At 70.0% G+C, this 227,368-nt stretch carries 207 protein-coding genes and 7 tRNA genes (2 of these 214 cut by a window edge); 96 read left to right on the top strand and 118 right to left on the bottom strand.

The genetic code is table 11. The features are described from left to right. From ACOKM3_RS22230 to ACOKM3_RS22220, 3 genes are all read right to left on the bottom strand, one after another. Positions 1-273, bottom strand: the beginning of a protein-coding gene (locus ACOKM3_RS22230) for an AI-2E family transporter (RefSeq protein WP_426902800.1). It extends 897 nt beyond the left edge of the window; the window shows 273 of its 1,170 coding nt (coding positions 1-273); its start codon is at positions 271-273; its stop codon lies beyond the left edge, outside the window. A 108-nt stretch (positions 274-381) separates the two neighbouring features. Next, the gene (locus ACOKM3_RS22225; protein WP_426902799.1) at positions 382-1,347 is read right to left on the bottom strand and encodes a pirin family protein; all 966 of its coding nucleotides are present in this window, start codon (positions 1,345-1,347) and stop codon (positions 382-384) included. Between the two features lie 144 nt (positions 1,348-1,491). Next, positions 1,492-1,950 carry an SseB family protein gene (locus ACOKM3_RS22220; RefSeq protein ID WP_266711827.1) on the bottom strand — a complete coding sequence of 153 codons (459 nt, stop codon included), beginning with the start codon at positions 1,948-1,950 and terminating at the stop codon, positions 1,492-1,494. A gap of 196 nt (positions 1,951-2,146) precedes the next feature. Between ACOKM3_RS22220 and ACOKM3_RS22215 the strand changes: the two genes are divergently transcribed. From ACOKM3_RS22215 to ACOKM3_RS22205, 3 genes are all read left to right on the top strand, one after another. Next, positions 2,147-3,985: an acyl-CoA dehydrogenase gene (locus ACOKM3_RS22215; protein WP_426902798.1), complete on the top strand. Its 1,839-nt coding sequence runs from the start codon at positions 2,147-2,149 to the stop codon at positions 3,983-3,985. A 371-nt stretch (positions 3,986-4,356) separates the two neighbouring features. Then, complete coding sequence (locus tag ACOKM3_RS22210; RefSeq protein WP_426902797.1) at positions 4,357-5,655, top strand: M18 family aminopeptidase; 1,299 nt, start codon at positions 4,357-4,359, stop codon at positions 5,653-5,655. Between the two features lie 95 nt (positions 5,656-5,750). Then, positions 5,751-5,975: a DUF6458 family protein gene (locus ACOKM3_RS22205; RefSeq protein WP_426902796.1), complete on the top strand. Its 225-nt coding sequence runs from the start codon at positions 5,751-5,753 to the stop codon at positions 5,973-5,975. A gap of 13 nt (positions 5,976-5,988) precedes the next feature. On the opposite strand, the gene ACOKM3_RS22200 is transcribed toward ACOKM3_RS22205, so the two are convergent. Beyond that, entirely contained in the window at positions 5,989-7,830 is a 1,842-nt protein-coding gene (locus ACOKM3_RS22200; protein ID WP_426902795.1) for an NHL domain-containing thioredoxin family protein, read from the bottom strand. Positions 7,831-7,833: 3 nt separating this feature from the next. Then, entirely contained in the window at positions 7,834-8,229 is a 396-nt protein-coding gene (locus ACOKM3_RS22195; RefSeq protein ID WP_426902794.1) for a cupin domain-containing protein, read from the bottom strand. A gap of 51 nt (positions 8,230-8,280) precedes the next feature. Between ACOKM3_RS22195 and ACOKM3_RS22190 the strand changes: the two genes are divergently transcribed. Together ACOKM3_RS22190 and ACOKM3_RS22185 are read left to right on the top strand one after the other, a co-directional pair. Continuing rightward, a complete protein-coding gene (locus ACOKM3_RS22190) occupies positions 8,281-9,255 on the top strand; it encodes a helix-turn-helix domain-containing protein (RefSeq protein WP_426902793.1) in 975 nt (324 codons plus the stop codon). 60 nt (positions 9,256-9,315) lie between these two features. Then, positions 9,316-10,173 (top strand): YhjD/YihY/BrkB family envelope integrity protein, encoded by an 858-nt coding sequence (locus ACOKM3_RS22185; protein ID WP_426902792.1) that lies wholly within the window; start codon positions 9,316-9,318, stop codon positions 10,171-10,173. Between the two features lie 39 nt (positions 10,174-10,212). Here ACOKM3_RS22185 and ACOKM3_RS22180 read toward each other — a convergent pair whose 3' ends face one another. Next, positions 10,213-11,754, bottom strand: coding sequence for an FG-GAP repeat domain-containing protein (locus ACOKM3_RS22180; RefSeq protein WP_426902791.1), 1,542 nt, complete (start codon positions 11,752-11,754; stop codon positions 10,213-10,215). A gap of 237 nt (positions 11,755-11,991) precedes the next feature. Here ACOKM3_RS22180 and ACOKM3_RS22175 point away from each other — a divergent pair, with 237 nt between their 5' ends. Further along, the gene (locus ACOKM3_RS22175) at positions 11,992-12,492 is read left to right on the top strand and encodes an LURP-one-related/scramblase family protein (protein WP_426902790.1); all 501 of its coding nucleotides are present in this window, start codon (positions 11,992-11,994) and stop codon (positions 12,490-12,492) included. Between the two features lie 16 nt (positions 12,493-12,508). Here the strand turns inward: ACOKM3_RS22175 and ACOKM3_RS22170 are convergent, their stop codons facing one another. Next, a complete protein-coding gene (locus ACOKM3_RS22170; RefSeq protein WP_426902789.1) occupies positions 12,509-13,342 on the bottom strand; it encodes a carbon-nitrogen family hydrolase in 834 nt (277 codons plus the stop codon). 179 nt (positions 13,343-13,521) lie between these two features. Between ACOKM3_RS22170 and ACOKM3_RS22165 the strand changes: the two genes are divergently transcribed. Then, positions 13,522-14,346 (top strand): maleylpyruvate isomerase family mycothiol-dependent enzyme, encoded by an 825-nt coding sequence (locus ACOKM3_RS22165; RefSeq protein WP_426902788.1) that lies wholly within the window; start codon positions 13,522-13,524, stop codon positions 14,344-14,346. Between the two features lie 910 nt (positions 14,347-15,256). Here ACOKM3_RS22165 and ACOKM3_RS22160 read toward each other — a convergent pair. Both ACOKM3_RS22160 and ACOKM3_RS22155 read right to left on the bottom strand, forming a co-directional pair. Next, entirely contained in the window at positions 15,257-16,570 is a 1,314-nt protein-coding gene (locus ACOKM3_RS22160) for an MFS transporter (protein ID WP_426902787.1), read from the bottom strand. Continuing rightward, positions 16,567-17,226: a GntR family transcriptional regulator gene (locus tag ACOKM3_RS22155; RefSeq protein WP_426902786.1), complete on the bottom strand. Its 660-nt coding sequence runs from the start codon at positions 17,224-17,226 to the stop codon at positions 16,567-16,569. Before ACOKM3_RS22155 ends, ACOKM3_RS22160 begins: the two co-directional genes overlap by 4 nt. 152 nt (positions 17,227-17,378) lie before the next feature. Between ACOKM3_RS22155 and ACOKM3_RS22150 the strand changes: the two genes are divergently transcribed. After that, the gene (locus ACOKM3_RS22150) at positions 17,379-18,257 is read left to right on the top strand and encodes a D-alanyl-D-alanine carboxypeptidase family protein (protein WP_426902785.1); all 879 of its coding nucleotides are present in this window, start codon (positions 17,379-17,381) and stop codon (positions 18,255-18,257) included. A 78-nt stretch (positions 18,258-18,335) separates the two neighbouring features. Here the strand turns inward: ACOKM3_RS22150 and ACOKM3_RS22145 are convergent, their stop codons facing one another. The 3 genes from ACOKM3_RS22145 to pdhA (ACOKM3_RS22135) are packed head-to-tail and all read right to left on the bottom strand — an operon-like array spanning position 18,336 to position 21,888. Next, entirely contained in the window at positions 18,336-19,646 is a 1,311-nt protein-coding gene (locus tag ACOKM3_RS22145) for a dihydrolipoamide acetyltransferase family protein (RefSeq protein ID WP_426902784.1), read from the bottom strand. 14 nt (positions 19,647-19,660) lie between these two features. Beyond that, positions 19,661-20,641, bottom strand: coding sequence for an alpha-ketoacid dehydrogenase subunit beta (locus tag ACOKM3_RS22140; RefSeq protein ID WP_426902783.1), 981 nt, complete (start codon positions 20,639-20,641; stop codon positions 19,661-19,663). A gap of 5 nt (positions 20,642-20,646) precedes the next feature. Further along, entirely contained in the window at positions 20,647-21,888 is a 1,242-nt protein-coding gene (gene pdhA, locus ACOKM3_RS22135) for a pyruvate dehydrogenase (acetyl-transferring) E1 component subunit alpha (protein WP_426902782.1), read from the bottom strand. Between the two features lie 381 nt (positions 21,889-22,269). Here pdhA (ACOKM3_RS22135) and ACOKM3_RS22130 point away from each other — a divergent pair, with 381 nt between their 5' ends. After that, complete coding sequence (locus ACOKM3_RS22130; protein WP_327662569.1) at positions 22,270-22,926, top strand: response regulator transcription factor; 657 nt, start codon at positions 22,270-22,272, stop codon at positions 22,924-22,926. Between the two features lie 110 nt (positions 22,927-23,036). After that, positions 23,037-23,483 carry a pyridoxamine 5'-phosphate oxidase family protein gene (locus tag ACOKM3_RS22125; RefSeq protein WP_426902781.1) on the top strand — a complete coding sequence of 149 codons (447 nt, stop codon included), beginning with the start codon at positions 23,037-23,039 and terminating at the stop codon, positions 23,481-23,483. Between the two features lie 53 nt (positions 23,484-23,536). Here the strand turns inward: ACOKM3_RS22125 and ACOKM3_RS22120 are convergent, their stop codons facing one another. Beyond that, on the bottom strand, positions 23,537-25,129 hold the full coding sequence (locus ACOKM3_RS22120; RefSeq protein WP_426902780.1) for a protein kinase domain-containing protein: 1,593 nt from the start codon (positions 25,127-25,129) through the stop codon (positions 23,537-23,539). Positions 25,130-25,516: 387 nt separating this feature from the next. Further along, a complete protein-coding gene (locus ACOKM3_RS22115; protein ID WP_426902779.1) occupies positions 25,517-26,062 on the bottom strand; it encodes a bacterial proteasome activator family protein in 546 nt (181 codons plus the stop codon). Positions 26,063-26,223: 161 nt separating this feature from the next. Here ACOKM3_RS22115 and ACOKM3_RS22110 point away from each other — a divergent pair, with 161 nt between their 5' ends. Continuing rightward, on the top strand, positions 26,224-26,685 hold the full coding sequence (locus ACOKM3_RS22110) for a hypothetical protein (RefSeq protein ID WP_426902778.1): 462 nt from the start codon (positions 26,224-26,226) through the stop codon (positions 26,683-26,685). Between the two features lie 10 nt (positions 26,686-26,695). On the opposite strand, the gene ACOKM3_RS22105 is transcribed toward ACOKM3_RS22110, so the two are convergent. From ACOKM3_RS22105 to pdhA (ACOKM3_RS22075), 7 genes are all read right to left on the bottom strand, one after another. Next, the gene (locus ACOKM3_RS22105) at positions 26,696-27,676 is read right to left on the bottom strand and encodes an NAD(P)H-quinone oxidoreductase (RefSeq protein WP_426902777.1); all 981 of its coding nucleotides are present in this window, start codon (positions 27,674-27,676) and stop codon (positions 26,696-26,698) included. Positions 27,677-27,735: 59 nt separating this feature from the next. After that, positions 27,736-28,833, bottom strand: a complete 1,098-nt coding sequence (locus ACOKM3_RS22100) for a potassium channel family protein (RefSeq protein WP_426902776.1) — start codon at positions 28,831-28,833, stop codon at positions 27,736-27,738. Next, on the bottom strand, positions 28,830-30,386 hold the full coding sequence (locus ACOKM3_RS22095) for a molybdopterin molybdotransferase MoeA (protein WP_426902775.1): 1,557 nt from the start codon (positions 30,384-30,386) through the stop codon (positions 28,830-28,832). The genes ACOKM3_RS22100 and ACOKM3_RS22095 overlap by 4 nt, the downstream gene beginning before the upstream one ends. Continuing rightward, the gene (locus ACOKM3_RS22090; protein ID WP_426902774.1) at positions 30,383-31,252 is read right to left on the bottom strand and encodes an NTP transferase domain-containing protein; all 870 of its coding nucleotides are present in this window, start codon (positions 31,250-31,252) and stop codon (positions 30,383-30,385) included. Before ACOKM3_RS22090 ends, ACOKM3_RS22095 begins: the two co-directional genes overlap by 4 nt. 124 nt (positions 31,253-31,376) lie before the next feature. Further along, a complete protein-coding gene (locus ACOKM3_RS22085; protein ID WP_426902773.1) occupies positions 31,377-32,840 on the bottom strand; it encodes a dihydrolipoamide acetyltransferase family protein in 1,464 nt (487 codons plus the stop codon). Positions 32,841-32,854: 14 nt separating this feature from the next. Further along, complete coding sequence (locus ACOKM3_RS22080; RefSeq protein WP_266711882.1) at positions 32,855-33,877, bottom strand: alpha-ketoacid dehydrogenase subunit beta; 1,023 nt, start codon at positions 33,875-33,877, stop codon at positions 32,855-32,857. Beyond that, positions 33,874-35,016 (bottom strand): pyruvate dehydrogenase (acetyl-transferring) E1 component subunit alpha, encoded by a 1,143-nt coding sequence (gene pdhA / locus ACOKM3_RS22075; protein ID WP_426902772.1) that lies wholly within the window; start codon positions 35,014-35,016, stop codon positions 33,874-33,876. The genes ACOKM3_RS22080 and pdhA (ACOKM3_RS22075) overlap by 4 nt, the downstream gene beginning before the upstream one ends. A 174-nt stretch (positions 35,017-35,190) precedes the next feature. Here pdhA (ACOKM3_RS22075) and ACOKM3_RS22070 point away from each other — a divergent pair, with 174 nt between their 5' ends. Further along, entirely contained in the window at positions 35,191-35,700 is a 510-nt protein-coding gene (locus ACOKM3_RS22070) for an Lrp/AsnC family transcriptional regulator (protein ID WP_426902771.1), read from the top strand. 32 nt (positions 35,701-35,732) lie between these two features. On the opposite strand, the gene ACOKM3_RS22065 is transcribed toward ACOKM3_RS22070, so the two are convergent. Together ACOKM3_RS22065 and ACOKM3_RS22060 are read right to left on the bottom strand one after the other, a co-directional pair. After that, a complete protein-coding gene (locus ACOKM3_RS22065) occupies positions 35,733-36,341 on the bottom strand; it encodes a TetR/AcrR family transcriptional regulator (RefSeq protein WP_266711888.1) in 609 nt (202 codons plus the stop codon). Further along, on the bottom strand, positions 36,338-37,846 hold the full coding sequence (locus ACOKM3_RS22060) for a 3-hydroxyacyl-CoA dehydrogenase (protein WP_426902770.1): 1,509 nt from the start codon (positions 37,844-37,846) through the stop codon (positions 36,338-36,340). The genes ACOKM3_RS22065 and ACOKM3_RS22060 overlap by 4 nt, the downstream gene beginning before the upstream one ends. A gap of 242 nt (positions 37,847-38,088) precedes the next feature. On the opposite strand from ACOKM3_RS22060, the gene paaN reads away from it, so the two are divergent. Next, complete coding sequence (gene paaN, locus ACOKM3_RS22055) at positions 38,089-39,801, top strand: phenylacetic acid degradation protein PaaN (RefSeq protein WP_426902769.1); 1,713 nt, start codon at positions 38,089-38,091, stop codon at positions 39,799-39,801. Here the strand turns inward: paaN and ACOKM3_RS22050 are convergent. Genes ACOKM3_RS22050 through ACOKM3_RS22040 form a run of 3 tightly spaced genes read right to left on the bottom strand, consistent with a single transcriptional unit; the run spans position 39,798 to position 42,731 of the window. After that, positions 39,798-40,589: a TrmH family RNA methyltransferase gene (locus tag ACOKM3_RS22050; RefSeq protein ID WP_426906866.1), complete on the bottom strand. Its 792-nt coding sequence runs from the start codon at positions 40,587-40,589 to the stop codon at positions 39,798-39,800. The genes paaN and ACOKM3_RS22050 overlap by 4 nt on opposite strands. Positions 40,590-40,635: 46 nt before the next feature. Then, on the bottom strand, positions 40,636-41,823 hold the full coding sequence (locus ACOKM3_RS22045; RefSeq protein ID WP_426902768.1) for an HTTM domain-containing protein: 1,188 nt from the start codon (positions 41,821-41,823) through the stop codon (positions 40,636-40,638). A 23-nt stretch (positions 41,824-41,846) separates the two neighbouring features. Next, positions 41,847-42,731: a DUF5819 family protein gene (locus ACOKM3_RS22040; RefSeq protein ID WP_426902767.1), complete on the bottom strand. Its 885-nt coding sequence runs from the start codon at positions 42,729-42,731 to the stop codon at positions 41,847-41,849. A gap of 291 nt (positions 42,732-43,022) precedes the next feature. Here ACOKM3_RS22040 and paaA point away from each other — a divergent pair, with 291 nt between their 5' ends. The 6 genes from paaA to ACOKM3_RS22010 all read left to right on the top strand — a co-directional run bounded on the left by paaA (position 43,023) and on the right by ACOKM3_RS22010 (position 48,071). Beyond that, positions 43,023-44,045, top strand: coding sequence for a 1,2-phenylacetyl-CoA epoxidase subunit PaaA (paaA, locus tag ACOKM3_RS22035; RefSeq protein WP_426902766.1), 1,023 nt, complete (start codon positions 43,023-43,025; stop codon positions 44,043-44,045). Beyond that, positions 44,042-44,353 (top strand): 1,2-phenylacetyl-CoA epoxidase subunit PaaB, encoded by a 312-nt coding sequence (gene paaB / locus ACOKM3_RS22030; RefSeq protein ID WP_426902765.1) that lies wholly within the window; start codon positions 44,042-44,044, stop codon positions 44,351-44,353. Before paaA ends, paaB begins: the two co-directional genes overlap by 4 nt. Continuing rightward, on the top strand, positions 44,350-45,081 hold the full coding sequence (gene paaC, locus ACOKM3_RS22025; protein WP_426902764.1) for a 1,2-phenylacetyl-CoA epoxidase subunit PaaC: 732 nt from the start codon (positions 44,350-44,352) through the stop codon (positions 45,079-45,081). Before paaB ends, paaC begins: the two co-directional genes overlap by 4 nt. Next, a complete protein-coding gene (gene paaD / locus ACOKM3_RS22020) occupies positions 45,075-45,638 on the top strand; it encodes a 1,2-phenylacetyl-CoA epoxidase subunit PaaD (RefSeq protein ID WP_426902763.1) in 564 nt (187 codons plus the stop codon). Before paaC ends, paaD begins: the two co-directional genes overlap by 7 nt. After that, positions 45,638-46,795 carry a 1,2-phenylacetyl-CoA epoxidase subunit PaaE gene (gene paaE / locus ACOKM3_RS22015; RefSeq protein ID WP_426902762.1) on the top strand — a complete coding sequence of 386 codons (1,158 nt, stop codon included), beginning with the start codon at positions 45,638-45,640 and terminating at the stop codon, positions 46,793-46,795. Before paaD ends, paaE begins: the two co-directional genes overlap by 1 nt. Before the next feature lie 121 nt (positions 46,796-46,916). Further along, positions 46,917-48,071, top strand: a complete 1,155-nt coding sequence (locus ACOKM3_RS22010) for an acyl-CoA dehydrogenase family protein (RefSeq protein WP_426902761.1) — start codon at positions 46,917-46,919, stop codon at positions 48,069-48,071. A 48-nt stretch (positions 48,072-48,119) separates the two neighbouring features. On the opposite strand, the gene ACOKM3_RS22005 is transcribed toward ACOKM3_RS22010, so the two are convergent. From ACOKM3_RS22005 to ACOKM3_RS21990, 4 genes are all read right to left on the bottom strand, one after another. Beyond that, a complete protein-coding gene (locus ACOKM3_RS22005) occupies positions 48,120-48,449 on the bottom strand; it encodes a rhodanese-like domain-containing protein (protein WP_266718725.1) in 330 nt (109 codons plus the stop codon). 50 nt (positions 48,450-48,499) lie between these two features. Further along, positions 48,500-49,390, bottom strand: coding sequence for a hypothetical protein (locus ACOKM3_RS22000; RefSeq protein WP_426902760.1), 891 nt, complete (start codon positions 49,388-49,390; stop codon positions 48,500-48,502). A 57-nt stretch (positions 49,391-49,447) separates the two neighbouring features. After that, a complete protein-coding gene (locus tag ACOKM3_RS21995) occupies positions 49,448-50,905 on the bottom strand; it encodes a DUF2252 domain-containing protein (protein WP_426902759.1) in 1,458 nt (485 codons plus the stop codon). A gap of 182 nt (positions 50,906-51,087) precedes the next feature. Beyond that, the gene (locus tag ACOKM3_RS21990; protein ID WP_426906865.1) at positions 51,088-51,477 is read right to left on the bottom strand and encodes a winged helix-turn-helix transcriptional regulator; all 390 of its coding nucleotides are present in this window, start codon (positions 51,475-51,477) and stop codon (positions 51,088-51,090) included. Between the two features lie 149 nt (positions 51,478-51,626). Here ACOKM3_RS21990 and ACOKM3_RS21985 point away from each other — a divergent pair, with 149 nt between their 5' ends. Then, on the top strand, positions 51,627-52,280 hold the full coding sequence (locus tag ACOKM3_RS21985) for an FMN-dependent NADH-azoreductase (RefSeq protein ID WP_426902758.1): 654 nt from the start codon (positions 51,627-51,629) through the stop codon (positions 52,278-52,280). A gap of 160 nt (positions 52,281-52,440) precedes the next feature. Here the strand turns inward: ACOKM3_RS21985 and ACOKM3_RS21980 are convergent. Further along, positions 52,441-52,524, bottom strand: a tRNA-Leu gene (locus ACOKM3_RS21980). Between the two features lie 333 nt (positions 52,525-52,857). On the opposite strand from ACOKM3_RS21980, the gene ACOKM3_RS21975 reads away from it, so the two are divergent. From ACOKM3_RS21975 to pknB, 6 genes are all read left to right on the top strand, one after another. After that, positions 52,858-53,730 (top strand): FhaA domain-containing protein, encoded by an 873-nt coding sequence (locus ACOKM3_RS21975; protein WP_426902757.1) that lies wholly within the window; start codon positions 52,858-52,860, stop codon positions 53,728-53,730. 10 nt (positions 53,731-53,740) lie between these two features. Continuing rightward, positions 53,741-54,262, top strand: a complete 522-nt coding sequence (locus tag ACOKM3_RS21970) for an FHA domain-containing protein FhaB/FipA (RefSeq protein ID WP_326022348.1) — start codon at positions 53,741-53,743, stop codon at positions 54,260-54,262. A 158-nt stretch (positions 54,263-54,420) separates the two neighbouring features. After that, positions 54,421-55,950 (top strand): Stp1/IreP family PP2C-type Ser/Thr phosphatase, encoded by a 1,530-nt coding sequence (locus ACOKM3_RS21965; RefSeq protein ID WP_426902756.1) that lies wholly within the window; start codon positions 54,421-54,423, stop codon positions 55,948-55,950. Positions 55,951-55,975: 25 nt separating this feature from the next. Continuing rightward, a complete protein-coding gene (locus ACOKM3_RS21960) occupies positions 55,976-57,403 on the top strand; it encodes an FtsW/RodA/SpoVE family cell cycle protein (protein WP_426902755.1) in 1,428 nt (475 codons plus the stop codon). Continuing rightward, positions 57,400-58,860: a peptidoglycan D,D-transpeptidase FtsI family protein gene (locus tag ACOKM3_RS21955; protein WP_426902754.1), complete on the top strand. Its 1,461-nt coding sequence runs from the start codon at positions 57,400-57,402 to the stop codon at positions 58,858-58,860. Before ACOKM3_RS21960 ends, ACOKM3_RS21955 begins: the two co-directional genes overlap by 4 nt. Before the next feature lie 199 nt (positions 58,861-59,059). Further along, a complete protein-coding gene (gene pknB / locus ACOKM3_RS21950; RefSeq protein WP_426902753.1) occupies positions 59,060-61,057 on the top strand; it encodes a Stk1 family PASTA domain-containing Ser/Thr kinase in 1,998 nt (665 codons plus the stop codon). A gap of 101 nt (positions 61,058-61,158) precedes the next feature. Here the strand turns inward: pknB and ACOKM3_RS21945 are convergent, their stop codons facing one another. From ACOKM3_RS21945 to ACOKM3_RS21920, 6 genes are all read right to left on the bottom strand, one after another. Beyond that, a complete protein-coding gene (locus tag ACOKM3_RS21945) occupies positions 61,159-61,899 on the bottom strand; it encodes a class E sortase (RefSeq protein WP_426902752.1) in 741 nt (246 codons plus the stop codon). Positions 61,900-61,960: 61 nt separating this feature from the next. Then, entirely contained in the window at positions 61,961-63,244 is a 1,284-nt protein-coding gene (locus ACOKM3_RS21940) for a class E sortase (RefSeq protein WP_426902751.1), read from the bottom strand. Then, entirely contained in the window at positions 63,241-63,888 is a 648-nt protein-coding gene (locus ACOKM3_RS21935) for an aminodeoxychorismate/anthranilate synthase component II (protein ID WP_426902750.1), read from the bottom strand. Before ACOKM3_RS21935 ends, ACOKM3_RS21940 begins: the two co-directional genes overlap by 4 nt. Then, positions 63,885-64,046 (bottom strand): hypothetical protein, encoded by a 162-nt coding sequence (locus tag ACOKM3_RS21930; RefSeq protein WP_327662535.1) that lies wholly within the window; start codon positions 64,044-64,046, stop codon positions 63,885-63,887. The genes ACOKM3_RS21935 and ACOKM3_RS21930 overlap by 4 nt, the downstream gene beginning before the upstream one ends. 41 nt (positions 64,047-64,087) lie before the next feature. Then, positions 64,088-64,783 carry a class E sortase gene (locus tag ACOKM3_RS21925; RefSeq protein ID WP_426902749.1) on the bottom strand — a complete coding sequence of 232 codons (696 nt, stop codon included), beginning with the start codon at positions 64,781-64,783 and terminating at the stop codon, positions 64,088-64,090. Positions 64,784-64,813: 30 nt separating this feature from the next. Beyond that, positions 64,814-65,581, bottom strand: coding sequence for a DUF881 domain-containing protein (locus ACOKM3_RS21920; RefSeq protein ID WP_426902748.1), 768 nt, complete (start codon positions 65,579-65,581; stop codon positions 64,814-64,816). Between the two features lie 153 nt (positions 65,582-65,734). Between ACOKM3_RS21920 and crgA the strand changes: the two genes are divergently transcribed. After that, complete coding sequence (gene crgA, locus ACOKM3_RS21915) at positions 65,735-65,992, top strand: cell division protein CrgA (RefSeq protein WP_326022336.1); 258 nt, start codon at positions 65,735-65,737, stop codon at positions 65,990-65,992. A gap of 298 nt (positions 65,993-66,290) precedes the next feature. Here the strand turns inward: crgA and ACOKM3_RS21910 are convergent, their stop codons facing one another. Beyond that, positions 66,291-67,190: a rhomboid family intramembrane serine protease gene (locus ACOKM3_RS21910; protein WP_426902747.1), complete on the bottom strand. Its 900-nt coding sequence runs from the start codon at positions 67,188-67,190 to the stop codon at positions 66,291-66,293. 151 nt (positions 67,191-67,341) lie between these two features. After that, a complete protein-coding gene (locus tag ACOKM3_RS21905) occupies positions 67,342-67,869 on the bottom strand; it encodes a peptidylprolyl isomerase (protein ID WP_426902746.1) in 528 nt (175 codons plus the stop codon). 282 nt (positions 67,870-68,151) lie between these two features. Between ACOKM3_RS21905 and ACOKM3_RS21900 the strand changes: the two genes are divergently transcribed. Continuing rightward, complete coding sequence (locus ACOKM3_RS21900; RefSeq protein WP_426906864.1) at positions 68,152-68,850, top strand: DUF5324 family protein; 699 nt, start codon at positions 68,152-68,154, stop codon at positions 68,848-68,850. 73 nt (positions 68,851-68,923) lie between these two features. On the opposite strand, the gene ACOKM3_RS21895 is transcribed toward ACOKM3_RS21900, so the two are convergent. Continuing rightward, positions 68,924-68,996: transfer RNA gene (locus ACOKM3_RS21895), tRNA-Ala, on the bottom strand. Between the two features lie 183 nt (positions 68,997-69,179). On the opposite strand from ACOKM3_RS21895, the gene ACOKM3_RS21890 reads away from it, so the two are divergent. Next, positions 69,180-69,728, top strand: a complete 549-nt coding sequence (locus ACOKM3_RS21890) for a DNA-binding protein (protein ID WP_426902745.1) — start codon at positions 69,180-69,182, stop codon at positions 69,726-69,728. A 54-nt stretch (positions 69,729-69,782) separates the two neighbouring features. Continuing rightward, positions 69,783-71,621 (top strand): protein kinase domain-containing protein, encoded by a 1,839-nt coding sequence (locus ACOKM3_RS21885; protein ID WP_426902744.1) that lies wholly within the window; start codon positions 69,783-69,785, stop codon positions 71,619-71,621. Between the two features lie 52 nt (positions 71,622-71,673). On the opposite strand, the gene ACOKM3_RS21880 is transcribed toward ACOKM3_RS21885, so the two are convergent. Both ACOKM3_RS21880 and ACOKM3_RS21875 read right to left on the bottom strand, forming a co-directional pair. After that, on the bottom strand, positions 71,674-73,173 hold the full coding sequence (locus ACOKM3_RS21880; RefSeq protein WP_426902743.1) for a hypothetical protein: 1,500 nt from the start codon (positions 73,171-73,173) through the stop codon (positions 71,674-71,676). A 148-nt stretch (positions 73,174-73,321) separates the two neighbouring features. Next, a complete protein-coding gene (locus ACOKM3_RS21875; RefSeq protein ID WP_003999697.1) occupies positions 73,322-73,450 on the bottom strand; it encodes a DLW-39 family protein in 129 nt (42 codons plus the stop codon). A gap of 264 nt (positions 73,451-73,714) precedes the next feature. Here ACOKM3_RS21875 and ACOKM3_RS21870 point away from each other — a divergent pair, with 264 nt between their 5' ends. Further along, positions 73,715-74,050 (top strand): DUF6344 domain-containing protein, encoded by a 336-nt coding sequence (locus tag ACOKM3_RS21870; protein ID WP_426902742.1) that lies wholly within the window; start codon positions 73,715-73,717, stop codon positions 74,048-74,050. Positions 74,051-74,505: 455 nt separating this feature from the next. Here ACOKM3_RS21870 and ACOKM3_RS21865 read toward each other — a convergent pair. The 9 genes from ACOKM3_RS21865 to dnaA form a co-directional block, all read right to left on the bottom strand. Then, a tRNA-Ile gene (locus ACOKM3_RS21865) sits at positions 74,506-74,579 on the bottom strand. Between the two features lie 131 nt (positions 74,580-74,710). After that, positions 74,711-75,409: a DUF3566 domain-containing protein gene (locus tag ACOKM3_RS21860; protein ID WP_426902741.1), complete on the bottom strand. Its 699-nt coding sequence runs from the start codon at positions 75,407-75,409 to the stop codon at positions 74,711-74,713. A gap of 18 nt (positions 75,410-75,427) precedes the next feature. Continuing rightward, positions 75,428-78,055, bottom strand: a complete 2,628-nt coding sequence (gene gyrA / locus ACOKM3_RS21855; protein WP_426902740.1) for a DNA gyrase subunit A — start codon at positions 78,053-78,055, stop codon at positions 75,428-75,430. 41 nt (positions 78,056-78,096) lie between these two features. Next, positions 78,097-80,145, bottom strand: coding sequence for a DNA topoisomerase (ATP-hydrolyzing) subunit B (gyrB, locus tag ACOKM3_RS21850; protein WP_426902739.1), 2,049 nt, complete (start codon positions 80,143-80,145; stop codon positions 78,097-78,099). Between the two features lie 299 nt (positions 80,146-80,444). Continuing rightward, positions 80,445-81,005 carry a DciA family protein gene (locus tag ACOKM3_RS21845; RefSeq protein WP_426902738.1) on the bottom strand — a complete coding sequence of 187 codons (561 nt, stop codon included), beginning with the start codon at positions 81,003-81,005 and terminating at the stop codon, positions 80,445-80,447. Beyond that, positions 81,002-82,126 (bottom strand): DNA replication/repair protein RecF, encoded by a 1,125-nt coding sequence (recF, locus tag ACOKM3_RS21840; protein ID WP_426902737.1) that lies wholly within the window; start codon positions 82,124-82,126, stop codon positions 81,002-81,004. Before recF ends, ACOKM3_RS21845 begins: the two co-directional genes overlap by 4 nt. A gap of 55 nt (positions 82,127-82,181) precedes the next feature. Next, positions 82,182-83,057 (bottom strand): phosphogluconate dehydrogenase (NAD(+)-dependent, decarboxylating), encoded by an 876-nt coding sequence (gene gnd, locus ACOKM3_RS21835; RefSeq protein WP_426902736.1) that lies wholly within the window; start codon positions 83,055-83,057, stop codon positions 82,182-82,184. 165 nt (positions 83,058-83,222) lie between these two features. Further along, the gene (dnaN, locus tag ACOKM3_RS21830) at positions 83,223-84,353 is read right to left on the bottom strand and encodes a DNA polymerase III subunit beta (protein WP_266711965.1); all 1,131 of its coding nucleotides are present in this window, start codon (positions 84,351-84,353) and stop codon (positions 83,223-83,225) included. A 952-nt stretch (positions 84,354-85,305) separates the two neighbouring features. Continuing rightward, positions 85,306-87,402 carry a chromosomal replication initiator protein DnaA gene (gene dnaA / locus ACOKM3_RS21825; protein ID WP_426902735.1) on the bottom strand — a complete coding sequence of 699 codons (2,097 nt, stop codon included), beginning with the start codon at positions 87,400-87,402 and terminating at the stop codon, positions 85,306-85,308. 382 nt (positions 87,403-87,784) lie between these two features. Between dnaA and rpmH the strand changes: the two genes are divergently transcribed. The 9 genes from rpmH (at position 87,785) to ACOKM3_RS21780 (ending at position 94,721) form a co-directional block, all read left to right on the top strand. Further along, positions 87,785-87,922, top strand: coding sequence for a 50S ribosomal protein L34 (rpmH, locus tag ACOKM3_RS21820; protein ID WP_006381191.1), 138 nt, complete (start codon positions 87,785-87,787; stop codon positions 87,920-87,922). A gap of 20 nt (positions 87,923-87,942) precedes the next feature. After that, complete coding sequence (rnpA, locus tag ACOKM3_RS21815) at positions 87,943-88,314, top strand: ribonuclease P protein component (protein ID WP_426902734.1); 372 nt, start codon at positions 87,943-87,945, stop codon at positions 88,312-88,314. Further along, entirely contained in the window at positions 88,311-88,661 is a 351-nt protein-coding gene (gene yidD, locus ACOKM3_RS21810) for a membrane protein insertion efficiency factor YidD (RefSeq protein ID WP_266711973.1), read from the top strand. The genes rnpA and yidD overlap by 4 nt, the downstream gene beginning before the upstream one ends. A gap of 8 nt (positions 88,662-88,669) precedes the next feature. Beyond that, positions 88,670-89,974 carry a membrane protein insertase YidC gene (gene yidC / locus ACOKM3_RS21805; protein ID WP_426902733.1) on the top strand — a complete coding sequence of 435 codons (1,305 nt, stop codon included), beginning with the start codon at positions 88,670-88,672 and terminating at the stop codon, positions 89,972-89,974. Between the two features lie 53 nt (positions 89,975-90,027). Then, positions 90,028-90,537 (top strand): Jag family protein, encoded by a 510-nt coding sequence (locus ACOKM3_RS21800; protein WP_266711977.1) that lies wholly within the window; start codon positions 90,028-90,030, stop codon positions 90,535-90,537. A 112-nt stretch (positions 90,538-90,649) separates the two neighbouring features. Then, the gene (gene rsmG, locus ACOKM3_RS21795; RefSeq protein ID WP_426902732.1) at positions 90,650-91,366 is read left to right on the top strand and encodes a 16S rRNA (guanine(527)-N(7))-methyltransferase RsmG; all 717 of its coding nucleotides are present in this window, start codon (positions 90,650-90,652) and stop codon (positions 91,364-91,366) included. A 255-nt stretch (positions 91,367-91,621) separates the two neighbouring features. After that, on the top strand, positions 91,622-92,698 hold the full coding sequence (locus ACOKM3_RS21790) for a ParA family protein (RefSeq protein WP_323179670.1): 1,077 nt from the start codon (positions 91,622-91,624) through the stop codon (positions 92,696-92,698). Next, positions 92,695-93,798 (top strand): ParB/RepB/Spo0J family partition protein, encoded by a 1,104-nt coding sequence (locus ACOKM3_RS21785; RefSeq protein WP_426902731.1) that lies wholly within the window; start codon positions 92,695-92,697, stop codon positions 93,796-93,798. The genes ACOKM3_RS21790 and ACOKM3_RS21785 overlap by 4 nt, the downstream gene beginning before the upstream one ends. 305 nt (positions 93,799-94,103) lie before the next feature. Next, positions 94,104-94,721 (top strand): GNAT family N-acetyltransferase, encoded by a 618-nt coding sequence (locus ACOKM3_RS21780; protein WP_426902730.1) that lies wholly within the window; start codon positions 94,104-94,106, stop codon positions 94,719-94,721. 125 nt (positions 94,722-94,846) lie between these two features. Here ACOKM3_RS21780 and trxA read toward each other — a convergent pair whose 3' ends face one another. The 7 genes from trxA to ACOKM3_RS21745 all read right to left on the bottom strand — a co-directional run bounded on the left by trxA (position 94,847) and on the right by ACOKM3_RS21745 (position 104,425). Beyond that, the gene (trxA, locus tag ACOKM3_RS21775; RefSeq protein WP_426902729.1) at positions 94,847-95,179 is read right to left on the bottom strand and encodes a thioredoxin; all 333 of its coding nucleotides are present in this window, start codon (positions 95,177-95,179) and stop codon (positions 94,847-94,849) included. A 74-nt stretch (positions 95,180-95,253) separates the two neighbouring features. Then, on the bottom strand, positions 95,254-96,231 hold the full coding sequence (gene trxB / locus ACOKM3_RS21770) for a thioredoxin-disulfide reductase (protein WP_426902728.1): 978 nt from the start codon (positions 96,229-96,231) through the stop codon (positions 95,254-95,256). Between the two features lie 118 nt (positions 96,232-96,349). Beyond that, positions 96,350-97,186 carry an anti-sigma factor family protein gene (locus ACOKM3_RS21765; protein ID WP_426902727.1) on the bottom strand — a complete coding sequence of 279 codons (837 nt, stop codon included), beginning with the start codon at positions 97,184-97,186 and terminating at the stop codon, positions 96,350-96,352. Further along, positions 97,183-97,896 carry an RNA polymerase sigma factor SigM gene (gene sigM / locus ACOKM3_RS21760; protein WP_426902726.1) on the bottom strand — a complete coding sequence of 238 codons (714 nt, stop codon included), beginning with the start codon at positions 97,894-97,896 and terminating at the stop codon, positions 97,183-97,185. The genes ACOKM3_RS21765 and sigM overlap by 4 nt, the downstream gene beginning before the upstream one ends. 34 nt (positions 97,897-97,930) lie before the next feature. Then, positions 97,931-99,643 (bottom strand): protein kinase family protein, encoded by a 1,713-nt coding sequence (locus ACOKM3_RS21755; RefSeq protein WP_426902725.1) that lies wholly within the window; start codon positions 99,641-99,643, stop codon positions 97,931-97,933. A gap of 120 nt (positions 99,644-99,763) precedes the next feature. Then, entirely contained in the window at positions 99,764-102,010 is a 2,247-nt protein-coding gene (gene murJ, locus ACOKM3_RS21750) for a murein biosynthesis integral membrane protein MurJ (RefSeq protein WP_426902724.1), read from the bottom strand. A gap of 45 nt (positions 102,011-102,055) precedes the next feature. Beyond that, entirely contained in the window at positions 102,056-104,425 is a 2,370-nt protein-coding gene (locus ACOKM3_RS21745; RefSeq protein WP_426902723.1) for a DUF6049 family protein, read from the bottom strand. Positions 104,426-104,621: 196 nt separating this feature from the next. Between ACOKM3_RS21745 and ACOKM3_RS21740 the strand changes: the two genes are divergently transcribed. Beyond that, complete coding sequence (locus ACOKM3_RS21740; protein ID WP_426902722.1) at positions 104,622-106,070, top strand: CCA tRNA nucleotidyltransferase; 1,449 nt, start codon at positions 104,622-104,624, stop codon at positions 106,068-106,070. A gap of 87 nt (positions 106,071-106,157) precedes the next feature. Here ACOKM3_RS21740 and ACOKM3_RS21735 read toward each other — a convergent pair whose 3' ends face one another. The 3 genes from ACOKM3_RS21735 to ACOKM3_RS21725 all read right to left on the bottom strand — a co-directional run bounded on the left by ACOKM3_RS21735 (position 106,158) and on the right by ACOKM3_RS21725 (position 109,349). Further along, complete coding sequence (locus ACOKM3_RS21735; RefSeq protein ID WP_426902721.1) at positions 106,158-107,417, bottom strand: MFS transporter; 1,260 nt, start codon at positions 107,415-107,417, stop codon at positions 106,158-106,160. A 124-nt stretch (positions 107,418-107,541) separates the two neighbouring features. Beyond that, a complete protein-coding gene (locus ACOKM3_RS21730) occupies positions 107,542-108,624 on the bottom strand; it encodes an inositol-3-phosphate synthase (protein ID WP_422431420.1) in 1,083 nt (360 codons plus the stop codon). Between the two features lie 44 nt (positions 108,625-108,668). Continuing rightward, on the bottom strand, positions 108,669-109,349 hold the full coding sequence (locus tag ACOKM3_RS21725; protein WP_266712003.1) for a PadR family transcriptional regulator: 681 nt from the start codon (positions 109,347-109,349) through the stop codon (positions 108,669-108,671). Positions 109,350-109,723: 374 nt separating this feature from the next. Here ACOKM3_RS21725 and ACOKM3_RS21720 point away from each other — a divergent pair, with 374 nt between their 5' ends. Further along, entirely contained in the window at positions 109,724-112,444 is a 2,721-nt protein-coding gene (locus ACOKM3_RS21720; protein ID WP_426902720.1) for a transglycosylase domain-containing protein, read from the top strand. Between the two features lie 144 nt (positions 112,445-112,588). Beyond that, positions 112,589-114,100, top strand: a complete 1,512-nt coding sequence (locus ACOKM3_RS21715) for a glycosyltransferase family 87 protein (protein WP_426902719.1) — start codon at positions 112,589-112,591, stop codon at positions 114,098-114,100. Positions 114,101-114,217: 117 nt separating this feature from the next. Here ACOKM3_RS21715 and ACOKM3_RS21710 read toward each other — a convergent pair whose 3' ends face one another. From ACOKM3_RS21710 to ACOKM3_RS21700, 3 genes are all read right to left on the bottom strand, one after another. After that, the gene (locus ACOKM3_RS21710) at positions 114,218-115,249 is read right to left on the bottom strand and encodes an alanine racemase (protein ID WP_385759010.1); all 1,032 of its coding nucleotides are present in this window, start codon (positions 115,247-115,249) and stop codon (positions 114,218-114,220) included. 58 nt (positions 115,250-115,307) lie between these two features. After that, positions 115,308-116,429 (bottom strand): peptidoglycan bridge formation glycyltransferase FemX, encoded by a 1,122-nt coding sequence (gene femX, locus ACOKM3_RS21705; RefSeq protein ID WP_422408373.1) that lies wholly within the window; start codon positions 116,427-116,429, stop codon positions 115,308-115,310. A 150-nt stretch (positions 116,430-116,579) separates the two neighbouring features. Then, a complete protein-coding gene (locus ACOKM3_RS21700) occupies positions 116,580-116,900 on the bottom strand; it encodes a hypothetical protein (RefSeq protein ID WP_426902718.1) in 321 nt (106 codons plus the stop codon). A 288-nt stretch (positions 116,901-117,188) separates the two neighbouring features. On the opposite strand from ACOKM3_RS21700, the gene rpsF reads away from it, so the two are divergent. The 4 genes from rpsF to rplI all read left to right on the top strand — a co-directional run bounded on the left by rpsF (position 117,189) and on the right by rplI (position 118,939). Then, complete coding sequence (gene rpsF, locus ACOKM3_RS21695; RefSeq protein ID WP_164559357.1) at positions 117,189-117,479, top strand: 30S ribosomal protein S6; 291 nt, start codon at positions 117,189-117,191, stop codon at positions 117,477-117,479. A gap of 83 nt (positions 117,480-117,562) precedes the next feature. After that, a complete protein-coding gene (locus ACOKM3_RS21690) occupies positions 117,563-118,174 on the top strand; it encodes a single-stranded DNA-binding protein (protein WP_266712018.1) in 612 nt (203 codons plus the stop codon). A 63-nt stretch (positions 118,175-118,237) separates the two neighbouring features. Beyond that, entirely contained in the window at positions 118,238-118,474 is a 237-nt protein-coding gene (gene rpsR / locus ACOKM3_RS21685; protein WP_003949403.1) for a 30S ribosomal protein S18, read from the top strand. Positions 118,475-118,492: 18 nt separating this feature from the next. After that, a complete protein-coding gene (rplI, locus tag ACOKM3_RS21680; RefSeq protein WP_426902717.1) occupies positions 118,493-118,939 on the top strand; it encodes a 50S ribosomal protein L9 in 447 nt (148 codons plus the stop codon). A 138-nt stretch (positions 118,940-119,077) separates the two neighbouring features. Here the strand turns inward: rplI and ACOKM3_RS21675 are convergent, their stop codons facing one another. After that, positions 119,078-120,415: an MATE family efflux transporter gene (locus tag ACOKM3_RS21675; RefSeq protein WP_426902716.1), complete on the bottom strand. Its 1,338-nt coding sequence runs from the start codon at positions 120,413-120,415 to the stop codon at positions 119,078-119,080. Between the two features lie 459 nt (positions 120,416-120,874). Here ACOKM3_RS21675 and dnaB point away from each other — a divergent pair, with 459 nt between their 5' ends. Both dnaB and ACOKM3_RS21665 read left to right on the top strand, forming a co-directional pair. Then, on the top strand, positions 120,875-122,353 hold the full coding sequence (dnaB, locus tag ACOKM3_RS21670) for a replicative DNA helicase (RefSeq protein WP_266712024.1): 1,479 nt from the start codon (positions 120,875-120,877) through the stop codon (positions 122,351-122,353). 80 nt (positions 122,354-122,433) lie between these two features. Then, positions 122,434-123,816, top strand: a complete 1,383-nt coding sequence (locus ACOKM3_RS21665; RefSeq protein WP_426902715.1) for a serine hydrolase domain-containing protein — start codon at positions 122,434-122,436, stop codon at positions 123,814-123,816. 94 nt (positions 123,817-123,910) lie between these two features. Here ACOKM3_RS21665 and ACOKM3_RS21660 read toward each other — a convergent pair whose 3' ends face one another. Then, the gene (locus ACOKM3_RS21660) at positions 123,911-124,363 is read right to left on the bottom strand and encodes a GNAT family N-acetyltransferase (protein ID WP_426902714.1); all 453 of its coding nucleotides are present in this window, start codon (positions 124,361-124,363) and stop codon (positions 123,911-123,913) included. A gap of 46 nt (positions 124,364-124,409) precedes the next feature. Then, on the bottom strand, positions 124,410-124,868 hold the full coding sequence (locus ACOKM3_RS21655) for a MarR family winged helix-turn-helix transcriptional regulator (protein WP_266712030.1): 459 nt from the start codon (positions 124,866-124,868) through the stop codon (positions 124,410-124,412). Positions 124,869-125,010: 142 nt separating this feature from the next. Here ACOKM3_RS21655 and ACOKM3_RS21650 point away from each other — a divergent pair, with 142 nt between their 5' ends. Next, positions 125,011-126,216 carry an MFS transporter gene (locus ACOKM3_RS21650; protein ID WP_426902713.1) on the top strand — a complete coding sequence of 402 codons (1,206 nt, stop codon included), beginning with the start codon at positions 125,011-125,013 and terminating at the stop codon, positions 126,214-126,216. A gap of 80 nt (positions 126,217-126,296) precedes the next feature. Further along, positions 126,297-126,716: a GlcG/HbpS family heme-binding protein gene (locus tag ACOKM3_RS21645; RefSeq protein WP_385758982.1), complete on the top strand. Its 420-nt coding sequence runs from the start codon at positions 126,297-126,299 to the stop codon at positions 126,714-126,716. Between the two features lie 67 nt (positions 126,717-126,783). On the opposite strand, the gene ACOKM3_RS21640 is transcribed toward ACOKM3_RS21645, so the two are convergent. Further along, complete coding sequence (locus ACOKM3_RS21640; RefSeq protein WP_426902712.1) at positions 126,784-127,668, bottom strand: GNAT family N-acetyltransferase; 885 nt, start codon at positions 127,666-127,668, stop codon at positions 126,784-126,786. A gap of 580 nt (positions 127,669-128,248) precedes the next feature. On the opposite strand from ACOKM3_RS21640, the gene ACOKM3_RS21635 reads away from it, so the two are divergent. Next, positions 128,249-129,625: a globin domain-containing protein gene (locus ACOKM3_RS21635; protein ID WP_426902711.1), complete on the top strand. Its 1,377-nt coding sequence runs from the start codon at positions 128,249-128,251 to the stop codon at positions 129,623-129,625. A 33-nt stretch (positions 129,626-129,658) separates the two neighbouring features. Here the strand turns inward: ACOKM3_RS21635 and ACOKM3_RS21630 are convergent, their stop codons facing one another. The 5 genes from ACOKM3_RS21630 to ACOKM3_RS21610 form a co-directional block, all read right to left on the bottom strand. After that, positions 129,659-130,141 carry an NUDIX domain-containing protein gene (locus ACOKM3_RS21630; RefSeq protein ID WP_426902710.1) on the bottom strand — a complete coding sequence of 161 codons (483 nt, stop codon included), beginning with the start codon at positions 130,139-130,141 and terminating at the stop codon, positions 129,659-129,661. Positions 130,142-130,200: 59 nt separating this feature from the next. Further along, positions 130,201-131,109, bottom strand: coding sequence for a LysR family transcriptional regulator (locus ACOKM3_RS21625; protein ID WP_426902709.1), 909 nt, complete (start codon positions 131,107-131,109; stop codon positions 130,201-130,203). A gap of 219 nt (positions 131,110-131,328) precedes the next feature. Continuing rightward, positions 131,329-132,522 (bottom strand): cystathionine gamma-lyase, encoded by a 1,194-nt coding sequence (locus ACOKM3_RS21620; RefSeq protein ID WP_426902708.1) that lies wholly within the window; start codon positions 132,520-132,522, stop codon positions 131,329-131,331. Further along, positions 132,519-133,013, bottom strand: coding sequence for a low molecular weight protein-tyrosine-phosphatase (locus ACOKM3_RS21615; RefSeq protein ID WP_426902707.1), 495 nt, complete (start codon positions 133,011-133,013; stop codon positions 132,519-132,521). The genes ACOKM3_RS21620 and ACOKM3_RS21615 overlap by 4 nt, the downstream gene beginning before the upstream one ends. Before the next feature lie 12 nt (positions 133,014-133,025). Next, on the bottom strand, positions 133,026-133,406 hold the full coding sequence (locus ACOKM3_RS21610; RefSeq protein WP_426902706.1) for a phage holin family protein: 381 nt from the start codon (positions 133,404-133,406) through the stop codon (positions 133,026-133,028). Between the two features lie 48 nt (positions 133,407-133,454). Here ACOKM3_RS21610 and ACOKM3_RS21605 point away from each other — a divergent pair, with 48 nt between their 5' ends. The 4 genes from ACOKM3_RS21605 to ACOKM3_RS21590 all read left to right on the top strand — a co-directional run bounded on the left by ACOKM3_RS21605 (position 133,455) and on the right by ACOKM3_RS21590 (position 135,721). Beyond that, a complete protein-coding gene (locus ACOKM3_RS21605; protein WP_426902705.1) occupies positions 133,455-133,772 on the top strand; it encodes a cupin domain-containing protein in 318 nt (105 codons plus the stop codon). 201 nt (positions 133,773-133,973) lie between these two features. Beyond that, on the top strand, positions 133,974-134,189 hold the full coding sequence (locus ACOKM3_RS21600; protein ID WP_266718729.1) for a DUF5326 family protein: 216 nt from the start codon (positions 133,974-133,976) through the stop codon (positions 134,187-134,189). A 186-nt stretch (positions 134,190-134,375) separates the two neighbouring features. Next, positions 134,376-135,155, top strand: a complete 780-nt coding sequence (locus ACOKM3_RS21595; RefSeq protein WP_426902704.1) for an IclR family transcriptional regulator — start codon at positions 134,376-134,378, stop codon at positions 135,153-135,155. Positions 135,156-135,256: 101 nt separating this feature from the next. After that, positions 135,257-135,721, top strand: coding sequence for an SsgA family sporulation/cell division regulator (locus ACOKM3_RS21590; protein WP_385758954.1), 465 nt, complete (start codon positions 135,257-135,259; stop codon positions 135,719-135,721). A gap of 115 nt (positions 135,722-135,836) precedes the next feature. Here ACOKM3_RS21590 and ACOKM3_RS21585 read toward each other — a convergent pair whose 3' ends face one another. After that, the gene (locus ACOKM3_RS21585; protein ID WP_426902703.1) at positions 135,837-137,195 is read right to left on the bottom strand and encodes a YibE/F family protein; all 1,359 of its coding nucleotides are present in this window, start codon (positions 137,193-137,195) and stop codon (positions 135,837-135,839) included. 235 nt (positions 137,196-137,430) lie between these two features. Between ACOKM3_RS21585 and thiC the strand changes: the two genes are divergently transcribed. After that, on the top strand, positions 137,431-139,206 hold the full coding sequence (gene thiC / locus ACOKM3_RS21580; protein ID WP_426902702.1) for a phosphomethylpyrimidine synthase ThiC: 1,776 nt from the start codon (positions 137,431-137,433) through the stop codon (positions 139,204-139,206). A 71-nt stretch (positions 139,207-139,277) separates the two neighbouring features. Here thiC and ACOKM3_RS21575 read toward each other — a convergent pair whose 3' ends face one another. From ACOKM3_RS21575 to ACOKM3_RS21565, 3 genes are all read right to left on the bottom strand, one after another. Beyond that, complete coding sequence (locus tag ACOKM3_RS21575; RefSeq protein ID WP_426902701.1) at positions 139,278-140,102, bottom strand: hypothetical protein; 825 nt, start codon at positions 140,100-140,102, stop codon at positions 139,278-139,280. A gap of 182 nt (positions 140,103-140,284) precedes the next feature. Next, positions 140,285-141,361 carry a metallophosphoesterase gene (locus ACOKM3_RS21570; RefSeq protein ID WP_426902700.1) on the bottom strand — a complete coding sequence of 359 codons (1,077 nt, stop codon included), beginning with the start codon at positions 141,359-141,361 and terminating at the stop codon, positions 140,285-140,287. Positions 141,362-141,580: 219 nt separating this feature from the next. Continuing rightward, positions 141,581-142,693, bottom strand: coding sequence for a LacI family DNA-binding transcriptional regulator (locus tag ACOKM3_RS21565; protein ID WP_426902699.1), 1,113 nt, complete (start codon positions 142,691-142,693; stop codon positions 141,581-141,583). A 367-nt stretch (positions 142,694-143,060) separates the two neighbouring features. On the opposite strand from ACOKM3_RS21565, the gene hisC reads away from it, so the two are divergent. The 6 genes from hisC to ACOKM3_RS21535 all read left to right on the top strand — a co-directional run bounded on the left by hisC (position 143,061) and on the right by ACOKM3_RS21535 (position 153,639). Further along, on the top strand, positions 143,061-144,140 hold the full coding sequence (gene hisC, locus ACOKM3_RS21560) for a histidinol-phosphate transaminase (protein ID WP_426902698.1): 1,080 nt from the start codon (positions 143,061-143,063) through the stop codon (positions 144,138-144,140). Between the two features lie 203 nt (positions 144,141-144,343). After that, positions 144,344-145,918, top strand: a complete 1,575-nt coding sequence (locus ACOKM3_RS21555; RefSeq protein WP_426902697.1) for a cytochrome ubiquinol oxidase subunit I — start codon at positions 144,344-144,346, stop codon at positions 145,916-145,918. Between the two features lie 13 nt (positions 145,919-145,931). Then, the gene (gene cydB / locus ACOKM3_RS21550; protein WP_426902696.1) at positions 145,932-146,936 is read left to right on the top strand and encodes a cytochrome d ubiquinol oxidase subunit II; all 1,005 of its coding nucleotides are present in this window, start codon (positions 145,932-145,934) and stop codon (positions 146,934-146,936) included. Between the two features lie 95 nt (positions 146,937-147,031). Continuing rightward, the gene (cydD, locus tag ACOKM3_RS21545) at positions 147,032-150,532 is read left to right on the top strand and encodes a thiol reductant ABC exporter subunit CydD (protein WP_426902695.1); all 3,501 of its coding nucleotides are present in this window, start codon (positions 147,032-147,034) and stop codon (positions 150,530-150,532) included. Positions 150,533-150,627: 95 nt separating this feature from the next. Next, positions 150,628-152,358 (top strand): sensor histidine kinase, encoded by a 1,731-nt coding sequence (locus ACOKM3_RS21540; RefSeq protein WP_426902694.1) that lies wholly within the window; start codon positions 150,628-150,630, stop codon positions 152,356-152,358. Positions 152,359-152,589: 231 nt separating this feature from the next. Continuing rightward, a complete protein-coding gene (locus ACOKM3_RS21535; protein ID WP_426902693.1) occupies positions 152,590-153,639 on the top strand; it encodes a M23 family metallopeptidase in 1,050 nt (349 codons plus the stop codon). Between the two features lie 11 nt (positions 153,640-153,650). Here the strand turns inward: ACOKM3_RS21535 and ACOKM3_RS21530 are convergent, their stop codons facing one another. The 5 genes from ACOKM3_RS21530 to ACOKM3_RS21510 all read right to left on the bottom strand — a co-directional run bounded on the left by ACOKM3_RS21530 (position 153,651) and on the right by ACOKM3_RS21510 (position 159,412). Next, entirely contained in the window at positions 153,651-154,541 is an 891-nt protein-coding gene (locus tag ACOKM3_RS21530) for a Cof-type HAD-IIB family hydrolase (protein WP_426902692.1), read from the bottom strand. A gap of 107 nt (positions 154,542-154,648) precedes the next feature. Then, positions 154,649-155,602 carry an LLM class flavin-dependent oxidoreductase gene (locus ACOKM3_RS21525; protein WP_426902691.1) on the bottom strand — a complete coding sequence of 318 codons (954 nt, stop codon included), beginning with the start codon at positions 155,600-155,602 and terminating at the stop codon, positions 154,649-154,651. Between the two features lie 194 nt (positions 155,603-155,796). Beyond that, complete coding sequence (locus tag ACOKM3_RS21520; RefSeq protein ID WP_426902690.1) at positions 155,797-156,777, bottom strand: MerR family transcriptional regulator; 981 nt, start codon at positions 156,775-156,777, stop codon at positions 155,797-155,799. Continuing rightward, positions 156,774-158,558: an SDR family oxidoreductase gene (locus ACOKM3_RS21515; RefSeq protein WP_426906863.1), complete on the bottom strand. Its 1,785-nt coding sequence runs from the start codon at positions 158,556-158,558 to the stop codon at positions 156,774-156,776. The genes ACOKM3_RS21520 and ACOKM3_RS21515 overlap by 4 nt, the downstream gene beginning before the upstream one ends. An 11-nt stretch (positions 158,559-158,569) precedes the next feature. Further along, complete coding sequence (locus tag ACOKM3_RS21510; RefSeq protein WP_426902689.1) at positions 158,570-159,412, bottom strand: M24 family metallopeptidase; 843 nt, start codon at positions 159,410-159,412, stop codon at positions 158,570-158,572. 232 nt (positions 159,413-159,644) lie between these two features. Between ACOKM3_RS21510 and ACOKM3_RS21505 the strand changes: the two genes are divergently transcribed. The 5 genes from ACOKM3_RS21505 to ACOKM3_RS21485 all read left to right on the top strand — a co-directional run bounded on the left by ACOKM3_RS21505 (position 159,645) and on the right by ACOKM3_RS21485 (position 163,572). After that, on the top strand, positions 159,645-160,664 hold the full coding sequence (locus ACOKM3_RS21505) for an ABC transporter ATP-binding protein (RefSeq protein ID WP_426906862.1): 1,020 nt from the start codon (positions 159,645-159,647) through the stop codon (positions 160,662-160,664). Next, complete coding sequence (locus ACOKM3_RS21500; protein WP_426902688.1) at positions 160,661-161,563, top strand: ABC transporter permease; 903 nt, start codon at positions 160,661-160,663, stop codon at positions 161,561-161,563. Before ACOKM3_RS21505 ends, ACOKM3_RS21500 begins: the two co-directional genes overlap by 4 nt. Continuing rightward, positions 161,560-162,471, top strand: coding sequence for an ABC transporter ATP-binding protein (locus ACOKM3_RS21495; RefSeq protein WP_327655965.1), 912 nt, complete (start codon positions 161,560-161,562; stop codon positions 162,469-162,471). Before ACOKM3_RS21500 ends, ACOKM3_RS21495 begins: the two co-directional genes overlap by 4 nt. A gap of 9 nt (positions 162,472-162,480) precedes the next feature. Then, positions 162,481-163,200: an ABC transporter permease gene (locus tag ACOKM3_RS21490; RefSeq protein WP_426902687.1), complete on the top strand. Its 720-nt coding sequence runs from the start codon at positions 162,481-162,483 to the stop codon at positions 163,198-163,200. A gap of 129 nt (positions 163,201-163,329) precedes the next feature. Beyond that, the gene (locus ACOKM3_RS21485; protein WP_426902686.1) at positions 163,330-163,572 is read left to right on the top strand and encodes an SGM_3592 family protein; all 243 of its coding nucleotides are present in this window, start codon (positions 163,330-163,332) and stop codon (positions 163,570-163,572) included. A gap of 326 nt (positions 163,573-163,898) precedes the next feature. On the opposite strand, the gene ACOKM3_RS21480 is transcribed toward ACOKM3_RS21485, so the two are convergent. The 9 genes from ACOKM3_RS21480 to ACOKM3_RS21440 form a co-directional block, all read right to left on the bottom strand. Continuing rightward, positions 163,899-164,723: an HAD family hydrolase gene (locus ACOKM3_RS21480; RefSeq protein ID WP_426902685.1), complete on the bottom strand. Its 825-nt coding sequence runs from the start codon at positions 164,721-164,723 to the stop codon at positions 163,899-163,901. A 59-nt stretch (positions 164,724-164,782) separates the two neighbouring features. Continuing rightward, positions 164,783-166,054, bottom strand: a complete 1,272-nt coding sequence (gene serS / locus ACOKM3_RS21475; RefSeq protein ID WP_426902684.1) for a serine--tRNA ligase — start codon at positions 166,052-166,054, stop codon at positions 164,783-164,785. Positions 166,055-166,697: 643 nt separating this feature from the next. Then, positions 166,698-167,633: a prephenate dehydratase gene (gene pheA, locus ACOKM3_RS21470; protein ID WP_426902683.1), complete on the bottom strand. Its 936-nt coding sequence runs from the start codon at positions 167,631-167,633 to the stop codon at positions 166,698-166,700. 154 nt (positions 167,634-167,787) lie between these two features. Next, positions 167,788-169,107, bottom strand: coding sequence for an iron uptake transporter deferrochelatase/peroxidase subunit (efeB, locus tag ACOKM3_RS21465; protein WP_426902682.1), 1,320 nt, complete (start codon positions 169,105-169,107; stop codon positions 167,788-167,790). Positions 169,108-169,113: 6 nt separating this feature from the next. Then, entirely contained in the window at positions 169,114-171,072 is a 1,959-nt protein-coding gene (locus tag ACOKM3_RS21460; protein WP_426902681.1) for a copper resistance CopC/CopD family protein, read from the bottom strand. 16 nt (positions 171,073-171,088) lie between these two features. Continuing rightward, positions 171,089-171,553 carry a copper chaperone PCu(A)C gene (locus ACOKM3_RS21455; RefSeq protein ID WP_426902680.1) on the bottom strand — a complete coding sequence of 155 codons (465 nt, stop codon included), beginning with the start codon at positions 171,551-171,553 and terminating at the stop codon, positions 171,089-171,091. Continuing rightward, positions 171,550-172,233, bottom strand: coding sequence for an SCO family protein (locus ACOKM3_RS21450; protein ID WP_426902679.1), 684 nt, complete (start codon positions 172,231-172,233; stop codon positions 171,550-171,552). The genes ACOKM3_RS21455 and ACOKM3_RS21450 overlap by 4 nt, the downstream gene beginning before the upstream one ends. 78 nt (positions 172,234-172,311) lie before the next feature. Next, entirely contained in the window at positions 172,312-173,058 is a 747-nt protein-coding gene (locus ACOKM3_RS21445) for a YcnI family copper-binding membrane protein (RefSeq protein ID WP_426902678.1), read from the bottom strand. A 158-nt stretch (positions 173,059-173,216) separates the two neighbouring features. Continuing rightward, the gene (locus ACOKM3_RS21440; protein ID WP_426902677.1) at positions 173,217-174,008 is read right to left on the bottom strand and encodes a hypothetical protein; all 792 of its coding nucleotides are present in this window, start codon (positions 174,006-174,008) and stop codon (positions 173,217-173,219) included. A gap of 191 nt (positions 174,009-174,199) precedes the next feature. On the opposite strand from ACOKM3_RS21440, the gene ACOKM3_RS21435 reads away from it, so the two are divergent. Then, positions 174,200-174,658 (top strand): ATP-binding protein, encoded by a 459-nt coding sequence (locus ACOKM3_RS21435; protein ID WP_426902676.1) that lies wholly within the window; start codon positions 174,200-174,202, stop codon positions 174,656-174,658. A gap of 91 nt (positions 174,659-174,749) precedes the next feature. Here ACOKM3_RS21435 and ACOKM3_RS21430 read toward each other — a convergent pair whose 3' ends face one another. After that, the gene (locus tag ACOKM3_RS21430; protein WP_426902675.1) at positions 174,750-176,204 is read right to left on the bottom strand and encodes an aminopeptidase P family protein; all 1,455 of its coding nucleotides are present in this window, start codon (positions 176,202-176,204) and stop codon (positions 174,750-174,752) included. Positions 176,205-176,328: 124 nt separating this feature from the next. Further along, positions 176,329-177,837 (bottom strand): PP2C family protein-serine/threonine phosphatase, encoded by a 1,509-nt coding sequence (locus ACOKM3_RS21425; RefSeq protein WP_426902674.1) that lies wholly within the window; start codon positions 177,835-177,837, stop codon positions 176,329-176,331. Positions 177,838-178,382: 545 nt separating this feature from the next. On the opposite strand from ACOKM3_RS21425, the gene ACOKM3_RS21420 reads away from it, so the two are divergent. Together ACOKM3_RS21420 and ACOKM3_RS21415 are read left to right on the top strand one after the other, a co-directional pair. Further along, positions 178,383-179,078, top strand: coding sequence for a bifunctional DNA primase/polymerase (locus ACOKM3_RS21420; RefSeq protein WP_426902673.1), 696 nt, complete (start codon positions 178,383-178,385; stop codon positions 179,076-179,078). Positions 179,079-179,134: 56 nt separating this feature from the next. After that, a complete protein-coding gene (locus ACOKM3_RS21415; RefSeq protein WP_426902672.1) occupies positions 179,135-179,839 on the top strand; it encodes a hypothetical protein in 705 nt (234 codons plus the stop codon). A 235-nt stretch (positions 179,840-180,074) separates the two neighbouring features. Here ACOKM3_RS21415 and ACOKM3_RS21410 read toward each other — a convergent pair whose 3' ends face one another. The 3 genes from ACOKM3_RS21410 to ACOKM3_RS21400 form a co-directional block, all read right to left on the bottom strand. Further along, positions 180,075-181,061 (bottom strand): DUF5926 family protein, encoded by a 987-nt coding sequence (locus ACOKM3_RS21410; RefSeq protein WP_426902671.1) that lies wholly within the window; start codon positions 181,059-181,061, stop codon positions 180,075-180,077. A gap of 102 nt (positions 181,062-181,163) precedes the next feature. Then, positions 181,164-181,802, bottom strand: coding sequence for an ATP-binding protein (locus tag ACOKM3_RS21405; protein WP_426902670.1), 639 nt, complete (start codon positions 181,800-181,802; stop codon positions 181,164-181,166). Between the two features lie 107 nt (positions 181,803-181,909). Next, positions 181,910-182,713 (bottom strand): glycerophosphodiester phosphodiesterase, encoded by an 804-nt coding sequence (locus ACOKM3_RS21400; protein ID WP_426902669.1) that lies wholly within the window; start codon positions 182,711-182,713, stop codon positions 181,910-181,912. A 274-nt stretch (positions 182,714-182,987) separates the two neighbouring features. On the opposite strand from ACOKM3_RS21400, the gene ACOKM3_RS21395 reads away from it, so the two are divergent. Together ACOKM3_RS21395 and ACOKM3_RS21390 are read left to right on the top strand one after the other, a co-directional pair. Continuing rightward, positions 182,988-184,427, top strand: coding sequence for a S1C family serine protease (locus ACOKM3_RS21395; protein WP_426902668.1), 1,440 nt, complete (start codon positions 182,988-182,990; stop codon positions 184,425-184,427). 95 nt (positions 184,428-184,522) lie between these two features. Continuing rightward, positions 184,523-184,607 (top strand) — tRNA-Ser (locus tag ACOKM3_RS21390). Between the two features lie 86 nt (positions 184,608-184,693). Here ACOKM3_RS21390 and ACOKM3_RS21385 read toward each other — a convergent pair. Continuing rightward, complete coding sequence (locus ACOKM3_RS21385; RefSeq protein WP_426902667.1) at positions 184,694-185,587, bottom strand: bifunctional DNA primase/polymerase; 894 nt, start codon at positions 185,585-185,587, stop codon at positions 184,694-184,696. 371 nt (positions 185,588-185,958) lie between these two features. On the opposite strand from ACOKM3_RS21385, the gene ACOKM3_RS21380 reads away from it, so the two are divergent. The 8 genes from ACOKM3_RS21380 (at position 185,959) to ACOKM3_RS21345 (ending at position 193,917) form a co-directional block, all read left to right on the top strand. Further along, entirely contained in the window at positions 185,959-186,264 is a 306-nt protein-coding gene (locus ACOKM3_RS21380) for a hypothetical protein (protein ID WP_426902666.1), read from the top strand. Between the two features lie 222 nt (positions 186,265-186,486). Continuing rightward, entirely contained in the window at positions 186,487-187,686 is a 1,200-nt protein-coding gene (locus tag ACOKM3_RS21375; RefSeq protein ID WP_426902665.1) for an acyl-CoA dehydrogenase family protein, read from the top strand. A 26-nt stretch (positions 187,687-187,712) separates the two neighbouring features. Then, positions 187,713-188,678 carry a bifunctional MaoC family dehydratase N-terminal/OB-fold nucleic acid binding domain-containing protein gene (locus tag ACOKM3_RS21370; RefSeq protein ID WP_426906861.1) on the top strand — a complete coding sequence of 322 codons (966 nt, stop codon included), beginning with the start codon at positions 187,713-187,715 and terminating at the stop codon, positions 188,676-188,678. Position 188,679: 1 nt separating this feature from the next. Next, entirely contained in the window at positions 188,680-189,759 is a 1,080-nt protein-coding gene (locus ACOKM3_RS21365; RefSeq protein ID WP_426902664.1) for an acyl-CoA dehydrogenase family protein, read from the top strand. A gap of 44 nt (positions 189,760-189,803) precedes the next feature. Further along, on the top strand, positions 189,804-190,199 hold the full coding sequence (locus ACOKM3_RS21360) for a MaoC family dehydratase (protein WP_426906860.1): 396 nt from the start codon (positions 189,804-189,806) through the stop codon (positions 190,197-190,199). Next, positions 190,196-191,362 (top strand): lipid-transfer protein, encoded by a 1,167-nt coding sequence (locus ACOKM3_RS21355; RefSeq protein ID WP_426902663.1) that lies wholly within the window; start codon positions 190,196-190,198, stop codon positions 191,360-191,362. Before ACOKM3_RS21360 ends, ACOKM3_RS21355 begins: the two co-directional genes overlap by 4 nt. A gap of 202 nt (positions 191,363-191,564) precedes the next feature. After that, positions 191,565-192,143, top strand: a complete 579-nt coding sequence (locus tag ACOKM3_RS21350; RefSeq protein ID WP_426902662.1) for a SigE family RNA polymerase sigma factor — start codon at positions 191,565-191,567, stop codon at positions 192,141-192,143. Between the two features lie 121 nt (positions 192,144-192,264). Continuing rightward, positions 192,265-193,917 (top strand): long-chain fatty acid--CoA ligase, encoded by a 1,653-nt coding sequence (locus ACOKM3_RS21345; RefSeq protein WP_426902661.1) that lies wholly within the window; start codon positions 192,265-192,267, stop codon positions 193,915-193,917. Positions 193,918-194,004: 87 nt separating this feature from the next. On the opposite strand, the gene ACOKM3_RS21340 is transcribed toward ACOKM3_RS21345, so the two are convergent. Both ACOKM3_RS21340 and ACOKM3_RS21335 read right to left on the bottom strand, forming a co-directional pair. Further along, positions 194,005-198,585 carry a PAS domain-containing protein gene (locus tag ACOKM3_RS21340; protein WP_426902660.1) on the bottom strand — a complete coding sequence of 1,527 codons (4,581 nt, stop codon included), beginning with the start codon at positions 198,583-198,585 and terminating at the stop codon, positions 194,005-194,007. Positions 198,586-198,779: 194 nt separating this feature from the next. Then, complete coding sequence (locus ACOKM3_RS21335; protein ID WP_426902659.1) at positions 198,780-199,223, bottom strand: SSI family serine proteinase inhibitor; 444 nt, start codon at positions 199,221-199,223, stop codon at positions 198,780-198,782. A gap of 170 nt (positions 199,224-199,393) precedes the next feature. On the opposite strand from ACOKM3_RS21335, the gene ACOKM3_RS21330 reads away from it, so the two are divergent. The 11 genes from ACOKM3_RS21330 to ACOKM3_RS21280 all read left to right on the top strand — a co-directional run bounded on the left by ACOKM3_RS21330 (position 199,394) and on the right by ACOKM3_RS21280 (position 210,567). Further along, positions 199,394-199,484 (top strand) — tRNA-Ser (locus ACOKM3_RS21330). A gap of 205 nt (positions 199,485-199,689) precedes the next feature. After that, positions 199,690-199,762: transfer RNA gene (locus tag ACOKM3_RS21325), tRNA-Arg, on the top strand. An 81-nt stretch (positions 199,763-199,843) separates the two neighbouring features. Beyond that, complete coding sequence (locus tag ACOKM3_RS21320; RefSeq protein WP_426902658.1) at positions 199,844-200,728, top strand: DUF2797 domain-containing protein; 885 nt, start codon at positions 199,844-199,846, stop codon at positions 200,726-200,728. Positions 200,729-200,801: 73 nt separating this feature from the next. After that, positions 200,802-201,167, top strand: coding sequence for an antibiotic biosynthesis monooxygenase family protein (locus ACOKM3_RS21315; protein WP_426902657.1), 366 nt, complete (start codon positions 200,802-200,804; stop codon positions 201,165-201,167). Next, entirely contained in the window at positions 201,160-202,053 is an 894-nt protein-coding gene (locus ACOKM3_RS21310) for an amidohydrolase family protein (RefSeq protein WP_426902656.1), read from the top strand. The genes ACOKM3_RS21315 and ACOKM3_RS21310 overlap by 8 nt, the downstream gene beginning before the upstream one ends. Positions 202,054-202,182: 129 nt before the next feature. Beyond that, positions 202,183-202,935: a response regulator transcription factor gene (locus ACOKM3_RS21305; protein ID WP_426902655.1), complete on the top strand. Its 753-nt coding sequence runs from the start codon at positions 202,183-202,185 to the stop codon at positions 202,933-202,935. 77 nt (positions 202,936-203,012) lie between these two features. Further along, positions 203,013-204,590 (top strand): HAMP domain-containing sensor histidine kinase, encoded by a 1,578-nt coding sequence (locus tag ACOKM3_RS21300; RefSeq protein ID WP_426906859.1) that lies wholly within the window; start codon positions 203,013-203,015, stop codon positions 204,588-204,590. 26 nt (positions 204,591-204,616) lie between these two features. Further along, positions 204,617-206,017 carry a bifunctional glycosyltransferase family 2/GtrA family protein gene (locus ACOKM3_RS21295; protein ID WP_426902654.1) on the top strand — a complete coding sequence of 467 codons (1,401 nt, stop codon included), beginning with the start codon at positions 204,617-204,619 and terminating at the stop codon, positions 206,015-206,017. Next, complete coding sequence (locus ACOKM3_RS21290) at positions 206,014-208,101, top strand: ArnT family glycosyltransferase (protein ID WP_426902653.1); 2,088 nt, start codon at positions 206,014-206,016, stop codon at positions 208,099-208,101. The genes ACOKM3_RS21295 and ACOKM3_RS21290 overlap by 4 nt, the downstream gene beginning before the upstream one ends. Before the next feature lie 79 nt (positions 208,102-208,180). Continuing rightward, positions 208,181-209,695: an MFS transporter gene (locus ACOKM3_RS21285; protein ID WP_426902652.1), complete on the top strand. Its 1,515-nt coding sequence runs from the start codon at positions 208,181-208,183 to the stop codon at positions 209,693-209,695. 77 nt (positions 209,696-209,772) lie between these two features. Further along, the gene (locus ACOKM3_RS21280; RefSeq protein ID WP_426902651.1) at positions 209,773-210,567 is read left to right on the top strand and encodes a TetR/AcrR family transcriptional regulator; all 795 of its coding nucleotides are present in this window, start codon (positions 209,773-209,775) and stop codon (positions 210,565-210,567) included. Between the two features lie 72 nt (positions 210,568-210,639). Here ACOKM3_RS21280 and ACOKM3_RS21275 read toward each other — a convergent pair whose 3' ends face one another. From ACOKM3_RS21275 to ACOKM3_RS21260, 4 genes are all read right to left on the bottom strand, one after another. Further along, positions 210,640-211,101, bottom strand: a complete 462-nt coding sequence (locus ACOKM3_RS21275) for a PPOX class F420-dependent oxidoreductase (protein WP_426902649.1) — start codon at positions 211,099-211,101, stop codon at positions 210,640-210,642. Between the two features lie 39 nt (positions 211,102-211,140). Continuing rightward, on the bottom strand, positions 211,141-211,959 hold the full coding sequence (locus ACOKM3_RS21270; RefSeq protein WP_426902647.1) for a YceI family protein: 819 nt from the start codon (positions 211,957-211,959) through the stop codon (positions 211,141-211,143). Between the two features lie 257 nt (positions 211,960-212,216). Beyond that, positions 212,217-214,658 (bottom strand): MFS transporter, encoded by a 2,442-nt coding sequence (locus tag ACOKM3_RS21265; protein ID WP_461855307.1) that lies wholly within the window; start codon positions 214,656-214,658, stop codon positions 212,217-212,219. 98 nt (positions 214,659-214,756) lie between these two features. Continuing rightward, on the bottom strand, positions 214,757-215,275 hold the full coding sequence (locus ACOKM3_RS21260; RefSeq protein WP_426902643.1) for a MarR family winged helix-turn-helix transcriptional regulator: 519 nt from the start codon (positions 215,273-215,275) through the stop codon (positions 214,757-214,759). Positions 215,276-215,472: 197 nt separating this feature from the next. On the opposite strand from ACOKM3_RS21260, the gene ACOKM3_RS21255 reads away from it, so the two are divergent. Continuing rightward, positions 215,473-215,679 carry a hypothetical protein gene (locus ACOKM3_RS21255; protein WP_426902641.1) on the top strand — a complete coding sequence of 69 codons (207 nt, stop codon included), beginning with the start codon at positions 215,473-215,475 and terminating at the stop codon, positions 215,677-215,679. Between the two features lie 45 nt (positions 215,680-215,724). Here the strand turns inward: ACOKM3_RS21255 and ACOKM3_RS21250 are convergent, their stop codons facing one another. The 9 genes from ACOKM3_RS21250 to ACOKM3_RS21210 all read right to left on the bottom strand — a co-directional run bounded on the left by ACOKM3_RS21250 (position 215,725) and on the right by ACOKM3_RS21210 (position 221,408). After that, complete coding sequence (locus ACOKM3_RS21250; protein ID WP_426902640.1) at positions 215,725-216,510, bottom strand: hypothetical protein; 786 nt, start codon at positions 216,508-216,510, stop codon at positions 215,725-215,727. Positions 216,511-216,603: 93 nt separating this feature from the next. Continuing rightward, entirely contained in the window at positions 216,604-217,542 is a 939-nt protein-coding gene (locus ACOKM3_RS21245) for an RNA polymerase sigma factor SigF (RefSeq protein ID WP_426902638.1), read from the bottom strand. Positions 217,543-217,789: 247 nt separating this feature from the next. After that, positions 217,790-218,665 (bottom strand): RNA polymerase sigma factor SigF, encoded by an 876-nt coding sequence (locus ACOKM3_RS21240; protein WP_426902636.1) that lies wholly within the window; start codon positions 218,663-218,665, stop codon positions 217,790-217,792. A gap of 161 nt (positions 218,666-218,826) precedes the next feature. Next, positions 218,827-219,120 (bottom strand): Dabb family protein, encoded by a 294-nt coding sequence (locus ACOKM3_RS21235; protein WP_426902634.1) that lies wholly within the window; start codon positions 219,118-219,120, stop codon positions 218,827-218,829. Between the two features lie 15 nt (positions 219,121-219,135). Next, positions 219,136-219,306, bottom strand: coding sequence for a hypothetical protein (locus ACOKM3_RS21230; protein WP_426907038.1), 171 nt, complete (start codon positions 219,304-219,306; stop codon positions 219,136-219,138). Between the two features lie 451 nt (positions 219,307-219,757). Continuing rightward, a tRNA-Ser gene (locus ACOKM3_RS21225) sits at positions 219,758-219,842 on the bottom strand. A 10-nt stretch (positions 219,843-219,852) separates the two neighbouring features. After that, positions 219,853-220,311, bottom strand: a complete 459-nt coding sequence (gene tadA / locus ACOKM3_RS21220; RefSeq protein WP_404270673.1) for a tRNA adenosine(34) deaminase TadA — start codon at positions 220,309-220,311, stop codon at positions 219,853-219,855. Between the two features lie 91 nt (positions 220,312-220,402). Next, complete coding sequence (locus ACOKM3_RS21215; protein ID WP_426902632.1) at positions 220,403-220,957, bottom strand: tRNA adenosine deaminase-associated protein; 555 nt, start codon at positions 220,955-220,957, stop codon at positions 220,403-220,405. Positions 220,958-221,162: 205 nt separating this feature from the next. Then, on the bottom strand, positions 221,163-221,408 hold the full coding sequence (locus tag ACOKM3_RS21210) for a hypothetical protein (RefSeq protein WP_426902631.1): 246 nt from the start codon (positions 221,406-221,408) through the stop codon (positions 221,163-221,165). 138 nt (positions 221,409-221,546) lie between these two features. Here ACOKM3_RS21210 and upp point away from each other — a divergent pair, with 138 nt between their 5' ends. Next, a complete protein-coding gene (gene upp, locus ACOKM3_RS21205) occupies positions 221,547-222,182 on the top strand; it encodes a uracil phosphoribosyltransferase (protein ID WP_399228682.1) in 636 nt (211 codons plus the stop codon). Positions 222,183-222,257: 75 nt separating this feature from the next. On the opposite strand, the gene ACOKM3_RS21200 is transcribed toward upp, so the two are convergent. From ACOKM3_RS21200 to ACOKM3_RS21180, 5 genes are all read right to left on the bottom strand, one after another. Beyond that, the gene (locus ACOKM3_RS21200; protein ID WP_426902629.1) at positions 222,258-222,908 is read right to left on the bottom strand and encodes a LytR C-terminal domain-containing protein; all 651 of its coding nucleotides are present in this window, start codon (positions 222,906-222,908) and stop codon (positions 222,258-222,260) included. 124 nt (positions 222,909-223,032) lie between these two features. Beyond that, positions 223,033-223,329 carry a type II toxin-antitoxin system VapB family antitoxin gene (locus ACOKM3_RS21195; RefSeq protein ID WP_003955420.1) on the bottom strand — a complete coding sequence of 99 codons (297 nt, stop codon included), beginning with the start codon at positions 223,327-223,329 and terminating at the stop codon, positions 223,033-223,035. Positions 223,330-223,572: 243 nt separating this feature from the next. After that, positions 223,573-223,710 carry a hypothetical protein gene (locus tag ACOKM3_RS21190; RefSeq protein WP_426902627.1) on the bottom strand — a complete coding sequence of 46 codons (138 nt, stop codon included), beginning with the start codon at positions 223,708-223,710 and terminating at the stop codon, positions 223,573-223,575. Positions 223,711-223,771: 61 nt separating this feature from the next. Beyond that, on the bottom strand, positions 223,772-224,113 hold the full coding sequence (locus tag ACOKM3_RS21185) for a hypothetical protein (RefSeq protein WP_426902625.1): 342 nt from the start codon (positions 224,111-224,113) through the stop codon (positions 223,772-223,774). Between the two features lie 126 nt (positions 224,114-224,239). Next, a complete protein-coding gene (locus ACOKM3_RS21180) occupies positions 224,240-224,839 on the bottom strand; it encodes an HhH-GPD-type base excision DNA repair protein (protein ID WP_426906858.1) in 600 nt (199 codons plus the stop codon). 124 nt (positions 224,840-224,963) lie between these two features. On the opposite strand from ACOKM3_RS21180, the gene ACOKM3_RS21175 reads away from it, so the two are divergent. Together ACOKM3_RS21175 and ACOKM3_RS21170 are read left to right on the top strand one after the other, a co-directional pair. Beyond that, positions 224,964-225,305, top strand: a complete 342-nt coding sequence (locus tag ACOKM3_RS21175; RefSeq protein ID WP_426902623.1) for a cupin domain-containing protein — start codon at positions 224,964-224,966, stop codon at positions 225,303-225,305. Between the two features lie 26 nt (positions 225,306-225,331). Next, on the top strand, positions 225,332-227,278 hold the full coding sequence (locus ACOKM3_RS21170) for a propionyl-CoA synthetase (RefSeq protein WP_426906857.1): 1,947 nt from the start codon (positions 225,332-225,334) through the stop codon (positions 227,276-227,278). Here the strand turns inward: ACOKM3_RS21170 and ACOKM3_RS21165 are convergent. Then, positions 227,255-227,368, bottom strand: partial view of a sensor domain-containing protein gene (locus ACOKM3_RS21165; RefSeq protein ID WP_426902621.1) — the 3' end only. The gene runs 588 nt beyond the window's last position; the window shows 114 of its 702 coding nt (coding positions 589-702); the start codon falls outside the window, past its right edge; the stop codon is at positions 227,255-227,257. The two genes, ACOKM3_RS21170 and ACOKM3_RS21165, sit on opposite strands and share 24 nt — an antisense overlap.

Genomic DNA, 227,368 nt, shown 5'->3' with positions numbered 1-227,368 from the left:
GATGTAGCCGGCGCCGCCGACCACGGCGATGAGCGCGACGCAGGTGAGGATGGCGGCCAGCGCGCGCGGCAGCTTCAGCTTGGTGAGCCACTCGAAGACCGGGCCGAGCAGCGCGGTGCCGAGCAGCGCGAGCAGCACGGGCGTGACGGCCGAATGGAAGATGATGACCAGCGCGATCCCGACGCCCGCGACCGCGGTGACGAGCAGCACGACGGCGCACCAGGCGGCGAGGCGGCGGGCGGGGTCGGGGAGGAGCGGTTTACCGGTCTGCACCCCGCCAGACGATCATGCGCGCGAACGCCCCGCCCCCCGGCCGGGTCCGGCCGAGTGACGGGGCGTCACATCACGCGTCACATCACACGCGATGCCTCACGCGATGCCTTACGTGTGCGGCAGGCGCTCCTTGCTGGGGATGACGCCCAGGCGTCCCGCCTGGAAGTCGTCGAAGGCCTGCTGGAGTTCGGCCTTGTTGTTCATCACGAACGGGCCGTAGTGCGCCATGGGCTCACGGATCGGCTGCCCGCCCAGGATGACCACTTCCAGGTCGGGGGTGTTCGCGTCCTGCGACTCGTCGGCGCGCACGGTCAGGGACGAGCCCGCACCGAACACGGCGGTCTGCCCCGTGTGCACGGGACGCCGGTCGGCGCCGACGGTGCCCTTGCCCGCGAGCACGTACACGAGCCCGTTGTAGTCCTCGCGCCACGGCAGCGTCGCCTCGGCGCCCGGGCGGACGGTGGCGTGCACCATCGTGATCGGGGTGTGCGTGATGCCGGGTCCCTCGTTGCCGTCCAGCTCACCGGCGATGACGCGGAGCAGCGCGCCGCCGTCCTCGGTGGTGAGCAGCTTGACCTGGCCACCGCGGATGTCCTGGTAGCGCGGGTTCTGCATCTTGTCCTTGGCGGGCAGGTTGACCCACAGCTGGAGCCCGTGGAACAGACCGCCGGACATGACGAGCGACTCGGGCGGCGTCTCGATGTGCAGGAGGCCGCTGCCCGCCGTCATCCACTGGGTGTCGCCGTTGGTGATGGTGCCGCCACCGCCGTGCGAGTCCTGGTGGATGAAGGTGCCGTCGATGATGTACGTGACGGTCTCGAAGCCGCGGTGCGGGTGCCAGGGCGTGCCCTTGGGCTCTCCGGCCTCGTACTCCACCTCACCCATCTGGTCCATCATGATGAACGGGTCGAGGTGCTTGTAGTTGATCCCGGCGAACGCGCGGCGCACCGGGAATCCCTCCCCTTCGAAACCGCTGGGCGCGGTCGTCACAGCGAGCACGGGGCGCGCCACGGCGTCCGCCGGCGCGGCCACACGGGGCAGGGTCAGCGGGTTCTCGACGGTCACAGCGGGCATGGCGGCCTCCTCGGGGTCTGCCATCAATTTAGTTGAACGGTGAACATCCAGCAAGTCGCCCGCTATTCCCGGGCCCGTTCCCGGGCACGCGAAAGGCCCGGACGCTCATACGTCCGGGCCCGTAGGAAGTGTTCAGGGGTGCGGCTAGCCGTACATGCGGCGCATCGCGAAGTCGACCATCTCCTCGACCGCCTTCGCGTCGAAGACCATCCGGTGCTCGCCCTCCATGTCGAGGACGAAGCCGTACCCGGTGGGCAGCAGGTCGATCACCTCGGCGCCGGTGATGACGAAGTACTTGGACTCCTTGCCCGCGTACCTGCGCAGTTCCTTGAGCGTGCTGAACATCGGGATCACCGGCTGCTGCGTGTTGTGCAGCGCGAGGAAACCCGGGTTGTCCCCGCGCGGGCAGTAGACCTTCGACGAGGCGAAGATCTGCTGGAAGTCCTCGGCGGACATCGAGCCCGTGGTGAACGCGCGGACCGCGTCCGTGAGCGAGGGCGGCGACGGCTCCGGGTACAGCGGCGGAGCCTGCTGCCCGTACCCGCCCTGCGGCGGCGCGTACTGCTGCTGCCCGGCACCCGGGCTCTGGTCGTAGCCGTACATGAGGGAAAGACTACCGACGCCCGAGGGGGTGGCGGGACGAGAGCGCCGAGGCGCCTTGTTCGTCACAGATGCCCACTGGGGGTTGATTCTTATTACCCACGGGTAGCATTGTGGTGGTTACTAGTTGGTATGCGTACGAGGACGGTCCGGGCGACCCCGGACGACCCGCCTCCCCGATCTTTACGGAGCCGTCGCCATGGGGCATTACAAGTCGAATCTCCGCGACATCGAGTTCAACCTCTTCGAGGTACTCGACCGCGACAAGCTGTACGGCACCGGACCGTTCGCGGAGATGGACGTCGACACCGCCAAGAGCATCCTCGAAGAGGTCACCCGCCTCTCCGAGAACGACCTTGCGGAGTCCTTCGCGGACGCCGACCGCAACCCGCCGGTCTTCGACCCGGAGACCAACACGGCGCCGGTCCCCGCCTCCTTCAAGAAGTCCTACAAGGCCTTCATGGACGCCGAGTACTGGCGTCTCGGCCTGCCCGAGGAGATCGGCGGCACCACCGCCCCGCGCTCGCTCATCTGGGCCCACGCGGAGCTGATCCTCGGTGCCAACCCGGCGGTCTGGATGTACTCGTCCGGTCCGGCGTTCGCCGGCATCCTCTTCGAGGAGGGCAACGAGGCGCAGAAGAAGGTCGCCGAGATCGCCGTCGAGAAGCAGTGGGGCTCGACGATGGTGCTGACCGAGCCGGACGCCGGTTCGGACGTCGGCGCCGGCCGCGCGAAGGCCGTCGAGCAGGCGGACGGCTCCTGGCACATCGAGGGCGTGAAGCGCTTCATCACGTCCGGTGAGCACGACATGTCGGAGAACATCCTCCACTACGTCCTCGCCCGCCCCGAGGGCCACGGCCCGGGCACCAAGGGCCTCTCCCTCTTCCTGGTCCCGAAGTTCGAGTTCGACTGGGAGACTGGCGAGCTGGGCGAGCGCAACGGCGTCTACGCCACCAACGTCGAGCACAAGATGGGCCTCAAGGCCTCCAACACGTGCGAGATGACGTTCGGCGACCAGCACCCCGCCAAGGGCTGGCTGATCGGCGACAAGCACGACGGCATCCGCCAGATGTTCCGCATCATCGAGTTCGCCCGCATGATGGTCGGCACGAAGGCGATCTCCACGCTGTCGACGGGTTACCTCAACGCCCTCGAGTACGCCAAGGAGCGCGTCCAGGGCTCCGACCTGGCCCGCAGCACGGACAAGACCGCGCCGAAGGTCACCATCACGCACCACCCGGACGTGCGCCGCGCCCTGATGACGCAGAAGGCGTACGCGGAGGGCATGCGCACGCTGGTCCTCTACACGGCCTCCGTGCAGGACGCGATCCAGGTCAAGGAGGCCGCGGGCGAGGACGCCTCGGCCGAGCACGCGCTGAACGACCTGCTCCTGCCGATCGTCAAGGGCTACGGCTCCGAGAAGGGCTACGAGCAGCTGGCCCAGTCGCTGCAGACGTTCGGCGGCTCCGGCTTCCTGCAGGAGTACCCGATCGAGCAGTACATCCGTGACTCGAAGATCGACACGCTCTACGAGGGCACGACCGCGATCCAGGGCCAGGACTTCTTCTTCCGGAAGATCGTCCGCAACCAGGGTGCCGCGCTGAACGCGCTCTCCGAGGAGATCAAGAAGTTCCTCGCGGTGGAGACGGGCGGCGAGGAGCTGACCGCGGCCCGCGAGACGCTCGGCAAGGCGGCCGGTGAGCTGGAGGCCATCGTCGGCCTCATGATCAACGACCTGGTCGCCACCGAGCAGGACGTGAAGTCCATCTACAAGGTGGGCCTCAACACGACCCGCCTGCTGATGGCCTCCGGCGACGTGGTCGTCGGCTACCTGCTCCTCAAGGGTGCGGCCGTCGCGGCGGAGAAGCTGGCGGCGGGTGCCTCCGGCAAGGACGTGCCGTTCTACCAGGGCAAGATCGCCGCTGCGAAGTTCTTCGCGGCGAACGTCCTGCCGGGTGTGACGGGCGCCCGCAAGCTCGCCCAGACCACGAGCGAGTCCGGCGTGGACATCATGGACCTGGACGAGTCGGCGTTCTAGGCTCCGCCGACCCGGTCGTGCTTGGGCCCGTCGTCCCCGTGGAGGGACGACGGGCCTTCGCCTTTGGCCACAGAGGCTGACGTCGGCGGCGAGGCGCGCCCACTGGAGGTTGCGCGCGCAGTTCCCCGCGCCCCTAAAGGGGCGCGGGGAACTGCGCAAACCGGACCACAGCGGGACCGCAGGACGCCGAACGCACCCGCCCCGCGGGGGATGGCGCGGTATTTGAGGGGCGCGGGGAACTGCGCGAACGTGACCACAGACGGGCCGCAGGACGCCGAACAAACCGCGCCCGGCAAGGGCAGGCGCGGGGGCCGCCGCAGGCAGGACGATGGGGCCGCGCCCACCCGGAGGCACTGGCCTACCCTTGCCGCATGAACACCGCCTCCCGCCCCTTCGATCGCGGGCACACCGACGACCTGATGTCCTTCCTCGCGGCGAGCCCCACGCCGTACCACGCCGTGGCCAACGTGGCCGCACGCCTGGAGAAGGCGGGCTTCCAGCAGGTCGCCGAGACCGACGCCTGGGACGGCACGAGCGGAGGCAAGTTCGTCACGCGCGGCGGCGCCGTGATCGCCTGGTACGTGCCGGAGGGGGCCGGCGCCCACACCCCGTTCCGGATCGTCGGCGCGCACACCGACTCCCCGAACCTGCGCGTGAAGCCGCAGCCCGACATGGCCAGCAACGGCTGGCGCCAGGTCGCCGTGGAGATCTACGGCGGACCGCTGCTCAACTCCTGGCTCGACCGCGACCTCGGCCTCGCGGGCCGCGTCTCCCTACGAGACGGCTCCGAGCGCCTCGTGAACGTCGACCGCGCCCTGCTGCGCGTCCCGCAGCTCGCCGTGCACCTGGACCGCTCCGTCACGACGGACGGCCTCAAGCTCGACAAGCAGCGCCACATGCAGCCCATCTGGGGCCTCGGCGGCGACGTCCACGAGGGCGACCTGATGGCCTTCCTTGAGGACGAGAACGGGCTCGGCCGCGGCGACATCACCGGCTGGGACCTCATGACGTACGCGATCGAGGCCCCGTCCTACCTCGGCCGCGACAAGGAACTCCTCGCGGGCCCCCGCATGGACAACCTGCTCTCCGTGCACGCCTGCACCGCCGCGCTCGCCGAGGTCAGCAAGCAGGAGGACCTCCCGTACATCCCCGTGCTCGCCGCGTTCGACCACGAGGAGAACGGCTCGCAGTCCGACACCGGCGCCGACGGCCCGCTGCTCGGCACGGTCCTCGAGCGTTCGGTGTTCGCGCGCGGAGGCTCGTACGAGGACAGGGCGCGGGCCTTCGCCGGCACGATCTGCCTCTCCTCGGACACCGGCCACGCCGTGCACCCCAACTACGGCGAGCGCCACGACCCCACGCACCACCCGCGCGCCAACGGCGGCCCCATCCTCAAGGTGAACGTCAACAACCGCTACGCGACGGACGGTTCGGGCCGGTCCGTGTTCGCGGCGGCGTGCGACAAGGCCGGCGTGCCGTTCCAGTCGTTCGTGTCGAACAACGCGATGCCGTGCGGCACGACGATCGGCCCGATCACCGCGGCCCGGCACGGCATCAAGACCGTCGACATCGGCGCGGCGATCCTCTCCATGCACAGCGTGCGCGAACTGTGCGGCGCCGACGACCCGTACCTGCTGGCGAACGCGCTGACGGCGTTCCTGGAGGGCTGAGCGGGTCCACCCGCCAACTGCGGTGTGATGCGGAGGGGTTCGGGGGTACCCGGGCCCCTCACGCAGTTCCGAACACACCACAGGAGGCGGACCTGATGAGCCTTGGGGGTTCCATCATCCTGATCGCCGTCGGCGCGATCCTCGCGTTCGCGACGGACTGGCACATGGAGAGCGTCAACCTCGACCTGGTCGGATGGATCCTGATGATCGTCGGCCTGATCGGGGTCTTCGTGTTCCGCAGCATCGGCAAACGCCGCGGCCTGGTCCCACCGGCCGGCCACACGACCGTGATCGAGGAGGACAGGGACCGCCACATCTAGAGCCCTGAACGCCCTAGGCGCCCTGTTCGCCCCGGTCGTCCATGCCCGCCAGCACCAGCGGCAGCCGCTCCGCCCCGCCCTCGTCCACCACCACGACCGGCACACCCCAGTCCTGCTGGTGGACGTGGCAGGCCGGGTACTCGTTCGCGGGGTCGTCGTCGCAGGACGCCGCCATCGCCGACACGTGCAGCACGCCCTCGGTGACGGCGGGGTTCAGCGTCAGCTCGCGGGCCAGGTCCGTGCCCGCGCCGTCCCCCGCCGCCAGCAGCTCGGGCGGCGTCGACGAGACGAGCAGCCGGGTCGAGGGCCCGTACCGGGTGTCGAGCTTCTGCCCGGCCGGCGCCTGGAAGACGACATCCAACTGAAGTGTCCCGCCCGCCACTTCGGTCGCCGCGCGCTGCGTGCGGTGGGCGACGGACTCGACGCGCACGGCCTCCTCGGGCAGGCGCAGCCGGGTCAGCCGGTGCCGCGCGGACTCGACGACGACCACGTCCCCGTCGACGACGAGCGCGTCACTCGGCTCCCTCAAGTCCGTTGCCAGCGTCGAGACTTGTCCCGTCGCCGGGTCGTAGCGCCGCAGGGCGTGGTTGTACGTGTCCGAGACCGCGACCGAGCCGTCGGGCAGCGCGGTGACGCCCAACGGGTGCTGGAGCAGGGCCTGTTCGGCGTCGCCGTCGCGGTGCCCGAAGTCGAAGAGCCCGGTGCCGACGGCGGTGTGCACGGCGCCGTCCCCGTCCACGTACCGCAGCGCGCTGGTCTCGGAGTCGGCGACCCACAGCCGCGTCCCGTCCGGGGAGACGGCGAGGCCGGAGGGCTGGGCGAACCAGGCCTCGTCACCCGGCCCGTCGACCAGCCCCTCGTTCGTCGTCCCCGCCGCGACGGCGACCGTCCGCGTCTCGGGGTCGTACGTCCACAGCTGGTGCACGCCCGCCATGGCGATCCACACCTTGCCGCCGAAGACGGCGACGTCCCAGGGGGAGGAGAGGTCGACGTCGAGGGCCGGGCCGCTGGTCGGGGAGCCCTGCCACCACTGCTTTCCGGTGCCGGCGAGGGTCGTGACGGAGCCGGCCGTGAGGTCCAGGGCGCGCAGCGCGTGGTTCACGGTGTCGGCGACGACGACGGTGTTCTCGTCGAGCAGCGCGAGCCCCTGCGGCTCGTTGAAGGAGTCGGCGCCGAAGCCGCGCTCCCCGCTGCCGAGCCGCCGCACGACGGTCTCCCCGTCGCCCTCCAGCTCCACCAGCTGATGCCGCGTCGTATCGCTGACCAGGAAGTTCCCCGAGGGGAGCACGATCGCCTTGCCGGGGAAGCGGAGGTCGGTCGCGACCGGTTCGGGCGCCACGTACGGCCCTTCGCCGCGCCGCAGCGTGCCCTTCGCCGCGTGCTCCGCCTCCAGCTCCTCGACCAGCGTCCCGATCGCGTGCGCGTGCCCCTCACCGGCGTGCTGCGCGACGACGTACCCCTCGGGGTCGATCACGACGAGCGTCGGCCAGGCGCGCACGGCGTACTGCTTCCAGGTGGCCAGCTCCGGGTCGTCGAGGACCGGGTGCTCCACCCCGTACCGCTCGACGGCGTCGACGACCGCCGCGTGCTCGGCCTCGTGCACGAACTTCGGCGAGTGCACCCCGATGATCACGACCGTGTCCCGGTGCTTCTCCTCCAGCTCCCGCAGCTCGTCGAGGACGTGCAGGCAGTTGATGCAACAAAAGGTCCAGAAATCCAGGATCACGATGCGGCCGCGCAGGTCGGCGAGGGAGTACTCGCTGCCTCCCGTGTTCAGCCAGCCGCCCTTTCCGACCAGCTCGGGGGCGCGGACACGGGCTCGGCGGGTGGTGCGGGCGGGCGCGGAGTCGTTCATGGTTCAAGCGTGCCACGCGTGTCCCGTCGTCGAGTCGACGTGGTCCGGGACGGGGTCGTGGGCGTCGCCCGTCGTGGGGGTGCCGGTGGGTTCCAGGAGGAGGATCGCGGTGCCGGGGGTCGCGTGCGGCTTGTGCCAGGTGCCTCGGGGGACGGTGAAGACCGAGCCGCGGGGGAGGACCACGTCCCGTTCCCCGTCCTTCTCGCGAAGGGCGATGGTGAGCTCGCCCTCGACGACCAGGAAGAACTCGTCGGTGTCCTCGTGGACGTGCCAGACGTGCTCGCCCTCGGCCTTCGCGAGACGGACGTCGTAGTCGTTGACCGACGTGACGATGCGGGGGCTCCAGGTCTCGTCGAAGGTGGTCAGGGCCTGGGTGAGGGATACGGGTGCGGATGCCATGCGGTCATCCTGGGCCTGCCGCCGCGGGCGTACGAGTGCTAGAAATCGCGTATGGCGCAAGGATCCTCGCACCGTGTCCCGCACGTGGTCGTCCTCGTCGACGAGGGCGTCAACCCCTTCGAAGTCGGCGTCGCCACCGAGGTGTTCGGGCTGCCGCGGCCCGAACTCGGTGCACGGGGCCCGCTGTACACGTTGACGTTGTGCGCGCCGGAGCCCGACATCCGGATGAACCACGGGTTCTTCACGATGGCGGGGGCGGCCGGGCTCGAGGCCGTCGACCGCGCCGACACCCTGATCGTGCCGGGGCGGCCCGACAACGTCGTGCCGCGCACCGGGGCCGTCCTGGAGGCCATCCGGCGGACGCACGCGCGCGGTGCCCGGATCGCCGCCTTCTGCACCGGGGCGTTCGCGCTCGCCGAGGCCGGGCTGCTCGACGAGCGGCGGGCCACGACGCACTGGCGGTGGGCCGAGGAGTTCCGTGCGCTGCATCCGAAGGTGCTGCTGGAGCCGGACGTGCTGTTCGTCGACGAGGGTGACGTCCTGACCGCGGCGGGGAGTGCGGCCGCGCTCGATCTGGGGCTGTATCTCGTGCGGCGCGATCACGGCGCGGAGGTCGCGGCCTCGGTGTCGCGGCGGCTCGTCTTCGCGGCCCATCGGGACGGCGGACAGCGGCAGTTCATCGAGCGGCCGATGCCGGTCGTGCCCGACACCTCGCTCGCGCCCGTGCTCGACTGGGCGCTCGCGCGGCTCGACGAACCGCTCACCGTCGCCGGCCTGGCCGCCCGCGCCGCCGTCAGCCCGGCGACCCTGCACCGCCGCTTCCGCGCCGAACTCGGTACGCCGCCGCTGGCCTGGCTGCTGGGTGAGCGCGTCGCCCTGGCCTGCCGGATCCTCGAGCAAGGCGAGCAGCGGATCGACGTCGTGGCGGCCAGGAGCGGCCTGGGCAGCGCCGCCAATCTGCGGGTGCACCTGAAGCGGGCGACGGGGCTGAGCCCGTCGGCGTACCGGAAGAGGTTCGGGGCGTAGGGGCCGGACTCCGGTGTGGCAAGCGGGCGTCGGGCGGGGTGTGAACGACGCTGGGCTGCTATGAGCGACAGCAGCGGGCGCGTCAGCCGTACCGTCCAGTGGGCCACCGGCCAGGTCGAGTCCGTGCGGGAGCGGGTTCCCTTTGTCACGCGTACGGCGCGGCAGATCGTTTCCGTGCGGCTGCTGGACTCGTCGACGCGGCTCGCCGCGCAGGCGTTCCTCACGGCGATCCCGGTGCTGTTCGTCATCGCCGCGTTCGCGCCGGCGGCCGTGCGGGAGCAGCTGCTCGATTCGTCGCGCACCGCGATCGGGCTCAGCGACGGTTCGCTCGCCCAGGTGCGGCAGGTGTACGGCGTGAACGACCCGGCCACGCGCGACACTTCGGGCGCGGTCGGTGTGCTGGTCACGCTGGTGTCCGCGACCGCGTGCAGCCGGGCGCTGCAGCGGGTGTGCGAGCGGTCGTGGCAGTTGCCGCCCGCCGGGCTGCGGCTCGTGGCCTGGCGGTGGGCGGCGTGGCTGGGCGTGTGGCTGACCGCGATCCTCGCGCAGGGCGTGCTGCGCGACGGGTTCGGGGCGGGCGCCTGGCTGGGGATTCCGCTGTCGTACGTGACGAGCGTGCTGCTGTGGTGGTGGACGCAGCACCTGCTGCTGGGGAGCCGGGTGGCGTGGCTGCCGCTGCTGCCGGGAGCCGTGCTCACCGGGGTCGGCGTGGTCACGCTGTCGTGGGCCTCGCACCTGTACATGCCGCGCGTGCTGAACCGTTCGCTCGCCCAGTTCGGCCCGTTCGGGCTCGTGTTCACGCTGCTGTCGTGGCTGATCGTGCTGTTCACGGTGGTGTGCGCGGGGATCGCGGTGGGCCACGTCGTCGCGCGGGAGCGGCCGGTGGCGCGGCTGTTGCGGGTGCCTGAAACGGCGTAGGGCCGCACCCCCACGAGGGTGCGGCCCGTCCGTGCGTGGTCAGCGCAGGGGGTTGCCGAAGAGGGCCTTGGTGTCCGGGGCGCCGAGGTCCTTCGGGTTGATGGCGGTCGAGCCGGTGGCGGTGATGCCGGTGGCCGTGCCGGGGAAGGACCAGGTCGCGCCGGCCGACGCGTTCTCGCCGGTCGCGGAGACCGCGAGGTCGCGCTTGCCGTCGCCGTTGGTGTCGAGCAGCCGGCAGCCCGAGCCGAACGCGTCGTCCGACTCGGCGACGCCGGGCACGTCCGCCGTGTTCTGGTTGAACACCTGGGAGCCCTCGCCGGTCACGCCGTCCGCGGTGCCGTGCAGCAGCGCGACGGCGCCGGCGTCCGTCAGGCCGCTGAAGTCCTCGCCCGCGATGCCGAGGGCGACCTCGGCCTTGCCGTCGCCGTCCACGTCGGCCACGGAGACGCAGGAGCCGAGCTTGTCGCCGTCCTCCTGGGCGCCGTAGAAGCCGGGCAGGGACTGGTCGAAGGCCTGCGTGGCGTCGCCCGTGAGGCCGTCCTTCGAGCCGTACGCGACGGTGACCTTCTGGTTCGTCTCGCCGATGTCGGACTCCTCGGGGTCGGAGCCGACGACCAGGTCGTCGATCCCGTCGCCGTTGACGTCACCGGAGGCCAGTTCCCCCTGGGTCTCCGGTGCCCAGCCGCGCTTGAAGCCCGAACCGCTGCCGTACAGGACGGTGTTGTTCCACATGCCGTCGCCGTTGTACGAGCGCAGGGCCAGGTCGTCGCGGCCGTCGCCGTTGAGGTCGCCGACCGCGTTGAAGAACACGGGGCCCGTCGTCGAGTCCGGCCCGTCGACGCAGCCGGACGGGTCGTCGACGCAGGTCGCGTCGTCCTTGCCGTAGCCCCACCACTCGGACTTGTCCATGAAGTTCAGCTTCTGGGCGGGGGCGCCGGCGCGGGAGACCGGTCCCTTCCACAGCGCGGCGCCCTGGTGCTCGGGGTCGTCGCCGTAGCTGCCCATGTCGGCGAGCAGGGCCAGGTCGGCCTTGCCGTCGCCGTCGAAGTCACCGATCTGCGGCGACCTTCCGTACGTGGCGATCTTCGTGCCGCCGGTGAGGCCCGAGGCCGAGCCCCAGACGATGACGCTGCCGGCGCTCTTGCTCTTGGAGCCGATGACGAGGTCGCTGTAGCCGTCGCCGTCCAGGTCCCCCTTGGTGAGGTACTGGCCGAACGCCTCCTTGGCCGCGGCGGAGCCCGGGATCCCGCTGGTCGAGCGGGAGATCAGCTTCTTGTTCGCGGGGTCCAGCCCGTTCGCCGAGCCGTACGTCACCGCGACGTAGCCGGCCCCCGCCTGGCCGGAGATGGTGCCCCCGGTCGCGGCGGTGACGAGGTCGGCGTACCCGTCGCCGTTGAAGTCATCGGCGGCGTCGGCCTGTCCCGCGGCCGCCTTTCCGGCGGCGGCGGTTCCGGTGGAGATTGCCCCGGTGGCCGCTTGGGCCGGGGCCAGTGACACGGCGGTCAGGCCGCCCGCGACGAGGGCCGCGGACAGCAGGCCGATCCGGGTCCTGCGGACACTGTGGGGTCGTGCGCGCAACATGCGGTTCCTTTGGTCGTAAGGTCACGTCCACCTCATACGACCCATTAATCCCTCGAACGGTTGCACGCACCATGTAACTGTATTGTCCCGAGGGCCCGTTGGGCGTCAACCGGAATCCCGGACTCCCCCATGGGCTCCCCACGCCGGCCCCGCGCTTTCCGCGCGAGTTCCCCCATCCGGTCCCGAAGGACGTCGCGACGGGGGTCCCCCGCGCGACTTTCGGGCACTGTTCGACGTATGCGCTACGAAGTGAGAGAGCGGATCTTCGGGATCGGCGAGGACTACTGGATCGAGGACGAGCAGGGCCGCAAGGCGTTCCTCGTCGACGGCAAGGCGATGCGCCTGCGGGACACGTTCGAGATCAAGGGCCCCGACGGCCAGGTCCTCATCGACATCCACAAGAAGGTGTTCGCGCTGCGCGACACGATGGTCATCGAGCGCGGCGACGAGGAACTGGCCAGAATCAAGCGCAAGCGGCTCTCCCTGCTGCGCAACCACTACCGCGTCCAGCTCGCCGACGGCAGCACGGAACTCGACGTCAGCGGAAAGATCCTGGACCGGGAGTTCGCCGTCGAGTACGAGGGTGAGCTCCTCGCCGAGATCTCGCGGCGCTGGCTGCGGGTGCGGGACACCTACGGCGTCAACGTGGTCCGTGAGGACGCGGATCCGGCGCTGCTGATCGCGGTGGCGGTGTGCGTGATCCATCTGGCGGAGAAGGAGCGGGGGGTGGTGGACTGACGCCCGCTCGCGGGGCTCAGGCCCGGCGGGGCGGCTCGGCGAGCCCCAGTTGGCGGTCCTTGAGGGCCGGGAACTGTTCGCGCGTGACGCCGACCTTCGCCGGGTCGAACTCCACCCGCAGCACCTCTTCCCCGGCCCCCGCCTCCGCGAGCACCGCGCCCCACGGGTCGACGACGATGCTGTGCCCCGCCTGCGGAACCCCCGCGTGCGTACCGGCACTTGCACATGCCAGTACGAACGCCTGGTTCTCCACGGCGCGGGCCTGCGCGAGCAGCGTCCAGTGCGAGCGGCGGCGCTCGGGCCAGCCCGCGGACACGATCAGCGTCTCGGCGCCGCGGTCGACCAGGCCCCGGTACAGCTCGGGGAAGCGCAGGTCGTAGCAGGTGGTCACGCCCGCCACGGTCTCCGGAAGCCGCACCGTCACCAGTTCCTCGCCTGCCCCCATCAGCACGGCCTCGCCCTTGTCGAAGCCGAACCGGTGGATCTTGCGGTAGGCGGCGGCGAGTTCGCCGTCGGGGGAGAAGACGAGCGAGGTGTTGTAGAGGGGGCCCTCTCCGGCGGAGCCGCTTTCGGACGCCGCCCGCTCCGGGATCGAGCCCGCGTGCAGCCACACCTCCGCGTCGCGCGCGGCCTTGGCCATCGCTTCGAAGGTCGGGCCCTCCAGGGGCTCGGCCTCCTCGGAGAACAGCTCGTAGGCGAAGGCCCCGGTGGTCCACAACTCGGGGAGTACGACAAGGTCGGCGGCCCCCGCCTCCGCTCGCACCAGTGAACTCACGCGCTCACGACGGGCGTTGACCGATTCGGTCACCTTGTCGTCATTTACCGCGATCTGGATGAGCGAGGCGCGCACACTACCACCGTCCTGGCATTCGAGCCGTCGGCTCTACGTCAACAACAGCCCTGCGTTCGTCACACCAAAGCACTGCCGGGGTGCCTACGGGCAGCGTAACTTAGCCTCTCAAGACACCCACGCCCGTGCCCGACGACTGTCTAAACGCCCGTGTACCACCGCTCGAGGGGTCCCCTTCCGTGAGTCTCCACCCCAGTCTTCAGACCTACGCCGACGCCTGGACCCACTCCGTGGAAGCGATATCCGAGCTGGTCACACCGCTCGCCGAAGGGGAATGGAACCGGGCCACGCCCTGCCCGGGCTGGTCGGTGCGCGACATCGTCTCGCACGTGATCGGCACCGACTGCGAGATGCTCGGCGACCCGCGGCCCATCCACACGCTGCCCCGCGACCTCTACCACGTGCAGACCGAGTCGCAGCGGTACCAGGAGATCCAGGTCGACATCCGCCGGCACCACACGGCACCCGAAATGGTCTCCGAGCTCGAGTACACGATCATCCGCCGCAACCGGCACCTGCGGAACGAGTCCCGCGAACCCTCGACCATCGTGCGCGGGCCGCGCGGCATCGAGGAGACCCTCGAATTCGCCATGCGCAGGCGGGCGTTCGACATCTGGGCGCACGAGCAGGATCTGCGCTGGGCTCTCGGCAAGCCCGGCAACCTCGACTCCCCGGGCGCGTACGTCACGCGTGACCTGCTGCTTTCGATCCTCCCGAAGATCGTCACGAAGGACGCGGGGGCGCCGGCGGACTCGGCCGTCGTGTTCGATGTGCATGGGCCCGTGGAGTTCCTGCGCACGGTGCGCGTCGACGCCGAGGGCAGGGGCACGATCGACGGTTCTCCGTCGCTCGGGCCGGCGGTGACGATCGCCCTGGACTGGGAGACGTACGTACGGCTGTCGTGTGGCCGGGTCGCGGTGGACGCGGTGGCGGATCGGGTGAAGACGGACGGCGACGCGGATCTCGCGTCCGCGATCTTGTCGGCCTTGAGGGTCACGCCCTGACGTCACGGGCCGGCCCCGTGCCCCTACGCCACGGGGCTCCGCCCCGGACCCTGCGCCTCAAACGCCGGCGGGGCTGGAAATGGGTTCTCGCGCCCGAACGGGGCCAAAAGACCGGGGCTCCGCCCCGCACCCCGCGCCTCAATCGCCGGCGAGGCTTGAACGAAATCGGTGCTCCGCCCCGGGCCCCGCGGGTTCTCGTGCCCGAACGGGGCTCAAAGATCGGGGCTCCGCCCCGGACCCCGCTGCTCAATCGCCGCAGGGGCTTGAAATGCCCACCCGCCGCACGGCTCGAGTGTCCCACCCGCAGGCAATCGCCCGGCTCCCGCCCATCTCCCACCCACCCGCCCCCTCCGGGGGCGTCGGCCCGACGGGGCACCGCCAGCCGTCTCGGGCGATCCGACGCCACCACCCACGGCTCCCCACCCCAGACGGCCGACATCACCCGCCCTTGAGCAATCACCCGCCGCTCACGGCTCCCCACCCCGGACGGCCGGCCCGCACCGCCTTGGGCAATCCACCGCCAACCACGACTCCCCACCCGAAACGGCCGACGTCACCCGACTTGGGCAACCTGCCGCCGCCCACGGCTCCCCACCCCGGACGGTCGACCGGCACCAACTTGGGCAATCTGCCCGCCCACGGCTCCCCGCCCGGGACGATCGACCGCCACCGACTTGGGCAATCTGCCGCCTGGGGCGGCAGGGTGGGCAAGGCGGCGCCCGGTGCCGCGCAACAGGAACGTCAGGCGCCGACCCCGGCACAGCCAGATCGACGGTGCGGGCCGCACGTCACGAGGGCGCCCACCCTGGCGCAGCGAGAACCACGGCGCAGGTCGCACATCACGAGGGCGCCCACCCCGGCGCAGCCAGGGCCGCGGCGCAGGCCGCACCCACGTCAGGGCCCCGCCCCGTCACACCGGCACGTGGACCGACGCCACCCGGGAGGCGACCAGGCGTTCGCGCTCCGCGCGGGCCGCCCGCCCCCGCAACCGGAGGATCTGGCTCACACCGAGCACCTCGAGCACGAACACCGCGGCGAACGCCACCCGGTAGTTGTCCCCGGTCGCATCCAGCAGCACCCCCACCGCCAGCAACGTCGTCATCGAGGCGATGAACCCGCCCATGTTGACGATCCCGGACGCCGTCCCCTGCCGCTCCGGCGGATTCGCAGGCCGCGCGAAGTCGAACCCGATCATCGACGCCGGCCCGCACGCGCCAAGGACCACACACATCACCACGAGCAACGCCATCGGCGCCCGCCCCGGCCACACCATGGGCATCGCCCACATCACCGCGGTCACCCCCACGGTCCCCAGCGCGAGCGGCAACCGCGCCGCATGGTGCCGCGCCACGATCTGCCCGTACACCAGCCCGATCACCATGTTGGAGAGCACGACCAGGGTCAGCAGCTCCCCGGCCGTCCCCCGCGAGAGCCCCTGCGCCTCCACCAGGAACGGCAGTCCCCACAGCAACAGGAACACCATCGCCGGGAACTGCGTCGAGAAGTGCACCCACAGCCCGAGCCGCGTCCCCGGCTCCCGCCACGTCGCCGCGATCTGCCCGCGCAGATACGCCGCGCCCTTGTGCGTACCGGCCGGCGGAGCGGGCTCGTACCCCTCGGGGTGGTCCTTGAGGAACAGCAGCATCAGTACGAGCACCACGACACCCGCGAGCGCGCTGCCCGCGAACGCGGCGGTCCACCCGATGCCGTGCAGCAGCCGCGCGATCACCAACGTGGAGACCAGATTGCCCGCCATGCCGACGAGCCCGGCCAGCTGCGCGACCAGCGGCCCGCGCCGCGCCGGGAACCACCGCGTGCCGAGCCGCAGCACGCTGATGAAGGTCATGGCGTCACCGCAGCCGAGCAGCGCGCGCGACACGAGCGCCATCGAGTACGAGGAGGAGAACGCGAAGCCGAGCTGTCCGACGGTGAACAGGATCACGCCGAGGGTCAGGACCTTCTTCGTGCCGAGCCGGTCGACCATCAGGCCGACGGGTATCTGCATGCCCGCGTACACGAGCAGCTGGAGGATGGAGAAGGTGGACAGGGCCGAGGCGTTGATGTGGAAACGTTCGACGGCGTCGAGGCCCGCGACACCCAGCGACGTACGGAAGATGACGGCGACGAAGTAGACGGCGACGCCGATCGACCAGACGGCGACGGCCCGCCGCCCGCCGGGCGGATCCCCGGGCAGCGAGACCGAGGGAGAGGTGGCTGAGCTCATCGCTCGTCACCCCGCGCCAGCCCCTGCACCCAGCTCACGTGCCGGCGCACGACGGCGACGGCGGCCTCCTCGTCCGCGGCCCGCAGGGCGTCGAGGATCTCGCTGTGCTCGGAGAGCGTCTTCGCGATGCGGTCGGGGTGCGAGCGCATCACGGCGACGCCCATCCTCAGCTGCCGGTCGCGCAGCTGGTCGTAGAGGCGGGAGAGGATCTCGTTGCCCCCGCTGCGGACGATCTCCGCGTGGAAGCAGCGGTCGGTGGTGGCGGCCTCCGTGAACTGTCCGGCGGCGGCCTGCGTCCGCTGCTCCTCCAGGAGCTCCTCCAGGCGCGCGATGAGCTGCGGCTGCGCCGGCATCGCCTTGCGCACCGCGTGCTCCTCGACGAGCAGCCTGGTCTCCACGACGTCCGCGATCTCCTGCGCGGAGACCGGCAGGACCAGGGCGCCCTTCTTGGGGTAGAGCTTGAGCAGCCCCTCGACCTCCAGCTTGAGCAGCGCCTCGCGCACGGGCGTGCGAGAGACCCCCACGGCCTCGGCGAGCTCGCCCTCGGTGAGCAGCGTCCCACCCTCGTAGCGGCGCTCCAGGACGCCTCGCTTCACATGGTCGTAGACGCGCTCTGCGGCGGGTGGTCGTTTCTCTGTGACAGCTGCTGCGGACATGCGCACATCATAGATACAACACGTACGCAAGCCGACGGGCGTCCATGATGCGGACCACCCGCCCCACGCAACCACCGGGGCTCCTCGCGTGTCTCACACAACGCGGCCCCACCCCAAGGGGCCCGATTCCAGGCACATTTGGAGCACTCGACTTGAAAACTCGCATTGCGGGCATTGCTGTTCTCGTCGCGGGATCCGTGATCACCAGCGGCGCGCTGACCACCACCGCGCAGGCCGCCACGGCTCCGGCCAAGCCCTCGGTCGCCGCGGCCGGTGGCTACGTGATGAACAACGGGACGGGTTCGAGCCTGTACACGAAGGCCGCGGACACCCGTAGGTCCACCGGCTCCACCACGAAGATCATGACCGCCAAGGTGGTGCTGGCCCAGAGCAATCTGAACCTGGACTCCAAGGTCACGATCCAGAAGGCGTACAGCGACTACATCGTCAAGAACACCGCGTCGTCGGCCCGCCTGATCGTCGGCGACAAGGTCACCGTCCGCCAGCTGCTGTACGGCCTGATGCTGCCGTCGGGCTGCGACGCGGCGTACGCGCTCGCGGACAAGTTCGGCTCGGGCTCGACCCGTGCGGCGCGCGTGAAGTCCTTCATCGGCAAGATGAACAAGTCCGCCACCGACATGGGCCTGAAGAACACCCACTTCGACTCGTTCGACGGCATCGGCCAGGGCGCCAACTACTCGACGCCGCGCGACATCACGAAGATCGCGTCCTCGGCGATGAAGAACTCGACGTTCCGCTCGGTCGTGAAGACGAAGTCGACGAAGCAGAAGGTCACGACGAAGTCCGGCGGCTACCGCTACATGTCGTGGTCCAACACGAACAACCTGCTCGGTACGTACTCCGGCACCATCGGCGTCAAGACGGGCTCCGGCCCGCAGGCGGGGTACTGCCTCGTCTTCGCGGCGACGCGGAGCGGGAAGACCGTGATCGGCACGGTGCTGAAGTCCACGTCCGTGAGTGCGCGGACATCCGATGCCAAGAAGTTGATGGATTACGGCTTCAAGAGGTAGCCGTCATCCTGCCCTGCGACGGGGCCGGGGCCTGGGGCTCTGCCCCAGACCCCGCGCCTCAATCGCCGGCGGGGCTTACTAAGCCCACGTGATGAGCCGCTTCGGGCGTTCCAGGATCGCCGCCACGTCGGCCAGCACCTTGGAGCCCAGCTCCCCGTCCACCAGACGGTGGTCGAAGGACAGGGCGAGGGTCGTCACCTGACGCGGCTTGACCTTGCCCTTGTGGACCCACGGCTGAAGCTTGATCGCTCCGACGGCGAGGATCGCCGACTCACCGGGGTTCAGGATCGGCGTACCGGTGTCGACGCCAAAGACGCCCACGTTGGTGATGGTGACGGTCCCGCCCTGCATCGCGGCCGGGGACGTCTTGCCCTCACGCGCGGTGGACACCAACTCGCCGAGCACGGACGCCAGTTCGGGCAGGGTCTTGGCCTGCGCGTCCTTGATGTTCGGCACGATCAGACCGCGCGGGGTGGCGGCGGCGATGCCCAGATTCACGTAGTGCTTCTGGACGATCTCCTGGTTGGCCTCGTCCCAGGCGGAGTTGACCTCGGGGTTGCGCTTGATCGCGACGAGCAGCGCCTTGGAGATGAGCAGCAGCGGGTTGACCCGCAGCCCCGCCATGTCCTTGTCGGCCTTGAGCTCCTCGACGAGCTTCATCGTGCGCGTGACGTCGATGGTCACGAACTCCGTGACGTGCGGCGCCGTGAACTTCGAGTTCACCATCGCCTGCGCGGTCGCCTTCCGCACCCCCTTGATCGGGATCCGGGTCTCGCGGACGGAGTCGTACGAGGCGGGTGCGGCGGCCGGTACCGGTGCCGGTGCGGACACCGGTGCTTCCGGCGCGGGTGCGACGGCGGCGTGCACGTCCTCCCGCGTGATGATCCCGTCGGCACTGGACGGAATCACGGTGGCGAGGTCGACCCCAAGATCCTTGGCAAGCTTCCGCACGGGCGGCTTGGCCAGCGGCCGCTCCAGGGCGGCCGTGCCATTGGTGGCAGGCACCGCGTCGCCCTCGGCCCCCTTGCGAGCCCGACGCTTCGTGGAGGACTCGGCAACGCCGTAACCCACCAGCACGGGCTGCCGCCCCTGCGGCTCGGCGGCCTCAACCTCCGGCTCAGCCGCCGCAGGCTCAGGCGCAGGCTCCTCCCCGGCCACGTCCACCGAAATGATCACCTGGCCGACATCGACCGTCGTCCCCTCCGGGAAGAGCAGCTCCCGCACCACCCCGTCGTACGGGATCGGCAGCTCGACGGCCGCCTTCGCGGTCTCGACCTCGCACACGACCTGCCCGTCCTCGACGGAGTCGCCCGGCTGGACGTACCACTTGAGGATCTCGGCCTCGGTCAGGCCTTCGCCCACGTCGGGCATCTTGAACTCACGAGCCATGATGGGGCCTCCTCTCAGTACGCAAGGGAACGGTCGACGGCATCGAGCACCCGGTCGAGACCCGGCAGGTACTCCTCCTCCAGGCGCGCCGGCGGATACGGCGCGTGGTACCCGCCGACCCGCAGCACGGGCGCCTCCAGGTGGTAGAAGGACCGCTCGGTGATCCGGGCCGCCAGCTCCGCGCCGGAGCCGAGGAAGACCGGCGCCTCGTGCACGATCACGAGGTGGCGCGTCTTCTCCACCGACTTCTGCACGGCGTCGAAGTCCATCGGCGAGATGGAGCGCAGGTCGAGAACCTCCAGGGACTTGCCCTCCTCCTCGGCGGCCGCGGCCGCCTCCAGGCAGACCTTCACCATCGGCCCGTACGCGGCGAGCGTCAGGTCGCTGCCCTCGCGCGCGACGGCGGCCTTGTGCAGATCGCCGGGCACGGCCTCGGTGTCGACCTCGCCCTTGTCCCAGTAGCGCCGCTTGGGCTCGAAGAAGATCACCGGGTCGTCGCTCTGGATCGCCTGCTGGAGCATCCAGTACGCGTCGCTGGAGTTCGAGGGCGAGACGACCTTCAGGCCCGGCACATGCGCGAACAGCACCTCGGGCGACTCACTGTGGTGCTCGACCGCGCCGATGCCGCCGCCGTACGGGATGCGGATGACGACCGGCGTCTTGATCTTGCCGAGCGCGCGGGCGTGCATCTTCGCGAGCTGCGTGACGATCTGGTCGTACGCGGGGAAGACGAACCCGTCGAACTGGATCTCCACAACAGGCCGGTAGCCGCGCAGCGCGAGGCCGATCGCGGTGCCGACGATGCCGGACTCGGCGAGCGGGGTGTCGATGACCCGGTCCTCGCCGAAGTCCTTCTGCAGGCCGTCGGTGACGCGGAAGACGCCGCCCAGCTTGCCGACGTCCTCGCCCATGACGAGGACCTTCGGGTCGTTGTCGAGCGCGGTGCGCAGCGACTCGTTGATCGCCTTGGCGATCGGAAGCTTCTGTACAGCCATGACCGTCAGGCCTCCCCGTCCGCGAACGACGCCTGGTAGGCGGCGAATTGTGCGCGCTCCTCGTCGACGAGCGCGTGCCCGTCCGCGTACACGTTCTCGAAGATCGCCATGAGGTCCGGGTCCGGCATGGCCCGCACGACATCGCGTACTCGCTTGCCCAACGTCTCGCTCTCGGCGTCGAGTTCCGCGAAAAATCCCTCATCCGTGTCGGTTTGGGACTCCAGGTACGCGCGCAGGCGCAGGATCGGGTCCTTCGCCTCCCAGGACACGCGCTCGTCGTCGGACCGGTACTTCGACGGGTCGTCGGAGGTCGTGTGCGCGCCCATGCGGTACGTGAACGCCTCGATCAGCGCCGGGCCCTCGCCCTGGCGGGCCCGGTCGAGGGCCCAGCGGGTCACGGCGAGGCAGGCCAGCACGTCGTTGCCGTCGACGCGCACGCCGGGGAAGCCGAAGCCCTGCGCGCGCTGGTACAGCGGCACGCGCATCTGGCGCTCGGTGGGCTCGGAGATCGCCCACTGGTTGTTCTGGCAGAAGAACACCACGGGGGCGTTGTAGACGGCCCCGAAGTTGAAGGCCTCCAGGACGTCGCCCTGGCTGCTCGCGCCGTCACCGAAGTACGCGATCACCGCGCTGTCCGCGCCGTCCTTGGCGACGCCCATGGCGTAGCCGGTGGCATGCAGGGTCTGCGAGCCGATGACGATCGTGTACAGGTGGAAGTTGTTGCTGTTCGGGTCCCAGCCGCCGTGGTTCACGCCGCGGAACATGCCGAGCAGGTTCGTCGGGTCGACCCCGCGGCACCAGGCGACGCCGTGCTCGCGGTAGGTCGGGAAGACGTAGTCGTCCTCGCGGGTGGCCCGGCCCGAACCGATCTGGGCGGCCTCCTGGCCGAGCAGCGACGCCCACAGGCCCAGCTCGCCCTGGCGCTGAAGCGCGGTGGCCTCGGCGTCGAAGCGGCGGGTGAGGACCATGTCGCGGTACAGGGCGCGCAGCTCGTCGTCGGTGATGTCGGCGACGTAGCGGTCGTACTCGGCGTTCTTGACCCGCTTGCCCTCAGGGGTCAGCAGCTGCACCAGGTCGCCCTGCGGCGCTCCGGCCTTGGCAGGCGTCTTCGCGGGCGCCTTGGCAGCGGTGCTCTTCGCGGGCGTCTTGCCGGGGGACTTCTTCGCAGACTTCTTCGCAGCGGTCCGCCCCCGCGCCGGCTGTGCCTTCTGCGCTGCGGCAGTGCTGTCCGCACTGTCTACGGTCACGTGTGCTCCTCCGTCGGTCCGGCCCCGGGATTGCCGGATGGCCAGTCGGCTCGGCTCGCCTGATCCGTCCACGCACGGGGTGGGTGCGAGGCGCCGGCAACAGGCGTGACAAGTGCTCCGGCAAACACCCTTCACCCAGCACGTTACCCAGTGGGTCACACATCTGCGAAACCCCATCTGACCTGCGATTTTGCTTGGATTTCCAAGTAAGTGGTTGGTTGGATTTCCTAGTATCGCGAGGGAAGACGAAGCGTCGCAGGTCACAGCTGTGCGACGAGTCCTGGATCTCAGCCTGGCAGGGGGCCGGAACACCGGCACGTTATCCCGGTCACCCCGCCATCATCTAGGGCGCGGCCAAGGTTCTTATGTGAGACTGAGGCCGTGCGCGAAGACGGAAAAATCCACGTATTTCTGCTCGACGACCATGAAGTGGTCCGCCGTGGCGTCCATGAGCTGCTGTCCGTCGAGGACGACATCGAGGTCGTCGGAGAGGCCGGAACGGCCGCCGACGCCCTGGTGCGCATCCCCGCGACCCGGCCCGACGTGGCGGTGCTCGACGTGCGCCTGCCGGACGGCAGCGGGGTGGAGGTGTGCCGGGAGATCCGCTCGCAGGACGAGTCGGTCAAGTGCCTGATGCTGACGTCGTTCGCGGACGACGAGGCGCTCTTCGACGCGATCATGGCCGGCGCCTCCGGATACGTACTGAAGGCGATCCGCGGCAACGAGCTGCTCACCGCCGTACGGGACGTCGCCGGTGGCAAGTCGCTGCTCGACCCGGTCGCCACGGCCCGCGTCCTGGAGCGGCTGCGCGACGGCGGCCGCAAGGGCGACGACAAGCTCTCCGGCCTCACCGACCAGGAGCGCAAGATCCTCGACCTGATCGGGGAAGGCCTGACGAACCGGGTCATCGGCGAGCGCCTGCACCTCGCCGAGAAGACGATCAAGAACTACGTGTCCAGCCTGCTGTCGAAGCTCGGCATGGAGCGCCGCTCCCAGGCGGCCGCGTACGTGGCCCGTATGCAGGCCGAGAAGCACTGACGGCTCCCCCGCCCCCCTCCAGGGATGCCCGCCCGCACAGGACCTAGGTCACGCGTCCTGGGGGCGGGCTCCTCTGGTTTACGGATGGGCCCGCGGCGCAGAGTGGGTACATGCCCTCCGACCCGCAGAAGGACCCGCAGCAGGCGCACCCGCGGCCGGACCGGGACCGCGCCTTCGAACTGCTGGCCCGCGTGCCCTACGGCCGCGTCGCGACCAGCATGCGCGCCCTGCCCTTCCTCGCCTCCGCCCGCCACATCGTGACCGGCGGACGCCTTCTGCTGCGCATGCACCGCGGCTTCGGCTACCACGAGGCGTGCATCGGCAGCGTCGTCGCCTACGGGGCGGACAACCTGGGCCAGGAGCGCCCCGGGGACGGCGGCCAGTGGTCGGTGCAGTGCGTCGGCACCTGCGAGCAGGTCGAGCCGACCGCGGCCGACCTCGAACGCTTCGGTCCCGCCCCGCACTACGCGGACGACGAGCACTTCGACCCGGTCTACCTGCACGTCGCCCCGCAGTTCGTGACGGTGCACGAGCTGCGGGGCGGTTCAAGCGCCTGAGGCGATTGAGCAGCGGGGTCCGGGGCGGAGCCCCGGGGGTTTGGCCGGACGGGCTATTCGGTCCCGTCGCCGCCGGTGTCACCACCCGCGTCACCACCGGTCTCACCACCGATGATGCCGCCGTCGTCACCACCCGTACCGCCACTGTTGTCGTCCGGCGGCGGCGAAGAAGTCTGGGTCGGCTTGGTCGGCGTCGGCGTCGGCGTCGGGTCCGCGCTGGTCGGGTCGCCCGTCGGCTCATCGGACTGCGTCGGCGACGGGTTCGTCGTCGTGGGCTGCTGCGTCGGCGTGTAGCCGGTGTCGCCGCCCGTGCTCGTACCCGGCTCCTCGGTCGCACCCTGCGACTCGTCGTCCGAGGCCGTCTCGCTGGGCTCCGAGCTCTTCTCGGACTTCGTGGCGCTCGGCGACTTCTTGTTGCCGGGGTCCTTGTCGCTGCCGTCGCCGCCGCTGAGCGCCCAGGCGACGCCCACCGCGATCGCGATGACCGCGAGCACGGCGACGATCCACAGCTTGCCGCGGCCGCCGCCCTTGCCCCCGTTCCCGTTCCCGTCGAAGCCGCCGTCGTCTCCGCCCGGCGGGCGCAGCATCGGCTGCTGGGCCGTGCCGGAGTCACCGGGGTGCTGCATCGCCGTGGTGGCGGCGACACCCATCGCGGGCGTCGAGCCGCCCTCGTGGACGTCGACGGGTCCGGTGTTCCAGGTGCCGGTGTGGCCACCCTGCTCGTACAGCATCTGCAGGCTGTACTGGACGAGCCCGCGCATCTCCTCGGCCGTCTGGAACCGGTCGTCCGGGTCCTTGGCGAGCGAGCGCATGACGAGGCCGTTCAGCTCCGGCGGCACCTCGTCCAGGACCTCGGACGGCAGCACGGGGGTGTCCTGGACATGCTGGTAGACCACGGACAGCGGGGTCTCACCGGTGAACGGCGGGCGCAGCGCGAGAAGTTCGTAGAGCAGGCAGCCGACGGCGTACAGGTCGGAGCGGTGGTCGACGGCCTTGCCGAGGGCCTGCTCGGGCGAGAGGTACTGCGGGGTGCCCATGACCATGCCGGTCTGCGTCATGGTCGACTGCGCGCCGTGCAGGGCGCGCGCGATGCCGAAGTCCATCACCTTCACCGCGCCGGTGTTGGTGATGATCACGTTCGCGGGCTTGATGTCGCGGTGCACGATGCCGTGCTGGTGCGAGTAGGCGAGCGCTTCCAGGACACCCGAGACGATGATCAGGGCCTGCTCCGCACCCGGCGCCTCCGCGCTGAGCAGGAGGTCACGGATGGTGCGGCCCTCGACCAGCTCCATGACGATGTACGGGACGGTGCTGCCGGCGACGACGTCCTCGCCGGAGTCGTAGACCGCCACGACCGCGTGGTGGTTGAGCCCCGCGACCGACTGTGCCTCGCGGGTGAAGCGGGCCTTGGAGACCGGGTCCTCGGCGAGATCGGAGCGGAGCAGCTTGACGGCGACCGTGCGCCCGAGGCGTACGTCCTCGGCCGCGAAGACCTCCGCCATGCCACCCCGGCCGAGTCTGCCGGTCAGTCGATACCGACCGTCCCCGACGAGCCCGCCGTTACCCCACATCTCCGGCGCATCTGACATACCGCCGCCAGTCGCCTCGGGGTCGGACGGGCCCTGAGCGCGCTGCTGCTGTGCCATCAGTCCTCGCCGTCGTTTCTGTCCGTGCTGCCGGATCCATATATCGGAGTACGCGCGGTTGCGAAATACCGACTCCGTCGGGCCACGCTACAGGCATCGGCCATGTCGCTGTTCCGAGATGGACGGGACATCCAACCCGTTGCCGTGCAGGCCTTGCAAATCGTGAGCAGGATATTTGTAGGCGGCCGATGACGAATTCGTGATCACTTGGGGCGATCGGCGCCTGTCGTCCGGTGGCCAAGTTCACGCATACGTAGGGGCCCGCTTCACACATACGTAGGGGCCCGCCTTGAAGGCGGGCCCCTACGTATGTGCACCTATGTACTTGTTGACCTGGCCGTTGACCCAGGGTCTGCCGTTCGGATCAGGTCCTGTGGGGATCAGGTCCTAGAGGTACGGGCCGCCCGAGCGGCCGCCCGCGCGCGGGTCCTCGCCCTCTTCCTCGCCGCCGCCGACGCCGGGCGGCAGGGCCCTGCGCATCTGCTCGAGCTGGGCACGCGCCGCCATCTGCTGGGCGAACAACGTCGTCTGGATCCCGTGGAAGAGCCCCTCGAGCCAGCCCACCAGCTGGGCCTGCGCGATGCGCAGCTCGGCGTCGCTCGGGGTCGCCTCCTCCGTGAAGGGCAGGGAGAGCCGCTCCAGTTCCTCGACAAGTTCGGGGGCGAGGCCGTCCTCGAGCTCCTTGACCGAACTGGCGTGGATCTCCTTGAGGCGCTGCCGGCTCGCTTCATCGAGGGGAGCCGCGCGCACTTCTTCGAGCAGCTGCTTGATCATGCTGCCGATGCGCATCACCTTGGCGGGCTGTTCCACCATGTCGGTCACCGGGATCTCGCGGGACTCGTCGCCGCCACCGCCGCCAAGCGCCATGCCGTCCTGGCCCACGACCAGGACCTGCGGGTTCTCCGGCGACTGTTCGTTCCTCGGCATCTCCATGCCGCCATTCTCTCGTACGTCGCTGTCACATCTCCGTGGTGCCCCCGTTCGGAGCTGATCCACCATGCCTGGAGGGCCGAAATCCGGCGTGCCTGTTTTATCCGGCTATGTGAGGCTTGGCACAAGCATCTGGACGAACCGGGAGCGGAAGGGGGCTGGGGATGCGGCGGCTTCGCTGGGTGGCCGGGCTTCTCTTCTCCGCGCTGCTGTTCCTGGCGGCGCCCGTGTCCCTGTCGTACGCCGCCGGATCCTCTTCGTACGCGGGCGGGTCCTCTTCGTACGTCACCGAGGCCCGCTCGGGCGCCGCCGGGCCCCATGCGTACGTCGCCGAGCCCTCGCCGCACGGGTCCCTCGCGGGGAGCCGTGCGGGAGTGGGCCGGACCCCGCCGGGGCGCGAGCTGCCCACGCCGGACACCACCGGGGCCGTGCTGCCCCCGGCCCCGACCGAGCCCCCGCCACCCGCCGTGTCGCGGGAGCCGCGCCCCGAGCGGTCCACCGCCCCCGAAGGGCAGGCCGTCGGCGAGCCCGGGTCCGGGCCCCTGGTGAACGTGCTGCCGCTGGGGGCAGGGCTGCTGCTCACGGGGCTCGGCCTCGGGTTCCTGGCGCTGCGGCTGCGCCGGTGACGCCTGCCGGCTACTGGTTGGTGAGCAGAACCTTGCCGATGTGACCCGACTCCTCCAGGACCCGATGGCCCTGCGCGGCGTCGCTCATCGGCAGCGTCCGGTCCACGATCGGCCGCACATGGCCGCCCTCGACCAGCGGCCACACGTGCTCGCGCACGGCCGCGACGACCGCCGCCTTCTCGGTCAGCGGGCGGGCCCGCAACGTGGTCGCGGTGATGGCGCCGCGCTTGCCGAGCAGCGTGGCGATGTTCAGCTCGCCCTTCACCCCGCCCTGCATGCCGATGATGGCGAGCCGGCCGCTGGTGGCGAGGGCGTCGACGTTCCGGTTCAGGTACTTGGCGCCCATGTTGTCGAGGATGACGTCGGCGCCCGCCCCGTCCGTGGCGTTCTTGATCTCTTCCACGAAGTCCTGCTCGCGGTAGTTGATCAGGATGTCCGCGCCGAGCTCACCGCAGAAGTCGAGCTTCTCCTTGGTACCGGCCGTGACCGCGACCTTGGCGCCGACCGCCTTCGCGAGCTGGATCGCCATGGTGCCGATGCCGCTGGAGCCGCCGTGCACGAGGAAGGTCTCGCCGGGCCGCAGGTTGGCGATCATGAAGACGTTGGACCAGACGGTGCAGGTCACCTCGGGCAGCGCGGCGGCCGTGGCCAGGTCGAGGGCCCCTGGCACCGGGAGGAGCTGTCCCGCGGGGACGACGACCTTCTCGGCGTAGCCACCGCCCACGAGCAGCGCGCACACCTCGTCGCCGACCGACCAGCCGGAGACGCCGGTGCCGAGCTCGACGATCCGGCCGGCGCACTCCAGACCGGGGTAGGGGGAGGTGTCGGGCGGCGGGTTGTAGAAGCCCTGCCGCTGGAGCAGATCGGCGCGGTTGACGGCGCTGGAGACCACCTCGACCAGGACCTCGCCCTCGCCGGGTACGGGGTCGGGGACCTCCGTCCAGACGAGCGCCTCGGGTCCGCCGGGTTCCGGGATCGTGATCGCATGCATGGCCGCGAGGCTACTCCCGTGGATCAGCCGAGTGGAGAGGGCCGACCGCGGGGAGACGATCAGCTGCGCGGGGTGGGCTTCATGTCCGGTGCCAGCTGGGTTTTGGGCGTGACGCGGGTGATCGTGATGAGGCGGTCCGTCAGCTTGAGCGAGCCGACGGCCGAGTCGTCGTAACCGAGTACCCGATGCCCGCGGATGACGCTGACGACCAGGTCCTCCGTCTCCTTCGGCTGGAGGCCGACCTCGGCCTTGGTGACCGGGCGTTCGACCAGGTCGAGGCCGGAGCCCTTCTGGATGAGGTCCTCCATGACCATGCCCGCGTGCGGGCTGAGCACCGACAGACCGAGCAGCCGCCCCGCCGCACTGGCGCTGGTGATGACGGCGTCGGCGCCGGACTGGCGCAGCAGCGGCGCGTTCTCCTCCTCGCGGACCGCGGCGACGATCTTCGCCCCGCGGTTCAACTGCCGCGCGGTGAGCGTCACCAGGACCGCCGTGTCGTCGCGCTGCGTCGCGATGATGATCTTCCGCGCCCGCTGCACCTCGGCCTGCAACAGGACCGAACTGCGGGTGGCATCGCCCGTCACGCCCGCGTATCCATGGGCGTTGGCGCTCTCGACGACCTTGGGGCTGGGGTCGACCACGACGACCTGTTCGGGCTTCAGGCCACTCGCGCAGACGGTCTCCACGGCACTGCGACCCTTGGTTCCGAAGCCGACGACGACAGTGTGGTCACGCAAGGTGGACCTCCAGCGTTTCAGGCGCCATTCCTCCCGCGTCCGTTCGGTGAGGACTTCGAGCGTGGTGCCGACCAGGATGATCAGGAAGAGCACACGCAGCGGCGTGATGACGAAGATATTGGTGAGCCGCGCGGCGTCACTGACCGGCGTGATGTCGCCGTATCCCGTGGTGGAGAGCGTGACGGTCGCGTAGTAGAACGAGTCGAGCAGGTCGACATGGCCATCTGAATTGTCGTTGTAGCCGTCTCTGTCGATCCACACGATCAGTGCGGTGACGACGAGCACGGTGAGCGCTATCAGCACGCGCCGGGCCACTTGGAGAAGCGGACGCTCGACGACCTGCCGGGGAAGTTTCACCCGGTAGGTCGCGGTCCGCTCTTCCTCTTGGCGTGCGATGGCGTCATCGCCGGCCAGTTTCACGTGAAACACCCTTCGTTTCCCGCCGGGTTGAGACCGGGCAGGCCAGGGTTCCACGACCACGGAAGGTCGAGGATCTCCACCTCCTGGCCCTCCGTGGCACCGCCGGGCGGGATGACGGCGAGCCCATCGGCGGCTGCGATGCCGCGCAGCATGGCCGGACCGTTGTAGTGCAGCGGCACCGCCCACTCGTGCCCACTGCCGTCGTCCTGCCGCAGCACGATGGGGATGAGGCGCGTGTCATGGGGGTGGCCGGGGACGGGCGTGTGCAGGGGGGCGGTGTACGCGTCCGCGTTCCGGCCCCCGTCCAACTTCCGTTGCCCGTCGTGGGCTTGGCGCTGCGCGGAGCTGTGCGTCAGGTCCTGTGCCCGGCCCGAGAGCACCCGGAGCAGCGGCTCGGCGAGCGTGAGCAGGCCCGAGACGGCGGCCAGCGGGTTGCCGGGGAGGCCGACGAGGTGCTGCCCCTCCTTGAGCCGGGCGAGCAGCATCGGGTGGCCGGGGCGGACGGCGACCCCGTCGACGAGGAGTTCGGCGTCGAGGGCGCGCAGGGTGGGGTGCACGTGGTCGACGGGCCCCGACGCGGTGCCGCCGGTGGTCACGACCAGGTCGGTGCCGGCCTCTCGTACCGCCTTGAGCAGCGCCTTCGCGTCGTCGCCGAGCCTGCGTACGGCGGTCACCTCGACGCCGAGCGCGCGCAGCCAGTGCGGGAGCATCGGGCCGAGCGCGTCCCGGATGAGGCCCTCGCGGGGGAGACCGGCGGTGAGCAACTCGTCGCCGAGGATCAGGACTTCGACCGTCGGCCGCGGGACGACGGTCAGGGTGTCGTAGCCCGCGGCGGCCGCGAGACCGAGGACGGCCGGGGTGACGAGGGCGCCCGAGGGCAGCAACAGATCGCCGCTGCGGCACTCCTGGCCGCGCGGGCGGATGTCCTGACCGTGGGCGACGGCGTGCAGCGCGTGCAACTGGCCGCCCGCGTCGATCTGGCCGTGCTCGCTGCGGATGACGGCCGTGGCGTCCGGCGGCACGCGGGCGCCGGTCGCGATCGCCGCGGCCTCACCGTCGGTCAGCGGGGCGGGCGGCTCGTGCCCGGCGAGCAGCCCTTCGCCGCCCACGGCCCAGGGGCCCGGGCCCGCGACGACCCAGCCGTCCATCGCCGAGGTGTCGAAGGAGGGCAGGTCCGTGAGGGCGGTCAGCGGGGCGGCGAGGACCAGGCCGAGGGCCCGGTCGAGCGGGACGCTGATCGCCGCACGGGTGCCGCGTTCGGCCCGTGCGGCGGTGCGGCGGGCCGTGGCCCAGGAGGTCGCGGCGTGGCGGTGCGACGGGGCGGGGGCCGGGGTCCCGGGCGCGGCGGAGCTCTCCGGACTGGTCCGCTCGGTGGTCCGCTCGCCCGTGGGCTGTTCGGCGCGGCGCCGGTCGTCCTGGTGCCGCTCTCCGTGGTGCCGGCCGCCGTGGGGGCGGTTGTCGTTGGCGAGGGCGAGTGCCTCGTCCACGTCGACGTCCATCGGGTCGACGCCCACCGGGGCGGCCTGCGGCGACCGCCCGTGGGGGGCGCTCATCCCGCGTCGTCCGGCTTGGCCTCGGCCTCCTGCGCCCAGCGATTGGCGAGCTCGGCCGCCTTCGCCGCGGCCGCTGCCACGGCTTCGGGGCCGCCTCCCGCCTGCGCCGCCGCGTATCCCACGAGGAACGTCGTCAGCGGCGCCGCGGGGCGCGCGACGCCGTGCGCGGCGTCACGGGCGAGGTCGAGCAGGACGCCCGTGTCGACGTCCAACTCGATGCCCAGTTCGTTCTTGGCTGCGGTGATCCATTCGTCAAGCACTCGTCCATGCTCCCTGATACGTGACCGGGCGGCGGCGATGTCGTCCCAGGTGTCGCAGTCGAACGACGCGACGGGGTCGGTGATGCGGGTCAGCCTGAGGTTACGGGTGAACAGACGCAACGGAAGGCCCGTGAGGTCACCGTGTTCCGCCTTGAGTTCGCCGAGGACGCGTCGCAGTGCCGCGTACCGGTAGGCGGCGACGAGCGGCTGGTCACGGCCATCGGCGTCGGCCAGCAGCGCGCCGTCGCCCGTATCGCCCTCAAGGGCTTCGAGGAGTCCCCGTACGGTGTGGTCGCCCAGGAACGGCAGATCGGCGGAGAGCACGACGACGCTCTCCGCCACCGGGCCCGGTGCGGCCTCGAGTGCCCGAACCCCCGCCTCCAGCGCGGCGAGCGGCCCCCCGCCCGGTGGCTCCTCGCGGGCCCAGACGACGGGGCGCGCGGTGCGGCGCGGCTCGGCGACCACCACGGTGGCGCGGGCCCCGGCGCACGCGTGCAGGACCCGGTCGAGCAGGGCGCGACCGCCGACCCGCACACCCGGCTTGTCCGCGCCGCCGAGCCGGCGCGCGCCGCCCCCGGCGAGGACGATGGCGTCGTACGCGTTCATCCCCCGAGTATGGGCTCACGGGCGATCATTGCCACTAGGCGGGCAGGCGATCATTGCCACCAGGCGGGCGCGCGATCCTTGCCGACGGTCCGGCCGGTCCGGCCGGTCCGGCCGGTCCGGCCGGTCACAGGGTGCGCAGCAACACGGCCGGTTGTTCCACGCAGTCCGCGACGTACCGCAGGAAGCCGCCCGCCGTGCCGCCGTCGCACACCCGGTGGTCGAAGGTGAGCGAGAGCTGGACGACCTGGCGGACCGCCAACTCCCCTTCGTGCACCCAGGGCTTGGCGGCTATTCGGCCGACGCCGAGCATGGCCGCCTCGGGGTGGTTGATGATCGGCGTGGAGCCGTCGACGCCGAACACCCCGTAGTTGTTCAGCGTGAAGGTGCCGCCGGTGAGTTGCGAGGGCGACAGCTTCCCGGACCGGGCCGCCTCGGTGAGCCGGGCGAACTCGGCGCTCAGCGACTCGGCCCCGCGCACGTGGGCGTCCCGTACGACGGGCACGACCAGGCCGCGGTCGGTCTGCGCGGCGAACCCGAGGTGCACCTCGTCGAGCCGGACTATCTCGCGCCGCTCGGTGTCCACCGTGGCGTTCAGCTCCGGGTAGCGGGCCAGGGCCGCGGTGCAGATGCGGGCGAGGAGCGCGAGCACGGAGATCTTGGGGCCCGCGGAGGGGCCGGTCGCCGAATTCATCGCCACGCGCGCGTGCATGAGTTCGGTGGCGTCGGCGTCCACCCAGCAGGTCGCGTCGGGTATCTCGCGCCGGCTGCGGGACAGCTTGTCGGCCACGGCGCCGCGGATGCCGCGCAGGGGGGTGCGGTGCTCCTGCCGGGCGGGGGCCGGAGCGGGGGCGGGTGCAGGGGTGCGCTCAGGGGCGGCGGGCGCCTCGGTGGCGGCGTTCGTCGCGTTGACCGTGCCTGCTGTGCTCGCGGCGTTGGCCGCGTTCTCCACGTCTCCCCTGAGGATGAGCCCGTCGGGCCCGGACCCGGTCAGCTCTCTGAGGTCCACGCCGCGGTCGCGGGCGAGCTTGCGGACGAGCGGGGAGATCACGGGGACGGGCCCCTGGGCGCGCGGTGCGCTCTCCGGTGCGGCGGGCACGCTGTCCAGCGGCGCGGGCCGCACGCGCCTGCGCCGGGTCGGCGCGGTGGTGGTTCCGTACCCCACCAGCACGTTCCCCGAGCCCTCGGCCTTCTGCGCCTTGTCCGCGCTCGGCGCGTTCTCGGCCTTCTCAGGAGACGCCTGGGGAGCCTCCCGTCGCACCTCCTGGTGCGCCTTCGCGGGCTCCTCGGCCGCGGTCGAAGTCGGTGCGGGAACGTCCGACAGCGGCACCTCCGACGAGGACTTCGCGCCCACGGCCACCATCAACAGCGGCGCCCCGACCGGCAGTTCGCTGCCCTCGTCGCCGAAGCGGGCCGTGACCACACCGCCGTACGGGCACGGCACCTCGACCATCGCCTTGGCCGTCTCCACCTCGACGACGGGCTGGTCGACGGCGACGACGTCACCGACTCCCACCAGCCACTGCACGATCTCCGCCTCGGTGAGCCCCTCCCCGAGGTCGGGCAGCTTGAACTCGAGCACCTGCGCCATTACCCCACCGTCCCTCACTGATCCCATTGCAGCCGGGCCACCGCATCCAGTACCCGGTCCACTCCGGGCAGATGGTGCCGCTCCAGCATGGGCGGCGGATACGGAATGTCGAAACCGGCCACACGCAGCACCGGCGCCTCCAAGTGGTGGAAGCAGCGCTCGGTCACGCGCGCGGCGATCTCCCCGCCGGGCCCGCCGAAGCCTCCCGACTCGTGCACGACGACCGCGCGTCCCGTGCGCCGGACGGACTCGGTGACCGTCGCGTCGTCGAACGGCACCAGCGAGCGCAGGTCGACCACTTCAAGATCCCACCCCTCCCCTCGGGCCGCCTCGGCCGCCTCCAGGCAGACGGGGACGGACGGTCCGTACGTGAGCAGCGTGGCACTGGTGCCGGGGCGGCGAACCACTGCCGTACCTATCGGAAGAACGTCTTCCGGTGCCTCGGGGTTCCAGGAATCCCGCGTCCAGTAAAGGCGCTTGGGCTCCAGGAAGACGACCGGGTCGTCCGAGGCGATGGACTGCCGCAGCAGCCCGTACGCGTCCGCGACCGTGGCCGGCGTGACGACGGTCAGGCCGGGCGTCGCCATGTAGTACGCCTCGGAGGAGTCGCTGTGGTGCTCGACGCCGCCGATCCCGCCGCCGTACGGCACCCGCACGGTGATGGGCAGCGGCATGGCGCCGCGCGTGCGGTTGCGCATCCGCGCGACGTGCGAGATCAGCTGCTCGAAGGCGGGATACGCGAACGCGTCGAACTGCATCTCCACGACCGGGCGGAGGCCGTACATCGCCATGCCCACGGCGGCGCCGAGGATGCCCGCCTCGGCGAGCGGGGTGTCCGTGCAGCGGTCCTCGCCGAACTCCTTCGCGAGCCCGTCGGTGATCCGGAAGACGCCGCCCAGGGTGCCCACGTCCTCGCCCATGACGTGCACGGCCGGGTCAGCGGCCATGGAGTCGCGCAGCGCGCGGCCGAGCGCCTGCGCCATGGTGGCGGGCTTGGTCGCGGGCTTGCTTCTGGGTGGCCGGGCCACAGTCGTCATGCCTGCTCCCCCTCCGCTTCGGCGTCAAGCTCGGCACGCAACAGGGCCGCCTGCTCCCTCAGTTGGGGGGTCTGCTCCGCGTACACGTCACCGAAGAGGTCCATCGGATCGAGGGCGGGGTCCTGGTTCATGCGCGCGCGCAGCTCGGCCGCCTGTTCCTCCGCGCCGTCGCGCACGGCCCGGATGCCGTCCTCGTCGATGAGGCCGCGCCCGGTCAACTCCCGCTCCAGGAGCAGGACCGGGTCGTGCGCGCGCCACATCTCGACCTCGGCGTCGGTGCGGTAGCGGGTCGCGTCGTCGGCGTTCGTGTGCGCGTCCATCCGGTACGTGACGGCCTCGACCAGCGTCGGACCACCGCCCCCGCGCGCGCGGGAGACCGCGTCACCGAGCACTTCGTGCAGGGCGGCCGCGTCGTTCCCGTCGACCAGGCGGCCCGGCATCCCGTAGCCGACGGCCTTGTGGGCCAGGGACGGCGCCGCGGTCTGCTTGGCCAGCGGCACGGAGATGGCGAACCCGTTGTTCTGTACGAGGAAGACGACCGGTGCCTGCCACACGGCGGCGAAGTTGAGCGCCTCGTGGAAGTCGCCCTCGCTGGTGCCGCCGTCGCCGACCATGGCGAGCGCCACCACATCGTCGCCCTTTAGTTGCGCGGCATGTGCGAGGCCCACGGCGTGCGGGAGCTGCGTCGCGAGCGGGGTGCACAACGGCGCGATGTGGTGCTCGCGCGGGTCGTATCCGGTGTGCCAGTCGCCCCGCAGCAGCGTCAGCGCCTGTACGGGGTCGAGACCGCGGACGACGGCCGCGAGGGTGTCGCGGTAGCTGGGAAAGAGCCAGTCGCGCTCCTCGAGGACCAGCGCAGCGGCGACCTCGGCGGCCTCCTGGCCGGTCGTCGAGGGGTACACGGCGAGGCGGCCCTGCTTGGTCAGCGCGGTCGCCTGCGCGTTGTACCTGCGGCCGCGCACCACCTCCGCGTACAGGCGGCGCAGCAGCTCGGGGTCGACGTGGGCGGCGGCGTCGGTGCCCAGGACCCGGCGGGGCTCGGCGTCGGGCAGCAGCGGCGCGGGATCCGTGCGGGGCTGCCAGGCGGGCGGCGGGACGGGCCTGCCCTCGCGCGTGGCCCGCTGGTCCATGACCGTCATGACGGCACCTCCTCGTGGGAGCGGCTCGGACGGCGCGTCGGATGTGATGCGCCTCACCTACCGATTGTTCGGTCGACGGCACATTTTGGCTACAGGCACCTCCAGGCTGTGGACAATCGGTTCTCCACAGCCTGAGATGAATGCAGTACGTCCATGGTAAGGAGGCGGGGGCGGATGGCATCTGAACAAATGGCCGAAGGCTCCGGGAGCCCGGTGCCGGACCCCGCGGCCCGCCCGCTGGACGCCATCGACCGGGACATTCTGCAGCTGCTGCTGAAGGACGGACGCGCGTCGATACGGTCCGTCGCCGAGCAGGTCCATGTGTCCCGGGCGAACGCCTACGCACGGATCAACCGCCTCATCGAGGACCGCGTGATCCGCGGCTTCGGCGCCCGCGTCAACCACGAGCGGGCCGGCCAGGGCGCCTCCGCCTACATCACGCTCAAGATCGTCCAGAACACCTGGCGGACCGTGCGCGAGCAGCTGCGCCGACTCCCGGAGGCCTCGCACATCGCGCTGGTCAGCGGCGATTTCGACGTTCTGATCCTGGTGCACACGGAGGACAACCGGGCCCTGCGCGAACTGGTCCTCACCAAGCTCCAGTCCATCCCGGAAGTGCTGAGCACGCGCACGCTGCTGGTCTTCGACGAGGAAGACCTTGAAGGCAGCTCGCCGGACTCCTGAGGGCCCCGGACGGGCTCGGTGATACCGGAGCGTCAGCCCGCCTTGCGCAGCCCCTGGAAGACCAGCTCGACCACGGCGTCCGCCACTTCACGGTCGCCGAGCCCGCCGCCGTCCGGCCGGTACCACTCCACCAGCGAGTTGATCATCCCGAAGACGAGCCGCGTGGCGAGCCGCACCTCGATGTCACCGCGTACGTCCCCGTCGGCGGCGGCCGCCCTGAGCAGCTGGGCGACCTGGTGGTCGAACTCCCGGCGCCGCTCCATGGCCCACCGCTCGGTGTCGGTGTTGCCGCGCACCCGCAACAGCAGGGTCACGTACGGCAGTTCACCGGTGAGCACCTCGACCATGCGCCGCGTGACGTACTCCAGGCGCTCGATCGCGCGTCCCGCGCGCGCGGGTTGCTCGTCGAGGATCCCGAAGAGGCCGTCGAGCGCGCGGCTCACGGCGCGGCGCAGCAGTTCCTCCTTGCCCGTCACATGGTGGTAGATCGACGACTTGGAGATGCCGGCAGCCTTGGAGAGGTGCTCCATGGACGTGCCGTCGTAGCCACGCTCGTTGAAGACGGTGACCGCGACCGCGAGGAGGCTCTCGGGCGTGTAGGTGTCGCGGCGCGCGCCCGTGTCCCGTCGTGCGGTGGTCATGCGGAGCCCTCCCACTTCTTGGGGGTGTACGAGTGCCGGAAGAGGGCCAGGGACGGCGCGTGCCGCCCCGAGGGGTCGCGTTCGTGCAGTTCCTCGAGCACCCCGCAGGCCCAGCCACGGCCGAGCCTGCGGCCCCACTCCAGGGGCCCCAGCGGGTAGTTGACGCCCAGGCGCATCGCGGTGTCGATGTCGCCCTCGGTGGCCACCCCGCGCGCGAGCGCGTCGTGCGCCAGGTCGATGATCCGCGCCACGGTGCGGGCCACGATCATGCCGGGCACGTCGCCGATGACGCTGACCTCCTTGCCGAGCGCCTGGAAGAGGCCGACGGCCTCGCCGATGGTGCGCGGGTTGCCTTCCTGGCCGGTGGCCAGGGCGATGCGGGTGGCCTTGCGGTAGTCGAGGGCGAGGTCGAAGTAGACGACGTCGCGGAACTCGACGGACGTCTGGCCGTCCGCCTGCACGAGCTGGCCACCGCTGGGCAGCACGATGCGCGTGCCCTTGTCCTCGTCCTCCTCGACGACCTCGATGCCCGCCTCGCGCATCATCGGGATCAGCTCACCCGCGGACTCCAGGTCGCCCTCGACGGTCACGCGCGCGGGCGGCCCGGCCGGCCCCGCGGTGTGCGGCTCGGGGCGCTCGGCGTCCTCCCCGTACGCGTACCAGCCCTGGCCCGACTTGCGGCCCAGGCGGCCGGCCTCCACCAGACGGCGCTGGGCCAGCGAGGGCCGGAACTTCACGTCCTGGAAGAAGCCTTCCCACACGGAGCGGGTCACTGCCTCGTTGACGTCCTGGCCGATCAGGTCGGTGAGTTCGAAAGGCCCCATCCGGAAGCCGCCGCTCTCCCGCAGCACGGCGTCGATGGTGGCGGGGTCGGCGCCCTGCTCCTCGTACACGGCGAACGCCTCCGCGTAGAAGGGCCGCGCGATCCGGTTGACCAGGAAGCCGGGGGTGTCCGCGCAGGCCACCGGGGTCTTGCCCCAGGCGCGGGCGGTCTCGTACGCGCGCGTGGCCGCGGTGACGTCGGTGGCGGCGCCGGAGACGACCTCCACCAGCGGCATCAGGGGCGCCGGGTTGAAGAAGTGCAGCCCCACGAAGCGGCCCGGCCGGCGCAGCGCCCCGCCGATCGCCGTCACGGACAGGGACGAGGTGTTGGTCGCGAGCAGACAGTCCTCCGCGACGACGTCCTCCAGCTCGCGGAACAGGTCCTGTTTGACGTCGAGCCGCTCCAGGACGGCCTCGACGACGAGCGTCGCGGGCGCCAACTCGCCGAGCGTCTGCGCGGGTTCGAGCCGGGCGATCGCGGCCGTCCGCTCGGCGTCGTCCAAGCGGCCCTTCTCGACGAGCCGGCCGAGGCGCGCCGCGATCGACTCGGCGGCGCTCCTCGCACGCCCCGGCACGGCGTCGTACAGGCGGACGGGATGCCCGGCGACGAGGGCGACCTGGGCGATGCCCTGCCCCATGGTGCCGGTGCCCACCACGCCGACGAGGCGGTCATGTGCTGTCATGCACGTGATCCTCCCGTACCGGGCCGAGCCATGAGGTTCGGGGGCTCGTGCGGCCGATTTTCTCCGGCTTTTCCACAGCTTTTCCGCACCCCCTTGTCCCGACCGATCGTTCGGTTACTCTAACTCTGTTGGTTCGTTCCTGCCCAGACCAGCCTGCACAGATCAGCCTGCCCAGTCCCGTCCAGTCCCGCCCAGCTCGCCGGCTCGACGAGGAGCCGCAGCCCAGGAGGAGTTGGTCCCCCATGGCCGCCGCCGAACTCACCGCGCACGACCTGATCGCCAAGCATCGGCCGACGCTCGACCAGGCGCTGGAGACGATCCGCACGCGCGCGTACTGGTCCCCTCACCCGGAGCACCCCAAGGCGTACGGGGAGAACGGGAGCCTGAGCATGCCCGAGGGCAAGGCCGCCTTCGACGCCCTGCTCGGCACCCGCCTCGACCTCGGTCAGCCCGGTACGGACGAGTTCGTGAGCGGTGAAGTGTCGCCGTACGGGATCGAGTTGGGCGTCACGTATCCGCACGCCGACATCGACGTGCTGCTTCCGGCCATGCGCGCGGGCATGCGCGCGTGGCGTGACGCGGGCGCCGAGGCGCGCGCGGTGACGTGCCTGGAGATCCTGGCCCGGATCGGCGCGCGGACGCACGAGTTCGCGCACGCGGTCATGCACACCAGCGGCCAGGCCTTCATGATGGCGTTCCAGGCGGGCGGCCCGCACGCGCAGGACCGCGGCCTGGAGGCGGTGGCGTACGCGTACGAGGAGCAGGTGCGGACCCCGGACACCGCGGAGTGGTCCAAGCCCCAGGGCAAGCGCGATCCCCTGGTCCTGGCCAAGGAGTTCACGCCGGTGGCGCGCGGCATCTCCCTGCTGGTCGGCTGCAACACCTTCCCGACGTGGAACGGGTATCCGGGCCTGTTCGCCTCCCTGGCCACGGGCAACCCGGTCCTGGTGAAGCCGCACCCGCGCGCGGTGCTGCCCCTCGCCCTCACCGTGCAGGTGGCCCGCGAGGTCCTCGCCGAGGCGGGCTTCGACCCGAACCTGGTGGCGCTGGCGGCCGAGCGGCCCGGAGAAGGCATCGCCAAGGCGCTGGCCGTACGCCCCGAGATCAGGATCATCGACTACACGGGGTCCACGGCCTTCGGCGACTGGCTGGAGGCGAACGCCCGGCAGGCGCAGGTCTACACGGAGAAGGCCGGCGTCAACACAGTGGTGATCGACTCGACCGACAACTACAAGGGCATGCTGGCGAACCTCGCGTTCTCGCTGTCCCTGTACAGCGGCCAGATGTGCACCACCCCGCAGAACCTCCTGGTGCCGCGCGAGGGCATCACCACGGACGAGGGCCCCAAGGCGTACGACGAGGTGGTGGCCGACCTCGCGAAGTCGGTCGGCGGCCTGCTCGGCGACGACGCCCGGGCGAACGGGCTGCTGGGCGCGCTGGTCAACCCGGACGTGAAGGCGCGGCTGGACGCGGCCCCCGGAATCGGCGAAGTCGCCCTGCCCTCGAGGGAGATCAGCAACCCGGACTTCCCCGACGCCGTGGTCCGTACGCCGGTGATCGTGAAGCAGGACGGCGCGCGGAAGTACTGGGAGGGGGCCGACGCGGAGGCCGCCTACATGAGCGAGTGCTTCGGCCCGGTGTCCTTCGCGGTCTGCGTCGACTCGACCGGTGACGCGGTGGACCTCCTGCGCCGCACGGTGCGCGAGAAGGGCGCCATGACGGTCGGCGCGTACACCACCTCCGAAGAGGTGGCGCGGTCCGTCGAGGACGTCTGCCTGGAGGAGTGCGCGCAGCTCTCGCTCAACCTGACGGGTGGGGTGTACGTGAACCAGACGGCGGCGTTCTCCGACTTCCACGGCTCGGGCGGCAACCCGGCGGCGAACGCGGCCCTGTGCGACAGCGCCTTCGTGGCGAACCGCTTCCGGGTGGTGGAGGTGCGGCGGGAGGCCTCCTAAGGGGCCTGGGTGCTGTGCGCGCTCCAGTGGAAGAGCGTCATGCCGACGCTGGTGGCCAGGTTGTAACTGGAGACCTGGGGCCGCATCGGCAGCGACACCAGCTGGTCGGCACGCGCGCGTAGTTCGGCGGAGAGGCCGCTGCGCTCGGACCCGAAGGCGAGCAGGGCGTCGTCGGGCAGCTTGAGGCCGCGGATGTCCGCGCCTTCGGGGTCGAGCGCGTACAGCGGCCCGCTCGGCAGCTCGTCGACCGCGAGCCGCTCCACGGCGGTCGCGAAGTGCAGCCCTGCACCGCCCCGTACGACGGTGGGGTGCCAGGGGTCGAGATCGCCGGTGGTGACGACTCCGGTGGCGCCGTAGCCGGCGGCGAGGCGGATCACGGCGCCCGCGTTGCCGAGGTTGCGCGGGTTGTCGAGCACGACGACGGGGGTGGTGCGCGCGTGGCGCCCGAGGGCGGCCAGGTTGTCGGCCCGCGCGGGGCGCCCGGCGAGCGCGGCGACCCCGGTGGGGTGCAGCCGCGGCACGAGCCCCCGCAGCACCTCGTCCGGAACCTCCACGAGGAGCCCAGCCAGCTCCCGTACGACATCGGGGGCGAGCTCGTCGGCCAGGGCGAGCGCGGACGCACGGTCGACGGCGAGCGCGACGGGGACGTCGGCGCCGAAGCGCAGGGCGTGCTTGAGGGCGTGGAAACCGTCGAGCAGCACCGCGGAGTCCGCGAGCCGCCGCCAGGCACGCACGGCGTCCTCGGCGGTCCCCGCGCTCCGTGGGCCCTCTGGCCGCTCGTCCCGCATGCCGCCCGCGCCGTCCGCCGTACTCGTCCCGTTCACGGCAGGAAGCCTACGTGCGCACGGCCGACTGCTCCGCCGCCACCGGTTCGCCTTCGTCCTCCACGGGCCGGCCGGGCTCGGCCGGGGCCTTCGTAGAGGAGAGAACGCGACTACGCGCGCGTGCCACCCAGCCGCCGACGCGCACCAGGAACGACGTCGGCAGGAACACCGCGTCCGCGGCGATCATCGCGAGCGAGAAGAAGGGCAGCCCGAGCACGACGGCGATGACCGCGTGCTCCAGCATCATGAACACCAACAGGACGTTCTTGAGGCGCCGGTTGAAGACGGTGAACGGAAAGGCGACCTGGACGGCCACGGTCCCGTACGTCACGAGCAGCACCATCGGGCCGAACTGGGTCAGCAGATCGCCCAGGGCGGGCCAGGGCGAGAAGTAGTCCAGGTGGAGCGGGTAGTAGACCGCGGAGCCGTCCTGCCACCGGCTGCCCTGGATCTTGTACCAGCCCGCCGTCGCGTAGATCAGACACGCCTCGACCATCACCACGAGCAGCCCGGCGTTGTGCAGCAGGTTGGCGACGACGTCGCACAGGAGGCGGGAATCGCCCTGCCGATCGCGGCGGTTCACCGACCACCACACCGCCTGGGCCGCCCAGATACCCCAGAAGAACAGCAGCCAGCCGCCGCCGACCTTCCCCGTGAACGTGATCGCGGCGAGCACGAGCCCCATGACCCACCACAGCACGATGCCGAACCGGTCCTCGGCCCCGCGCCGCGCCCTGCGGGCGTCCAGCGACCAGACCTGCCCGCACCGCGTGAAGACGAGGTAGATCGACATGAGGTGGATGACGTTGTCGCCGCCGTCCCCCATGAAGACGCTGCGGTTCTGCAGGGACAGCACGCCGATCATGAAGACGACCGACATGGTGCGGGTGCGCCAGCCCAGCATCAGCAGCGCGGACGACACCACCGCCACTATGTAGACCAGCTCGAACCAGCCCTGCCCGTCGGACCACATGAGCGCGCTGAACGCGTGGTTGTCCTCGATGAGCTGCTGCGCCATGCCCCAGCTCCACGGCCCGTCGGGGCCGTACATCTCCTGGCGGTGCGGGAACTCGCGCAGCAGGAAGAGCAGCCAGGTCGCGGAGAACCCGATGCGGATCACGGCGCTCTGATAGGGGGCGAGCGCGGACCCGGTGATCCACTGGAGGCCGTCGCCCAGCCTCCGCTGCATGCGGTCCATGAGCCCCACGGAAGGCGCGCCGTTCATCGGTCACCGCCCGCCGAGGGCGCCACCGACGACTGCACCCGCACGCGCGTGCCGCTGTCGAGCGGCGCGTCGCTGGAGGTGACCGTCCACCACGGCACCTGCCGGTACACCGGCTTCTGGTTCACCTTCTCGTCACTCCACTTCGGGGGCTCGACCATGGTCGTCTTCGAGCGGATCTGAACGCGCTCGACGGTCTCGCCCTTGCCCGCGGCCCCGAGCCGGTCGAGGCGCAGCACGAGGATGCGGCGCAGGTACTGCTCGGAGAGGGCGCCACGCAGACCGTTCGGCCGGTTCTGCGCGTCGTGGGTGCCCGTGTAGACGTCCCAGGCGCGGCGCAGCTCGTTCTGCTGGGTGTGGCTGGGCAGCAGGTTCCCGTCGATGGCGGCGCCGTCCTGCGCGGACAGCCCGTACCAGCGGGTCGCGCGCAGCTCGCCGTCGGGCGTGCGCACCTCGGCGCGGGCCTCCACCGCGATGTTCTGCTGCAGCGGGTTGGGCGCGAACAGCTTCCAGTTCTGCTCGAACTCCGGGTAGACCCACGCGCCGACCAGCTCACCGTGCTTCTTGGTGATCGTGTTCGACGGCGCGACGTGCAGGAACACCATCAGGATGTGTACGCAGGTGACGAGCGCGATGCCGATGAGCGCGAGGACGGCGGTCAGCTGATGACCGGGGGAGAGCGCCGCGAGCCCGCGTCGCTGCTCGGGTGTCCCGGACGGCTCCCCGCCCGATTCCGAGCCCGACGGACCTGATGAGCCTGATGGCCCGGACGACTCCGATGGCCCCGATGAGCCCGACGGCTCGGGCAGGCGGGGTCGCGGCGGAGCGGACGGCTCCGTCGTGAGCCGCGCACCCTCGTCCGCGGCGCCTGCTTCTGTCTCCATCGGTGCTCCCCGATCCCGATCCGGTGCTGCCCGGTTCCCGGTCCATCCGCCGATCGGCGCCCCCGCGACAAACCGATCCCGAGCCGTCGCCCCACGGGACGACGCACCGGAACCGTACTGGGGAGCGCCCGTACGGCACAGACATCCGAGGTTATCCACAGGCCGCCCGCACAGGGTTGACACCTTACGGCGCCGAGACCCACCATTGAATCCGACGAACCGAACGATCGGTCGGGAGTCAGTGGGGCCCTCGACCGGAGGTCGGGCACCCAAGGTCGAGGGGGACCGGGCATGGCGACAGCAACCCCGCAGCACCGCGCGGCCGGAGCGCGGCCGGACGACACCGGCGCCGGCGCCGAGCCGGGCGACGCCGCGTTCCAGGCCGTGTTCGACGCGGCGGTGGCGGCGGAAGAGCGCATCGAGCCCCGCGACTGGATGCCCGATGCCTACCGCGCGACGCTCGTGCGCCAGATCGCCCAGCACGCCCACTCCGAGATCATCGGCATGCAGCCGGAGGCGAACTGGATCACGCGCGCCCCTTCGCTGCGCCGCAAGGCGATCCTGATGGCGAAGGTCCAGGACGAGGCGGGGCACGGCCTCTACCTCTACAGCGCGGCGGAAACCCTCGGCACCGGCCGTGACGAGCTGCTCGACAAGCTGCACAGCGGTCGCCAGAAGTACTCCTCGATCTTCAACTACCCGACGCTGACCTGGGCCGACGTCGGAGCGATCGGCTGGCTCGTGGACGGCGCGGCGATCACCAACCAGGTGCCGCTGTGCCGCTGCTCCTACGGTCCGTACGCGCGGGCGATGGTGCGGATCTGCAAGGAGGAGTCCTTCCACCAGCGCCAGGGGTACGAGCTGCTGCTCGCGCTCAGCCGTGGCACGGAGGCCCAGCACGCGATGGCGCAGGACGCCGTGGACCGCTGGTGGTGGCCGTCCCTGATGATGTTCGGCCCGCCCGACGACGAGTCCGCGCACTCCGCGCAGTCCATGGAGTGGAAGATCAAGCGCCACTCGAACGACGAGCTGCGCCAGCGCTTCGTCGACATCTGCGTCCCCCAGGCCGAATCCCTCGGACTCACGCTCCCCGACCCGGAGTTGAAGTGGAACGAGGAGCGCGGGCAGCACGATTTCGGGCCGATCGACTGGTCGGAGTTCAAGGCGGTCCTCAAGGGCAACGGGCCGTGCAACGAACAGCGCATCACCCAGCGCAGGCGCGCCCACGACGAGGGCGCGTGGGTGCGCGAGGCCGCCGCGGCCCACGCGGCCAAGCACTCCACCACGGCGACGCGAGAAGGCAGGGCGGCATGAGCGACACCCCGAGCAGCGCCTCCGGCACCCCGGACTGGCCCCTGTGGGAGGTCTTCGTACGCTCCCGCCGCGGCCTGTCCCACACGCACGCCGGCAGTCTGCACGCCCCGGACGCGGAGCTGGCACTGCGCAACGCGCGGGACCTCTACACCCGCCGCGGCGAGGGCGTCTCCCTGTGGGTCGTGCCCTCCGCGGCGATCACCGCCTCCTCGCCGGACGAGAAGGACCCGTTCTTCGAGCCCGCCGCCGACAAGCCCTACCGGCACCCGACGTTCTACGAGATCCCGGAAGGGGTGAAGCACCTGTGACGCAGCCCGTGCAGCAGACACAAAACACCGCCGCCGCCCTGGCGCTCGGCGACGACGCCCTGGTGCTCTCGCACCGCCTGGGGGAGTGGGCGGGCCACGCGCCGGTCCTCGAAGAGGAGGTCGCCCTCGCGAACATCGCGCTCGACCTGCTCGGCCAGGCCCGCGTCCTGCTGAGTCTCGTCGGGGACGAGGACGAGCTGGCGTACCTGCGCGAGGAGCGCGCCTTCCGCAACGTGCAGCTGGTCGAGCAGCCGAACGGGGACTTCGCCCACACCATCGCCCGGCAGCTCTACTTCTCGACCTACCAGCATCTCCTCTACGCCCAACTGACCGAGACGGGATCCGAGTTCGCTCCCCTGGCCGCCAAGGCGGTCAAGGAGGTCGCCTACCACCAGGACCACGCCCGGCAGTGGACGCTGCGCCTCGGCGACGGCACGGAGGAGAGCCACAAGCGGATGCAGCGCGCGGTCGACGCGCTGTGGCGGTACACCGGCGAGATGTTCCAGCCGGTCCCCGGCCTGGACATAGACCCGCAGGAACTACAGGCGAGTTGGGCCACATCCGTCGCCGACACTCTGCAAGAGGCGACGCTGACCGCCCCCGAAGGCCCCCAGCTCGGCGCATGGAGCGCCGGAGCCGGTCGGCAGGGCGTGCACACCGAGTCCTTCGGCCGGATGCTCGCCGAGATGCAGCACCTGCACCGCAGCCACCCGGGGGCGTCATGGTGACCCCCGCGCACACCCACCAGGACCAGCAGGAGACGCCGCTCGAAGCCGAACTGCGCGGGCTGGCCGGGTCCGTGCCCGACCCCGAGCTGCCCGTCCTGAACCTGGAGGAGCTGGGCGTACTGCGCGCCGTGCACACGCGCGGGCCCGGTCGCGTGGAGGTCGAGCTGAGCCCGACGTACACGGGATGCCCCGCGATCGAGACCATGTCGGCCGACATCGAGCGGGTGCTGCACGAGCACGGAATCCCCGAGGTCACCGTCCGCCCGGTGCTCTCCCCGGCCTGGTCGACGGACGACATCACCCCCGAAGGCCGCCGCAAACTACGGGAGTTCGGCATAGCGCCACCGCGTACGACACGCGCGCCCGCAGGCCCGGTCACGCTCTCCCTCGGCCCCACCCGGCACACCGCCTCACCGCCCACCGCCGAAGCGATCGCCTGCCCGCACTGCGGGTCGACGGAGACCGAGCTGCTGAGCCGCTTCTCCTCCACCGCCTGCAAGGCGCTGCGCCGCTGCCTGTCCTGCCGCGAGCCCTTCGACCACTTCAAGGAGTTGTGATGGCGCACGAAGGGGGAAGGGCCCGCTTCCACCGGCTCCGCGTCGCGGCGGTCGACCGGCTCACCGACGACTCCGTGGCACTGACCCTCGCCGTACCGCCCGAGCTGCGCGAGGCGTACCGCTTCGCTCCGGGACAGCACCTCGCCCTGCGCCGCACCGTGGACGGCGCGGAGATCCGGCGCACGTACTCGATCTGCTCGACCGCCCCGGCGCACGAGGCGCCGAGCAGTCTCCGGGTCGGCGTGCGCCTGGTCGACGACGGCGCCTTCTCCACGTACGCGCACAAGGAGATCGCCGCCGGTGACGAGCTGGAGGTGATGACCCCGGCCGGCCGGTTCACCCTCGACCCGTGCCCCGCCGCCGACACCGCCGCCACTGACACCGACGCCGCCACCGGCTCCGCGCCCACACCCGCGCCCACCCCCGTCTCCGGCCATTACGCCGCGGTGGTCGGCGGCAGCGGCATCACGCCCGTCCTGTCCATCGCCGGCACCCTCCTGGAGCGGGCGCCGGACGCCCGGTTCTGCCTGATACGCAGCGACCGCAGCACCGCGTCGACGATGTTCCTGGAGGAGGTCGCCGACCTGAAGGACCGGTACCCGGACCGGTTCCAGCTGGTCACCGTGCTCTCCCGGGAGGAACAGCAGGCGGGTCTGGCATCCGGCCGGCTCGACGAGGAGCGGCTCACCGCACTCCTGCCCGCGCTGCTGCCGATGGAGCGGGTGGCGGGCTGGTACCTGTGCGGACCGTACGGGCTCGTGCAGAGCGCCGAGCGGGCGCTGCGCGCACTCGGCGTGCGGCGCGAGCGTGTCCACGAGGAGATATTCCACGTCGACGACGGCGGCCCGACCCGGGACCGGGGGGCCGCGCCGGCGCCCGCGCACAGCACGGTGACGGCGCAGCTCGACGGCCGTTCGGGCAGCTGGGCGGTCGAGGACGGCGAGTCCCTCCTGGAGGCCGTGCTGCGCAACCGCCCGGACGCGCCGTACGCCTGCAAGGGCGGCGTCTGCGGGACCTGCCGCGCGTTCCTGGTCTCGGGCTCGGTCCGCATGGACCGGAACTTCGCACTGGAGGCAGAGGAGACCGAGGCGGGCTATGTGCTGGCCTGCCAGTCGCACCCGACCACGGAGAAGGTGGAGCTGGACTTCGACCGCTGAGCCCGGCGCCCCGCCGGACACTGTTCCCTTCTTGTAGAACCTGTTCTATCTTGACGACCCGTCAGATCACGGGCGCGGTACGGCAGGCACGGCAGGAATGGCGTAACGGGAGGAAAGGCCAGTGGACTTCACCTTCTCCGAGGAGCAGCAAGCGGCCGTCGAGGCGGCGCAAGCGGTGTTCGGGTCAGTCGCGCCCGACGGTGTGCCCAGCCCCTCACTCACCTCGGGCGCGGTCGCCGAGGACTTCGACCGGGCGCTGTGGGCGAAGGCCGCCGACGCCGATCTGCTCAGCCTGCTGATCGGGCCGGAACACGGCGGAGCGGGACTCGACGCCACCGCGCTCTGCCTGGTGCTGCGCGAGTCGGCCAAGGTCCTCGCCCGGATCCCGCTGCTCGAACACGGCGCGGCCACGACGGTCGTGGAGGCCTGCGGTGGAGAGCAGCTGCGGCAGGAGATCCTCCCCCGCGCCGCGCGCGGCGAGCTCGTGCTGACCGTCGCCTCCGCGGGCCACACCGGACACGACCCGGCCGAACTGGCCGTCACCGCGCGCAAGGAAGCCGACGCGGGACCCGACACCTGGGTGCTCGACGGCGCCCAGACGGCCGTGCCCTGGGCCTACGGCGCCGACCGGATCCTCGTCCCGGCGCACACCGGCGAGGGCGAAGCGGTGCTGGCGGTGCTCCCCGGCCCGTTCGCCGACGTACCGGGGCTCACGTTCGCCGAGCAGATATCGACGACCGGCGAGCGCCAGGCCGAGCTGCGCCTGGACGGCGTGCGCGTCGAAGGGGCGCACCTCATCGAGGACGCCACGGCCTGGTCCCGCCTGCACGATCTGCTCGCCACCGGCACCTGCGCGCTCGCCCTCGGCCTCGGGGAAGGCGTGCTCAAGATGACCAGCGACTACGCGGGCAAGCGCGAGCAGTTCGGGTATCCCATCGCCACGTTCCAGGCCGTGGCCGTGCAGGCCGCCGACCGCTATATCGATCTGCGCGCCATGGAGGCCACCCTGTGGCAGGCGGCCTGGCGCATCAGCAGCGACGCGAGCGGCCCGCTGCCGGTCGCGGGGGACGTGGCGGTCGCCAAGACCTGGGCGTCCGACGGCGTACGACGCGTCGTACAGACCGCACAGCATCTGCACGGCGGCTTCGGCGCGGACACGGACTACCCGCTGCACCGCTATCACGCGTGGGCCAAGCACCTGGAGCTCTCGCTCGGCCCGGCCGCCGCCCACGAGGAGGCACTCGGCGACCTGCTGGCGGCACACCCCCTGGGGTGATCATCCCCAAAAGCAGATGTCAGGCCCCGAAAGCCGAAAGAACAGCTCTCAGGCCACGGCGCCCGGCTGCCCGTTGTCGTCCACGACGGCGCGGCCGGCCGCCTCCCAGGCCTGCATGCCCCCGTCGACGTTCACCGCGTCGACGCCCTGCTGCGCCAGATACATCGTCACCTGGGCGGAGCGTCCGCCGGAGCGGCAGATCACGTTGACCCGGCCGTCCTGCGGCGCCGCCTCCGTCAACTCGCCGTAGCGGGCGACGAATTCGCTCATCGGAATGTGCAGCGCACCCGCCGCGTGACCCGCCTGCCACTCGTCGTCCTCACGGACGTCGAGGAGGAAGTCCTCTTCCTTGAGCTCGTCGACAGCGACCGTGGGCACACCAGAACCGAAAACCATGCCCCCGACGCTACCCCCTCGGGCCCCGGAGCTCAGGAGGCGGTCAGCCGCTCCAGCTCCGCCTCCTGCTCGGCGACCTGCGCCAGCAGCTTCTCGGCGATCTCGTCGAGCAAGGTGTCCGGATCATCGGGAGCCATCCGCAGCATGGAGCCGATCGCGCTCTCCTCCAGCTCCTGCGCCACCGCCGTGAGCAGTTCCTTGCGCTGCGCCAGCCACTCGAGGCGGGCGTACAGCTCCTCGCTCTCGCTCGGCTGCTGCTCGGGCGTCGCCGGACCCGCGTCCCACTCCTCGGCCAGCTCGCGCAGCAACTCCGCGTCACCCCGGCCGTACGCCGCGTTCACCCGCGCGATGAACTCGTCGCGGCGCTCCCGCTCACTCTCGTCCTGCGCCAGGTCCGGGTGCGCCTTGCGGGCCAGCGCACGGTAGAGCTTGCGCGCCTCCTCGCTGGGCCGCACCCGCTGCGGCGGCCGCACCGGCTGATCGGTCAGCATCGCGCTGGCCTCGGGGAACAGCCCGTCCCCGTCCATCCAGCCGTGGAACAGCTCCTCGACGCCCGGCATCGGCATCACCCGCGCCCGCGCCTCGTCGGCCTTGCGGCGGTCCTCCGGATCACCGGTGCGGGCCGCCGTCGCCTCCGCGATCAGCGCCTCCAGCTCGTCGAGCCGGCTGTACATCGGCCCGAGCTTCTGGTGGTGCAGGCGCGAGAAGTTCTCCACCTCGACCCGGAAGGTCTCCACGGCGATCTCGAACTCGATCAACGCCTGCTCGGCGGCGCGCACGGCCCGCTCGAGGCGTGCCTCGGGCCGCTCCGCGCTCCGCTCTTGGGCCCGCTCGTTGAGGCGTTCCTTCAGGCGGTCCTTGAGGCGCTCCCGAGGTTGCTCCTCCGGCTGCCCTGCCACATCGTCGGTCTCCGGGGTCGTCACACGACCAGCGTAGGGCACGGTGTTGACCGGGCCGGAACGGCTGCGGCGGCCCGCCCCTCAGACGCCCGCCTCGGCCGCCACCCGCCCCTCGCGCACGGCCCGCACCAGCTCCCCGTGGTCGGCCTCGGTCCGGTCCGCGTAGGCCACGGCGAACGCGGCCACCGCCTCGTCCAGCTCCTCGTTCTTGCCGCAGTATCCGGCGACGAGCCGCGGGTCGGCGCTGTGCGCGTGGGCGCGGGCGAGCAGGGCGCCGGTCATCCGGGCGTAGTCGTCTATCTGGTCGGCGGCGAGCGCGGCCGGGTCGACGCTGCCCTTGCGGTTCCTGAACTGCCGCACCTGGAACGGCCGTTCGTCGACCGTGGTCCACCCGAGCAGGATGTCGCTGACGACCTGCATCCGCTTCTGCCCGAGCACCACCCGCCGGCCCTCGTGCCCGACGGGCTCCGCCGCGAACCCGGCCGTCGGCAGGTGCGGGAGCAGCGCCGATGCCCGCGCCTCCTTCACCTGCAGCACGAGCGGCTCGCCCCGGTGGTCGAGGAGCAGCACCACGTAGGAGCGGGTGCCGACGCTGCCGGTGCCGACGACGCGGAACGCCACGTCATGGATCGCGTACCGCCCGAGCAGCGGCAGCCGGTCCGCGGACAGGGTGTCCAGATAGGGGCCCAGCGCGCTCGCGACGGCCGCGGCCTCCTCGTCGGGCACCGAGCGCAGCACCGGCGGCGCGTCCACGAACCGCCGTCCACCGCCCTCGACGGCGACCGTGGACTTGGCCGCGAACCGTCCGCTGGTGTTCCTGCTGGCCTTCTCCGAGACGCGCTCCAGGGTGCCGAGCAGATCGCGGGCGTTCGCGTGGGAGACGAGCTCCTCGTCGGCGATCGCGTTCCACGCCTCCAGGGTGGGGAGCTTGGCGAGGAGCCGCATGGTGCGCCGGTAGGCACCGACGGTGTCGTGCGCCGCTTCCTTGCAGGTGTCCTCGTCGGCCCCCGCCTCCCTGCCCGCGAGCACGAGCGAGGTGGCGAGCCGCTTCAGGTCCCACTCCCAGGGGCCGTGCACCGTCTCGTCGAAGTCGTTGAGGTCGATGACGAGGCCGCCGCGCGCGTCCGCGTACAGGCCGAAGTTGGCCGCGTGCGCGTCACCGCAGATCTGGGCGCCGATGCCGGTCACCGGGGTGCGCGCGAGGTCGTACGCCATCAGGCCGGCGGAGCCGCGCAGGAACGCGAAGGGGGTGGCGGCCATGCGTCCGACGCGTATCGGTGTGAGCTCGGGGATCCTGCCGCGGTTGGACTCCTCGACGGCGGCCGAACCGTCGGGCCGGTCCGGGTCCGACGCGAAGTCCCGGTGCGCGGACCGCGGCACCTTCTCGCGCAGCGCCTTGCCCGCCGCCTTGGGTGTGCCGCCCGAGCCTCCCGCGGCCGCCGCGAACCCCGGCACCCGCGGCAGCCGCCGCGCCCCTGCCTTCCCGGGCTCCGGCGCCCCGCTCTGCCTCGGCACCGCCACGTGATCCGATCCGCCCATGACCGACCGCCTCCCCCGTCCCCTGAGAACGTCCCGTACGCACGCCGCACGGGGCCGTCCCCGCACGTCGCGTGCAATCGGTCACGACCGTACCGCCGGTCCGGAAAACCCGTCAGGGCCTGTGGAAAACCCTCAGCACGTGCACAACTCACTCACTCCGCGGGCGGAACCTCTCCGGTCCGCTACTTCCGGAACTCCTCCGGACACGTCCCGCCCTCGGCCCCCAGATACTTCTCGGCCCAGTCCCCCAGCTCCCCCAGCGCCGGCTGCAGCGCCGCCCCCGCCGCCGAGAGCCGGTACGAGACGCGCAGCGGAGGCCCCTCGTCGACCTGCCGCACGACGAGGCCGGCCGCGCCGAGCTCGGTCAGCCGGTCGGAGAGCATCCGCTCGCTGATGCCGGGAATGGCCCTGCGCAGATCCGCGAAGTGTCTCGGTCCACTCATGAGGACGGACACGATCAGTCCCGTCCAGCGCTTGCCCAGCAGCCCGAAGACGCGCGTCATACCGATGTCGACCGTCGAACACCTCTGGGGTTCGTGGGTCACGGCGGCTCCCGCACACGCCTCGCTCATGTCTTCCCCGTTGCCCACCATGCCTCCAGGGTACTGCGTTCTCGTATGGGGGTGAAAAAAAGTAAGCCCCTGTGCTATTACTAGTTACATACTCAATTACCGCGCCCTCAACCCTCGCGGGGCGCCCTCAACCCTCACGGGAGAGAATCATGGCCACCCTGCTCCACATCGACTCCTCCGTCTTCGACGGCCAGGCCTCCGCGTCCCGTGCCGTCACGGACGCCTTCCGCAAGGCCTGGCAGGAGCAGCACCCGGAGGGCACCGTCGTCTACCGCGACCTGGCCGCGAACCCGGTGCCCCACATCACCGCCGACGCCCACGTGGCCGGCTTCGTCCCCGCCGACGCGCACACGCCGGAGCAGGCCGCCGCCTTCGCCGAGCGCGTCAAGCTCATCGAGGAGCTGGAGCAGGCGGACGCCATCCTGATCGGCGCCCCGATGTACAACTTCTCGATCCCCTCCACGCTGAAGGCGTGGCTGGACAACGTGATCCTGATGGGCCGCACCTCGGGCCCCGAGACCCAGTCCGCCAAGGGCACCCCGGTCACCGTCGTCGCCAGCCGCGGCGGCTCCTACGCGCCGGGCACCCCGCGCGAGGGCTTCGAGTACGTGCAGAACTTCCTGGGCGCCGCCCTGCGTGACGGCCTCGGTCTCGACCTGGACTTCATCGTCCCGGAGCTGACCATGGCCCCGCAGAACCCGGCGATGGCCGAGCTGATCCCGCTCTTCGAGGCCTCCCGCGACAAGGCCCTCGCGGACGCCGAGGAGAAGGGCAAGGCCCTCGCCTCCCGCTTCGCCGCCTGAGCACGCGAGCACGCGCGCGCGTCACGCGCGCGTAGCGACGTGACATAACCCACAGGGCCCCACGACCGAGCGGTCGTGGGGCCCTGTGGGCATGCGCACCCGCTCTCGGCGGGCAACGCAAAAGCCCCGCAGATCCGAAGATCTGCGGGGCTTTTCGCTGTGCGCGAGGGGGGAGTTGAACCCCCACGCCCTTTCGGGCACTGGAACCTGAATCCAGCGCGTCTGCCTATTCCGCCACCCGCGCATTGGGTGTGTCTTCCGGCCCCCTTGCCCTTGTGGGCCCGGCGCCTTCCGACGAACAAAACATTAGCACGCTGCGGACGGTGGATTCACATCCGTTCCTGCGGGCTCCCGCCGGGCACCCGGGGCCTGGATCGCCCACGGTCCACAGCCGCGTACGGGACACTGTGTGGAGGCCACCTCTACGATCCCCAGACAAGGGGCCCGGTTGAGGGGCTGTGAGCGTCGACACTCATCGAGCAGGCGGACAGGGGGAACCAGCCGATTTCCCGACGCGTGGATACGATCAGTAAGCAGTACCAAGTAGGCAGGGCGGCAAAGAAGGAGGAGGTGCCCCATGGGAGTCCTGAAGAAGTTTGAACAGCGCCTGGAGGGGCTGGTCAACGGCACCTTCGCCAAGGTCTTCAAGTCCGAGGTGCAGCCCGTCGAGATCGCCGGTGCGTTGCAGCGCGAGTGCGACAACAACGCCACGATCTGGAACCGCGACCGGACCGTCGTCCCCAATGACTTCATCGTGGAGCTCAGCGCGCCCGACTACGAGCGGCTGAGCCCCTACTCGGGCCAGCTCGGTGACGAGCTGTCCGGCATGGTGCGCGACTACGCGAAGCAGCAGCGCTACAGCTTCATGGGCCCCATCAAGGTGCACCTGGAGAAGGCGGACGACCTGGACACGGGTCTGTACCGGGTACGCAGCCGCACCCTCGCGTCCTCCACCAGCCAGGACCGGCCCCAGCAACAGCAGCGCCCCGCCCCGGCCGCCCGGCCGAACCAGGCGCCCGGTGGCTACGGATACCCGGGGCCCACCGCGGCCCCGCCGATGCCCTCGGCCCCGCCGCCGGGCCGTCCGGCACAGGCGCCGCAGCATGCACCGCAGTCGGCACCCGCGGTACAGGGACAGCAGCCCGACGCGGGCCCGCTGCCCGGCGCCCGTATGCGCCACTGGATCGAGATCAATGGCACACGCCACCAGATCTCGCGCGCCACCCTCGTGCTCGGTCGGTCCACCGAGGCCGACGTGCGGATCGACGACCCCGGCGTATCGCGCCGGCACTGCGAGATCCGGACCGGAACGCCCTCGACGATCCAGGATCTCGGATCCACCAACGGCATCGTGGTGGACGGGCAGCACACCACCCGCGCTACGCTCCGCGACGGCTCGCGGATCGTCGTGGGCCAAACCACCATCGTTTACCGGCAAGCCGAAGGGTGAAGCGGGGGCAATGTCAGAGCTGACCCTGACGGTCATGCGGCTGGGTTTCCTGGCCGTACTGTGGCTGTTCGTGATCGTGGCCGTCCAGGTCATCCGCAGCGACCTGTTCGGTACGCGCGTCACCGCACGCGGCTCACGCCGTGAAAGCGGGCGCTCGCAACAGGCCGCACGTCAAGCCGCCGCGCCTCCGCAGCAGCGGCAACAGCAGCAAGGGGGCGGTGGCCGCCAGCGGCGCGGCGCCCCCACCAAGCTGGTCGTCTCCGAAGGCACGCTCACCGGTACGACGGTGGCGCTGCAGGGGCAGACGATCACGCTCGGCCGTGCGCACGACAGCACGATCGTGCTCGACGACGACTACGCGTCGAGCCGGCATGCCAGGATCTACCCGGACCGGGACGGCCAGTGGATCGTCGAGGATCTCGGGTCCACCAACGGCACATATCTCGACCGGACCCGCCTCACGACGCCCCAGCCGATTCCGCTGGGTGCGCCGATCCGCATCGGCAAGACCGTCATCGAGCTGCGGAAGTAGTGCTACGTCATGAATGAGCGCGAGCGGAGCGAGCGGGCCGACGCGGACGTCCGGGCCCTTGCTGCCCCGGACACCGGCGCGCTCCCGACCGGAGGGTGGGCAGTGTGGTTCGACACGACCGGCTGTACCCGGAGTCTGAGCCAGCTGGGCAGGTGCGCATGAGTCTGTCACTGCGCTTCGCCGCCGGATCACACAAAGGCATGATCCGCGAGGGCAACGAGGACTCCGGTTACGCCGGCCCCCGGCTGCTCGCGATCGCCGACGGCATGGGCGGCCAGGCCGCCGGTGAGGTCGCCTCGTCCGAGGTGATCTCCACCATCGTCGCGCTCGACGACGACGTGCCCGGTTCGGACATCCTGACCTCGCTCGGCACCGCCGTGCAGCGGGCCAACGACCAGCTCCGGATGATGGTCGAGGAGGACCCCCAGCTCGAGGGCATGGGGACCACTCTGACCGCACTGCTGTGGACGGGCCAGCGGCTCGGCCTCGTACACGTGGGCGACTCGCGCGCCTACCTGCTGCGCGACGGCGTGCTGACGCAGATCACCCAGGACCACACGTGGGTGCAGCGCCTCGTCGACGAGGGCCGCATCACGGAAGAGGAAGCCACCACGCACCCGCAGCGCTCGCTGCTGATGCGCGCGCTGGGCAGCGGCGACCACGTCGAGCCCGACCTCTCCATCCGTGAGGTCCGGGCCGGCGACCGGTACCTGATCTGCTCCGACGGCCTGTCCGGCGTCGTCTCCCACCAGACGATGGAGGAGACGCTCGCCAGCTACCAGGGCCCGCAGGAGACGGTCCAGGACCTGATCCAGCTGGCGCTGCGCGGCGGCGGGCCCGACAACATCACCGTGATCGTCGCGGACGTCCTGGACATCGACAGCGGGGACACCCTCGCCGGTCATCTCTCGGACGCACCCGTCATCGTCGGCGCGGTCGCCGAGAACCAGCAGGCGCTGCACGAAGGCAGCGCCATGGAGACCCCCGCGGGCCGCGCCGCCGGACTCGGCCGCCAGGCCCACGGTGGATCCGCGGGCGGGGGCGGCGAGTTCGGCCCGCCCGACAGCGGCGCCGTGGAGGGCTTCTCCTACTCCGACGAGGACTTCGTGAAGCCGCGGCCCCGTCGGAGGTGGCTCAAGAGATCCCTCTACACGGTGCTCGCGCTGGCCGTCATCGGCGGCGGGCTCTACGGCGGCTATCGCTGGACGCAGACGCAGTACTACGTCGGCACCAACGAGGCGCATGTGGCGCTGTACCGCGGCATCAGTCAGGACCTCGCCTGGGTGAGCCTGTCCGATGTCGAGAAGGACCACCCGGAGATCGAGCTCAAGTACCTGCCGCCGTACCAGCGCAAGCAGGTCGACGCGACCATCGCCGAAGGCGACCTGGCGGCCGCCCAGGACAAGATCCAGGAACTGTCCGCGCAGGCCACCGCATGCGAGAAGCAGGCCGCACGGGACAAGGCCGAGAACGAGAAGAACGCGAAGACCGGCGAGGGCGAAGCCGGCGGAACCTCCACGGGGGGCACGGCGTCCAAGGCGTCGTACCGCGTCGCGGAAACCGCCACACCCACGCCGAACCCGTCGGGATCCTCGACCGGTAAGTCCAAGACCTCTCCCAAGCCCACCCCTGGCCCCACTCTCTCCGACGAAGAGCAGCAGCTGGCCAAGGCGTGCGCGCAGCAGTAGAAGCCGTTGGGGGCCCCAGCACGCCATGAGTAGTAACTCCACGACCCATACGTCGACCATTGGAGCGATCGGAGCACCCAGCCGGCGCAACACCGAGCTCGCGCTCCTGGTGTTCGCCGTGATCATCCCGGTGTTCGCGTACGCCAATGTCGGCCTCGCCCTCGACGGCGAGGTCCCCACGGGCCTGCTCGGCTACGGTCTCGGCCTCGGCCTGCTCGCGGGCGTCGCCCACATCGTCGTACGCAAGTTCGCGGCGTATGCGGACCCCCTGATGCTGCCGCTGGCCACGCTGCTCAACGGTCTGGGCCTGGTGGTCATCTGGCGGCTCGACCAGTCGAAGCTGCTCCAGTCGATCGACCAGGCGGGCAGCGCCGCGCCCAAGCAGCTGATGTACACGGCCATGGGCATCGCGCTGTTCATCGTGGTCCTGATCTTCCTCAAGGACCACCGCGCCCTGCAGCGCTACACCTATATCTCCATGCTCGGCGCCGTCGTCCTGCTGCTGCTCCCGCTGGTTCCCGGCCTCGGCCAGAACATCTTCGGCGCGCGGATCTGGATCAACATCGGCGGTTTCTCCATCCAGCCCGGTGAGTTCGCGAAGATCGTTCTCGCGATCTTCTTCGCCGGCTATCTGATGGTGAAGCGGGACGCCCTGGCGCTCGCCTCGCGCCGCTTCATGGGCCTGTACCTGCCGCGCGGCCGCGACCTCGGACCGATCCTCGTGGTCTGGGGAATCTCGATCCTCATCCTGGTCTTCGAGACCGACCTCGGTACATCGCTGCTGTTCTTCGGAATGTTCGTCATCATGCTGTACGTCGCCACCGAGCGGACCAGCTGGATCGTCTTCGGTCTGATGATGTCCGCGGTCGGCGCCGTCGGCGTGGCCACGTTCGAGCCGCACATCCAGCAGCGCGTCGACGCCTGGCTCGACCCGATGAAGGAGTACATGCTCAGCCGGCAGGGCGTGGCGGGCCACTCCGAGCAGGCGATGCAGGCGCTGTGGGCCTTCGGCTCCGGCGGCACCCTCGGCACCGGCTGGGGCCAGGGCCACTCCGAGCTGATCCGCTTCGCCGCGAACTCCGACTTCATCCTCGCCACCTTCGGCGAGGAGCTGGGCCTCGCGGGCCTGATGGCGCTGCTGCTGATCTACGCACTGATCGTGGAGCGCGGCGTGCGCACCGCCCTCGCGGCCCGCGACCCCTTCGGCAAGCTGCTCGCCGTCGGCCTGTCCGGCGCCTTCGCGCTGCAGGTCTTCGTCGTCGCGGGCGGCGTCATGGGCCTCATCCCGCTGACCGGTATGACGATGCCCTTCCTCGCGTACGGCGGTTCCTCCGTCATCGCCAACTGGGCGCTCATCGGCATCCTGATCCGCATCAGCGACACCGCGCGGCGGCCCGCCCCGAGCCCCACGCCAAGTCCCGACGCCGAGATGACCCAGGTGGTCCGACCGTGAACAAGCCCCTGCGCCGCATCGCGATCTTCTGCGGCCTCCTGGTCCTGGGCCTCCTGATCCGGGACAACTGGCTCCAGTACGTGAAGGCCGACTCGCTCGCCTCCGACAAGGAGAACCGTCGCGTCGCCATCGAGCGGTACTCGACGCCGCGCGGCGACATCATCGTCGACGGCAAGTCGGTCACCGGCTCCAAGGCGACCACCGGCACCGACCTGAAGTACAAGCGCACCTGGAAGGACGGGCCCATGTGGTCGCCCGTCACCGGTTACGCCTCGCAGGTCGTCGGCGCCAGCCAGATCGAGAACCTCGAGGACGGCATCCTCAGCGGCAACGACGACCGCCTCTTCTTCCGCAACACCCTCGACATGATCACGGGCAAGCAGAAGGAGGGTGGCAACGTCGTCACCACCCTCAACGCCGACGCGCAGAAGGCCGCCTACGACGGCCTGAAGAACCGCGGCAAGGGTGCCGTCGCCGCCATCGAGCCGTCCACCGGCAAGATCCTCGCGCTCGCGTCCACCCCGTCGTACGACCCCTCGTCCTTCGCCGGGAACTCCACCGACGACAGCAAGACGTTCTCGCGGCTCGACAAGGACAAGGACAAGCCGCTCCTGAACCGCGCGCTGCGCGAGACGTACCCGCCGGGTTCGACGTTCAAGCTGGTGACGGCCGCGGCCGCGCTGGAGAGCGGGAAGTACGACCCGGACCAGAAGACCGACACCCCGCTGCCGTGGACCATGCCGGGCACCACGACGCCGCTGCCGAACGAGGGCAACATCCCTTGTAAGAACGCCACGTTGAGGGTCGCCCTGAAGGTCTCCTGCAACACCGTCTTCGGCAAGATCGGCTCGGACCTCGGTGTCGACGCGATGCGTGAGGAAGCCGACAAGTTCGGCTTCAACAAGGAGCAGTACACCCCGGTCCGCTCGAACGCGTCGAACTTCGACAAGGACATGAACAAGTCGGAGACCGCGCTCTCCTCGATCGGCCAGTTCAACACCGCCGCGACTCCGCTCCAGATGGCCATGGTCGCCTCCGCGGTCGCCAACGACGGCAAGCTCATGGACCCGTACATGGTGGACGAGCTGAAGGCCCCGAACCTCGACACCATCGAGAAGACGGACCCGAAGGAGCTGAGCCGGCCGCTCACCGAGGAGAACGCGCAGAAGCTCCAGTCGATGATGGAGACGGTCGTCAACGAGGGCACCGGCACCAACGCCAAGATCCCCGGCGTCACCGTCGGCGGCAAGACCGGTACCGCCCAGCACGGTGTCGACAACAGCGAGAAGCCGTACGCCTGGTTCGTCAGCTACGCGAAGACGGACTCGGGTTCGCCGGTCGCGGTGGCCGTCGTCGTCGAGGACAGCGCCGCCGGCCGGCAGGACATCTCCGGTGGCGGCCTGGCCGCCCCCATCGCGCGGGACGTGATGAAGGCGGTCGTGGACAGCAAGAAGTGACGCGGCGGAACTCGGCTTCACCGCGCCTTGTGAGCCCGGTCACTCGTTGTTCACATAGACGCACGTGGCGATACCGGTCCTGTCACGGGTCATGGTGGTGGCCAGGTCACGCTGAGCAAGCCGGGTACGGTATGCCCGGACAGCACACCGCCCGACCCCGCACGGGACGGTCGGGACCGACGGAGAGGGCTGGTAGGTAATGGAAGAGCCGCGTCGCCTCGGCGGCCGGTACGAGCTGGGCCAGGTGCTCGGCCGTGGTGGCATGGCGGAGGTCTACCTCGCCCATGACACCCGGCTCGGCCGCACCGTGGCGGTGAAGACGCTGCGGGTGGACCTCGCGCGCGACCCGTCGTTCCAGGCCCGGTTCCGCCGGGAGGCCCAGTCGGCCGCCTCGCTCAACCATCCCGCGATCGTGGCGGTGTACGACACGGGCGAGGACTACGTCGACCAGATCTCCATCCCGTACATCGTGATGGAGTACGTCGACGGATCCACGCTCAGAGAGCTGCTGCACTCCGGCCGCAAGCTGCTGCCCGAGCGCGCCATGGAGATGACCGTCGGCATCCTCCAGGCTCTCGAGTACTCGCACCGCGCGGGCATCGTGCACCGCGACATCAAGCCGGCCAACGTCATGCTGACCCGCAATGGTCAGGTGAAGGTCATGGACTTCGGCATCGCCCGCGCGATGGGCGACGCCGGCATGACGATGACGCAGACCGCCGCGGTCATCGGCACCGCGCAGTACCTGTCGCCCGAGCAGGCCAAGGGCGAGCAGGTCGACGCGCGCTCCGACCTGTACTCGACGGGCTGCCTGCTGTACGAGCTGCTGACCGTGCGGCCGCCGTTCGTCGGCGACTCCCCGGTCGCCGTCGCGTACCAGCACGTCCGCGAGGAGGCCCAGGCCCCGTCGGTCTTCGACTCCGAGATCACGCCCGAGATGGACGCCATCGTCCTCAAGGCGCTGACCAAGGACCCCGACTACCGCTACCAGTCGGCCGACGAGATGCGCGCCGACATCGAGGCCTGCCTCGACGGCCAGCCCGTCGCCGCCACCGCCGCCATGGGCGCGGTCGGCTACGGCGGCGGCCACCCCGACGACCAGCAGACCGCGATGCTGCGCCCGCAGAACGGTGCGGGCCAGACGTCGATGCTGCCGCCGACCAACCCGGACGACGGCGGCTTCGGCTACGACGAGCGGGCCGACCGGCGCAGGCAGGGCAAGAACCGCACGTCGACGATCTTCCTGGTCCTCGCGGGCATCCTGGTGCTCGTCGGCGCCATCCTGATCGGCCGGGAGATCTTCGGCAGCGGAAGCGTCGGCAACGAGTCGTTCAAGGCCCCGAACTTCGTCGGCAAGACGGTCGACGAGGCCGAGAAGATGGCCGAGAACCGCGACCTCAAGCTGGACTCCAGCAAGTCGGGCCCCTGCGAGGACTACCCCAAGGGCCAGATCTGCTCGCAGACCCCGGAGTCCGGCACCCAGGTCGAGAAGAACGACACGGTCACGGTGTCGGTCTCCACGGGCGCTCCCAAGGTCTCCATCCCGGACGTCACGGGCCTGCAGTACGACGAGGCCGTCTCCGAGCTCAAGGCCAAGGGCTTCGACAACGTCACCAGGACGACCGAGGAGTCCGAGCGGACGCCCGGCACGGTGACCAAGCAGGACCCCTCGAGCGGCAAGGTCGAGAAGGGCACCGAGATCACCCTGACCGTCGCGAAGAAGAAGGCGCTCGTCACCGTCCCGAACGTGGCCGGCGGCAACCTCTCCTGCGACGAGGCCACCCAGCAGCTCAAGGACAGCAAGCTGGAGGCGAGCTGCACCGAGGAGGAGAGCACCGCGGCCGAGCCCGGCAAGGTGTTCGCCCAGAGCCTCCCCGCGGACAGCCAGGCCGAGCCCGGCTCCACGGTCACGCTGAAGGTCGCCAAGGAGGGCGCGCAGACGCCGGTCCCGAACGTGGTCGGCCAGAAGGTGAAGGACGCCAAGAAGATCCTGGACGACGCCGGCTTCAAGAACGTCCAGTTCGCCGACGGCGCCGACCAGAGCGACGAAGCCCGGGTCATCACCCAGGACCCGGCGGCCAACACCGCGTCCGACCCCGCCAACACCACGGTCACCCTGACCACGGTCGGCGGCGGCGGTAACGGCAACGGCGGCAACGACAACGGCGGCATCTTCGGGGGCAACCTCGGAGGCTGACGCCCCACCGCAACGCACCGCGCCCGCTGTACGGAGTCCGTACAGCGGGCGCGGTGCGTTGGTCAGGGCAGCTGGTCAGTGGAGTTGGCCGACGCGGGCGGTCAGCGCAGTTCCTTCGGCGGCGTCCGGTCGCTGTCCACCTTGTCGACCCGCTCCAGCTCGCCCCACACCACGTACCGGTACGTGGACGTGTAGACCGGCGTGCACGTCGTCAGCGTGATGTACTTCCCGGCCTTCTTCTTCCCCGACTCCTCGGGCACCCGGTCGAGGACGTCCACGTTGTACTTCGAGGTCTCCGGGAGGATGTTGTAGACCTTGTAGACGTACCAGTCGTCCTTCGTCTCGAAGACGATCGGGTCGCCCTTCTCGATCTTGTCGATGTTGTGGAACTTGGCGCCGTGCCCGTCCCGGTGCGCGGCCAGCGAGAAGTTGCCGTTCTTCCCGTTCGTCGGCAGCGCCGACTTCACGGGGTCCGTGTAGTAGCCGGCGACACCGTCGTTGAGGATCTTGGCGTCGGTGCCCTTCTCGACCAGCACGTCGCCCTTGCTCATCGCGGGCACGTGCAGGAAGCCGATGCCGTTCTTGGTGTCCAGGGCGCCGGGGCCGCTGTTGCCCTTCCACTGGTCGCGGACCTTGTCGCCCTGCTTGCCCGCCGCACGATCGGCGACGACGTTGGTCCACCACAGTGAATAGGCGACGAAGAGACCGAGGATCACGCCCGCGGTGATGAGCAGTTCACCGAAGACGCTGACGGCGGTCGCGATCCGGCCGCGCCGGGGTGAGGGCGAAGGCGAGGCGCCCTTCGGTGCGGCTTCTTCCCCATGGTCGGTCGTCGCTGCCACTGCGTCATGCCCCGTCTCTGTGCGCCGTACTGCCCGATGCCTGGTGCCCGGTGGTCCCCGGTTATTCGACGAGCGCGTCCGGCTTGCCCTTGCTCCGCGGACGCTCCTCGACCATCTTGCCCCAGACGATCATTCGATACGTACTGGTGAATTCCGGAGTGCACGTCGTCAGAGTGATGTAGCGCCCCGGCTTGGTGAATCCGGAGCCCGCCGGGATCGGGTTGAGCACGGCCGTGTTCGACGGCGGTGTCTGCGGCAGGATGCTCGCCATTTTGTACACGTAGTACTTGTCCTGCGTCTCGACCACGATCGGGTCGCCCGGTTCGAGACGGTTGATGAAGCGGAACGGCTCACCATGGGTGTTGCGGTGTCCCGCGACCGCGAAGTTCCCCTTCTTCGCGTCCGGCATCGCGGTCGGAATGCTGTCCTTGTCGTAGTGCCCGACCATGCCCTTGTCGAGGACCTGCGGCTTGCTGATGCCCTCGGCGATCGGCACGACGACGTCCAGCTTCGGGATGTAGAGGATCGCGAAGCCCTGCCCGGGCTCGAACGCGCCGGGCTTGCGCTTGCCGTTGGCCCAGTCGTCCTCGAGGCTGTGCCGGGCGCTGCCGGCGATGTCGTGGGCCCTTATGTTCGACCACCACAGCTGGTAGGTGACGAACAGCAGCATCAACACCCCGATGCTGATGAAGACTTCACCGACCGCCCGGCTCGCGATCACGCCGGCACCCGGCTTGGCCGCACGCGCGGCGGCGCGCGCCTCGACCCGGGACAGCGGTTTGCCGTCCGCCCCCGCCTCCGGCTCCTGCCCGGTGGCGGTCGCCGCCGCCGAATGCCGTCCGCCGCCCCGCTTGGCGGCCTTCCTGCGCGCGGCACGGCCACCGGTGGGCGCCGGGGTCTCGACTATTCGCCGGGTGTCCGCGGTGCGCAGGGCAACGGTCTCGTCGTCCAGCACCGACGGCCCAGCGGGCTCGGGCTCGGGTTCTTCCTGTACGGGGGTGTAGGCGGGCTCGGGGGCCTGTTCCGGGGTGTGTTGCACGGCCACGGGCGCGGCGGCAGCCGGTTCCTGGGCCTGCCGCCGCCCGCCTCCGTACCAGTCCTGGGCGTACCCCTGCGGGTCGTACCACTCGGGCTCCGGTTCGAGGCGGGGCTTCGGCTCCTCGGCCCGCCGCCCCTGCTGGGGCTCCGGCTGCGGTTCCTGCTCCTGCTCCTGCGCTCCCGACGGCCGGAACCACGGCGACGGGTGCTGCCCCGGCAACGGGTCGTTCAGCGGGTCGTCGAGGCGACGCACGGCGTCCTCGAACCCGCCGGCATCGCCGTCCTGCTCGGGGCGCAACGCGGTCACGCCGAGGCCCTGCCCACGACCGGCGCGAGCCCGGCCGATCTGGCCACCGCGTCCTTGTCCCCGCACTCGACGAGCCAGTTCGCGAGCATCAGGTGCCCGTGCTCGGTGAGCACCGATTCGGGGTGGAACTGCACGCCCTCGACGGGCAGTTCACGGTGGCGCAGGCCCATGATGATGCCGTCCTCGGTGCGCGCCGTGACCTCAAGATCCTCCGGTACGGTGCCGGGCTCCGCGGCCAGCGAGTGGTAGCGGGTGGCCGTGAACGGGTCGGGGAGGCCCGCGAAGACGCCCTTGCCCTCGTGGCCGACGAGCGAGGTCTTGCCGTGCAGCAGCTCGGGCGCGCGGTCCACGACGCCGCCGTACGCCACCTGCATCGACTGCATGCCGAGGCAGACACCGAAGACGGGCACACCGGTCGCCGCGCAGTGCCGCACCATCTCGATGCAGACACCGGCCTGTTCGGGGGCGCCGGGACCCGGGCTGAGCAGCACGCCGTCGAACCCGTCCTGCGCATGCGAGGTCGTCACCTCGTCGTTGCGCACCACCTCGCACTCGGCACCCAGCTGGTACAGGTACTGGACGAGGTTGAAGACGAAGCTGTCGTAGTTGTCGACGACGAGAATGCGGGTCTTTCGGGTGCTCACTGGCCGTTCACCGTCACATCGTTGAAGGGCAGCAGCGGCTCGGCCCAGGGGAAGATGTACTGGAAGAGGACATACACGACCGCCAGGATCAGCAGGACCGAGATCCCCGCCCTCACCCAGGTGTTCCCCGGCAGATGCCGCCAGATCCAGCCGTACATGCCGGGCTCCCCTTCCACCGTTCTGCGATTACGGCACCAGACTAACGGCGTAGCGCTTTCGGTTTGCCTGCCTCCACAGGCTGAGTGGCATCGAGATGCGCCCAGACGATCAGACGGTGACTGTGGCCCCACTCGGGCTCACACGTCGTCAGCGTCAGATAGCGCCCCGGCTCCTGGTAACCGGACTTGCTCGGCACCGGATCGATCACTCCGACATCGCTGGGCAGCGTCTTGTACGGCTTGGTGTCGATGACGTACGTGAACCAGGTGGTCCCGTCGGTGAGCACCACCGGGTCACCTGGCCTGAGCTTGGGGAAGTCCTTGAACGGGTCGCCGTACGTGCGCCGGTGTCCTGCGACCGCGAAGTTCCCCTTCTCCCCGAGCCGGGCCGTGCCGGCGTAGTGCCCGAGCCCCTTCTTGAGGGTGTCGACCTTCGTGTTCTGGAGGACGGGCTTGTTCCACGTGAAACCAAGCCGCGGGATGTACATCACACCGAAAGGCTTGCCGTCCTTGTACGGGCCCTGCTTCGGCGGCGCCGCACTGGTACCGCCATCGGGCGCCGCACTGGCCACCGGCCGCTTCGCCCACTGGTCCTGGAGGTCGTCGATCTGGCTACCCATGGCGCTGTCCGCCTTCACACCGGTCCAGAACAGCACGTACGCCACGAACAGCACGATCAAGGCGCCGACGGTGATGCAGAGTTCGCTGAATGTCCTGATGGCGACACGTACCGACACAGGCCCCCCAGTACGGCGGCTACTCCATGGCTAGCTCACGGGCTTCGCGTAATGGAGATCCACTGTGCCCGAGTAGCCGGGAAGAGTCACTGCCCCGTCGTCCTCGACTTTCCAGCCGAGCCCGTACGCGTTGACGTACAGCATGTAGTTCTGAATCTCGGGCGAGGCCGCGACCGCCTGCTTCAGCTTCTCCGGGTTCCCGACCGCGGTGATCTTGTACGGGGGCGAGTAGACCCGGCCCTGGAGGATCAGGGTGTTGCCGACGCAGCGGACGGCGGACGTGGAGATGAGGCGCTGGTCCATGACCTTGATGCCCTTGGCGCCGCCGTGCCACAGGGCGTTCACCACGGCCTGCAGGTCCTGCTGGTGGATGACCAGGTCGTTGGGCTGGGGGTCGGGGTAGCCGGGGAGCTTGGGGGCGGCGTTCGGCGGGGCGTCGTCGAGTGTGACGGAGATCGCCTCGCCCTTCAGCTTCTTCGTCCCGGACGCCTTCTCCAGGGCGTCCGCCTTCTCGTCGTCGGCCTTGGTCGAGCCGTTGTCACGCTCGGCGAGGCGCTCGACGTCGCCGCGGACCCCGCCGTTGACCGCTTCCAGGTCCTTGTTCTTGCGGCTGCGCTCCTGGATGAGGTCCGAGAGCTTCAGCAGGGACCCGTCCGTCCGGATATTGGTGCCCTTGGCCGTATTGAAACTGGTGAAAAAGATGAGGCCGGCGAGCGCGAAAACGCCAATGGTGAGCAACCGCACGGGCCGCAGGCGCCCACGGGCGGAACTCTTGGCAGGGTCGACGGAATTGCTCAACGTACCCTTATCTCCTTCGACGCCACGGAAGCACTACGCTAACGGACGCCCGGAGGAGCACGGGGAATCCCCACAACTTCCCCTTGTACGCTGCTCCGGAGCCAGCCCACGTACTCTGCGCGGCCACGCAGCGCATCGACAGGAGAGACCCTCGTGCCGAAGTCACGTATCCGCAAGAAGGCCGACTACACGCCGCCGTCGGCGTCGAAGCAGGCAGCCAATATCAAGCTGACCAACCGCGGGTGGGTGGCACCAGTAATGCTGGCGCTGTTCCTCATCGGGCTCGTCTGGATCGTCGTCTTCTACGTGGCCGACGGCACGCTGCCGATCAAGGCGCTCGGCAACTGGAACATCGTCGTGGGCTTCGGCTTCATCGCCGGCGGCTTCGGCGTCTCCACGCAGTGGAAGTAGCTCTGCCGCGCCTGTGGAAGTAGCCACGGAAGTAGCTCTGCCCTGAGCTATCCACTGAGTTATCCACAGACTTTCGGCGAGTTTCCACAGCCGTGGAAAAGGTCGCATGATCTGTGGATAACCCACTGGGTGTTGACGCCGGTGTGACCGGGTCGACTCCGCTCGACCACCTGTTCGCCCCTTGTCCCTCCTGGTCAAACCCGGGTTGATGACAAGGGGCACAGCTGTTCCCCACACGATGCACAAGATCCGCCACACGCTGTGGACAACCCCGGTCATCATCCGTGGATAACCGGGCTCAGGTGAGCTGCGCGGTCCTGACGACGACGGTGACCAGCACGGCGATCAGAACCAGCGCGCAGGTCCCGTACTGCACGAGCGTCCGACGCTCCCGCGGGGCGTGGACCATGGCGTAGCCGACGATCAGACCGCCGACGAGCCCGCCGATGTGCGCCTGCCAGGCGATGTTGAAGGCGGGGTTGAACGTGAAGATCAGGTTGATCACGAGCAGCGCGATGACCGGCCGCAGATCGTAGTTGAGGCGCCGCATCAGGATCGCCGTCGCACCGAACAGACCGAAGATGGCGCCGGAGGCGCCGAGCGAGGGCTGGTTCTGCGCGGCGAGCAGATAGGTGAGGGCGCTGCCCGCCAGGCCCGAGACCAGATACAGCGCGATGTAGCGGGCGCGGCCGAGGGCCGCTTCCAGCGGGCCGCCGATCCACCACAGGCTGAGCATGTTGAAGGCGATGTGGACGAAGGAGCCGTGCAGGAACATCGCGGTGAGCAGCCGGTACCACTGCCCCTCCGCCACGCCTTCGAGGCCGCCGAGGTCGGGCACCCAGGCGAGGCCGAGCATCTCGAACCGCTCGGTGAACCGGTCGCCGACCGTCATCTGCACCACGAACGCGGCCACACAAATCCCGAGCAGCACCTTCGTGACCAGGCGCGGGTCGGAGGTGATCGTGCCGCCCGCCATGGTCCTCGGCTGGTTCGCGCTCGGCGCGTGCCCGGTCCCCGAGCCGCTGCGCACGCACTCCGGGCACTGGAAACCGACGGACGCGCTGACCATGCACTCGGGGCAGATGGGCCGCTCGCAGCGGGTGCAGCTGATGGCGGTCGGGCGGTCCGGGTGCCGGTAGCAGCCGGGCAGGCCCTCGGCGTCCTTCGGTTCCTGCGGGCTGCCGGGCGCCTGGTCCATGGCGGTCGTCCCCTCGGGTCTCAGGTCTCGGGTCTCGGATCGAGTGGTCGGATGTGGTGACGTCGGCGCCGCGCGGCTGCGCAACGCACCGCCCCGCCCCCGTGCCTACGAACAGGCGACGGACGGCGGGGCGTATTGGTTCCCTGCGGGACTACCGGGTCTCTACGGAGACGGTCTCGATGACCACATCGTTGACCGGCCGGTCGGTGCGCGGGTTGGTCTGCGTACCGGCGATCGCGTCGACGATCTTCTGGCTGGCCTCGTCGACGACCTCACCGAAGATCGTGTGCTTGCGGGTCAGCCAGGCGGTGGGCGAGACGGTGATGAAGAACTGCGAACCGTTCGTACCGGGCCCGGCGTTGGCCATCGCCAGCAGGTACGGCTTGGTGAAGGCCAGGTCGGGGTGGAACTCGTCCTCGAACTGGTAGCCCGGGCCGCCCGTGCCGTTGCCCAGCGGGTCGCCGCCCTGGATCATGAAGCCGCCGATGACGCGGTGGAAGATCGTGCCGTCGTAGAGGGGTGCCGTGGACTTCTCCCCGGTCTCCGGGTTGGTCCATTCACGCTCGCCCTTGGCGAGCTCCACGAAGTTCTTGACCGTCTTGGGAGTGTGGTTCGGCAGCAGCCGGACCTCGATGTCGCCCTGGTTGGTCCTGAGAGTGGCGTACAGCTGCTCGGCCACGATCTGCCTTCCGTTGACATTTGTGCCCCCCGATCCTCGCACGGCGCACCCCCGGCGGCCCCGGACGGACTTGTCAGGGTTGTGCGTGGGGTTTCAGCAGCCGAAAACCGGTCTACTCGCAGTCGAAGAGGCGCGCCCCGCCGCGATCCGTGGCATTGTCGTCGCCAAGTCCCTTTATCAAGCCGTACCAAGCCTTACCACCGCATTGACGCTCCCGGCAGGCATGATCCGCGAAAGGGTGGAAAGGTGAAAAACCTGTACGCCACCGAGGAGGAGGATCCCGTGACCCGCATCGACAGCGTGCGTGCCGCGACCGGCTCGGCGAAGGACAGCGTGCTGCATGCCGCGGAAGTGGTGGCGCCCTACGCCGAGTCGGCCAGGGACCGGGCCACGACGTACGCGCAAGAGGCGCGCGTCGCGCTCGGGCCCAAGGTTTCGCAGGCCGCGCACCAGGCGCGTGCCCAGTACGACACGCACCTCGCTCCGCGCCTCGAGCAGGCGCGGACACATGTCCCGCCGAAGCTCGACCAGGCCGCGCACGACGCGGCGGCCCGCACCCGCGAGGCCGCCCGGCAGGCAGCGGCGTACTCGAAGCCGCGCATCGAGCAGGCGGTGGCCGCGTCCGAGCCGGCTCGCAAGGAGGCCGTCGCCCGCAGCAGCGCGGCCTACTCGGGACTGCGCGGCGAGGTCTCGCCGAAGGAGATCCGCAAGCTGGTGCGCAAGCACGAGCGCCGCGCCCGCTCCGGCCGTATCGCCAAGCGTCTCGTCGTGCTCGGCATCCTGGCGGGCGGCGCGTTCGCCGCGTGGAAGTGGTGGGACAAGCAGGCCAACCCGGACTGGCTGGTGGAACCGCCGGCCGCCACCGAGGTCCCCGACAGCGCTCCGCTGACCTCCGTCGACGGCAGCGGTCGGGACATCCTCGACCCGGAAGTTGAGGCGAAGCAGGCCGAGGCGGACACGTCCGTGGAGGACGAGCGCTGACGCCAGATACAGCGCCAGATACGGCGAAAGCCCCTCCGACCAGGGAGAACCTGGTCGGAGGGGCTTTTTGCTGTGGAGCCTAGGGGAGTCGAACCCCTGACATCTGCCATGCAAAGACAGCGCTCTACCAACTGAGCTAAGGCCCCGAAAACGATGCGTCCAACCGGAAGGTTCATGCTCCGGTTCGGCACCGCAGACCAGAGTACCGGGTCACCCCCTGAAACCTGCAAAAAGATTGGGGCTCCCGGCGGGCGACCACGCTCCGTAAGATGCCCCACGTGCTTCGCGGCAGCGAAGGACCGTACTTGGGGAAGCGATGGGGAGACGCAATGGACGCCGCACAACAGGAAGCCACCGCAAGAGCCAGGGAGCTCCAGCGGAACTGGTACGGGGAGCCGCTGGGGGCGCTCTTCCGTCGGCTGATCGAGGACCTGGGGCTCAATCAGGCCCGCCTCGCGGGAGTGCTCGGGCTTTCCGCCCCCATGCTGTCCCAGCTGATGAGCGGTCAGCGCGCGAAGATCGGCAACCCTGCCGTGGTGCAGCGCGTACAGCTGCTGCAGGCGCTCGCGGGACAGGTCGCCGACGGCAGCGTCAGCGCCGCCGAGGCCACCGAGCGGATGGACGAGATCAAGAAGTCTCAGGGCGGGTCGGTGCTCAGCAACACCGGGCAGTCCACGAACAGTTCGGGCGCGCCGACGGTGAAGCGCGTGGTGCGTGAGATCCAGTCGCTGCTGCGCTCCGTCTCGGCCGCGAGCGACATCATCGAGGCGGCGGACTCGCTCGCCCCCAGCCACCCCGAACTGGCAGAGTTCCTCCGGGTGTACGGCGCGGGACGCACCTCCGACGCCGTCGCCCACTACCAGTCGCACCAGAGCTGACCCCGGCCTGGCGCGGCGCCTTGTCCGGCTCCGGGAGGGGAGCGAAGCTCGACCATGGGTGAGGTCTTCGCCGGCCGGTACGAACTGGCCGATCCGATCGGCCGCGGGGGAGTGGGCGCGGTCTGGCGCGCCTGGGACCACCGGCGCCGCCGCTATGTGGCGGCGAAGGTACTGCAGCAGTCCGACGCCCACACCCTGCTGCGCTTCGTGCGGGAGCAGGCGCTGCGCATCGACCACCCGCACGTCCTGGCCCCGGCCAGCTGGGCGGCGGACGACGACAAGGTCCTGTTCACCATGGACCTGGTCGCCGGCGGCTCGCTCGTCCATCTCGTCGCGGACTACGGGCCGCTGCCTCCCCAGTTCGCCTGCCTCCTCCTCGATCAGCTGCTCTCCGGGCTCACCGCCGTGCACGCCGAAGGCGTGGTGCACCGCGACATCAAGCCCGCCAACCTCCTGCTCGAGGCCACCGGTACCGGGCTGCCGCATCTGCGCGTGTCCGACTTCGGCATCGCGATGCGCAAGGGCGAGCCGCGCCTGACGGAGGCGGACTATGTGGTGGGCACGCCGGGGTACTTCGCGCCCGAACAGGAGATGGGCGCGGAGCCCGATTTCACCGCGGATCTGTTCGCCGCGGGGCTCGTCGCGCTCTATCTCCTCGAGGGCGCCAGGCCCGACTCCAAGGCGCTGATCGAACACTTCGAGGAGCACGGAACCCCGCAGGCGCCGCAGGGCGTGCCCGGCCCGCTGTGGGGCGTGCTCGCCGGTCTGCTGCAGCCGGATCCCGATACCCGCTTCCGCACCGCGACCGGCGCCCGCAAGGCCCTTCTCGCCGCCGCCGAACTCCTCCCGGAGCCGGGCCCCGACGACGAGCTGATCGAGGTCTTCGACCAACTCGGCCCCCTCCCCCCGGGCTTCGGCCCCGGCGGCCCGGCAGTACGGGGCCGCCGGGCCCGCCCGGTGAACGGCGCGGGCACGCCCGCGGGCGAGACAGGTCCCCCGGCGGCCGGGGCCAATGGCGCGGAGCATGGAACACCGGGGCACGGTGAGGCAGAGCACGAATCCGGCCCTTCGCCATACGAGGCGGGGGCACCGGTGAGCGAGCCAGGTACCCCGGCGAGCGGCCCCGACGCGGCGGTACACGGGCTCGGCCCTTCGCCGTACCGGGCGGCGACGTCGGTGCACGAGCAGCTGACGGCCGGGCGAGGTGCCTACTCCTCCACTCACGGGGCGGGCACGGCCGGGCAGGAAGCGGGCTCGGCGGGCCAAGGGTCCGGTACGGGCACATCGGTGCCGCATGTGCCGCATGTGCCGCCACCACCCACCAACACCCCGCTCCCACCACGTCCTTCGGCTCCCCCCGAGGCCTTGGCGTCCCCCACGCCCCTGGCGCCACCGGCTCCAGCCGTGCCCCCGGCACCCCGGGTGCCGCCCGTGCCCGAGATGCCCTCCGCGCCGCCCACCGGCCTCACCCCGCCCCCGGTCAGCCGCACCACGCCACCATCCACGCACGCCTCTCCGCAGACCGGTCTCACGCCACCGTCCACGCACACCTCTCCGCAGACCGGTCTCACGCCACCGTCCACGCACACCCCACCGCGGGTCGAGCCCACCCCGCCGCCGCTTCCCCCGGAGCCGACGCGCGCCCCCGAACCCGTACCGGAGCCCACGCCCGATCCCGCTCCGGAACCGGCCGCCGAACCACCGCTGCTCGCCCCGCACCCGTCCGCCCCCTCCCCGCTCGACCCTCCCCAGGCCCATCACTCTCTGTACGCATCAGGTGACGGAGAAGTTCCCCGGCCTCGGCCAGGACCACCCGCGAGGGTGACGATCCCCGTATTGCTCCTGGCCCTGGCCTGTTTCGCGGTGGGCATCTGGGCACTGACCCGCCCCTGAACCGCCCCTGGCGGGTACACCTGGTACACCCGCGCCCTGAGCCCGCCCCCGCTCAGCCCTGCGCCCGCCGCACCTTCCGCACAGCAACCACCCGCCACACCGCCAGCCACAGCACCAGCGCACTCCCGGTCCCGACCCCGGCCACCCCCACCACCGTCATCAGGCCGCCCCCCGGCGACGTAGCGGACGAAGCCACCGCGCCACCGGAAGCCCCACCACGCCCACTCGCAGAACCAGCATCCGAACCCGACCCAGAACCCGAGTCGGCACCAGAGCCCGAATCAGAGCCAGAACCCGAGCCGGATCCGGACCTGGCCCCGGCCCCCGAGCCGGCCCCGAAGTCCCACTCCACCCCGCCTTCCCCCCGCTCGGCGGCCGCCAGATCCGCAGTCGTCACCTGGAACTCCCCCGGATCCCGCACATAGTCGGGCGCCTGCTTCGCCGCCCCGTCGACGGCCACCCGCAACGTCATCCCGAGGCCCCCGGCCTGCCCCGCCATGGCCGGGTTGAGCGTGACCTTCAGCCAGTACCAGCCGGCGAGCCCCATCGCCGCCTCGTCGTCGCGCGACAGCAGCCGGTTCCCGTACGCCACGGGCGGCAGCGGGTCGAACGCGGCCGACGTCGTGTCACCCGCGTACGAGGCGCCCTTCGCCGCCACCGGCGCCCGCGCGGGGTTGTACAGCTCCATGTCGAGCGCCCCCGGCACCGCTTCCCGCCGGGTGCCGCCAGTCGCCGAACCGTCCAACTCGGCGCCGATGGACAGCTGTTGCCCCCAGTCCACCGGCACCCGGTAGAAGTGACTCTGCCCCGGCCCGATCTTGTCCTTCCACGCGCCGGACGTCAGCGCCCGCGCATCGTTGAACCCGGTGCCCCCGCTGCGCCGCGCGCCCGCCCCCGACGGCAGCGCCGCCGACTCCGAAGGCCAAGTCCGCGCACTCGCGCCGGGGGCGGCGGACACCAGCCCCGGCTCGGTGGCCACCCGAAGTTCGAGTCCCCAGTCCCGATCGCTCGACCCGGCCGCCGCCGTCCGCTCCACAGCCACGTAGTACGTCCCCGCCGACTGGCACCGGGGCCCTCCCGGACGTACGGGACGCTCCACCGCCACCGCGATCGGCCGCGGATAGGAGCCGGAGCGGAACGTCGCACGCTCCGCATCGCACTGATTTCCCTGACCGTCCCGCAGCGACACCACGATGCCGTCCGCGGCCGCCGCCTTCACGCCCGAGCCGAGCGGCGGAACGGCCACGACCGAGGCGTACGCGGTGGCGGCCCCGTCCAGTTCGACGCGGTAGTAGGAGGTGACGCCGTCCCCCGCCGCAAGTGAACTCCGGTACGTCACACCCGTCTTGAGTTGCGCCGCCGTCGCGCCACTGCGCGCGCCGTCCACGGTCCTGGCGCCCTTGGCGAAGTCATACGGGTTGCCGTCCCCCGCCGCCGTCGCCGCCCCCGGCAGCGCCAGCACCAGGGCCGCACACAGCGCCGCCCCGGCAGCGCCCCTCGCCGGGCCCCGGCCGCGCCGCCCCTTCCTCAGCCGCCTCAGGAGTCTCCCCATGGACGGTCATCCTGCCGTTCCGCTCCGGGCGGTGTCCGGCGCCCGACGGTTTCCCGCCACGTCATCGCATACGTAAAGGCGCCCCGGACAGCACAAAGCCCCGGCCGCTGCTGCGACCGGGGCCCTATGAAGAGACTGTTGTCGATACTCACGAACCCGTGGGCACGGAGTCAGTCGCCTCCGTCCACAGATCCTGCTCGGCGCGATCCGCCTGGATCTGGCGGTACACGAGGAGCCCGCCGATGGCGGCCAGTGCGACCAGGAGAAGCTTCTTCACCGCGCGACCTCGTCTTTCCTTTGACGTAAGGGGACTTCTGGCGCCCGACTATACACACCGATCGATACCGATCGGTGACCTGGATCCCCCTCAACTCGACCCCTCAGGACCGCAGTAGAAACGGAGCAGAAACGGCCGTTTGCGCCCATCCGAGTGGTGTTCATCTGAATATCGACGACCCGCGAGCGTCGGTCCCGTACTCGCGGGCCCCCATCCACATCATGAGGAAAGTACGCAAATCGCCCAACCTGAAAGCGAGGGGCCATGACCAAGCACAAGGTCATGACGCTGTGGACCGTCATCATCTCCGCATTCATCGCGCTCTTCTCGGCGCTCGGACTCACCTCCCCGGCCACCGCGGCCACTCCGGCTCAGCAGACGGAGAAGACCCAGCCCGCGGCGGCGGTCAGCGCCCCCGCTCCTGCGGCGGCCCGCCCGTACTGGTCGCTCAAGCGGTCCCTGCCACCGACGATGAAGCAGCGCATCCGCGCCGAGGCCCACGGTTCCTCCCCGAGCGTCCGCCACCGTCCGCCGGCCGACACCGAGCAGCGCAACGCCGACAGCCACCTGGCGGCCGAGACCCTGGCCTCGCAGCTGTAGACCGCACCACGCAGCAGACGAAGAAGCCGTAACAGCAGGACAGCCAGAACAGCAGGACCGCAGGACCGCACGACCGCGACAAAGACGGAACAGCCGGGCGCACAACGCCCGGACAAGGCAAGACCGCACAACAGAGCCACGCTGCACAGCCACGCCGCAGATACGCCCTGTAGAGCCGCCCTGCAGAAACACCCTGCAAGGACGAACAGTCGAGCCACGCAGTCGAGCCACGCAGTCGAGCCACACAGCAGCTACGAACAGCTGCAACGCCCAACGGCGAAGCCCAACGGCAACACACAACAGAAGAGCAGGACCGTCGAACGAGGCCCCAGCCATCCCCTACGGCTGCGCGGGCCCATCGGCATGTCCGCAGCACATCCGCGGCACGTCCGCCCGCCCCGGACCACACACAGCAGAAGACCCCCAAGCGTTTCCGCTTGAGGGTCCTCATGATGTGGGGCTAACAGGATTTGAACCTGTGGCCTCATCCTTATCAGGGATGCGCTCTAACCAACTGAGCTATAGCCCCGCCGCGCTCTGCGGTGTGTGTCCCGCGCGCTGACTCCTGAAGATTAGCGCACTGGGGGGCCAGTCCCAAAATCGATAGTCCTGGCCCGCCCACCAGCGGGTCTTTCAGGCCTCAGCAAGCCGGAGGAACGGTCACTCGTCCTCGGCGAGCGTGAGCTCGACGCCGCCGACGAAGCCCGCGGAGAGGTTGTAGATGAACGCGCCGAGCGTCGCCAGGGCGGTGGCCAGGACGACGTCGATGACGGCGATGACCGTCGTGAACATCAGGACGCGCGGCAGCGACAGGAACGACTGCAGGTCGAAGCCGTTGGACTCGTTCGAGCCCGTGGCCTCGGAGATCGTGCCGCCGACCGTGGAGAAGACCCCCATGGCGTCCATGACCATCCACAGCACGGCGGCCGCGATGATCGTGCAGATGCCGAGCGCGATGGAGAGCAGGAAGCTGACCTTCATCACCGACCACGGGTCCGCCTTGGCGACCCGCAGACGGGCCTTGCGCGTACGCGGGGTGGTGCGCGCCCCCGTGCGCGGCCTGCGGACCGCGTCCGGGGCGTTCTGGTACGCCTGCGGCGGGTGATACGGCTGGGCCGGCTGCTGCGGCCTCTCGCCCGGCAGGGCACCGCTGCCGCCGCTGGCACCACTGCCACCGGCCGCGTACTGCTGGGTCTGCGGACCTCGGGTGTCCGTCACAGTTCCCCCCTGGGATCCATGAGACTCGTTCGAGTCGGTTGAGCCTTTGACGTCATCGACGTCGTGAGCGGAGCCACGGCCGCTCTCAGTATCCGTACCGGTGGATGTCCCGGTAGAGCCTGCGCCCGTGGCTCCGCTCACGATGACTCACTCCTCGCGCTACTCGGCCGAGGACTGTCCGCCCTCGTCCGTTTCGACGGCCGTCTCGCCCGCGGTGGTTTCGTCGATCTCGGCACCGTCCGCGTCCTGCGCGACGTCACCGTCGACTTCCTCCGCCTCACGGCCGGCCTCGGCGTTACGAGCGATGCCGACGACGGCATCGCGCTTGCCCAGGTTGATCAGTTGGACGCCCATGGTGTCACGGCCCGTCTCCCTGACCTCGTTGACTCGCGTACGAATCACACCGCCGGACAGCGTGATGGCGAGGATCTCGTCGGTCTCCTCGACCACCAGGGCGCCGACGAGCTCTCCGCGGTCCTCCACGATCCTGGCGGCCTTGATACCGAGGCCGCCGCGACCCTGGACGCGGTACTCGTCGACGTTGGTCCGCTTCGCGTACCCACCGTCGGTGGCGGTGAAGACGAAAGTACCGGCACGCACGACATTCATCGAGAGCAGTTCGTCTCCCTCGCGGAAGCTCATGCCCTTGACGCCCGACGTGGCACGCCCCATCGGACGCAGCGCGTCGTCCGTGGCGGTGAACCGGATGGACTGCGCCTTCTTACTGATGAGCAGCAGATCGTCCTCGGAGGAGACCAGCTCGGCACCGATCAGCTCGTCGTCCGAACCGTCCGCCGCCTCGCGGAGGTTGATGGCGATGACACCGCCGGAGCGCGGCGAGTCGTAGTCCTTCAGAGGCGTCTTCTTGACGAGGCCCGCCTTCGTGGCGAGGACCAGGTAGGGCACCGCTTCGTAGTCGCGGATCGCGAGAATCTCGGCAATCGACTCGTCCGGCTGGAAGGCGAGCAGGTTCGCGACGTGCTGGCCGCGCGCGTCCCGCCCGGCGTCCGGGAGTTCGTACGCCTTCGCGCGGTAGACGCGTCCCTTGTTGGTGAAGAAGAGCAACCAGTGGTGCGTCGTCGACACGAAGAAGTGGTCGACGATGTCGTCTTCCTTGAGCTTCGTGCCGCGCACGCCCTTGCCGCCGCGCTTCTGGGAGCGGTAGTCGTCGGTCTTGGTGCGCTTGACGTATCCGCCACGCGAAATGGTGACGACGATGTCCTCTTCGGCGATGAGGTCCTCGACGGACATGTCGCCTTCGAAGGGCACCAGCTTGGTGCGGCGGTCGTCGCCGAACTTGTCGACGATCTGCTGCAGCTCCGAGCTGACGATCTGCCGCTGCCGCTCGGGCGAGGCCAGGATCGCGTTGTACTCGTTGATCTTCTGCTGGAGCTCGTCGTGCTCCTGGACGATCTTCTGGCGCTCCAGGGCGGCCAGTCGGCGCAGCTGCATCTCGAGGATGGCGTTCGCCTGGATCTCGTCGATCTCCAGGAGCTCCATGAGGCCCCCGCGCGCGACGTCGACGGTCTCACTGCGCCGGATGAGCGCGATGACCTCGTCGATGGCGTCCAGGGCCTTCAGGAGGCCACGCAGGATGTGCGCACGCTCCTCCGCCTTGCGCAGGCGGAACTTCGTCCGGCGGACGATGACCTCGATCTGGTGCGCCACCCAGTGCCGGATGAACGCGTCGAGCGACAGCGTGCGCGGCACGCCGTCGACCAGCGCCAGCATGTTGGCGCCGAAGTTCGTCTGCAGGTCGGTGTGCTTGTACAGGTTGTTCAGTACAACCTTGGCGACCGCGTCCCGCTTCAGGACGATGACCAGGCGCTGGCCCGTACGGGACGACGTCTCGTCGCGGACGTCCGCGATGCCGCCGACCTTGCCGTCCTTCACGAGGTCGGCGATCTTCTGGGCGAGGTTGTCCGGGTTGACCTGGTAGGGCAGCTCCGTGACGACCAGGCACTGGCGGTTCTGGATCTCCTCGACCGCGACGACCGCGCGCATCGTGATGGAGCCACGGCCGGTGCGGTACGCCTCCTCGATGCCCTTGCGGCCCACGACAAGGGCGCCACTCGGGAAGTCGGGGCCCTTGATGCGCTCGATGAGGGCGTCCAGGAGCTCCTCGTGCGAGGCCTCCGGGTTCTCCAGGCACCACTGGGCGCCGGCGGCGACCTCGCGCAGGTTGTGCGGCGGGATGTTGGTGGCCATGCCGACCGCGATACCCGCCGAACCGTTGACCAGCAGGTTCGGGAAGCGGGCCGGCAGGACGGTGGGCTCCTGGGAGCGGCCGTCGTAGTTGTCCGTGAAGTCGACGGTCTCCTCGTCGATGTCACGGACCATCTCCATGGACAGCGGCGCCATCTTGCACTCGGTGTAGCGCATGGCGGCCGCGGGGTCGTTGCCCGGAGAGCCGAAGTTTCCGTTGGAGTCCACCAGCGGCATGCGCATCGACCACGGCTGCGCCAGGCGGACCAGGGCGTCGTAGATCGAGGAGTCGCCGTGCGGGTGGTAGTTACCCATGACGTCACCGACGACGCGGGCGCACTTGTAGAAGCCCTTCTCGGGCCGGTAGCCGCCGTCGTACATGGCGTACAGGACGCGGCGGTGGACGGGCTTGAGGCCGTCGCGTACGTCGGGCAGCGCGCGGGACACGATGACGGACATCGCGTAGTCCAGGTAGGAGCGCTGCATCTCCGTCTCGAGCCCGACGGGCTCGATGCGCATCGCGATGGCGCTGCCGTCCACGTTCTCTTCGGGCGGCGGCGTGGGGGTGTTCTCGTCGGCCATTGCTGGTCAAGATCCTTTCTGCGCGGTCAGCTGAGACCGACTCAGATGTCGAGGAAGCGGACGTCCTTGGCGTTGCGCTGGATGAACGAGCGGCGTGCCTCGACGTCCTCGCCCATGAGGACCGAGAACAGGTCGTCGGCCTGGGCGGCGTCGTCCAGGGTGACCTGGCCGAGCACGCGGTGCTCCTGGTCCATGGTCGTGACGCGCAGCTCCTCGGCGTTCATCTCACCGAGACCCTTGAAGCGCTGGACCGAGTCGTCCTTGATGCGCTTGCCGGCCTGCCTGCCCATCTCGATCAGGGCGTCGCGCTCGCGGTCCGAGTACGCGTACTCGAAGTCGTCGCGACCCCACTTGATCTTGTAGAGCGGCGGACGCGACAGGAAGACGTGTCCGGCTTCGACGAGCGGCCGCATGAAGCGGAACAGGAAGGTCAGCAGCAGGGTGTTGATGTGCTGGCCGTCGACGTCGGCGTCCGCCATCAGGATGATCTTGTGATAGCGGAGCTTCTCGATGTCGAAGTCCTCGTGGACTCCGGTGCCGAAGGCCGAGATCAGCGCCTGGATCTCCTGGTTGTGCAGGATCTTGTCGATGCGCGCCTTCTCGACGTTCAGGATCTTGCCTCGGATCGGCAGGATGGCCTGGTACATCGGGTCACGGCCGGACTTGGCCGAGCCGCCGGCGGAGTCACCCTCGACGATGAAGATCTCGCACTTGGTGGGGTCGTTCGACTGGCAGTCGGAGAGCTTGCCCGGCAGGGACGCGGTCTCCAGGAGGCCCTTGCGACGGGTCAGGTCACGGGCCTTACGGGCCGCCACGCGCGCGGTGGCCGCCTGGATGGACTTACGGATGATGTCCGTGGCCTCGACGGGGTTGCGGTCGAGCCAGTCCTGGAGGTGCTCGTAGACGACCTTCTGGACGAAGGTCTTCGCCTCGGTGTTGCCCAGCTTGGTCTTGGTCTGGCCCTCGAACTGCGGCTCGCTCAGCTTGACCGAGATGATCGCCGTCAGACCCTCGCGGATGTCGTCGCCCGTGAGGTTGTCGTCCTTCTCGCGCAGCAGCTTCTTGTCGCGCGCGTACCGGTTGATGAGACCGGTCAGCGCGGCGCGGAAGCCCTCTTCGTGGGTGCCGCCCTCGTGCGTGTGGATCACGTTGGCGAAGGAGTAGACGCCCTCGCTGTAGCTGGTGTTCCACTGCATCGCGACCTCGATGGAAAGGAGCTTCTCCTTGTCCTCGGCCTCGATGTCGATCACGGAGGGGTGAACGACCTCGCCCTTGCGGGAGTTGAGGTACTTCACGAAGTCGACGATGCCGCCTTCGTAGTGGTACGACACCGAACGCGGCTCGAAGGCGGTGTCGTCGCCCGCCTCGTTCGTGTCCGCTCCGGCCGTGGCCTTCGCGATGTCGCGCTCGTCCGTGAGGTTGATCCTCAGGCCCTTGTTGAGGAAGGCCATCTCCTGGAAGCGCCGCGACAGCGTCTCGAAGGAGTACTCGGTGGTCTCGAAGATGTCGCCGTCGGCCCAGAAGGTGACCGCGGTGCCGGTCTCCTCGGTGGCCTCGTGCTTCGCCAGCGGCGCCGTCGGAACGCCGGCCTTGTACTCCTGCGTCCAGCGGTGGCCCTCGGTCTTGATTTCGACGGAGACCTTCGTGGACAGCGCGTTCACGACGGAGACGCCCACGCCGTGCAGACCGCCGGAGACGGCGTAGCCGCCGCCTCCGAACTTGCCGCCCGCGTGCAGGACGGTGAGGACGACCTCGACGGCGGGCTTGCCCTCGGAAGGGATGATGCCCACGGGGATGCCACGGCCGTTGTCGACGACGCGAACGCCGCCGTCGGGCAGGATCGTGACGTCGATCGTGTCCGCGTGACCGGCCAGGGCCTCGTCGACGGAGTTGTCCACGACCTCCTGCACCATGTGGTGAAGGCCACGCTCACCGGTCGAGCCGATGTACATGCCGGGTCGCTTGCGGACCGCGTCCAGCCCTTCGAGGACGGTGATCGCACTGGCGTCGTACGAGGCCTCTGTGGCCTCGACGTGCTCTTCGGCGTCGGTGGACGGGATGTTCTCGTTGGGGTTGCCGGAATCGGCCACGAAGCGCCCTTTCTGGCACAGCACAAGCCAAGCTCCCGGTTGGTGGCCGGAGCGGCTGCGGCGTGTTTGTTCGGTAAGCCCTGATCAGCGTTGCTCGGTGCGTCCCACAAGTGGGGCGGGATTGTCTCCCAGTGTACCGGTAGCTCGGACATAGATGGGGGTTTGGCGGTGCCTGAGTCCTCATGTGCCGCCCTCAACCGGACTCGGCCGACTCCCCCTATGCGGAGCGGGGCTCCAAGAGGCTCACAGCGGCACTCAGCGCTTCGGGCTGTGAACCACCAGCTACGGCGGCCTCCCGCTCACCCGTAGGTGTCGCCGGGACCCGTGCTTCCAGGGGCTCGCAAGGGGCCGTAGCGGCGCGGGCCGCCACCGGGATTCTTGATGTCGATGCGCCGCACGGCGCCGTGCCCGAGATCCTCGTTCAACCGTCTGACCAGCTGCGGAGCCAGCATCCGCACCTGTGTCGCCCAGGCCGTCGAATCGCACTGCACCACCAGGACCCGCTCGTCCTCGTCGTATGTCTGCGGAACACAGTGCTTCGCGAGGTCCTCGCCGACGATCTGCGGCCAGCGCCCCATGACGCCGCCGACCGCGGCCGGTGTCTCCCAGCCGCGCTCGGTGATCAGCCGGTTGATGGCGGACCCGAGCCCCATCGGATCCCGCCCGTCGGAGCGCGCCCCGGACCTCAGTCCGCCGCCGCGCCGCGCCTGCTTCTTCTGCTGCGCGGAGTCACCACGCGCGCGTGCCGCCTCTTTCGCCGCACGGAGGGCGACGCGGGCCAGGTCGACACCAGAAGGCTCGGGATCGCCTTTTGGTTCCCGCGGGCCCTTCGCACTTTCGGGGGATTCGCCGGCGCTCACAGTCGCTCCACCGTTCCGTCCGACACCGCGTAGCGGGTGCCCGCCAGCACGCCCGGTACGTCGTCGTCGACGGCGGCCGTGACGAGAACCTGCTCGCCGGGCGCCACGAGCTCCGCCAGGCGCTCCCTGCGGCGCGCGTCCAGCTCGGCGAAGACGTCGTCGAGGACGAGCACCGGCTCGTTCCCCTCGGCCCTCAGCAGGTCGTACGAGGCCAGGCGCAGCGCCAGCGCGTACGACCAGGACTCGCCGTGGCTCGCATAGCCCTTGGCGGGCAGCTGGCCGAGCTTGAGGACCAGTTCGTCGCGGTGCGGGCCGACCAGCGTGACGCCCCGCTCGATCTCCTGCTTGCGCGCTGCTTCGAGTGCGCCGAGAAGTTGCTCGTAGAGCTCCTCGCGCGCGTGCCCGACAATTTCGGGGGACGAGGGCTTGTACTCCAGGGCGATCGGCCCGCCGCCGGGTGCCAGCTGCTCGTACGCCTTGTCGGCCAGCGGTTGCAACATCGCGATCAGGTCGAGCCGCTGCGCGAGGAGTTCCGCGCCCGCGCGCGCGATGTGCTGGTCCCACACGTCGAGCGTGGACAGGTCCATGGAGCGCCCGCCGTGCCGCCGTGCGAGCGCCGCGGTCTTCAGGAGCGTGTTTCGCTGCTTCAGGACGCGGTCGTAATCGGAGCGCACGCCCGCCATCCGGGGCGAGCGCGCGGTGACCAGCTCGTCGAGGAAGCGCCGACGCTCACCGGGGTCGCCCTTCACCAGGGCCAGGTCCTCGGGCGCGAACAGCACCGTCCGTACGATCCCCAGCACGTCACGCGGCTTGACCTGCGAGGACCTGTTGATCCTGGCCCGGTTCGCCTTGCCCGGGTTCAGCTCCAGCTCGACGAGCTGCTGGCGCTCGCCCTGGCGGACCTGCGCCCGGATCACGGCGCGCTCGGCGCCCATGCGCACCAGCGGAGCGTCCGAGGAGACCCGGTGACTGCCGAGTGTGGCGAGGTAGCCGACGGCCTCGACGATGTTCGTCTTGCCCTGCCCGTTCGGGCCCACGAACGCGGTGACGCCCGGGTCGAGAGCGACCTCGGCCCGGGCGTACGAGCGGAAGTCGGCCAGTGACAGATGCGTGACGTGCATGGTCGTGGGCCGACCTCCCCCAGAGTTCTGAACAGCGGTTTTCTACAGGTGTGGATTACTTCTTCTCGACGGCGTGGCCGCCGAACTGGTTGCGCAGCGCCGCGATCATCTTCATCTGCGGCGAGTCCTCCTGACGGGAGGAGAAGCGCGCGAACAGCGAAGCGGTGATCGCCGGCAGCGGCACGGAGTTGTCGATGGCGGCTTCCACAGTCCAGCGGCCCTCGCCGGAGTCCTGTGCGTAACCGCGCAACTTGTCGAGGTGCTGGTCCTCGTCGAGCGCGTTGACGGCGAGATCGAGCAGCCAGGAGCGGATGACCGTGCCCTCCTGCCAGGAGCGGAAGACCTCACGGACGTTGTCCACGGAGTCGACCTTCTCCAGGAGCTCCCAGCCCTCGGCGTAGGCCTGCATCATCGCGTACTCGATGCCGTTGTGAACCATCTTCGCGAAGTGGCCCGCGCCGACCTTGCCCGCGTGCACGGAGCCGAAATCGCCCTCCGGCTTCAGGGCGTCGAAGACCGGCTGAACCTTCGCCACGTTCTCGGGGGCGCCGCCGTACATCAGCGCATAGCCGTTCTCCAGGCCCCAGACGCCGCCTGAGACGCCGCAGTCGACGAAGCCGATCTCCTTGATGCCGAGCTCCGCCGCGTGCTTCTCGTCGTCCGTCCAGCGGGAGTTGCCGCCGTCGACGACGACGTCGCCGGGCTCGAGCAGTTCCTTGAGCTCGTCGATCGTGGACTGGGTCGCGGCGCCGGCCGGGACCATCACCCACACCACGCGCGGGCCCTTGAGCTTGCCCACAAGCTCCTCGAGGCTGTGGACATCCGCGAGGTCGGGGTTGCGGTCGTAACCGAAGACGGTGTGGCCCGCGCGGCGGATGCGCTCGCGCATGTTGCCGCCCATCTTGCCGAGGCCGACGAGACCGAGCTCCATCAGTGGTTCCTTACGTTGCGACGAGGCGTGAGGTGGTGCGGGGGCGGTAGGAGAGCACGCGCGCGTGGCGTCCCGTACCTGCGTCCGAGCCTAAACCCGGACGCTCCCGCACACCTGTGGGCATAGCCGCTCGGGGGACCCGAGCGGCTATGCCCTTCAGGGTCCTCAGCCGGAGAGCCGCACCGGCATGATCAGGTACTTGTACGCGTCGTCCGCCTCGGCGTCCACGGCCGGCTTGCCGGAGAGCAGCGCGGGCTTGGTGGACGTCGTGAACGACAGCTGGGCGACCGGGGAGTCGATCGCGCTCAGGCCGTCGAGCAGGAAGGTCGGGTTGAAGGCGATCGAGATGTCGTCGCCCTCCAGGTTGGCGTCCACCCTTTCCACAGCCTGTGCGTCGTCGCTGGAGCCGGCCTCCAGGATGAGCACGCCCTGCTCGAAGCTGAGCCGCACCGGGGTGTTGCGCTCGGCGACGAGGGCCACACGCTTGACGGCCTCCACGAAGGGGGCGGTCTCGATGACGGCCACGGAGTTGAACTCCGTCGGGAACAGCGTGCGGTACTTCGGCAGGTCGCCCTCGAGCAGGCGGGTCGTGGTGCGGCGGCCCGCGCCCTCGAAGCCGATGAGGCCCTCGCCCGCACCGGAACCGGCGAGCGCCAGTGTGACCGTGTCACCGCTCGTGAGGGCCTTGGCGGTGTCCAGGAGCGTCTTGGCGGGCACCAGGGCGACCGCGGAGGCCTCCGGGTCCTCCGGCTTCCACAGGAACTCGCGGACGGCGAAGCGGTAGCGGTCGGTGGACGCCAGCGTCACCGTGTCGCCCTCGATCTCGATGCGCACACCGGTGAGGACGGGCAGCGTGTCGTCACGGCCGGCCGCGATGGCCACCTGGGAAGCGGCAGCCGCGAAGACCTCACCCGGGACGGTGCCCGTGGCGGTCGGCATCTGCGGCAGCGCCGGGTACTCCTCCACAGGAAGCGTGTGGAGTGTGAATCGCGAGGAACCGCAGACAACGGTCGCTCGTACACCGTCTGTGGAGATCTCCACCGGACGGTTGGGCAGAGCGCGGCAGATGTCGGCGAGCAGGCGACCGGAGACGAGCACCGTGCCTTCCTCGTCGATCTCCGCGTCCACCGATACGCGTGCCGAAACCTCGTAGTCGAAGCTCGACAGGCTGAGTGCGCCCTCCTCGGCCTTCAGCAGAAGGCCCGCGAGGACGGGCGCAGGCGGTCGTGCCGGGAGGCTGCGCGCCGCCCAGGCCACCGCCTCCGCGAGTACGTCGCGTTCCACCCGGATCTTCACCGTAAGCCGCCTCCTGCTGTTGCTGGCTGCTCTCGCCCTGCTTGGTCTTCGGTCTGCCGTCTGCATCGGCAGACGTGGTGTCGCTCAGCCCGCTGATGGGAAGAGCACCGGGGAACAGTCTGACGCACCGCACTGACAGTCGTTGCCTGCCTCGGTCAAGTCGCGCCGAACCGAGGTCGAGGTGCCGGGAGCGAGTTGTGCACAGCCCCGTCTTCGAAACGAATTCCCAGCTCTTACTAGTTGGACGTAGTAGTAGGGGCTGTGGAAACCGTGGATAACCGCGAAATCGCAGGTCAGAGGCGGTTTTTTGTCCACCGCGGCTGTGGGCCGAGGCGGTGGACAACCGGCCTTCGCTGTGGACGGCGAAAAGTTCTGCACACTCGATGCACAGCCTTGGGCCACTTCTCCCCAGCGCTGTCCCCAGCTTTACCCCGGTTCTCCCCAGCCCAACCGACCACCTTGGTGTGACGCCTTTCACTCGCGGAGGTGAGATGGCGCGTTGCGTTGCCGAACAGTGGACAGCCGTGTGGAGAAGCTCTTGATCGCTGTGCACAACGGCCGCGAGCTTGTGGGTTGCCGGTGGACAACGTCATGCACAGCCTGTGGATAAAAAATCTCTCCACAGACTGTGGAGATCACTTTTCCACGAATCCACAGCCGTCTGACCTGCCTTGATGCCCTGTCACCCGGGGATGCTGTGGACACAGTCTGGACAACTTTCCGGTCCCCAGGGTGTGGATCGAAAAAACCCGGCAGATCTGTGGAGAACACCCGTAACGCGGCCGCGAATCGAACACCGGGCGAGCGCGCGGTGTCCTCGGACCGGTGGCCGACACGTCCGCAGGCATGACTGCGGGCCGTCCGCAGGCACGAGAAGAGCGCTCCAGAGGCACGAAAAGGGCGCTCCGGGAGTCGTTCCCGAAGCGCCCCGCGGGTCGTAACCGGTCTGCTGTCAGCCGTTCTTGATGCGGTTGGTGAGCTCGGTGACCTGGTTGTAGATGGAGCGCCGCTCGGCCATCAGCGCGCGGATCTTGCGGTCCGCGTGCATCACCGTCGTGTGGTCGCGGCCGCCGAACTGAGCGCCGATCTTCGGCAGCGAGAGGTCGGTCAGCTCACGGCACAGGTACATCGCGATCTGCCGGGCCGTCACCAGGACGCGGCTGCGCGAGGATCCGCAGAGGTCCTCCACGGTGAGCCCGAAGTAGTCCGCGGTCGCCGCCATGATGGCCGAGGCCGTGATCTCGGGAGCCGCGTCCTCGCCACCCGGGATCAGGTCCTTGAGGACGATCTCCGTCAGCCCCAGGTCCACAGGCTGTCGATTGAGCGACGCGAACGCCGTGACGCGGATCAACGCCCCTTCCAGCTCACGGATGTTGCGCGAGATGCGGGACGCGATGAACTCGAGGACTTCCGGAGGCGCGTTGAGCTGCTCCTGCACCGCCTTCTTACGAAGGATGGCGATACGGGTCTCCAGCTCCGGCGGCTGGACGTCCGTGATCAGGCCCCACTCGAACCGGTTGCGCAGCCGGTCCTCCAGCGTCACAAGTTGCTTGGGCGGCCGGTCGCTGGACAGCACGATCTGCTTGTTCGCGTTGTGGAGCGTGTTGAAGGTGTGGAAGAACTCCTCCTGCGTCGACTCCTTGTCCGCGAGGAACTGGATGTCGTCGACCAGAAGGATGTCCATCTCGCGGTACCGCTTACGGAAGGAGTCGCCCTTGCCGTCACGGATCGAGTTGATGAACTCGTTGGTGAACTCCTCCGAGCTCACGTACCGCACACGCGTGCCCGGGTAGAGGCTGCGCGCGTAGTGCCCGATGGCGTGCAGCAGGTGGGTCTTGCCGAGGCCCGACTCCCCATAGATGAACAGGGGGTTGTACGCCTTGGCCGGCGCTTCGGCGACGGCGACCGCGGCCGCGTGCGCGAAGCGGTTCGACGCGCCGATGACGAACGTGTCGAAGAGGTACTTGGGGTTCAGGCGCGCCGTCGGCTCACCGGGGCCGGTTGCCGGCGCGGGCTGGGCCGCCAGGGGGCCGGGCGCACCACTGGGCACGCCACGGGTGCCGTGCCCGCCGGAGCCGTGCCCGCCGTCCTGGTTCGGGCGGCCGCCCATCGTGGGCTTGCCGGGCTCACGCCGCTGCGGCCGCTCGCGCGAAGGCTCGTAGGAGCCGCGCTCCTCATAGGACGACCGCTCTTCATAAGAAGAGCGGTCCTCGTAGGAACGGTCTTCGTAAGGTCGCTCTTCGTAAGAGGAGCGGTCCTCGTAGGAGGAACGGTCCTCATAAGAGGGGCGACCGTCCCCCTTCTGCTCGTACGGGGGGCGCTCCTGCTGCTGGTCGTAGCGACCGCGCTCCTGCTCGTACGGCTGCTGCTCGTAGGGCGACCGTTCCTGCTGCCGGTAGTCGTGCTGCGGCTGCTGTGTGGGCGTCGCGTACGGGTCCCGCTCCGGGAAACCGAGCCGGGGCTGCTGCCAGTTGTACTCGTCCTGCTGCGGACGCGGCCAGGCGCCCGGCTCGGGGCGCTGGTAGTCCGGGTAGGCGGGGCGGGCGGTCGGGAGCTGGTCGGGCCGGGGTGCCGGGGGCTGCTCGGCCCGGGGGCCCTGGCCGAGCTCGTCGGCGCCGCGGCGCTCGTAGCCCTCGTAGGTCTCCCGCTCCCGGCTCTCGTACGACTCCCGGTTGTCGAACGCGTCCCGCGGCTGGCCGGGAGACTGCTGCGGCTCGGGGGCCTCGTAACGGTGCTGCGGGGCCGGCGGAGGCGTGGGGGCGGGCGGCTCGCCCACGGAGTCGTCGACGGTGATCGCGATCCGGATGGGGCGGCCGCACTCGCGGCTCAGGGTCTCGCTGACGACCGGGGCCAGTCGGCCCTCGAGTACGCCCTTGGCGAATTCGTTGGGAACGGCGAGCAGCGCGGTGTCGGCGACGAGAGCCAACGGCTGACAGCGCCGGATCCAGTGTTCGTCCTTCGTCTCGACGCCCTGCCCGCGGCCTTCTCCGAGGAGTTGCTCCAGAACTCGTGGCCACACTGCGGCAAGATCGGCAGGTACGTCAGCCACAGGGCACGCTCTCTCGCTGGTCCCACGAACGTGTGATCCCTGGGACGGATCGGGAAGAAAATCGGGTGGTGCGGTGAGAAGGGAACGAATCGGAGTTCAGCCACGGTAGTCAGCGCGACCGCTGCGGTTCAAGTTGTTGTCCCCAGCCTGTGGACAGTGTCCCCCGCATGACGCCGGTTTGACCGGATGGCGTAGCCGCGCGTACCGTGACCAGGTCGAGTTGTCGATGGCTGCTGCCGCCTGCCTCCGATGGGCAAGGTCACGATCCACAGTTCTTGCGGACCGTGTAGCGGTGCACTCGGGCGTATTCGCGAGCTACTCGTGGGCGCACGGTGACAGCCAGGCGATGTCCCGCCACCACACGTTTTTCAGGAGCCCCCGAGTGAGCAAGCGCACCTTCCAGCCGAACAACCGTCGTCGTGCCAAGACCCACGGCTTCCGCCTTCGCATGCGGACCCGCGCCGGTCGTGCGATTCTCGCCAACCGTCGTGGCAAGGGTCGCGCCAGCCTGTCCGCCTGATCTCGTAATCAGGTCATGACGTGCTGCCTACCGAATATCGGCTGAGGCGGCGCGAAGACTTCGCGACCGCGGTACGCCGGGGACGTCGGGCCGGACGCCCGCTTCTCGTCGTTCACCTACGTAGCGGTTCAACGGACCCGCACGCGACCAGGGAGACTCTCTCCCCGCCGCGTGCGGGTTTCGTCGTGAGCAAGGCCGTGGGTGGCGCCGTCGTACGGAACGCGGTGAAGCGCAGGCTTCGCCACCTCATGCGCGACCGGGTTGCCGCGTTGCCCCCAGGTAGCCTGGTAGTCGTACGCGCGTTGCCCGGAGCGGGCGACGCTACCCACGCACAGCTGGCCCGAGACCTGGATGCCGCCCTGCAGCGGCTGCTGGGAGGGGGCGCGCGATGAAGTACCCACTGCTCGCCTTGATCAAGATCTATCAGTGGACCATCAGTCCATTGCTGGGTCCGGTGTGCAAGTACTACCCGTCGTGCTCCCACTATGGCTTCACCGCCATCGACCGGCACGGGGCAGTCAAGGGAACAGCACTCACCGCCTGGCGGATCCTCCGGTGCAATCCGTGGTCCCTGGGCGGCGTCGACTATGTTCCGCCACGCAAGCGTCCGCGCTGGCACGAGATGCTGCGCGAGGCATGGCGCGGGGACAAAAAAACGGCCCCCGCCGTTGAGGGCGACAGCCCCTCTGCACAGGACAATAAGTCCGGAGCGACTTCGCCCAACGCCCAAGGAGCCTGATCAGGGACATGATTTCCGATATCGTCAACGCTGTATCAGGCGTTTTCGCGTTCCTCACGACCCCGGTGTCGTGGGTCATCGTCCAGTTCCACACGGTCTACGGGGCGATCTTCGGCCCTGATACCGGCTGGGCCTGGGGCCTGTCGATCGTGTCCCTGGTGGTCCTGATCCGGATCTGCCTGATCCCGCTCTTCGTGAAGCAGATCAAGTCGACCCGGAACATGCAGCTGCTCCAGCCTCAGATGAAGGCGATCCAGGAGCGCTACAAGAACGACAAGCAGCGTCAGTCCGAAGAGATGATGAAGCTGTACAAGGAGACGGGTACCAACCCGCTCTCCTCGTGCCTTCCGATTCTCGTGCAGTCGCCGTTCTTCTTCGCCCTGTACCACGTGCTCGCGGCCATCGCCGAGGGCAAGACCATCGGCGTCATCAACCAGTCGCTCCTGGACAGCGCCCAGAAGGCGCACATCTTCGGTGCCCCGCTGGCCGCCAAGTTCACGGACAGCGCCGCCGAGGTCCAGGCCATGGGCGCCTCGCTGACCGATGTCCGCGTGGTCACCGCGATCATGATCATCATGATGTCGGCGTCGCAGTTCTACACGCAGCGCCAGCTGATGACGAAGAACGTCGACCTGACGGTGAAGACGCCGTTCATGCAGCAGCAGAAGATGCTGATGTACGTCTTCCCGCTGATCTTCCTCTTCATGGGCATCAACTTCCCCGTCGGTGTTCTCGTCTACTGGCTGACCACCAACGTGTGGACCATGTGCCAGCAGATGTACGTGATCAACCGCAACCCCACTCCGGGCTCCAAGGCTCAGGCCAAGATGCTCGAGGGTCTGCAGAAGCACGTCGTCGAGCACGGCGCCACGAAGAACAAGCGCGAGCGGAACATCGTCAAGGCGATCGTCGCCAAGGGCCGCGACCGCAACGAGTACGAGCGCAAGTTCATCAACGGGCTGAGCAAGGCCGGTCTCGCGGCTCAGACCGACGGCACCGTGGCCAAGGGCTCCGCGGCGGATGAGCTGGACGAGGACGGCATGCCGAAGGGCGCCCCGAAGCGCCAGCAGCCCAAGCGCCAGTCCAAGTCGCAGCGCCAGTCCGGTGGCTCGACGGCCCAGGGCTCGGAGAGGGACGACTCCTCCTCCGAGAAGACCTCGTTGGAGAAGAAGGACGAGCCGCAGGACGCGAAGCCGCAGTCCAAGCAGTCCGGCGGCGCCAAGCCCGCGGGCGGTTCACAGCAGCGCAGCAAGGCCAAGTCCGGGCAGCGCAAGGGCGGCCCGCAGCGGCCGAAGTCCCCGTCCAAGAAGTAAGACCTCAACGTAAGACGTTGGCGCAAGCCTTGACGCAAGAAGGAGCCCATCCCGTGACGGAAGGCACCACCGCCGCTGCTGAGGCCGGCGACACCCTCACCCGCCTCGAGCAGGAGGGTGAGATCGCCGCGGATTACCTCGAGGGTCTGCTGGACATCGCCGACCTCGACGGCGACATCGACATGGACGTCGAGGCCGACCGCGCCGCCGTGTCCATCGTCAGCGACGTGAGCAGCCGCGATCTGCAGAAGCTGGTCGGTCGCGACGGAGAGGTCCTCGAGGCGCTCCAGGAGCTGACCCGCCTCGCGGTGCACCGGGAGACCGGGGACCGCAGCCGCCTGATGCTGGACATCGCCGGCTACCGCGCGAAGAAGCGCGCCGAGCTCACCGAGCAGGGCGCCAAGGCCGCGGCCGAGGTGAAGAACACCGGTGAGCCGGTCAAGATGAACCCGATGACGCCCTTCGAGCGCAAGGTCGTGCACGACGCCATCAAGGCGGCCGGCCTGCGCAGTGAGTCCGAGGGCGAGGAGCCGCAGCGCTTCGTCGTCGTGCTTCCTGCCTGAGCAGCAGCACACGTCGCCTTCCGGCCCCGTCTGTTTCGCAGGCGGGGCCGATCTTTGTCAGCCTGTTAGTCAGCCACTTACTGCGGTAGAGCGGTACGGAAGGACGGTCCCCGTGACGGAGGCAGCAGAACTCCCCCCGGCCCCGGAGCAGGCACGGGTGGTATTCGGCGAGCGCTTCCCGGACGCGGTCCGGTACGCGGAGCTTCTCGCTGACGCGGGAGTGCAGCGCGGCCTCATCGGCCCTCGCGAGGTGCCGCGTCTGTGGGAGCGGCACATCCTGAACTGTGCCGTGCTCTCCGAGGTGGTCCCCGAGGGCGTCACGGTGTGCGACGTCGGTTCGGGTGCGGGCCTTCCGGGCATTCCGCTCGCCCTGGTCCGCCCGGACCTCAAGATCACCCTGCTGGAGCCCTTGCTCCGCCGTACGACCTTCCTGACCGAGGTCGTCGAACTGCTCGGTCTTGACCATGTGACCGTGGTGCGCGGACGGGCCGAGGAGGTCCTCGGCAAGTTGCCGCCCGTCCATGTCGTCACCGCTCGCGCCGTGGCCCCGCTGGACCGGCTGGCCGCGTGGGGCGTCCCCTTGCTCCGCCCGTACGGGGAGATGCTCGCCCTCAAGGGCGACACGGCCGAGGAAGAGCTCAAGAGCGCGGCCACCGCCCTGAGCAAGCTAGGCGCGGTGGAGACGTCCGTCCTGCATGTCGGCGAGGGCATCGTGGATCCCCTGTCCACCGTCGTGCGTGTAGAGGTCGGGGAGAGCCCCGGCGGCGTGCGTTTCGCGGCGAAGCGCGCCAAGGCGGCCCGCACGGGACGTGCCCGGCGCAGGCGCTGACGACCAGCAGTACTCCACAAAAGCTGCCAAACGTACGCATCTCGGGGTGTCGCGCGGGAGGGTATCCCGCTGCGGTGCATCGTGTTTCACGTGAAACGTCGCTCACTGCTGCAGGGCATCATCAGTCGCGGCCGCGCGGCGGCCGCTCCCCGCGACCGAAAACCTCTCGGGTCCCTCGATACGGGCACGGAGTTGTCCACAGAGGGGGATTCGTCCACAGAAGCACGGGCCTCGCTGGTTCTTGACCCCGAAGGCATGGGAGGCTCTGTTCATTGCGAGCCTGAAGTCGAGGAGAGTGAATCCTTGCGGTCCGACGCCAACATCGCGGGACCGATGACCGATCCGGTCCCCGGTCCCCGTACCGAATCGGCGGGGGAGGATGTTTCACGTGAAACACCGCCCCCGATGGACGACACACCCATTGGTCGCGCTGCCCAACTGGCAGTAGAAGCTCTCGGTCGTGCGGGCGAGGGCCTGCCACGACCCGAGCAGACCCGCGTCATGGTGGTGGCCAACCAGAAGGGCGGGGTCGGTAAGACCACGACAACGGTCAATCTTGCCGCCTCACTTGCGCTGCACGGCGCACGTGTTCTGGTGGTGGACCTGGACCCACAGGGCAACGCCTCCACGGCTCTGGGCGTCGACCATCACTCCGAAGTGCCCTCCGTCTATGACGTGTTGGTCGACAGCAAGCCTCTCTCCGAGGTCGTCCAGCCCGTCCCTGACGTGGAAGGCCTCTTCTGTGCCCCGGCCACCATCGATCTCGCCGGTGCGGAGATCGAGCTGGTCTCTCTGGTCGCGCGGGAGAGCCGACTGCAGCGCGCCCTCCAGGCGTACGAGCAGCCGCTGGACTACATCCTCATCGACTGCCCGCCGTCGCTCGGCCTTCTGACGATCAACGCCATGGTCGCCGGTGCGGAAGTACTGATCCCGATCCAGTGCGAGTACTACGCGCTGGAGGGCCTTGGGCAGCTTCTGCGGAATGTGGATCTCGTACGTGGGCACCTCAACCCCGCCCTGCACGTTTCCACGATCCTGCTCACGATGTACGACGGCCGGACTCGGCTGGCGTCCCAGGTCGCGGATGAAGTCCGTAACCACTTTGCCGGCGAGGTCCTTCGGACGAGCATTCCGCGCTCGGTGCGTATTTCGGAGGCCCCGAGTTATGGGCAGACCGTGTTGACCTACGATCCAGGGTCGAGTGGGGCGCTCTCCTACCTCGAAGCAGCACGAGAGATGGCGCTGCGCGGAGTCGGGATTCACTACGACGCCCAGAACGCCCACACGGGCACTCAACTTGACCAGCAGAGTACGTCGGAGGGGATTCAGTGAGCGATCGACGGAGGGGACTTGGCCGAGGACTCGGCGCGCTGATCCCGGCTGCCCCAACCCCTGAGAAGACGGGCCCGGCCACCCAGGCGGGCGGAGCGTCGACGTCTCCCGCCTCGGTGCCGGTTCTGACGACCGAGCGTGGAGTGGCGGCCGCGAAGGTGGCCGGACTGTCGCAGCAGCCCGTTTCACGGGAAACCGAGGAGCCGGCGGCCACGACAGCCGATGCCTTCGAGCGTCCTGCGGGAGCGCATTTCGCCGAGCTGCCGATCGATGACATCACGCCCAACCCGCGTCAGCCGCGTGAGGTGTTCGACGAGGACGCTCTTGCCGAGCTCGTCACATCTATCAAGGAAGTCGGCCTGCTGCAGCCTGTCGTCGTACGACAGGTAGGGGCCGGAAGCTACGAGCTCATCATGGGCGAGCGGCGCTGGAGGGCCTGCCGGGAGGCGGGGCTCGAGCGCATCCCGGCCATCGTGCGTGCCACGGATGACGAGAAGCTCCTCCTCGATGCGCTCCTTGAGAACCTGCACCGTGCGCAGCTGAACCCGCTGGAAGAGGCTGCCGCCTACGACCAGTTGCTCAAGGACTTCAACTGCACGCACGATCAGCTGGCCGACCGGATCGGCCGGTCCCGCCCGCAGGTGTCCAACACGCTGCGGCTGCTGAAGCTTTCGCCGGCCGTTCAGCGCCGGGTGGCCGCAGGCGTGCTGTCGGCCGGCCATGCGCGTGCCCTGCTCTCCGTCGAGGACTCCGAGGAGCAGGACAGGCTGGCCCACCGCATCGTCGCCGAAGGGCTCTCGGTGCGGGCCGTCGAGGAGATCGTGACCCTCATGGGGTCGGGACCCAAGAGCAACGCACGGGCCAAGGGGCCGCGGGCCGGCGCCCGGGTCTCCCCGGCGCTGACCGACCTCGCCACGCGGCTCTCGGACCGTTTCGAGACGCGGGTGAAGGTCGACCTGGGGCAGAAGAAGGGCAAGATCGTCGTCGAATTCGCCTCGATGGACGACCTGTCGCGCATCCTCGGCTCCCTCGCTCCCGGCGAGGGCCCTGTGCTCCAGAACGGTCTCCCGGAGGAGACCGACGGCGACGAACAGGACTGAGTACCGCCCAGTCGAGACCCGAGAGCGGGCCGTGTTCCGGCAAGTACCGGAACACGGCCCGCTCTTTGCTTATCTACGGTATCGGGCGAATCGCATCGTGGTTACGATGCGACGGGAAGAGCGCATCCACCCGGCGGCACCTCATACAGGAGGCGGGTCATGCGATCGGTGAGTCGCACCGGACTGATGACCGCAGGTCTCGGCCTGGGAGCGGTCGGCGGATTCGTCGGCAGCCTGCTCAGGGAACGGAGCGCTCTGACGGCCGCCCGCGCAGCGGCGGGCGAAGGAAGCGAGGATCTGCCTTCATGGGGCGTCGGCTCGTACCGCTCACGCTGGACAACCTCCCGGACCTCCCCAAGCGTTGCCGCTCGTGTGTCTTCTGGGAACTGGACCCGGTCAGCGGCCAGGCCGCGGTAAAGGCGGGTACGCCCGAACTGGAGAAGGAAGCGTGGATCTCCGCTGTCCTGCTGGAGTGGGGCTCCTGCGGACGCGTCGTCTACGTGGATGACGTTCCGGTCGGCTTCGTGCTCTATGCGCCTCCCGCGTACGTGCCACGGTCCACCGCCTTCCCGACAAGTCCGGTGTCCCCCGATGCCGTTCAGCTCATGACGGCCTGGATCTCGCCCGACTATCAGGGGCAGGGGCTGGGCCGGGTCATCGTGCAGACCGTCGCGAAGGATCTGCTGCGCCGGGGCTTCAAGGCGATCGAGGCCTTCGGGGACGCGCAGTGGAAGGGCCCCGCCTGTCTGCTTCCCGCGGACCATCTGTTGGCGGTCGGGTTCAAGACCGTGCGGCCGCACCCCGCGCATCCGCGGCTGCGTCTGGAACTGCGGACGACGCTGTCCTGGAAGGAAGACGTCGAGATGGCCCTGGACAGGCTTCTGGGAGCCGTACAGAAGGAACCGGCACTCCGGCCGCTGTGACGTTCGCCCAGCCGCTGTGGCAGGCGATGGGCCCTCACCACGCGAACGGGCCGGCCCCGGAAGGGCCGGCCCGTTCGCGTTTCACGTGAAACAACGAGCGCCGTCTGTGAAACGGCGTCGCCTGATTACTCGGCGATGAAGTCCTCGAGGTCGCGCACGATGGCGGCCTTGGGCTTGGCACCGACGATGGTCTTGGCGACCTCGCCACCCTGGTACACGTTCAGGGTCGGGATCGACATGACGCCGTACTTGGCAGCCGTGCCCGGGTTCTCGTCGATGTTGAGCTTGACGACCTCGATCTTGTCACCGTGCTCGGCGGCGATGGCCTCGAGCGACGGCGCGATCTGGCGGCACGGGCCGCACCAAGCGGCCCAGAAGTCGACCAGGACGGGCTTGTCGTTCTTCAGGACGTCCTCGTCGAAGGTGGCGTCCGTGACGTTCTTCAGGTTGCCGGCCACAGCAGGCTCCTCATTTCTTGGGGGGGGGGGGGGGGGGGGGGGGGGGGGGGGGGATACGTGGGTAGGAGTTCGGTTCAGACGCTGGCGGTCTGGGTCTTCTCGGGCTCGGCGGACTCGCCGTCGGAGAGCGAGGCCAGGAAGCGCTCGGCGTCGAGAGCGGCGGAGCAGCCGGTGCCGGCCGCCGTGATCGCCTGCCGGTAGGTGTGGTCCACGACGTCGCCCGCGCCGAAGACACCGGTGAGGTTTGTGCGCGTCGAGGGCGCCTCGACCTTCAGGTAGCCCTCGTCGTCGAGCTCGAGCTGCCCCTTGAACAGCTCTGTGCGCGGGTCGTGGCCGATCGCGATGAACAGACCGGTGACCGGCAGCTCGGACGTCTCGCCCGTCTTGAGGTTGCGCAGCGTCAGACCGGAGAGCTTCTGCTCGCCCTTGACCTCGGCGATCTCGCTGTCCCAGACGAACTTGATCTTCGGGTCGGCGAAGGCGCGCTCCTGCATCGCCTTCGAGGCGCGCAGGGTGTCGCGACGGTGCACGATCGTCACGGACTTGGCGAAGCGCGAAAGGAAGGTGGCCTCCTCCATCGCGGTGTCGCCGCCGCCGATCACGGCGATGTCCTGGTCCTTGAAGAAGAAGCCGTCACAGGTCGCGCACCAGGAGACGCCGCGGCCGGAGAGCGCGTCCTCGTTCGGGAGGCCGAGCTTGCGGTGCTGCGAGCCGGTGGTGACGATGACGGCCTTCGCACGGTGCACGGTGCCCGCGGTGTCCGTCACCGTCTTGATCTCGCCGCTCAGGTCGACGGCCACGACATCGTCGGGGACGAGCTCGGCGCCGAAGCGCTCGGCCTGGCCGCGCATGTTGTCCATGAGCTCGGGGCCCATGATGCCGTCCTGGAAACCGGGGAAGTTCTCCACCTCGGTTGTGTTCATCAGCGCGCCACCAGCGGTGACGGCACCCTCGAACACGAGCGGCTTCAGCGACGCGCGCGCGGTGTAGAGCGCCGCCGTGTAGCCGGCGGGCCCGGAGCCGATGATGATCACGTTACGGACGTCGCTCACGGCTTGATTCCTCGTCTCTGCGGGACTGCTGCGTACTGCCAGGGGAGGCCATTGGGAGGACTCTCACCCCACCCAACGGATCCTACGGGGCATGCATTCCCGACGTGCCCGGCCACACCTAGCGAGTGTTCTTGAGGGCCCCGGAGCCGTGGTCGTAATCGTGTTTGTACAGCAGCGTGCCGGCTGAGGAGGGCGAGTCGACACAGGAGGAATCGACGACGAAGGCCGTGACCCGGTGGGCCGGGTCGGTCTTGTGGGGCAGCACGACGAGGTAGGCCTTCTTCCCTTCATACGTGCCTGTCTCCGCGGCGAGGGGGTCCTCGTTCCGGTGGGTCCCGAGCTGGATGCACGGAGGCACCGAGACGGCGCGTTTCTGCATCGGCGCCTTCGTTCCCTGCGCGCTGGGCCCTTCTCCTTCGGTGCTGAGTGTCGAGGAGCCGAGCAGCGACGTGACCTTCGTCTCCAGCGTGTCCTTGGCGAAGGTCGAAGCGCTGGAGCTCTTCCGCGCGACCGGTGAGCCGCCCTCGTCATTCTGGATGAGCAGGGCCCCCACACCGATCGCGGTGACCGTCAGGACAGCCCCGAGCACGGCACCAGTGCGCCTCCGGCTGCCGCGTGCCTTGCGTCCCGGGCCGGTGGCCCCGTGTGCGTGCCCGGCAGGGCGGTCGACCGCGGACGTTGTTTCACGTGAAACGGGTCCCGTTTCACGGTCCCCTTCGAAGGCCAGGGCGGCATCGATCCGGTTCGCGATCTCCTCCGGCATGCGCGGCGGGGCCGACACGGCGCCGAGCGTGCTCCGGATCTCTTCCAGGGACGCGAGGACATCGGCGCAGAGCGCACAGCTGTCGAGGTGCTGCTGGACGTCGGTCGTACGGGTGGGAGGCAGCAGGCCCTCGGCGAGTTCGGAGATCTCGGCGACCTCCGGGTGCTCTGCAGTGTCGGTCGTGGATGTCACGCTCGCCCACCTCCGCCCTTCACCGCAGCCGAATCGCCAGGTCCTGTCTCGTCACGAGGTCCCGCTGCGGGTGGGACGGATGTCCCCTGCGCCCGGTTCCTTTTAGGGGGCGGGTTCTCGCCAGCTTCCTGGCTCCCGCTCTCCGTGCGGAGATGCGTCAGCAGCGGAAGCAGTTTCGCCCGGCCGCGCGCGCAGCGGCTCTTGACCGTGCCTGTGGGCACGTCGAGGATCCGCGCGGCCTCGGCGACCGGATACCCCTGCATGTCGACGAGAACGAGGGCCGCGCGCTGGTCGCTGGGCAGGACCGAGAGCGCGTCCAGGAGCTGGCGGTGCAGATCGTCCCGCTCGACGGGGGCGTCCGCGGACTCGTGCGGCTCCAGAAGCTGGTCCAGACGGTCGGCGTCGTCCACGGGCGCGGTCTTGCGCGAGGCCATCTTGCGGGCCCGGTCCAGGCACGCGTTGACGGTGATGCGGTGCAGCCACGTCGTCACAGCGGACTGGCCGCGGAAGGTATGGGCGGCGCGATAAGCCGAGACCAGCGCGTCCTGCACCGCGTCCGCGGCTTCCTCCCGGTCCCCCAGGGTCCGCAGGGCGACGGCCCAGAGGCGGTCGCGGTGGCGGCGGACGAGTTCACCGAAGGCGTCCTTGTCGCCGGCGACATGACGGGAGAGGAGGTCCTGATCGTTTGCTTCGCCGTAGGCGCCGTCCACTGTCGAACCCCCTCCCCGTCGTGAGCCGTGCCCGTCAGCCGGTGAACTCCACGTCGGTGATGCCCTGCTTGAAGCCCGCGCTGCTGTAGCCATCCTGGCCTGCGTGAGGCAGTGCGGTCAGCCATACGAGCAGATAGCGCGTCTTGACCGGGTCCTTCGCCGTGATCTTGGCGGAGGTGGTCCTCGAATCCGTCTTGGACCCGATCTGCTTCAGGCCGGACACCGAGCCGGGGTCGAGGGACGGCGAAGCGTACAGGGAGACCGTGGTGTGGTCGCCGCCGTATCGGAGCCCTATCGAGGCGGCCGAGACTTCCTTGGCGGAGCCGAGGTCGTAGACGATGCCGACGCCGGGCTTGATGACCATCTTCGGGCCGTCGACGAAGGACTTGGTCCGCCAGTACGTCGACGTGCTGGCGTCGTACGTCTTGTCGACGTCGCCCGGAGCCTGGGCGTCGCCTTCGGCGACGAATTCCTTGGCGCTCTCGATGGAGATCGGCTTCGCGTCCTGCTTGCCGCCCTTGTCGTTGTCGTCCGAGGTGTCCGTGGACCCGGAGCTGCCCGAGTTGCCACGGTCCATGAGGGCGTCGGCGAGCTGCCAGCTGCCCAGGCCGAGGGCCGCGATGAGCAGCGCCGAGACGCCCCACTTGAGGGCCTTGCCGGTACGGCTGTGCAGCGGGGGCGGCGGCGTGGGGACGGGCTGGGTGGCGCGTGGGGACGTGCGACCGTAGCTCCCCTGCTGGTACGTGGTCCGCTGGTACTCCGGGGGCGCCGTGAAAGCGGGCTCCGGCGGACGGATCTTGGGCATCTCGCCGATGGCCTTCACCAGGTCCTCCGGCGTGGTGCACGGCGGCTCCTGGCGGGACGCGGTCGCCCCGTCGTTCGCGAGCGCGCGCATGGAGAGCTCCGCCAGACCGCGGTGGACGCCGGCGCGCACCTGGTCGGGGGCGATGAGGCCGACGCCCTTGGGCAGCCCGGAGAGACCGTAGGCGTCGTCCTCGTACGGCCAGCGCTGGGTCAGGGAGGCGTACAGGAGCGCGCCGATCGCCTCGGTGTCCGCGCGCTGCGGGGTGTCGCAGGTGATGCCGCGCAGCGCCGCGTTCACGGCGAGGCCGCGGATGCGCCACTGACCGGTGGAGGTGCGCAGCACGGCGCTCGGTGTGAGGCGCAGATGGGCGAGGCCCTCACGGTGGGCGGCCGCCATGGCGTGGGAGACCTGGCTGACCATCTGGTACGCGTCGTGCGCCTCGAGGGGGCCGAGGGCGAGCAGGGCGGTCAGTTCCGTGGCGTCGGGCAGCCACTCGTGGACGACATAGACGAGATCGTTCTCCTCGACCGCGTCCAGCACCTGCACGAAGCGGGGGTCGCCCAGAAGGGCCGACGAGCGTGCGGCGGCGAGCACCGAACGGCCCCTCGGGTGATCGGCGGGGAGGATGTGCACACCGACGGCGCGGCGGAGCTTCTCGTCCACCGCACGCCAGCTGCTGAAACCGTCCAGACGGGTGACGCACTCCTCGAGCCGGTAGCGTCTGGCGAGCTTGTGGCCGCTGTGCAACTCGGGCGGCGACGCGGCGCCGGGGCTCATATGAGTCCCCGTCTCCGCGGTGTCCACGGCCTCCTCGCGCTCCGGCGCGTCCTGCTCCCCGGTATTGGCCACCCCGTCGGCCGTGGCCTTGTCCGCCTTGGCGGTCAGCGGCTCATCACCACTGTTGTCGGCCACGTCGACGGCAGCCGTGCTCCGTTCCGCCACCGTCGTTCCTGCCTCCCCATCCGTTGCACTCACTCCGACGCCAAAGCCAATTGTGCCCACAGTCCGGCGCTATGCACGACACGCGATGGTCGCCGATGGTTGCACACAGTTCCGGCCGACTCAGCGGCCGAGACGACCGCGGACCATGCCGACCAGCGAATTCAGTTCTTCGATCCTCATCTTGCGGGCCGCCACGTAGAAGACTCCGAGCAGTGCCGCGCTGCCCACGACCAGTGCCGCGATCGAGCCGAGCACGCCGTGGCCCAGTGCTTGCGTGACCGCGTACCCGATTCCGCCACCGACGACCGTCGCAGGCAGCGACGCGAGGCAGAGCCGGGCGTAGGTACGGACGACGTGTGCGCCGTCCAGGTCGCCGCCGAGCCGGTTGCGCAGTCGCCGCCAGGCCACACCGACGCCGATCGCGTAGGCGATGCCGTACGAGAGTGCCATGCCGACCACGGCCCACTGGGCGGGCAGGATCAGGTAGCAGATGCCCGAGGCGGCGGCGTTGACCGCGGCGACGATGACCGTGTTGTAGAAGGGCGTCCGAGTGTCCTCGTACGCGTAGAAGCCGCGCAGCACGACGTACTGCACGGAGTACGGAATGAGGCCGATGCCGAACGCCATGAGGATGTAGCCCATGGACTGGGCGGCCGCGGTGCCGCTGGAGCCGAAGAGCAGGGTGCACATCGGAACGCCGAGCGCCACGAACATGAACGAGATCGGGACGATCGCCACGGCCGAGGTGCGCAGGCCGGAGGAGATGTCGTCGCGGACCGCGCCGGGGTCCCCGTCGTGGGCGGAGCGCGAGATGCGCGGCAGCAGCGCGGCCATGACCGAGACGGTGATGATCGCCTGCGGCATGCCCCAGATCAGCTGGGCGTTCGAGTAGCCCATGATGCCGGTGCCGTCGACCGGGGACGCCTCGCCCGCCGCGGTGGCGAGCTGGGTGACGACGAGGACGCCCGCCTGGTTGGCGAGGACGAACAGGACGGTCCACTTGGCGAGCTTCACGGCCTTGCCGAGGCCGTGGCCCTTCCAGTCGAAGCGCAGCCGGAAGCGGAAGCCGGTCTCGCGCAGGTACGGGATCATCGCGAGGGACTGCACGACGAGGCCCAGCAGCGTGCCGATGCCGAGGAGTCGGATGCCCTCGTCCGGGATGGTCGTGACGCCCATCTGCGATTCGGCAGCGGTCCCGTAGACCCAGATGAACGTGCCGAACGTAAAGATCATGACGATGTTGTTGAGGACCGGGGTCCACATCATCGCGCCGAACTTCCCGCGTGCGTTCAGGATCTGGCCCATCACCACGTGGATGCCCATGAAGAAGATCGTGGGCAGGCAGTAGCGGGCGAAGGCGACGCCGACGCTGTTGGCGTCCGAGTCGCCGGCGACCGTGTTCGACATCAGGTGGATCAGCAGGGGTGCCGCGAAGACGACAACTGCCGTGATGGCGGCGAGCGCCACCATGACCAGCGTGAGCAGACGGTTGGCGAAGGCCTCGCCGCCGTCCTCGTCGTCCTTCATCGCGCGCACCAGCTGCGGCACGAACACCGAGTTCAGGCCGCCGCCGACGGTGAGGATGTAGATCATCGTCGGCAGTGTGTACGCGACGGACCAGGTGTCACCGAGCAGTCCGGCGCCCAGCGCCGCGGTGATCACCATGGTGCGGACGAAGCCGGTGAGGCGGGAGACCAGCGTGCCCGCCGCCATCACCGCGCTCGACTTCATGATGTTGGTGGCGCGGCCGCCCTTCTTCGCCGCGGGCGCGGGCGCGGGAGTGGCGGCCGGTGGCGGCGGGGGCTGCGGAGGGCCGAGCTGCGTGGTCGGGTTGTCGACGGGCTCGGCGGGCGGGCGGCCACCGCTGTGGCCGGGCTGCTGGTCGCGGTACAGGTGCGCGAAGGCGTCCGGCTCGTGGCTCTCCTCCGCGGAGTGCGTGACCAAGTCGTCGACGCCCACGAACTGCGTCGTACGGGCGTCGTCGCCGTACGGCAGATGCTGTGTGGGGCCCGCCGGCTCCGGCGCGGGCGTCTGCGCCCACACGCGGGGGTCGGGCTGGTACTGCTGCGCGGGCGGCGGCGCGTACAAGGGCTGCTGCGCCTGCTGCGAGCCCGGGGGCGGCGGAGGATGCGCGGCCCGGTCGTACAAGGCCTCGGTCACCGGGTCCTGGGCGGTCAGGTCGTGCGCCCGGTACGGATCCTGCTCGTACGCGTCCTGAAGGTACGCGTCCTGCGGATACGCGTCGGGAGCAGGCTGCGGCGGCGGCACCTGCCCCTCGGGCTGTGGTGAACCGGCGTACGGCCGGCCATCGCCCGAGGCAGAGCCGCCCGAGCCGTGGCCACGCTCACCGTCGTACGGCGCGTTCATGGTTACCCCACCTCATCGTCCCCGGCCCAGCGGCCCCGACATCGCTCAACGGTCCACTCTCTCACCCGTGCCCGACGCCTCCGTGCTTTCCGGAGCGGTGTCAGCCGTCGGGTCACTCGGCTGCTGCGGAACGTCTGCCCGTGCGGGGTCGGTCGAGGCGCCGTCCGGCTCGTCGCCCTTGTCGTCGTCCGCGGCCACGGAGTCGCCCTCGGGGGCGTCCTCGTCGGGCACCGAGGCGACGGCTCGCTTGCGCTGCTGGTACATCCGGTACCCGGCCAGGACGAGCAGCAGGACACCACCGGCGATGACGAGCATCACGGTCGGGGTGACCTCGGTGACGTCGACCTTGAAGGCGAGCGGCTTGCCATAGGGCGCGCCGTCCTGCGTGTACAGCTGGGCGTGCACCGTGATCGGGCCCGTCGCCTTGGCCGTGGTCGTGAACTTCACGGACTGGCTGTGCCCGCTGGCGATTTTCACTTCCTGGTCCTGGAAGGCGGCGTCGCCGATCTTGAGGCGGGTGCCGTTGCCCGAGGTGAGGCGCAGCGTCAGGTGGTCGACGTCCTGCCACAGGTTGTTCTGCACCGACACCGGGATCGTCGCGCTGCGCCCGGAGAGCTTCACCTCGGACTTGTCGATCAGCGCCACCTGTTCGGTGAGGCCCGACAGATACGAGGAGACGCCGTCGCGGAAGTTCCCCGACGTGCCCGACTTCGTACGCCACGACGTGGACATCTCCCGGTCCATCGCGCGGCCGAACGGCGTCACCACGCGGGACTGGTCGGTGAGGACGACCTTGAAGTTCTCGAGGTCGCGCTGGGTCGCCTGGATCTGCTCGAAGGCCGACTGCGGCAGCTCCTGCTTGCGTAGCGACGAGGGGTACGCATGCGGGACACGAGTGGTGGCGGCGGAGTCGGGCTTCGCCTTCGCGGCGGCCGACAAGGTCTGGGGCTGCGACCAGGTGCCGTCCTGCAGTGCGTGCAGCGCCTTGGCCATGGTCTGGGCCTGGCTCGCGGTGGGCATGCGCTGCGGGGCCACGACGACGCTGCGCTGCTTCTGCGTCTGCTTGTTCAGCATCAGGGACTGCGCGAGGAACTTCTGCACGGCGAGCGTGGAGTTCTCGGCGCCCGTCATGTCGCCCTGGAAAGCGGTCGACAGCCGGCCGTCGGCGACCACGGCCGAGGCGCCGCCGCCGATCGGGCGGGCGGCGGACGGCGTGTACGCCAGCCCTCCGGTCTCCGGGAAGTGGTCGCTGCGCGCGATGATCTTGTCCGCGCCCGCGGACGTGGCGACCTTGACGATGTCCCGGTCGACGGCGCCTTCCGCGGGCCATGCGTACGACGTGTCCGGCTTGGTGTGCAGGATCGTCTGCACGGTCAGGTTGGCGGCGTCCGTGGCGTCCTTCAGGTGGCTGAGGGAGCCGGTGACCTTCGTGCCCGTGTGCGCGAGCGAAGCGAGGTCCGGGTCGGCGAACGGAAGCGTGACCACCTTCTGGTTCTGCACCGCCGTCTCCAGGTCGCTCAGCCACTGCTTGGCGTCCGCCTGGTTCTTGCCCGACCTGAGCTTTCCGTCGGGACCCTTGACCTTGTACGGCTCCGTCATGGCGTCGACCGAAGCCAGCAGGTCGGGGTCGATCACCCAGGTCACGTCGAGTTCGCTGCCGAGGGCCAGCATCTGCTGGAGGCGGCCGCCCGGGCCGATCTGCTTCGCCAGGTCGTTGTCGTCAAAGACCGGCGTCTGCTGTTCGTTCGCGCCCGTCTCCGCGGTGAGATGGGAATCGGAGATCAGCGGCCACAGGGCCGTCGTCTTCGTGCTCGTATCGGCGTCGCTCGGCTGCCAGGGCAGGAAGGTCCGCTGGATGCCGAGCGTCTGCTGGTACGGCTGCGCAGCGGTCTGCCCCATCAGGGCGACGCTGAGCTGATAGACACCGTCGGCGCCGAGGTGCAGTGCCTTGACGGGGACGGACAGCGTGAAGTTCTGCGCGACACCGGGCGCCAGCTTGGCGAACTTCTTGCCGTACTTACGAGAGATCTCGTTGCCGTCCGCGGCGCCGCCCGTGCCGTTCTTCGCGGCCTCGTCGACGGCCGTTCGGCCGCTGTAGGACGTGCCGACCCGCAGGCCCACGTGGGCGCCGGTGACCGTCTGCTTGCCCTTGTTCGTCACCGTGCCGCTGACCGTCACGGTGTCGCCGTCCGTCGGAGCGCTGGGCGAGAGGGAGTTCACGGCCACGTCGACCGTGCTGGTCCCTGTCGCGCTGGACGCGGCGGTGGCCGGAGTGGCGGCACCGGCAGGGGCCGCGGCAGGCAGCAGCGGCAGCGACGCCAGGAGCGGCGCAGCCGCGAGCAGGGCCCCGGTGCGCCGCAGCAGTCGCCGGGCAGGTGAGGGACTCACCGTTGGGAAGTCTGCCGCCTCGGCCACGTGGTCGTCCGTCCCTCGTCGTCGTCGGTGGTCGCAGATGTGTCCACGCATGGTAACGAGGAGCACTGTGGCTGAGTGCCACGGTCTGCCCGGCTTGATCGTGGGGGCAAGAGTAGGGGGCCGGTGATCTGCGCCTGTCGCGGGCCCGGCAAACAAGTTCGGCCCGGGCCGCCCGGGCCACGTACCCTGTCCTGTTGTGCCGAACGCCAATGAAGACACCCCCAGCACCCTGAGCCAGGTGCAGCACCGCGCGGTCAGTGAACTGCTGCGGGTCTCGCCTGTCGCAGACGATCTCGCCCGTCGATTCCAGGAGGCCGGGTTCTCCCTCGCCCTGGTCGGTGGTTCGGTGCGGGACGCACTGCTCGGCCGGCTCGGCAACGACCTGGACTTCACCACTGACGCCCGTCCCGAGGACGTATTGAAGATCGTCCGTCCCTGGGCCGACGCGGTATGGGAGGTCGGGATCGCGTTCGGCACGGTCGGTTGCCAGAAAGACGGCTACCAGGTCGAGGTCACGACCTACCGTTCGGAGGCGTACGACCGCACCTCCCGCAAGCCCGAGGTGTCGTACGGCGACTCCATCGAAGAGGACCTGGTCCGCCGGGACTTCACCGTCAACGCGATGGCCGTGGCGCTCCCCGAGAAGGAATTCATCGATCCGCACGGCGGCATCAACGACCTGTCCGAGCGGGTGCTGCGCACGCCCGGTACCCCGGAGGACTCCTTCTCCGACGATCCGCTGCGGATGATGCGGGCCGCCCGGTTCGCCGCACAGCTCGACTTCGAAGTCGCCCCTGAGGTCGTCGCCGCCATGAAGGCCATGGCAGGCCGCATCGAGATCGTCTCCGCGGAGCGAGTACGTGACGAGCTCAACAAGCTGATTCTCTCCGCGCACCCGCGCAAGGGCCTGACGCTGCTCGTCGAGACCGGTCTGGCCGATTCCGTGCTCCCCGAACTGCCCGCTCTGCGCCTGGAGCGTGACGAGCACCACAGGCACAAGGACGTCTACGACCACACGCTGATCGTCCTCGAGCAGGCGATGGCGTTGGAGACCGAAGGTCCCGATCTGACGCTGCGCCTCGCCGCGCTGTTCCACGACATCGGGAAGCCGCGCACCCGCCGCTTCGAGAAGGACGGCCGCGTCTCCTTCCACCACCACGAGGTGGTCGGCGCCAAGATGACGAAGAAGCGCATGACCGCACTCAAGTACTCGAATGACTTGGTGAAGGACGTCTCGCGCCTCGTCGAGCTGCACCTGCGCTTCCACGGCTACGGCACCGGCGAGTGGACGGATTCCGCCGTACGTCGTTACGTACGCGACGCGGGGCCCCTCCTCGGGCGGCTGCACAAGCTGACCCGTTCCGACTGCACGACGCGCAACAAGAGGAAGGCCAACGCGCTTTCGCGTGCGTACGACGGCCTCGAGGAGCGCATCGAGCGGCTTCAGGAGCAGGAGGAGCTGGACTCGATCCGGCCCGACCTCGACGGAAACCAGATCATGGAGATCCTCGGCGTCAGCCCGGGGCCGGTGATCGGGCAGGCGTACAAGTTCCTGCTGGAGCTGCGCCTCGAGAACGGTCCGATGGAGTACGACGCGGCAGTGTCGGCGCTCAAGGAATGGTGGGCCGACCGCTCTCAGGACTGAGACGTACGGAACGCGTAGGGCTCTGTTTCACGTGAAACAGAGCCCTACGCGTATCTGAGGAGCCACGTGTTTCTGGGGAGCGATGTTTCACGTGAAACGCCGCCGCCCGCGCAGCGTCAGAGCGGTCGCTCCGTAGAGGACCGACACCAGGACCACGAGGGGGACCGAGCGGCCGTCCGGCGGCAGCATCAGCGCCGCCACTCCGGCCGCGCCGACGAAGGACACGTTGACCAGCACGTCGTAGACCGAGAAGATCCGGCCGCGGAAGCCGTCGTCGATGGAGGACTGCACGACCGTGTCGGTGGCGATCTTCGCAGCCTGCGTGGTCAGGCCGAGGACGAACGCAGCCACCACGATCGGCGCGGGTTCGAAGGTGAGACCCAGGGCGAGTTCCAGTACGGATGCGGTGCCGGCGCAGAGGACGATCCACCCGGCCGCGCCGAACCGCCCCACGGCTGCCGGGGTGATGGCCGCCGCGACGAAGAAGCCGACCCCCGAGACGCCCATGGCGAGGCCGAGCAGCGCCAGGCCCTCGGACTCCGTGGATGACCATGCGTACCGGCACAGCATGAGAACCATGACGAGCAGGGCGCCGTAGCAGAACCGCATCACTGTCATCGCGGCAAGGGCGCGCGCGGCGGACGGACGCGAGACAAGGTGCCGGACGCCGGCCGAGAGATCCCGGGCGGTGCCGGTCAGTGCGGCCCCCAGGCGGGACTGGATCAACTCCGGATCGGGGCCGAGGAGTTGTGCGTCCATGCGCAGGGAAGCGAGTGCGGCACACAGGTAGAGCAATGCCCCGATGAGTACCACCGCGGCATCCGAGTCGGCTGCGATCAGTCGTACGCCGAAGGCGAGGCCGCCGCCCAGCGTTGCCGCGAGCGTCCCCGCGGTCGGTGAGATGGAGTTGGCCATGACGAGGCGCTCCGCGTCCACGACACGGGGCAGCGCGGCCGAGAGCCCGGACAGAACGAAGCGGTTGACCGCGGTGACGCAGAGCGCGGACGCGTAGAAGAGCCAGTCCGGGGCGTGGCTCAGCATGAGAGCGGCCGTTGCGGAGGCGAGCAGCACCCGCAGCAGGTTGCCGTAGAGGAAGACCTGACGGCGTCGCCAGCGGTCGAGGAGTACGCCGGCGAACGGTCCCACGAGGGAGTACGGGAGCAGCAGTACGGCCATGGCCGACGCGATCGCGGCGGGCGAGGTCTGCTTCTCCGGCGAGAACACCACGTAGGTGGCGAGCGCCACCTGATACACGCCGTCCGCGCTCTGGGAGAGCAGCCGCAACGTCAACAGACGCCGAAAATCGCGCAGGCGCAGCAGTACGCGCAGGTCACGGACGACAGACATGGGGCACAGCCTCACATACGAGGCGGGCCCCCGGCGCGCACAATGTGTGCGAGCCGGGGGCCTCAACAGCCTTCAGGGGGTGGGTGTTTCACGTGGAACACCCGGGCCGCCCTTCAGGACAAGGTCAGCGCTCGACCTCGCCCTTGATGAACTTCTCGACGTTGTCGTAGGCCTCGTCGTCGAAGTACTGCACCGGCGGGGACTTCATGAAGTACGAGGACGCGGAGAGGATCGGGCCGCCGATGCCGCGGTCCTTGGCGATCTTCGCGGCACGCAGGGCGTCGATGATGACACCCGCCGAGTTCGGGGAGTCCCAGACCTCGAGCTTGTACTCCAGGTTCAGCGGGACCTCGCCGAAGGCACGGCCCTCGAGGCGGACGTACGCCCACTTGCGGTCGTCGAGCCACGCGACGTAGTCGGACGGGCCGATGTGGACGTTGTTCTCGCCCAGCTCGCGGTCGCGGATCTGCGAGGTGACGGCCTGCGTCTTCGAGATCTTCTTCGACTCGAGGCGGTCGCGCTCCAGCATGTTCTTGAAGTCCATGTTGCCGCCGACGTTGAGCTGCATGGTGCGCTCAAGACGGACACCGCGGTCCTCGAACAGCTTCGCCATCACGCGGTGCGTGATGGTCGCGCCGACCTGCGACTTGATGTCGTCACCGACGATCGGGACGCCCGCCTCGGTGAACTTGTCCGCCCACTCCTTGGTGCCGGCGATGAAGACCGGGAGGGCGTTGACGAACGCGACCTTGGCGTCGATGGCGCACTGCGCGTAGAACTTCGCCGCGTCGTCGGAGCCGACGGGCAGGTAGCAGACGAGAACGTCGACCTGCTTGTCCTTGAGGATCTGGACGACGTCGACCGGGGCCTCGGAGGACTCCTCGATCGTCTCGCGGTAGTAGCGGCCCAGGCCGTCGAGCGTGTGGCCACGCTGGACCTCGACGCCCTTGTTCGGCACGTCGGCGATCTTGATGGTGTTGTTCTCGGACGCGCCGATGGCGTCCGAGAGGTCCAGGCCGACCTTCTTCGCGTCGACGTCGAACGCGGCGACGAACTCGACGTCACCGACGTGGTAGTCGCCGAACTGTACGTGCATCAGGCCCGGGACCTTGGTCTCCGGGTCGGCGTCCTTGTAGAACTCGACGCCCTGCACCAGCGAGGCGGCGCAGTTGCCCACGCCGACGATGGCTACGCGAACCGAACCCATTCCGGTTGCTCCCTGTGTGTACTCGGTGAAGCCCTGACCGGGCTTCACGTGGCGGTGTCGTCGGACGGATCCGGCCGGGTGCTGTCCCGGTGCCGGGGCAGGCCGCCCGTCTCTCCAGATGTGTCCTGCTGAGCCGCGCCCCCGGGGCCGGAGCCTCGTTGATCGCGGCCCGCGCGCTCGCTCTCGATGAGCTCGTTCAGCCAGCGCACCTCGCGCTCCACGGACTCCATGCCGTGCCGCTGCAGTTCGAGCGTGTAGTCGTCCAAGCGCTCGCGGGTGCGGGCGAAGGAGATGCGCATCTTCTCGAGGCGCTCCTCCAGACGGCTGCGACGGCCCTCGAGGACGCGCATGCGCACGTCCCGCGACGTCTGCCCGAAGAAGGCGAAGCGCGCGGCGAAGTGCTCGTCCTCGTATGCATCGGGGCCGGTCTGCGAGAGCAGGTCCTCGAAGTGCTCCTTACCTTCCGCCGTCAACCGATAGACGATCTTGGCGCGACGCCCTGCGAGTGGAGCCGCGGGGGTGTCGTCGGGTCCTGAGCCCGATTCCTCGATCAACCAGCCATTGGCGACCAGCGTCTTGAGGCAGGGGTACAGCGTCCCGTAGCTGAAGGCGCGGAAGATTCCGAGTGAAGTGTTGAGTCGCTTGCGCAGCTCGTAGCCGTGCATCGGGGACTCGCGGAGCAGTCCGAGTACGGCGAACTCGAGGATGCCTGAGCGTCGGCTCATCGTCGCCCCCTCTCTCCCGCAGTCCCTTGTATCGACTCTTTATGTCGAGCTGATGTATCGACTCGATACATCCCGACGATAGAACTGCTCTTCGGCTGCGGCAAGTGCGAGCACGGTGAACGGCGTCACATCACTGATTCGTAGGAATCGAGTTGCCTGTTTTGGGGTGAAGTTCGGCCCTAGGAGGGTTTTGACGGTGCGTAGTCTGTCCGCCATGCAGACCACCGGGAACCAAGTGACGCCTGTGGGCGTCGTCGTCCCCGGTGTAGTGCGGGTGAGTGCCGAGAGGGGCGCATCCGTACTCCGGGGGGACCGGAAACCAGACGCCGTTTCCAGGCGCGTGACCCCGCGCCTGCCCGAGGAGTAGTCGTTCGATGAGCGAGCACCGTCGCAAACCGCCGCAGCCGCAGGGCGGTGGGCGCGCCGCGGCCCGTCGCGGAGCATTCGGATCACCATCGGGCCGCCGCGCGGCACCGCGTGGAGGTTCCGCCTCGTCCTCCGCTTCCTATGACCCCCCGAGTTCAACGGGCGCGCACGGGAGCCCGGAGGCGGAACGCCCCTGGGGCGGTCGCGCAGAAGCCCGTAAGGCGGCCCAGCGTGGCGGTCGGCGTGGTGCCGGCGGCGGTGGCGGCCGCCGAGGTGGCGGCGGACCCGGCGGCGGCGGTCCCGGCGGACCGTACGGCGCGGGACGCGGCGGCCCGGAGAAGAAGAGGTTCGTCGACTACCCGCGCGCGTACAAGTACGGCTGGCGCCGCTGGGTGCCCTCCTGGCGCCTGGTGACCGGCATGTGCGTCGGTCTGTTCGGCAGCATGATGGTCGCGGCCGGCATCGCGTACGCGCTGGTGGGTGTGCCCGACCCGGCCAAGACGGCGACGGCGCAGAACAACGTCTACTACTGGTCCGACGGATCGCAGATGGTCGCCACCGGTGGCGAGACCAACCGGCAGATCATCAAGTACGAGGACATCCCGAAGTCCATGCGCTACGCCGTCATGTCGGCGGAGAACAAGACGTTCGAGACGGACAAGGGCGTCGACCCGATGGGTATCGCCCGTGCCGTGTTCAACATGGCCAAGGGCGGCGAGACGCAGGGCGGCTCGACCATCACCCAGCAGTACGTGAAGAACGCGATGCTGGACGACCAGTCCCAGACGGTGGCCCGAAAGCTCAAGGAGCTGTTCGTCTCCATAAAGGTCGGTCGGACGGTCGACAAGGACGACGTCATGGCCGGCTATCTGAACTCGGCGTACTACGGGCGAGGCGCCTACGGCATCCAGGCCGCCGCGCGCACCTACTTCGGCGAGGACGCCACGAAGCTCAACGCGAGCCAGACCGCCTTCCTCGCGGCTGTGCTCAAGGGCTCCACGTACTACGACCCGGCGGGCTCGCCCGGCATCGACCCGGCCAACGCGACGCCGCAGAAGAACCGTGAGCGTGCCACGAAGCGCTGGTCGTGGATCCTCGGCGAAGAGGTCAAGGACGGGCGGCTGAGCCAGAGCCGGCGGGCCCAGTTCAAGACCTTCCCCAAGCTGAAGAGCCCGCGCGCCAACGCGCAGCTCGGCGGCCAGACCGGCTATCTCGTCGACCTCGCCAAGGCGAACGCCGTCAAGAACAGCAACGGCAAGATCACCGAGGACGACCTGCAGAAGGGCGGCTACGAGATCCACACCACGTTCAACAAGAACAAGGTGAAGAAGCTCGAGAACGCCGTGAAGAAGGTCCGCAAGGAGAACCTTCAGAAGAACCGCAAGGTCAACGGGAAGTACGTGGACCGGCACGTCCAGTTCGGTGGTGCCTCCGTCAGCCCCAAGACCGGCGCGATCGAGGCCATCTACGGCGGTGAGGACGCGACCAAGCACTTCACCAACAACGCCGACGTCACCGGCGCCCAGGTCGGCTCGACCTTCAAGCCCTTCGTTCTCGCGGCCGCCTTCAAGTACGGAGTCAGGGACCCGCAGGGCCCCGAGATCCAGGACGCGAGCCAGCGCACGATCGTCTCCCCCAAGAGCCTGTACAGCGGAAAGAACGGGCTCAAGATCAAGGACTGGAAGGGGGACATCTGGACGAACGAGAAGGGCAAGCAGTGGAACCAGACCAACGACGGTAAGCAGTCGTACAACAAGCCCAGTTACCAGATCGATCTGCGCGAGGCCATGCGCGAGTCCGTGAACTCGGCCTATGTGCAGCTGGGCATGGACGTGGGTCTGGACAAGGTGCGAGCCGCCGCGAAGCGGGCCGGCATCCTGGACGACAGCTTCGCCGACTCCAACTACCCCTCGTTCTCCCTCGGTACGTCCGACCCGAGCGCGATCCGCATGGCGGGCGCGTACGGCACGTTCGCGACCAGCGGTCAGCAGAACGACCCGTACTCGGTGACGTCCGTCGACCGTGAGGGCGAGACCATCTACCGGCACGAGGCCAAGCCGGTGCGCGCCTTCGACACGAAGGTCGCCGACAACGTGACCGACGTCCTCAAGACCGTCGTCGACAAGGGCACGGGTACGGCGGCGCGGCTGCCGGGCCGCGACGTGGCCGGCAAGACCGGTACCACCGACGGCAACAAGTCGGCCTGGTTCGTGGGCTACACCAAGCAGCTGTCCACCGCGATCACGATGTACCGGATGGACGACAACGAGAAGTCCAAGGACCGCAAGTTCCTCGAGATGTACGGAACCGGTGGTCAGGAGAAGATCCACGGTGCGTCGTTCCCGTCCGAGATCTGGCACGACTACATGGCTCAGGCTCTGAAGGGCCAGCCGAACGAGCCGTTCCCGACGCCGGAGCCCATCGGAGAGCTCGTGGGCGCGACCCCGAGTCCCACGCCGACCCCGTCGGTCACGGAGACTCCGTCGGAGACCGCCTCGCCGTCGCCGTCGACCAGCGAGAGCTCGTCGCCGTCCCCGACGCCCACGGAGACGTGCAGCGACTGGGACTGGGCCTGCAAGAACGAAGACGGCGGGGCCACCGGGGGTGCGGACACCGGAGGCGCGACCGATGGTGGTGCGTCGTCGACGCCAAGCGGCGGGAGCACCGACGACACCGGAGGCCCGGGCAATGGAAACGGCGGCGGCATCTTCGGAGGCCCCGACAGTTAGCCGGCTCGGCCTCAACGCACCGTGCCTCAACGCACCGTGTTTCACGTGAAACACAGCGTGTTCCACGGCAGTCGAGGGCCGTCACACCCACCGGGTGTGGCGGCCCTCGCCCCGTTCTCAGGCTCGTACGGCAGGATGTGCCGCATGCCCAGTGCAGAGACGACGAGCACGAACCCGCAGCAGCCGGAGCCGGAGCAGGTACGGCCGACCAGAGAGGACGAGGTCGCGGCCGCCGGAGCCGAGTTCATCGGCGGGCCCATCGGGCGACGCGCCCTGCTCGGGGTCTCGAGGTGGACGCCCGCACGGGTGATCGCACTGGTCATGCTCGGCATGTTCGCGCTCGGCATGGTCCAGAAGTTTCCCTGCTATGACGGCGCCTGGTTCTACGGCGCCAGCTCCCAGTACACACACGCCTGTTACTCGGACATCCCGCACCTCTACCAGGGACGCGGTTTCGCCGATGGCCTCGTGCCGTACTTCGACAAGCTCTCCGGCGACATGGACTACCTCGAATACCCGGTGCTCACCGGTGTGTTCATGGAGGTCGCCGCGTGGCTGACGCCGGGCAGCGGCTCCATCCAGCACCAGGAGCAGGTGTACTGGATGGTCAACGCCGGGATACTGATGATCTGCGCGGCGGTAATCGCCGTGTGTGTCACACGCACCCACCGCAGGCGCCCCTGGGACGCCCTGCTGGTCGCTCTGGCGCCCGCCTTCGCGCTGACCGCCACCATCAACTGGGACCTCTTCGCGGTGGCGCTCACGGCGGCCGCGATGCTGATGTGGTCGCGGGGCAGGGCCTTCGCCTTCGGCGTGCTGCTCGGGCTCGCGACGGCCGCCAAGCTGTACCCGGTGCTGCTGCTCGGACCGCTCTTCGTGCTGTGCTGGCGGGCCGGAAAGTGGCGGGAGTTCGGCAGGGCGGCCCTGGGCGCCGCGGTCTCTTGGCTGGCCGTGAACCTGCCGGTGATGATGCTGGCACCCGAGGGCTGGTCGAAGTTCTACACGTTCAGCCAGGAGCGCGGAGTCGACTTCGGCTCCTTCTGGCTGATCATCTCCCAGCACCGGGACACGCCCCTCGACACCAACGTCGTCAACACCCTGGCCACGACGCTGATGGTGCTCGCCTGCCTGGGCGTCGCGGCGCTGACGCTCACCGCACCCCGTAGGCCGCGCTTCTCACAGCTCGCGTTCCTGGTGGTCGCGGCCTTCATCCTCACCAACAAGGTCTACTCGCCGCAGTACGTCCTGTGGCTGATCCCGCTCGCCGCGCTCGCGCGCCCCAAGTGGCGGGACTTCCTGATCTGGCAGGCGTGCGAGGTCGCGTACTTCCTGGGGATCTGGCTGTACCTTGCGTACACGACGAGCGGGGACAAGCACCAGGGACTGCCCGAGGACGGATACCAACTGGTCATCGCGGCGCACCTGTTGGGCACGCTCTACATCTGCGCGGTCATCGTGCGGGACATCTGGCTGCCCGACCGGGACGTGGTGCGCCGCTCCGGCGAGGACGACCCCACGGGCGGCGTCCTGGACGGCGCCAAGGACGTCTTCGTACTGGGGCAGGCGGCTCACCCGCGGCGGCACCGGCACGCGGCCCGTACCGCGGAAGGGCCGGCGGCGGTCGACTGGGGCCGGGCGCCCGGGAGTTCACTGTGAGCGAACGCGCTCGTTGAAGGCAACGAAAAGCGGGTCGGGCACCTCAAGGGCGCCCGACCCGCTTTCGTATGTCCTACGTAGACCAGGCGCGCCCCTACGTAGAGGCGCGCTCAGTGGTCAGCGATCCACGATCCGGTCGAACTGCGTGGTGGTGTGCCGAAGATGGGCCACCAGTTCCTCGCCGACCTGCGGCTCGGGGGCGTCGGACGGCACGAACAGGATCGACACCTGCATGTGCGGCGGCTCGGCGAACCAGCGCTGCTTGCCCGCCCAGACGAACGGCGCCAGGTTCCGGTTCACCGTCGCCAGGCCGGCCCGTGCGACGCCCTTGGCGCGCGGCATGACGCCGTGCACGGCCTTAGGAGCCTCCAGGCCCACACCGTGCGACGTACCGCCCGCCACGACCACCAGCCAGCCGTCGGAGGGGGCCTTCTGCTGGCGGTAGCCGAACCGGTCGCCCTTCGCGACGCGCGTGACGTCCAGGACGGCGCCGCGGTACTCGGTCGCCTCGTGGTCGCCCAGCCACAGCCGCGTACCGATGCGCGCACGGAAGCGGGTCTGCGGGAACTGCTGCTGCAGACGCGCCAGTTCGTCGGCCTTCAGGTGGCTGACGAACATGGTGTGCAGCGGAAGGCGGGCCGCGCGCAGCCGGTCCATCCAGCCGATGACCTCCTCGACGGCGTCCGTGCCGTCGGTGCGGTCGAGCGGCAGGTGGATCGCGAAGCCCTCGAGACGCACGTCCTGTATGGCGTGTGCGAGCTGCGGCAGATCCTGCTCGGTGACGCCGTGCCGCTTCATCGAGGACATGACCTCGATGACCACGCGGGCGCCGACGAGGCCGTGCACGCCGTCGACGGAGGAGACGGAGCGGATGACGCGGTCGGGCAGCGGAACCGGCTCCTCGCCGCGCCGGAACGGCGTCAGGACCAGCAGGTCACCGCTGAACCAGTCCTTGATCCGGGCGGCCTCGTACGTGGTACCGACGGCGAGGACGTCGGTACCGAAGCGGGTCGCCTCTTCCGCGAGCCGTTCGTGGCCGAATCCGTAGCCGTTGCCCTTGCAGACGGGGACGAGCCCCGGAAACTGCTCGAGCACCTGCTTGTGGTGTGCCCGCCAGCGCGCGGTGTCGACGTAGAGCGTGAGCGCCATGGCCGGTCCCGGAACCTTTCGTGGAGAGTACGGAGCTAGATCAGATTGTGCCGGGTGCTCAGCGACGCGACATGTAGATGTCGAGCGCCTTGTGCAGCAGCTTGTTGAGCGGGAAGTCCCACTCGCCCAGGTACTCGGCTGCCTGGCCGCCCGTGCCGACCTTGAACTGGATCAGGCCGAAGAGGTGATCGGTCTCGTCCAGCGAGTCGGAGATGCCGCGCAGGTCGTAGACGGTGGCGCCGAGCGCGTAGGCGTCGCGCAGCATCCGCCACTGCATGGCGTTGGACGGGCGCACCTCGCGGCCGATGTTGTCGGAGGCGCCGTAGGAGTACCAGACGTGCCCGCCGACGACGAGCATCGTGGCCGCCGCGAGGTTCACGCCGTTGTGCCGCGCGAAGTAGAGCCGCATCCGGTTGGGGTCCTCGGTGTTGAGGGCCGTCCACATGCGCTGGAAGTACGACAGCGGGCGCGGCCGGAAGTGGTCGCGCACGGCCGTGATCTCGTACAGGCGCTGCCACTCGGCGAGGTCCTGGTAGCCGCCCTGGACGACCTCGACGCCGGCCTTCTCGGCCTTCTTGATGTTGCGCCGCCACAGCTGGTTGAACTGCTTGTGCACTTCCTCCAGGGAGCGGTTCGCGAGCGGCACCTGGAAGACATAGCGCGGCTGTACGTCGCCGAAGCCGGCGCCGCCGTCCTCGCCCTGCTGCCAGCCCATGCGGCGGAGCTTGTCGGCGACCTCAAAGGCGCGCGGCTCGATGTGGTCCGCCTCGATGTCGCGCAGGCGCTTCACATCCGCGTCCTGGATGCCCTTCTTGATGGAGGGCGCGTCCCAGCGGCGGATGATGACCGGCGGGCCCATCTTCACGGAGAAGGCGCCCTGCTGCTTCAGATGCGCGAGCATCGGGCGCAGCCACTCTTCGAGGTTCGGGGCGTACCAGTTGATGACCGGGCCCTCGGGCAGGTACGCGAGGTAGCGCTTGATCTTGGGGAGCTGTCGGTACAGCACGAGGCCCGCACCGACCATCTCGCCGGTGCGCTCGTCGAACCAGCCCAGGTGCTCGGAGCGCCACTCCGCCTTCACATCTGCCCATGCGGGAACCTGCATGTGGCTCGCCGAGGGCAGGCTCTGGATGTATGCCAGATGCTGCTCTCGGCTGATGGTCCTCAGGGTCAGGCTCATTCGGGGCGCTCCTCGGGCTGGTGTGTCCCCATGGGTACAGGGGCTCCGGCTCTCGCGCCGAAGCCTACTGCGCCCTGTGAGCGCCCCGACCGGCCGTATGGGAGGTCGGTGGTGAAGGCTGCCCCGCGGCGGCTTCCGAGGAGGGCCGCCTCAGCCGATGACGCCGCCGAAGAGGCCGCCGTGGGCCATGCCGATGAAGAAGCCGATGGCCGACGCCCCCAGGCCCAGGATCAGGCCGAATCGTTCACGGGTCGTCTCGGAGACGAACTGGCCGTAGGCCCCGGTCATGATGCCGACGAGCCCTGCCCAGGAGCTGAGGAGATGGAGTCCGGGCCAGAGCGAGGTGATGATCGCGATCGCTCCGAGCACCACGGTCACCCCGAGCAGGGAATCCGGCAGCGGGTGGGGCTTGCCGTCCGTGGCGAAAAGGGAGGAGGAAGCGGTGCTGTTGGGACGCATTACTTGTGCCATGGGGGCACCTCCTGCGGAAGCGGCGCATCGTAGCGCCGTACACACCCGATGTGTACAGATTGCGTCCCCGGGCTGCCGGATTTCAACCGGAAGCAGAGGTGCGGGTAGTCTGTACGGTCTGCACCGGTGTCTGTTCACGCCCCCGACCAGGGGCTCACTCCACTGATCAGGGCGGATCCGCTCGGCGGGACCCGATTGTCAGTGGTGGCCGATACCGTTGCTCACGCATAACAACCCTCCTGCCACGGAACGACCGTGGCCGCTGAGTCCAAAGGAGGTGGGTTCTACATGCGTCACTACGAGGTGATGGTCATCCTCGACCCCGATCTGGAGGAGCGCGCTGTCGCCCCCCTGATCGAGAACTTCATGTCTGTTGTCCGTGAGGGCAACGGCAAGGTGGAGAAGGTCGACACCTGGGGCCGTCGTCGTCTCTCGTACGAGATCAAGAAGAAGCCCGAGGGCATCTACTCGGTCATCGACCTGCAGGCCGAGCCTGCGGTCGTCAAGGAGCTCGACCGCCAGATGAACCTGAACGAGTCGGTCCTCCGGACCAAGGTCCTCCGTCCCGAGACCCACTGAACTTCCTAGTTCAGTGAGTACGTCGGGTCGAGCATTCGAGTAGCAGCAAGCAGCCAGCAGCAAACCCGCCGAGAGGTTCCCCCATGGCAGGCGAGACCGTTATCACCGTCGTCGGAAACCTGACCGACGACCCCGAGCTGCGCTTCACCCCGTCCGGCGCGGCCGTCGCGAACTTCACGATCGCGTCGACGCCCCGGACGTTCGACCGCCAGACCAATGAGTGGAAGGACGGCGATGCGCTGTTCCTCCGCGCGTCGATCTGGCGTCAGGCCGCGGAGAACGTCGCCGAGTCGCTGACGCGCGGTATGCGCGTCGTCGCTCAGGGACGTCTGCGGCAGCGTTCGTACGAGACCCAGCAGGGCGAGAAGCGGACGGTCGTGGAGCTCGAGGTCGACGAGATCGGCCCCTCGCTGCGCTACGCCACCGCCAAGGTCACCAAGACCCCCGGTCGTGGCGGCCAGGGTGGCGGCGGCGGATTCGGCGGCGGCCAGCAGGGCGGCGGCGGTGGCGGCTGGGGCGGCGGCCCCGGCGGCCAGCAGGGCGGTCAGGGAGGTGGCCAGGGCGGAGCCCCGGCCAACGACCCCTGGGCGACCGGTGCGCCGGCCGGCGGCGGCCAGCAGGGCGGCGGCGGTGGCGGCTGGGGCGGAAGCTCCGGCGGCTCCGGCGGCGGCTACTCGGACGAGCCCCCCTTCTAGGGATCACTCCCTTTCAGGGCTGGGTTCGCACCCCACACTTCTTGATCACACAGGAGAAACACCATGGCGAAGCCGCCTGTGCGCAAGCCTAAGAAGAAGGTCTGCGCTTTCTGCAAGGACAAGGTCACGTACGTGGACTACAAGGACACGAACATGCTGCGGAAGTTCATTTCCGACCGCGGCAAGATCCGTGCCCGCCGCGTGACCGGCAACTGCACGCAGCACCAGCGTGACGTCGCCACGGCCGTGAAGAACAGCCGTGAGATGGCGCTGCTGCCCTACACGTCCACCGCGCGATAAGGAAAGGGTGACCGAAACATGAAGATCATCCTGACCCACGAGGTCTCTGGCCTCGGCACCGCCGGCGAGGTCGTCGACGTCAAGGACGGGTACGCCCGTAACTACCTGATCCCGCGGAAGTTCGCGATCCGCTGGACCAAGGGTGGCGAGCAGGACGTGGCGCAGATCCGCCGCGCCCGCAAGATCCACGAGATCGCCACCATCGAGCAGGCCAACGAGATCAAGGCCAAGCTCGAGGGCACCGCGGTCCGTCTGGCCGTCCGCTCCGGCGACGCCGGTCGTCTCTTCGGTTCCGTCACCCCGGCCGACGTCGCTTCGGCGATCGAGGCTGCCGGTGGCCCGAAGGTCGACAAGCGTCGTGTCGAGCTGGGCTCGCCGATCAAGTCGCTCGGTGGCCACGAGGCCTCCGTGCGTCTGCACCCCGAGGTTGCCGCCAAGGTCAACATCGAGGTCGTCTCTGCCTGAGCACTGCCCTGAGCAGCGCTGAAGCACATGTGGGGCCGCACCCTTCGGGGTGCGGCCCCACACGCTTGCTCTCCGCGTTTCACGTGAAACAGCGCAGTGGCTGCTCTCCGCGTTTCACGTGAAACAGCCCGCTTCGAGTCAGCGCGTCGCGCCTGTCACGGCCCAGCGTCCTGAGCGGTAGCGGGTCCAGAGGGTGATCATGCGTACCGTCATCATCAGCGCCATCGCGCCCCACACCGCGGTGAGACCACCGCCGAGGACGGGGACCAGTAGCGCCACCGGCGTGAAGATGGCGAAGGTGACCAGCATGGCCCAGGCCAGATACGGCCCGTCGCCCGCGCCCATGAGGACACCGTCCAGGACATAGACGATCCCGCAAATGGGCTGGGCCAGGGCCACGACGATGAGGGCGGGCAGGGCGGCGTCCTGCACGAGCTGATCGCTCGTGAACAGCGGGACGAACAGTGGCCTGGCGATGACGATCAGTACGCCGAGGACGACTCCCGCGGCGATCCCCCACTCCACCATCCGTCGGCAGACGGCCCGCGCGCCCGGAGCGTCGTCCGCTCCGAGGTAGCGGCCGATGATCGCCTGACCGGCGATGGCGATGGCGTCGAGGGCGAAGGCCGTCAGGCTCCACAGCGACAGGATGACCTGGTGCGCTGCCACATCGGCGTCACCGAGCCGGGCCGCGACGGCTGTCGCGATCATCAGGATCGCCCGGAGCGAGATCGTACGGACGAGAAGGGGCGCGCCTGCCTGGGCGCAGGCCCTGATGCCGGCTGCGTCCGGACGCAGCGAAGCCCCGTGACGGCGGGCGCCGCGGACCACGACGACGAGATAGACGGCGGCCATGCCGACCTGGGCGATGACGGTGCCCCAGGCCGAACCCGCGATGCCCAGACCGGCGCCGTAGACGAGCGCGACGTTCAGCCCGGCGTTGGCTACGAAGCCGGCGACCGCCACATAGAGAGGGGTCTTGGTGTTCTGTAGCCCGCGCAGCACACCGGTGGCGGCGAGGACGATGAGCATCGGGGGAATGCCGAGCGAGGAGATGCGCAGGTAGGTGATCGCGTAGGGCGTCGCCGTGTCGGAAGCGCCGAAGAGCTCGACCAGCGCCGGGGCCGTGGGCAGGGCGACCGCGACGACCACGGCTCCGAGGAACAGGGCGAGCCAGATGCCATCCATGCCCTGTTGGATGGCGGACTTCAGATCGCCTGAGCCGACGCGGCGGGCAACCGCAGCGGTGGTCGCGTAGGCGAGGAAGACGAAAATGCTGACCGCGGTCTGCAGCAGGGCCGAGGCGACGGCAAGTCCGGCGAGCTGTGAGGTGCCGAGATGGCCGACGATGGCGCTGTCGGCCATGAGGAAAAGGGGCTCGGCGACGAGTGCGCCAAAGGCGGGGACGGCGAGGGCGACGATCTCTCGGTCGTGCCGGCGTCGGGCGGCCTTGGGTGTCGCGGGAGCCTGTGTCATGGGCACCAATCTAATCTTCCACAGGTAAGAGATGCAATGCGATAGTGACCCTTACTTGTGCAGGTCTTCCGCGTGTCGCACGGCGGGGTCGACGGAGATCTTGGGCCGACTGGGAAAGTTTTTCTTCTGCACAGCCGGTGGACGGGAAAGCCGCAGGTCAGAGTGTGTGTATGGAATAGCCTGAGGGCTTGTTCACAGGCCTGTCCACCGTGTCGTGCACAGGTTTTACCTGGTTCTCCACAGCGAGGGGCCCGTCATCCACACCGCCTGTGGATAACCAGATTGGCTGACGGTGCAGACAGGCCTACCGTGGTGCGGCGCCCACCGTGTCGCGCGACCTCGGAAACCTCACAAATCCGACGCGTCAGAAGCGGAGTTGGGCCTCTTATTTGTCAGTGTCGTGCCGTAGGAATGAGGGGTACGGCGAGGTCCGCTCGGCGGACGGGAGGAGGCGGCCCGGTGAGTATCTCCGAGCCATTGGACGACCCCTGGGCCGACGACGGTCCCAGCGATCGCCTCCCCGCTTCCCGGCCGTTCCGGGGCGGTGGCCGAGGCCAGGGCGATCAGCACGAGCGGGGCAGCGAGGGCGGCGGCTGGGACGAGGGCCCTGCCACCTTCGAGCGCGTCCCGCCGCAGGATCTGGATGCCGAGCAGTCCGTGCTCGGTGGCATGCTCCTGTCGAAGGACGCGATCGCCGACGTCGTGGAGGTCATCAAGGGGGCCGACTTCTACAAGCCGGCCCACGAAACGATCTTCCAGGCGGTCCTCGACGTCTACGCCAAGGGCGAGCCGGCCGACCCGATCACCATCGCCGCGGAACTCACCAAGCGCGGCGAGATCAACAAGGTCGGTGGCGCATCGTATCTGCACACCCTCGTGCAGACGGTCCCGACGGCGGCGAACGCCGAGTACTACGCGGAGATCGTCCATGAGCGCGCCGTACTGCGCCGTCTCGTCGAGGCGGGCACGCGGATCACGCAGATGGGATACGCGGGCGACGACGACGTCGACGAGATCGTCAACAGGGCACAGGCCGAGGTCTACGCGGTCACCGAGCAGCGCACCAGCGAGGACTACCTCCCGCTCGGCGACATCATGGAGGGCGCGCTCGACGAGATCGAGGCGATCGGTTCGCGCAGCGGCGAGATGACCGGTGTGCCGACCGGCTTCACCGACTTCGACTCGCTGACCAACGGTCTGCACCCGGGCCAGATGATCGTCATCGCGGCCCGCCCCGCCATGGGTAAGTCCACGCTGGCGCTGGACTTCGCGCGCGCCGCGTCGATCAAGAACAACCTGCCCAGCGTCATCTTCTCCCTCGAAATGGGGCGCAACGAGATCGCGATGCGTCTGCTGTCGGCCGAGGCGCGCGTGGCCCTGCACCACATGCGCTCCGGCACGATGACGGACGAGGACTGGACGCGGCTCGCGCGCCGGATGCCCGAGGTCTCGGCCGCGCCGCTGTACATCGACGACTCCCCGAACCTGTCGATGATGGAGATCCGCGCGAAGTGCCGCCGGCTCAAGCAGCGCAACGACATCAAGCTCGTGATCATCGACTATCTGCAGCTGATGCAGGCCGGTGGCTCGAAGCGCTCCGAGAGCCGCCAGCAGGAGGTCTCGGACATGTCCCGAAACCTGAAGCTGCTGGCCAAGGAGCTGGAGCTGCCGGTGATCGCGCTCTCCCAGCTGAACCGTGGCCCCGAGCAGCGCACGGACAAGAAGCCGATGGTCTCCGACCTGCGTGAGTCCGGCTCCATCGAGCAGGACGCCGACATGGTCATCCTTCTGCACCGTGAGGACGCGTACGAGAAGGAGTCTCCGCGCGCGGGCGAGGCCGACATCATCGTCGGCAAGCACCGTAACGGTCCGACGGCCACGATCACCGTCGCCTTCCAGGGCCACTACTCGCGCTTCGTGGACATGGCGCAGACCTGATCGGAGGATCACCGGAGGAGAAGATCAGCCTCCGGTGAAAACCGCTCGACGGTGATCGTCGGCCGGGATGGACTGGGTCCATGACGACATCCCCGGAAGAGCTGTTGCCCACCACGCGTCGCGCCCTCCTCCACCGCATCGCCGTAGCCCAGAGCGAGGGGCGGGCGCCCTCACTCGTGGCCGCGGTCGCGCGGGACGGTGAGTTGGTGTGGACCGGATCGCGTACCTCGGTGGACGGGCACGGGCCGGACGAGCACGTGCAGTACCGGATCGGTTCGATCACCAAGACGTTCACGGCCGTGCTGGTGCTGCGGCTGCGCGACGAAGGGCTGCTCGACCTGACGGACCCGTTGGAGAAGCATCTGTCCGGCACCGCCGCTGGCACGGTCACCATCGCCGAACTGCTCGCCCACACCGGCGGATTGGCGGCGGAGACTCCGGGGGAATGGTGGGAGCGGAGCCCCGCAAGCCGTCGTCCGACCCTCGCGGACGTCCTCGGCGAGCAGCCCTTCCGGCACCCCGTCGGCCGTCGCCACCACTACTCCAACCCCGGCTATACGCTCCTGGGCGCCCTGGTCGAGGCGGTGCGCGGGGTGTCCTGGGAGGAGGCCCTGCGTGACGAGATCCTCGAACCGCTGGGGCTGACCCGCACCAGCGTCCAACCGCAGCACCCGCACGCCGGGGGCTGGGCCGTGCACCCGTACGCTGATGTGCTGCTTCCGGAGCCGAGCGAGGACCTGGGCCTGATGGCACCTGCCGGTCAACTGTGGTCCACCACGCGGGACTTGGCCGTCTTCGCCTCCTTCCTCACGGCCGGAGACGACCGAGTGCTGAGTGCGGACTCCGTCAGGGAGCTACGGACCCCAGCCGCGCCGACGCTGCCCGGCGACTGGGAGGCCTCGTACGGGCTCGGCATGCAGGTGGTGCGGGGTGGCGGTCTCACCTTGGCCGGTCACACCGGCTCGCTGCCGGGGTTCGTGGCGGGGCTGTGGTTGTGCGAAGAAGAGGGCCTTGTGGCGGTCGCTCTCGCCAACTGCACGACGGGGCTGCCCGTGGCGACGCTGGCCGCCGAGCTGTTGGCGATCGTCGCCGAGGCCGAGCCGAGGCTGCCCGAGCCGTGGCGGCCGCTCCCCGAGGTGAAGGCGTCCGAACTGGAGCTGGTGGGGCCCTGGTACTGGGGGACACAGGCCGTGGTGCTGCGCCTGGCGGCCGACGGCGCAGTGGAGCTGGGGCCGGCGGCCGGGGGCGGGCGACGCTCCCGGTTCCGGTCGAACGGGGACGGCACCTGGACCGGGCTCGACGGCTACTACGCGGGAGAGCTGCTCCGGGCCGTCCGGCGGGACGACGGGGCGGTGAGCCACCTCGACCTCGGTTCCTTCGTCTTCACGCGGGAGCCGTATCCGGCGGACGGGCCGGTTCCTGGTGGGGTGGATCCGGAGGGGTGGCGGGGCATTCCGCGGTGATGCGCGGCGCCATCGGCCAGCTGTTTCACGTGAATCGGCTGTTTCACGTGAAACAGCCGACCGATCGCCACGCGGGGCCCGCTCCCGGCCCCGGTCACAGCTGCAGCTTGAAGCCCAGATGGGAGCCCACGAAGCCGAGCCGCTCGTAGAAACGGTGGGCGTCGGTGCGCGTGGCATCGGAGGTCAGCTGCACCAATTGGCAGTGCCGGCGCCGGGACTCGTCGACGGCCCACTCGATGAGCTGTGTGCCGAGGCCGCTGCCACGCTCGTCCGCGTGGATGCGGACGGCCTCGATGATCGAGCGGGTGGAGCCCTTCCGGGAGAGCCCGGGGATGATGCTCAGTTGCAGCGTGCCGACGACGCGGCCCTCGCGCACGGCGACGACGAGGTGCTGATTCGCGTCGGCCGTCAGGCGTGCGTGCGCGGCGAGATACGGCGTGAGGTCCTCCGGTGACTCCCGCTGGGCGCCCAGCGGGTCGTCCGCCAGCATGGCGACGATCTCCGGAATGTCCTCGGCCGCGGCCGGCCTGATCTCAAGATCTCCCATGGGCCGCAGCCTATGCGGGGCCTCCCGCCGACTGTGCTCGGCCCGGTCAGGCGACCGCGTGCAGCCCCTCGACCGCCTTGACCAGGGGGGCGAGGTCCGGGTTCTCGGCAGCGGCGTCGAGGGCTTCCCGCAGCGCCGCGGAGTTCGTGGGGCGGGCCTCTTCGAGCAGGGTGAACCCGGCCTCGGAGACGTTCGTGTAGATGCCCCGACGATCGGTCGGGCACAGGTAGCGGGAGAGCAGGCCGCGCTCCTCGAGCCGCGTGACCAGGCGCGTGGTCGCGCTCTGGCTCAGGACGACGGCGTCGGCCACCTGCTTCATCTGAAGGTGGCCGCCCTCCCCGTCGTGCTGACGGCTGAGGACGTCAAGCAGCGAATACTCGCGCACGCTCAGCCCGTGGTGGGCCTGCAGTGCGCGCTCGATGTGGGACTCGATCTTCCCGTGCAGCAGCGAAAGCGCGCACCAGCCCTGCGAGAGGGCGGTCAGTGCGGGGTCTGTAGCAGTCATGGCTCGTGGTTCCTCCGTCCCGGAGCGGCTCAGCCCAGGGTAGTCGATGCTCGGGGTTGCCCGCGTTTGCAATTAACCAGCGTCTGCAATTATTGTGAGGTCTCGTAAAGCGCACCCGCAATAGTCTGGAAGGGGTCCCTCCATGCCTCTCGCGCTTCTCGCCCTCGCGATCGGGGCGTTCGGTATCGGAACCACGGAATTCGTGATCATGGGATTGCTCCCAGAGGTCGCGGGTGACTTCGGCGTCTCCATCCCCACGGCCGGCTATCTGGTGACCGGTTACGCGCTCGGTGTGATGTTCGGCGCTCCGCTGATGACCGCCCTGGGTACGCGGATCCCGCGCAAGCGGATGCTGATGCTGCTGCTCGGCTTCTTCATCGTCGGCAACCTGCTGTCCGCCATCGCGCCCGTCTTCGCCGTCATGCTGATCGGCCGCGTGGTCGCCTCGCTCGCCCACGGCGCGTTCTTCGGCATCGGCTCGGTCGTCGCGGCCGAGCTGGTGGCACCGGAGAAGAAGGCCGGAGCGATCGCCATGATGTTCACGGGCCTGACCGTCGCCAACGTCGTCGGTGTCCCGCTCGGCACGTTCATCGGCCAGTCGGTCGGCTGGCGCGTGACGTTCACGGTCGTCGCCGCGCTCGGCGTCATCGGCCTCGCAGGTATCGCCAAGCTCGTGCCCGACCTGCCCAAGCCGGAAGGCGTGCGGCTGCGTCACGAACTGGCCGCGTTCAAGAACGTGCAGGTCGTGCTCGCCATGGCGATGACCGTGCTCGGCTTCGGCGGCGTCTTCGCGGCCATCACCTACATCGCGCCGATGATGACGCACGTCGCCGGCTTCGCGGACGGCTCCGTCACCTGGCTCATGGTCCTCTTCGGCCTCGGCATGGTCGCCGGCAACCTCGTCGGCGGAAAGTTCGCCGACCGCGCCCTGATGCCCATGCTGTACGTATCGCTGGCCGCGCTCGCCCTCGTGCTCGCCCTGTTCACGGTCACCGCGCACAACCAGGTGCTGTCCGCGATCTCCATCGTGCTGATCGGCGCGTTCGGTTTCGCGACAGTGCCGCCGCTGCAGAAGCGCGTCCTCGACCAGGCCTCCGGCGCCCCGACGCTCGCCTCTGCCGTCAACATCGGCGCCTTCAACCTCGGCAACGCCCTCTCCGCCTGGCTCGGCGGCATGGTGATCGCCGCGGGCCTCGGCTACACCTCCCCGAACTGGGTCGGTGCCGTGCTCGCCGCGGGAGCCCTCGTCCTGGCCGTACTGTCCGCGACCCTCGAGCGCCGCTCGCCCGCCCCGAGCCTGATCGTGGCGGCCACCGAGCAGCCGCGCACCGAGCCGGCCCACCGCTGACCCGCACCCCGGTCGACGGGGCCGACGACGTCCCCGCCCCACAGCCCCTCTCAGCACCACCCCGCAAGGAGCATCACCTCATGAGCACCACCGCTGTCACCCCGCTCAGCACGCAGGACGCCGAGACCCTGGTCTCCGCCGCTCGCCTCGCCGCCGAGGCGGCCGGAGTCACCGTCAGCGTCACCGTCCTCGACGCGGGCGGTCACCTCCTCGCCTTCCGTCGCGACGACCGCGCCGTCCTCATCTCCGGCGAGACCAGCACGCGCAAGGCGTACACCGCGCTCCAGCTGAACGCCCCCACTGCCGACCTCGTCGACCTGGTCAAGCCCGAGGGGCCCTTCCACACCCTGCCCACCGCGCTGGACCGGCCGCTGCTGTTCATCGCCGGCGGCCTGCCGGTCCACCGCGACGGGCGGCTCATCGGCGCCATCGGTGTCGGTGGCGGCGCCCCCGAGCAGGACCACGGCTTCGCCACCGCGGCCGTGGAGGCCCTCGCATAGCAGCAGAGGCACGCCATAAGTCCGCCCCAAGTCGCCGCAGCACAGCGGAGCTTGGGGCGGACGTGTATCAGCCCGCGGCCACGGTCAGCGGTGCGAAGCGGCGGGTCCAGTCGCCGGGCAGGTCCGAAGCCCCGTAATTCATCACCGCGTTGAGGCCGACGGTCTCGAGCCCGCGCTCCTTGAGCCACGCCAGCAGCTCCTCATGGCGCACGTCGATGTCGGTGCGCAGTGGCCGCTCCGTGCCCGCCGCGAGCGAAGCCACGAGGGCCTGCGCCGTCGCGGTGTCGCGGGCGACGAGAGGACCGACGACGTGGGTGCCCTCGTTGGGCCAGGCGGCCGCGAAGCCGATGAGCCCGCCACCGCGCCCACCGGCTCCACCGTCCACCGCCACGCGCAACTGGTCCGCGAAAGCCGGAAGTCGCGTGATGACATGCGTACGGTCCGGGCCGAAGACCTCCGCGTCCAGGTCGAGGATCGCCGTGAGGTCCTCCGCCGTGGCCGCGCGGGTGGTGACATCGGGCAGCGGCCCGCCTGCGGCGAATCGGCCGCGCACCATCTCGGCCCGTCCCGTGACCTTGAAGCCCAACTCCTCATAGAGCGGCCGCCCGTACGGTGTCGCGTGGAGGGTGAGCGGTGTCGTGCCGGCCCGCTCGACGACGTGGCGCATCAGACGTCTGCCGATGCCCTGTCGTGCATGCTGTTCGGCGACCAGGACCATGCCGATCGCGCTGAGTTCGGGCTGCTCCCGGGGGCCGTAATCGGTCACTACGCAGGCACTGACGAGACCGCCGTCGGGGTCCTCGATGCCGTAGCCGGTACCGGCGGAGAGCAGGAGCCGCCACTTGTGTTCCTCACGGGGCCAGCCCCGGTTCTCGGACAGGTCGGCGCACGTGAGGACATCGCGCGGGGTGAGGCGACGGATGGGCAGGTCGGAGAGGGAAGGTGTCGACACGCAGGTCAGGCTGTCGGACTTCGCCCCGTGGCGTCCACCGCTTTGTGGAGAGTGCCCCCAAGGCTTTCGGTCGCGCCGGGAGTTTCACGTGAAACATGGCTCCGGGAGGTCGGCTCTCGCCCGCGCTCGACGGCGCAGGGCGCGCGAATTGGTGCGCCGAGACCGCTAATTGAGGAATTTACGAAGTGGCCGAGGTTCGCTTAATCCGCAGTTATGCCGGTAGGGGGTTGTCGGCTTCGCGGCGGCCGGTATCGTCGGGTCCGGATCGCACCGGGTGGCCGAAGAAGGCCGAGGGGAAGCCCGTGGTGCGCGCAGGCCCACGCAGCCTAACGGGACGGAGAGATCGAAGACCTGCACTTTCCGCTTTGCGTTCTGGGCAATGACACCGGGTGGCAGGCTGCGGTGAGGGGACTGCGGACAATGTCACACTCTTGCCTTACTTGTCAGTAGCCGTCCGGAATGCAGTGTTCAATGTGGACTGCATTGTTGTCGAGGCGCGGGGGAAAGCCCACAGATTCCGGGCGTGGAACAGCTCGGGAGTACGTTGACCGACCGAAATATGTTCGAGGCGAGGCACAGCATGGACGCTCCGACCACTACGCCGTCGGCCGGTTCCGGTTCTGACGGTTCGGACGGTGGGGGCGGCTGGTTCACGCCGCGCACGGCCCCGGCCCCGCAGCCGCCCACCACCGATTCCGGCCAGGAGGCGACGCAGGAGGAGCACCGAATACCGGAGCCGCGTCAGGCGCCGGCCGCGCAGCAGACACAGCGGCCCGCCCCGCCGCGCGCCGCCGAGGCGCCTGGCCCCGTGGCCGCCTCCGCGCGTACCGCTCCCACGCATGCATCCCCCGACGCGATTCTCGTCCGCCGCACGATGGAGGAGATCGGTCCCGTCGCGGACAGGGTCACCTCGTACTTCTACGCGCTGCTCTTCGTGCGCCACCCCGAACTGCGCCCGCTCTTCCCCGCGGCGATGGACACCCAGCGCGACCGGCTCCTCAAGGCACTGCTGACCGCTGCCGAGCACATCGACAACAAGGACGTCCTGGTGGCGTACCTGAAGAACCTGGGGCGCGGTCACCGTAAGTACGGCACGCAGGCCGACCACTACCCGGCCGTGGGCGAGTGCCTGATCGCCGCGCTCACCCAGTACGCCACGACCACGTGGAACGCGGAGACCGAGGCCGCCTGGGTCCGCACGTACACGACGATCTCCCAGGTCATGATCGACGCGGCGGCCGAGGACGAGCTGAAGGCCCCGGCCTGGTGGATGGCCGAGGTCGTCTCGCACGACCTGCGCACGCCCGACATCGCCGTGGTGACGGTGCGGCCCGATCAGCCCTACCCGTTCCTGGCCGGGCAGTACACGACGCTGGAGACGCCCTGGTGGCCGCGGATCTGGCGGCACTACTCGTTCGCGTCCGCGCCCCGATCCGACGGACTGCTCTCGTTCCACGTGAAGGCGGTCCCGGCGGGCTGGGTCTCCAACGCCCTGGTGCACCGGGCCCGCCCCGGAGACGTGCTGCGCCTCGGACCGCCCGCCGGCTCCATGACCGTCGACCACACCACCGACAGCGGATTGCTCTGCCTGGGTGGCGGCACCGGCATCGCGCCCATCAAGGCGCTCGTCGAGGACGTGGCCGAGCATGGGCACCAGCGCTCGGTCGAGGTCTTCTACGGCGCTCGCACCAACCACGATCTGTACGACATCGACACGATGCTGCGACTCTCGCAGAGTCACCCGTGGCTCTCGGTGCGGCCCGTCGTCGACCAGCAGGCCCACCTCCAGCTGCCGGACGCGGTACGGGAGTACGGCCCCTGGAACGAGTACGACGCGTATCTCTCCGGGCCGCCCGGCATGATCCGCAGCAGCATCGACACCCTGCGGCGCATCGGTATCCCCGGCAGCCGTATCCGGCACGACTCGGTCGAGGACCTGGTCGCGGCGGCGGACTGAGCCCCGTACGGCGCCTTCCGCTTCGGCGAAGTATTAACCGAGGTCAGGCGCGTGCATCGCCCGTACGCCCTCGATGTTGCCGTCCAGGTAGTGACGCAGCGAGAGCGGCACCAGGTGCACCGAAGCGATACCGACGCGGGTGAACGGCACCCGCACGATCTCGTAACTGCCGCACGGGTCCTCGACCTCGGGCCCGTGCCGCTCGGCGGTGTCCATCGACTCCAGGCGGCAGACGAAGAAGTGCTGGACCTTCACGCCGGTGGCGCCGCCGTCCTCGCCGATGTGCTCGACGGTGTCCACGAAGCAGGGCACCACGTCGACGATCTTGGCGCCGAGTTCCTCGTGCACCTCGCGGTGGAGGGCGTCCACGACGGTCGTGTCCTCCGGCTCGACCCCTCCACCGGGAGTCACCCAGTACGGATCGACGCCGGGCTTGGTCCGCTTGATCAGGATCAGGTTGTCGCCATCCAGCAGGACGGCGCGTGCGGTGCGCTTGACCACGGGTCGGACGGTCATGGGAGAAATGTGGCCCGGCTGGTTCCACGTGAAACATCCCGTATCGCTCGGCGTCCCGATCACGACCAGTCGACGGCAGCGCGCAGCAGCCACTCATGCGCCCGCGCGATGTGCGGCATGGCCAGTGTGCCGGTGCGAACCACCAGGAAATACGTACGCAGCGGCGGTACGGGCGGGTCGAGCAGGGCGACGATCTCCCCGCGCTCCAGGTTCTCCTCGCACAGATAGCGCGGCAGGACGGCGAGTCCGGCACCCGCGATCACACAGGCGAGCACCGCGCGCAGATCGGGCACGACGACCGTGGCGGAGACAGCGGGCCGGGAGTCGAAGACGGCGGCCCAGTAGCGGCTGACCAGGGGCAACGACTCGTGCACCTCGACCACCGGAAACTTTTCCAGGGACGGCGCCGCGTCGCGGTGCAGCAGCATGCCGCGGCCGATCCGGGCGGCCAGGCGCGGGGCGGCGGCCAGCACATGCTCCTCGTCGCAGAGCGGAGTCGCCGTGTGCAGGGCGCCTCGCGGACGGGCCGTCGCGATGGCCAGATCGTGATGCCCCGCGGCGAGCCCCTCCAGGGTTTCCTCGGCCGTGCCGAAGCTCGTCCGTAACGCGATGCTCTGCCCGTCGTCCCGCGTCAGGGCCGTCAGCGCGGGCAGGGCGCGCTCCGCGGTGAACTCCGGAGGCCCCGCCAGGTGCAGGGTGCGTATGGCGAACTCCTCGCCGAGCCCGGCCTCGGCGATCTCCACGAGGGCGTCGAGATGCGGAGCCGCCTTGTGGGCCAGCTCGTCGGCGATCGTTGTGGCCGTCACACCGCGCGCCTGGCGCAGGAAGAGCGGGCGCCCCAACTGCCGCTCCAGCGTGCGGATCTGGGAGGTGACCGCCGGCTGGGACAGGCCGAGCAGAGCGGCGGCGCGGGTGAACGAACCGGCGCGATGCACCGTCACAAAGGTGCGCAGCAACGCGAGATCCATCGCGGCACGCCTCCCTCCCCAACCTCCGGGCGCGCCCAACTATAAATAAGTCGATAGGTCTCTGTCGCTACCGTGATTGGACACTGACACAGAGTCAACTAGCCTTGTTCGCGCGGTTCTTCGCGCGTGAGAACCGGGACGGTCCGAGCCACGAGGGGGGAGGCTCGGACCGTCCGTTGTACGTAGCGCGGTACTAGCCACCCGGCTTCAGTGCCGGTCTCAGGCCCCGTCCAGCGCCCGCAGCACGTCCGCCACCAGGTCCTCGGTGTTCTCGGCGCCCGCCGAGAAGCGGATGAAGCCCTCGGTGACGGCGTCCCCGCCCCAGCGCCCGCGCCGCTCGGCGGTGGACCGTACGCCGCCGAAGCTCGTCGCGTCGTCCACCAGGGTCAGGGCTTCCAGGAACCGCTCGGCCCGGGCGCGCGAGGGCAGCTCGAAGGCGACCACGCAGCCGAACCGCCGCATCTGACCTGCGGCGACGTCATGGGACGGGTCACCGGGCAGACCAGGATGACGCACCCCGGCGACGTCCTCGCGCTCCAGCAGCGCCTGCGCCACGGCCAGCGCGTTGGCGCTCTGCCGCTCGGCGCGCAGCTCGAGCGTGGCGAGGGACCGGTGCGCGAGCCAGGCCTCCATCGGCCCCGGAATCGCTCCGACGATCTTGCGCCAGCGCTTCACCGAGGCGATCAACTCGGCGTCGGCGCACGCGACGTAGCCGAGCAGGAGGTCTCCGTGGCCCGTGAGCTGCTTGGTGCCGCTGGCCACCGCGAAGTCCGCGCCGAGCTCCAGCGGGCGCTGCCCGAGCGGCGTCGCGAGCGTGTTGTCCACGGCGACGAGCGCCCCGCGCGCGTGGGCGGCGTCGGTGAGGCGCCGGATGTCGCAGACGTCGAGGCCGGGGTTGGACGGCGTCTCCAGCCACAGCAGGCGCGCCCCGTCGAGCACGTCGAGCTGCGCGTCACCGCCGGTCGGCGCGGTGCGCACCTCGATCCCGTACGCCGTGAGCTGCTCGCGGACGAGCGGGAAGACCTGGTAGCCATCGGCAGGCAGGACCACCGCGTCGCCGGCGCGCAGCTGCGAGAAGAGGACCGCGGAGATCGCCGCCATGCCGGAGGCGAAGGCCAGCGTCTCCACGCCGGAGCGCCCCGGAGCCTCCAACTCGCTGATGGCGCGCTCGAGATGCGTCCACGTCGGGTTCTCGTCGCGGCCGTACGCATAGGGCCCCGACACATCGCCGGGCAGGTGGAAGTGTGCGGCGAACACCGGTCCCGGCAGGGTCGGTTCGTTCTTGACCGGCTCGGGCAGACCCGCCCGGACCGCCCGCGTGCCGTCTCCGGGCTCCTGCGCCGACAGCTTCTGAGTCGACGGCTCCTGCGCCGATGGCTCCGTTCCCGGCTCCTGTGCCGAGGGCTCCGTCATGCGTCCCGTCCTCCCACTGTTTCGCGCACGGATACGAGAAGGCCGTCCGAGGCCGCCTCGACCATCTTCAGGCACTCCTCGAAGCCGCCCAGATCGCCGTAGTACGGATCGGGGACGTCCAGGTCCGAGGCGTCGGCCCCGGCATCGTAGGAACGCAGCAGGCGTACCTTCTCGGCGTCCTCGGGCGTCGAAGCCAGGCGGCGCAAGGTGCGCAGATGGCCGTGGTCGAGGGCGACGACCAGGTCGAGGCGGGCGAACCAGTCTCGGTGGAACCGGCGGGCCGTGTGCTCGGAGTCGTAGCCGTTCTCGGTGAGGACGAGGACGGTGCGCGGGTCGGCGCCGTCGCCCTCGTGCCAGCCGTCCGTGCCCGCGCTGTCGACCGCGACGAGGCCGTCGAGCCCCGCCTCCTCGACGCGGGCGCGGAAGACGTGCTCGGCCATGGGAGAGCGGCAGATGTTGCCGGTGCAGACGAAACAGACGCGGTAGGTCATTCTCGGCCGCTCTCAGTCCTTGCCGTCGGGCAGCACGACGTTCAGCGCCCAGGAGACGATGGACACGATCAGGCCGCCGAGGATCGCGGTCCAGAGGCCGTCGACGTGGAAGCTCAGGTCCACCTGGTCGGCCAGCCACGAGGTCAGCAGCAGCATCAGGGCGTTCACGATCAGCGTGATCAGGCCGAGCGTGAGGATGAACAGCGGGAAGGTCAGGAGCTTTACGATCGGCTTCACGATCACGTTGACCAGGCCGAAGATGAGGGCGACGAGGATCAGCGTGCCGATCTTCTTGCCGGTGCTGTCGCCGGTGAGGGTGATCTTGTCGAGCACCCAGACGGCGACGGCCAGGGCGCCCGCGTTGGCGATCGTCTTGACGAGGAAATTCATCATGTGTCTGATCGTTGCAGACATGATCGGTGACAGGGGTGGGCGAGGCTGATGAAGGCGTTCCGGTTGGATGAGCTCGAGGCGGAGAGAGCCGCCAACGACGGGGCGTATTTGCAGTTCCTCCGGGAGCGCAATATGTCGGTCGGGCTGTACGCGCTCGACGCGGGCACACAGGACCCGCAGCAGCCGCACAACCAGGACGAGGTCTACCTCGTGGTCAGCGGCCGCGGTTCGATCACGGTCGGCATGGAGACCACTCAGGTCGGCCGGGGCAGCGTCGTGTACGTGCCGGCCGGTGTCGCGCACAAGTTCCACCACATCAGTGAGGACCTGCGCGTTCTCGTCGTCTTCTCGCCTCCGGAGGGCTGACGGGTCGACCCTGCGGACGGGCCCCGCCTCGGGGTTCCCTAGGGGGCGGGTCAGGGGAGGACAAGGGATCGGAAGGGCCCGCACGGGCCTTCGACGTGCCAGCATCGAAGCAGAACGTCGAAGTGGAACACCGAAGCGGAACACCGAAGCAGAAGCTTCGAAGCAGAAGCATCGAAGAGACAACGGAGGAGAGCGATGGCAGTGCGAGAAATATTCGCGGACATGCCGTGGTGGGTGAAGTGGGTCGCGGTGCCGGTCATCGCCATCGTCGTGTTCGGCGGCCTGATCGCGAGCGTCGTCGGTTTTGTGATCGGCTTGCTGTTCAAGGTGCTCGTGTTCGCCGCTCTGGTGGGTGGACTCATCTACGTAGTGCGGAAGTTCATGGTCGGTTCGTCGTCGCGGAGCCGCGACTGGTGAGGCCGGGCGCGCACTTGTGTGCGGATCCCGGTCGTTGCGTCGCGCGACCTTTCGCACGACCGGGGGAAGTTTCCTTGCGCGGCAGGCGCCAATCGGTGGCCAAGGGTTAGAGTCCGGAATTCGATGGCTTTAGCCCCTGCGAGCCTCGAACACGCGGGGGTTCCCCACGCGCATCGGGAGTGAACCTTGGCCACGGTCGATACCGCACCCGCCGCCGCCCCGCAGACGCTCATCGGCTCCGTACAGCGGGCCATGCGACTGCTCGAGGCGGTCGCTTCCCATGACGACGGTGCGCCGGCCAAGCAGCTCGCGCGGGAAGCCGGCCTCGCCCTTCCCACCGCGTACCACCTGCTGCGCACGCTGGCTCACGAGGGATATCTCCGCCGGGAGAACGGCGTCTTCGTTTTCGGTGACGCCGCCGAGCGTTTGAGCAGCAGCGGAGCACAGCAGAATCGTCGCAGCATGATCACCGATGCGCTGCGGCACTGGCGCGACACCATCGGCGTCCCGGTCTATTTCGCGGTCTACCGGGACGGCGAGATCGAGCTCGTCGCCGTCGCCGACACCCCGGCCAATCCCGCCGTCGAGGAGTGGGCCGACTTCCGGGAGACCGGCCATGCCCACGCCATCGGCCAGTGCCTGCTCTCCCAGCTCGACGAGGAGGCCCGCAAGGACCACCTCGACCGCTACCCGGCGCAGTCCATCACTCCGTATTCGGTCCGCGACGACCGCGCGCTGCTACGGAAGCTGAGCCGGGTGGGCCGCATGGAACCGGTCGTCGAGCGTCAGGAGTACGCGCTGGGCACGGCCTGTGCCGCGTTCCCGCTGACGATCGGGTCGACCGCGGCGACCTTGGCCATTTCTCTCCCTTCCCATCAGGCGGAGAAACTGCTGCCCACAGCCCGTCAGTTGCAGCATGAGATCGGCAGGCTGGTAGGAACACTCGCCTTCTCTATCAGCATTTGAAAACTCACTCCTTGTAATCCTGTGTGTACGTTGAGCAAGATGCGAGGAGTTGCCAGGTAGGCAATTCCTGGCCAATCGGCGGCAAGTTGACGGGGTAGGCGATGCGCGAGTCGGTACAAGCAGTCCAAGCAGAGGTCATGATGAGCTTCCTCGTGTCCGAGGAGCTCTCGTTCCGCATTCCGGTGGAGCTCCGGTACGAGTCCACCGATCCGTACGCCGTGCGGCTGACCTTCCATCTCCCCGGGGACGCGCCCGTGACCTGGGCGTTCGGCCGGGAGCTCCTCGTCGACGGGGTCAACGGGGCCAGTGGCGAAGGGGATGTACAGGTCACACCGGTGGAGCGGGTGGGCGGCGCCGTCGGCGAGATGCCGGGAGAGGTGCACATCAGGCTCCAGGTCGGGGCGGACCAGGCCTTGTTCCGGGCCGGAGTCGCACCGCTCGTCGCGTTCCTCGACCGGACGGACAAGCTCGTCCCGCTGGGCCAGGAGGAGACGGGCGCGGACTTCGAGTCCGACCTCGACGAGGCGCTCGACCGGATCCTCGCCGAGGAGCAGAGCGCGGGCTGACTCCCCATCGGCCCGCACGACAGCAGACGGCGCACGAGACACCAGATGGTGCGTACGCCGCCGGACCAGACGCAACGCTTCAGCAGCGCGGTGCACCCGAGCAGTTCCGCGCCTTTCAGCGTTTACGCCGCCGGCCTCCGCCACCGCGTCCAGGAGCAGGAACGGCCTTCGCGGGCTCCCGTGTCCCCGGGCGGTCGTCCCGTGTGTCCGGGCGGTCGGCGGAGACCACGAGCGCGGCCAGCGCGGTGGTCACCGGCACCGAGGCGACGAGGCCGATCGAGCCGACCAGCGTCCGCACGATCTCCTCGGCCACCAGCTCGCTGTTGGCCACGTCGGCGACGCTGCTCTGCGCGATCGAGAAGAGCAGCAGCAGCGGCAGCGCGGCGCCCGCGTAGGCCAGGACGAGCGTGTTGACGACGGACGCGATGTGATCGCGGCCGATGCGGATCGCCGCCCGGTACAGGGCGCGTCGGCCCAGCGTCGGGTTCGCCTCGTGCAGCTCCCACACGGCGGAGGTCTGTGTGACCGTCACGTCGTCGAGCACGCCGAGCGAGCCGATGATGACGCCGGCGAGCAGCAGACCGCTCATGTCGATGTCCGGGTACAGGCCGTGGATCAGCCCTGTGTTGTCGTCGGTGTTGCCCGTCAGGGCCGCCCAGCCGATGAACAGCGAGCCCAACAGGCCGATCAGCAACAGCGATACGAGGGTGCCGAGCACGGCGACGGAGGTTCTGGCCGTCAGGCCGTGACACATGTAGAGCGCGATCAGCATGATCGCGCTGGCTCCGACCACCGCGACGACCAGGGGGTTCGACCCCTGCAGAATCGCGGGCAGGATGAAGAATGTCAGGACCAGAAAGCTGATCGCGAGCGCGACCAGTGCCATGACGCCGCGCATCCGGCCCACCACGACCACGGCCAGGGCGAAGATTCCGGCCAGCAGCACCATCGGAACCTTGCGGTTCACGTCGGTGACCGAGTACTGCAACTCCTTGGGTGCGTCCGGCGCGTAGGCGGCGATCACCTTCTGACCCTCGTGCAACTGCCGCGGTGAATCCGGCTGGACGACCTCGGTGAACGTGCGGCCCTTGTCCTTGCCGCCGTCGATCCGGATCGTCGCGTTCTCGCAGGTGCCACTGGTCTTCTGCTCGCCCGTGGTGCCCTGCTGCGCCGTGGGGTCCCCGGTCGGGCTCTGGCCCTGGGCGTGCACGGACGAGCAATCGACCTTCTCGACGCGGGTGACCGTGGCCTGCTGCGTCTGGCGGTCGAAGCCGACGCCGCTGCGCTCGTGCGGCGGTGCGCCGCCCGGCCAGAGCACCGCGAGGCCCACGACGACCGCGACCGAGAACGGGATCAGGACGGCCGCGATCACCTTGCGCAGATGCCGGGAGACAGGCGCCGCTGGGCCGTGGCTGTGGGAGTGCCCGTGCGGCGGGTGGGACGGCGGAGCTGGGGGCTGCTGTCTGGTGGTCACCGCCAGATCATCGCAAGAAGGGAGGGGGCCCTCTGTTCAACGCGGCGTGCGTCACGTTAGCGTGGAGCCGCTTTTGCCATCGCGGGAGCTCGGAGCACCGGGCTGAGAGGGCGCTGACCTTCGTCCCAGCGCGTTTCACGTGAAACAGCGTGGAGTTGCGCGACCAGGGGACGGATATCGCTGCGTCGACCGCTGAACCTGTTACCGGGTAATGCCGGCGTAGGGAGTAGGTCTCATGACCACAACGGACGCGCACACGCCTGCCTCCAGCTCGACCGAGGAGGCCGGCCAGTCCATCGGCTGGCACAAGGGGTACATCAGGGGCTCGCGCCCCGACCTCCAGGTGCCGGTCCGTCAAGTGCACCTCACCAATGGGCAGTCGGTGACGCTGTACGACACCTCAGGTCCGTACACCGACCCGACCGTCGACACCGATGTCCGCCGCGGTCTCGCGCCGCTGCGGGAGAACTGGATCATCGCCCGCGGCGACACCGAGGAGTACGCGGGCCGCCCCGTCCGTCCCGAGGACGACGGCGTCAAGCACACCTCGCCGCGCGGCGGCCTCCGCAACCTCGACGCGGTCTTCCCCGGCCGCCCGCGCCAGCCACGTCGCGGCCGGGACGGCCAGGCCGTGACCCAACTCGCGTACGCGCGAAGGGGCGAGATCACCCCGGAAATGGAGTACGTGGCCATCCGGGAGAACGTCGCGCCGGAAGTCGTGCGCGAGGAGATCGCGGCGGGCCGGGCCGTGCTGCCCGCGAACGTCAACCACCCGGAGATCGAGCCGATGATCATCGGCAAGCGGTTCCTGGTGAAGGTCAACGCCAATATCGGCAACTCGGCCGTGACGAGCTCCATCGAGGAGGAGGTGGACAAGATGACCTGGGCGACCAAGTGGGGCGCCGACACGGTCATGGACCTCTCCACCGGCCGCAACATCCACACCACGCGCGAATGGGTGCTGCGCAACTCCCCCGTTCCGATCGGCACCGTGCCGCTCTACCAGGCGCTCGAAAAGGTCGACGGCAGGGCCGAGGAACTGACCTGGGAGATCTACAAGGACACGGTCATCGAGCAGGCCGAGCAGGGCGTGGACTACATGACGGTCCACGCGGGCGTCCGCCTCCCGTACGTCCCGCTGACCGCCGACCGCAAGACCGGCATCGTCTCCCGCGGCGGCTCGATCATGGCCGCGTGGTGCCTCGCGCACCACAAGGAGAGCTTCCTCTACGAGCACTTCGAGGAGCTCTGCGAGATCCTCGCGGCGTACGACGTCACGTACTCGCTCGGCGACGGACTGCGCCCCGGCTCCATCGCGGACGCCAACGACGAGGCACAGTTCGCGGAGCTCCGGACGCTCGGCGAGCTGAACTCGATCGCCAAGCGGCACAACGTGCAGACCATGATCGAGGGCCCGGGACACGTCCCGATGCACAAGATCAAGGAGAACATCGACCTCCAGCAGGAGATCTGCGAGGAGGCGCCGTTCTACACGCTCGGCCCGCTGACCACCGATGTCGCCCCGGCGTACGACCACATCACGTCCGGAATCGGCGCCGCGATGATCGCCTGGTGGGGCACGGCGATGCTCTGCTACGTCACGCCGAAGGAGCATCTGGGGCTGCCCAACCGCGACGACGTGAAGACCGGTGTCATCACGTACAAGATCGCGGCGCATGCCGCGGACCTCGCCAAGGGGCATCCGGACGCGCAGGCCTGGGACGACGCGCTCTCCGACGCCCGCTTCGAGTTCCGGTGGGAGGACCAGTTCAATCTGGCCCTCGACCCGGACACGGCACGGGAGTTCCACGACGAGACGCTGCCGGCGGAGCCCGCGAAGACGGCACACTTCTGCTCGATGTGCGGGCCGAAGTTCTGCTCGATGAAGATCTCGCAGGACATCCGGCGGGAACACGGCACCACATCCTCGGAGATCGCGGAGGGCATGGAGCAGAAGTCCAAGGAGTTCGCACAGGCCGGCAACCGCGTGTATCTGCCGATCGCCGACTGACGGCATGACGGTGGGGCCCCTCGTGCGCGAGGGGCCTCGTCGTCGGTCACGGTCCGGTGGCCGCCGGAGGATCAGTCCGGCTGGTGGTCCGGGCCGCCGAAGTCCGGGCTCGAGAAGTCCGGGCTCGAATAGCCGGCGCGCTGGCCCGTGGCCGTGCCGCCGCCGTCGGGGCTGCTGAACCCCGGCCTGTTGTAGCCGAGTTGCGGCATGCGCCCGCCGGAGCCGCCACGGCCCCCGAGGGGTGAGCCGCCGCCCGCCGATGGGTCGGCCAGGGCGTCCCGCAGGAACGGCAGGATGCCCCGGTCCAGAAGCGCGACGCGCCAGGCTTCCCTGGCCTGCTTCACTTCCTCGCTCGCCTCGCCGTGCGCGCTCGCCTGGAGCGATGTCGATCCATTGCGCAAGGCCGCGAGCAGCAGGCAGACGGCCGCGACGAGAATGCTTGCCGCGGCGATCACGCCGAAGACCCAGCCGAAGGTGCGCAGGGTCCTGGCGAGGCCCGGCACCGGGTTGAGCATGCTCAGGATGTAGCCGACGAGCAGAAAGATCACGGCTGCGGTGCCGGCCAGAACCGGGGCGAGCACGACGGCGACCGCGGCGACGCCCGGTCCCGTGCTCTCCCCGCTGGATTTGCCTCCTTCGCGTAGCGGACGCAGGAGCCGCGGCGTGGAGCGCAGTTCCTCGCGGACCTTGACGTAGCGCTGGTACTCGTCGGCGGCCGCCGTGTTGATCAGTGCGGCGGCGCCGAGCGCCATGGTGCGCAGCTGCTCGGGGTTGAGCCGCTGGCCCACAGCGGCGAGTTCAGGCCTATTCGGTGCGGTACGCAGCGCGTCATCGAGGAGCCGCTCGAACTCGGGGCGGTCCTCGTTCAGCAAATGCGGAGCGCTGTTCATGTGCATCCCCCGATGCTCCGTAGGGCTTGGTGGCCCGCATGGGTGCGAGCCGTCGGGCAGAAACGGAGGGGAGCCTGCTACGGATAAGCCGATGGTAGAGCTGTCACGGCACGCGGTGACAGGGGGTTTCCGGAAATTGGCCCTGCGGCCGGTCGGATCCTCCGCTTTCGCGTCTGCCCCGCGAAGTCTCAGATATCCATGGGGAGTTGCTGGACGAGCAGCTTTCCGGCCATGGTCACGCCGCCGTCCATGGCGATGGCCAGGCCGTTCGCGTACACATGCGGGCCCTCGACGGGGGGCCTGCTGTCCTCGCTGTCCCCGTCCTCACCACCGACCTCGCCGAGCAGGTACGGGATCGGGCTGTGGCCGTGCACGATGCGCGAGCCGCCGAACGCGTCGAGGAGCTGCCGTGCGGCGCTGGGCCCCGATTCCTCGTCCTTGAACGCGAATCGCTTGGTGAACTTGCGGAACAGGTCCCAGCACTCGTCCGCGTCATTGCGCGTGAGGGTCTCGCGCACCGTGTCGTTGACGGCCTCGATGGAGTCGCCGTAGTCGAGATACGCGGTGGTGTCCGAGTGCGTGAGCAGATGGTCGTCCTCGATCTCGATCGCGTCGAGCCGGGACATCCACTGCAGATGCACGTCCTGGAGGCGGTCCATGTCGGCCTTCTGCCCGCCGTTGAGCAACCAGGCCGCCTGGAACGTGGCGGTGCCCGCCCCGGAGTTCACGGGCGTGTCGCCGAACCGCTTGGCGCCGAGCAGCAGCAGCTCGTGGTTGCCCATGAGCGCCTTGCAGTAGCCGCCCGCGGCCGCCGCCTCGGCGGACAGCCGCATGACGAGGTCGATGACGCCGATCCCGTCGGGCCCGCGGTCGGTGAAGTCGCCGAGGAACCACAGGCGCGCGGTGCCCGCCGCCCAGTTGCCCTCCGCGTCGATCAGGCCCTTCTCGCGGAGCGCGGCGAGCAGCTCGTCGAGGTAGCCGTGCACATCGCCGACGACGAACAGCGGGCCGAGGCCCTCGTCCCCCGTGGGCGCGGGCTGGGCCACCTCGACCTGGACCGTGTCGCCCTGGTTGATGACCGGGAGGTCGCGCTCGGTCGGCGTGTAACCGTCGGGAAGGCCCTCGGGATTCGCTGCGCCGGGCGCGGGGACGTCGGGGTCCGTCGGCTGCACGTTCGCCGGTACGTCATGGACGTACGCGGGAACACGGAAGTCGCGCAGCGTCTCCGTCTCCGCTGCGGATCCCGGACCGGCCCCCTGAGTCATCGACCCCTCCACCACCATTGCGCCGCCTGTGCACCGTATCGGACTGCCTGGTCGCAGCGGCCCGCGGTGTCGTGCGCCCATCATAGGAATGCGGCTCGCGCTGTGTGATGCACCAGGGGTGGTGAATCGGTGACGGGCGGCTGATCGCCGTGCATTTCTCCCGAATTGGTGTGGACTTTTCTCTGCGGAGGAGTCGGTGGAGGGGGCGGTCGGGGGCGGTCAGCCCTGTCCCGGAGACCGGGGAGGGCTGACCGTGGTGCGGTGCGGGCGTCGCTGGGACGAGGTCCGCACGATGAGTTCGGTCGGCATCACCTGCTCGACCGGCTGGTCGGATTCGACCCCTTCGATGGCGTCGATGAGGAGCTGCACGACGGACGTCCCGATCCGCCGCGGTTTGAGCGAGAGGGTGGTGATGGGCGGTTCCGTGTTCGCGTAGACCATCGACTCGCTGCAGCACACCAGCAGCAGGTCGTCCGGGACCCGCAGCCCGTAGCGGCGCGCGGCGGCGAGCAGATCCGTGCCGTTGGGATCGAAGAGGCCGTAGACCGCGTCGGGGCGGTCGGGCCGGGCGAGCAGCCGGTCGGCTGCGACGGCGCCCGCGCACGGGTCGTGCGCGGGGTAGGACTCGTAGACCGGTTCCTGTCCGATCCGCTCGCACCAGCGCAGATACGCCGAGGTGGACAGGTGCGTGTACGTGTCGGTGGTGGTGCCGGTCAGCAGGCCGATGCGGCGGGCGCCGGACTCGGCGAGGTGGTCGAGGATGCCGAGTACGGCGGCCTCGTGGTCGTTGTCGACCCAGGCGGTCACGGGCAGGGTGCCCGCGGGACGTCCGTCGGAGACGACCGGCAGGCCCTGGCGGACCAGCTCGGTGACGACCGGATCATGGTCGGAGGGGTCGATGACGACGGTGCCGTCGAGGGCGACGTTCGACCACACGTCGTGGCGTGAGGTGGCGGGCAGGATGACGAGGGCGTACCCGCGGGCGAGCGCGGCGGAGGTGGCGGCGCGCGCCATCTCGGCGAAGTACGCGAATTCTGTGAAGGTGAAAGGTTCATCCCCGTACGTCGTCACGGTCAGGCCGATGAGGCCCGATTTCCCGGTACGGAGCGTGCGAGCGGCCGCGGAGGGGCGATAGCCCAACCGGTCGGCGACCTCGCGGACGTGGCGTCGGGTGGCGTCCGGGAGCCGGCCCTTACCGTTGAGCGCATCGGACACAGTCGTGATCGAGACCCCGGCGGCTGCGGCAACGTCTCTGATGCCTGCCCGGCTCGGCCGGGTGCCCCTGCGGGTCGTCTCTGCCCGGCTCACCTGGTGCTTCCCTGCTGCTGTCATGGCGAGCCGATAGTAGGGCTCATTCGGCTGCATGGTGGGGGCGCATATGCAGGCGTTGACAGGCACGTTTCTGCAAGGTGATGACCCATCATCAACCTTTAAATAAAAGGGAGTTGAACGGTCAGGGTATGGCACTTCGCTTGTCGCCCCCCAGGCGCCTGCCAAGTCGGCGATGTTGCGAGTAGGTCTCAACTCACCTTCACGGGTGATGCGCGCCACGGCGCGAGCCACCGGCGCGCGCCAGGGCGAAGGGCGCTCCCCCCTCTCCGCACGCCTTGCGGAGGGGTCGGGACCCGGGCCATTGGGGAGCGCGGCGAATCCTCTTAAGGTGAGCAGTATTGGAACGGTGCCCACAAGGAGGACTGCGGTGAGCGAGATCAACCCCAAGCTGCGTGCGGAGCTGGCGGGGATCCCTGCCTACAAGCCCGGCAAGCCGGCCGCTGCCGGGGGGCCGGTGGCGTACAAGCTGTCCTCCAACGAGAATCCGTATCCTCCGCTGCCCGGAGTGATGGAGCAGGCGATCGCGGCCGCCGGGACCTTCAACCGCTACCCGGACATGGCGTGCACCGGCCTGATGAACGAGCTGTCCGACCGTTTCGGTGTGCCCGTCACCCATCTGGCTACGGGAACCGGTTCGGTCGGCGTCGCGCAGCAGCTGCTCCAGGCGACCTCGGGGCCGGGCGACGAGGTCATCTACGCGTGGCGGTCCTTCGAGGCGTACCCGATCATCACGCAGATCAGCGGCGCGAAGTCGGTACAGGTGCCGCTCACGCCGAGCGAGGACCACGACCTCGACGCGATGATCGACGCGATCACGGAACGCACGCGCCTCATCTTTGTCTGCAACCCCAACAACCCCACGGGCAATGCCATCCGCCGCGCCGAGCTGGAACGGTTCCTCGACCGGGTGCCCTCCGATGTCCTGGTGGTCCTCGACGAGGCGTATCGGGAGTTCATCCGCGATACCGAGGTGCCGGACGGCGTCGAGATCTACCGGGACCGGCCGAACGTGGCGGTGCTGCGGACCTTCTCGAAGGCGTACGGGCTCGCGGGGCTCCGCGTGGGCTTCGCCATCGCGCACGAGCCGGTCGCCGCGGCGCTGCGCAAGACGGCGGTCCCCTTCGGTGTGAGCCAGCTCGCACAGGACGCGGCGGTGGCCTCGCTGCGCGCGGAGGACGAGCTGCTCGGCCGGGTCGGCTCGTTGGTGGCCGAGCGCACGCGGGTCGTCGAGGGGCTGCGGGCGCAGGGCTGGACGGTGCCCGAGACGCAGGCCAACTTCGTGTGGCTGCGCCTGGGGGAGAAGACGATGGACTTCGCGGCGGCCTGTGAGCAGGCGGGCGTGGTCGTGCGGCCGTTCGCGGGCGAGGGTGTGCGCACCACGATCGCGGAGACCGAGGCCAACGACATCTTCCTGCAGACGGCCGCGGAGTTCCGCAAGGAGCTCTGACCTGCCCCGCGTTGGGCGGAGATCGTAGGCGAAGGGGGTTCCCCGAACTTAAGGGGGACCCCCTCTCGTATGCCGACAGCCAGTACGACATAATGCTTGTGAATGTGAACGCGTTCACAAGCGTGTCCTGGTTCCTCCCAGGATTTGTGGGATTAAAGGGGCAAACTGCCGCTGTGACCACGGCGATGTAAGGAGAAGACGCAGTGGACCCGACAACGGTCGCCCTCGCGCCGGAGACCCTGGCGCGATGGCAGTTCGGCATCACCACCGTCTACCACTTCCTGTTCGTCCCATTGACGATCTCTCTGGCCGCGCTCACGGCGGGCCTGGAGACGGCATGGGTGCGCACGGGCAAGGAGAAGTACTTCCACGCCACGAAGTTCTGGGGGAAGCTTTTCCTGATCAATATCGCGATCGGCGTCGCGACCGGCCTTGTGCAGGAGTTCCAGTTCGGCATGAACTGGTCGGACTACTCGAAGTTCGTCGGTGACGTCTTCGGTGCTCCGCTCGCGATGGAGGCGCTGATCGCCTTCTTCTTCGAGTCCACCTTCATCGGGCTGTGGATCTTCGGCTGGGACAAGCTGCCGAAGAAACTCCACTGCGCCTGCATGTGGTTGGTGTCGATCGGCACGCTCGCCTCGGCCTACTTCATCCTGGCGGCCAACTCCTGGATGCAGCACCCGGTGGGCTACGAGATCGATCCGAAGACCGGCGTGGCCCGGCTCAACGACATCTGGCACGTCCTCTTCCAGAACACCGCGGTCGTCCAGTTCACGCACACCGTCTCCTCCGCCTTCCTGACCGGCGGAGCCTTCATGATCGGCGTCTCCAGCTTCCTGCTCTGGAAGATCAAGAAGCAGAAGGACGCCGGCGAGCAGGTCGACCGCAAGCGGACCATCACGCTGCGCAGCTCGCTCCGGCTCGGTCTGGTGACCGCGATGATCGCGGGCGTCCTGGTCGCGCTGTCCGGCGACCAGCTGGCCAAGGTGATGTTCAAGCAGCAGCCGATGAAGATGGCGGCGGCCGAGGCCTTGTGGGACACGGAATGCCCCGCACCGTTCTCCATCTTCGCCGTCGGCGACGTGAGCAAGGGCCACAACTCCGTCGAGATAGAGCTTCCGGGCCTGCTCTCCTTCCTGGCCGGCGACAACTTCTCCAGCTGCGTCCCCGGCATCCACGAGACCGCCAAGGCCGAGGCCGAGAAGTACGGCGGTCAGCCCGAGGACTACGTCCCCAACATCTTCGTCACCTTCTGGGGCTTCCGCCTGATGATCGGCATCGGGCTCACCGCCGCCGTCGCCGCGGGCGCCGGATTCTGGCTGACCCGGAAGCGGCGATGGCTGTTGCCCGAGCATCGAAGGGGTGAGGACGAAATCCCCAAGCTGATGCTCACCAACAAGAAGGAACTCGGCCCGACCGTCACGAAGTGGGGCTGGCGGGTCGGCATGGCCTCGCTGATCTTCCCCTTCATCGCCAACTCCATCGGCTGGATCTTCACCGAGATGGGCCGTCAGCCCTGGGCCGTCTTCGGACTGTTCCGGACCGCGGACTCGGTCTCCCCCGGTGTCAGCCAGACCGAGATGGCGATCTCGCTGACCGCGCTGACCCTGCTGTACGCGGTGCTGTTCTGGATCAACGTACGGCTGATGAAGAAGTACGCCATCAAGGGCCCCGACACGGACGAGGAACCGCCGACCAAGGACCCGAAGCTGCGTGGTCCTTCGGGGGACGACTCCGATGACGACGACGCCGACAAGCCACTGACCTTCGCGTACTGAGAGGAGAGACGCCATGGGCCTCAACGACTTCTGGTTCCTTCTGATCGCCGTTCTGTGGACCGGCTACTTCTTCCTCGAAGGCTTCGACTTCGGGGTGGGCATCCTGACGCGGCTGCTCGCGCGCGACAGGACCGAGCGGCGCGTGCTGATCAACATCATCGGGCCCGTGTGGGACGGCAACGAGGTCTGGCTGCTCACCGCAGCCGGCGCCATGTTCGCCGCGTTCCCCATCTGGTACGCGACGTTCTTCAGCGCCTTCTATCTGCTGCTCGTGATCGCGCTGCTGCTGCTGATCGTGCGCGTGCTGTCCTTCGAGTACCGGCACCAGCGGCCCGAGGAGAGCTGGCAGCGCAACTGGGAGCTGGTGCTCTTCGTCAGCTCACTGCTGCTGCCGTTCCTGTGGGGCGTGATGTTCGCGAACATGGTGCACGGCGTTCCGATCAACTCCAAGCAGGACTTCGCCGGTTCGTTCGGTGACCTGCTGACCTGGTGGGGGCTGCTCGGCGGGCTCGCCTTCACGGCCGTGTGCACGCTGCACGGGGCCGTGTTCACCGCGCTGAAGACGGACGGCGACATCCGGGTGCGGGCGCGTGCGCTCGCGACGAAGGCGGGTGTGGCCACCGTGCTCCTGGGCGGCGGGTTCCTCGCCTGGCTCCAGGTCGAGCGCGGGACGGCGTGGACCGCGGTGGCGTTCGCCGTGGCGGTCGTCGGTCTGCTCGGGACGCTCGTGATGAACGCCAAGGGGCGAGAAGGCTGGGCATTCTCCTTCAACGGGGTCGCGATCGCGGCCGTGGTGGCGGCGATCTTCCTGGCCCTGGTGCCGAACGTCATGCCCTCCTCGCTCAACGAGGCGTGGAACCTGACGATCGACAACACGTCCTCGGGTGCGTACACGCTGAAGGTCATGACCTGGGTCGCGGGGATCATGACGCCGCTGGTCCTGCTCTACCAGGGCTGGACCTACTGGGTGTTCCGCAAGCGGCTCAGCACGAAGAGCATTCCTGCCGGGGCGCACTGAGTTCCCTTGCAAAGGGGTGCGCTGAGCTCTCTTGCAAAGGGGCGCGCTGAACGCCTCGCCCCGTCTGCGTTCGTCTACGTGAGGGTGTGTTTCACGTGAAACCGATCGACCAGCGTCTGTTCCGGTACGGCCGGGCCTCGCGCCTCTTCCTGATCGCGGTGGTGGTGCTCGGCGCCGCCGGGGCGGGCCTGGTCATCGCGCAGGCGATGCTCATCGCCGAGGTCGTGGTGGGCGCGTTCCAGCACGGCCTCGACGTGTCCGAACTGCGGGCGCCGCTGCTGCTGTTGGCGGCGGTCGCGGCCGGGCGCGGGCTCGTGGCCTGGCTGACCGAGCTGGCCGCGCACCGGGCGAGCGCGGCGGTCAAGTCCGAGCTGCGCAGGCGGCTGTTGGAGCGGTCCTCGCAGCTCGGTCCCGGTTGGTTGAGCGGGCAGCGCACCGGTTCCCTCGTGGCGCTCGCGACGCGCGGCGTGGACGCCCTCGACGACTACTTCTCCCGCTATCTGCCGCAGTTGGGGCTCGCGGTGGTGGTCCCGGTGGCGGTGCTCGCCCGCGTCGTCACCGAGGACTGGGTGTCGGCGGCGATCATCGTCGGCACGCTGCCCCTCATCCCGATCTTCATGATGCTGATCGGCTGGGCGACCCAGTCCCGGATGGACCGTCAGTGGCGGCTGCTCTCCCGGCTTTCGGGCCACTTCCTGGACGTCGTCGCGGGGCTGCCGACGCTGAAGGTGTTCGGCCGCGCCAAGGCGCAGGCCGAGTCCATCCGCAAGATCACCGATGAGTACCGCAGGGCGACGATGCGCACCCTGCGGATCGCCTTCCTCTCGTCGTTCGCACTGGAGCTGCTGGCCACGCTGTCGGTCGCGCTCGTCGCCGTGACCATCGGCATGCGGCTCGTGCACGGCGAGATGGATCTGTACATCGGGCTCGTGATTCTGGTGCTCGCGCCCGAGGCGTATCTGCCGCTGCGGCAGGTGGGCGCGCAGTACCACGCGGCGGCCGAGGGGCTCGCCGCGGCGGAAGAGATCTTCGCGGTTCTGGAGTCGCCGCTGCCCGAGGACGGCACGCGGGAGGCCCCTTCGGCCGGCGGAATCGGGTTTGAAAGCGTTTCTGTTCGCTACGAAGGGCGGTCCTCGGACGCGGTCTCGGATGTCACCTTCCAGGTGGCGGAGGGCGAGACCGTGGCCCTCGTAGGGCCGAGCGGAGCGGGCAAGTCGACGCTGGTCAGTGCGCTGTTGGGATTTGTACGCCCCAGTAGTGGACGGATCTCCGTCGGCGGTGTCGACCTCGCCGAGGTGTCGCGCGAGGCGTGGCACGCGCGCGTGGCGTGGGTTCCGCAGCGGCCGCAGCTGTACGCCGGGTCGATCGCGGACAACGTACGGCTCGCGCGACCGGAGGCCGATGACGCCGCCGTGCTCTCCGCGCTGCGGGAGGCCGGGGCCCTGGAGTTCGTCGAGGCGCTGCCCCAGGGCGTGGCGACCGTGCTCGGGGAGGACGGCGCCGGGCTCTCGGCCGGGCAACGGCAGCGGCTCGCGCTCGCGCGGGCGTTCCTGGCGGACAGGCCGGTCGTGCTGCTCGACGAGCCCACGGCCGCGCTGGACGGCGGGACCGAGGCGGGCATCGTCGACGCGGTGCGCAGGCTCGCCGTGGGGCGGACCGTGCTCCTCGTCGTGCACCGCCCCGCGCTGCTCGCCGTCGCGGACCGGGTCGTACGGATCGAGGCGCCCGGCGCGGTGCCGGCGCAGATGCGTGGCGCAGCGCAGGGGGGCCCGTCCGCGCAGGCCCGTGCCGACGCCGTCGAAGCCGCCCCGGTGGAGGTGCCCGGCGCCGGGCCGGTGGACCGGCGCCATGTGCTCGCACGGCTGCGTGACGCCGCCAGGCCGCGCCGCTCGCGGCTCGCCCTCGCCCTGCTGCTCGGAGCGCTCGCGCTCGGCAGCGCGGTCGGCCTGATGGCGACGTCCGGGTGGCTGATCTCGCGGGCCTCGCAGATGCCGCCGGTGCTCTACCTGATGGTCGCGGTGACGGCCACGCGCGCGTTCGGCATCGGACGGGCGATCTTCCGGTACCTGGAGCGGCTCGTGTCGCACGACGCGGTGCTGCGGATGCTGGCCGATACCCGGGTCGCCGTCTACCGGCGCCTGGAGCGGCTCGCCCCGGCGGGGCTGCGCACGACGCGGCGCGGCGACCTGCTCTCCCGGCTCGTCGCCGACGTGGACGCGCTGCAGGACTACTGGCTGCGCTGGCTGTTGCCCGCGTCGGTCGCCGCGCTCGTGGGCGTGGGGTCGGTGGCGTTCACCGCGTGGATGCTGCCCGCCGCGGGCGCCGTGCTCGCGGTCGGGCTGCTGCTCGCCGGCGTCGGGGTGCCGCTCCTGTCGGGCGCGGTGTCCCGGCGCGCCGAGCGGAGGCTTGCCCCCGCGCGCGGGGTGCTCGCCACGAAGGCGGCCGAACTGCTCACCGGTACCGCGGAACTGACGGTCTCGGGCGCCCTGCCGCGACGTACGAAGGAGGCCGCGGAAGCCGACTCCGTGCTGACGCGGATCGCCTCGCGCGCCGCCACCGCGACCGCGCTCGGCGACGGGCTCAGCGCGCTGATCACCGGCCTGACCGTGGCGGCGGCCGCGTTCGTCGGCGTCCAGGGCGTGCGCACCGGGCAGCTCCACGGGGTGTCGCTCGCGGTCGTCGTCCTGACGCCGCTCGCCGCGTTCGAGGCGGTGCTCGGCCTGCCGGTCGCCGTGCAGCACCGCCAGCGCGTCCACAAGAGCGCCGAGCGGGTCTACGAGGTCCTGGACGCGCCGGAACCCGTACGCGAGCCCGAGCGGCCCGCACAGGCGCCGCAGGGCCCCTTCCCGCTCGCCGTGCACGGCCTCACCGCCCGCTACGAGGGACAGGAGCGGGACGCGCTCGCCGGTCTCGACCTGACGCTGGAACGCGGCCGCCGCGTCGCCGTCGTCGGCCCGTCGGGATCCGGCAAGACGACCCTCGCCCAGGTGCTGCTGCGCTTCCTCGACGCGGACGCCGGGACGTACACGCTCGGCGGTGTCGACGCGGCGGCCCTCGACGGCGACGCGGTCCGGCGCATCGTCGGGCTGTGCGCCCAGGACGCGCACCTCTTCGACAGCAGCCTCCGCGAGAACCTGCTGCTCGCCAAGAAGGACGCCACCGAGGACGACCTGTGGGCGGTGCTCGGCCGCGTACGTCTTCGGGAGTGGGCGCAGGCGCTGCCGGACGGGCTCGACACCCTGGTGGGTGAGCACGCCGCACGTCTCTCCGGCGGCCAGCGGCAGCGGCTCGCGCTCGCCCGCGCGCTGCTCGCCGACTTCCCCGTCCTCGTGCTCGACGAGCCCGCCGAGCACCTCGATCTGGAGACGGCGGACGCGCTCACCGCGGACCTCCTGGATGCCACGCGGGGGCGGACGACCGTGCTGATCACGCACCGGCTCGCCGGTCTGGAGGCCGTGGACGAGGTGCTCGTGCTCGACGGGGGCCGGGTCGCCCAGCGCGGCACGTACGCCGAGCTCGTCGCGGTCGACGGGCTGCTCCGGGAGCTTCGACGTCGGGAGGGCGCGGCGGAGGCGCTGGCCGGCGCGGAGAGCTGAGGACCCACGGAGGACGCGCTGAGGACCCGCCTCGTCCCTCCCGCCCACCCGGATCCCGACTTTCCTCGCCAATTGGCACTAATTAGGCTCGTCACATGGCAGCACCCACGGACCCCGGCGCCCCGCCTCCCGCCGAGCCCGCCGCGGCTTCCCTGGAGGCGGCGACCGAGGCGACACGCAGTCTGCACGGTCTGTCGGCCGAGCTGACCGCCCGGCTGCCGCAGCTCCTGGAAGCGATGCGTTCCGTGGGCACAGGCCTGGAGCTGCACACCACGCTCGACCGGATCTGCGAGACGGCCGCCGAACTGACCGACGCCAAGTACGCCGCGATCGGTGTCGTCGACGAGGACGGCGAGGGGCTCTCGGACTTCGTCTACTCCGGGGTCGACGAGGAGACCGCGCGGCTCATCGGGCGGCTGCCCGACGGGCACAAGGGGCTGCTCGGCGCGCTCATCCACGACCCCGTGACGGTGCGCCTCGCGAACCTCGCGGACGACCCGCGCTCCTGCGGCTTTCCCGCGAACCATCCGCCGATGCACACGTTTCTCGGCCTCCCCATCCGCGTACAGGGCGAGATCTTCGGAAACCTCTACCTCACGGAGAAGCACGGCGGCGGAGAGTTCAACGACGACGACCTGAACATGGTCCGGGTGCTCGCCACGGAGGCGGGTATCGCCATCGGCAACGCGCGCCTCTACGAAGCGGCCAAGCAGCGCGAGCGGTGGATCGACGGCTCGGTGGCGGTGACCACCGCGCTCCTTTCGGGCGGCGACGCCGACGACGCGCTCCAGGTGGTCGCCGAACAGGCCAGGCACCTCTCGGACTCGGCGGCCGGCATAGTGATGCTGCCCGCGGAGGAGGGCGGCATGGAGATCGTCGCCGTCGACTCGGACGGGCCCTCCACCGCGCTCGGCGTGATCGTGCCGCCGGAGAGCGAGATCATCTCCGAACTGCTCGAAGGACAGGCCGTGTTCGTCGAAGACGCGGCCACCGACCCTCGCATGCTGACCGGCCTCGCGCAGGACTTCGGGCCGTCCATGATGCTGCCCCTCCAGAGCGGCGGGCGGGTCATGGGGACGTTGGTGATGACCCGCGCGCGCGGGGAGCGTGCCTTCAGCGAGGCGGAGCGCACCCTGGCCACCCAGTTCGCCTCCCAGGCCGCGCTCGCCCTGGTCTCGGCCGACGCGCAGCGCGACAGGGAGCGCCTCGCCGTCCTGGAGGACCGCGACCGGATCGCGCGCGATCTGCACGACCTCGTCATCCAGCGCCTCTTCGCCACCGGGATGATGCTGGAGACCGCCCAGCGCCGCTCCGTGGTGCCCGAGGTGCAGGACGGCGTCGGCAAGGCGGTCGACGAGCTCGACACCACGATCCAGGAGATCCGCACCGCGATCTTCGCGCTACAGCAGGGGCCGGCCGAGGCGCCGTCGGGCCTGCGCACCAAGGTGCTCCGCGAGATCAACATGGCCGCCGTGCCGCTCGGGTTCAAGCCCTCGCACCGCTTCCTCGGGCCGGTCGACACGGTCGTCGGCGAGCTCACCGGCAAGCACCTCATCGCGGCGCTGCGCGAGGCCCTGTCGAACGCGTTCCGGCACGCGGAGGCCGACCGCATCGACGTCGTCGTGGACGCCACCGTGCTCCTCCCCGACGGGCGGCAGGGCGTCCGTCTGACGGTCGCGGACGACGGCGTGGGCATCAAGGAGGGCGGGCGGCGCAGCGGCCTGAAGAACCTTCAAAGGCGGGCCGAATCGCTCGGCGGCGCCAGTTGGCTCGAGGCGGGGCTCGACGGGGACGGTACGACGGTGGTGTGGCAGGCGCCCTACTGAGGCGCGCTGCTGAGGTGCCCTACTGAGGTGCCCTACTGAGGCGCGCTACTGAGGTGCCCTACTGAGGCGCGCTACTGAGGTGCCCTACTGAGGCGCGCTCCCCGTGCCGATGACGCCGCCCGACGCCCGCCCCGGTTTGGCGGTACGTTCCTGCGCCGTACGGGGCACCCGTTCCCTCGGCCGTACCAGCCCCACAGGAAGCCCGGCGTGCGGCGGTCGACGATCCGATGCATGCGTCAAGGACCCCGCAGGCCCCGCATCTCGCTCGTCCTCCCGGTGCTGCTCTGCGCCCTCGTGGCCCTCGGCGGCCCGCCCACGATCTCCCAGGGCGCGGAGGGCCCCGAGGCGAGCGCGGACGTCGCGCGCCTCTTCGAGGAGGCGTCCACGGCGACGCAGCGCTACGAAGCGGGCCGGAAGGCCGCCTCCGTACAGAAGGCGGAGGTACGCACGATGGAGCGGCTGCTCGTGCGGGAGCGGCGGCAGATCTCCGTGCTCCACGAGGACCTCGGCCGGATCGCGCGCGCCCAGTACCGCAGCGGCGGCGACATCCCCGTCACGGCGCAGATGCTGCTGGCCGGGGACCCCGAGAAGCTGATGCACGGTCAACGGGCGGTCTGGCAGGCCGATCTGGCCCTCAACAACGCCGTGGACAAGAGCAGGCGCGCCGAGCGCAGGCTCGCGGACGGGCAGCGCAGGGCGACGGACGCGCTGCGCTCCCTAAAGGAGCGCAACGCTCGGCTCGTCATCCTTAAGAAGAGCATCGAAAGCAAGCTCGAAGCGGCCCGCTGGCAGCTCCAGGGGCAGGCGGACACGTCGGTCGCCGCAGGGAAGTGCCGGGGCGCCGTACGCCTCAAGGAGCCGAAAAGCTCAACTACGCGCGCGTGGCTGCCACCTGTGGAGAAGTACGAGCTGTCCGCGGGCTTCGACAGCGCGGGCGAGCGCTGGTCGCACCGGCACACCGGACAGGACTTCGCGGTCGACATCGGCACCCCGGTGCGCGCGGTGGGCGCGGGCCGCGTGGTGAGCGTGTCCTGCGGTGGTGCCTTCGGCATCGAGGTCGTCGTACGGCACCCCGGCGGCTACTACACGCAGTACGCGCACCTCGCCGCGGTCACCGTCGACCAGGGGCAGAAGCTCCGTGCGGGGCAGTGGGTCGGCCAGTCGGGCACCACCGGCAACTCGACGGGGCCGCACCTGCACTTCGAGGTGCGGCTCACGCCGTATCTGGGGTCCGGGGTGGACCCGGTGAAGTGGTTCGCCGAGCGCCACGTGAAGCTGTAGACGTCGTGGAGTCAACGGGCCGGCGCGTGCGCCGCCAGGATGTCCTCGATGACGCGGGCAACGCCGTCCTCGTTGTTGGTCGCCGTACGGGCGGTCGCCGAGGCCAGGACCTCGGGGTGCGCGTTCCCCATCGCGTAGGACGTGCCCGCCCAGGCGAGCATCTCCATGTCGTTGGGCATGTCCCCGACGGCGACCACCTCGGCGGGCGCGATGCCGCGCTCCGCACAGCACATGGCGAGCGTGCTCGCCTTGGAGACGCCGGGTCCGCTGATCTCCAGGAGCGCCGTCGGGCTCGACCGTGTGATGGCCGCCCGGTCGCCCACACCCGAGCGGGCCAGCGCGAGGAACGCGTCGGGGTCGAGCTCGGGGTGGTACGCGAGGAGCTTGAGCACCGGCTGGTCCGCGACGGCCGCGCCCTCGAAGTCCGCGGCCAGCAGCTTCTCCGCGGCGGCGACGGTCTCCCCGGGGTCCAGGTGCAGCGGCGGGTACGCCGGCTCGTGGTGCAGGCCGCCGGTGCGCTCGACGGCGAAGGTGGTGCCGGGCGCGACGTCGCGCAGGATGTGGACGACGTCGAGCGCGTCCGGGACCGTCAGCTCGCGGATCTTGACGAAGCGGTGCTCGCCCGCGCCGCCGTGCAGGTCCACGACGGCGGCGCCGTTCCCGCAGATCGCCAGGCCGTGGCCGTGCACATGGTCGCTGACGACATCCATCCAGCGGGCCGGGCGGCCCGTCACGAAGAAAACCTCGATGCCGGCCTCTTCCGCGGCGGCGAGCGCGGCGACCGTACGCGGCGAAACGGTCTTGTCGTCGTGCAGCAACGTTCCGTCGAGGTCGGTGGCGATCAGCCGGGGCGTGGGGGCGGAGGGGGCCGGAGTCCGGGGCCCGGGAGTCGGTGAGGTCACCGAACCATGTTCGCGTATATGCGCGCACGGGCGTGCTGCGGGGCGCACAGATGAGTGCGCACCTGGCTCATGCGCCCCGCCCGGGCCCCGGTGTGACGGAGCCCGATTCAGTCGAGTTGGGCCAGGGCCTCCGTGGCGATCGCCTCGAAGACCTTCTGGTCGGCCGCGAAGTCGGTGTCGGGGATCGGCCAGTGCAGGACGAGCTCGGTGAAGCCCAGCTCCCGGTGCCTGCCCGCGAAGTCCACGAAGGCGTCGACGGAGGTGAGGGGGCGGGCGCGGTCCGGGGTGAATCCGGTGAGCAGGATCTTGTCCGGTTCGTCCGCGTCACGGCCGATGGCCTCGCATGCGGCGGCCAGCTTCGAGACCTGCCCGCGAATGGCCTGAATCGACTCCTCCGGGGTGCCCGTCGCATACAGCTTCGGGTCGCCGGTGGTCACCCACGCCTGCCCGTGCCGCGCGGCGAGCTTCAGGCCGCGCGGGCCCGTCGCGGCCACCGCGAACGGCAGCCGGGGGCGCTGTACGCAGCCCGGGATGTTCTGCGCGCCGACGTCGCCGCCTGCCGAGTAGAAGGTCCCGTCGTACGAGACGGTGTCCTCGGTGAGCAGCCGGTCGAGCAGTGGGACGAACTCGGCGAAACGGTCGGCCCGCTCCCGCGGCGTCCACGGCTCCTGCCCGCTGTGCGCGAGGGCGCTCGCGTCGAAGCCCGTGCCGCCCGCGCCGATTCCGAGCGTGATCCGGCCACCGGAGATGTCGTCGAGCGAGAGCAGTTCCTTGGCGAGGGTGACGGGGTGCCGGAAGTTCGGCGAGGTCACGAGGGTGCCCAGGCGGATCCGCTCGGTGGCGGTGGCCGCGGCCGTCAGCGTCGGGACCGCCCCGAACCACGGCCCGTCCCGGAACGGCACGCGCCAGGACAGATGGTCGTACGTGTACGCGGTGTGGAAGCCCAGCTTCTCCGCGCGCACCCACGTCTCGCGTGCGCCCTCGTGCCAGCGGCGGTAGGGCAGGATCACGGTGCTCAGGCGCAGCGGTCGAGGGGGTGTGGCGGGAGCGTTGTCGGTCATGCCTGTGAGCGTATGCGCAGTGGGCGCGACGGTCGTCCGGGGCGGTTCCACCGTGTGTCTCCGCGCTGCTTGTGGATGTCCCTGGATGTCCTCGCGGACCCCCTTGGATTGCTTTCGCAAATTTTGGTCCGGATGTTTGATCCACAGCCAAGTCCAGTTATCCACAGGCCAGTTGGTGATTCTGTGGACAACTCTCAAGCCGGATCGCCCTTTTGGTCAACAGTGGGAATATTGCCGGGGTTTGAGGCCAATGCGTCCAATGTCCTTGTCTGCACCTCGCGTTCGGCTGCCGCCGCGATGAAGGACGAGACGTGCTCAGGCCCAACAAGCCTGCGCACGGCCCGCATTGTCTCCACCGGTATGGCGACGGATTGCTGTTCGTCCGCCGCTTCGACCGCCGGTCCTTCGGCAAGGTGGCGATGGAGGTGCCGGGTGGCGAACATCCGCATCGCACGGGCAAGTTCGGCGTCCACGGACTGCTGCGCGAGCGGCCGAAGACGTCGCACGAGCGAGGCCGCTTCGGCCGCTTCCGTGTCCGTCGGCGGTTGCGGACCGAGATAGCGCGCGAAGACGTGCTCGGTGGTGAACTCCAGGAAACGCGCCGCTATATGTTCGACGTGCCCCCTCAACTCCCTGAGGTGACCGGAAATTGCGGACAGCGGAACGCCCGCAGCGTGCAACTCGGCGGCGACCGCAAGCTCTTGAGGGCTCGGTACGAGGAACTCGTCGTCCTTCCCCGGCACGCGCTCGAGCACGCCGAGGTCGAGCGCGTCCCGTACGGCGGCCTCGTCGGGTTCGCCGCCGAACCTCTCGTCCAGTTCCGCGCGCGTGATGCGCCCCGCCCGCTCGTCCGTCCACGGCCCGTCCACCTCCGCGACCAGACCGAGCACGCCGCCGAGGCCCCGTCCCGCGTCCCAGGCCTCCAGCAGCTCCTTGATGGACGCCAGGGTGTAGCCCCGGTCCAGCAGGTCGGCGATCTGGCGCAGCCTGGACAGATGCGTGTCCGTGTACACATTGGCCCGCCCGCGGCGCTCGGGCCGCGGCAGCAGCCCACGGTCCTGGTAGGCGCGGATCGTACGGACCGTGGCGCCACTGTGGTGGGCCAGGTCCTCGATCCGGTACTGGGCGGCCGACGGCTCCGCCCTCTCCTGTGGCCCCGGGGTATCGCTGCTCACAGTGGCGGCTCCATCCGTGCGACCGCGCGCAGGGCCTTGGGCGTGAAACGGGACATGAAGTGGGCGCCGCGGGCCTCCGGGGTGACCGGGACGACCGCCTTGTTGTGCACGACGGCGCCAAGGATCGCCTCCGCGACCTTCTCCGGCGGGTAGTTGCGCAGGCCGTACAGGCGGGAGGACTTCTTCTGGCGGCGCTGCTCCTCCTCGGCGTCCACCCCGGCGAAGCGGGCCGTCGCCGTGATGTTCGTGTTCACCAGACCGGGGCAGATCGCGGAGACCCCGATGCCCTGCCCGGCGAGCTCGGCGCGCAGGCACTCGCTGAGCATCAGGACGGCGGCCTTGGAGGTCGAGTACGCGGGGAGCGCCTTCGAGGGCTGGTACGCCGCCGCGGACGCGGTGTTCACGATGTGGCCGCCCTGTCCGCGCTCGGCCATCTGCTTGCCGAACAGGCGACAGCCGTGGATGACGCCCCACAGGTTGACGTCGAGGACCTTCTTCCAGTCCTCCGGTGTGGTGTCGAAGAACGAGCCGGACAGACCGATCCCCGCGTTGTTCACCAGGACGTCGACCACGCCGTACTCGGCGGCGACCTTCTCGGCGAGCTTCTCCATGGCCTGCTCGTCCGTGACGTCCACGGTCTCGCCCCACGCCTCGGGGGCGCCTATGAGCCGGGCCAGCTCGGCGGTCCGCGCGGCGCTCTCGGCGTCCCTGTCGACGGCGACCACGCGCGCGCCGGCCTCCGCGAAGGCGAACGCGGTGGCCCGCCCGATGCCGCTGCCCGCGCCGGTCACCAGGACCAGCTGACCGGCGAACCGGTCCGCGTGCTTCCCGTCGGCCGCAGGGCGCTGCGCCGGCACTCCCGCCGCTTGCCCCTCGTTCGCGGTGACGAACTCGGTGATCCAAGCCGCGAGTTGATCGGGACGGGTGCGTGGAACCCAGTGCTTGGCGGGCAGCACGCGGCGCGTCAACTGCGGCGCCCACAGCTCCAGCTGGTCGTACAGCTTCGGCGACAGGAAGGCGTCCCCGAGCGGCGTGATGAGCTGCACGGGCGCGTGCGCGTACGCGTCCTCGCGCGGGCGGCGCAGCCGCGACCGTACGTTGTCCCGGTACAGCCAGGCCCCGCGGGCGGCGTCCGAGGGCAGCGACGACGTCGGGTAGTCGCCCGCGGGGACCCGCTCGACGCGCTCCAGGATCTTCGGCCAGCGCTTGCCGAGCGGACCGCGCCAGGCGAGTTCTGGGAGCACCGGCGTGTGCAGCATGTACACGTACCAGGACTTGGCGCCCTGGCCGAGCAGCTGGCCCACCTTGGCGGGCGTGGGCTTCTTCACGCGCTGCTTGATCCAGTGCCCGAAGTGGTCGAGGGACGGGCCCGACATCGACGTGAAGGACGCGATGCGGCCCTGTGTGCGCTTGACCGTGACGAACTCCCACGACTGCACCGAACCCCAGTCGTGCCCCACCAGGTGCACGGGCCGGTCCGGGCTCACCGCGTCGACGACCGCCAGGAAGTCGTCGGTCAGCTTCTCCAGGGTGAAGCCGCCGCGCAGCGGTTGCGGCGCCGTCGACCCGCCGTGTCCGCGTACGTCGTAGAGCACTACATGGAACCCGCAGTGGTCCGCGAGGCGCGCGGCGACCTCCGACCACACCTCCTTGGAGTCCGGGTAGCCGTGCACGAGCACCACCGTCGGCCGCTCGGCCCCGCCGGGCTCCCCCAGTTCGACGACGCACAGGTCGATACCGCCCGTGCGCACCCGGCGCTCGCGCGCGCCGTCGATCTTCATCAGGTCCGTCATCAGATGCCCTCCGCCCAGCGCCGCACGTGCGGCAGATCGTCGTCCAGCCAAAAGGCGCTCTCCTGCGGGTCCTTGGAGTCGGTGACCACGAGGAGCTCCTCGAACTTGGCGCCCGTGCCCCGGAATCCGAGGTGGGGCTCGACCGCCCAGAGCCCCGGCTGCGGCGGGTGGTCGGAGAACTTGTACGGCGACCACAGCGGCGACCAGCCGTCCCTGTGCCCGTGCAGCGCGTCGCTCGCCAGGCCCTTCAGGGACTGGGTGCCGAAGCCGAACAGCGTGGCGTTGATCCGCCGCTCCTTGACCCGGTCGACCTTGTGCGCGATCACGCCGAAGGGATACGCCCGGTGCCGGTTCGCATAGCCCTGGCGGACCATCAACCGCTCCACGTCCTCGTAGATCTCCCGCAGTGAACGCCGCTCGCGCACCTCGCGCAGGATCAGCTCGCGGTGCGCCTCGAGGTCCGAAAGCAGCTTGCCGTGCACGGGGTTGGGGCCGAGGCAGCCCGAGTAGCCGATGTCCGCGGTGAATCCCTGGTGGACCGGGGCCATGTCGAGGATGAAGGGCATCCCCGCCTCCAGCTTCCGGTTCGTCGGGAAGAACTGCAGCGGTACGCGGAAGTTCACGAACGCCGTGCGGTCCCCGAACCAGGCGAAGGGCAGATGGAACCAGTCCCGCACCCCGCGCTCGCGCAGCCACTCCCGCTGCATCCGCGCCGCCTCGCGCTCGGTCACACCGGGCTTGAGCTGCGCCGCGACCGATTCCGCGCACGCGTACGCGAGCCTCTGTACTTCTCTGAACCCCCGCAGTTCCGCCGAGAGTTCACGTACCACCGCTGAGGTCATGCCACCGTCCGTCCCGGTCACGGCCGCCCCGATACCGTGACCGGGCCGTCGCCGTACGCGCTCGTAACTTGACACTGATGAATGTGACAATGCCTGGCGGCGGCGTCAAGAGGCGTGCAGGGGCTACTCAGGGTGGACCCCTAGGGACCCGTAATACTCAGGTCTTATACGAGGTCGACCCCACGGTCTGACGAATTGGTGTGGCCTGCGCCACTACCGTCGAACCGTGACTGTGATCGCGACCGAAAGCCTGAGCAAGCGGTTCCCCAAGGTGACCGCGCTTGACCGGCTGACCATGGACATCGGGCCCGGTGTGACCGGACTCGTCGGATCCAATGGAGCCGGCAAGTCCACCATGATCAAGATTCTGCTTGGTCTGTCCCCCGCGACGGAGGGCCGAGCCCACGTGCTCGGGCTCGACGTCGCGGACCCGTCATCGGGGCCCAAGATCCGTGAGCGCGTCGGCTACATGCCGGAGCACGACTGCCTGCCGCCGGACGTCTCGGCGACGGAGTTCGTCGTCCACATGGCGCGCATGTCCGGCCTGCCGCCCACGGCCGCCCGCGAGCGCACCGCCGACACCCTGCGGCACGTGGGCCTGTACGAGGAGCGCTACCGCCCCATCGGCGGCTACTCGACGGGCATGAAGCAGCGCGTGAAGCTGGCCCAGGCGCTGGTGCACGACCCGCAGCTGGTCTTCCTCGACGAGCCGACGAACGGCCTGGACCCGGTCGGCCGTGACGACATGCTCGGCCTGATCCGGCGCGTGCACACCGACTTCGGCATCTCGGTCCTCGTCACCTCGCACCTGCTCGGCGAGCTCGAGCGCACCTGCGACCACGTCGTCATCATCGACGGCGGCAAGCTGCTGCGCTCCAGCTCCACCACGGACTTCACGCAGGCCACGGCGACGCTCGCGATCGAGGTCACCGACAGCGACGAACACCCGGACGGGACCAAGGCGCTCCGCGAGGCGTTCGCGCAGCGCGGCATCGAGACCAGCGCCGGCGGTGAGCTGCCCGGCGCCGGGCACACGGTCCTGATCACGGCGCAGGGCGAGGAGACGTACGACGTCGTGCGCGACATCGTCGCGGACCTGGGCCTCGGCCTGATCCGCATGGAGCAGCGCAGGCACCAGATCGCGGAGGTCTTCCGCCCCGAGGCCGAGGAGCGGCGGGAGCAGGACTCCGAGCGCGCGGCGGCCTGGGCGGCCACCGCCGCATCGCAGCAGACAGGAGGCGCGGCGCGATGACCACCGAGCCCATGCCGACGGACCGCGCGTCCACCCAGATCCACAACATCGGCTACCGCCACTACGACGGCCCGCGCCTGGGTCGCGCGTACTCCCGCCGCTCGCTCTTCTCACAGAGCCTGCGCGGCGCCTACGGACTCGGCCGCTCGGCCAAGTCCAAGGTGCTGCCGATGCTGCTCTTCATCGTGATGTGCGTCCCGGCGCTGATCATGGTCGCGGTCGCCGTCGCCACGAAGGCGAAGGACCTGCCCGTCGACTACACGCGCTACGCGGTCATCCTCCAGGCGGTGATCGGCCTCTACGTGGCGTCCGCCGCGCCGAACGCCGTCTCCCTGGACCTGCGCTTCAAGTCGATCCCGCTCTACTTCTCCCGCCCCATCGAGCGCGTCGACTACGTAGTAGCGAAATTCACCGCCATGGCATCGGCCCTGTTCATCCTCACGGCCGCGCCGCTGATCGTGCTCTACGTAGGCTCTCTGCTCGCCAAGCTGGACTTCACGGAGCAGACCAAGGGATTCGCCCAAGGACTGGTATCCGTGGCGCTGTTGTCGCTGCTCTTCGCCGGGATCGGACTCGTCGTCTCCGCCGTCACCCCGCGCCGCGGGTTCGGCATCGCCGCCGTCATCGCCGTCCTGACCATCTCCTACGGAGCGGTGTCCACGGTCCAGGCGATCGCCGACGCCCAGGACAACGCCGGGGCGGTGACCTGGCTCGGCCTCTTCTCACCGATCACGCTCATCGACGGCGTGGGGACCGCGTTCCTCGGAGCGAGCTCGTCCTTCCCGGGGGCACACGGACCCTCGGCCGGCCAGGGCCTCGTCTACCTGCTCGTCGTCCTCGGGCTCATCGCCGGCTCCTACGGGCTGCTGATGCGCCGCTACCGGAAGGTCGGACTGTGACCACGATCAACATCGACCACGTCTCGCGCTGGTTCGGCAATGTCGTCGCGGTCAACGACGTCACGATGAACATCGCCCCCGGAGTCACCGGCCTGCTGGGGCCGAACGGCGCGGGCAAGTCCACGCTCATCAACATGATGGGCGGCTTCCTCGCCCCGTCGAACGGATCGGTGACCCTCGACGGACAGCCGATCTGGCGCAACGAACAGATCTACCGGCACATCGGCATCGTCCCCGAGCGCGAGGGGATGTACGACTTCCTCACGGGACGCGAATTCGTCGTGGCCAACGCCGAGTTGCACGGCCTCGGCAAGAAGGCCGCCCAAGAGGCGCTGGCCACGGTCGAGATGGAGTACGCGCAGGACCGCAAGATCTCGACGTACTCCAAGGGCATGCGGCAGCGCGTGAAGATGGCCTCCGCGCTCGTCCACACCCCGTCGGTGCTGCTGCTCGACGAGCCGTTCAACGGTATGGACCCGCGCCAGCGCATGCAGCTCATGGAGCTGCTGCGGCGCATGGGGGACGAGGGCCGCACCGTCCTGTTCTCCTCGCACATCCTCGAAGAGGTCGAGCAACTGGCCTCTCACATCGAGGTGGTCGTCGCGGGCCGGCACGCCGCGAGCGGCGACTTCCGCAAGATCCGCCGCCTGATGACCGACCGCCCGCACCGCTATCTGATCCGCTCCAGCGACGACCGGGCGCTGGCCGCCGTGCTGATCGCGGACCCGTCGACGGCGGGCATCGAGGTCGACCTGAAGGAGGGCGCGCTGCACGTCCAGGCCGTCGACTTCGGCCGGTTCACGACGCTGCTCCCGAAGGTCGCGCAGGCGCACGGCATCCGGCTGCTCACGGTCTCGCCGTCCGACGAGTCCCTCGAGTCCGTCTTCTCGTATCTGGTCGCGGCGTAGGAGGCCCTGATGTACGACCCCACTGTCGCCCGACTCACCTACCGGGCCCTGCTCGGCAGGCGCCGGGCCCTCATCCTCTTCGCGCTGCCCGTGCTGCTGGTCGTGATCGCCGCGCTCGTGCGCGGGCTCACGGGGGCCGACGACCAGACCGCGTCCGACCTCCTCGGCGGTTTCGCGCTCGCCACGATGGTGCCGCTGATCGGTGTCATCGCGGGCACCGGCGCGATCGGCCCGGAGATCGACGACGGTTCCGTCGTCTATCTGCTCTCGAAGCCGCTCAAGCGGCCCACGATCATCTTCACCAAGCTGATCGTGGCGATCGGCGTGACCATGGTGTTCTCCGCCGTCCCGACGCTCATCGCGGGCTTCATCCTGAACGGGAACGGGCAGCAGATCGCCGTCGCCTACACGATCGCGGCGCTCGTCGCCTCCATCGCGTACGCGGCGATCTTCCTGCTGCTCGGCACGGTCACCCGGCACGCGGTCGTCTTCGGCCTCGTCTACGCCCTCGTATGGGAGGCCCTGTTCGGGTCACTGGTCTCCGGGGCGCGCACGCTCAGCGTGCAGCAGTGGTCGCTCGCGGTCGCCCAGAAGGTGGCCGGCGGCGACCTCGTCACCTCGGACGTGGGGCTGCCGCTCGCGACGGTGCTCCTGGTGGTGGTGACGGTTCTGGCGACCTGGTACGCCGGGCAGAAGCTGCGGACCCTGAAGCTGGCCGGGGAGGAGTAGGACCCCGCCGTCGCACGGGCTCCGGGTCGTTTCCTGACGCCGATTTCACCCTCCCACCAGGACACTGGTGGGAGGGTGCGCCGTTCGACGGCGCCCCGATGAAGACCCGGAGTACCCGGAGGACCCGCGATGGCACACGAACCGAACCGCGAGGGGGACCGGCCCGGTCAGGGCGACGACACCTGGGACGACGTGGTCCTGGACACCGACTTCATACGCGCCGCCGAAACGACCGAACCGTCCGCGCGGGCCCGCATGCTCGCCGAGCGGTGGCGGAAGGGTGGGCCCGAGCCCCAGCCGTGGCGTTCGGACGAGCCGCCCGCGGGGTGGTTCTTCAGCAAGGCGCGGCGGCGCAGGTGGCGCCGCCGGTGAGCCGGTGGGCACCGGCGATTAATTCGGTGGCGTCGAACTCCCGGGCGCGGCACAGTAGTTGTGTCAGTGCGCCGGCCGTGGCGCCCAAGGACCGGGAGAGGAGCGCGGCGATGTCCTTCAACAGTCCGTCGAGCTCCCGGCAGGGCGGCCCGAGGCAGGCTCCGGAGTAGTCATTGCACTCCGTCGAGCCGCGCCCAGGGTGTTGCCCGGGGCGGCCGCTTCGAGCGCGTGTCGTTCTTCCGTGACACGCGGGCCGCCCACCCTTTGCATCGAGGGCCGACCCCGGTACAGCCGGGGCCGGCCCTCGATGCGACATCACAAGCCGCTCAGCCGAGCAACCGCTCCAGCACCACCGCGATGCCGTCGTTCTCGTTCGACGACGTCACCTCGTTGGCCACCGTCTTGAGCTCCTCGTGGGCGTTCGCCATGGCCACGCCGTAGGACGCCCAGCCGAACATCGGGATGTCGTTGGGCATGTCGCCGAAGGCGATCGTGTCGACGGCCTTGGCGCCCAGGCGCCGGGCCGCCAGGGAGAGCCCCGTGGCCTTGGAGAGGCCGAGCGGGAGCAGCTCCACGATGCCCTCGCCCGCCATCGTGACCCCCACAAGACCGCCCGCGACGGTACGCGCGACCTCCGCCAGCTCGTCGTCGGTCAGGCCCGGATGCTGGACGTACACCTTGTTGAGCGGCTGCGCCCACAGCTCCGCGAGCTCCGTGAACGGGACGACCGGGAGCGGGCCCTCCTGCACCTCGTAGCCGGGGCCGACGATGACCTCGCCCTCGAGGCCGTCGCGGCTCGCGGCGAGCGCCAGCGGGCCGAGCTCGGCCTCGATCTTGGCGAGCGCGAGCCCCGCCAGCTGCCGGTCGAGCGTCACCGAGGTGAGCAGCCGGTGCTCCCCCGCGTGGTAGACCTGCGCGCCCTGGCCGCACACCGCGAGGCCCTCGTAGCCGAGGTCGTCGAGGATGTGGCGGGTCCAGGGCACGGCCCTGCCGGTCACGATGATGTGCGCGGCGCCCACCGCGGTGGCCGCGGTGAGCGCGTCACGCGTGCGCTCGGAGACCGTGTCGTCGGAACGCAGCAGCGTTCCGTCGAGATCGGTCGCCACGAGCTTGTACGGAAAGGCAGGGGCGAGGGGAGCGGGGTGGCTCACTTGGCGTTCGGCTCCAGGTGTTCAGGCCGTGCGGGCCCTGCGGGCCAGTCGGGCTGCGATTACTTGGGGTCCAGGGTGGTGCGTCCCCCAAGGTAGGGCCGCAGCATCTCCGGAACCCGCACCGAGCCGTCGGCCTGCTGGTGATTCTCCAGGATCGCCACGATCGTGCGCGGGACGGCGCACAGCGTGCCGTTCAGCGTCGCGAGCGGCTGCACCTTCTTGCCGTCGCGCATCCGGATCGACAGGCGGCGCGCCTGGAACCCGTCGCAGTTCGAGGCCGAGGTCAGCTCGCGGTACTTGCCCTGCGTCGGGATCCACGCCTCGCAGTCGAACTTGCGCGAGGCCGAGGCGCCGAGGTCACCGGTGGCGACGTCGATCACCTGGAAGGGCAGCTCGAGGCCGGTCAGCCACTGCTTCTCCCACTCCAGAAGGCGCTGGTGCTCGTTCTCCGCGTCCTCCGGGGCGACGTACGAGAACATCTCGACCTTGTTGAACTGGTGGACGCGGAAGATGCCGCGGGTGTCCTTGCCGTACGTCCCGGCCTCGCGGCGGTAGGACGGCGAGAAGCCGGCATAACGCAGCGGCAGCTGGGCGCCGTCGACGATCTCGTCCATGTGGTACGCGGCGAGCGGGACCTCGGAGGTGCCGACCAGGTAGTAGTCGTCCTTCTCCAGGTGGTACACGTTCTCCGCGGCCTGGCCGAGGAAGCCGGTGCCCTCCATGGCGCGCGGGCGCACCAGGGACGGGGTCAGCATCGGCGTGAAGCCGGCCTCGGTGGCCTGCGCGATCGCCGCGTTGACCAGGGCGAGCTCGAGCAGCGCGCCGATGCCGGTCATGTAGTAGAAGCGCGAGCCGGAGACCTTCGCGCCGCGCTCGACGTCGATGGCACCGAGCGCCTCGCCGAGCTCCAGGTGGTCCTTGGGTTCGAAGCCCTCGGCGCCGAAGTCGCGGATCGTGCCGTGCGTCTCCAGGACGACGAAGTCCTCCTCGCCGCCGCGCGGGACGTCGGGGTGCACGATGTTGCCCAGCTGGAGCGCCAGGCGCTGCGTCTCCTCCTCGGCCTCGCGCTGCTCGGCCTCTGCGGCCTTGACGGCGGCGGAGAGCTCGCCCGTCTTCTTCAGCAGCTCCTGGCGCTCCTCGGGGGAGGCCTTGGGGATCAGCTTGCCGAGCGACTTCTGCTCGGAACGGAGTTCGTCGAAGCGGAGCCCGGACGACCTGCGCCGCTCATCGGCGGACAGGACGGAGTCGACGAGCGCGACGTCCTCTCCACGGGCGCGCTGGGAGGCGCGAACACGGTCGGGGTCCTCACGGAGCAGGCGAAGGTCAATCACCCCTCAAGGCTACCGTTGCCCGCTTCCGGCCCACGACCCGATATCCGTTGCACTCCCTTATGCCCTATTTGCCGGAATGTGAATTTAGGGTGGAGTGCGGCCGGAAAAGATCCACACGAGGCCCCGTGGGGCGTGTCAAGGAAAACCGCCCCATTCCCTTGAAAGGGGCAGGCGCGGCACTTCGCCTTGACTCGATCCCCTTGCTGCGAGCGGGACTTGGGGGCCCGCTGTCCACAGTGATGCACAGGGCAGAAAAGTTATCCACAGGCTGTGAAAATGATCTGTGGATGCCGGAAGAGATCATTCCGAAAGCCACATGCGTAACGAAGAATTCCCCTCTCAAACCGCGTGCAAGCTCACTTTCGGGTGGAAATGCTTCACTCCAAAGAGTTGATCACGGCAAATGCATGGACGAAGGGTGACCTGCCGGGCTGTGGACACATCTGGGGGCTGTGGGCCGATTTGTCGACCAACCAGCACCTTCCTGTCGACTTGTCCCCAGGTCGAGAAGGCGCCCTGTGGATAACTTCTGTGGATGAAGAAAATCCGCTGGTAGGACCGGGTGTCCAGACAAAAAGTAGCCGGATCCGGCGGTGGACAACCCGGATCCGGCGGGGGATTACGGCCCGCTACGGCCGATGCGCTAGAACCGGCCGTCCTGGCAGCGCGCCAGCCAGTCCGACGCCGCCACGAACTCGCCGTCCGAGGTCCCCGAGCGCGGCGGGCGCACGTCCCGGGCGGCGACCCCGGCCCGCGGGTACGAGCCGAGGAAGCGCACCTCCGGACAGGCCCGCTTCAGCCCCATCAGCGCCTCGGCCACCCGGCGGTCCGCGATGTGCCCCTCCGCGTCGATCGCGAAGCAGTAGTCGCCGATGCCCGTGCCGGTGGGCCGGGACTGCAGCAGCACCAGGTTGACCCCGCGGATGGCGAACTCCTGGAGCAGCTCCATCAGCCCACCGGGGTGGTCATCGCGCTGCCAGATGACGACCGAGGTCTTGTCCGCGCCGGTGGGCGCGGCGGGCCGGGCCGGCTTACCGACCAGGACGAAGCGCGTCTGCGCGTTCTCCGCGTCGTGGATCTCGGTGACCAGCGGCACGAGCCCGTACTTCTCGGCCGCGAACTCGCCGGCGAACGCGGCGTCGTAGCGCCCCTCCTGGACGAGGCGCGCGCCGTCGGCGTTCGACGCCGCGGACTCCCAGGTCACGTCCTCGGCCAGGTTGTCCTTCATCCAGTTGCGCACCTGCGGCTGGGCGGCCGGGTGCGCGGTGACCGTCTTGATGTCGGAGATCGCGGTGCCGGGGCGGACGAGCAGCGCGAAGGTGATGTCGAGCAGCACCTCGCGGTAGATCATCAGCGGCTCGCCGGCGACCAGCTCGTCGAGCGTCGTGGTGATGCCGCCCTCGACGGAGTTCTCGATCGGCACGAACGCGGCCTCGGCCTCGCCGCCGCGGACGGCGTCGAGCGCTGCGGGCACGGACACGACGGGGACGAGTTCCCGGGTGGCCGTCTCCGGGAGCGTGCGCAGGGCGACTTCGGTGAAGGTGCCCTCGGGGCCGAGATACGCGTAGCTGGCTGGCATGGGCTCACCCTAATGCGCCGTACGAAGCCGGGCTCACGGATGCGTCACGGGCCACCCCGCCCGGTGACGGCCCCACCCGGCGACGGCTCCATCCAGCCACGGCCCCACCCGGCCACGGCCCCACCCGGCGCGATGGCCCCGCCCCCGGACCCGCTCACCCCTCCAGCAACGCCTGCCCCACATAGCCGCCCTTCTCGGCGCCGCCCGGCACCGCGAAGAGCCCGCTCGCCTCGTGCCGGATGAACTTCGACAGGGCGTCGCCCCGGTCGAGCTTGCGCTGCACCGGCACGAAGCCGCGCAGCGGGTCCGCCTGCCAGCAGATGAAGAGCAGACCGGCGTCCGGAGTGCCGTCCTCGTCGTAGCCGTCGTGGTACGAGAACGGGCGGCGCAGCAGCGCGGATCCGCCGTTCTGGTCGGGCCGGGTGATGCGGGCGTGCGCGTTGAGCGGGATGACGAGGTCGCCGTTCGCGTCGGTCTTCTCCAGGTCCGGCTCGGTGGTCTCCTTGCCGCCGGTCAGCGGGGCGCCGCTCGACTTCTTGCGCCCGATGACGTGCTCCTGCGCCGCCGTCGACAGCTTTTCCCAGTCGTCGAGGAGCATCCGGATCCGGCGTACGACGACGTACGAACCGTTCGCCATCCATGCGGGGGACTGCGCGGAGCCCGAACCCGGCACGAAGATCCGCTTGTTGAAGTCGGCCTCGGACGGCTTGGGGTTGTTGGTCCCGTCGACCTGGCCCATCAGATTGCGCACCGTCATCGGGTGGGCGGTGGCGCCCGGCGAGCGGTTGAAGCCGTTCATCTGCCAGCGCAGCCTGGCCACGCCGCCCGCGTCCTTCTGGATCGCGCGCAGGGCGTGGAAGGCGACGAGCGGGTCGTTCGCGCCGATCTGCACCCACAGGTCGCCGTTGCTGCGCGCCTTGTCGAGGTGGTCGGAGTAGAAGTCCGGCAGCGGGTCGAGGGCGGCGGGGCGCTGCTTCTCGAGTCCCGTACGGGAGAAGAAGCTGTGGCCGAAGCCGAAAGTGACCGTCAGCGACGAGGGGCCCGCGTCCCGGGCCACATCCGTGTCGTCCGAGGCCGAGGGCTCGCCCGCCATCAGCCGCTCGGCCGTCGCCGACCAGCGGCGCAGCAGGGCCGCGGCCTCCTTGCGCCCCGTGCCCGCCGCCAGGTCGAACGCGACGAGATGGCCGCGGGACTGCATCGCGGTGGTGATGCCGGGCTGATGTTTCCCGTGAAACATCACCTCGTCCGCCCCGATCGAGGTCAACGTGGCCTGCTGCTCGGGGGAGTTCGAGGACGCCACGGCGTAGCCCGCGCCCGCACCGACGGCGCCGAGGGCGACGCCGGTGGCACCCGCCGTGCCGATCAGGCGGCGCCGCGAGATACCCGCGGACGCCGGGGAGGACTCGGTACTGCTTTTGGTACCAGCGGTGTCAGCCGTGCCGGCAGTGCCAGCCGTGTCAGCCGTCTCAGCCATGGTGGTTCAGCCGATCTTCGCGTTCTTGTTGATGGTGATCTGGTCGATGTCCGACGTACGCACGGTCAGCGCGACCTTCCAGTCGCCCGCCACGGGGATCTGCACACCGCTCGCCGTCCAGTGTCCCGTGGCGATGTGATCGGGCACGACGGGCAGCGGTCCGATCTTCTTCGCCTCTTGGGTGAGGGCGAGCTTCACCTCGGGGACGTCGAAGGCCTTGCCGTTCGGCCGCTCTATGTAGAGGTGCATTTCGTTGTTGCCGGTGCGTCCGGGGTCCATCTCCAGGAGGGCGGTGCCCTTGCCGTCCGCGCCTCCGGTGTCGAACGGGATCTTCAGGGAGAGCGGTCCGGTCTGCGCCTGCGCGGCCGAGGTGGCGGACTTGGCCTCCTCCTCCGTGCGGCCCGGTTCGGTTGACGTCAGCACGGTGGTGACCGCGAGCAGGACGACCGCGATGCCCGCCTCGACGAGCACCGAGCGGCGCAGACCGAAGCGGTGCGGATCGGCGTCGCGCACCCGCTTCTCGCGCGCGCTCGCCATCGCGGCGCGCTGCCGGGCGAGTTGGGCGGCGCGCTCGGGGCTCGCGCCCTTCCCTCCGGCGGCCACGGAGACCGGCTCCTTCTCCTCGGAAACCTCGGACACCTCGGACGCCTGCTCCTGGGCCACCGGGGCGGCGGCCACGGTCTCGGAGAGCCGCGCCGTCCACTTCCGGGAGATCCAGGCGACGCCGACGAGCACGGCGACGAGCCCGACCTTCACCATCAGCAGCTGCCCGTACGCCGTCCCGGTCAGCGCCGACCAGGAGCCGACCTGCCGCCACGACTGGTAGAGCCCGGTCGCGACGAGGACGAGAACGCTGCAGAAAGCGACCCGCGAGAAGCGGCGTACGGCCGAGCCCTCGATCGTCGGCACCCGGTACAGGGCGACGAGCAGCGTGGTCAGCCCGCCGAGCCAGGCGGCGACGGCCAGCAGGTGCAGCACGTCGACGGGCATCGCCAGGGCCGCCTGGATGCCGGTCGAGGCGTGCTCGGCCATGGCCCAGGTGGCGGCGAGTCCGGCCGCGACGACGGCGCCGCCGACGGAGAGCCCGAAGGTGAGATCGTTCCGCTCCTTGGCCTTGGCGTCCTGCCCGTCCTGGCCGTCCTGAGTGTCCTTCCCGGCCTCTCCGCCCTCTGCGTCCTCTTCGTTCTTCTTCGCGTACGCCCCGAAGAGCACCGCGATGAAGAGGGCCGCCGCCGCGAGCAGCAGCAGCCGGGAGGTGAGCGCGGCGCCGGTCTTCGTCTGCAGGACCTGGCCGAGCAGCGACATGTCGAAGACGTCGCCGAGCTTCCCGGATCCGGTGTACGAGCCGCGCATCAGCAGCATGACCAGGGTGGCGGCGGTGAGCGCGGTCCAGGCGCCGACCACGACGCGCTGCACCGGCTTGCTGCCCGCGCCGCGCCGCCAGCAGCCGAGCACGAACGCGGCGCCGCCCACCAGCAGCGCGAAGCCCGCGTACGAGACGTAGCGCGCGATGCCGTAGATCACGCCGACGACTCCGCCGCCTGCGTTCTGGTCGGCCACCACCGCGGTCGTCTTGGAGGGCGCGCCGATGGAGAAGGTGTAGGCGCCGGCGACGGGGTGGCTGTCGGCGGAGACGACCTGGTAGGCGACGGTGAACGTGCCGTCGGGCAGGCCGGAGTGCACTCCCACCGTGTAGGTCGTGCCGCCGGAGTGGGCGACCTTTCCGTCGTCGACGCGCTTGCCCGCGGGGTCGAGGACACGGACCGCGCCGTCGGAGATCGCGACGCTCTCGGAGAAGGTGAGCGACACCTTCTTCGGTGCCGTGTCGACCACCGCTCCCTGCTTGGGGTCGCTCCCGGTCAGCGCGGCGTGCGCGGACGCGGGGGCGGCGCCGGCCAGGAGTGCGCCGGTGACGGCGAGGAAGAGCAGCACCAGCTGCCAGGTGCGGGGAGCGATGGTCTTCACGTACGAGTCAGCCCCTTCAGTGCGAAGCGTGCGACGGGTTGTAGGTGGCGACCTTCACCGGGAAGGAGACCGTGACGGTCCCGGACTTGGTGAAGTGCAGCTGCACCGACACCTTGTCGCCCTCAGCGGGCTTGCGCTTCAGGTTCTCGAACATGAGGTGGTTGCCGCCGCGTTCGAAGTCGAGCTCACCGTTCGCGGGCACGGCGAAGGACTTCTGCTCCCTCATCACACCGCCCTTGGTGCTGTGCAGGGTGACCTTCTGGGAGATACCGCTGCTCACGGACGTGAGGGTGTCGGCGGCACCCTTGTTGTGCACGGTGAAGAACCCGGCCGCCATGTCGCCGGAGGCGGGCTCGGGGATGAACGCGCCCTCGACCTTCACGTCGGGCTTGTCGGCGGAGTCGGAGCCGGAGCCGCAGGCGGTCAGGGCGAGCCCCGCCGCGAGCGTGAGGGCGCCGAGGGCGAGGGGTGTGCGCCTCACGGCTTCTCCCCCTTGACGATCTTGGGGAGGTCCTTGGTGTAGTCGTCGACGGTGGCGTCCTCGCCGTACAGCACGTAACCGGCGTCGTTCTTGGGCGAGAAGGCGATGACCTGCGTGCCGTGCATCGACACGAGCTTGCCCTTCTTGTCCTTCTGCGTCGGCTCGATGGAGATGCCGAGGGTGCGGGCGCTGCCCTGGATGGTGGCGAAGTCGCCGGTCAGGCCGATGAAGTCGGGGTCCTGCGCCCTGAGCCACTTGCCGAGCACGGACGGGGTGTCGCGGTCCGGGTCGGTGGTGACGAAGACGACCTGGAGCTTGTCCTGCTCGGACTTGGGCAGCGACTTCTTGGCGACGGCGATGTTGCTCATCGTCAGCGGGCAGACGTCGGGGCAGTGCGTGTAGCCGAAGTAGATCAGCGTCGGCTTGTTCTTGGTCTGCTCGCGCAGGTCGAACTTCTTGCCATGGGTGTCGGTGAGGACCAGATCCGGCTTCTTGAACGGCTTGTCGAGGACCGTCGCGGCCTTCTTCGTGCCGGTGTCGGAGGACACCTCGGCGACGGGCTTGCCGCTGTCGTCGCTGCTGCCGCAGGCGGACAGGGCGAAGGTCGCGACGGTGACGAGCCCGACCGCGGCCAGCAGGCTCTTCCTGTTGAACGTCGTGTTCTTGCGGGGGTTGCGCATAGAAAAATGTCCCAGATGTGAGGTGGCCGGCGGATGCCGGGGTCGCCCACCGCGACCCCGGCACCCACCGAGGGTGGCTCAGCTGTTGGTACGCCGACGGCCCGCCATGACGCCGAACGCCACACCGGCGGCGCCGACGACGATGCCGACGATGCCGAGCGCGCGGGCGGTGGTGTCGCTGCCGGAACTGTCGGACGACGTGTCGGAGGAGGCCGCGGCCGTCTCCTTCTTGGCGCTGTCGTCGGAGGCGCCCGAGGCACCGTGCCCGTCGTCCGAGGCGGCCGAGAGCTCAAGGGTGGGCGCCGGGTTCTCCGGCTCCTCCTGGCCCTTCTGCTGCGGCTCGATCCAGCGCACGACCTCCTTGTTGTCGTACGTCTGGATCGCCTTGAAGACGAGCTGGTCGGAGTCGGTCGGCAGCTGGCCGATGGAGACCGGGAACTTCTGGAAGTAGCCGGGCTGCACGCCCTTGTCCTTGCCGGACCCGGTCGCGGTCCAGGTGACCTTGGAGACGGCCTCGGTGATCTTCTCGCCGTGCATCTCCATCGGCTTGTCGAGCTTCTTCTTGGTGACGTCGGCCTTCCAGCCCGGCACCGGCTCGGGCATCACCGAGGCGAGCGGGTGTTCGGTCGGGAAGTTGACCTCGACCTTGGTGGTCGCGGCGTCGTCGCGCTCGTTGGGCACCTTGAAGTCGACGACGGCGTAGTCGCCCTTGGCGGCCTCGCCCTCCGGCTGCACGCTCACGTGCGCGAAGGCGGGGGCGGACACGAGGACGACGGAGGAGACGGCGGCGGCACCGACGAGAGCGGCGCGGGACATCTTCTTCATGACAGGGAGAACTCCACGTTCAGCGGGATCCGTACTTCGGAAGGGAAGCTGCGCGACCGCGAAACACCGCACTACGTATGCGGCGAAAAAGCAGGTACGCGCGCGTGCCCACGGCACGACTCATCCCCACGCAGTACGCGGCGGAGCAGGCGTGCCGTTCAGGCAGCGAGAAGGAACGCGTCGGCCGCGGGTGGCCCGCGCCGGCTCACGGAGTGCTGAAGTGCCGCCGCCCGCAGGGCCGGTGGTTCGGGGAACCCGGCACGAGCGGCGGGCGCCGGGGCGGACGTACCCAGGAGTCCGGCCCTGAGGGCGCGTACGAGGCCGAGGGCGGCCCGCAGCGAACGGATGGGCGCCGCATGGGCGACGCTCTGCGCGGAGAGCCGCGAGAGCCGCACGACGCGGCTCAGGGCGAGGTCCCCGTGGCGCAGCAGCCAGCCCGCGCCGGCCGCGGCGAGCAGGTGCCCGAGCAGCATCGGCAGGGACGGCAGCAGCGACATCGCGGAGCCGGCCGCGCCCGCCATGTGGTGCGCGTCGCCGGACGGCACGCGCGCGTGGTCGAGGATCCGCTGGGCCTGCGCCGGGCTGAGCGTCGAAGCGCCCGCCCCGCACATGAGCCGCGCGGCCCGCTCGACCGCCGAGGGTTCGCCCGCCGCGGCGGTCATGGTCATGGTGTGCTGCTGGCCGAGGCCGAAGAGGCTGTGCAGCGCGATCTGCCCGACCCCCAGCGTGGCGGCGATGCCCGGCAGCGACCGCTCGCGGCCCGCCAGCGGCAGGGCCACACAGAAGACGGCGAGGAAGCCGAGCGACAGCGTCCACAGCGGGACGGTGGCCGTCGAACCGAGGACGTGCCCCGCCGCGGACAGCATGACGCAGACCGCGGCGAACACCGCGGCCCTGAGCAGCCGGAGATCGGCCGCGCTGCGCGCCTGGCGCTCGTGGGGGGCAGACATGGCGGCCTCATCATCGCACTGGCTTCACACGCTCCATACAGCAGGTCCGCAAGGTCCCGAATCTCCCGTACACCGCTGACCCCCGTATGCGCGTCCGCCGTATGGGCGTCATCACGTCAACTGCGCGATTGCGCGGGGCCGGTGGTGGCAATACGTATCGGTATGTCGAGTCGCGGCCGGGAGGCGGGAGCATGAGCATCTGGTGGTCCCTCCAGCTACGGCGCGATGCCGCGAGCGTGCCGCTCGCCCGGCGACTCCTCATGGGCACCATGGAGACCGCGGGCGTCGACCCCGACATCTCCTACGACCTGTCGGTCGCGCTCAGCGAGGCGTGTGCGAACGCCGTGGAGCACGGCGGCGCGGCGGCGAGCGAGACGACGGACGCCTTCCGGGTCACCGCGTATCTGGACGGCGAGATGTGCCGCATCGAAGTGGCCGACACCGGGCCCGGCTTCACCGCCACCGGTGGACGTGCGGCGGTGTCCGTCCGCCCGGCGCCCGACTTCGCGGAGCACGGCCGCGGCCTGTGTCTGATCAAGGAACTCGCCGACCATGTGCACTTCGTGAACAGACCCGGCAAGGGCGGCGCCGTGGTCAGCTTCGACAAGATCCTCAAGTGGCGCAAGGACGCGCCGCTGATGGCGGTGTGAACGCCCGGAGCGCCGCGCCTTCGTAGGGAACGCCAGGGAACGCGAAAAAGCCGCGCCTACGTAGGCGCGGCTTTTTCCTTCATACGAAGTGTCAGCCCTTCAGGCGGGCCATCCACGCCTCGACCTCGTCGGCCTTGCGGGGCAGACCGGCCGACAGGTTCTTGTTGCCGTCCTCGGTGACGAGGATGTCGTCCTCGATACGGACGCCGATGCCGCGGTACTCCTCCGGCACGGTCAGGTCGTCGGCCTGGAAGTACAGACCGGGCTCGACCGTGAGCACCATGCCGGGCTCCAGCGTGCCGTTCACGTACGCCTCGGTCCGCGCGACCGCGCAGTCGTGGACGTCCATGCCGAGCATGTGACCGGTGCCGTGCAGGGTCCAGCGGCGCTGGAGGCCCAGCTCCAGGACGCGCTCGACCGGGCCCTCGACCAGGCCCCACTCGACGAGCTTCTCGGCGAGCACACGCTGCGCGGCGTCGTGGAAGTCCCGGAACTTGCCGCCCGGCTTGACCGCCGCGATACCGGCCTCCTGGGCCTCGTACACGGCGTCGTAGATCTTGCGCTGGAGCTCGTTGTACGTGCCGTTGATCGGCAGGGTGCGCGTGACGTCGGCGGTGTAGTACGTGTGCGTCTCCACGCCCGCGTCGAGCAGCAACAGGTCGCCGGAGCGGACCGCGCCGTCGTTGCGGACCCAGTGCAGCGTGCAGGCGTGCGGGCCCGCGGCGCAGATGGAGCCGTAGCCGATGTCGTTGCCCTCCACGCGCGCGCGAAGGAAGAACGTGCCCTCGATGTAGCGCTCGGAGGTGGCCTCGGCCTTGTCGAGCACCTTCACGACGTCCTCGAAGCCGCGCACGGTCGAGTCGACCGCCTTCTGCAGCTCGCCGATTTCAAACGCGTCCTTCACGACGCGCGCCTCGGAGAGGAAGACCTTCAGCTCGTCGTCGCGCTCGGCGGTGACCTTGTCGGTCAGCGCGGCCTCGACGCCGGCGTCGTAGCCGCGCACGACGCGCACCGGTCCGGTGGCCTCGGCCAGCTTGTCGGCCAGCTCGCGCACGTCGGAGGCGGGGATGCCGTAGTGCTTCTCGGCCTCGGTCAGGGAGTGCCGGCGGCCCACCCACAGCTCGCCCTGGCCGTCGAGCCAGAACTCGCCGTTCTCGCGGTTTGAGCGCGGCAGCAGGTAGAGCGTGGCGTCGTGGCCACCCCCGCGCGGCTCCATGACGAGGACGCCGTCCTCCGTCTGGTTGCCGGTCAGGTAGGCGTACTCGACCGAGGCACGGAAGGCGTACTCCGTGTCGTTCGAGCGGGTCTTGAGGTTGCCCGCGGGCACCACGAGGCGCTCGCCCGGGAAACGGGCGGACAGGGCGGCACGGCGGGCAGCGGTCTCGACGGCCTGCGCGATCGGCCGCAGGTCGTGCAGCTCGGTGTCGGCCCAGCCGGACTTCATGTTCTCGGCGAGCTCGTCGGACACGCCCGGGTAGAGGCCGTTCTTGCGCTGCTTGATGGGCTCTTCGGCCTCCGGGGTCTCCGGGTTGAGCTCCTCCGACACAGTTCCTCCTCGACACGGCGGCCCGGTGAAATGCCCTGGATACGGCAGTGGACCCCCTCCATCGTACGAGCGCGAGGAAGGGGGTCCAGGGCCGGAGGGCCTGTTACACACAGCGTCCCGGAGGTCACTCGAAGCGTGCCGCGAGCAGCACCACGTCCTCCTCGCTCTCGGCCGTGTCGAGGCCGTCCGGGAGCACCGAGCGCAGCACGTGGTCGGCGATCGCCCCGGGGTCCTCACGGATCGCCTTGGGCACCCCGGAGGCGGCCGCGTGCAGCCGGGCGAACGCGCGGTCCATGGGATCGCCGGTGCGGCGCAGCAGGCCGTCCGTGTAGAGCAGCACGGTCTCGCCCGGCGCCGGCGTGATCTCCACGCTCGGCGCCTCCCAGCAGGCGAGCATCCCGAGCGGCGCGGACAGCGTCGTCTCGGCGTACTCGGTGCGCCGTTCGCCGATCACCAGGGGCGGGCTGTGTCCGGCTCCGGCGAGGACGATCTTGCGCTGCGCGGGCTCGCAGTACGCGAACAGGGCGGTCGCGCTGCGCGCCGGTTCGGTCAGGCGCAACAGAAGCTCCAGGTCGGAAAGGACCGCCACCGGGTCCTCCCCCTCCATGACCGCGTACGCCCGCAGAGAGGCGCGCAGCCGGCCCATCGCGGCGACCGCGCTCGCGCCGGAGCCGCTGACCGAGCCGACCGCGAGCCCGAGCGCCCCCTCGGGCAGCGGCAGCGCGTCGTACCAGTCGCCGCCGCCGCGCGGCCCTGTGCGGTGCCGCGCGGCGAGCTGCACACCGGCGACCCGGGGCAGGCGCGGCGGCAGCAGCTCGTCGGCGACGGTGCGTGACCACGCGCGCGTGCGCTCCAGTTCCAGGAGGCGGGCGAGGTGCTCGGTGGCGTAGCGCGTGTACAGCCCGATGAGGTGGCGCTGGCGCTCGGCGGGCTCGGCCGGCTCGTCGTAGAGCCAGACGGCGGCGCCGAGCCGGCCGGCCGCCTCCGTGGCGAGCGGCACCGTGTAACTCGCGGCGTAGCCCAGGCGCGCGGCGACCTCGCGGTGGCGCGGGTCGAGCCCGTCCTCGGCGAGCAGATCGGCGCGGGCCTCGGGCTCGGTGCACAGCCCGTCGAGGATCCGTCCGTACGAGGTCGCGCCGCGCGGCACCGTCTCGATGTGCCCGAGGTCGGGCCTGGACAGGCCGAGGCCGACGGTGGTGTCGGGGCCGCGTCCGTCGCCCGGTTCCAGGACGACAAGTCCGCGCCGGGCACCCACCAGGGCGGCTCCGGCGCGCAGCAGTTCGTGCAGTGCGTCCTCGAGTGCGGCCGTGCGGGCCAGGCGTTCCGTGAGTTCGTGCAGCGTCGTGAGATCGGAGACCCAGCCCGCGAGCCGGTCCTGGATCACGGCTCCGGGTGCCACGGCGGAGGAAGTGATCTGCGACACGGGGGGAGCGGGCGTGGCACTGGGGGTGGGAGGGGGAACCTGTCCAGGAGAGGAATCGATTCCAGCCACTTTCGGCAGGCGTGGGGTTGTCATGGCTTCCGGCTTTCCGGCCGGTGCATATTGCTCATTAGCATCGCAAACCCCCATGTCATTCTGCGCCGCCAGCAATGCCTCCACATGTACACGGACTCGTAAGGGGATGTCCAGCATTGTCCCGTTGGGATTCTGGGTGTCTGCCGTGGTCAGGCGCCATCCGCGATAAAAACGATCTCGGTTCTCATATGTGATCCACTTCCGAAACCGAGCCGGTCCCGAGCCGATCCCGATCGTTCGAAGATGGCCAAAAACCGCCTGGGGGAAGCGCCCTTTGCGGTCGACTGGCATTGTTCAGCTGTGGTCGACAGAGCGTCATAGCGGCCGTGATGGGTACGTAGTCGGTGAAGACCAGGGGTAGTTGGGATCCGCCCGGAACCTGGTGACGGAACCGGGCGTCATAACCATCGGCGACCGTGTCCCATCCTCCCGTGGCGGAAGCGGCGAGAAATACGCGGGACGGCAAACGCCAGGCGCCGCCACCCCACGCCAGGCTTTTCAAGCACACAGCACGCGCTCGGACTATAGGGGTTCTCCCTGCCTCAGGCCGGCGGTTCGGGCTGGGGTGCGGCGCTGCAACACGTACACGCAGTGACTGATCGACACATGGTGTGATGTGGCCCATAGCGTTCTCTTCGGTCTACGGAAAGGAACGAGCGCTCATGCGCGAGATCCTCGGAAGGCGACGCAGGCTCCTGTCCAGGCGTGACAACGGGAAGTCTGACCTGATCAGCGCGGCCCTCACGTTCGTGACAGCGTGGCAGTGGCCGGTCCTGCCGGGCATAGGGCTCGAAGCGGGAGGCCGTCGTGACGGCGTCCGCTGCGCGTGCCCCGACCCGGAGTGCACGGTGCCGGGCGCGCACCCCTTCGACCCGGGGCTGCTCGCCGCGACGACCGATGAGCGCATGGTCCGCTGGTGGTGGACCAACCGTCCCGACGCACCGATCGTGCTCGCCACCGGTGCCCCGTCCGGGGCCTCCGGGGGGCGCGCACCCTGTGCGGTGAGCCTCCCGGCCCTCGCGGGCGCCCGCGCACTTGCCGCGCTCGACCGCAGGGACGTCCGGCTCGGCCCGGTGATCGCGACGCCGGAGCGGCTCGCGATCCTCGTGGCGCCCTACTCACTGGAGCAGCTCGGCGAACTCCTGTACGCGCAGGACTTCGTGCCCGGTTCGCTGCGGTTCCACGGTGAGGGCGGATATCTCGCCCTGCCGCCGTCTATCTCGGGCGCGGGGCAGGTGCGTTGGGAACGCGCGCCGCTGCCCGGCTCCGCGGCCCCGTGGGTGCCGGATGTGGAGGCCGTGGTCGGCACGTTGGTCGACGCCCTCACCCGTACGGGTGTGAGCGCGCCCGAGTTGTAGCGAAATCCGGCGCGCGGCGGGCCGGTGGGCGGTGTGTGCGCCGATATCTTCGGCGCATGCCTGCCGCGCCACGCCTCCCCCAGCTCCCGGACGAGAACGAGCGGGAGCGGCCGCGCGCGCGACTTCGGCTGTTCGGTCTGCTCGCCGTGGTGGTTCTCACAGCGGCGCTGCCGCTTGCGGGCGCGTCCGCGGGTCCGGTGGACGACGGGCCCACGCGCCGGACGGCCACCGAGGCCAACGCCTCCGAGGTCGACGCCTCCGAGGCGGACGTTCCCGAGGGGGACGTGCCCGATGACGCAGACAAGGCGAACGCCGAGGCGAGTGGCAACGGCGCCGAAAGCAGGGGCGAGAACGGGGACGCCGAACCGGCCGGGCGGGACACCGGCAAGCCCTCCCTGCTGACCGGTCTCGGTCTGACCACCGAGGCCCACTGCGGTCCCCAACTGTCCGCCCCTGACGGCATCGAGGCGCAGACCTGCGTGCTCGTCCAGGCGCACGAAACCTGGGCGCGTACCTATTACCGCAACGCGACCGGCTCCGGTCTCGCCGCCGTACTGACCCTGATGGCACCCGGCGGACGCACGGTGCAGCTGCACTGTGCCGTGGGTGCGGAGGACGAGCCGGGGATGTGCGAGACACCGCGGGGGCGTACGCGGGGAGAGCCCGGCCAGTACACGGCGGTGGCGGAGTACGCGAGGGGCGCGGAAGGACCGCTGCTGTTGCGCTCCGGAAGCAACTCGGCGCCGCCGCACGGGGGTTGAGACCGGCGGGCACTGGGCGCACATGGAAGCGCCCGGTTGCTGGCGACGGGGGATGCACCAGCAACCGGGCTACTTGAACGGTAACAAGAGATCGCCGGTTAGCAAATTCGATCTCTTCTATTCGGACATGGATTTACCTGCAACTACCGGGAGTTGTGACCCGGCTCACCTTGCGGTTCGGAGAGGTGTTCCCGTCCCGATGGGCTGACTGGTCGGTCAGCCCCGAAGCTGTGAGTCAGCTGAGCGTCACCTGTCGGTTGGTGAGTCCGCCGCGGGCCCGGCGCTCGTCCGGGGTCAGCGGTGCGTCCGTGGCCAGCGCGGCGGCGAGCCGCTCGGCGAACTCGGCGGCCGGCTTCTCGATGTCCTCCGCCTGCATCGAACTGGGCAGGTCCCAGACCGGAACGGTCAGGCCGTGCGCCCTGAAGGAGCCCACCAGACGCGTGCCCTCGCCGAGCGAGGACGTGCCCGCCGCGTGCAGTCGCGCCAGCGCGTCGAGCAGCTTCTCCTCCGCGTGCGGCATGACCCACCGGAGGTGGTTCTTCTCCGGCGTCTCGCACCAGTAGGCGCTGTCCACGCCGGAGAGCTTCACCGTGGGGATCGCCGCGGCGTTGGCCCGCTCCAGGGAGGCGGCGACCTCGCCCGAAGCGTTCTCCGAGTCCGGCACCCAGAATTCGAAACCGGTGTGGACGACGGGCTCGAAAGTGCCCTCCGGGGCGAGCACGTCCTGAAGACGCGGCCCGTCGGCCGGAGCGCGGCGGGTCTGCACCGGGTTGCCCGGCTCGGCGGCCAGCGCGCGCAGCAGCGTGTCGGCCAGGTCCCGGCTGATGTCCCCGGAAGGCGTGTCGTTCTGAAGGCCGAGCAGGACCGAGCCGTCGTCGCGGCGCAGCGCCGGCCAGGCCATGGGCAGCACGGTGGCGAGCGTGACCGAGGGGACGCCCTCCGGGAGGCCGTCCTTCAGGGTCAGCTCGGCCGTCGCGGCGGGCACCAGCTCGCGCAGCGCGACCCAGTCGCCCTCGCCCGGCAGGCCCTCGAAGGGGCGCTGTACCAGCTCGGTCACGGCGTGCGCGGCGGCTCGGCCGTGGCACGCCTTGTAGCGGCGACCGCTGCCGCACGGGCAGGGTTCGCGGGCACCGACGACCGGGAAGTTCCCGTCAGCGCCTCCGGCGCGGGCACCAGCGGTGACGTGCGGCTTGCCCTTGGTCTGCGGGCGCTTCTTGGCCATCTTGGGTGTCTCCCGGATACGGCTCTCATACGTACGGCGCGAGCCTAGCCGCTCGTACCGACAAGAGGGGGATGCGCCCAACTGGCCGCGCCCGAGCGGCTTTCAGCCCAGGTCGTCGAAAGCGTCCTGGAAGCCCAGGTCGGCCAGGTCCGCGACGGGCGGCGCGGCCACCCGCGAGGCGAAGTCGTCCCGGCGGTCGGCCATGGCCTCCGCGTGGACGTCCTTGTGGACGATCACCCAGACGGTGACCTCGCCGCGCATGCCGTCGCGTACGCCCCAGTCGTCGGCCAGCGCCGAGATGATGTTGAGCCCGCGGCCGCCGTGCGCCGTGATCGAGGGTGTGGCCGGAATCGGGCGGGTGGGCCCGCCGCCGTCCGTCACCTCGACCGCGAGGCAGCCACGGTCGTCCACGCGCCATGCGGCGCGTACGTCACCGTCTCCGGCCAGATCGTCGCCGAGCGGCCGGCCGTGCCGGCACGCATTGCTGAGCAGTTCGGAAAGGATGAGAACCGCATCGTCGATGACCGTTTCCGGTACGCCGCTCATGCGCAGCTGTTCACGCATGCGACGTCTTGCCGCGCCCACGCCCGCAGGGCCATGGGGTACGGCCATGCTCGACGACGCGGGCACCTCCTGTGCCACCACCAACGCCACCCCCGAGACCTCCTTTGCCCCACGCCACGGTGTGAATGCCCCAATGGACTGGACCGGAAACCGGCCATCCCGCTTCCGGTGACGCACTCGTGACGATCGAATACGGTCCGAACGCGCCGGGGCACACCCTGTGACGGCGTTGGGGAAAGGTGGCCGGATTCAGCCCCTGCCGCGATTCGCGCCGCCGTCCCTGCTCAGGCCCTGCCGAGTCGGCGCAGCACCTCCGCCGGACGGTTGGTGATGATCGCGTCGACGCCCAGGCCCGCGCAGAGGTCGACGTCCTCGGGCTCGTCCACCGTCCAGACATGAACCTGGTGACCCGCGCGCGCGAGCTTCTCGACGTATCCGGGGTGGCTCCGCACGATCCGGATGCCGGGTGCCGCGATGTGTACGCCCCTGGGGAGGCGCCCTTCGCGGTGGAGGGGCGAGACGAACTGCATCAGGTAGACCGTCGGCAGTGTCGGCGAGGCCTCCTGGACGCGCGACAAGGAGCGCGCGGAAAAGCTCATCACGCGCACGCGCGAGGGCTCGTCGGGCGCTGGTGCGTCCAGACCGAACCGCTTGAGCAGGAGCAGCAGGCGCTCCTCCACCTGCCCCGCCCACCGCGTGGGGTGCTTGGTCTCGATCGCCAGCTCCACCCGGCGTCCCGCGTCGGTCACCAGCTCCAGCAGGCGCTCCAGGGTCAGGACGGAGGTGTCGGCCGCGCTGCCCGCCCAGTCGGGGCGCTCGTCGCGGTCCTTCCAGGAGCCGAAGTCGAGGGCGGCGAGGTCCGAGAGCTCCAGTGTGGAGACGGCTCCACGGCCGTTCGACGTACGGTTGATGCGGCGGTCGTGCACGCATACGAGATGACCGTCGGCCGTCAGCCGCACATCGCATTCGAGGGCGTCCGCACCGTCCTCGATCGCCTTCTTGTAGGCGGCCAATGTGTGTTCGGGGGCGTCCTGAGAGGCACCGCGGTGGGCGACGACCTGAATGCGCTGCTGTTGTGCGAGGGTCACCGCGTCATGGTGCCACCGCGCGGCGGGCGAGCAGGAAAAGTTCGGCCCAGCGGATGCGTCCGTTTTGCCGGACGTAAAGGATGTCAGGGGACGCACAGGCTCGTCTTACGGTGGCCTGACGTCCCGTGGGAAAGGCTGACGGCGTACAACAGCACAAGTGGACCGTGACAGGACCATGCCGGGACGGCGGCGCGCGACACGCGACAGCCGGCGTCCCCGAGCATCCAGACAGGACGGACCGGCGACGACAGCCGTGGATCGAGGAGAGAAAGCTGTGAGCACCGAGAACGAGGGCACCGAGGTTCCACCGGCCCCGTCCGCACCTCCTGTGCCGGTGGACGCTCCCGCTGCTCCCGCGCCGGCTCCCCAGGGGGCCGGACCTGACCCTGCGGGCCAGGAGCCGAGGCCCGCCGAGCACCACGGGGCGCCCGCCGCGTCCGCGGCGTCCTCCATGGGCACCGCGCCGGGTGCGGCAGGACCGGCCCACGGCGGCGACTGGCCGCCCCCGCCGCCCGCCATGCCGGCCTACGGGTCGGGCGGTGGCGGCGGCTGGGGCGCCTCGTACCAGCAGCCGGCGCCCAAGCCGGGCGGCCGGCGCGGCGGCCTGGTCGCGGGGATCATCGTGGCGGCACTGGTCGCGGGCGCGGTCGGCGGTGGCGTGGGCTACTGGGCGGCCGAGCGGGGCGACGGGTCGAGCACCGGCTCGACCACCGTCTCCGCCTCCAACCCGGCCGACCTCAAGCGCGACAAGGGCACGGTCGCGGGCATCGCCGCCAAGGCGCTGCCCAGCACGGTCACCATCGAGGCCGAGGGCAACAGCGGCGAGGGCGGCACCGGCACCGGCTTCGTGTACGACAAGCAGGGCCACATCCTCACCAACAACCACGTGGTGGCGGAGGCCGCGGACGGCGGCAAGCTGTCGGCGACGTTCTCGAACGGCAAGAAGTACGACGCCGAGGTGATCGGCAAGGCGCAGGGCTACGACGTGGCGGTCATCAAGCTCAAGAACGCGCCGGACGGACTGAAGCCGCTCACCCTCGGCAATTCCGACCAGGTCGCGGTCGGTGACTCGACCATCGCGATCGGCGCGCCCTTCGGCCTGTCGAACACGGTGACCACGGGCATCGTCTCCGCGAAGGACCGCCCGGTGGCCTCCAGCGACGGCTCCGGCACCAGCAAGGCCTCCTACATGAGCGCCCTGCAGACCGACGCCTCGATCAACCCGGGCAACTCCGGCGGCCCGCTGCTCGACGGCAACGGGAACGTGATCGGCATCAACTCCGCCATCCAGTCCGCCTCCAGCGGCGGCGGCATGGGCGGCTCGGGCCAGTCCGGCTCGATCGGTCTCGGCTTCGCCATCCCGATCAACCAGGCGAAGATGGTCGCCCAGCAGCTCATCAAGACCGGGCAGCCGGTCTACCCGGTGATCGGTGCCTCCGTCTCCCTCGAAGAGGGCACCGGCGGCGCGAAGATCACCGAGCAGGGCGCGGGCGGCTCCGCGGCCGTCACGGCGAACGGTCCTGCGGACAAGGCGGGCCTCAAGCCCGGCGACGTGATCACGAAGCTCGACGACCAGCCCATCGACTCGGGACCGACCCTGATCGGCCAGATCTGGACGCACAAGCCGGGCGACTCCGTGAAGCTCACCTACACGCGTGACGGCAAGGAGCACACGGTCGACGTGACCCTCGGCGAGCGCAAGGGCGACAGCTGACCGACCCGGTCGGGGCCGACGGCTGACCGACCCTGAGACCCGACCCGCTACCCTGGTCCCGCGCCTCGACGGTTTTCGGAACCGTTGCGGCGCGGGGTGGGTTGCCCGAGCGGCCTAAGGGAACGGTCTTGAAAACCGTCGAGGCGAGAGCCTCCGTGGGTTCAAATCCCACACCCACCGCGTAGTTGAGCGAGCCCCCGACCCGGGATCAGGGTCGGGGGCTCGCCCGCGTTCGGGCCCGCTGCGGTTCGGCCCGACCGGCCTCGCTACGGACCCGCCGTCAGGCGCTCCGCGGAGGCGATCGTGGAGCGCGCCTCGCGCTCCGTAAGGCCGGTGCGCACCGCGGCGTCCGTCAGGGCGTCCGAGAGGGTCTCCCCGACGCCGTTCTCGTACGCGCGGCAGGCCGCCCAGAAGAGGCGCGTGTTGCGCTGGCCCTCGTGGGCGCTCAGGACGAACTGGACGAGGCCCAGGCCGTGTTGACCCGGGCGGCCCGTCATGGGGTGGTGCGCGCGCGGCGGGGGCGTGAGCAGCCGCAGAAGCGCCGGTGGGCAGGGTGCGGGCGGCAGGTGCCCGGTGCCCGGAACCGTGCTGTAGACGCCGTGTTCGGTACGCGAGCCGGGCCCCACGAGGTAGCCGCCGGCGCCCCGGATGTCGATGCCGGGGGCGAGGCGGCCCGCGGAATTGGGCACCACGGCGTCCGGCGGCCCGGAGAGCCACAGGTGCCGGCCGCCGCTCGGTGTGGCCACGACCACCGTGTCGGGGATCGTGAAGAGATGCCGTAAGGCCAGCTCACGCAGGGATGCGGAGGAGTCCGTACCGGATTTGGTGTCCAGGTCGACGCCGATCAGGTGGTGCGGGGCCAGGCCGCACGCGATGCCGTAGCCGGTCGCCCGGGGCGCGGCCGCGAAGAGCGCGCGGATACGGCGCGGATCGGTCGAGGCGTCGTACACGCCGTGCCCCGGAAGGCCGCATTCGCCGTGGCAGCGCGGCGCCGTGGGCGGGTCGCCGCGGTGCGGCGAGGGCAGCGCGGGGAGCTTGGTCCTGGCCAGGGGGATGACGGCGAGCCCGCGTTCGGCGGCGGACAGGGCGTGCGCGAGGGCCAGGGTCGCGAGGGACGGGTGTGGTGGGCAGTGGGGCGGGTGCCGGTCCATGGTGGCCATGGCCCCATTTTCGTACAGACGTTCGAAGAAGGGAAGCGGGGCCGGTCATCCGAGGGAAGCATTTACCAAAAATGTGCTGAAACGCTTCGTCGTTTGTGCCGCTTGGGCCGGACTGGTCCCGAGGCGGCACACTCCGGCCTGAGCTGGGGTTTTCCGGGCGTGAAGAGGGTTTATCGACATGTCCTCACGCTTGCGAGCGAATAGCGGCTTCCGGGGTGGTTCGCCGGGGATTCGGTGGGCAATTCTGATCTCGCGACGTCGTGAACATCGCCGAGGCGGTCGGCCAACTGCCTTGGTACATCCCGTACTTAACGGGTGGCCGGACCCCGTCCGAGCGCCCGGAGCGTACTTCCTTTCCTGGAGGAACAGACATGGCTTCCATCCGTACTGCCCGCGTCATCGCCGCCGTCGCCGCTCTGCCTCTTGCCGCAGCGCTCTTCTCCGGAGTGGCCATGGCCGACAACGGCTCGTTCGCGGACAACGGATCGAACGCGGGGGTGGCGACGGTCAGCGGCAGCGGTGTCGGCGACGACAACTTCGGCAACTCGTCCACCACGCAGCAGCAGGCGGTCGGCAACGGCGCCTCCAACCAGAACAACGAGGCTCAGGTGAACGGATCGGGCTTCACGGCGATCGACCAGTCGAACGTCAACGTCAACTTCACCGAGCTCTGGTAACCCGCCGGCTCCTGCGCGGCGGGGGTCTTCCGTGGGGTGCGTGACAGTCTGCGCGGCGGTGCTTCGGCGCCGCCGCGCAGGCGTTTTTCACGACTACGCGCGCGTGCTCGACGGCGGGTGCGCGTGTGCCTGGCGGCGTGCCGATCTCTTGACACCCACCGGTATCTGACGGACAGTCAGAAACCCTTGTCGGTACGAGGCCAGTCCTGGAGGGCAGCCGCCGTGCACCTCGCCCCCACCGAGCGCCAGCGCGAGCTGCGCGCCCAACTGCGTGAGAGATTCCGTACGTTGATGCCCGGCGGGCCGCCCGCGGCCGACGATCCAAGCGGTCAGCGCCGGCTGCTGCGCCGCATCGGTGAAGAGGGCCTCCTGGGCCTCGGCTGGCCCGTCGAGTACGGCGGGCAGGGGCGCGGCGCGGACGAGCAGTTCGTCTTCTTCGACGAGGCGTACCGGGCCGGCGCGCCGGTCTCCATGGTCACGCTCAACACGGTCGGTCCGACGCTCATGAAGTACGGGACCGAGGAGCAGAAGGCCTACTTCCTGCCCCGGATCCTCAAGGGCGACCTGGTCTTCGCGATCGGCTACAGCGAGCCGTCGGCGGGCACGGACCTCGCGTCCCTGCGCACGCGCGCGGTGCGCGACGAGGCGAGCGGCGACTGGGTGATCGACGGGCAGAAGGTGTTCACGTCGAACGCGCAGAACGCCGACTGGATCTGGCTCGCCTGCCGCACCGACCCCGAGGCGCCCAAGCACAAGGGCATCTCGATCATCCTCGTGCCGACCGACGCGCCCGGTTTCTCGTGGACCCCGATCGACACCGTCGGCGGGCTGACCACGACGGCCACGTACTACGACGGGATCCGGGTCCCCGGCTCGAACCTCGTCGGCGAGGAGAACGCGGGCTGGAGCTTGATCACCAACCAGCTCAATCACGAGCGGGTCGCCCTCGCCGCGATCGGGATGCAGGCCGAGGACTTCTACGAGCGGGTGGTCGAGGCCGCCCGTACCCCCGATCCGGTGACCGGCGAGCGCCGCGTTGACTCGTCCTGGGTCCGGTCAGGGCTGGCCGAAGCGCATGCCCGGCTCGCGGCAACGCGCCTGCTCAACTGGCGTTTGGTGGGGGATGTCGGGGCGGGCCGACTGGCCCCCGGAGACGCCAGCGGCGTGAAGTTCGCGGGAACGGAATCCGCGGTCGAGACGTATCGAATATGTCAGCAGATCGCGGGCGAAGCCGGGTGGGTGCGGGCCGGTTCGCCCGGCGCGTTCGGCGATACGGGGGGCGGTGCGGCGGGTGTGGGTGACGGCGAGTTGGAGCGGATGAACCGCGCGGCGCAGATCAACACCTTCGGTGGCGGGGTGAGTGAGGTGCAGCGCGAGATCGTGGCGACGATGCGGCTCGGGATGCGGAGGGGGAAGCGGTGAGCGCGGGAGTTGCGGGGCAGGAGTTCATGGGGCACGAGCCCTTGGCGTACGAGAAGTTGAAGGCCTTCGAGGGGCGGGTCGCGGCCACCGAGGCCGAGGGCCTCGACCCGGTGAACGCGCCGATGATCCGGCACTGGTGCGAGGCCATGGGCGATACGAACCCCGCCTACGAGGGGCCGGACGCGATCGCACCGCCGACCATGCTGCAGGCCTGGACGATGGCGGGTCTGACCAGCTACGAGGGGCGCTCGCCGGCCCACGACGAGCTGTTCGCGCTGCTCGAGGGCGCGGGGTACACCTCGGTCGTCGCCACCGACTGCGAGCAGGAGTATCTGCGGCCGCTGCGGCCCGGTGACGTGATCACGTACGACTCGGTGATCGAGTCCGTCTCGCCGCTGAAGACGACGAAGCTGGGCACGGGGCACTTCATCACGACGCGGATGAACGTCCGGGTGGGCGGGGAGATCGCCGGGACGCATCTGTTCCGGATCTTGAAGTACACGCCGGCCAAGCGGAGTTCGGGCAAGCCTGCTGCGAAGAAGGACAAGCCACAGCGGCCGCGCCCCGTCATCAACCGGGACAACGCCGGCTTCTGGGAGGGCGTCACCGAGCACCGGCTGCTCATCCAGCGCTGCCGTGCGTGCGAGACGCTGCGCTTCCCCTGGCTGCCGGGGTGCAACACGTGCGGCGGGCAGGAGTGGGACACCGTCGAGGCGAGCGGCGAGGGCACCGTCTACAGCTACGTGGTCATGCACCACCCGCCCTTCCCCGCCTTCACTGTGTCTGATCATGGTGCTGACGCACCGGGTCCCTACGCGGTGGGGCTCATCGAGCTGGCCGAGGGCGTGCGCATGGTGAGCAACGTCGTGGGGGTGCCGAGCGACAAGGTGCGGATCGGGATGCCCGTACGGCTCGAATACCTCGCTGTGGACGACGAGTTGGAGCTGCCCGTCTTCCGCGTGGTCGACGAGGCCGAGGGCGGTGAGGTCTGACATGGACTTCACCCCTACCCCCGAGCAGGAGGCGGCGCGGGAGCTCGCCGCGCGGATCTTCGGGGATCTGTCCACGCCGGAGCGGCTCGCGGGCCCCGGCGGCGGCACGGACGGCGAGCTCTGGAAGGAGCTGGGTGCGGCGGGTCTCGCGGGCGCGGTGGAGGAGACCGGGCTGCTCGGGCTCGTCCTGATGCTGGAGGAGCAGGGCAGGACGACGGCGCAGGTGCCGTTCGCCGCGAGCTGTGTGTACGGCCTGTTGGCGGTGGCGGCGCACGGTACGGACGAGCAGCGGGAGCGGCTGCTGCCGGGGCTCCGGGACGGTTCGGCCGTGGCGGTGGGGGCGTTTCCCGCGCGCGGTGGGATCGTGGTGGACGCCCTTCCGGACGGGCGGGCGCGGCTGAGCGGGGCCGTGCCGTGGGTGCCGTGGCTGCGGGACGCGACGCACGTACTGGTGGCGGTGCGGGGCGGAACCGAAAAAGATGTCCACAGCCTGTGGATGGCGCGGGCGCGGGACGTCGGGTGCGAGCCGGTCGAGCTGACCGCACCCTGGTCCGCGGGGCGGCTCGTGCTCGACGGGGTGGAGGCCGAGCGGATCGGAGGCCCCGAGGCGTACGGGGACGTGCTCGCGGCCGCGCGGACCGCCTTCGCCGGACTTCAGGCCGGGGTCTGCGCGGGATCGCTCGACCGGGCCGTGGAGTACACGAACGAGCGGGAGCAGTTCGGCAGGCCGCTCGCCGCCAAGCAGGGCGTCCAACTGCGCGCCGCGGAGGCGTACATGGACATCGAGGCGATCCGGGTCACCGCGTACGAGGCGGCCTGGCGGCGCGACGAGGGACTCGACCACGAGAGCCATGCGCTGACCGCGGCCTGGTGGGCCTCGGAGGCGGGCAAGCGGGTCGTGCACACGGGCCAGCATCTGCACGGCGGCATGGGCGCCGACCTGGACCACCCGGTGCACCGGCACTTCCTGTGGGGCCGGCAGCTGGACGGATATCTGGGGTGCGGCGCCGAACTCCTGGAGGAGCTGGGCGAAGTGATCGCGTCGGGAGCGGGCGCGGCCGACGGAGGGGAGGCCGCATGAAGGCCGGAGCACGGTTCGGGACGAAGGCCGGAGCAGGGATCGAGGTGAAGGCCGGGGACGAGCTGGAGCCCTTGACGATCCCGATCACCCGGACGCTGATCGTCTCCGGGGCGATCGCGTCCCGCGACTACCAAGATGTGCACCACGACGCGGAGTTGGCCCAAAAGAAGGGCTCCCCCGACATCTTCATGAACATCCTCACGACGAACGGCCTGGTGGGGCGCTACATCACCGACCACTTCGGGCCCGCCGCCGTCCTTCGTAAGGTCGCGATACGGCTCGGGGCGCCCAACTATCCGGGCGACACCATGGTGTTGAGCGGAACGATCGCCGGGGTCGAGGGCGACACGGCGCAGGTGAAGATCGTCGGCAGGAACGGCATCGGCAGCCACGTCACCGGCACGGTCACGGTCACCGTCCCCGAGGGGAGCGCGGCATGAGCGTGCGCGGCAAGGACAGGCTCGGCGGGCAGGCGGCGATCGTCGGCATCGGAGCCACGGAGTTCTCCAAGGACTCCGGACGCAGCGAGCTGAAGCTCGCGGTGGAGGCGGTGCACGCGGCGCTCGACGACGCGGGCCTGTCGCCGTCCGATGTCGACGGCCTGGTCACGTTCACCATGGACACCAACCCGGAGATCACCGTGGCGCAGGCCGCGGGCATGGGGGAGCTCTCCTTCTTCTCGCGGGTGCACTACGGAGGCGGCGCGGCCTGCGGCACCGTGCAGCAGGCGGCCCTCGCGGTGGCGAGCGGCGTGGCCGACGTGGTGGTCTGCTACCGCGCCTTCAACGAGCGTTCGGGCCGGCGCTTCGGCTCGGGCGTGCAGCACAGGGAGCCGTCGGCGGAGGGCGCGGCGCTCGGCTGGAATCTGCCGTTCGGGCTGCTCACCCCGGCGTCCTGGGTGGCGATGACGGCGCAGCGCTATCTGCACACGTACGGGCTGACCCCCGAGGCCTTCGGCCATGTCGCGGTCACCGACCGCAAGTACGCGGCGACGAACCCGGCGGCGTACTTCTACGAGAAGCCGATCACGCTCGCCGACCACGCGGAGTCCCGCTGGATCGTCGATCCGCTGCGGCTGCTCGACTGCTGCCAGGAGACGGACGGCGGGCAGGCGATCGTCGTCACCAGCGTGGAGCGGGCCCGCGATCTGCCGAACCCGCCCGCGGTGATCCGGGCGGCGGCGCAGGGCGCGGGCCGCGCGCAGGAGCAGATGACGAGCTTCTACCGGGACGAGCTGACGGGCCTGCCCGAGATGAGCGTCGTGGCGCGGCAGTTGTGGCGCACGTCGGGGCTCGGCCCCGACGGGATCGACGTGGGGATCCTCTACGACCACTTCACGCCGTTCGTGCTCATGCAGCTGGAGGAGTTCGGCTTCTGCGCTCCGGGCGAGGCGTCCGGGTTCGTGGCGGAGGAGAGACTGCCGCTCAACACCCACGGCGGGCAGTTGGGCGAGGCGTATCTGCACGGTATGAACGGGATAGCGGAGGGCGTGCGACAGGTGCGCGGCACGGCCGTGAACCAGATACCCGGTGCGGCCACCGCGCTGGTCACGGCGGGCACCGGGGTCCCCACGTCGGGTCTTGTCCTGGGGGTGGACGGCTGACCGGGGTGCGTGCGCCGGCTTCCGCCCGCGAGGAGACGGGCCCGCTCGCGCGAAGGGGAGTCAGGGCCGTCCCCCAGGGGACGTCACCCCCGACTCCACCTTCAGGAGGTGGGGCCAGCACCCCTCGTACAACCTGAGGCGGACGCCGCTTCGGGACCTCCGGCCGATCCCCGGAAGTAGGGGGCGCTCATAGCGTGGAGCCATGACCGCAACTCTGGCGCCTGTACGCACCAGCGCAGCCGAGGCCGCGCCGCGCACCCATTCCGTGACGCGCCCGGCACCCGCGATGTACCCGTCGTTCGCGTCGTACGTCCGGGCGCGCCAGCCGGTGCTGCTGCGCACCGCCCGGTCGCTGACGTCGAACCCGTGCGATGCCGAGGACCTGCTGCAGACCGCGCTTGCGAAGACGTACGTCGCGTGGGACCGGATCGAGGACCACCGGGCGCTCGACGGGTATGTGCGCAGGGCCCTGCTGAACACCCGGACCTCGCAGTGGCGCAAGCGCAAGGTCGACGAGTTCGTCTGCGACGAGCTGCCGGAGCACCGGGAGGCGCCGGCCGGGGACCCCGCCGAGCAGCAGGCGCTGCACGACGCGATGTGGCGCGCCATCACCAAACTGCCCGCGCGGCAGCGGGCGATGGTCGTCCTGCGCTATTACGAGGACCTGAGCGAGGCCCAGACTGCCCAGGTGCTCGGCGTCTCCATCGGCACCGTGAAGAGCGCGGTGTCGCGGGCGCTCGGCAAGCTCCGCGAGGACCCGGAACTGCGGCACACGGCGTGACCAGCGGCGCTTCCCGAGTGATTCGGTGATCGATCATTCCCGGAAGTAGTGACATACCGCGTGGTATGCAGTGAGAATCGGCGGAACCTTACTGCTCCGTAGCGCCCACCGGGAGGACGCCGTGCTGAGCACGATGCAGGACGTACCGCTGACCGTGACCCGCATTCTGCAACACGGCGCGCGGGTGCACGGTTCGTCCCAGATCACCACGTGGACCGGCGAGGCGGAGCCGCACCGCCGCAGCTTCCGCGAAGCCGCCGAGCGCGCGGGCCGGCTCGCGAACGCGCTGCGCGACGAGCTCGGCGTGCGCGAGGACGACCGGGTCGCCACGCTGATGTGGAACAACGCGGAGCACGTCGAGGCGTACTTCGCCGTGCCGTGCATGGGCGCGATCCTGCACACGCTCAATCTGCGGCTGCCCGCCGAGCAGTTGGCGTGGATCGTGAACCACGCCGCAGACAAGGTCGTCCTCGTCAACGGCTCGCTGCTCCCGATGATCGCCCCGCTGCTCTCGAAGCTGCCGACGGTCGAGCACATCGTGGTGTCCGGGCCCGGCGACCGCTCCGTACTCGACGGTGCCCAGGCACAGGTGCACGAGTACGAGGAGCTGATCGCGGACCGGCCGACCGCGTACGACTGGCCGGAGCTGGACGAACGCCGGGCGGCGGCCATGTGCTACACCTCCGGCACCACGGGCGACCCGAAGGGCGTCGTCTACTCGCACCGCTCCATCTACCTGCACTCCATGCAGGTCAACATGACGCAGTCGATGGGCCTCACGGACGCCGACACCTCGCTCGTCGTCGTCCCCCAGTTCCACGTCAACGCCTGGGGACTGCCGCACGCCACGTTCATGACCGGCGTGAACATGCTGATGCCGGACCGCTTCCTGCAGCCCGCACCGCTCGCCGAGATGATCGAGTCCGAGCGCCCCACGCACGCCGCGGCCGTCCCCACCATCTGGCAGGGTCTGCTCGCAGAGCTCACAGCCAAGCCGCGCGACGTCTCCACGCTCACGCAGGTCACCATCGGCGGGGCCGCCTGTCCGCCCTCGCTGATGAAGGCCTTCGACGACCTCGGCATGCGCGTCTGTCACGCCTGGGGCATGACGGAGACCTCCCCGCTCGGCACCGTCGCCCGTCCCCCGGCGAGCGCCGAGCCGGGCAGCGAGGAGGAGTTCGCGTACCGGCTCACGCAGGGCCGCTTCCCGGCCGGCGTCGAGGGGCGGCTCACCGGCCCCGGCGGCGAGCAGCTGCCCTGGGACGGCGAGTCCGCGGGTGAGCTGGAGGTGCGCGGCCCCTGGATCGCGGGCGCCTACTACGGCGGCTACGGCAATGAAGTGCTGCGCCCCGAGGACAAGTTCAGCGAGGACGGCTGGCTGAAGACCGGCGACGTCGGCACCATCAGCCCCGACGGCTTCCTCACGCTCACCGACCGCGCCAAGGACGTCATCAAGTCCGGCGGTGAGTGGATCTCCAGCGTCGACCTGGAGAACGCGCTGATGTCCCACCCGGACGTCGCCGAGGCCGCGGTCGTCGCCGTCCCCGACGACAAATGGGGCGAACGGCCGCTCGCCACGGTGGTGTTGAAGGAGGGGTCGAGCGCCGACTTCGAGACGCTGCGTGCGTTCCTCGCCGAGAAGGTCGCCAAGTGGCAGCTGCCGGAGCGCTGGACGATCATCCCCGCGGTCCCGAAGACCAGCGTCGGCAAGTTCGACAAGAAGGTGCTGCGCAAGCAGTACGCGGAGGGGGACCTGGACGTCACCAGGCTGTGACGGCCTGTTTCACGTGAAACGGGGGCGGCCCGAAAGGGCCGCCCCCGTACGTGTGTTGAGACTCAGTTCGTGCCGATCTTCATAGGCTCAGTTCGTGCCGATCTTCGCCAGTACGTCCACGATCCGGCCCTGCACCTCGGTGCTCGTCGAACGCTCCGCCAGGAACAGCACCGTCTCCCCCGCCGCGAGCCGCGGCAGTTCGGCGGGTTCCACGGCGGCCGTGTAGACGACCAGCGGAGTGCGGTTCAACTGCCCGTTCGCGCGCAGCCAGTCGATGATGCCGGCCTGCCGGCGACGTACCTGCAGCAGATCCATGACCACGAGGTTCGGCCGCAGCTCGGACGCGATGGCCACCGCGTCCGCGTCGTTCGCGGCCCGCTCGACCTGCATCCCGCGCCGCTCCAGGGTCGCGGTCAGGGCGAGCGCGATCTCCTCGTGCTCCTCGATCAGCAGCACCCGCGGCGGGTGCTGCTCGCTGTCCCGAGGCGCGAGCGCCTTGAGCAGCACGGCGGGGTCGGCGCCGTACGCCGCCTCGCGCGTCGCCTGCCCGAGGCCCGCGGTCACCAGGACCGGCACCTCGGCCGCGACCGCCGCCTGGCGCAGCGACTGCAGCGCGGTCCGCGTGATCGGTCCGGTCAGCGGGTCCACGAACAGCGCGGCGGGGAACGCCGCGATCTGCGCGTCGACCTCCTCACGGGAGTGCACGGTCACCGGGCGGTAGCCACGGTCGCTCAGCGCCTGCTGCGTCGCCACGTCCGGCGCGGGCCAGACGAGGAGGCGGCGCGGGTTGTCGAGCGGCTCGGGCGGCAACTCGTCGTCCATCGGCATCGGCTGCGGCCGGTTCGCGACCTCCACGGCACCGCCGGGGCCGTCCAGCGGCTCCGGGCCCTCGACGCCGTCCTGGTCGGGTGCGCCGATCGCGTACGCGCGGCCGCCGCCCTCGGAGGCGTTCGGCGAGAGGAGCGGGGGCTGCGGGTGCGGCCGGGCCTGCGTGCCCTGCGGGGGCGTGCCGGGAGCGGTGCCCTGGGGCGGGGTGTTCGGCTGCGGGGTGTTCTGCGCCGGGGGCTGCGTGGTGCTGCCGGTGTCCGGCTGCTCCTTGCGGCCGTCCTGGCGGCTTTCCTGACGGTTCTCCTGGCGGTTGGACAGCTTGCGCCGCCGCCCGGAGCCGCCGAGCGTGCCGCCGGACGTTCCCGAACCGCCCTGCGTCTGGCCCTGTGCCTGTCCCTGCGCGGGGCTCTGCTGCGGCGCGGTGTTCGGCCGCGGCGGGGCCTGCGGCGGGAGCGGCTGGGGAGCCGGCGGCTGCGGACGACGCTGCTGCGAGACCTGGCGTCCGAACGGCACGCCCTGCCCCAGCGTGCGCACGCTGAAGGCGCGCCCCTGCGTCGAGTTCGTGTCGCCGGACGGGGCCTGGTCCTGAGCCTGCGGCTTCGGGGCCTCGGCGGGCAGCGGCTGGGCCGCGGCGGGGGCCGGGGCGCTCTCGGCGGGGGCCGTCGGGGCGCTTTCCGACTCGTCGGCCGGGGCACTCTTCGGCTCCGGCTGGGGCTGCGGCTGTGGCTGCGGTTCCGGCTGGGCCACCGGCTGAGTCGCCGGCTCGGGCTCCGGCTGGGGGGCCGGCTGCGTAGTCGGCTGAGGCTGTGCCTGGTTCGAGGCCTGGGCCTGAGCCCGGGCTTGGCCCTGGTCCTGGGCTTGTCCCCGTCCCTGGCCCTGCTCCTGGTCCGCCGCCAGTGCCTCCGGCTTGTTGACCGGCCTGCCGCCCGGCTTGTTCTCCGGCGGCAGCGCGGTGCCCGCGCCACCCGTCGTGGGCGTGCCCAGGGCAGGCGTGGGCTGCGCCGGGTGCGGCTGCGGCGGCGTGTGGTCCTGCGCCGGGTGCGCCTTGGCGGTGTCGTGCTGGTGCGCCTCGTCCGGCAACGGGAGGGGCTGCGGCTGCGGCTGCACGCCGCTTTCCTGCGGGGCGTCCTTCGCATCCTGCGCGCCCTGCACGTCCTGCGATACGTCGCCGGGGGCGGCCTGCACATCGGCCTGCGCACCGGGCTGCGCCTCGGCCCGCACTTCGGCATCGGCATCGGCAACGGGATTGGCCTCCGCCGGGGCCTCCGCCGGGGCCTCCGGCGTGCGGTCCGCCTCGGCGGGCGGCAGCGCGAACACCTCGCGCGGACCCGCCTGCTGGGCCCTCGCCTGCTGCCCACGCCCGTGAGCACCCTGTGCGTTCTGCGCGTTCTGCGGAGCCTGCGCGTCCTGCGTGCCCTGAGCCGGCTGGGAACTGCCGAGCGCACGCCGCGCCCGACGCCCGGACGGCTGCCCGGCACCGGCCCCGGCCAACTCCAGCTCACCCTGCGCCGGTTCGGCACCCTGCTCGGGAGTGGACCCGGACGGCAGCGCGGGCAGGGCGGCCTGCTCCTGGCCTCCGGCGCGTCGGGCCCTGCGCCCGGTCGGCGCGGGCACGCCCTGCGGCGGCACCGTCTCGCCCAACGCCGGGGAAGCCGTCTCGTGTTCGGCCGAGGTCACCACGGAGCCCTGGGCGGCAGCCTCCTCCGGCGCGGGGCGTCCGCGCCTGCGGCCCGTACCGCTGGAGGGAGTCGCCGTCGGCTGCCCGGCGCCCGACACGCTGCTCTCCAGGAACGCGTCCGTCGAGGGCCCGGCGGCCCGCCGCGCCCTGCGGCGCCTGCTGCCTCCACCGGTGGCCTGCGCGGGAAGGTTCGCGCTCGCCTCGGCGGAGGCCTCCTGGGACCCGGTGGCCTCGGAGCCCTCCACGGAGACGTTGGCGGGCTCGCCGCCGGGAGCCGCGGAGGGCCCGGCCTCCTGGTCGGGAACGCCACCGGCCTCGGGAACGTCGGGGACGATCCCGGCAGCGGGAACGGGCCCGCCCTCGGGAACGACCCCGGCCCCCGTGCCGATCGGCACTTCGAGTACGTACGCGCTGCCGCTCATCCCCGGCATCTCGTGCGTCTGCAGCACACCGCCGTGCGCCCGCACGATGCCCTGCACGATCGGCTCGTGCACCGGGTCACCGCCCGAGTAGGGGCCGCGTACCTCGATACGTACATTCGCGCCCCGCTGCGCGGCGGCCACGACGACGGTCGAGTCGACGTATCCGGGCGTGGCGGGCGTCCGAGCGTTGCCGGTCGCGTCGATCCCGGCGACGTCGGCGATCAGGTGCGCGAGCGCGGTCGCGAGCCGTCCCGCGTCCACCTCGGCCTCGATCGGCGGCGCGTGCACGGCGAACTGCACGCGGCCGGGACCGATCAGCTCGACGGCCCCGTCGACACCGGCGGCCACGACGGCGTCGAACATGACGTTCGTACGGGAGAGCAGGGAACCGCCCTCGTCCAGGGTCTGGTAGGCCAGCACGTTGTCGACGAGCGTCGTCATCCGCGAGTAGCCGGCGGCCAGATGGTGCAGCACCTGGTTGGCCTCGGGCCACAACTGGCCCGCGTCGTCGGCGGCGAGCTGGCTCAGCTCGTGCCGCAGCTCGTCCAACGGCCCGCGCAGCGACTGCCCGAGCACGGCGAGCAGCTGCGTGTGGCGTGCCGCCAGGGCCTCGTAGCGGTCCTTCTCGCGCTCCGCGAGCGCGGCGCCCCGTTCCTTCTCGGCGGACAGCTCCTCGGCGTGCTGCTCGCGGACGGCGGCGAGCTCGCCGGTCAGCTCCTCGCGTACGGACGTGAGCTCGGAGCCCAGCTCCTCGCGCACCCGCGCCAGCTCGGCGGCGCCCTCTTCGGTGACCCGCGCCAGCTCGGCAGCGCTCTCCTCGGTGACCCGCCGCAGCTCGGCGGCGTGCTCCTCGCGCTCCCGCTCGGCGGCCTCGTCGCGCCGGGCGATCTCCTCGGCGTGCTCGACGGACAGCTTCTCGACGGAGCTGCGGTCGGCGAACGTCATGACGGCGCCGACCAGTTGGTCCCCGTCGCGCACCGGCGCCGTCGTCATGTCGACGGGCACCTTGGCGCCGTTCTTGGCCCACAGCACCTGGCCGCGCACCCGGTGCTTGCGTCCGGAGCGCAGCGTGTCGGCGAGCGGGGACTCCTCGTACGGGAACGGTTCGCCGTCCGGACGCGAGTGCAGGATGAGCGGGTGCAGCTCCTGGCCACCGAGATCGCTGGCCCGGAAGCCGAGGATCTGCGCGGCGGCGGGATTGACGAGAACGATCCGCCCGTCGGTGTCGGTGCCCACGACGCCCTCGGAAGCGGCACGCAGAATCATCTCGGTCTGCCGCTGCGAACGGGCCAGTTCGGCCTCGGTGTCGACGGCTCCCGACAGGTCCCGCACGACGAGCATGAGCAGCTCGGAGCCGCTGTAGCTCTGGCCGCCACTGGAGCCGTACGGGTCCACCGCGTCCCGAGCGCCGTCGGAGAGGTTCGCGGAGGTCACCTCGACGGGGAACTCGCTGGCGTCGGTGCGCCGCGCGGTCATCCGCGTCGGCTTGGTCCGCCCGCGTTCGTCGGTCACGGTGTCGGGCCGGCGCATGGAGCCGGGGATCAGCCGTGAGTCGAACTCGGGCAGCAGGTCGAGCAGGCCGCGCCCCACAAGTGCCGTGCCCGGAGCCTCGAAGGACTCCAGGGCGATGGAGTTGGCGTTGACCACGGTTCCGTTGGTGTTGACGAGCAACAACCCGTCCGGAAGCGCGTCAAGTATGGCTGCGAGGCGAGCAGCGCCTCGGGATGGCCTGCTGCTCACGACGACGGTTCCTCCCTGATTACTGCGACTTGCCGACCGCGCGGACCATCCTGCCTCGTGGTCCGCGGCGTATCACGGGAGGGAGTCTACGGGCAGAGGTTGGACTGGAGGCGCCGGATGCGACGGAGCCCACGTAGAGGATGTGGGGATCCCGAGCGGGCCGAGTCACGACCCTGTGACCATGGGACCGAGGGTCACGGCCCGGTCGCAGGCAGCACGGGCTCCATTTGCTGCCATCGCGAGATCTCGCATCCGTCGGTCAACGCGTAGGACGAGTCGACGGCGCGGCCGTGCCAGGTACCCGTGACGCGGGCGGTGGCCTGGCCCCCGTACTGCATGGTGCAGCGCGCGTCGCCGGCGACGGGAGCGAACGGGTCGATGCCCTGCGCCTCCAGCTCGTCGAGCCGCCCGCAGGCCGCGCCGGGGTCCGAGTGCGTCCCGCCCGCGGGCGAACACTCCAGCTCGTACGTCCCGTCGCTGCCGTTGTCCGAGTCGGCGACGGTGATGGTCAGGTGGTCGGTGGGGCGGGCGAGCCCCGTGCCCGCGTCCGCGTGCGCGGCGACGGGGGTGGCCGCGAGGAGGGCGAGCGGACCGACGACGGTCGCGACGGAGCCGAGGAGTCGAGAAGAAACGCGCATGAACATGCCGTGCTCAACGCCCGTACCCACCCCGACGTTGCGGCCCGACACCCTGGCTTTGCCCTGTGGCCTGCCCTCCTAGTACCGTGGGGGGCGATTGGTGACGCGGCGTTCAGCTGTGTCATCATCTGCACGCACCCACTCGCGCATCCGCGAGAGGGAGCTGCGCTGGAGGCGTCGCCTAGTCCGGTCTATGGCGCCGCACTGCTAATGCGGTTTGGGGTTTACCCCCCATCGAGGGTTCAAATCCCTCCGCCTCCGCAGCAAGACCCGAAGCCCCGGTCCACCAGGACCGGGGCTTCGGTGCTTCCCGGGGTGGCGGCCGACTGCCCCCAGCGCGTTTCCGCAGGTCAGGCGGGGTGGGGCAATCGGATTTCACATGACGGCGGCGGTCATGTAATGTTCTTCTTGTCGCCGGGACGGGCCGAAAGGCCGGGAACGGAGACAACAAAAAGAGAAAAGACAAGCACTCGTAGCTTAACGGATAGAGCATCTGACTACGGATCAGAAGGTTGCAGGTTCGAATCCTGCCGAGTGCACACAGACAAGAGGCCCCGGAGCGATCCGGGGCCTCTTGCGTTGTGCGGGTGTTGTCAGTGGTGTGCGCCATCCTGGCTCGTATGACGTGGTGGTGCACCGGAATGCGGTGGCGTGGGGGCGGGCCGGTCTTCGGGTGGGTGGGGGACGGCGGGGGCGAGCGCGAGAGTGGGGTGCGGTTCGGGGAGGGTGTGGCGTTCCGGGTCGGTGGGGAGCGGCGGTGTCTCGGGGTGTGGCGGTCAGGACGGTGGACCGTCTGCCCGGGGCGGGATGCCGTGCCGGTGCGGGGGACGCGGGCGCAGTGCGCGGAGTGTGCCGCGATCGACCGGGCGCGGTCCGTGGCCGCGGACACCATCGCCGATGACCCGCGGCCGTACCACGTGTATTTGGCGTGGTTCGGGGACGGGCTCGTGAAGGTGGGGATCACGGGTGTGGCGAGAGGCGGCGCGCGGCTGCTGGAGCAGGGGGCCGTTGCCTTTACGTGGCTGGGGCGGGGGCCCTTGATGGCGGCGCGGCGGGCCGAGGAGCTGCTGCGGGTGGCGCTCGGGGTGCCGGACCGGATTCCGTACGAGAGGAAGCGGGCCGTGCGGGGCGGGCTGCCGGGGCTCGGTGAGCGGGGCGCCGAGTTGGTGCGGGCGCATGGCGTCGCGGCGGGGCTCGACGGGTGGCCCGAGTCGCTGGAGCGGCTGCCGTGCGAGGTGGTGGATCACGGGGAGGTTTTCGGACTGGCGGGGATCGACCGGGTTGATGGTGTGGTGAGCGGGCTCGGTGTGGGCGATGTCGTCGCGGGGCGGGTGGTCGCTGCTGCCGGGCCCGATCTGCATCTCGTCGAGGGGGACGAAGGGCGACGCCTTGTTGTTGATACGAGGGTGCTTGCCGGGTGGCCGTTGGAGCGGGTGCCGGAGGGGGCGAGTGGGGCGAGGCTCGCGGTGCGGGAGGTGCCGGGGGTGCAGGGTGGGCTCTTCTAGCGGGTTCCGGACGAGTACCGGCCGATCGGCCAATTCCCTTTCCCCGCGCCCGGGGACGGGGGATCGTATGGACATGAGTGATCACGTCGATGCGGCTGACGGGCCTGCGGTGCGGCCCTTGCCCGCCTTTGAAGCGCCCTACTACGTCGTGGTGTTCAGCTCCGTGCGGACCCCGGGAGACCGTGGCTACGGGGAGGCAGCGGACCGGATGGACGAGCTGGTCAAGGAGATACCGGGGTACCTGGGACACGAGTCCGCGCGCAATCCCGGTGGGCTCGGGATCACCGTCTCGTACTTCCGCGACTCCGCCGCCATCGAGCAGTGGCGGTCCTTCGGCGAGCACCGCGCCGTGCAGAAGCAGGGCCGCGCCGAGTGGTACGAGCGGTACACCGTGCACGTCGCCAAGGTCGAGCGCAGTCAGGAGTTCCGGCGTGACTGAGCCCGACACCGTGCCCGAGGCCCAGCGGGTCGGCGCGTTCCTCGACCGGTACCGGCTGCCCGGCCTCGTCGACGTGCACACCCACTTCATGCCCGAGCGTGTGCTGCGCAAGGTGTGGGCGTACTTCGACTCCGCCGGGCCGCTCGTCGGGACCGAGTGGCCGATCACGTACCGCGAGGAGGAGGATCAACGGCTGGCCAGGCTGCGGGAGTTCAAGGTCGAGGCCTTCACCTCGATGCTGTATCCGCACAAGGCGGGGATGGCGCCGTGGCTGAACGAGTGGGCAGCCGACTTCGCCGCCCGGACGCCCGACTGTCTGCACACCGCCACCTTCTTCCCCGAGCCGGGCGTCGAGGCGTATGTGCGCCAGGCCCTGGAGGCGGGGGCGCGGGTGTTCAAGGCGCATGTGCAGGTGGGGGCCTACGAGCCGAACGATCCGCTGCTCGACCCCGTGTGGGGGCTGCTCGCCGAGGCCGGGGTGCCGATCGTGACGCACTGCGGGTCCGGACCCGCGCCCGGCAAGCACACCGGGCCCGAGCCGATCGCGCGGCTGCTCGCACGGCATCCGCGGCTGCCGCTGGTGGTCGCGCACATGGGGATGCCCGAGTACACCGACTTCCTCGACCTCGCCGAGAGATACGGGGAGGTGCGGCTCGACACGACCATGGCGTTCACCGACTTCGTCGAGCGGCAGGCGCCGTTCCCGAGGGGCGAGCTGGCGCGGCTCTCCGATCTCGGGGGCCGGGTGCTGCTCGGCAGCGACTTTCCGAACATCCCGTATCCGTACGTGCATCAGCTGGAGGCCATCGAGCGGCTCGGGCTCGGGGACGACTGGGTGCGGGCGGTCTGCCGGGAGAACGCGGTCGCGCTGTTCGGACTGGGCTGAGCAGCCGCTCGGGCTCGGCCGACCCCCGCCTGCGCGAAGGCCTGTTTCCTGAGTGCCCCCTGTGGATTTCTCAGAGTTTTCACAGGTTCGGGAAAGGGGGCTCTCAGAGGCGCGTCGCATGGTTGCACCATGACCGCGACCTCGCCCCAGGGGCGTACCGAACTGCTGAGGCCGGACGGGAGTCCCGTCCGTGTGCTTGTCGTGGACGACGAGCAGTCCATCACCGAGCTGTTGTCCATGGCCCTGCGCTACGAGGGCTGGCAGATCCGCACCGCGAGCGACGGCGCGGGAGCCGTGCAGACCGCGCGTGAGTTCCGGCCCGACGCCGTCGTGCTCGACATGATGCTGCCGGACATGGACGGGCTGAGCGTGCTCGGGCGGATGCGCCGCGAGCTGCCCGAAGTGCCCGTGCTCTTCCTGACCGCCAAGGACGCCGTCGAGGACCGGATCGCCGGCCTGACGGCGGGCGGCGACGACTATGTGACCAAGCCGTTCAGCCTCGAAGAGGTCGTCGCGCGGCTTCGCGGGCTGATCCGGCGGACCGGCGCCGCCGACCGGCGCAGCGAGTCCGTGCTCGTCGTCGGCGACCTGATGCTCGACGAGGACAGCCACGAGGTGTCGCGGGGTGGGGACAACATCCACCTCACCGCCACCGAGTTCGAGCTGCTGCGCTTCCTCATGCGCAATCCGCGGCGCGTGCTCAGCAAGGCGCAGATCCTCGACCGCGTGTGGTCGTACGACTTCGGCGGGCAGGCGAACGTCGTCGAGCTCTACATCTCGTACCTCCGCAGGAAGATCGACGCCGGGCGCGAGCCGATGATCCACACGCGGCGCGGCGCCGGCTACCTGATCAAGCCGGCCATGGCCGCCACCGCGTCGTGAAGCGCAGGGGGCAGGCCCCACGCGCCCCGCGGCCCCAGAAGCTGCGCACCCGGCTCGTCGTCACGGCCGTCGCACTGATGGCCGTGGTGGCGTCCGTGATCGGGGTCGTGTCGACCGTCTCGCTGCACTCGTATCTGTACAGCCAGCTCGACGAGCAGGTGACGGGCATAGCGATGCGGGCGTCCGGCGGGCCGGGCGACCAGCCGCACCCCGGTGCCAGCGGCCCCGCCGCACAGATGGGCGATCTGGCCTTCGTCACCCTGGGCTCCCCCGCAGGCACCATCGGCGCCGAGGTCTCGGCGGACGGCCAGATCACGTCCGGCAAGATCAGCGTCGACGAACAGACCACCGACGGACGCACGCAGACCCGGGCCAAGGCCCTGTCCGACGACGCTCTCGAGGTCCTGAACTCCGTCTCCAAGGACGGCGACACCACGGTCGGCGTCGACGACAAGGATCTCGACGCGTACACGGTCGACCTGCCCGGCTACGGCTCCTACCGGATCGAGTACGTCACCGGTGCCAAGGGCGACTTCTACGTGGGCCGCCCCACCGCCGAGGTCGACTCCACCGTCAACAAGCTCATCGTCACCGAGCTCCTCGTCGCCGCCGCGGCCCTCGTCGCGGCGGGCGCGGCCGGGGCGATCATGGTCGGCGTGAATCTGCGGCCGCTGCGCCGCGTCGCCGCGACCGCGTCCCGTGTCTCCGAACTCCCGCTGCACAGCGGCGAGGTGATGCTCCACGAGCGCGTCCCCGAGTCCGAGGCCGACCCCAGGACCGAGGTCGGGCAGGTCGGCGCCGCGCTCAACCGCATGCTCGACCATGTGCACGGCGCCCTCGAATCGCGCCAGCAGAGCGAGATGCGGGTGCGCCAGTTCGTCGCGGACGCCAGCCATGAGCTGCGTACGCCACTGGCCTCCATCCGCGGCTACGCCGAGCTGACCAGGCGCGGCCGCGAGGAGACGGGCCCCGACACCCGGCACGCGCTCGGCCGCATCGAGTCCGAGGCGGACCGGATGACCGGGCTCGTCGAGGACCTGCTGCTGCTCGCCCGGCTCGACGCGGGCCGCCCGCTCTCGTACGAGCCGACCGACCTGTCCCCCCTGGTCGTCGACGCGCTCAGCGATGCCCGTGCCGCCGACCAGGACCACGCGTGGCGCCTCGAACTCCCCGACGAACCGGCCACCGTGCTCGCCGACTCCGCGCGCCTGCACCAGGTCCTCGTCAACCTGCTCGCCAACGCCCGTACGCACACACCGCCCGGCACCACCGTCACGGCCCGCGTGCACCGGCACGGCCCCTGGGTCTGCCTCGACATCCAGGACGACGGCCCCGGCATCCCCGCCGAGCTGCTGCCGCACGTCTTCGAACGGTTCGCGCGCGGCGACTCCTCGCGCTCCAGGAAGGCGGGCTCGACCGGCCTCGGCCTCGCCATCGTGCAGGCGGTCGCGGCCGCGCACGGTGGGTCTGTGACGGTCGAGAGCGTGACCGGCCGCACCGTCTTTACCGTGCATCTGCCGGCCTACGCGACCATGGCGCCACCCGTGCCGACGTCGCGGGGCTCTGCCCCGGACCCCGCGCCTCAAACGCCGGCGGGGCTTGATGTGGCCGCCCTGTACTCACAGGCAGGGCAAAGCTTCACCACACAGCCCTAACAGGGCAGTTGGCGAATGTCGGTGGCATGCGAACCGACTCTTCTCCGGGCATCGACCCCACCGTCTCCGCGAGGTTCGGGGCGCTGCCGGCGCGGGAGCACCTCCCGGTCGGCAGCGGCGATGTGCCGGTCCTGGACGTTGTCATCCCCGTCTACAACGAGGAGAAGGACCTCGGTGAGTGCGTGCGCAATCTGCACGCCCACCTGGTCCGCACCTTCCCCTACCGCTTCCGTATCACCGTCGCGGACAACGCCTCAACCGACAGCACGCCCCAGGTGGCGTACGACCTGACGAACGAGTTCCGCGAGGTCGAGCACTTCCGGCTCGAGCAGAAGGGGCGCGGGCGCGCCCTGAACGCCGTGTGGTCGGCATCCGACGCACCGGTCCTCGCGTACATGGACGTGGACCTGTCCACCGACCTGAACGCGCTGCTTCCGCTGGTGGCGCCCCTGATCTCCGGGCACTCCGACCTCGCGATCGGCTCGCGGCTCGCCCGCAGCTCGCGGGTGGTGCGCGGCTCGAAGCGCGAGTTCATCTCGCGTACGTACAACCTCATCCTGCGCGGCTCCCTTCAGGCCCGCTTCTCCGACGCCCAGTGCGGGTTCAAGGCGATCCGGCGCGATGTCGCGCAGGTGCTGCTCCCGCTGGTCGAGGACACCGGCTGGTTCTTCGACACGGAGATGCTGGTGCTCGCGGAGCGGGCCGGGCTGCGGATCCACGAGGTGCCGGTCGACTGGGTCGACGACCCGAACTCCACCGTCCACATCGTCAAGACGGCGACCGAGGACCTCAAGGGCGTCTGGCGCGTGGGCAAGGCGCTCGCGACCGGCTCGCTCTCCCTCGACCGGCTCGCGCGCCCCTTCGGCGACGACCCACGCGACCGTCAACTGACCGACGTACCCAAGGGCCTGGCCCGCCAGCTGCTCGGCTTCTGCGTCGTCGGCGCCATGTCGACGCTGCTCTTCCTCCTGCTCTACTCGGGCTTCCGTACGTTCTCGGGGGCGCAGGTCGCCAACGCGGTCGCCCTGTTCCTCTCGGCGCTCGTCAACACGGCCGTCAACCGGCGCCTCACCTTCGGGGTGCGCGGCCGGGACAACGCCGTACGCCACCAGGCCCAGGGCATCGTCGTCTTCGGCATCGGGTGGGCCCTGACCAGTGGCTCGCTCGCCGCCCTCAACGCGGCCTCCGGCAACCCGGCGCACTCCACCGAGCTGATCGTCCTGATCGCGGCCAACCTCGCGGCGACGATCCTGCGCTTCCTGCTCTTCAGGGCGTGGGTGTTCAACGACCGGGGCGAATCCGGCGACCGCAGCGGCGGGAGCGCCCGGGCCGACAGGAGCGCCCCCGAGCCCGCCCCCATTCCCGTCGAGCACGCCCCCGTTCCCGTAAGGAACTCCGAGGCTCCGCAGGCAAGGACCCAGCGATGACCACAGACATCCGACCCTCGTACGACGCGCCTCCCGCGGCGCCCGCCGAGTCCCCTCCGCGCGCCTCCCTCCTCACCCGCGTGTGGCGCGGCAGGGCCGAGGACCCGCGCTGGGCCCGCCCGGCCTTCCTCGGCATGCTGCTGGTGATCGCGGCCGCGTACTTCTGGAACCTCTCCGCCTCCGGATACGCCAACTCCTTCTACTCGGCGGCCGCCCAGGCGGGCAGCGAGAGCTGGAAGGCGTTCTTCTTCGGCTCGTCCGACGCGGCGAACGCCATCACCGTCGACAAGCCGCCGGCCGCGCTGTGGCCGATGGGCCTGTCGGTGCGGATCTTCGGTCTCAACTCCTGGGCGATCCTCGCCCCGCAGGTCCTGATGGCCCTGGCCACGGCGGGCGTGCTGTACGGGGCGGTACGCCGCCGGTTCAGCGCCGCCGCGGGTCTGATCGCCATGGTGGTGCTCGCGACGACCCCGGTCGCCGCGCTGATGTTCCGCTTCAACAACCCGGACGCGCTGCTCGCGCTCCTGATGACCGTCACGGTCTACTGCGTCGTGCGCGCCATGGAGCACGGCCGGACCAAGTGGCTGATCTGGGCGGGCGTCGCCGTCGGCCTCGCCTTCCTCACCAAGACGCTTCAGGCCTTCCTGATCCTGCCGCCGCTCGCGGTCCTCTACGCGGTGTTCGCGCCGGTGCGGGTGCGCAAGCGGTTCGGTCAACTGGCCCTGTCCGCCGTCGCGATGATCGTCGCGGGCGGCTGGTGGGTGGCCGTCGTGGAACTGTGGCCCGCGTCCTCGCGCCCGTACATCGGCGGCTCCCAGAACAACTCGTTCCTTGAACTGACCTTCGGCTACAACGGACTCGGCCGCATCAACGGCGAGGAGGCCGGCTCGGTCGGCGGCGGCGGGGGAGCCGGCGGCACCGGGCAGTGGGGCGAGACCGGCCTCACCCGGATGTTCAACTCCGAGATCGGCAGCCAGATCTCCTGGCTGATCCCGGCGGCGCTGATCCTCTTCGTCGCGGGCGTCGTCCTGACCTGGAAGGCCAAGCGCACGGACACGGCGCGCGCCGCGTTCCTCGCGTGGGGCGGCTCGCTGCTGATGACCGGTCTGGTCTTCAGCTTCATGGCGGGCATCTTCCACCAGTACTACACGGTGGCCCTGGCCCCGTACCTCGCGGCCGTCATCGGCATGGGTGCCACCGTGCTGTGGGAGGAGCGGGCGCGGCTCGCGTGGTCGGTGACGTTGGGCGTGACCGTGGCCGCCACGGCGGTGTGGGGGTACGTGCTGCTCGGCCGGACCTCGGACTACCTGCCGTGGCTGCGGTGGGCCGTGCTCATCGGCGGACTCGTGGCGGGCCTCGGCCTCGCGTTCGTGGGCCGGTTCAACCGTCGACTGGCGCTCGGCGCGGCCGGGTTGGGCCTCGTGGCCTCGCTGGCGGCGCCGACCGCGTACACCGTCTCGACGCTGAACACCGGGCACACCGGGTCGATCGTGACGGCGGGTCCCTCGGGGGCCAGCATGATGGGCGGCCCCGGTGGCGGCGGCAAGGGCGGGGGCCCCGGCGGTGGCAAGGGCGGCTTCCCGGGCGGCGGCATGCCGGGCCAGAACGGCAAGACCGGCGGCCAGAACGGCCGGACGGGCCAGCCCCCGACGGGCGGCGGCATGCCCGGCGGTGCCATGCGCGGCGGCAAGGCCGGCGGCGGAGGCGGCGGCATGGGCGGCCTCCTCAACGGCGCCCAGGTCAGCACCAAGGCCGAGAAGCTGCTCCAGAAGAACGCCGGTGACTACACCTGGGCCGCGGCCACGATCGGCTCGCAGAACCAGTCGAGCTACCAGCTGGCCACCGGCGACCCGGTGATGGCGATCGGCGGCTTCAACGGCACCGACCCCTCCCCGACGCTCGCCCAGTTCAAGCAGTATGTCGAGGACGGCAAGATCCACTACTTCATCGGCAGCGGTTCGGGCGGCGGCATGGGTGGCGCCGGCTCCGGCTCGGCTTCGAAGATCACGAAGTGGGTCGAGGCCAACTTCAAGAAGGTGACGGTCGGCAGCAGCACGTTCTACGACCTCACACAGGCCAAGTAGAAAGTCGCTTGTACGGCGTACAACACTTCCTCTACGGTGTACGGGACGCATCGGTCCCGTACACCGTAGAGGAGTACCCATGGCGCCCACGGCCGACCAGGCCATCGAGGCACCCCAGGCAGCATCCGGCGGCCACCCGCAGCGCTGGATCATCCTCGGTGTCATCTGCCTGGCCCAGCTCACCGTGCTGCTCGACAACACCGTCCTGAACGTAGCGATCCCCTCCCTCACCCGCGAGCTGGACGCCTCGACGTCCGACATCCAGTGGATGATCAGCGCCTACTCGCTCGTCCAGTCCGGCCTGCTGCTCACCGCGGGCAGCGCCTCCGACCGCTACGGCCGCAAGAAGATGCTCGCGTCGGGCCTCGCGATCTTCGGCCTCGGCTCGCTGACCGCCGCGTTCGCGGGCTCGACCGGGCAGTTGATCGCCGCCCGCGCCGGCATGGGCGTCGGCGGCGCGCTCATGATGACCTCGACGCTCGCGGTGGTCGTGCAGATCTTCAGCGAGGCCGAGCGCGTCAAGGCGATCGCCCTGTGGTCCACGGTCAGCACGCTCGGCTTCGCGGTCGGCCCGCTGGTCGGCGGCGTGCTGCTCGACCACTTCTGGTGGGGCTCGATCTTCCTCGTCAACATCCCCGTCGCGCTCATCGGCCTCGTCGCCGTGCTCGCCCTGGTCCCCGAGTCGAAGAACCCTCAGGGCGACCGTCCCGACCTGCTCGGCGCGCTGCTCTCCACGATCGGCATGACCGGCATCGTCTACGCGATCATCTCGGGCCCCGACGACGGCTGGACGTCCACGACGACGCTCACATCGGCCGCGATCGGCGTCCTCGTCATGGCCGCCTTCGTGACGTGGGAGCTGCGCATCCCGTACCCGATGCTCGACATGCACTTCTTCCGCAACCAGAAGTTCACGGGCGCGGTGGCGGGCGCGATCCTCGTCGCCTTCGGCATGGGCGGCTCGCTGTTCCTGCTCACCCAGCACCTCCAATTCCTGCTCGGATACGGTCCGTTGGAGGCGGGCCTGCGCACCGCGCCGATGGCCCTCACCGTCGTCGCGCTCAACCTCACCGGCGTCGGCGCCCGGCTGCTGCCCAAGATGGGCACGCCGCTGACCATCGCGTCCGGCATGACGTGCATGGCGGCGGGGCTCGCCGCGATCGCGCTGCTCGGCGGGGATGCGTACGGCGGCATGCTGCTCGGCCTGATCGTCATGGGCGCGGGCATCGCCCTCGCCATGCCGGCCATGGCCAACGCCATCATGAGCGCCATCCCGCCGGAGAAGGCGGGCGTGGGCGCCGGGGTCAACGGCACCCTGGCGGAGTTCGGCAACGGTCTGGGCGTCGCCGTCCTCGGCGCGGTCCTGAACGCCCGCTTCGCCGCGCTCGTGTCGGTCTCCGCGGCCTCGTTCCCTGCGGCGCTCGCGGCGGCGGACTCGGCCGGGGAGAAGGCCCGTATCGGCGAAGCCTTCTCCTCCGGTCTCGAGACCAGTCAACTGGTGGGCGCGGTCGCCGTCCTCGCGGGCGGACTGCTCGCGGCGGTGTTGCTGCGCAGGGCCGAACGGACAGAATCCGCGGCGGTGACTTCCGCTTAGCATCGGAGCGGGCGGGGAGCGGTCCTGTGCGCAGGCCCGACCCGCCCGCGTACGAGGAACCCCTGGGAAGGAACGCCATGGCGAAGGCAGCGCGGATGAGCGTCTGGCTCGAGGACACGGATGGCGCCGCGGAGCCCAAGGTCAGAGCGGCACGCGGCCGTCGCGCCGAGCAGCCCAGCGGACTCGACCGGGAGCGGATCACCGAGGCGACGGTGCGGCTGCTCGACGCGGAGGGGCTCGCGAAGTTCTCCATGCGGCGCCTCGCGGGCGAGCTCGGCGTCACCGCGATGTCCGTCTACTGGTACGTCGACACCAAGGACGACCTCCTCGAACTCGCCCTGGACCAGGTCTACGGGGCGCTGGAGATCCCGGACACGGACGCCGCCGACGGCACGGACTGGCAGACGCAGCTGCGTGAACTGGCCGCCATGTACCGCGAGTTGCTCGTCCGTCACCCGTGGATCTCGCCGCTGGTCGGCAACTACCTCAACGTCGGCCCGAACTCGCTGCTGTTCTCGCGCGCGGTGCAGCAGGTCATCGCCCGCACCGGCCTCTCGCTGCCCCGCCAGCGCGGCGCCGTCCAGTCCGTCTTCCAGTTCGTGTACGGCTACGGCACCGTCGAGGGCCACTTCCGCCAGCGCTGCGCCGAGGTGGGCCTCACGCAGGACGAGTACTTCCACAAGGCGATGTCGGCGTTCTCCGTGCCGGAGGAGATGGCGGAGGACTTCTCGCACGCGGAGCGGATGATGGAGGCGGTGGAGGAGGGGGGCGACGTGGACGCGATGCGCGACGCGGACTTCCAGGTGGCGCTGGATCTCCAGATCGCGGGCATCGAGACGCTGGTGGCCCGATCAATCGCCGGCGGGGCCTGATCTATCAAGCCCCGCCGGCGATTGAGGCGCGGGGCCCGGGGCAGAGCCCCGCGACCGCAACGCCGGTGCCGCCTAAGCGAGCCTCGCCGGGAACCCACCCGTGGCCACGGGACCCCACTTCTCCGGGGTGACCCGGATGATCGACTTGCCCTGCTTCACCATCGCCTCGCGATACTCGTCCCAGTCCGGATGCTCACCCGAGATGCACCGGAAGTACTCGACGAGCGCCTCGACGGAGTCCGGCGCGTCGATGACCTCCGCCGACCCGTCGATCTGCACCCACGGCCCGTTCCACTCGTCGCTGAGCACGACGAGGCTGACCCGCGGATCCCGCTTCGCGTTCCGCGTCTTGGCCCGCTCCGGGTAGGTGGAAACAACAATCCGCCCGTCGCCGTCGACCCCGCAGGTCAGAGGTGAGGCCTGCGGGGAGCCGTCGGCGCGGGCGGTGATGAGGAGGGCGCGGTGCCGGGGTCGTACGAAGTCGAGCAACTCGTCCAGTGAGACACGGGTGTTGGTCGCGATGTTCGGAGCCATGCTTCGCAGCCTAACCCCGGCCACCGACAGCCGCAGGTGTCACATCTGCGGCAGCGCGTCGCCCTGTACGGCCTGGATGTCGAGCTCGACCTTCAGCGTCGCGCCGATCGCGGCGATGCCGGCCTGCACGACCTGGTTGTAGTTCATCGCGAAGTCCTCGCGCTTCAGCTCGGCCGTCGCCTTGAACGCGGCGCGGGTGCCGCCCCACGGGTCGGCGCCGGTGCCGAGGTAGCTGAGGTCGAGGTCGACCTCGCGCGCCACGCCGTGCAGGCTCAGCTGGCCGTGCACGGTCCAGCGGTCGGTGCCCGCGGGCTCGATGCCGGTCGACCGGTAGGTGATCTCCGGGTACGTCTCGACGTCCAGGAAGTCCGGGGACTTCAGGTGGCCGTCGCGCATGCCGTTGCCGGTGTCGATGGACGCCGACTTGATGACGGCCTCGACGCGCGACTTCTCGACGTCCTGCGCTATGTCGATGCGCGCCGTGAAATCGGTGAACCGCCCGTGCACGGACGTGATCCCGAGGTGCTGCGCCGTCGCGGCGACCGAGGAGTGCGCCGGGTCGACCATCCAGGGCCCGGGCGGCGGCAGCTCGGCCCCGCCCTGCCGGTGCAGCACGATGCTGCCCACGTCGGCCCGGCCGCTCGCCGTCACCATCGCGGTGGAGGCGGCGGGGGCGTAGCCGACGGCGGTCACGATCACCGTGTAGGGACCGGGCGACAGCGCGGCCGGGTCGTGCACGGCGCCCTCGTCATCGGCCTCGGCCCGCAGCACCTGCGATCCGGTCATGTCGGTCACCGTGACGACGGCGTGCGGCAGGGCCCACCCGTCCCGCGTGCGGATCCGCGCGCTCAGTCCCATGCTTTTGCTCTCCTAGCTCAAGTTCTTACGTACGCAGGGGGGTGGTCGTGCTCCCCCTGCGTGGACGGGCCCCGGTCGGCGTGCGTCACGGCCGTCCCCTGCCGTTGGCGACGCCACCGGGTCCGGGGCCCATTCTCACAACCGGGCCTGTGTGGTCCGCGTCCGCTCAAAGCGCGAACCACACCTTCAGGTGGCCCGGGGTCAATCACCCGCCGGGTCGGGCGAGTTCGATCACCCGCCGGTTCGGGCGGGTTCGATCACTCGCCGGGGTGCGCGAGCTCGATGTCGTGGCCGTCGATGCCACTGCCGTTCACGCTGAGGCCCGTGGCCACCGGCGGGTAGCCGGTCGCGATCACGGTGTACTCGCCGCCGTCCAGGTCGGTGAAGGCGTACGCGCCGTCCTCACCGGTGGTGGCGGTGGCGACCACGTTGCCCGCGGCGTCCACCAGCGTGACCCGCGCGTCGTTCAGCGCGCGGCCCGCGGCCCGGATGGTGCCCTGGACCTGGGAGCCGGAGTGCAGGTCGATCTCGATGCGGGTGACACCCGTGCCGTTGACCTCGACCGGCAGCGCGGTCGGGCGGTGGCCCGGCGCGTTCACGGCCACGGTGACCGGGCCCGGAACCAGCTCGGCGAAGGTGAACTCGCCGCCCTGGCCGGACTGACCGGTGGCGAGCACATCGCCGCGGACGTCGGTGACGATGACCATCGCCCCGGCGACCGGCGCCTTGCTCTCGCTGGCCCGCACCACACCGGTGAGGCCGCTGGTGCCGCTGAGCAGGATGTCGTACGTGACCGACTCCTCGCCCACCAGCACGGTGGAGGCCTGCGGCTGGTAGCCGTCGGCCGAGGCGATCAGGACGTAGGAGCCGGCGCCGGGGGCGTCGACGCTGTACGAGCCGTCGCCCTGGGCCACGGCGCGGCCCAGCTGCCGGCCGCCGAGGGAGATCAGCGTGACCGCGGCGCGGGGCACCGGGGCGGACTCGGCGCCGCGGACGAAACCGCGGACCGGGGTGCCGCCGCCGACGGGCGCGTCACCGGCGGTGGCGGCGACGGCCGCAAGCCGCTGGGTCTGGGTGTCGGCCGCGGGCTGACCCGCACCGACGAGGCTCGGGACCTGCTCCGGCGCGGGGGCGGGGGCAGCGGCCTGGGCCGGGGCGGCGGCGGGCGTCGAGTCGCCGTTCGCGGCCTGTTCGAGGGCTCCGGTCGTACGCAGGGGAACCTCCTTGATGAAGATCGTGAAGATGAATGCCAGGAACGCGACCGGCGCGGCGTACAGGAAGATGTCGGCGATGCCGCTTCCGTACGCGGCCTCCAGCCAGTTGCGGATCGGGCCGGGCAGCACGGACATGTCCGGCAGCGAACCGCCGGCCATCGCCTTGCCTGCCGCCTGCTGCTGCTCCGGGCTGAGCGAACCGATGGTGTCGGTGGCGTGGTGGCTGATGCGGGTGGTCATCACGGAGCCGAGCGCCGAGACGCCGATCGTGCCGCCGAGGGACCGGAAGAAGGTAACCATCGAGGAGGCGGAACCGAGGTCCTGGGGGGCGACCTGGTTCTGCGTGCTCAGCACGAGGTTCTGCATCATCATGCCGACGCCGAGACCGAGCAGCGCCATCCAGATGGCGACGCGCCAGTACGGGGTGTCGTACTCGATCGTGCCGAGGAGTCCGAGACCCGCGGTCAGGAACAGACCGCCGGCGACGAGCCAGGCCTTCCACTTGCCGGTCCGGGTGATGATCTGGCCGGAGACGGTGGAGGAGATGAAGAGTCCACCGATCATCGGGATCGTCATGACACCCGACATCGTGGGCGTCTTGCCGCGCGCCAGCTGGAAGTACTGCGAGAAGTACACGGTGCCCGCGAACATCGCGACACCGACGAACAGCGAGGCGACCGAGGCCAGCGTGATGGTGCGGTTCTTGAAGAGGCGCAGCGGGATGATCGGCTCGCTCGCCTTGGACTCGACGAGCACGAAGATCAGCGCCAGCACGATCGCGCCGCCGACCATCGTGTACGTCTGCCACGACAGCCAGTCGTACTTGTCGTCGGCGAAGGTGACCCAGACGAGGAGCAGGCAGACCGCGGCGGTGATGAAGAAGGCGCCGGCCCAGTCGACCTTCACCTTCCGCTTCAGCACCGGCAGGTGCAGCGTCTTCTGGAGCACGATCAGGGCGATCAGCGCGAAGGGCACACCGACGAAGAGGCAGTAGCGCCAGCCGAGCCAGTCGGTGTCGGTGATGACGCCGCCGAGCAGCGGACCGCCGACGGTCGCGACGGCGAACGTGGCGCCGAGGTAGCCGGAGTAACGACCACGCTCACGCGGCGAGATCATCGCCGCCATGATGATCTGTGCCAGGGCGGAGAGACCACCGGCGCCGATGCCCTGGATGGCACGGGCGGTGATCAGCATCCCCGGGTTCTGCGCGAGGCCGGCGACGACCGAACCCACCACGTAGACGACCAGGGCTATCTGGACCAGGGCCTTCTTGCTGAACAGGTCCGCCATCTTGCCCCACAGGGGCGTGGTGGCGGTCATGGCGAGCAGCGAGGCCGTGACGACCCAGGTGTAAGCGGACTGGCCACCGCCCAGATCGCCGATGATCTTCGGCAGGGCGTTGGTGACGATCGTCGACGAGACGATGGCGGCGAACATGCCGAGCAGCAGCCCGGACAGCGCCTCCATGACCTGCCGGTGCGACATGGGGGCACCCGCTTCGGGGGCGGCCCCTGAATGCTTGGGATGGCTGCCCCGCACACCGGACGGTGTGGTTGTTGCCATGGGATTCCTTTTCTTACGTGTTACGCGGGTGTACGGGTGGTGGTCTGAGCGGTCGACTCGGCGATCGGCTCAGTGGCGGCCTGCGGAACCGTCGTTCGGGACCCCGTGGTTCGGCAGTCGCCGAAGCTGTCGCGCAGTCGCGTCATCAGGGCGATCAACTGATCGACCTCGTCGTCGGACCAGTCGCTCAGCCGGTCGGCGAGCAGTTGGGTGCTCCGTTCATTGAGCACGTCCATCTGCTTCGAGCCTTTTTCGGTGAGGCTGAGAATGCGCGAACGTTTGTCAGCGGGGTCGGGATGGCGCTCGATCCAACCGCGGTCCGCGACGTGTGCCACGTGCCGGCTGGCCACGGACACGTCCACGGCGAGCAGCTCGGCCATGCGGCTCATCCGCATGTCGCCGTAGCGCTTGAGCAGCGTGAGAACCGCGGCCGAACCGGTCGGGCAGTCGTGCGGAAGGATCCGCGCCATGTCCCTCTTGACGGCTCCGAAGGCGCTCATCTGTCGCGCCAGCTCGTCGTAGTGACGTTGTGCGGCCACGGCACCTCCTGACCAAAAGATCTTTATTTGTTGCTTAGGGCAACCATAGAAGCAGTTGGTTGCCACAGGCAAACGAAAGAGGGGGCTCGCGGATAAAATCGCGGCAAAGATCAAGTGCAAATCAGTAAAGTCGCAGATCAGATGGTGTGTGTGCGGACTGTGGCGCCCTTCGCGGCAATTCGCTAGGGTCCTGCCCCATGGCTAACAACCCCCAAGGCCCCGGCCCCCAGGGCAATCCCGACCCCGCGGGCAACACCCAGATGTTCCGCGCCTTCGTCGACGAACAGCCTCCCGCCGGCCGGCAGGCGGCCGCCACGAAGTCCGGCCCCGGCGCCGGCCTGATCATCGGCATCGTGCTGGCGGTCATCGTGGTGGCGGGCGTGGCCTGGCTGGCGCTCAGCTGAGGCTGTATCCGCTGGAGGTCACTCCGGGTCGGCGTCCGCTGGAGCTCACTTCCAGTCGACGTCGACGTCCTTCGTCTCCAGGCGCATCCCGAGCGGGACGCGCCATTCGTCGACGCACACGGTCCACGTCTTCCGCTTCTTCTCCCCGGCCCCGATGGGCACGGGGAGCTTCTTCTTGACGTCGACGGTCGCCCAGTCGATGCCCAGCGCGCCGATGACGTGCGTCTCGAAGGTCGCGGTGCCCGAACGCACCGCGCTGCCACCGGAGTTGTGCAGCGTCAGCGTCACGTCCTGACACCAGCGCTTGTCCGCCTTCTTGAGCTCGGGGTCGCCCGCGACCTTGAGCTCGGCGGGGCCCGAAGGGGCCGAGGAGGAGGGGGCCGTGTCGCTGTCGGGGGCGGTGTTCCCGGAGGGCTTGTCGGCGGCGGCCGGTGCGCCGCTCTCGCCTGGGGTTTCACCGGTCGGCGGGGCGCCCCCCGCGTCGGGGACGTCGGCCTCGGCTTCCTGCCCGCCGGCCTTGTCTCCGCCGGTGCTGCCTCCACCGGCACCGTCTCCACCGGTTTTGCCCGCCGCGTCCTTCTCCGACGGGTCCGGGGCTCCCGGGGTCTTCGCCGCCGGTGAGTCCAGCGGTACGAGTTCCACCTTGCCGGTGGGGGCGACCCGGTCGCCCGGGCTCGTGGGCGCCGCTCCAGCCGCACCCACGGCCACGTATCCATCGCGCCCGTCGCCACCGTCGAGTGCGACGACGGCGCCCGCGCTCACGCACACCACGGCGACCGAAGCGGCCCCCACGGCGGCCTTCCTGTGACCGAGCAACCAAGTCCGCAGCATCGCGCCAGTGTGTCTGACGCTCCGTCAATTCGGAAGCCCCCCTGGCTCTTGGAGAACAGGGGGCACTTCACTCCCGGTCGAACGGCGACCGGATCAGTCGGCGATGAGCCCCTCGCGCAGCTGCGACAGCGTCCGCGTGAGCAGCCGGGACACGTGCATCTGCGAGATGCCGACCTCCTCGCCGATCTGCGACTGCGTCATGTTCGCGAAGAACCGCAGCATGATGATCTGGCGCTCGCGCGGCGGCAGCTTGGCGAGCAGGGGCTTGAGCGACTCGCGGTACTCGACGCCCTCCAGGGCCGTGTCCTCGTAGCCGAGCCGGTCCGCGAGGGAGCCCTCGCCGCCGTCGTCCTCGGGCGCGGGCGAGTCGAGGGAGGACGCGGTGTACGCGTTGCCGACGGCGAGACCGTCGACCACGTCCTCCTCGGAGACGCCGAGCACCACGGCGAGCTCCGGGACGGTCGGCGAGCGGTCCAGCTTCTGTGCGAGCTCGTCGCTGGCCTTGGTCAGCGCGAGCCGCAGCTCCTGGAGGCGGCGCGGCACGCGCACCGACCACGAGGTGTCGCGGAAGAAGCGCTTGATCTCACCGACGACCGTGGGCATCGCGAACGTCGGGAACTCCACGCCCCGTTCGCAGTCGAAACGGTCGATCGCCTTGATCAGACCGATCGTGCCGACCTGGACGATGTCCTCCATCGGCTCGTTGCGACTGCGGAACCGGGCGGCCGCGTAGCGCACCAGCGGCAGGTTCAGCTCGATCAGGGTGTCGCGGACGTACGCCCGCTCCGGGCTGTGCTCGTCGAGCGTGGCAAGACGCAGGAACAGGGAACGGGACAGGGTACGGGTGTCGATGGACCCGCTCGTCGGAGGCGTCACGGACACCTCGGGGCTCTCGGCGGCCTGGGCCGGAACCGAAGCGGGAACAGGAGCGTCGATCAGCGCGGCAGGCGTCTGCTCGCTCATGTCATCGGTCGCGGCGGGCGCGCCGGGCGTGAGCGTGAGCACCTTCGAGCTGCCCTGGTCTGCGGACATGCCACCCCCTTGAGGTCGCGGACGGTCGCGGCGGACGCTCCCGTCAGGTAAGAGCGCAGCCTCCACCTGAATACCGGACGAGGGGCTGCGCCAAACGCCGTTCCAGCAGAATGTCACATGTCGGCAACACGCTGTAGTGACATGTCGACATGTATGGGATGGAACGGTGCAGGAAGCGAGGGGTGTGGCGGGAGTTGGCGCGGATCCCGGCGGGAAAAGCGCCGCGCGCCTTGTCTACCCGTTCGAGCTAGGCATCGATCCTGTTTGCGGACCGAAGTCGAGCGAAGCTGCGGGCGAGGAGTCTTGACACGTGCATCTGTGAGACACCCAGTTCCGCGCTGATCTGAGATTGCGTCAGATTGCTGTAGTAGCGAAGCAAAAGGATCCGCTGCTCCCGCTCGGGCAGCTGTACGAGGAGGTGCCGTACGAGATCGCGGTGCTCGACGCCGTCCAGCTCCGGGTCCTCGTAGCCGAGCCGGTCGAGCAGGCCCGGCATCCCGTCGCCCTCCTGCGCCGCCTCCAGGGAGGTCGCGTGGTACGAGCGTCCCGCCTCGATGCAGGCGAGCACCTCGTCCTCGCCGATCCGCAGCCGCTCGGCGATCTCGGCGGTGGTCGGGGAGCGCCCGAAGGCCGTCGTCAGGTCCTCGGTGGCGCTGTTGACCTGTACCCACAGCTCGTGGAGGCGGCGCGGCACGTGCACGGTGCGGACGTTGTCCCGGAAGTACCGCTTGATCTCGCCGACGACCGTGGGCATCGCGAAGGTCGGGAACTGGACGCCGCGGTCCGGGTCGAAGCGGTCGATGGCGTTGATCAGGCCGATGGTGCCGACCTGGACGACGTCCTCCATCGGCTCGTTGCGGCTGCGGAAGCGGGCCGCGGCGTAGCGCACGAGCGGCAGGTTCGCCTCGATCAGGGCGCCGCGCACCCGGGAGTGCTCGGGGCTGCCCGGCGGGAGTTCCTTGATCTGGGCGAAGAGGACCTGGGTCAGCGCGCGGGCGTCGGCGCCGCGGCTCTTCGCGGGCGCCGGTGGCACCTCGGGTGGTGCCTCGGGCGGTGCTTCTTGAGGCGCAGTACTGGCCGGCACGGTCAACTCCACCTCTGTTCCCGTCAACTCATCGGTCAAAAGCGGTCATAGCATCACAAGACATGTGCACTGTGTGCAAGCACCGCATAACTCCGTGTTGAAGGCCGAGTTGGGCCGCGGAGAGGGGTTCAGGACGCGCGAAAGCCCCTCACCGTTCCGGTGAGAGGCTTCTCGAACGTGTGACGGTCCGGAGGGTGGGCTCAGAACTCGTAGTCCGCGATCACCCACGTGGCGAACTCGCGCCACATCGCGACGCCCTCCTGGTGTGCGGGGTGCTCGATGTACCGCTTCAGGGCGTCGGTGTCCTCGACGGCCGAGTTGATCGCGAAGTCGTAGGCGATGGGCCGGTCGGTGATGTTCCAGTCGCACTCCCAGAACGTCAGCTCGGGGATCTTCCCGCCCAGCGCGCGGAAGGCCTCGACGCCCTCGACCACGCGCGGTTCGTCACGGCTCACGCCGTCGTTGAGCTTGAAAAGGACCAGATGGCGGATCACGGATGCTCCCTGGGGCTACTTCCCGCCGTTGACGACCCATGTCATGAAGTCGCCTATGGACTGGGCGGCGGACGATACGCCTTCGAACCCTATCTGGACGTAATCGGCGGCCTTGGCGGGGTCGGTGATGATCACGTAGAGCACGAAGACCACTCCGACGAAGAGTCCGATTTTCTTCGACTGCACCACGTTGCCTCCCCGTACCCGTGTCCTGGCCCCGTCCGACCCCTGTCGAACGGCGGCGAGTCTAACGCGGACGATCACCGACACGACCTTTAAGGACCAACGGCCTCCGGTTATGGGTCCTTTGCCGACATCCCGCATCGCCACAAAGGGGCAGTATTGGTGACGAGCCCGGAGGGTCTGGCAGGAATCCGATGGGCAGGGACGCGACCCCGACTGCGGGGTCCGCGCCGTGCTTCCCCCCTGAAGCGGCGCGGACTACGGGAGTCCGTCCTCATCGGGGGGAGTGGTTTGTCCCCCCGATGCCACTCCCCCCGACCCGAACGGGACGCAAGAGCCCCGGCGCACCTGGACAGGCGCCGGGGCTTTTCGTGTACGTGCTCGCGGGCGGTGTGCCGAGCGCGGCCGGGAAAAGCGAAGGGGCGGATCCTGGTGGATCCGCCCCTTCGGCCGGCGGTAGCGGAGGGATTTGAACCCTCGGAGAGTTTCCCCTCACTCGCTTTCGAGGCGAGCTCCTTCGGCCGCTCGGACACGCTACCGAGAGGAACTCTAGCCCATGGTGGGCCGTGGTCCGAAATCCGTATCTCTGAAGAAACGGGTGAGCTGTGTCGCACACTCCTCGGCGAGTACGCCGGAGATCACTTCGGGCCTGTGGTTGAGCCGCCGGTCGCGGATCACGTCCCACAGCGAACCGGCCGCCCCCGCCTTCTCGTCCCGGGCTCCGTAGACGACACGGTCGACGCGGGACTGCACGAGCGCGCCCGCGCACATGGTGCACGGCTCCAGGGTGACGACGAGCGTGCACCCCGTGAGCCGCCACTCTCCTACCTCTTGCGCCGCCCTGCGCAGCGCCAGCACCTCGGCGTGCGCGGTCGGGTCCCCGGTCAGCTCACGCTCGTTGTGCGCCCGCGCGAGCACGGTGGTCCCGTCCGGCGCCAGCACGACGGCGCCGACGGGCACGTCACCGCCCGCCGCGGCGAGCCCGGCCTCGGCCAGGGCCTGCCGCATCGGCGGCTTCCAGGGGTCTCGTACGGGATCGGGATCGGGGCCGGAAACGGTGTCGGAGGGTGTCACGGCGAGGAATCTATCCCCGCGGCGGTCAGCGCACCGTCTCGAGGACCTCCGATGCCCCCAGGGCGTCGGCGATCTCGCTCAGCGCGTCCGCCCCGTCGAGGGTGAGCAGATCCTTCTCGGTGACGCCCAGGTCGACCAGGACCCCGCTGTCGCCGAGCGGGCCAGGCGGCACCACCTCGGCTCCGGCGTCCTCGTCGTCGGACGCGCTCGCGCCGTCCGGTTCGCCGTCCTCCGTACCGTCCAGGTCCAGGGCGTCCAGATCGTCGACGGCGTCCGAACCGTCCGGAGCCTTGCCGAGCAGTTCGTCGGTGAGCAGGATCTCCCCGTAGCTGCTGCGGGCGGCCGCGGCAGCGTCGGAGACATAGATGCGAGGGTCCTCCTCGCCGTCGATGCGGACGACGCCGAACCAGGCGTCCTCTTGTTCGATGAAGACGAGGATCGTGTCGTCCTCCGCGCCGGCCTCGGCCGCCGCCTCGCGGGCCAGGTCGGACAGGTCCGACAGGGTCTCCACGTCGTCGAGCTCTGTGTCGCTCGCTTCCCACCCGTCTTCGGTGCGCGCGAGCAGTGCGGCGAAGTACACCGTGACTCTCCCACTGGTCTTAAGGGTGCCGGTCGGGAATCCCCCCGGCGGGGCCTGGGAGGCGGGGAGTGCAGTTCAAGCCCCGCCCACTCGGAATCGTGGCAGAAAGTCCGGCTCCAGGAGAGGTCTTCCGCGCGCTGTGTTCGTGGCGCGTCCGTCTCGCGGGCCCGCGAGACGGGGATCCGGGGCGGATCGGCGGGGCCCGTCACCAGCGAAACGTGCGCATACGCATCTGCTGTCGCATCCGTGCCGCCCGGGCGCGGCGTGGCTGGACCCTGGCGCGCAGCTCCCGCGCCTCGGTCAGTTCCCGCAGGAACAGGGCCCGCCTGCGCCTGCGCTCGGCGTCCGTCTCGGTCTCCGCCTCCGGATCGGGCCCGGTCCCGGCCCCGCCCCCGCTCCCGGTCCGGCCCGACCCCCGCTCGGGCCGCTCCCGACGCTTCTCGTCCGCCATCGGCCACACCACCCCAGTCCGCCCAGTCGGCGCCAGTCGGAGCCAGTCGGCGAGTCCCTTCCACCTTCCCTCCGTACCGGCCGTTGATGCCACCGCGCGGGGGAGCCGCGGCCCTGTGGCCCGGTTACTGTTGAGGACATGCGGATCCACGTCGTCGACCACCCTTTGGTGGCGCACAAGCTCACCACGCTGCGCGACCAGCGCACCGACTCCCCGACCTTCCGGCGCCTGGCCGACGAGCTGGTCACCCTGCTCGCCTATGAGGCGACCCGGGACGTGCGCACCGAGCAGGTCGACATCGACACCCCCGTCTCGCGGACGACCGGCGTCAAGCTGTCGCACCCGCGCCCGCTGGTGGTGCCGATCCTGCGCGCGGGCCTCGGCATGCTCGACGGCATGGTGCGCCTCCTGCCGACCGCCGAGGTCGGCTTCCTCGGCATGGTGCGCAACGAGGAGACGCTGCAGCCCGCGACGTACGCGACGCGGATGCCGGACGACCTCTCCGGGCGCCAGGTGTACGTCCTGGACCCGATGCTGGCCACGGGCGGCACGCTCGTCGCGGCGATCCAGGAACTGATCAAGCGCGGCGCCGACGACGTCACGGCCGTGGTGCTGCTCGCCGCCCCCGAGGGCGTCGAGATCATGGAGCGCGAGCTGGCCGGCACGCCGGTCACCGTCGTGACGGCCTCCGTCGACGAGCGGCTCAACGAGCACGGGTACATCGTTCCGGGCCTCGGCGACGCCGGGGACCGCATGTACGGGGTCGCCGAGTAACCGACGCCGTACGGGAACGGGAACGGAAAAAGCCGCGGACGAACGTCCGCGGCTTTTCGCTGTACGGGGCCGGGGTCAGCAGCCCGAGCCGGACGCCGAGGGCTTCGGCTTCGGGTGGCTCAGCGCCGTCAGCGCCTTGTCCGCGGCCGGCTTCTTCGCGAGCTTCTTGAAGCCGGAGCCGATGATCAGGTCGACCTCGGTCGGCTTCGCGCGCTTGTCCGCCTTCAGCTCGGCGCCGGTCAGCTGCGTACCGAGGACCGGGAGCGCCGCTTCGGTGGCCGCGGAGGCGCCGAGCAGTACGCCGGGGCCCTTGACCTTCTTGTCGTACGCCTTCGTCGCGTTGCCCACGTCGCCGATCTTGAAGCCGCGCTTCTTCAGCTCGTCCGCGGTGTCCTTGGCCAGGCCGCCGCGGGCCGTGGCGTTCAGCACGTTCACCGTGATCTGGGAGGGCTTCGGCAGCTTCTGGGCCGCCTTGCCCGGGGAGGCCGACGCGCTCGGCTTCTTCTCGCAGGCGCCGGACTTCGCCCCCGCGGCGCTGGCCTTGTCGCCGCCCGTGAAGACATCGACCAGTTGGAACGATCCCCAGCCGATCAGTCCGATCGCGGCGACGGACGCGACGACCGCGAGCACGATCCTGCTGTGCGGACGCCCGCGCCGCATGCGGGGGTATTTGTCCCCTGTGATGCGGTACTTGCCGCCCATGCCGGGTGGAGTGAGCATGCTCATGAGCGCAGCGTAATCCTGTGCGGCGACGATGCCTATTAAATGATCACGGTCAGTCGCTCAGTCCAACCCAAAAGGGCCAATGCGGACTTGAGGCGCTGTCAGTGGGACGGGTGTGCGAGCCGGGTCAGCCGAGCTCGAGCACGCGCGCGTGCAGCACCTGGCGCTGCTGGAGCGCGGCGCGCACGGCGCGGTGCAGGCCGTCCTCCAGGTAGAGATCGCCCTGCCACTTCACGACGTGCGCGAAGAGGTCGCCGTAGAACGTCGAGTCCTCGGCGAGCAGGGTCTCCAGATCGAGCTGGCCCTTGGTCGTCACCAGCTGATCGAGGCGGACCGGGCGCGGCGCGACGTCCGCCCACTGCCGGGTGCTTTCCCGGCCGTGGTCGGGGTACGGCCGGCCGTTTCCGATGCGCTTGAAGATCACACGGAAAGCCTACCGGGCCGGGCTCTCCGGGCGCAGCCATGGGGACGCGGTACACAGCCGGTAAATACCGTCCTTAACCGGCTCCAACCGGGTCCAGTCGAGCGACGCACAGGGGCCTGAAATGAGTGGCGCCGTCGGTGAGTTGGTGAAGAGCGGGCGTGTTCGTGGCCCTTCCGGGGTAGTGGCGCGCGCTTCGTTGACGGGCGGTTCCCCGCGTCCCGCGCGGGACGCGGGGAACCGGCTTCAGCGGTCGTTCTTCCTGCCCGGCTTCCGCCGGTCGCGCGAGGTGGGCGGGGTCGTCTTCTCCGTAGCGGCGCGTTCGCCGCGTGCGGCCTCCGCGCGCATCAGGGCGCGCAGAAGCGCGTAGGGGTCCTTGGGCATGCGTGCTGCCGTCCTTCTGGAAGTCGTACGTGTGTGCTGACGGGTCCGGGGGCGGGGCCCGTCAGCAGCGCAGGACGACGGTGCGCAGGGCGCGGCGGGACGGCGGCGCGGGCTGGGCCGTGGTGTCGGGGCGCGCGGCGACGAGAGGGCGCGGCGGGGCGCACGGTGGCGGGGTCGTGAGGAGCCGGACGGGATGGCCCGTCGGCAGCCGGAGGGCCTCTTCGGAGGCGTCCCTGGTCCCCTCGCCCGGCTCGCAGGAGGAGGCGGCGGCGGGCGGCGGCGCGGAGGCCTCGGCGGGCGCGGCGGCGAGCGGCGCGAGCAGCAGGGCGAGCAGCACCACGAGCGCGCGCACCAGGCCCGGGACACGGTGGCCCGGGCCGGCGGCGGACGCGGCGACGCTCATGCCCGGTCATCTGCCCACCACCGACCACGACGTGATCTACGCAAGCGCAGATCCGCCCTCATGGGTTACGGGGACCTGCATCCGGCTGACAGCGACCGGGCCCCGCCCACCCGGCCCCCGTTCCCGCTACTTGGCGGCCTTCGCCGCCTTCTCCGCCTTGGCCGCGGCCTTCATCTCCTGCTTGTGGGCCCGCACCTTCGTGAGGGACTCCGGGCCCGTGATGTCGGCGACCGAGCGGTACGCCTTCGGCTCCCCGTACGCACCCGCCGCCTCGCGCCACCCCGTGGGCCGCACCCCGAGCTGCTTGCCGAGCAGGGCCAGGAAGATCTGGGCCTTCTGCTTGCCGAAGCCGGGCAGCTCGTTGAGGCGCCGCAGCACCTCCTTGCCGGTGTCGACGCCCTCCCACACGGCCGCCGCGTCCCCGTCGTAGTGGTCGACGAGGTACTGGCACAGCTGCTGCACCCGCTTGGCCATGGAGCCGGGGTAGCGGTGCACGGCCGGCTTCTCGGAGAGCAGCGCGGCGAAGGCCTCGGGATCCTGGGCGGCGATCTCGTACGCGTCGAGGTCGTCGGCGCCCAGCCGGTCGGCGATGGTGCGCGGGCCCGCGAACGCCCACTCCATGGGCACCTGCTGGTCGAGCAGCATCCCGACGAGCGCGGCGAGCGGACTGCGGCCGAGGAGTTCGTCGGCGGCGGGCTCCTGGGCGAGGTGGAGGGTGACGTCCATACGGCTCATACGTCGATGATCGCGCCGGGCCGTCCGGGTCGCCACGCCGGGGTGCGTCCCGGTGCCACCACGTTCGGGCGCCGTCGCATCGCATAGGGCCGCCGTCCGAGGTAACCCTGACGTCATGGCTTCCACGACCCCCGCCCCGTACGATCTCGCGACCCTCGCCGACGACCACCTGACCGCGGCCCGCAAGGCCGAACACGGCCGCAGCGCGGAACTCCTGATCAAGGAGGACCCGCTGCTGCGGCAGAGCGTCATCGCGCTCACCGAAGGCAGCAACCTGGAGGAGCACAACGCCCCGCCCGCGGCCACCCTCCAGGTGCTGCGCGGCCGCGTCCGCCTCACCGCGGTCTCCGGCGACGTCACTCTCATGCAGGGCCAGCTGCACCCGATCCCGCAGGAACGACACGGACTCGTCGCGCTGACGGACGCGGCGGTGCTGTTGACGGCGGTCACCGCCTGACCTGATCGTGTTCCCGTCGCACGCGGATCCGGCGGGTCCGCGGGTCGGGTTCTGCGCAAAGGAGTGCGGGCATGCCGTCGTACGAGGAAGTCTTCCGAGCGAGCACCGAGGACCCAGAGGCCTTCTGGCTCACGGCGGCCGGTGCGATCGACTGGGACACGCCCCCGAGCCGGGCCCTGGACTCCTCACGGGCTCCCTTCCACCGCTGGTTCCCCGACGGCGAGCTGAACGTCTGCCACAACGCCCTCGACCGCCATGTGGCGGCGGGCCGCGGCGCCCAGCCCGCGCTCGTGTACGACTCCCCGGTGACGGACACCAAACGCACGTACACCTACGCGGAGTTGACCGACCAGGTCGCCGGCTTCGCGGGAGTGCTGAGCGGTCTCGGAGTGACCCGCGGCGACCGGGTCGTCCTCTATATGCCGATGGTCCCCGAGGCCGTCGTCGCGATGCTCGCCTGCGCGCGGATCGGGGCCGTGCACTCGGTCGTCTTCGGCGGTTTCGCGGCGAACGAGCTGGCGGTGCGGATCGACGACGCGGCACCGAAGGTCGTCGTATCGGCGTCCTGCGGCATCGAGGGGGCGCGCGTCGTCCCGTACAAGCCGCTCCTCGACCGGGCGGTGGAGCTGTCGCAGCACAAGCCGGACGCCTGCGTGATCCTCCAACGCCCCGAGGGCCCGGCCGAATTGACGCCCGGCCGGGACGTGGACTGGACGGAGGCGATGCGCGACGCGCACCCCGCGCCCTGCGTCCCGATGGCGGCGACGGACCCCCTGTACATCCTCTACACGTCCGGAACGACCGGAAAACCCAAGGGAGTCGTCCGCGACTGCGGCGGCTACGCGGTCGCGCTGCGCTGGTCCATGGAGGCCGTGTACGACGTGGGGCCCGGTGAGGTGATGTTCACCGCGTCCGACGTCGGCTGGGTCGTCGGCCACTCGTACATCGTGTACGCCCCGCTGCTGGCCGGCGCCACGACCGTCCTCTACGAGGGGAAGCCGGTCGGCACCCCGGACGCGGGCCAGTTCTGGCGGGTGGCGGCGGAGTACGGGGTGAAGACGCTGTTCACGGCGCCGACGGCGTTCCGGGCGATCAAGAAGGTCGACCCGGAAGGCGAGTTCACGCGCGCGTACGACCTGAGTTCGCTGAAGTACCTGTTCCTCGCCGGGGAGCGGCTCGACCCGGAGACGTACCACTGGGCGAGCGAGCTGCTCGGCATCCCGGTGATCGACCACTGGTGGCAGACCGAGACGGGCTGGCCGATCGTCGCGAACCCGGTGGGCATCGAGGCCGCGCCGCTCAAGGCGGGCTCCCCGACGTTCCCGCTGCCGGGCTGGGACGTACGGGTCGTGGACGGGGACGGCAAGCCGATGGCTCCCGGTGAGGACGGCGCCATCGTCGTACGCCTCCCGATGCCGCCCGGCTCCCTGCCCACCCTCTGGAACGACGACGAGCGCTTTGTCTCCTCGTACCTCTCGGTGTTCGACGGCTACTACCTGACCGGCGACGGCGGGCACGTGGACGAGGACGGCTATGTGTTCGTGATGGGGCGGACGGACGACGTCATCAACGTCGCGGGGCACCGCCTGTCCACGGGCGGGATGGAGGAGGTGCTCGCCTCCCACCCGGATGTCGCGGAGTGCGCCGTGATCGGCGTCGCGGACTCGCTCAAGGGCCAAGTGCCGCGCGGACTGGTCGTGTTGAAGGCGGGCGTCGCGTCGGATCCCGCGGTGGTCGAGGCGGAACTCGTCCAGCTCGTACGGGACCGGATCGGCGCCGTCGCGTCCCTGAAGGAGGTCGCCGTGGTGGCGGCCCTGCCCAAGACGCGCTCCGGCAAGATCCTGCGCAGGACGATGCGCGGAATCGCCGACGGCCTGGACGAACCAGTGCCGTCGACGGTCGATGACGTAGCGGTCCTGGACGCGCTGCGCCCGGTCCTCACGCGGGAGTCAGCGGGTGGCGCCCAGCAGTGAGCGGATCGCGACCCGGTCCAGGTTCGTCAGACCGCGCACCAGCAGCGGCGTCAGGAAGACGAACACGAACCCGACGGCCGAGACCGCGGC

The sequence above is a fragment of the Streptomyces nidicola genome (assembly GCF_050106155.1).
In the GTDB taxonomy this organism is placed as follows: Bacteria; Actinomycetota; Actinomycetes; order Streptomycetales; family Streptomycetaceae; genus Streptomyces.
The sequence above is the reverse complement of the archived record's forward strand: the minus strand, read 5'-3'. Positions and strand labels throughout refer to the sequence as shown.

Excerpts from the sequence above, each read along its gene's own strand:
- ACOKM3_RS22225 (WP_426902799.1), bottom strand. The coding sequence starts at position 1,347 with ATGCCCGCTGTGACCGTCGAGAACCCGCTGACCCTGCCCCGTGTGGCC.
- ACOKM3_RS22220 (WP_266711827.1), bottom strand. The coding sequence starts at position 1,950 with ATGTACGGCTACGACCAGAGCCCGGGTGCCGGGCAGCAGCAGTACGCG.
- ACOKM3_RS22215 (WP_426902798.1), top strand. The coding sequence starts at position 2,147 with ATGGGGCATTACAAGTCGAATCTCCGCGACATCGAGTTCAACCTCTTC.
- ACOKM3_RS22210 (WP_426902797.1), top strand. The coding sequence starts at position 4,357 with ATGAACACCGCCTCCCGCCCCTTCGATCGCGGGCACACCGACGACCTG.
- ACOKM3_RS22205 (WP_426902796.1), top strand. The coding sequence starts at position 5,751 with ATGAGCCTTGGGGGTTCCATCATCCTGATCGCCGTCGGCGCGATCCTC.
- ACOKM3_RS22200 (WP_426902795.1), bottom strand. The coding sequence starts at position 7,830 with ATGAACGACTCCGCGCCCGCCCGCACCACCCGCCGAGCCCGTGTCCGC.
- ACOKM3_RS22195 (WP_426902794.1), bottom strand. The coding sequence starts at position 8,229 with ATGGCATCCGCACCCGTATCCCTCACCCAGGCCCTGACCACCTTCGAC.
- ACOKM3_RS22190 (WP_426902793.1), top strand. The coding sequence starts at position 8,281 with ATGGCGCAAGGATCCTCGCACCGTGTCCCGCACGTGGTCGTCCTCGTC.
- ACOKM3_RS22185 (WP_426902792.1), top strand. The coding sequence starts at position 9,316 with ATGAGCGACAGCAGCGGGCGCGTCAGCCGTACCGTCCAGTGGGCCACC.
- ACOKM3_RS22180 (WP_426902791.1), bottom strand. The coding sequence starts at position 11,754 with ATGTTGCGCGCACGACCCCACAGTGTCCGCAGGACCCGGATCGGCCTG.
- ACOKM3_RS22175 (WP_426902790.1), top strand. The coding sequence starts at position 11,992 with ATGCGCTACGAAGTGAGAGAGCGGATCTTCGGGATCGGCGAGGACTAC.
- ACOKM3_RS22160 (WP_426902787.1), bottom strand. The coding sequence starts at position 16,570 with ATGAGCTCAGCCACCTCTCCCTCGGTCTCGCTGCCCGGGGATCCGCCC.
- ACOKM3_RS22155 (WP_426902786.1), bottom strand. The coding sequence starts at position 17,226 with ATGTCCGCAGCAGCTGTCACAGAGAAACGACCACCCGCCGCAGAGCGC.
- ACOKM3_RS22145 (WP_426902784.1), bottom strand. The coding sequence starts at position 19,646 with ATGGCTCGTGAGTTCAAGATGCCCGACGTGGGCGAAGGCCTGACCGAG.
- ACOKM3_RS22140 (WP_426902783.1), bottom strand. The coding sequence starts at position 20,641 with ATGGCTGTACAGAAGCTTCCGATCGCCAAGGCGATCAACGAGTCGCTG.
- ACOKM3_RS22125 (WP_426902781.1), top strand. The coding sequence starts at position 23,037 with ATGCCCTCCGACCCGCAGAAGGACCCGCAGCAGGCGCACCCGCGGCCG.
- ACOKM3_RS22120 (WP_426902780.1), bottom strand. The coding sequence starts at position 25,129 with ATGGCACAGCAGCAGCGCGCTCAGGGCCCGTCCGACCCCGAGGCGACT.
- ACOKM3_RS22115 (WP_426902779.1), bottom strand. The coding sequence starts at position 26,062 with ATGGAGATGCCGAGGAACGAACAGTCGCCGGAGAACCCGCAGGTCCTG.
- ACOKM3_RS22110 (WP_426902778.1), top strand. The coding sequence starts at position 26,224 with ATGCGGCGGCTTCGCTGGGTGGCCGGGCTTCTCTTCTCCGCGCTGCTG.
- ACOKM3_RS22105 (WP_426902777.1), bottom strand. The coding sequence starts at position 27,676 with ATGCATGCGATCACGATCCCGGAACCCGGCGGACCCGAGGCGCTCGTC.
- ACOKM3_RS22095 (WP_426902775.1), bottom strand. The coding sequence starts at position 30,386 with ATGAGCGCCCCCCACGGGCGGTCGCCGCAGGCCGCCCCGGTGGGCGTC.
- ACOKM3_RS22090 (WP_426902774.1), bottom strand. The coding sequence starts at position 31,252 with ATGAACGCGTACGACGCCATCGTCCTCGCCGGGGGCGGCGCGCGCCGG.
- ACOKM3_RS22085 (WP_426902773.1), bottom strand. The coding sequence starts at position 32,840 with ATGGCGCAGGTGCTCGAGTTCAAGCTGCCCGACCTCGGGGAGGGGCTC.
- ACOKM3_RS22080 (WP_266711882.1), bottom strand. The coding sequence starts at position 33,877 with ATGACGACTGTGGCCCGGCCACCCAGAAGCAAGCCCGCGACCAAGCCC.
- pdhA (WP_426902772.1), bottom strand. The coding sequence starts at position 35,016 with ATGACGGTCATGGACCAGCGGGCCACGCGCGAGGGCAGGCCCGTCCCG.
- ACOKM3_RS22070 (WP_426902771.1), top strand. The coding sequence starts at position 35,191 with ATGGCATCTGAACAAATGGCCGAAGGCTCCGGGAGCCCGGTGCCGGAC.
- ACOKM3_RS22065 (WP_266711888.1), bottom strand. The coding sequence starts at position 36,341 with ATGACCACCGCACGACGGGACACGGGCGCGCGCCGCGACACCTACACG.
- ACOKM3_RS22060 (WP_426902770.1), bottom strand. The coding sequence starts at position 37,846 with ATGACAGCACATGACCGCCTCGTCGGCGTGGTGGGCACCGGCACCATG.
- paaN (WP_426902769.1), top strand. The coding sequence starts at position 38,089 with ATGGCCGCCGCCGAACTCACCGCGCACGACCTGATCGCCAAGCATCGG.
- ACOKM3_RS22050 (WP_426906866.1), bottom strand. The coding sequence starts at position 40,589 with ATGCGGGACGAGCGGCCAGAGGGCCCACGGAGCGCGGGGACCGCCGAG.
- ACOKM3_RS22045 (WP_426902768.1), bottom strand. The coding sequence starts at position 41,823 with ATGGACCGCATGCAGCGGAGGCTGGGCGACGGCCTCCAGTGGATCACC.
- ACOKM3_RS22040 (WP_426902767.1), bottom strand. The coding sequence starts at position 42,731 with ATGGAGACAGAAGCAGGCGCCGCGGACGAGGGTGCGCGGCTCACGACG.
- paaA (WP_426902766.1), top strand. The coding sequence starts at position 43,023 with ATGGCGACAGCAACCCCGCAGCACCGCGCGGCCGGAGCGCGGCCGGAC.
- paaB (WP_426902765.1), top strand. The coding sequence starts at position 44,042 with ATGAGCGACACCCCGAGCAGCGCCTCCGGCACCCCGGACTGGCCCCTG.
- paaD (WP_426902763.1), top strand. The coding sequence starts at position 45,075 with ATGGTGACCCCCGCGCACACCCACCAGGACCAGCAGGAGACGCCGCTC.
- paaE (WP_426902762.1), top strand. The coding sequence starts at position 45,638 with ATGGCGCACGAAGGGGGAAGGGCCCGCTTCCACCGGCTCCGCGTCGCG.
- ACOKM3_RS21995 (WP_426902759.1), bottom strand. The coding sequence starts at position 50,905 with ATGGGCGGATCGGATCACGTGGCGGTGCCGAGGCAGAGCGGGGCGCCG.
- ACOKM3_RS21990 (WP_426906865.1), bottom strand. The coding sequence starts at position 51,477 with ATGAGCGAGGCGTGTGCGGGAGCCGCCGTGACCCACGAACCCCAGAGG.
- ACOKM3_RS21985 (WP_426902758.1), top strand. The coding sequence starts at position 51,627 with ATGGCCACCCTGCTCCACATCGACTCCTCCGTCTTCGACGGCCAGGCC.
- ACOKM3_RS21975 (WP_426902757.1), top strand. The coding sequence starts at position 52,858 with ATGGGAGTCCTGAAGAAGTTTGAACAGCGCCTGGAGGGGCTGGTCAAC.
- ACOKM3_RS21970 (WP_326022348.1), top strand. The coding sequence starts at position 53,741 with ATGTCAGAGCTGACCCTGACGGTCATGCGGCTGGGTTTCCTGGCCGTA.
- ACOKM3_RS21965 (WP_426902756.1), top strand. The coding sequence starts at position 54,421 with ATGAGTCTGTCACTGCGCTTCGCCGCCGGATCACACAAAGGCATGATC.
- ACOKM3_RS21960 (WP_426902755.1), top strand. The coding sequence starts at position 55,976 with ATGAGTAGTAACTCCACGACCCATACGTCGACCATTGGAGCGATCGGA.
- pknB (WP_426902753.1), top strand. The coding sequence starts at position 59,060 with ATGGAAGAGCCGCGTCGCCTCGGCGGCCGGTACGAGCTGGGCCAGGTG.
- ACOKM3_RS21930 (WP_327662535.1), bottom strand. The coding sequence starts at position 64,046 with ATGTACGGCTGGATCTGGCGGCATCTGCCGGGGAACACCTGGGTGAGG.
- ACOKM3_RS21910 (WP_426902747.1), bottom strand. The coding sequence starts at position 67,190 with ATGGACCAGGCGCCCGGCAGCCCGCAGGAACCGAAGGACGCCGAGGGC.
- ACOKM3_RS21890 (WP_426902745.1), top strand. The coding sequence starts at position 69,180 with ATGGACGCCGCACAACAGGAAGCCACCGCAAGAGCCAGGGAGCTCCAG.
- ACOKM3_RS21885 (WP_426902744.1), top strand. The coding sequence starts at position 69,783 with ATGGGTGAGGTCTTCGCCGGCCGGTACGAACTGGCCGATCCGATCGGC.
- ACOKM3_RS21880 (WP_426902743.1), bottom strand. The coding sequence starts at position 73,173 with ATGGGGAGACTCCTGAGGCGGCTGAGGAAGGGGCGGCGCGGCCGGGGC.
- ACOKM3_RS21870 (WP_426902742.1), top strand. The coding sequence starts at position 73,715 with ATGACCAAGCACAAGGTCATGACGCTGTGGACCGTCATCATCTCCGCA.
- gyrA (WP_426902740.1), bottom strand. The coding sequence starts at position 78,055 with ATGGCCGACGAGAACACCCCCACGCCGCCGCCCGAAGAGAACGTGGAC.
- recF (WP_426902737.1), bottom strand. The coding sequence starts at position 82,126 with ATGCACGTCACGCATCTGTCACTGGCCGACTTCCGCTCGTACGCCCGG.
- gnd (WP_426902736.1), bottom strand. The coding sequence starts at position 83,057 with ATGGAGCTCGGTCTCGTCGGCCTCGGCAAGATGGGCGGCAACATGCGC.
- yidD (WP_266711973.1), top strand. The coding sequence starts at position 88,311 with ATGAAGTACCCACTGCTCGCCTTGATCAAGATCTATCAGTGGACCATC.
- yidC (WP_426902733.1), top strand. The coding sequence starts at position 88,670 with ATGATTTCCGATATCGTCAACGCTGTATCAGGCGTTTTCGCGTTCCTC.
- ACOKM3_RS21790 (WP_323179670.1), top strand. The coding sequence starts at position 91,622 with ATGGGAGGCTCTGTTCATTGCGAGCCTGAAGTCGAGGAGAGTGAATCC.
- ACOKM3_RS21780 (WP_426902730.1), top strand. The coding sequence starts at position 94,104 with ATGGGGCGTCGGCTCGTACCGCTCACGCTGGACAACCTCCCGGACCTC.
- murJ (WP_426902724.1), bottom strand. The coding sequence starts at position 102,010 with ATGAACGCGCCGTACGACGGTGAGCGTGGCCACGGCTCGGGCGGCTCT.
- ACOKM3_RS21735 (WP_426902721.1), bottom strand. The coding sequence starts at position 107,417 with ATGTCTGTCGTCCGTGACCTGCGCGTACTGCTGCGCCTGCGCGATTTT.
- ACOKM3_RS21730 (WP_422431420.1), bottom strand. The coding sequence starts at position 108,624 with ATGGGTTCGGTTCGCGTAGCCATCGTCGGCGTGGGCAACTGCGCCGCC.
- ACOKM3_RS21725 (WP_266712003.1), bottom strand. The coding sequence starts at position 109,349 with ATGAGCCGACGCTCAGGCATCCTCGAGTTCGCCGTACTCGGACTGCTC.
- ACOKM3_RS21720 (WP_426902720.1), top strand. The coding sequence starts at position 109,724 with ATGAGCGAGCACCGTCGCAAACCGCCGCAGCCGCAGGGCGGTGGGCGC.
- ACOKM3_RS21715 (WP_426902719.1), top strand. The coding sequence starts at position 112,589 with ATGCCCAGTGCAGAGACGACGAGCACGAACCCGCAGCAGCCGGAGCCG.
- ACOKM3_RS21710 (WP_385759010.1), bottom strand. The coding sequence starts at position 115,249 with ATGGCGCTCACGCTCTACGTCGACACCGCGCGCTGGCGGGCACACCAC.
- femX (WP_422408373.1), bottom strand. The coding sequence starts at position 116,429 with ATGAGCCTGACCCTGAGGACCATCAGCCGAGAGCAGCATCTGGCATAC.
- ACOKM3_RS21700 (WP_426902718.1), bottom strand. The coding sequence starts at position 116,900 with ATGGCACAAGTAATGCGTCCCAACAGCACCGCTTCCTCCTCCCTTTTC.
- rpsF (WP_164559357.1), top strand. The coding sequence starts at position 117,189 with ATGCGTCACTACGAGGTGATGGTCATCCTCGACCCCGATCTGGAGGAG.
- ACOKM3_RS21690 (WP_266712018.1), top strand. The coding sequence starts at position 117,563 with ATGGCAGGCGAGACCGTTATCACCGTCGTCGGAAACCTGACCGACGAC.
- rpsR (WP_003949403.1), top strand. The coding sequence starts at position 118,238 with ATGGCGAAGCCGCCTGTGCGCAAGCCTAAGAAGAAGGTCTGCGCTTTC.
- rplI (WP_426902717.1), top strand. The coding sequence starts at position 118,493 with ATGAAGATCATCCTGACCCACGAGGTCTCTGGCCTCGGCACCGCCGGC.
- ACOKM3_RS21675 (WP_426902716.1), bottom strand. The coding sequence starts at position 120,415 with ATGACACAGGCTCCCGCGACACCCAAGGCCGCCCGACGCCGGCACGAC.
- ACOKM3_RS21665 (WP_426902715.1), top strand. The coding sequence starts at position 122,434 with ATGACGACATCCCCGGAAGAGCTGTTGCCCACCACGCGTCGCGCCCTC.
- ACOKM3_RS21660 (WP_426902714.1), bottom strand. The coding sequence starts at position 124,363 with ATGGGAGATCTTGAGATCAGGCCGGCCGCGGCCGAGGACATTCCGGAG.
- ACOKM3_RS21655 (WP_266712030.1), bottom strand. The coding sequence starts at position 124,868 with ATGACTGCTACAGACCCCGCACTGACCGCCCTCTCGCAGGGCTGGTGC.
- ACOKM3_RS21650 (WP_426902713.1), top strand. The coding sequence starts at position 125,011 with ATGCCTCTCGCGCTTCTCGCCCTCGCGATCGGGGCGTTCGGTATCGGA.
- ACOKM3_RS21645 (WP_385758982.1), top strand. The coding sequence starts at position 126,297 with ATGAGCACCACCGCTGTCACCCCGCTCAGCACGCAGGACGCCGAGACC.
- ACOKM3_RS21635 (WP_426902711.1), top strand. The coding sequence starts at position 128,249 with ATGGACGCTCCGACCACTACGCCGTCGGCCGGTTCCGGTTCTGACGGT.
- ACOKM3_RS21630 (WP_426902710.1), bottom strand. The coding sequence starts at position 130,141 with ATGACCGTCCGACCCGTGGTCAAGCGCACCGCACGCGCCGTCCTGCTG.
- ACOKM3_RS21625 (WP_426902709.1), bottom strand. The coding sequence starts at position 131,109 with ATGGATCTCGCGTTGCTGCGCACCTTTGTGACGGTGCATCGCGCCGGT.
- ACOKM3_RS21620 (WP_426902708.1), bottom strand. The coding sequence starts at position 132,522 with ATGACGGAGCCCTCGGCACAGGAGCCGGGAACGGAGCCATCGGCGCAG.
- ACOKM3_RS21615 (WP_426902707.1), bottom strand. The coding sequence starts at position 133,013 with ATGACCTACCGCGTCTGTTTCGTCTGCACCGGCAACATCTGCCGCTCT.
- ACOKM3_RS21610 (WP_426902706.1), bottom strand. The coding sequence starts at position 133,406 with ATGATGAATTTCCTCGTCAAGACGATCGCCAACGCGGGCGCCCTGGCC.
- ACOKM3_RS21605 (WP_426902705.1), top strand. The coding sequence starts at position 133,455 with ATGAAGGCGTTCCGGTTGGATGAGCTCGAGGCGGAGAGAGCCGCCAAC.
- ACOKM3_RS21590 (WP_385758954.1), top strand. The coding sequence starts at position 135,257 with ATGCGCGAGTCGGTACAAGCAGTCCAAGCAGAGGTCATGATGAGCTTC.
- thiC (WP_426902702.1), top strand. The coding sequence starts at position 137,431 with ATGACCACAACGGACGCGCACACGCCTGCCTCCAGCTCGACCGAGGAG.
- ACOKM3_RS21575 (WP_426902701.1), bottom strand. The coding sequence starts at position 140,102 with ATGCACATGAACAGCGCTCCGCATTTGCTGAACGAGGACCGCCCCGAG.
- ACOKM3_RS21570 (WP_426902700.1), bottom strand. The coding sequence starts at position 141,361 with ATGACTCAGGGGGCCGGTCCGGGATCCGCAGCGGAGACGGAGACGCTG.
- ACOKM3_RS21565 (WP_426902699.1), bottom strand. The coding sequence starts at position 142,693 with ATGACAGCAGCAGGGAAGCACCAGGTGAGCCGGGCAGAGACGACCCGC.
- cydB (WP_426902696.1), top strand. The coding sequence starts at position 145,932 with ATGGGCCTCAACGACTTCTGGTTCCTTCTGATCGCCGTTCTGTGGACC.
- ACOKM3_RS21540 (WP_426902694.1), top strand. The coding sequence starts at position 150,628 with ATGGCAGCACCCACGGACCCCGGCGCCCCGCCTCCCGCCGAGCCCGCC.
- ACOKM3_RS21535 (WP_426902693.1), top strand. The coding sequence starts at position 152,590 with ATGCGTCAAGGACCCCGCAGGCCCCGCATCTCGCTCGTCCTCCCGGTG.
- ACOKM3_RS21525 (WP_426902691.1), bottom strand. The coding sequence starts at position 155,602 with ATGACCGACAACGCTCCCGCCACACCCCCTCGACCGCTGCGCCTGAGC.
- ACOKM3_RS21515 (WP_426906863.1), bottom strand. The coding sequence starts at position 158,558 with ATGAAGATCGACGGCGCGCGCGAGCGCCGGGTGCGCACGGGCGGTATC.
- ACOKM3_RS21510 (WP_426902689.1), bottom strand. The coding sequence starts at position 159,412 with ATGACCTCAGCGGTGGTACGTGAACTCTCGGCGGAACTGCGGGGGTTC.
- ACOKM3_RS21500 (WP_426902688.1), top strand. The coding sequence starts at position 160,661 with ATGACCACCGAGCCCATGCCGACGGACCGCGCGTCCACCCAGATCCAC.
- ACOKM3_RS21490 (WP_426902687.1), top strand. The coding sequence starts at position 162,481 with ATGTACGACCCCACTGTCGCCCGACTCACCTACCGGGCCCTGCTCGGC.
- ACOKM3_RS21485 (WP_426902686.1), top strand. The coding sequence starts at position 163,330 with ATGGCACACGAACCGAACCGCGAGGGGGACCGGCCCGGTCAGGGCGAC.
- pheA (WP_426902683.1), bottom strand. The coding sequence starts at position 167,633 with ATGCCAGCCAGCTACGCGTATCTCGGCCCCGAGGGCACCTTCACCGAA.
- efeB (WP_426902682.1), bottom strand. The coding sequence starts at position 169,107 with ATGGCTGAGACGGCTGACACGGCTGGCACTGCCGGCACGGCTGACACC.
- ACOKM3_RS21450 (WP_426902679.1), bottom strand. The coding sequence starts at position 172,233 with ATGCGCAACCCCCGCAAGAACACGACGTTCAACAGGAAGAGCCTGCTG.
- ACOKM3_RS21445 (WP_426902678.1), bottom strand. The coding sequence starts at position 173,058 with ATGAAGAAGATGTCCCGCGCCGCTCTCGTCGGTGCCGCCGCCGTCTCC.
- ACOKM3_RS21440 (WP_426902677.1), bottom strand. The coding sequence starts at position 174,008 with ATGTCTGCCCCCCACGAGCGCCAGGCGCGCAGCGCGGCCGATCTCCGG.
- ACOKM3_RS21435 (WP_426902676.1), top strand. The coding sequence starts at position 174,200 with ATGAGCATCTGGTGGTCCCTCCAGCTACGGCGCGATGCCGCGAGCGTG.
- ACOKM3_RS21425 (WP_426902674.1), bottom strand. The coding sequence starts at position 177,837 with ATGCTGGACATCCCCTTACGAGTCCGTGTACATGTGGAGGCATTGCTG.
- ACOKM3_RS21420 (WP_426902673.1), top strand. The coding sequence starts at position 178,383 with ATGCGCGAGATCCTCGGAAGGCGACGCAGGCTCCTGTCCAGGCGTGAC.
- ACOKM3_RS21415 (WP_426902672.1), top strand. The coding sequence starts at position 179,135 with ATGCCTGCCGCGCCACGCCTCCCCCAGCTCCCGGACGAGAACGAGCGG.
- ACOKM3_RS21410 (WP_426902671.1), bottom strand. The coding sequence starts at position 181,061 with ATGGCCAAGAAGCGCCCGCAGACCAAGGGCAAGCCGCACGTCACCGCT.
- ACOKM3_RS21385 (WP_426902667.1), bottom strand. The coding sequence starts at position 185,587 with ATGGCCACCATGGACCGGCACCCGCCCCACTGCCCACCACACCCGTCC.
- ACOKM3_RS21380 (WP_426902666.1), top strand. The coding sequence starts at position 185,959 with ATGGCTTCCATCCGTACTGCCCGCGTCATCGCCGCCGTCGCCGCTCTG.
- ACOKM3_RS21370 (WP_426906861.1), top strand. The coding sequence starts at position 187,713 with ATGGGGCACGAGCCCTTGGCGTACGAGAAGTTGAAGGCCTTCGAGGGG.
- ACOKM3_RS21365 (WP_426902664.1), top strand. The coding sequence starts at position 188,680 with ATGGACTTCACCCCTACCCCCGAGCAGGAGGCGGCGCGGGAGCTCGCC.
- ACOKM3_RS21355 (WP_426902663.1), top strand. The coding sequence starts at position 190,196 with ATGAGCGTGCGCGGCAAGGACAGGCTCGGCGGGCAGGCGGCGATCGTC.
- ACOKM3_RS21350 (WP_426902662.1), top strand. The coding sequence starts at position 191,565 with ATGACCGCAACTCTGGCGCCTGTACGCACCAGCGCAGCCGAGGCCGCG.
- ACOKM3_RS21335 (WP_426902659.1), bottom strand. The coding sequence starts at position 199,223 with ATGCGCGTTTCTTCTCGACTCCTCGGCTCCGTCGCGACCGTCGTCGGT.
- ACOKM3_RS21320 (WP_426902658.1), top strand. The coding sequence starts at position 199,844 with ATGACGTGGTGGTGCACCGGAATGCGGTGGCGTGGGGGCGGGCCGGTC.
- ACOKM3_RS21315 (WP_426902657.1), top strand. The coding sequence starts at position 200,802 with ATGAGTGATCACGTCGATGCGGCTGACGGGCCTGCGGTGCGGCCCTTG.
- ACOKM3_RS21305 (WP_426902655.1), top strand. The coding sequence starts at position 202,183 with ATGACCGCGACCTCGCCCCAGGGGCGTACCGAACTGCTGAGGCCGGAC.
- ACOKM3_RS21300 (WP_426906859.1), top strand. The coding sequence starts at position 203,013 with ATGGCCGTGGTGGCGTCCGTGATCGGGGTCGTGTCGACCGTCTCGCTG.
- ACOKM3_RS21295 (WP_426902654.1), top strand. The coding sequence starts at position 204,617 with ATGCGAACCGACTCTTCTCCGGGCATCGACCCCACCGTCTCCGCGAGG.
- ACOKM3_RS21290 (WP_426902653.1), top strand. The coding sequence starts at position 206,014 with ATGACCACAGACATCCGACCCTCGTACGACGCGCCTCCCGCGGCGCCC.
- ACOKM3_RS21285 (WP_426902652.1), top strand. The coding sequence starts at position 208,181 with ATGGCGCCCACGGCCGACCAGGCCATCGAGGCACCCCAGGCAGCATCC.
- ACOKM3_RS21280 (WP_426902651.1), top strand. The coding sequence starts at position 209,773 with ATGGCGAAGGCAGCGCGGATGAGCGTCTGGCTCGAGGACACGGATGGC.
- ACOKM3_RS21275 (WP_426902649.1), bottom strand. The coding sequence starts at position 211,101 with ATGGCTCCGAACATCGCGACCAACACCCGTGTCTCACTGGACGAGTTG.
- ACOKM3_RS21270 (WP_426902647.1), bottom strand. The coding sequence starts at position 211,959 with ATGGGACTGAGCGCGCGGATCCGCACGCGGGACGGGTGGGCCCTGCCG.
- ACOKM3_RS21265 (WP_461855307.1), bottom strand. The coding sequence starts at position 214,658 with ATGTCGCACCGGCAGGTCATGGAGGCGCTGTCCGGGCTGCTGCTCGGC.
- ACOKM3_RS21255 (WP_426902641.1), top strand. The coding sequence starts at position 215,473 with ATGGCTAACAACCCCCAAGGCCCCGGCCCCCAGGGCAATCCCGACCCC.
- ACOKM3_RS21250 (WP_426902640.1), bottom strand. The coding sequence starts at position 216,510 with ATGCTGCGGACTTGGTTGCTCGGTCACAGGAAGGCCGCCGTGGGGGCC.
- ACOKM3_RS21245 (WP_426902638.1), bottom strand. The coding sequence starts at position 217,542 with ATGTCCGCAGACCAGGGCAGCTCGAAGGTGCTCACGCTCACGCCCGGC.
- tadA (WP_404270673.1), bottom strand. The coding sequence starts at position 220,311 with ATGCGGCAGGCCCTGGCCGAGGCCGGGCTCGCCGCGGCGGGCGGTGAC.
- ACOKM3_RS21210 (WP_426902631.1), bottom strand. The coding sequence starts at position 221,408 with ATGGCGGACGAGAAGCGTCGGGAGCGGCCCGAGCGGGGGTCGGGCCGG.
- upp (WP_399228682.1), top strand. The coding sequence starts at position 221,547 with ATGCGGATCCACGTCGTCGACCACCCTTTGGTGGCGCACAAGCTCACC.
- ACOKM3_RS21200 (WP_426902629.1), bottom strand. The coding sequence starts at position 222,908 with ATGAGCATGCTCACTCCACCCGGCATGGGCGGCAAGTACCGCATCACA.
- ACOKM3_RS21190 (WP_426902627.1), bottom strand. The coding sequence starts at position 223,710 with ATGCCCAAGGACCCCTACGCGCTTCTGCGCGCCCTGATGCGCGCGGAG.
- ACOKM3_RS21185 (WP_426902625.1), bottom strand. The coding sequence starts at position 224,113 with ATGAGCGTCGCCGCGTCCGCCGCCGGCCCGGGCCACCGTGTCCCGGGC.
- ACOKM3_RS21180 (WP_426906858.1), bottom strand. The coding sequence starts at position 224,839 with ATGGACGTCACCCTCCACCTCGCCCAGGAGCCCGCCGCCGACGAACTC.
- ACOKM3_RS21175 (WP_426902623.1), top strand. The coding sequence starts at position 224,964 with ATGGCTTCCACGACCCCCGCCCCGTACGATCTCGCGACCCTCGCCGAC.